At 63.8% G+C, this 227187-nt stretch carries 213 protein-coding genes and 5 pseudogenes (2 of these 218 cut by a window edge); 123 read left to right on the forward strand and 95 right to left on the reverse strand.

Features of this window, described 5'->3' with window-relative positions; all coding sequences use genetic code 11:
- From ACP2YO_RS09685 to ACP2YO_RS09700, 4 genes are all read left to right on the forward strand, one after another.
- On the forward strand, positions 1–328 hold the final stretch of the coding sequence (locus ACP2YO_RS09685) for a tetratricopeptide repeat protein (RefSeq protein ID WP_426440661.1). 833 nt of this gene lie to the left of the window's left edge; the window shows 328 of its 1161 coding nt (coding positions 834–1161); the start codon falls outside the window, past its left edge; it ends in the stop codon at positions 326–328.
- A gap of 35 nt (positions 329–363) precedes the next feature.
- A protein-coding gene (locus ACP2YO_RS09690; RefSeq protein ID WP_426435017.1) for an IS630 family transposase occupies positions 364–1313 on the forward strand; the annotation gives its coding sequence in 2 pieces (ribosomal slippage) (positions 364–700 and positions 700–1313; 951 coding nt in all).
- Positions 1288–1812 (forward strand): hypothetical protein, encoded by a 525-nt coding sequence (locus ACP2YO_RS09695; protein ID WP_426440662.1) that lies wholly within the window; start codon positions 1288–1290, stop codon positions 1810–1812. Before ACP2YO_RS09690 ends, ACP2YO_RS09695 begins: the two co-directional genes overlap by 26 nt.
- A complete protein-coding gene (locus ACP2YO_RS09700) occupies positions 1776–2195 on the forward strand; it encodes a hypothetical protein (RefSeq protein ID WP_426440663.1) in 420 nt (139 codons plus the stop codon). Before ACP2YO_RS09695 ends, ACP2YO_RS09700 begins: the two co-directional genes overlap by 37 nt.
- Here ACP2YO_RS09700 and ACP2YO_RS09705 read toward each other — a convergent pair whose 3' ends face one another.
- The gene (locus tag ACP2YO_RS09705) at positions 2196–2333 is read right to left on the reverse strand and encodes a hypothetical protein (protein WP_426440664.1); all 138 of its coding nucleotides are present in this window, start codon (positions 2331–2333) and stop codon (positions 2196–2198) included. It abuts the gene before it with no gap.
- Between the two features lie 845 nt (positions 2334–3178).
- On the opposite strand from ACP2YO_RS09705, the gene ACP2YO_RS09710 reads away from it, so the two are divergent.
- Both ACP2YO_RS09710 and ACP2YO_RS09715 read left to right on the forward strand, forming a co-directional pair.
- Complete coding sequence (locus ACP2YO_RS09710; protein ID WP_426440665.1) at positions 3179–4756, forward strand: porin; 1578 nt, start codon at positions 3179–3181, stop codon at positions 4754–4756.
- Positions 4757–4867: 111 nt separating this feature from the next.
- Positions 4868–5071: a hypothetical protein gene (locus tag ACP2YO_RS09715; protein ID WP_426440666.1), complete on the forward strand. Its 204-nt coding sequence runs from the start codon at positions 4868–4870 to the stop codon at positions 5069–5071.
- Positions 5072–5274: 203 nt separating this feature from the next.
- Here ACP2YO_RS09715 and ACP2YO_RS09720 read toward each other — a convergent pair whose 3' ends face one another.
- Positions 5275–6246 carry a DUF2806 domain-containing protein gene (locus tag ACP2YO_RS09720; protein ID WP_426440667.1) on the reverse strand — a complete coding sequence of 324 codons (972 nt, stop codon included), beginning with the start codon at positions 6244–6246 and terminating at the stop codon, positions 5275–5277.
- 133 nt (positions 6247–6379) lie between these two features.
- A complete protein-coding gene (locus tag ACP2YO_RS09725; RefSeq protein WP_426440668.1) occupies positions 6380–7354 on the reverse strand; it encodes a hypothetical protein in 975 nt (324 codons plus the stop codon).
- 262 nt (positions 7355–7616) lie between these two features.
- On the opposite strand from ACP2YO_RS09725, the gene ACP2YO_RS09730 reads away from it, so the two are divergent.
- A complete protein-coding gene (locus tag ACP2YO_RS09730) occupies positions 7617–8159 on the forward strand; it encodes a recombinase family protein (protein WP_426440669.1) in 543 nt (180 codons plus the stop codon).
- Between the two features lie 372 nt (positions 8160–8531).
- On the opposite strand, the pseudogene tnpC reads toward ACP2YO_RS09730, so the two are convergent.
- From tnpC to ACP2YO_RS09765, 7 genes and pseudogenes are all read right to left on the reverse strand, one after another.
- Positions 8532–10135: pseudogene (gene tnpC / locus ACP2YO_RS09735) on the reverse strand (IS66 family transposase).
- Positions 10136–10208: 73 nt separating this feature from the next.
- Complete coding sequence (tnpB, locus tag ACP2YO_RS09740) at positions 10209–10553, reverse strand: IS66 family insertion sequence element accessory protein TnpB (protein ID WP_426433797.1); 345 nt, start codon at positions 10551–10553, stop codon at positions 10209–10211.
- On the reverse strand, positions 10550–10936 hold the full coding sequence (locus ACP2YO_RS09745; protein WP_426433795.1) for a transposase: 387 nt from the start codon (positions 10934–10936) through the stop codon (positions 10550–10552). The genes tnpB and ACP2YO_RS09745 overlap by 4 nt, the downstream gene beginning before the upstream one ends.
- A gap of 338 nt (positions 10937–11274) precedes the next feature.
- A complete protein-coding gene (locus tag ACP2YO_RS09750; RefSeq protein WP_426440670.1) occupies positions 11275–12678 on the reverse strand; it encodes a hypothetical protein in 1404 nt (467 codons plus the stop codon).
- A gap of 53 nt (positions 12679–12731) precedes the next feature.
- Positions 12732–13061 (reverse strand): hypothetical protein, encoded by a 330-nt coding sequence (locus tag ACP2YO_RS09755; RefSeq protein ID WP_426440671.1) that lies wholly within the window; start codon positions 13059–13061, stop codon positions 12732–12734.
- Positions 13048–13941, reverse strand: a complete 894-nt coding sequence (locus ACP2YO_RS09760; RefSeq protein WP_426440672.1) for a tyrosine-type recombinase/integrase — start codon at positions 13939–13941, stop codon at positions 13048–13050. The genes ACP2YO_RS09755 and ACP2YO_RS09760 overlap by 14 nt, the downstream gene beginning before the upstream one ends.
- Positions 13928–14647 carry a hypothetical protein gene (locus tag ACP2YO_RS09765; protein WP_426440673.1) on the reverse strand — a complete coding sequence of 240 codons (720 nt, stop codon included), beginning with the start codon at positions 14645–14647 and terminating at the stop codon, positions 13928–13930. Before ACP2YO_RS09765 ends, ACP2YO_RS09760 begins: the two co-directional genes overlap by 14 nt.
- A gap of 251 nt (positions 14648–14898) precedes the next feature.
- Here ACP2YO_RS09765 and ACP2YO_RS09770 point away from each other — a divergent pair.
- The 3 genes and pseudogenes from ACP2YO_RS09770 to ACP2YO_RS09780 form a co-directional block, all read left to right on the forward strand.
- Positions 14899–15240 (forward strand): annotated as a pseudogene (locus ACP2YO_RS09770) (porin); the annotation flags it as partial.
- Positions 15241–15267: 27 nt separating this feature from the next.
- Positions 15268–16443, forward strand: a complete 1176-nt coding sequence (locus ACP2YO_RS09775; protein ID WP_426440674.1) for an aminotransferase class V-fold PLP-dependent enzyme — start codon at positions 15268–15270, stop codon at positions 16441–16443.
- 180 nt (positions 16444–16623) lie between these two features.
- The gene (locus ACP2YO_RS09780; protein WP_426443115.1) at positions 16624–17883 is read left to right on the forward strand and encodes an MFS transporter; all 1260 of its coding nucleotides are present in this window, start codon (positions 16624–16626) and stop codon (positions 17881–17883) included.
- On the opposite strand, the gene ACP2YO_RS09785 is transcribed toward ACP2YO_RS09780, so the two are convergent.
- The 5 genes from ACP2YO_RS09785 to clpB form a co-directional block, all read right to left on the reverse strand.
- Positions 17859–18053, reverse strand: a complete 195-nt coding sequence (locus tag ACP2YO_RS09785; RefSeq protein ID WP_426440675.1) for a hypothetical protein — start codon at positions 18051–18053, stop codon at positions 17859–17861. The genes ACP2YO_RS09780 and ACP2YO_RS09785 overlap by 25 nt on opposite strands.
- A gap of 82 nt (positions 18054–18135) precedes the next feature.
- Positions 18136–18954, reverse strand: a complete 819-nt coding sequence (locus ACP2YO_RS09790; protein ID WP_426440676.1) for a family 1 encapsulin nanocompartment shell protein — start codon at positions 18952–18954, stop codon at positions 18136–18138.
- The gene (locus tag ACP2YO_RS09795) at positions 18947–20011 is read right to left on the reverse strand and encodes a Dyp-type peroxidase (RefSeq protein ID WP_426440677.1); all 1065 of its coding nucleotides are present in this window, start codon (positions 20009–20011) and stop codon (positions 18947–18949) included. Before ACP2YO_RS09795 ends, ACP2YO_RS09790 begins: the two co-directional genes overlap by 8 nt.
- A 137-nt stretch (positions 20012–20148) precedes the next feature.
- On the reverse strand, positions 20149–20421 hold the full coding sequence (locus tag ACP2YO_RS09800) for a DUF2171 domain-containing protein (protein WP_426440678.1): 273 nt from the start codon (positions 20419–20421) through the stop codon (positions 20149–20151).
- A gap of 90 nt (positions 20422–20511) precedes the next feature.
- Entirely contained in the window at positions 20512–23124 is a 2613-nt protein-coding gene (clpB, locus tag ACP2YO_RS09805) for an ATP-dependent chaperone ClpB (protein WP_426440679.1), read from the reverse strand.
- A 723-nt stretch (positions 23125–23847) separates the two neighbouring features.
- Here clpB and ACP2YO_RS09810 point away from each other — a divergent pair.
- From ACP2YO_RS09810 to ACP2YO_RS09840, 7 genes are all read left to right on the forward strand, one after another.
- Positions 23848–24540, forward strand: a complete 693-nt coding sequence (locus ACP2YO_RS09810) for a CDGSH iron-sulfur domain-containing protein (protein ID WP_426440680.1) — start codon at positions 23848–23850, stop codon at positions 24538–24540.
- A gap of 246 nt (positions 24541–24786) precedes the next feature.
- Entirely contained in the window at positions 24787–25272 is a 486-nt protein-coding gene (locus ACP2YO_RS09815; protein ID WP_426440681.1) for a DUF992 domain-containing protein, read from the forward strand.
- Between the two features lie 156 nt (positions 25273–25428).
- Positions 25429–26667: a hypothetical protein gene (locus tag ACP2YO_RS09820; protein WP_426440682.1), complete on the forward strand. Its 1239-nt coding sequence runs from the start codon at positions 25429–25431 to the stop codon at positions 26665–26667.
- Between the two features lie 92 nt (positions 26668–26759).
- Positions 26760–26942, forward strand: coding sequence for a hypothetical protein (locus ACP2YO_RS09825; protein ID WP_426440683.1), 183 nt, complete (start codon positions 26760–26762; stop codon positions 26940–26942).
- A 127-nt stretch (positions 26943–27069) separates the two neighbouring features.
- On the forward strand, positions 27070–27972 hold the full coding sequence (locus ACP2YO_RS09830; RefSeq protein WP_426440684.1) for a DnaJ C-terminal domain-containing protein: 903 nt from the start codon (positions 27070–27072) through the stop codon (positions 27970–27972).
- A 2-nt stretch (positions 27973–27974) separates the two neighbouring features.
- Positions 27975–28250, forward strand: a complete 276-nt coding sequence (locus ACP2YO_RS09835; protein WP_426443116.1) for a chaperone modulator CbpM — start codon at positions 27975–27977, stop codon at positions 28248–28250.
- 77 nt (positions 28251–28327) lie between these two features.
- The gene (locus ACP2YO_RS09840; RefSeq protein WP_426440685.1) at positions 28328–28555 is read left to right on the forward strand and encodes a hypothetical protein; all 228 of its coding nucleotides are present in this window, start codon (positions 28328–28330) and stop codon (positions 28553–28555) included.
- Positions 28556–28606: 51 nt separating this feature from the next.
- On the opposite strand, the gene ACP2YO_RS09845 is transcribed toward ACP2YO_RS09840, so the two are convergent.
- The 3 genes from ACP2YO_RS09845 to ACP2YO_RS09855 are packed head-to-tail and all read right to left on the reverse strand — an operon-like array spanning position 28607 to position 31792.
- Positions 28607–29635, reverse strand: coding sequence for a class II aldolase/adducin family protein (locus tag ACP2YO_RS09845; protein ID WP_426440686.1), 1029 nt, complete (start codon positions 29633–29635; stop codon positions 28607–28609).
- Between the two features lie 10 nt (positions 29636–29645).
- Positions 29646–30515 carry a TIGR01459 family HAD-type hydrolase gene (locus ACP2YO_RS09850; RefSeq protein ID WP_426440687.1) on the reverse strand — a complete coding sequence of 290 codons (870 nt, stop codon included), beginning with the start codon at positions 30513–30515 and terminating at the stop codon, positions 29646–29648.
- Positions 30512–31792 (reverse strand): FGGY-family carbohydrate kinase, encoded by a 1281-nt coding sequence (locus tag ACP2YO_RS09855; protein ID WP_426440688.1) that lies wholly within the window; start codon positions 31790–31792, stop codon positions 30512–30514. The genes ACP2YO_RS09850 and ACP2YO_RS09855 overlap by 4 nt, the downstream gene beginning before the upstream one ends.
- A gap of 147 nt (positions 31793–31939) precedes the next feature.
- On the opposite strand from ACP2YO_RS09855, the gene ACP2YO_RS09860 reads away from it, so the two are divergent.
- The 10 genes from ACP2YO_RS09860 to ACP2YO_RS09905 all read left to right on the forward strand — a co-directional run bounded on the left by ACP2YO_RS09860 (position 31940) and on the right by ACP2YO_RS09905 (position 43443).
- Positions 31940–32956, forward strand: a complete 1017-nt coding sequence (locus tag ACP2YO_RS09860) for a sugar-binding transcriptional regulator (RefSeq protein WP_426440689.1) — start codon at positions 31940–31942, stop codon at positions 32954–32956.
- A gap of 26 nt (positions 32957–32982) precedes the next feature.
- The gene (locus ACP2YO_RS09865; RefSeq protein ID WP_426440690.1) at positions 32983–34422 is read left to right on the forward strand and encodes an extracellular solute-binding protein; all 1440 of its coding nucleotides are present in this window, start codon (positions 32983–32985) and stop codon (positions 34420–34422) included.
- A 114-nt stretch (positions 34423–34536) separates the two neighbouring features.
- Positions 34537–35466, forward strand: coding sequence for a carbohydrate ABC transporter permease (locus tag ACP2YO_RS09870; protein WP_426443117.1), 930 nt, complete (start codon positions 34537–34539; stop codon positions 35464–35466).
- Positions 35467–35482: 16 nt separating this feature from the next.
- Positions 35483–36340, forward strand: coding sequence for a carbohydrate ABC transporter permease (locus ACP2YO_RS09875; RefSeq protein ID WP_426440691.1), 858 nt, complete (start codon positions 35483–35485; stop codon positions 36338–36340).
- Between the two features lie 4 nt (positions 36341–36344).
- Positions 36345–37442, forward strand: a complete 1098-nt coding sequence (locus tag ACP2YO_RS09880; RefSeq protein ID WP_426440692.1) for an ABC transporter ATP-binding protein — start codon at positions 36345–36347, stop codon at positions 37440–37442.
- Positions 37443–37461: 19 nt separating this feature from the next.
- Positions 37462–38571: an ABC transporter ATP-binding protein gene (locus tag ACP2YO_RS09885; RefSeq protein WP_426443118.1), complete on the forward strand. Its 1110-nt coding sequence runs from the start codon at positions 37462–37464 to the stop codon at positions 38569–38571.
- A 2-nt stretch (positions 38572–38573) separates the two neighbouring features.
- Positions 38574–40151, forward strand: coding sequence for an FGGY family carbohydrate kinase (locus ACP2YO_RS09890; RefSeq protein ID WP_426440693.1), 1578 nt, complete (start codon positions 38574–38576; stop codon positions 40149–40151).
- Positions 40144–41184: a 2-hydroxyacid dehydrogenase gene (locus ACP2YO_RS09895; RefSeq protein ID WP_426440694.1), complete on the forward strand. Its 1041-nt coding sequence runs from the start codon at positions 40144–40146 to the stop codon at positions 41182–41184. The genes ACP2YO_RS09890 and ACP2YO_RS09895 overlap by 8 nt, the downstream gene beginning before the upstream one ends.
- Positions 41185–41200: 16 nt before the next feature.
- Positions 41201–41932: a class II aldolase/adducin family protein gene (locus ACP2YO_RS09900; protein WP_426440695.1), complete on the forward strand. Its 732-nt coding sequence runs from the start codon at positions 41201–41203 to the stop codon at positions 41930–41932.
- Positions 41929–43443 carry a glycerol-3-phosphate dehydrogenase gene (locus ACP2YO_RS09905; RefSeq protein ID WP_426440696.1) on the forward strand — a complete coding sequence of 505 codons (1515 nt, stop codon included), beginning with the start codon at positions 41929–41931 and terminating at the stop codon, positions 43441–43443. Before ACP2YO_RS09900 ends, ACP2YO_RS09905 begins: the two co-directional genes overlap by 4 nt.
- A 15-nt stretch (positions 43444–43458) precedes the next feature.
- On the opposite strand, the gene ACP2YO_RS09910 is transcribed toward ACP2YO_RS09905, so the two are convergent.
- Positions 43459–44394 carry a LysR family transcriptional regulator gene (locus tag ACP2YO_RS09910; protein ID WP_426440697.1) on the reverse strand — a complete coding sequence of 312 codons (936 nt, stop codon included), beginning with the start codon at positions 44392–44394 and terminating at the stop codon, positions 43459–43461.
- Between the two features lie 63 nt (positions 44395–44457).
- Here ACP2YO_RS09910 and ACP2YO_RS09915 point away from each other — a divergent pair, with 63 nt between their 5' ends.
- The 21 genes from ACP2YO_RS09915 (at position 44458) to ACP2YO_RS10015 (ending at position 69677) form a co-directional block, all read left to right on the forward strand.
- Positions 44458–45075, forward strand: a complete 618-nt coding sequence (locus tag ACP2YO_RS09915) for a hypothetical protein (RefSeq protein ID WP_426440698.1) — start codon at positions 44458–44460, stop codon at positions 45073–45075.
- Positions 45059–46246 carry an efflux RND transporter periplasmic adaptor subunit gene (locus tag ACP2YO_RS09920; RefSeq protein ID WP_426440699.1) on the forward strand — a complete coding sequence of 396 codons (1188 nt, stop codon included), beginning with the start codon at positions 45059–45061 and terminating at the stop codon, positions 46244–46246. The genes ACP2YO_RS09915 and ACP2YO_RS09920 overlap by 17 nt, the downstream gene beginning before the upstream one ends.
- The gene (locus ACP2YO_RS09925; protein ID WP_426440700.1) at positions 46243–49362 is read left to right on the forward strand and encodes an efflux RND transporter permease subunit; all 3120 of its coding nucleotides are present in this window, start codon (positions 46243–46245) and stop codon (positions 49360–49362) included. Before ACP2YO_RS09920 ends, ACP2YO_RS09925 begins: the two co-directional genes overlap by 4 nt.
- Positions 49363–49432: 70 nt before the next feature.
- Entirely contained in the window at positions 49433–50086 is a 654-nt protein-coding gene (locus ACP2YO_RS09930) for a hypothetical protein (RefSeq protein WP_426440701.1), read from the forward strand.
- 39 nt (positions 50087–50125) lie between these two features.
- Positions 50126–50791 carry an HAD family hydrolase gene (locus ACP2YO_RS09935; RefSeq protein WP_426440702.1) on the forward strand — a complete coding sequence of 222 codons (666 nt, stop codon included), beginning with the start codon at positions 50126–50128 and terminating at the stop codon, positions 50789–50791.
- Between the two features lie 9 nt (positions 50792–50800).
- Positions 50801–51754 (forward strand): sugar-binding transcriptional regulator, encoded by a 954-nt coding sequence (locus ACP2YO_RS09940; RefSeq protein ID WP_426440703.1) that lies wholly within the window; start codon positions 50801–50803, stop codon positions 51752–51754.
- A 166-nt stretch (positions 51755–51920) separates the two neighbouring features.
- Positions 51921–53234: an ABC transporter substrate-binding protein gene (locus ACP2YO_RS09945; protein WP_426440704.1), complete on the forward strand. Its 1314-nt coding sequence runs from the start codon at positions 51921–51923 to the stop codon at positions 53232–53234.
- Between the two features lie 164 nt (positions 53235–53398).
- A complete protein-coding gene (locus ACP2YO_RS09950) occupies positions 53399–54271 on the forward strand; it encodes a carbohydrate ABC transporter permease (RefSeq protein WP_426443119.1) in 873 nt (290 codons plus the stop codon).
- Positions 54272–54275: 4 nt separating this feature from the next.
- Entirely contained in the window at positions 54276–55106 is an 831-nt protein-coding gene (locus ACP2YO_RS09955; RefSeq protein ID WP_426440705.1) for a carbohydrate ABC transporter permease, read from the forward strand.
- 16 nt (positions 55107–55122) lie between these two features.
- Positions 55123–56127, forward strand: coding sequence for an ABC transporter ATP-binding protein (locus tag ACP2YO_RS09960; RefSeq protein ID WP_426440706.1), 1005 nt, complete (start codon positions 55123–55125; stop codon positions 56125–56127).
- Between the two features lie 85 nt (positions 56128–56212).
- Complete coding sequence (locus ACP2YO_RS09965; RefSeq protein ID WP_426440707.1) at positions 56213–56986, forward strand: SDR family NAD(P)-dependent oxidoreductase; 774 nt, start codon at positions 56213–56215, stop codon at positions 56984–56986.
- Between the two features lie 65 nt (positions 56987–57051).
- Complete coding sequence (locus ACP2YO_RS09970; RefSeq protein ID WP_426440708.1) at positions 57052–58707, forward strand: FGGY-family carbohydrate kinase; 1656 nt, start codon at positions 57052–57054, stop codon at positions 58705–58707.
- 12 nt (positions 58708–58719) lie between these two features.
- A complete protein-coding gene (locus ACP2YO_RS09975) occupies positions 58720–59658 on the forward strand; it encodes a carbohydrate kinase family protein (protein ID WP_426440709.1) in 939 nt (312 codons plus the stop codon).
- Positions 59659–59775: 117 nt separating this feature from the next.
- The gene (locus ACP2YO_RS09980) at positions 59776–61197 is read left to right on the forward strand and encodes an amidase (RefSeq protein ID WP_426440710.1); all 1422 of its coding nucleotides are present in this window, start codon (positions 59776–59778) and stop codon (positions 61195–61197) included.
- 299 nt (positions 61198–61496) lie between these two features.
- Positions 61497–62447, forward strand: a complete 951-nt coding sequence (locus tag ACP2YO_RS09985; protein WP_426440711.1) for an ABC transporter permease — start codon at positions 61497–61499, stop codon at positions 62445–62447.
- Positions 62448–62485: 38 nt separating this feature from the next.
- On the forward strand, positions 62486–63340 hold the full coding sequence (locus ACP2YO_RS09990) for an ABC transporter permease (RefSeq protein ID WP_426443120.1): 855 nt from the start codon (positions 62486–62488) through the stop codon (positions 63338–63340).
- A gap of 2 nt (positions 63341–63342) precedes the next feature.
- Positions 63343–64353, forward strand: coding sequence for an ABC transporter ATP-binding protein (locus ACP2YO_RS09995; RefSeq protein ID WP_426440712.1), 1011 nt, complete (start codon positions 63343–63345; stop codon positions 64351–64353).
- Positions 64350–65384: an ABC transporter ATP-binding protein gene (locus ACP2YO_RS10000; RefSeq protein ID WP_426440713.1), complete on the forward strand. Its 1035-nt coding sequence runs from the start codon at positions 64350–64352 to the stop codon at positions 65382–65384. Before ACP2YO_RS09995 ends, ACP2YO_RS10000 begins: the two co-directional genes overlap by 4 nt.
- Positions 65385–65436: 52 nt before the next feature.
- On the forward strand, positions 65437–66933 hold the full coding sequence (locus ACP2YO_RS10005; protein ID WP_426440714.1) for an ABC transporter substrate-binding protein: 1497 nt from the start codon (positions 65437–65439) through the stop codon (positions 66931–66933).
- A 375-nt stretch (positions 66934–67308) separates the two neighbouring features.
- Positions 67309–69021, forward strand: a complete 1713-nt coding sequence (locus ACP2YO_RS10010; RefSeq protein WP_426440715.1) for a pyrroloquinoline quinone-dependent dehydrogenase — start codon at positions 67309–67311, stop codon at positions 69019–69021.
- A gap of 89 nt (positions 69022–69110) precedes the next feature.
- Positions 69111–69677, forward strand: a complete 567-nt coding sequence (locus tag ACP2YO_RS10015) for a c-type cytochrome (RefSeq protein ID WP_426440716.1) — start codon at positions 69111–69113, stop codon at positions 69675–69677.
- Here the strand turns inward: ACP2YO_RS10015 and ACP2YO_RS10020 are convergent.
- Both ACP2YO_RS10020 and bla read right to left on the reverse strand, forming a co-directional pair.
- Positions 69659–70642: an ankyrin repeat domain-containing protein gene (locus ACP2YO_RS10020; RefSeq protein ID WP_426440717.1), complete on the reverse strand. Its 984-nt coding sequence runs from the start codon at positions 70640–70642 to the stop codon at positions 69659–69661. The genes ACP2YO_RS10015 and ACP2YO_RS10020 overlap by 19 nt on opposite strands.
- An 87-nt stretch (positions 70643–70729) precedes the next feature.
- Complete coding sequence (gene bla, locus ACP2YO_RS10025; RefSeq protein WP_426440718.1) at positions 70730–71632, reverse strand: class A beta-lactamase; 903 nt, start codon at positions 71630–71632, stop codon at positions 70730–70732.
- Positions 71633–71731: 99 nt separating this feature from the next.
- Between bla and ACP2YO_RS10030 the strand changes: the two genes are divergently transcribed.
- A complete protein-coding gene (locus ACP2YO_RS10030; RefSeq protein WP_426440719.1) occupies positions 71732–72703 on the forward strand; it encodes a LysR substrate-binding domain-containing protein in 972 nt (323 codons plus the stop codon).
- A gap of 177 nt (positions 72704–72880) precedes the next feature.
- On the opposite strand, the gene ACP2YO_RS10035 is transcribed toward ACP2YO_RS10030, so the two are convergent.
- The 7 genes from ACP2YO_RS10035 to ACP2YO_RS10065 all read right to left on the reverse strand — a co-directional run bounded on the left by ACP2YO_RS10035 (position 72881) and on the right by ACP2YO_RS10065 (position 81107).
- Positions 72881–73849, reverse strand: coding sequence for an ABC transporter ATP-binding protein (locus ACP2YO_RS10035; protein WP_426440720.1), 969 nt, complete (start codon positions 73847–73849; stop codon positions 72881–72883).
- On the reverse strand, positions 73846–74826 hold the full coding sequence (locus ACP2YO_RS10040) for an ABC transporter ATP-binding protein (protein ID WP_426440721.1): 981 nt from the start codon (positions 74824–74826) through the stop codon (positions 73846–73848). The genes ACP2YO_RS10035 and ACP2YO_RS10040 overlap by 4 nt, the downstream gene beginning before the upstream one ends.
- A complete protein-coding gene (locus ACP2YO_RS10045) occupies positions 74826–75743 on the reverse strand; it encodes an ABC transporter permease (RefSeq protein WP_426440722.1) in 918 nt (305 codons plus the stop codon). The genes ACP2YO_RS10040 and ACP2YO_RS10045 overlap by 1 nt, the downstream gene beginning before the upstream one ends.
- Entirely contained in the window at positions 75709–76668 is a 960-nt protein-coding gene (locus ACP2YO_RS10050) for an ABC transporter permease (RefSeq protein ID WP_426440723.1), read from the reverse strand. The genes ACP2YO_RS10045 and ACP2YO_RS10050 overlap by 35 nt, the downstream gene beginning before the upstream one ends.
- A gap of 254 nt (positions 76669–76922) precedes the next feature.
- A complete protein-coding gene (locus ACP2YO_RS10055) occupies positions 76923–78713 on the reverse strand; it encodes a peptide ABC transporter substrate-binding protein (RefSeq protein ID WP_426440724.1) in 1791 nt (596 codons plus the stop codon).
- A 323-nt stretch (positions 78714–79036) separates the two neighbouring features.
- Positions 79037–80455, reverse strand: a complete 1419-nt coding sequence (locus ACP2YO_RS10060) for a M20 family metallopeptidase (RefSeq protein ID WP_426440725.1) — start codon at positions 80453–80455, stop codon at positions 79037–79039.
- 100 nt (positions 80456–80555) lie between these two features.
- Positions 80556–81107, reverse strand: coding sequence for a GrpB family protein (locus ACP2YO_RS10065; protein ID WP_426440726.1), 552 nt, complete (start codon positions 81105–81107; stop codon positions 80556–80558).
- A gap of 677 nt (positions 81108–81784) precedes the next feature.
- Between ACP2YO_RS10065 and ltrA the strand changes: the two genes are divergently transcribed.
- Positions 81785–83023, forward strand: a complete 1239-nt coding sequence (ltrA, locus tag ACP2YO_RS10070) for a group II intron reverse transcriptase/maturase (RefSeq protein WP_426434049.1) — start codon at positions 81785–81787, stop codon at positions 83021–83023.
- Positions 83024–83253: 230 nt separating this feature from the next.
- A complete protein-coding gene (locus tag ACP2YO_RS10075) occupies positions 83254–84612 on the forward strand; it encodes a metallophosphoesterase family protein (RefSeq protein WP_426440727.1) in 1359 nt (452 codons plus the stop codon).
- Here ACP2YO_RS10075 and ACP2YO_RS10080 read toward each other — a convergent pair.
- From ACP2YO_RS10080 to ACP2YO_RS10180, 21 genes are all read right to left on the reverse strand, one after another.
- On the reverse strand, positions 84609–84821 hold the full coding sequence (locus ACP2YO_RS10080; protein ID WP_426440728.1) for a hypothetical protein: 213 nt from the start codon (positions 84819–84821) through the stop codon (positions 84609–84611). The genes ACP2YO_RS10075 and ACP2YO_RS10080 overlap by 4 nt on opposite strands.
- Positions 84822–85640: 819 nt before the next feature.
- Positions 85641–86267 (reverse strand): FMN-dependent NADH-azoreductase, encoded by a 627-nt coding sequence (locus tag ACP2YO_RS10085; protein WP_426440729.1) that lies wholly within the window; start codon positions 86265–86267, stop codon positions 85641–85643.
- 12 nt (positions 86268–86279) lie between these two features.
- Positions 86280–87851, reverse strand: a complete 1572-nt coding sequence (locus tag ACP2YO_RS10090; RefSeq protein ID WP_426440730.1) for an isochorismatase family protein — start codon at positions 87849–87851, stop codon at positions 86280–86282.
- A gap of 18 nt (positions 87852–87869) precedes the next feature.
- Positions 87870–88718, reverse strand: a complete 849-nt coding sequence (locus ACP2YO_RS10095; protein WP_426440731.1) for an MBL fold metallo-hydrolase — start codon at positions 88716–88718, stop codon at positions 87870–87872.
- A 51-nt stretch (positions 88719–88769) separates the two neighbouring features.
- Positions 88770–89660, reverse strand: coding sequence for an amidohydrolase family protein (locus ACP2YO_RS10100; RefSeq protein ID WP_426440732.1), 891 nt, complete (start codon positions 89658–89660; stop codon positions 88770–88772).
- Positions 89657–90775 (reverse strand): vWA domain-containing protein, encoded by a 1119-nt coding sequence (locus ACP2YO_RS10105; RefSeq protein ID WP_426440733.1) that lies wholly within the window; start codon positions 90773–90775, stop codon positions 89657–89659. Before ACP2YO_RS10105 ends, ACP2YO_RS10100 begins: the two co-directional genes overlap by 4 nt.
- Positions 90772–91653, reverse strand: coding sequence for an AAA family ATPase (locus ACP2YO_RS10110; protein ID WP_426440734.1), 882 nt, complete (start codon positions 91651–91653; stop codon positions 90772–90774). Before ACP2YO_RS10110 ends, ACP2YO_RS10105 begins: the two co-directional genes overlap by 4 nt.
- Before the next feature lie 9 nt (positions 91654–91662).
- Complete coding sequence (locus tag ACP2YO_RS10115; RefSeq protein ID WP_426440735.1) at positions 91663–92685, reverse strand: xanthine dehydrogenase family protein molybdopterin-binding subunit; 1023 nt, start codon at positions 92683–92685, stop codon at positions 91663–91665.
- Positions 92686–92687: 2 nt separating this feature from the next.
- Positions 92688–94271: a xanthine dehydrogenase family protein molybdopterin-binding subunit gene (locus tag ACP2YO_RS10120; protein WP_426440736.1), complete on the reverse strand. Its 1584-nt coding sequence runs from the start codon at positions 94269–94271 to the stop codon at positions 92688–92690.
- 12 nt (positions 94272–94283) lie between these two features.
- Positions 94284–94763: a (2Fe-2S)-binding protein gene (locus tag ACP2YO_RS10125; protein ID WP_426440737.1), complete on the reverse strand. Its 480-nt coding sequence runs from the start codon at positions 94761–94763 to the stop codon at positions 94284–94286.
- Between the two features lie 6 nt (positions 94764–94769).
- Positions 94770–95588: an FAD binding domain-containing protein gene (locus tag ACP2YO_RS10130; RefSeq protein ID WP_426440738.1), complete on the reverse strand. Its 819-nt coding sequence runs from the start codon at positions 95586–95588 to the stop codon at positions 94770–94772.
- Positions 95589–95600: 12 nt separating this feature from the next.
- Positions 95601–96044, reverse strand: a complete 444-nt coding sequence (locus ACP2YO_RS10135; RefSeq protein ID WP_426440739.1) for an SRPBCC family protein — start codon at positions 96042–96044, stop codon at positions 95601–95603.
- Positions 96045–96047: 3 nt separating this feature from the next.
- A complete protein-coding gene (locus ACP2YO_RS10140; protein ID WP_426440740.1) occupies positions 96048–96485 on the reverse strand; it encodes an SRPBCC family protein in 438 nt (145 codons plus the stop codon).
- Between the two features lie 9 nt (positions 96486–96494).
- On the reverse strand, positions 96495–99383 hold the full coding sequence (locus tag ACP2YO_RS10145) for a flotillin domain-containing protein (RefSeq protein WP_426440741.1): 2889 nt from the start codon (positions 99381–99383) through the stop codon (positions 96495–96497).
- 24 nt (positions 99384–99407) lie between these two features.
- Complete coding sequence (locus tag ACP2YO_RS10150; protein WP_426440742.1) at positions 99408–100241, reverse strand: phosphoenolpyruvate hydrolase family protein; 834 nt, start codon at positions 100239–100241, stop codon at positions 99408–99410.
- A gap of 3 nt (positions 100242–100244) precedes the next feature.
- On the reverse strand, positions 100245–102455 hold the full coding sequence (locus tag ACP2YO_RS10155; protein WP_426440743.1) for an ABC transporter permease: 2211 nt from the start codon (positions 102453–102455) through the stop codon (positions 100245–100247).
- Entirely contained in the window at positions 102448–103230 is a 783-nt protein-coding gene (locus ACP2YO_RS10160) for an ABC transporter ATP-binding protein (RefSeq protein WP_426440744.1), read from the reverse strand. Before ACP2YO_RS10160 ends, ACP2YO_RS10155 begins: the two co-directional genes overlap by 8 nt.
- A complete protein-coding gene (locus tag ACP2YO_RS10165; RefSeq protein WP_426440745.1) occupies positions 103223–104308 on the reverse strand; it encodes a branched-chain amino acid ABC transporter permease in 1086 nt (361 codons plus the stop codon). Before ACP2YO_RS10165 ends, ACP2YO_RS10160 begins: the two co-directional genes overlap by 8 nt.
- A 1-nt stretch (position 104309) precedes the next feature.
- Positions 104310–105320 carry a branched-chain amino acid ABC transporter permease gene (locus tag ACP2YO_RS10170; RefSeq protein WP_426440746.1) on the reverse strand — a complete coding sequence of 337 codons (1011 nt, stop codon included), beginning with the start codon at positions 105318–105320 and terminating at the stop codon, positions 104310–104312.
- A 115-nt stretch (positions 105321–105435) separates the two neighbouring features.
- Positions 105436–106263 carry a helix-turn-helix domain-containing protein gene (locus tag ACP2YO_RS10175; protein WP_426440747.1) on the reverse strand — a complete coding sequence of 276 codons (828 nt, stop codon included), beginning with the start codon at positions 106261–106263 and terminating at the stop codon, positions 105436–105438.
- A gap of 138 nt (positions 106264–106401) precedes the next feature.
- Positions 106402–107652, reverse strand: a complete 1251-nt coding sequence (locus tag ACP2YO_RS10180) for an ABC transporter substrate-binding protein (protein WP_426440748.1) — start codon at positions 107650–107652, stop codon at positions 106402–106404.
- An 815-nt stretch (positions 107653–108467) separates the two neighbouring features.
- Between ACP2YO_RS10180 and ACP2YO_RS10185 the strand changes: the two genes are divergently transcribed.
- Positions 108468–109808 (forward strand): MFS transporter, encoded by a 1341-nt coding sequence (locus ACP2YO_RS10185; RefSeq protein ID WP_426440749.1) that lies wholly within the window; start codon positions 108468–108470, stop codon positions 109806–109808.
- 86 nt (positions 109809–109894) lie between these two features.
- Here ACP2YO_RS10185 and ACP2YO_RS10190 read toward each other — a convergent pair whose 3' ends face one another.
- Both ACP2YO_RS10190 and ACP2YO_RS10195 read right to left on the reverse strand, forming a co-directional pair.
- On the reverse strand, positions 109895–110092 hold the full coding sequence (locus ACP2YO_RS10190) for a hypothetical protein (protein WP_426440750.1): 198 nt from the start codon (positions 110090–110092) through the stop codon (positions 109895–109897).
- Between the two features lie 130 nt (positions 110093–110222).
- Complete coding sequence (locus ACP2YO_RS10195) at positions 110223–110537, reverse strand: hypothetical protein (RefSeq protein WP_426440751.1); 315 nt, start codon at positions 110535–110537, stop codon at positions 110223–110225.
- Positions 110538–110873: 336 nt separating this feature from the next.
- Here ACP2YO_RS10195 and ACP2YO_RS10200 point away from each other — a divergent pair, with 336 nt between their 5' ends.
- Positions 110874–112022, forward strand: a complete 1149-nt coding sequence (locus tag ACP2YO_RS10200; RefSeq protein WP_426440752.1) for an L-dopachrome tautomerase-related protein — start codon at positions 110874–110876, stop codon at positions 112020–112022.
- A gap of 164 nt (positions 112023–112186) precedes the next feature.
- Here ACP2YO_RS10200 and ACP2YO_RS10205 read toward each other — a convergent pair whose 3' ends face one another.
- Complete coding sequence (locus tag ACP2YO_RS10205) at positions 112187–113611, reverse strand: aldehyde dehydrogenase family protein (protein ID WP_426440753.1); 1425 nt, start codon at positions 113609–113611, stop codon at positions 112187–112189.
- Between the two features lie 96 nt (positions 113612–113707).
- On the opposite strand from ACP2YO_RS10205, the gene ACP2YO_RS10210 reads away from it, so the two are divergent.
- The 3 genes from ACP2YO_RS10210 (at position 113708) to ACP2YO_RS10220 (ending at position 116130) form a co-directional block, all read left to right on the forward strand.
- Positions 113708–114613, forward strand: a complete 906-nt coding sequence (locus ACP2YO_RS10210) for a LysR family transcriptional regulator (protein ID WP_426440754.1) — start codon at positions 113708–113710, stop codon at positions 114611–114613.
- 118 nt (positions 114614–114731) lie between these two features.
- Positions 114732–115376 (forward strand): PRC-barrel domain-containing protein, encoded by a 645-nt coding sequence (locus ACP2YO_RS10215; RefSeq protein ID WP_426440755.1) that lies wholly within the window; start codon positions 114732–114734, stop codon positions 115374–115376.
- Between the two features lie 232 nt (positions 115377–115608).
- Positions 115609–116130, forward strand: coding sequence for a hypothetical protein (locus ACP2YO_RS10220; RefSeq protein ID WP_426440756.1), 522 nt, complete (start codon positions 115609–115611; stop codon positions 116128–116130).
- 99 nt (positions 116131–116229) lie between these two features.
- On the opposite strand, the gene ACP2YO_RS10225 is transcribed toward ACP2YO_RS10220, so the two are convergent.
- The 5 genes from ACP2YO_RS10225 to ACP2YO_RS10245 form a co-directional block, all read right to left on the reverse strand.
- Complete coding sequence (locus tag ACP2YO_RS10225; RefSeq protein WP_426440757.1) at positions 116230–116904, reverse strand: RraA family protein; 675 nt, start codon at positions 116902–116904, stop codon at positions 116230–116232.
- A 34-nt stretch (positions 116905–116938) separates the two neighbouring features.
- Complete coding sequence (locus ACP2YO_RS10230; protein WP_426440758.1) at positions 116939–117967, reverse strand: amidohydrolase family protein; 1029 nt, start codon at positions 117965–117967, stop codon at positions 116939–116941.
- 11 nt (positions 117968–117978) lie between these two features.
- Complete coding sequence (locus ACP2YO_RS10235) at positions 117979–119319, reverse strand: MFS transporter (RefSeq protein ID WP_426440759.1); 1341 nt, start codon at positions 119317–119319, stop codon at positions 117979–117981.
- Between the two features lie 29 nt (positions 119320–119348).
- Positions 119349–120677 carry an MFS transporter gene (locus ACP2YO_RS10240; RefSeq protein WP_426440760.1) on the reverse strand — a complete coding sequence of 443 codons (1329 nt, stop codon included), beginning with the start codon at positions 120675–120677 and terminating at the stop codon, positions 119349–119351.
- A 61-nt stretch (positions 120678–120738) separates the two neighbouring features.
- Positions 120739–121722, reverse strand: coding sequence for a hydroxyacid dehydrogenase (locus ACP2YO_RS10245; RefSeq protein WP_426440761.1), 984 nt, complete (start codon positions 121720–121722; stop codon positions 120739–120741).
- A gap of 174 nt (positions 121723–121896) precedes the next feature.
- Here ACP2YO_RS10245 and ACP2YO_RS10250 point away from each other — a divergent pair, with 174 nt between their 5' ends.
- Positions 121897–122835: a LysR substrate-binding domain-containing protein gene (locus tag ACP2YO_RS10250; RefSeq protein WP_426440762.1), complete on the forward strand. Its 939-nt coding sequence runs from the start codon at positions 121897–121899 to the stop codon at positions 122833–122835.
- Positions 122836–122842: 7 nt separating this feature from the next.
- Here ACP2YO_RS10250 and ACP2YO_RS10255 read toward each other — a convergent pair whose 3' ends face one another.
- From ACP2YO_RS10255 to ACP2YO_RS10265, 3 genes are all read right to left on the reverse strand, one after another.
- On the reverse strand, positions 122843–124153 hold the full coding sequence (locus ACP2YO_RS10255) for an AAA-associated domain-containing protein (protein WP_426440763.1): 1311 nt from the start codon (positions 124151–124153) through the stop codon (positions 122843–122845).
- Positions 124154–124167: 14 nt separating this feature from the next.
- Positions 124168–125904 (reverse strand): ABC transporter permease, encoded by a 1737-nt coding sequence (locus ACP2YO_RS10260; RefSeq protein ID WP_426440764.1) that lies wholly within the window; start codon positions 125902–125904, stop codon positions 124168–124170.
- A 166-nt stretch (positions 125905–126070) separates the two neighbouring features.
- Entirely contained in the window at positions 126071–126967 is an 897-nt protein-coding gene (locus ACP2YO_RS10265) for a LysR family transcriptional regulator (RefSeq protein ID WP_426440765.1), read from the reverse strand.
- A gap of 116 nt (positions 126968–127083) precedes the next feature.
- Between ACP2YO_RS10265 and ACP2YO_RS10270 the strand changes: the two genes are divergently transcribed.
- Positions 127084–127962: an NmrA/HSCARG family protein gene (locus tag ACP2YO_RS10270; RefSeq protein ID WP_426440766.1), complete on the forward strand. Its 879-nt coding sequence runs from the start codon at positions 127084–127086 to the stop codon at positions 127960–127962.
- On the opposite strand, the gene ACP2YO_RS10275 is transcribed toward ACP2YO_RS10270, so the two are convergent.
- On the reverse strand, positions 127963–128670 hold the full coding sequence (locus ACP2YO_RS10275; protein WP_426440767.1) for a type 1 glutamine amidotransferase: 708 nt from the start codon (positions 128668–128670) through the stop codon (positions 127963–127965).
- 518 nt (positions 128671–129188) lie between these two features.
- Here ACP2YO_RS10275 and ACP2YO_RS10280 point away from each other — a divergent pair.
- Positions 129189–131516, forward strand: coding sequence for a TonB-dependent receptor (locus ACP2YO_RS10280; RefSeq protein WP_426440768.1), 2328 nt, complete (start codon positions 129189–129191; stop codon positions 131514–131516).
- Here ACP2YO_RS10280 and ACP2YO_RS10285 read toward each other — a convergent pair.
- Positions 131459–132427 carry a hypothetical protein gene (locus ACP2YO_RS10285; protein ID WP_426443121.1) on the reverse strand — a complete coding sequence of 323 codons (969 nt, stop codon included), beginning with the start codon at positions 132425–132427 and terminating at the stop codon, positions 131459–131461. The two genes, ACP2YO_RS10280 and ACP2YO_RS10285, sit on opposite strands and share 58 nt — an antisense overlap.
- A gap of 341 nt (positions 132428–132768) precedes the next feature.
- On the opposite strand from ACP2YO_RS10285, the pseudogene ACP2YO_RS10290 reads away from it, so the two are divergent.
- Positions 132769–132846, forward strand: a pseudogene (locus ACP2YO_RS10290) (cytochrome b); the annotation flags it as partial.
- 151 nt (positions 132847–132997) lie between these two features.
- Complete coding sequence (locus ACP2YO_RS10295; RefSeq protein ID WP_426440769.1) at positions 132998–133192, forward strand: cytochrome b; 195 nt, start codon at positions 132998–133000, stop codon at positions 133190–133192.
- Between the two features lie 19 nt (positions 133193–133211).
- On the opposite strand, the gene ACP2YO_RS10300 is transcribed toward ACP2YO_RS10295, so the two are convergent.
- Positions 133212–133733: an Lrp/AsnC family transcriptional regulator gene (locus tag ACP2YO_RS10300; RefSeq protein WP_426440770.1), complete on the reverse strand. Its 522-nt coding sequence runs from the start codon at positions 133731–133733 to the stop codon at positions 133212–133214.
- A gap of 92 nt (positions 133734–133825) precedes the next feature.
- On the opposite strand from ACP2YO_RS10300, the gene ald reads away from it, so the two are divergent.
- The 4 genes from ald to leuB all read left to right on the forward strand — a co-directional run bounded on the left by ald (position 133826) and on the right by leuB (position 138492).
- Positions 133826–134941, forward strand: a complete 1116-nt coding sequence (gene ald, locus ACP2YO_RS10305) for an alanine dehydrogenase (RefSeq protein WP_426440771.1) — start codon at positions 133826–133828, stop codon at positions 134939–134941.
- Between the two features lie 382 nt (positions 134942–135323).
- Positions 135324–136712: a 3-isopropylmalate dehydratase large subunit gene (gene leuC, locus ACP2YO_RS10310; protein ID WP_426443122.1), complete on the forward strand. Its 1389-nt coding sequence runs from the start codon at positions 135324–135326 to the stop codon at positions 136710–136712.
- A gap of 2 nt (positions 136713–136714) precedes the next feature.
- Complete coding sequence (gene leuD / locus ACP2YO_RS10315) at positions 136715–137362, forward strand: 3-isopropylmalate dehydratase small subunit (RefSeq protein ID WP_426440772.1); 648 nt, start codon at positions 136715–136717, stop codon at positions 137360–137362.
- The gene (leuB, locus tag ACP2YO_RS10320; RefSeq protein ID WP_426443123.1) at positions 137359–138492 is read left to right on the forward strand and encodes a 3-isopropylmalate dehydrogenase; all 1134 of its coding nucleotides are present in this window, start codon (positions 137359–137361) and stop codon (positions 138490–138492) included. Before leuD ends, leuB begins: the two co-directional genes overlap by 4 nt.
- A 33-nt stretch (positions 138493–138525) precedes the next feature.
- Here the strand turns inward: leuB and ACP2YO_RS10325 are convergent, their stop codons facing one another.
- Positions 138526–138735, reverse strand: a complete 210-nt coding sequence (locus ACP2YO_RS10325) for a hypothetical protein (protein WP_426440773.1) — start codon at positions 138733–138735, stop codon at positions 138526–138528.
- On the opposite strand from ACP2YO_RS10325, the gene ACP2YO_RS10330 reads away from it, so the two are divergent.
- Positions 138734–139189, forward strand: a complete 456-nt coding sequence (locus ACP2YO_RS10330; protein WP_426440774.1) for a hypothetical protein — start codon at positions 138734–138736, stop codon at positions 139187–139189. The two genes, ACP2YO_RS10325 and ACP2YO_RS10330, sit on opposite strands and share 2 nt — an antisense overlap.
- A 76-nt stretch (positions 139190–139265) precedes the next feature.
- On the opposite strand, the gene ACP2YO_RS10335 is transcribed toward ACP2YO_RS10330, so the two are convergent.
- From ACP2YO_RS10335 to ACP2YO_RS10365, 7 genes are all read right to left on the reverse strand, one after another.
- Positions 139266–139445, reverse strand: a complete 180-nt coding sequence (locus ACP2YO_RS10335) for a hypothetical protein (RefSeq protein WP_426440775.1) — start codon at positions 139443–139445, stop codon at positions 139266–139268.
- A gap of 98 nt (positions 139446–139543) precedes the next feature.
- On the reverse strand, positions 139544–141085 hold the full coding sequence (garD, locus tag ACP2YO_RS10340) for a galactarate dehydratase (RefSeq protein WP_426440776.1): 1542 nt from the start codon (positions 141083–141085) through the stop codon (positions 139544–139546).
- Between the two features lie 95 nt (positions 141086–141180).
- Entirely contained in the window at positions 141181–142629 is a 1449-nt protein-coding gene (locus ACP2YO_RS10345; protein WP_426440777.1) for an aldehyde dehydrogenase family protein, read from the reverse strand.
- A gap of 22 nt (positions 142630–142651) precedes the next feature.
- Complete coding sequence (gene gudD, locus ACP2YO_RS10350) at positions 142652–144007, reverse strand: glucarate dehydratase (protein ID WP_426440778.1); 1356 nt, start codon at positions 144005–144007, stop codon at positions 142652–142654.
- A 36-nt stretch (positions 144008–144043) separates the two neighbouring features.
- Entirely contained in the window at positions 144044–144985 is a 942-nt protein-coding gene (gene kdgD / locus ACP2YO_RS10355; RefSeq protein WP_426440779.1) for a 5-dehydro-4-deoxyglucarate dehydratase, read from the reverse strand.
- A 125-nt stretch (positions 144986–145110) separates the two neighbouring features.
- Positions 145111–146016 carry a LysR substrate-binding domain-containing protein gene (locus tag ACP2YO_RS10360; RefSeq protein WP_426443124.1) on the reverse strand — a complete coding sequence of 302 codons (906 nt, stop codon included), beginning with the start codon at positions 146014–146016 and terminating at the stop codon, positions 145111–145113.
- A 329-nt stretch (positions 146017–146345) separates the two neighbouring features.
- Entirely contained in the window at positions 146346–147683 is a 1338-nt protein-coding gene (locus ACP2YO_RS10365; RefSeq protein WP_426440780.1) for an MFS transporter, read from the reverse strand.
- Between the two features lie 318 nt (positions 147684–148001).
- On the opposite strand from ACP2YO_RS10365, the gene ACP2YO_RS10370 reads away from it, so the two are divergent.
- Positions 148002–148952, forward strand: coding sequence for a fatty acid desaturase (locus tag ACP2YO_RS10370; RefSeq protein WP_426440781.1), 951 nt, complete (start codon positions 148002–148004; stop codon positions 148950–148952).
- A gap of 3 nt (positions 148953–148955) precedes the next feature.
- Here ACP2YO_RS10370 and ACP2YO_RS10375 read toward each other — a convergent pair whose 3' ends face one another.
- Entirely contained in the window at positions 148956–149567 is a 612-nt protein-coding gene (locus ACP2YO_RS10375) for a TetR/AcrR family transcriptional regulator (protein ID WP_426440782.1), read from the reverse strand.
- 223 nt (positions 149568–149790) lie between these two features.
- Between ACP2YO_RS10375 and ACP2YO_RS10380 the strand changes: the two genes are divergently transcribed.
- The 4 genes from ACP2YO_RS10380 to ACP2YO_RS10395 all read left to right on the forward strand — a co-directional run bounded on the left by ACP2YO_RS10380 (position 149791) and on the right by ACP2YO_RS10395 (position 153827).
- Complete coding sequence (locus tag ACP2YO_RS10380) at positions 149791–150816, forward strand: histone deacetylase family protein (RefSeq protein ID WP_426440783.1); 1026 nt, start codon at positions 149791–149793, stop codon at positions 150814–150816.
- A 94-nt stretch (positions 150817–150910) separates the two neighbouring features.
- Complete coding sequence (locus ACP2YO_RS10385) at positions 150911–151840, forward strand: Gfo/Idh/MocA family protein (protein ID WP_426440784.1); 930 nt, start codon at positions 150911–150913, stop codon at positions 151838–151840.
- Positions 151841–151842: 2 nt separating this feature from the next.
- A complete protein-coding gene (locus ACP2YO_RS10390; protein WP_426440785.1) occupies positions 151843–152913 on the forward strand; it encodes an aldose epimerase family protein in 1071 nt (356 codons plus the stop codon).
- Between the two features lie 35 nt (positions 152914–152948).
- Positions 152949–153827 carry an SMP-30/gluconolactonase/LRE family protein gene (locus ACP2YO_RS10395; RefSeq protein WP_426443125.1) on the forward strand — a complete coding sequence of 293 codons (879 nt, stop codon included), beginning with the start codon at positions 152949–152951 and terminating at the stop codon, positions 153825–153827.
- A gap of 68 nt (positions 153828–153895) precedes the next feature.
- On the opposite strand, the gene ACP2YO_RS10400 is transcribed toward ACP2YO_RS10395, so the two are convergent.
- Positions 153896–154093: a hypothetical protein gene (locus ACP2YO_RS10400; protein WP_426440786.1), complete on the reverse strand. Its 198-nt coding sequence runs from the start codon at positions 154091–154093 to the stop codon at positions 153896–153898.
- A gap of 27 nt (positions 154094–154120) precedes the next feature.
- Positions 154121–154684, reverse strand: a complete 564-nt coding sequence (locus ACP2YO_RS10405; protein WP_426440787.1) for a transporter substrate-binding domain-containing protein — start codon at positions 154682–154684, stop codon at positions 154121–154123.
- Positions 154685–154767: 83 nt separating this feature from the next.
- Between ACP2YO_RS10405 and ACP2YO_RS10410 the strand changes: the two genes are divergently transcribed.
- The 7 genes and pseudogenes from ACP2YO_RS10410 to ACP2YO_RS10440 all read left to right on the forward strand — a co-directional run bounded on the left by ACP2YO_RS10410 (position 154768) and on the right by ACP2YO_RS10440 (position 159985).
- Entirely contained in the window at positions 154768–155478 is a 711-nt protein-coding gene (locus tag ACP2YO_RS10410) for a TetR/AcrR family transcriptional regulator (protein WP_426440788.1), read from the forward strand.
- A gap of 32 nt (positions 155479–155510) precedes the next feature.
- Positions 155511–156380 carry a hypothetical protein gene (locus ACP2YO_RS10415; protein WP_426440789.1) on the forward strand — a complete coding sequence of 290 codons (870 nt, stop codon included), beginning with the start codon at positions 155511–155513 and terminating at the stop codon, positions 156378–156380.
- Positions 156380–156511 (forward strand): annotated as a pseudogene (locus tag ACP2YO_RS10420) (NAD(P)-dependent oxidoreductase); the annotation flags it as partial. The gene ACP2YO_RS10415 and the pseudogene ACP2YO_RS10420, both read left to right, overlap by 1 nt.
- 60 nt (positions 156512–156571) lie before the next feature.
- The gene (locus ACP2YO_RS10425; RefSeq protein ID WP_426440790.1) at positions 156572–157354 is read left to right on the forward strand and encodes an SDR family NAD(P)-dependent oxidoreductase; all 783 of its coding nucleotides are present in this window, start codon (positions 156572–156574) and stop codon (positions 157352–157354) included.
- Positions 157355–157775: 421 nt separating this feature from the next.
- A complete protein-coding gene (locus tag ACP2YO_RS10430) occupies positions 157776–158309 on the forward strand; it encodes a VOC family protein (RefSeq protein ID WP_426440791.1) in 534 nt (177 codons plus the stop codon).
- Between the two features lie 68 nt (positions 158310–158377).
- Complete coding sequence (locus tag ACP2YO_RS10435; protein ID WP_426440792.1) at positions 158378–158941, forward strand: carboxymuconolactone decarboxylase family protein; 564 nt, start codon at positions 158378–158380, stop codon at positions 158939–158941.
- Between the two features lie 51 nt (positions 158942–158992).
- A complete protein-coding gene (locus ACP2YO_RS10440; RefSeq protein ID WP_426440793.1) occupies positions 158993–159985 on the forward strand; it encodes an aldo/keto reductase in 993 nt (330 codons plus the stop codon).
- A gap of 1037 nt (positions 159986–161022) precedes the next feature.
- Here ACP2YO_RS10440 and ACP2YO_RS10445 read toward each other — a convergent pair.
- From ACP2YO_RS10445 to ACP2YO_RS10455, 3 genes are all read right to left on the reverse strand, one after another.
- Complete coding sequence (locus tag ACP2YO_RS10445; RefSeq protein WP_426434766.1) at positions 161023–162063, reverse strand: IS110 family transposase; 1041 nt, start codon at positions 162061–162063, stop codon at positions 161023–161025.
- Positions 162064–162261: 198 nt separating this feature from the next.
- Positions 162262–163074, reverse strand: coding sequence for an enoyl-CoA hydratase (locus ACP2YO_RS10450; RefSeq protein ID WP_426440794.1), 813 nt, complete (start codon positions 163072–163074; stop codon positions 162262–162264).
- 18 nt (positions 163075–163092) lie between these two features.
- Positions 163093–163818: a glutathione S-transferase family protein gene (locus ACP2YO_RS10455; protein ID WP_426440795.1), complete on the reverse strand. Its 726-nt coding sequence runs from the start codon at positions 163816–163818 to the stop codon at positions 163093–163095.
- A 420-nt stretch (positions 163819–164238) separates the two neighbouring features.
- Here ACP2YO_RS10455 and ACP2YO_RS10460 point away from each other — a divergent pair, with 420 nt between their 5' ends.
- Together ACP2YO_RS10460 and ACP2YO_RS10465 are read left to right on the forward strand one after the other, a co-directional pair.
- Positions 164239–164892: a PilZ domain-containing protein gene (locus tag ACP2YO_RS10460; RefSeq protein ID WP_426440796.1), complete on the forward strand. Its 654-nt coding sequence runs from the start codon at positions 164239–164241 to the stop codon at positions 164890–164892.
- 18 nt (positions 164893–164910) lie between these two features.
- A complete protein-coding gene (locus ACP2YO_RS10465) occupies positions 164911–165225 on the forward strand; it encodes a PilZ domain-containing protein (protein WP_426440797.1) in 315 nt (104 codons plus the stop codon).
- Here ACP2YO_RS10465 and ACP2YO_RS10470 read toward each other — a convergent pair.
- The gene (locus ACP2YO_RS10470) at positions 165222–165932 is read right to left on the reverse strand and encodes a hypothetical protein (RefSeq protein WP_426440798.1); all 711 of its coding nucleotides are present in this window, start codon (positions 165930–165932) and stop codon (positions 165222–165224) included. The genes ACP2YO_RS10465 and ACP2YO_RS10470 overlap by 4 nt on opposite strands.
- A gap of 162 nt (positions 165933–166094) precedes the next feature.
- On the opposite strand from ACP2YO_RS10470, the gene ACP2YO_RS10475 reads away from it, so the two are divergent.
- From ACP2YO_RS10475 to ACP2YO_RS10490, 4 genes and pseudogenes are all read left to right on the forward strand, one after another.
- Positions 166095–166520 (forward strand): DOPA 4,5-dioxygenase family protein, encoded by a 426-nt coding sequence (locus ACP2YO_RS10475; protein ID WP_426440799.1) that lies wholly within the window; start codon positions 166095–166097, stop codon positions 166518–166520.
- Positions 166521–166677: 157 nt separating this feature from the next.
- Entirely contained in the window at positions 166678–169059 is a 2382-nt protein-coding gene (locus ACP2YO_RS10480; RefSeq protein ID WP_426440800.1) for an EAL domain-containing protein, read from the forward strand.
- A gap of 269 nt (positions 169060–169328) precedes the next feature.
- Positions 169329–170285 carry a DUF2778 domain-containing protein gene (locus ACP2YO_RS10485; RefSeq protein ID WP_426440801.1) on the forward strand — a complete coding sequence of 319 codons (957 nt, stop codon included), beginning with the start codon at positions 169329–169331 and terminating at the stop codon, positions 170283–170285.
- A gap of 397 nt (positions 170286–170682) precedes the next feature.
- Positions 170683–171041: pseudogene (locus tag ACP2YO_RS10490) on the forward strand (CHAT domain-containing protein); the annotation flags it as partial.
- Positions 171042–171096: 55 nt separating this feature from the next.
- Here the strand turns inward: ACP2YO_RS10490 and ACP2YO_RS10495 are convergent.
- Both ACP2YO_RS10495 and ACP2YO_RS10500 read right to left on the reverse strand, forming a co-directional pair.
- A complete protein-coding gene (locus tag ACP2YO_RS10495) occupies positions 171097–171543 on the reverse strand; it encodes a hypothetical protein (RefSeq protein ID WP_426440802.1) in 447 nt (148 codons plus the stop codon).
- Between the two features lie 429 nt (positions 171544–171972).
- Positions 171973–173934 (reverse strand): putative bifunctional diguanylate cyclase/phosphodiesterase, encoded by a 1962-nt coding sequence (locus ACP2YO_RS10500; RefSeq protein ID WP_426440803.1) that lies wholly within the window; start codon positions 173932–173934, stop codon positions 171973–171975.
- Positions 173935–174329: 395 nt separating this feature from the next.
- Between ACP2YO_RS10500 and ACP2YO_RS10505 the strand changes: the two genes are divergently transcribed.
- The 6 genes from ACP2YO_RS10505 to ACP2YO_RS10530 all read left to right on the forward strand — a co-directional run bounded on the left by ACP2YO_RS10505 (position 174330) and on the right by ACP2YO_RS10530 (position 177934).
- Positions 174330–174488, forward strand: a complete 159-nt coding sequence (locus ACP2YO_RS10505; protein WP_426440804.1) for a hypothetical protein — start codon at positions 174330–174332, stop codon at positions 174486–174488.
- Positions 174489–174532: 44 nt separating this feature from the next.
- The gene (locus tag ACP2YO_RS10510) at positions 174533–174865 is read left to right on the forward strand and encodes a hypothetical protein (protein ID WP_426440805.1); all 333 of its coding nucleotides are present in this window, start codon (positions 174533–174535) and stop codon (positions 174863–174865) included.
- Positions 174844–175215, forward strand: coding sequence for a VOC family protein (locus ACP2YO_RS10515; RefSeq protein ID WP_426443126.1), 372 nt, complete (start codon positions 174844–174846; stop codon positions 175213–175215). The genes ACP2YO_RS10510 and ACP2YO_RS10515 overlap by 22 nt, the downstream gene beginning before the upstream one ends.
- Before the next feature lies 1 nt (position 175216).
- Positions 175217–175816, forward strand: coding sequence for an FAD-dependent monooxygenase (locus tag ACP2YO_RS10520; protein ID WP_426440806.1), 600 nt, complete (start codon positions 175217–175219; stop codon positions 175814–175816).
- Positions 175817–175970: 154 nt separating this feature from the next.
- Positions 175971–176261: a hypothetical protein gene (locus ACP2YO_RS10525; RefSeq protein WP_426440807.1), complete on the forward strand. Its 291-nt coding sequence runs from the start codon at positions 175971–175973 to the stop codon at positions 176259–176261.
- A 59-nt stretch (positions 176262–176320) separates the two neighbouring features.
- The gene (locus ACP2YO_RS10530; RefSeq protein WP_426440808.1) at positions 176321–177934 is read left to right on the forward strand and encodes a GMC family oxidoreductase; all 1614 of its coding nucleotides are present in this window, start codon (positions 176321–176323) and stop codon (positions 177932–177934) included.
- A gap of 194 nt (positions 177935–178128) precedes the next feature.
- Here the strand turns inward: ACP2YO_RS10530 and hemE are convergent, their stop codons facing one another.
- Positions 178129–179175, reverse strand: coding sequence for a uroporphyrinogen decarboxylase (hemE, locus tag ACP2YO_RS10535; protein ID WP_426440809.1), 1047 nt, complete (start codon positions 179173–179175; stop codon positions 178129–178131).
- A 122-nt stretch (positions 179176–179297) separates the two neighbouring features.
- Here hemE and ACP2YO_RS10540 point away from each other — a divergent pair, with 122 nt between their 5' ends.
- Positions 179298–179519, forward strand: a complete 222-nt coding sequence (locus tag ACP2YO_RS10540; RefSeq protein WP_426440810.1) for a hypothetical protein — start codon at positions 179298–179300, stop codon at positions 179517–179519.
- 72 nt (positions 179520–179591) lie between these two features.
- Here ACP2YO_RS10540 and ACP2YO_RS10545 read toward each other — a convergent pair whose 3' ends face one another.
- Genes ACP2YO_RS10545 through ACP2YO_RS10555 form a run of 3 tightly spaced genes read right to left on the reverse strand, consistent with a single transcriptional unit; the run spans position 179592 to position 181999 of the window.
- Entirely contained in the window at positions 179592–179882 is a 291-nt protein-coding gene (locus ACP2YO_RS10545; protein WP_426440811.1) for a PilZ domain-containing protein, read from the reverse strand.
- 31 nt (positions 179883–179913) lie between these two features.
- Positions 179914–181584: a pilus assembly protein TadG-related protein gene (locus ACP2YO_RS10550; protein ID WP_426440812.1), complete on the reverse strand. Its 1671-nt coding sequence runs from the start codon at positions 181582–181584 to the stop codon at positions 179914–179916.
- 1 nt (position 181585) lies between these two features.
- The gene (locus ACP2YO_RS10555; protein WP_426440813.1) at positions 181586–181999 is read right to left on the reverse strand and encodes a TadE/TadG family type IV pilus assembly protein; all 414 of its coding nucleotides are present in this window, start codon (positions 181997–181999) and stop codon (positions 181586–181588) included.
- Positions 182000–182373: 374 nt separating this feature from the next.
- On the opposite strand from ACP2YO_RS10555, the gene ACP2YO_RS10560 reads away from it, so the two are divergent.
- Positions 182374–183261: a LysR family transcriptional regulator gene (locus tag ACP2YO_RS10560; RefSeq protein ID WP_426440814.1), complete on the forward strand. Its 888-nt coding sequence runs from the start codon at positions 182374–182376 to the stop codon at positions 183259–183261.
- A gap of 31 nt (positions 183262–183292) precedes the next feature.
- On the opposite strand, the gene ACP2YO_RS10565 is transcribed toward ACP2YO_RS10560, so the two are convergent.
- Both ACP2YO_RS10565 and ACP2YO_RS10570 read right to left on the reverse strand, forming a co-directional pair.
- Complete coding sequence (locus tag ACP2YO_RS10565) at positions 183293–183508, reverse strand: SlyX family protein (RefSeq protein WP_426440815.1); 216 nt, start codon at positions 183506–183508, stop codon at positions 183293–183295.
- Positions 183501–184256, reverse strand: a complete 756-nt coding sequence (locus ACP2YO_RS10570) for a rhodanese-related sulfurtransferase (RefSeq protein ID WP_426440816.1) — start codon at positions 184254–184256, stop codon at positions 183501–183503. The genes ACP2YO_RS10565 and ACP2YO_RS10570 overlap by 8 nt, the downstream gene beginning before the upstream one ends.
- Positions 184257–184453: 197 nt before the next feature.
- Between ACP2YO_RS10570 and ggt the strand changes: the two genes are divergently transcribed.
- The 3 genes from ggt (at position 184454) to ACP2YO_RS10585 (ending at position 187699) form a co-directional block, all read left to right on the forward strand.
- Positions 184454–186040, forward strand: coding sequence for a gamma-glutamyltransferase (ggt, locus tag ACP2YO_RS10575; protein WP_426440817.1), 1587 nt, complete (start codon positions 184454–184456; stop codon positions 186038–186040).
- Between the two features lie 182 nt (positions 186041–186222).
- Positions 186223–186681, forward strand: a complete 459-nt coding sequence (locus tag ACP2YO_RS10580; RefSeq protein WP_426440818.1) for an FKBP-type peptidyl-prolyl cis-trans isomerase — start codon at positions 186223–186225, stop codon at positions 186679–186681.
- Between the two features lie 28 nt (positions 186682–186709).
- On the forward strand, positions 186710–187699 hold the full coding sequence (locus ACP2YO_RS10585) for a D-2-hydroxyacid dehydrogenase family protein (protein ID WP_426440819.1): 990 nt from the start codon (positions 186710–186712) through the stop codon (positions 187697–187699).
- 57 nt (positions 187700–187756) lie between these two features.
- On the opposite strand, the gene ACP2YO_RS10590 is transcribed toward ACP2YO_RS10585, so the two are convergent.
- Complete coding sequence (locus tag ACP2YO_RS10590) at positions 187757–187972, reverse strand: CsbD family protein (RefSeq protein ID WP_426440820.1); 216 nt, start codon at positions 187970–187972, stop codon at positions 187757–187759.
- A gap of 140 nt (positions 187973–188112) precedes the next feature.
- On the opposite strand from ACP2YO_RS10590, the gene ACP2YO_RS10595 reads away from it, so the two are divergent.
- Positions 188113–188634: a cupin domain-containing protein gene (locus ACP2YO_RS10595; protein ID WP_426440821.1), complete on the forward strand. Its 522-nt coding sequence runs from the start codon at positions 188113–188115 to the stop codon at positions 188632–188634.
- A gap of 54 nt (positions 188635–188688) precedes the next feature.
- Positions 188689–189426 (forward strand): enoyl-CoA hydratase/isomerase family protein, encoded by a 738-nt coding sequence (locus ACP2YO_RS10600; protein ID WP_426440822.1) that lies wholly within the window; start codon positions 188689–188691, stop codon positions 189424–189426.
- A 97-nt stretch (positions 189427–189523) separates the two neighbouring features.
- Here the strand turns inward: ACP2YO_RS10600 and ACP2YO_RS10605 are convergent, their stop codons facing one another.
- Positions 189524–191050 (reverse strand): amidohydrolase family protein, encoded by a 1527-nt coding sequence (locus tag ACP2YO_RS10605; protein ID WP_426440823.1) that lies wholly within the window; start codon positions 191048–191050, stop codon positions 189524–189526.
- A gap of 225 nt (positions 191051–191275) precedes the next feature.
- Here ACP2YO_RS10605 and ACP2YO_RS10610 point away from each other — a divergent pair, with 225 nt between their 5' ends.
- The 3 genes from ACP2YO_RS10610 to ACP2YO_RS10620 all read left to right on the forward strand — a co-directional run bounded on the left by ACP2YO_RS10610 (position 191276) and on the right by ACP2YO_RS10620 (position 193364).
- On the forward strand, positions 191276–192307 hold the full coding sequence (locus ACP2YO_RS10610) for an alpha/beta hydrolase (RefSeq protein ID WP_426440824.1): 1032 nt from the start codon (positions 191276–191278) through the stop codon (positions 192305–192307).
- Positions 192308–192413: 106 nt separating this feature from the next.
- Positions 192414–192845, forward strand: coding sequence for a VOC family protein (locus ACP2YO_RS10615; RefSeq protein ID WP_426440825.1), 432 nt, complete (start codon positions 192414–192416; stop codon positions 192843–192845).
- Positions 192846–192875: 30 nt separating this feature from the next.
- The gene (locus ACP2YO_RS10620; protein WP_426440826.1) at positions 192876–193364 is read left to right on the forward strand and encodes a VOC family protein; all 489 of its coding nucleotides are present in this window, start codon (positions 192876–192878) and stop codon (positions 193362–193364) included.
- Between the two features lie 96 nt (positions 193365–193460).
- Here ACP2YO_RS10620 and ACP2YO_RS10625 read toward each other — a convergent pair whose 3' ends face one another.
- A complete protein-coding gene (locus ACP2YO_RS10625; protein WP_426440827.1) occupies positions 193461–194042 on the reverse strand; it encodes a hypothetical protein in 582 nt (193 codons plus the stop codon).
- A gap of 252 nt (positions 194043–194294) precedes the next feature.
- Here ACP2YO_RS10625 and ACP2YO_RS10630 point away from each other — a divergent pair, with 252 nt between their 5' ends.
- A complete protein-coding gene (locus ACP2YO_RS10630; RefSeq protein ID WP_426440828.1) occupies positions 194295–195599 on the forward strand; it encodes a phospholipid carrier-dependent glycosyltransferase in 1305 nt (434 codons plus the stop codon).
- Between the two features lie 18 nt (positions 195600–195617).
- Here ACP2YO_RS10630 and ACP2YO_RS10635 read toward each other — a convergent pair whose 3' ends face one another.
- A complete protein-coding gene (locus tag ACP2YO_RS10635) occupies positions 195618–195971 on the reverse strand; it encodes a hypothetical protein (RefSeq protein ID WP_426440829.1) in 354 nt (117 codons plus the stop codon).
- Between the two features lie 116 nt (positions 195972–196087).
- The gene (locus ACP2YO_RS10640) at positions 196088–196720 is read right to left on the reverse strand and encodes an OmpA family protein (protein ID WP_426440830.1); all 633 of its coding nucleotides are present in this window, start codon (positions 196718–196720) and stop codon (positions 196088–196090) included.
- A gap of 373 nt (positions 196721–197093) precedes the next feature.
- Between ACP2YO_RS10640 and ACP2YO_RS10645 the strand changes: the two genes are divergently transcribed.
- From ACP2YO_RS10645 to ACP2YO_RS10655, 3 genes are all read left to right on the forward strand, one after another.
- Complete coding sequence (locus ACP2YO_RS10645; protein WP_426440831.1) at positions 197094–198509, forward strand: caspase family protein; 1416 nt, start codon at positions 197094–197096, stop codon at positions 198507–198509.
- 139 nt (positions 198510–198648) lie between these two features.
- Positions 198649–199812 carry a winged helix-turn-helix domain-containing protein gene (locus ACP2YO_RS10650; protein ID WP_426440832.1) on the forward strand — a complete coding sequence of 388 codons (1164 nt, stop codon included), beginning with the start codon at positions 198649–198651 and terminating at the stop codon, positions 199810–199812.
- Between the two features lie 114 nt (positions 199813–199926).
- The gene (locus ACP2YO_RS10655) at positions 199927–200400 is read left to right on the forward strand and encodes a hypothetical protein (protein WP_426440833.1); all 474 of its coding nucleotides are present in this window, start codon (positions 199927–199929) and stop codon (positions 200398–200400) included.
- A gap of 59 nt (positions 200401–200459) precedes the next feature.
- Here ACP2YO_RS10655 and ACP2YO_RS10660 read toward each other — a convergent pair whose 3' ends face one another.
- Positions 200460–200834 (reverse strand): hypothetical protein, encoded by a 375-nt coding sequence (locus ACP2YO_RS10660; protein WP_426440834.1) that lies wholly within the window; start codon positions 200832–200834, stop codon positions 200460–200462.
- Between the two features lie 20 nt (positions 200835–200854).
- The gene (locus tag ACP2YO_RS10665) at positions 200855–201559 is read right to left on the reverse strand and encodes a hypothetical protein (protein ID WP_426440835.1); all 705 of its coding nucleotides are present in this window, start codon (positions 201557–201559) and stop codon (positions 200855–200857) included.
- 137 nt (positions 201560–201696) lie between these two features.
- Here ACP2YO_RS10665 and ACP2YO_RS10670 point away from each other — a divergent pair, with 137 nt between their 5' ends.
- The 19 genes from ACP2YO_RS10670 (at position 201697) to ACP2YO_RS10760 (ending at position 225478) form a co-directional block, all read left to right on the forward strand.
- Entirely contained in the window at positions 201697–202803 is a 1107-nt protein-coding gene (locus ACP2YO_RS10670) for an efflux RND transporter periplasmic adaptor subunit (RefSeq protein ID WP_426440836.1), read from the forward strand.
- 45 nt (positions 202804–202848) lie between these two features.
- Positions 202849–205989 (forward strand): efflux RND transporter permease subunit, encoded by a 3141-nt coding sequence (locus ACP2YO_RS10675; protein WP_426440837.1) that lies wholly within the window; start codon positions 202849–202851, stop codon positions 205987–205989.
- A gap of 21 nt (positions 205990–206010) precedes the next feature.
- A complete protein-coding gene (locus ACP2YO_RS10680; protein ID WP_426440838.1) occupies positions 206011–206619 on the forward strand; it encodes a TetR/AcrR family transcriptional regulator in 609 nt (202 codons plus the stop codon).
- Between the two features lie 139 nt (positions 206620–206758).
- Positions 206759–207382 carry a flavin reductase family protein gene (locus ACP2YO_RS10685; protein WP_426440839.1) on the forward strand — a complete coding sequence of 208 codons (624 nt, stop codon included), beginning with the start codon at positions 206759–206761 and terminating at the stop codon, positions 207380–207382.
- 265 nt (positions 207383–207647) lie between these two features.
- A complete protein-coding gene (locus ACP2YO_RS10690) occupies positions 207648–208907 on the forward strand; it encodes an SMP-30/gluconolactonase/LRE family protein (RefSeq protein WP_426440840.1) in 1260 nt (419 codons plus the stop codon).
- Positions 208908–209333: 426 nt separating this feature from the next.
- Positions 209334–211601: an acyl-CoA dehydrogenase gene (locus ACP2YO_RS10695; RefSeq protein WP_426440841.1), complete on the forward strand. Its 2268-nt coding sequence runs from the start codon at positions 209334–209336 to the stop codon at positions 211599–211601.
- Entirely contained in the window at positions 211601–212884 is a 1284-nt protein-coding gene (locus ACP2YO_RS10700; protein ID WP_426440842.1) for an acetyl-CoA C-acetyltransferase, read from the forward strand. The genes ACP2YO_RS10695 and ACP2YO_RS10700 overlap by 1 nt, the downstream gene beginning before the upstream one ends.
- 2 nt (positions 212885–212886) lie before the next feature.
- Complete coding sequence (locus ACP2YO_RS10705; protein WP_426440843.1) at positions 212887–214983, forward strand: 3-hydroxyacyl-CoA dehydrogenase NAD-binding domain-containing protein; 2097 nt, start codon at positions 212887–212889, stop codon at positions 214981–214983.
- Entirely contained in the window at positions 214980–215411 is a 432-nt protein-coding gene (locus ACP2YO_RS10710; RefSeq protein WP_426440844.1) for an acyl-CoA thioesterase, read from the forward strand. The genes ACP2YO_RS10705 and ACP2YO_RS10710 overlap by 4 nt, the downstream gene beginning before the upstream one ends.
- Before the next feature lie 89 nt (positions 215412–215500).
- The gene (locus ACP2YO_RS10715; RefSeq protein WP_426440845.1) at positions 215501–215695 is read left to right on the forward strand and encodes a hypothetical protein; all 195 of its coding nucleotides are present in this window, start codon (positions 215501–215503) and stop codon (positions 215693–215695) included.
- Positions 215696–215803: 108 nt separating this feature from the next.
- Entirely contained in the window at positions 215804–216631 is an 828-nt protein-coding gene (locus tag ACP2YO_RS10720) for a DeoR/GlpR family DNA-binding transcription regulator (protein ID WP_426440846.1), read from the forward strand.
- Positions 216632–216955: 324 nt separating this feature from the next.
- On the forward strand, positions 216956–218500 hold the full coding sequence (glpD, locus tag ACP2YO_RS10725; protein WP_426440847.1) for a glycerol-3-phosphate dehydrogenase: 1545 nt from the start codon (positions 216956–216958) through the stop codon (positions 218498–218500).
- The gene (locus ACP2YO_RS10730; protein ID WP_426440848.1) at positions 218497–219576 is read left to right on the forward strand and encodes an ABC transporter ATP-binding protein; all 1080 of its coding nucleotides are present in this window, start codon (positions 218497–218499) and stop codon (positions 219574–219576) included. Before glpD ends, ACP2YO_RS10730 begins: the two co-directional genes overlap by 4 nt.
- A 12-nt stretch (positions 219577–219588) precedes the next feature.
- Positions 219589–220674 carry an ABC transporter ATP-binding protein gene (locus ACP2YO_RS10735; protein WP_426440849.1) on the forward strand — a complete coding sequence of 362 codons (1086 nt, stop codon included), beginning with the start codon at positions 219589–219591 and terminating at the stop codon, positions 220672–220674.
- The gene (locus ACP2YO_RS10740) at positions 220674–221576 is read left to right on the forward strand and encodes a carbohydrate ABC transporter permease (protein ID WP_426440850.1); all 903 of its coding nucleotides are present in this window, start codon (positions 220674–220676) and stop codon (positions 221574–221576) included. Before ACP2YO_RS10735 ends, ACP2YO_RS10740 begins: the two co-directional genes overlap by 1 nt.
- Positions 221576–222382, forward strand: coding sequence for a carbohydrate ABC transporter permease (locus tag ACP2YO_RS10745; protein WP_426440851.1), 807 nt, complete (start codon positions 221576–221578; stop codon positions 222380–222382). The genes ACP2YO_RS10740 and ACP2YO_RS10745 overlap by 1 nt, the downstream gene beginning before the upstream one ends.
- A gap of 10 nt (positions 222383–222392) precedes the next feature.
- Positions 222393–222719, forward strand: a complete 327-nt coding sequence (locus tag ACP2YO_RS10750) for a DUF2160 domain-containing protein (protein WP_426440852.1) — start codon at positions 222393–222395, stop codon at positions 222717–222719.
- 116 nt (positions 222720–222835) lie between these two features.
- Complete coding sequence (locus ACP2YO_RS10755; protein ID WP_426440853.1) at positions 222836–224581, forward strand: ABC transporter substrate-binding protein; 1746 nt, start codon at positions 222836–222838, stop codon at positions 224579–224581.
- 186 nt (positions 224582–224767) lie between these two features.
- On the forward strand, positions 224768–225478 hold the full coding sequence (locus tag ACP2YO_RS10760) for a hypothetical protein (protein WP_426440854.1): 711 nt from the start codon (positions 224768–224770) through the stop codon (positions 225476–225478).
- Between the two features lie 133 nt (positions 225479–225611).
- On the opposite strand, the gene ACP2YO_RS10765 is transcribed toward ACP2YO_RS10760, so the two are convergent.
- Complete coding sequence (locus ACP2YO_RS10765; RefSeq protein ID WP_426440855.1) at positions 225612–226961, reverse strand: amidohydrolase; 1350 nt, start codon at positions 226959–226961, stop codon at positions 225612–225614.
- 80 nt (positions 226962–227041) lie between these two features.
- Positions 227042–227187, reverse strand: the 3' end of a protein-coding gene (locus ACP2YO_RS10770; protein WP_426440856.1) for a tetratricopeptide repeat protein. It continues 664 nt past the right edge of the window; 146 of the gene's 810 nt are visible here — the last part of the coding sequence; the start codon falls outside the window, past its right edge; its stop codon occupies positions 227042–227044.

A 227187-nucleotide genomic window follows, 5' to 3' on the forward strand; every position in this document is an offset into this window, starting at 1 on the left:
ACTTTGGAGGCGGGGAGACGTAGTTCACGGCAAAATACGGCTTGGCTACGTCTCCACCGATTTTCGCATGCATGCGACGGCGCATTTGATCGCCGAGTTAATCGAACTGCACGACAAGAAGCGGTTCGAGGTGTTTGGCTACTCGATTGGGAAAGACGATCAGTCCAACATGCGGACGAGACTGACGAACGCCTTTGACAGCTTCATCGACTGCGAAGCTCAAGCAGATTCCGAGATTGCACGCACGATTGCCGAAACGGAAATTGATATTCTAGAGCATTTTCACAATTGGTGGAATCGGAGGATTCCCAGCGCGGTTGCTCCATGATTCAGTTTCCGCATTGATTCGAGGCGGAGGCTTTGATGGGAGCACCTTATTCTCAAGATTTGCGTGAACGGGTCATTTCCGTCGTCGACGGCGGAATGGGAGCGTATCAGGCAGCGCCGCTGCTGCGGGTCAGCGTTTCCTACATTTACAAGGCGCTGGGGCGTTGGCGGGCGACTGGCGAGACGACGGCTCGCCCGTCGGGCCGCGGGCCGGCTCCGAAACTTGCTGCTCACGATGAAGCGCTGCGCCAGCGGATCGTGCACAAGCCAGACGCCACGCTGGAGGAGATCCGGGCGTGGCTGCTGGCCACGCACGACGTGAAGGTCAGTATCGGCTGCTTGTGGAAGCGCCTGCGCCAGCTCGGCCTGACGCTCAAAAAAAGTCACTGAGAGCTGCGGAGCAAGATCGGGCCGATGTCGCCGAGGCGCGTGTGGAATGGCGCGCCGGTCAGGCGGAATTGAGCCCGGAGCGCCTGGTCTTCATCGACGAGAGCGGCGCGTCCACCAAAATGACCCGGCTTTACGGCCGCTGCGCGCGCGGCAAGAGGCTCGTTTGCACAGTCCCGCACGGCCATTGGAAAACAACCACCTTCGTCGGAGCTTTGCGCCAGGACGGCATGACCGCGCCGTGCGTCTTCGACGGCCCGATGAACGGCGAGACATTCCTCGCCTGGGTCGAGCAGTTCCTCGTTCCGACGCTGCGGTCGGGCGACATTGTCGTGATGGACAATCTGTCGAGCCACAAGGTCAGGGGCGTCCGCGAAGCCATTGAGGCGGCCGGTGCGATGTTGCGCTATCTGCCGCCATACAGCCCGGACCTCAATCCGATCGAGCAGTTCTTCGCCAAATTAAAGTCCCTGCTGCGCAAGGCAGGCGCACGAACTCTCGAAGCCCTCGACAACGCAATCGCCGACGCCCTTACCCGCTTCTCGCCAACAGAATGCCTGAACTTTCTCGCCGATGCCGGTTATCGTCACCAACCATGAAAACGCTCTAGTTGACTTGAATGGCTTCACCAGAGGCGCACGGACAGGTATTTTTTCGCACCGCGCCGCCCCGATACAGGTCAACTATCTCGGTTTCCCCGGGACCATGGCCGCACCCTATATTGACTACATCATCGGCGACACAACGATCTTCACATCCTCAGATCAGAGCGCATATTCCGAGAAGCTTGTCACACTTCCGCACAGCTACCAGCCCAACGACCGGGCCAGATTCATTGCGGATAGCGAACTCAGCAGAAACCAATTTGAGCTTCCCGAAGGCCGCTTCGTCTTTTGCTGCTTCAACAATAACTATAAGATCCTACCAGCGACCTTCACATCCTGGATGCGTATATTGGACGCCGTAGACGGAAGTATCCTCTGGTTGTTGGCCGACGGTCAAACCGTAATAGAGAATCTGAGGACCGAAGCCAAATACGCGGCATCGATCCGACCCGTCTGGTGTTCGCCAAACGAACGACGCCTGCGGAACATTTAGCGCGACACCGTCTCGCAGACCTGTTTCTCGACACGCTACCCTACAACGCGCACACCACGGCGAGCGACGCGCTTTGGTCAGGCCTGCCGGTGTTGACGTTGCGTGGCAACACATTCGCAGGCAGCGTTGCCGCGAGCTTGTTGAACGCCGTTGGCTTGTCCGAACTCATCGCGCAAACTTCGGAAGGGTACGAGAGTCTCGCGATCGAATTAGCCACACAACCGGGGAAGCTTGCCGCCATCAAGAATAAGTTGGAAAAAAACCGCTCGACCACTCCCCTATTTGATACGCCTCTTTATACGCGCCATATCGAAGCTTCGTACCAAGCGATGTTTGATAGGCATCAGAACGGTCTGCCACCGGACCACATTTGTTTGTCCTAGCTACAGGTTTAGTCGGTAGGTGAGCCCGAGTTGATCATCTTCGACGGACTCACCCGCCGCGGCGACGTCAGCGCGATCGTTGAGATTCACGAATTGATCAACAAGCTTGCCGGCGAGGGCGAGGGCAGTCGTGGTCATATCTTACCCCCTGCAGGAGATGCTGGCCTTATCGGATCGCATCATCGTCTCGCGCCACGGCAGGTGGTGGAAGGAGTCGTGCACGCTCGAAGCCACTGACGAAAGATCGTGTGTTGCACCGATCCACTAATCCTCGCAGCGTGCAGATATCGATGCGTCGACGTTCGATGAGATCGAAACGCGGAACCTCCGACGACGGGCAGCAACGATCGCAAGCGACATGGATGGCGTGACTACTAGAACCGGACGCGATGTGAGTATCGTCGGCACTAGGTTACCCACAGGCGTACCGATCGAGATGGGACGATTCTGCCGCCGCGCTGGGCTGTCCGGTCGCCTCAACCGGACGAGGCGAGTCGACGCGCGGAAATCTTGTATTCCATTGAAATATACACGGTTTTGTCACCGAATCCGAGCCGGCGCCCTGAGTCGGTGAAGCGGCTTTTCGCCTGTCGATTCCGGGCATGCGGTTGGCTGGTCCCGCTCCGTCCATCGTTCCGCCCAATGTTGCCCTTTTTTGCGCCGGTGGTGATGACAGAATTATTTTATAATAAAATCAATTACTTAGCATGGGACGGTGGCTCACATCCCCGTGATATTTGTGCAACATCCGCCCGAAAACAGCCGCAACTGGCCCAAAACACAGCTGTCTTTTGTTGCGTGATCGGGGGCCTTCTGTCTCTTATGGAACTGCGACGGAGGGGGGCATCCCGAGGTCGTCCCGTTAGGTGGTTCGCTTAAGTCTGCCATCGTCACGAGGATGCGTTGATTTTCAACGTCTTTTCGCGGGTATTTCAATCGGCTTTGTACTCGGATTTGTACGAGGTCTCAACTTGGAGGTTAACATGAAGATGGTTAAGAGCCTTATCCTCGGCTCCGCGGCGGCTCTTGTCGCTGTGGGCGGGGCACAGGCAGCTGACCTTCCGGTCAAGGCGAAAGCCGTTGAGTACGTGAAGGTTTGCTCCCTGTATGGTCCCGGATTCTATTACATCCCGGGCACTGACACTTGCATCAAGCTGAGCGGCTACCTGCGTGCGGACGTGGTGGTGAATTCCAACTCGGACTACTCTGGTCCGTTCCTTGGCGCCGGCGGCGCAAACAACCGCTTCAGCGACGGCTACACCTGGCGGTCTCGTGAAGACTTCGACATCGATACGCGCACCGCGACCGAATACGGCGTCGTCCGCACCTACTTCGATGCGGTGTTCAGCTGGACGAACGCCGACTACGCTAATACCGGAACCCCCGGTGCGACGGTTTACTCTCCCATCGGCACGGTTTCTGCTCCGGGCAACGCCAACGCCGGCGGCGTCGCTGGCGGCGCGCTTGGCGTCTACCTCGCCTTCATCCAGTTCGCTGGTTTCACCATCGGCCGCGCGGTGTCACAGTTCGCTGCCCCGTGGGTCAACTATCCGGGCAACAACTTCGACGGTCTCGTCGGCGGCATCGGTACGGTGACTGGTATCAACCAGTTCAGCTATACCGCGCAGTTCGGCAACGGCGTGTCGGTGACGCTGTCGGCCCAAGATCCGACCACCTACCTCCAGGCTGGCGTGCAGAACCTCGGCGTTCTCGGTGCCACCAGCGCCGCCACCGGTCTGCTCGGTCCCTACGGCGCCAGCGACTATGCCAACGCAGTTTCTCCGGACTTCGTCGGCATGCTGCGCGTCGACCAGGCTTGGGGTCTGTTCCAGGCGTCGGTCGCGGCGCATGACAACCACGCAGCTTACTATGGCGGCACCGAACTCACCGGTCACCCGGAAGACAAGTGGGGCTGGGCTGGTGCGCTGGCCTTGTCGATCAAGAACATCCCGACCGGTCCCGGCGACACCATCAACGTCCAGGGCGTCTATACCAACGGTGCGACCAGGTACAACATCAACGACCTGTCGTTCGCCGGTGCACCCCAGGTGTTTAGCGGTACCAACGCTCCTGGCGCTTACCAGAGCATTGGCCTCGGCCTTGCTCCGGACAGCGTGTTCGTGACCGGTGGCTCGCAGCAGCTGGTCTCGACGTGGGGTATGCGCGGTGCCTACGTCCACAACTGGAGCCCGAACTGGAACACCAGCGTCTATGGTGCCTTCGCCCAGGTCATGTACAACAACACGGCCAAGGGCTTCATCTGCGGCCCGACTGGTTCTGGTGTCGGTGGCACGTTCGGCGCTACGTTCGGTACCGCTGGCCTGACTTCCTGCAACCCGAACTACGATATCGCACAGCTCGGTACGCAGACCCAGTGGACCCCGGTCAAGAACCTGACCTTCTCGGCCGACCTGAGCTGGCAGCACCTCGACCAGAAGTACGCTGGCACGATCACCCTGCCCGCCGCCACCGGTGCCAGTTTCGGCAAGCCGGCTGCGATCTATGAGCTGAAGAACCAGGATGCAGTCTCGCTGCTCCTCCGCGCTCAGCGCAACTGGTAATACCGGTTGATCTGATCAGAATCTAACAGAGCCCCCGGCGGGAAACCGCTGGGGGTTTTGCCTTGTGCCACATACAGGCTTCCCTGACTCATTCTGGTACCTGAGGTTCGCGTGATGATCAGCAAGGGGGAATGGCTTACGCGAAGAACATCCTTCAGCACCTGTCTTGTGCCACTTGGCTCCCTCGAACACCTCGGCGTCGAGGCGACGGTAGAAGGCTTCAACGACGGCGGCGATCAGGCCGGCCCGAGATTGAATTCAAGTCAAATTTCCTGGGAAGGCGTGACGGACTCCGGCGATGCGCATGCTCGATAAGCGCGCAGGCCGTGGGCGAGGATTCTGCGAAATCGTGAACTGGCGCGCCCGGAACGAGGCGACCTTCACCCAAACTTCGCTTTGAAATATCAAGATAAATTGGCTCAACTGCCGCTTTGGTCGTACCACCGTTTGTGACCACCAACAAGGGGCGCGCGCGCGGCGGTCTTGATTGGCAAACGGGTGCTGAATTACGCGACCAACTACTGGACTTTGCGGGCCTTCAGTCCTCTTCCCTCGAAGAACTTACACAGCCTTTCGATGTAGTCGTCCGGTTCAGGTGGGTAATCGTTCGAGAGCTTGAGCAGTTCGCTGCCGAACCGGGTCAGCATCATTGCAGGCATGGGCACCGTGATCTCCTTCTCGACCGTGAGGAGGATGGCTCCGCGCGCGATGGGCAGCAAAACGTTTCCGGGCTTCAATCCCACGCTCCAATTCAAGCCGGTGCCCGCAGCTCCGCTCACAACTCCAAGCTCTTGAGCTTTCATGAAGTAGGTGAGATCAGGGAGCCCTTCCGAGAAGATAGCGTGTTCGCAAACCGCAAGCGGAAGAATTTTGTCGTGAAGGAGTCGAGCGTCATCGGCACTCAGGTCCGCAAGGAGCCGCAGCGATTGGAGGCTGAACGACCGAGGCTTGCGAATTTCGTTCGCCAGTATCTTGGCCCAAAGAGATTGGATGTCTGCGTCAGACTTCGAGCTAACGTGGTCACTGAATGCGTTGAGCCAGTCGTCATCTATTTCGGCCGTAGCGTCAGTCCCCGCTTGTCCAGCATGACCAGCCTCCGACTGCACGGCGGCGTTGAGATGCTCAAGCGCGAGCCGGCCCACCTGCTCCCGGTTCTTCTGCTTCAGAACGGTTTCTCCAAATGTGTACTCCAGTGCCCTCTCGGTGAGGGACGGATCAGTCTTTGATTGCGCCGCGAGCTGGCCCGCTGCGGCTTTGATGACCGTCAGCTCGGCTTCCGTTTTCGCCTCACGAATTGCGGTATCCCGCTCGATCCGGCCTGAAACGTTGTCGACACCGGCTGCGATAAGCCGTCCGAAGGCCTTGTCGGCATTCTTCATTGTCTGGGGCAACGCCAGCTTGGGCAGTGCAAACGGAAGCCCGAGCTTGACGGCCAGCCAATCAAGCAAGCTCGGCTTTGCCTCGGGCACAGGAAGATTGCTCTCGTCCATAATCGACCCCGTCCCGTTCAACGCGCCGTCCCATCGAGGTGACAGTGTGCCTCAACGTTTTTCGTGCTCAATGGGCTGGCTGCAATTTTCACGGGTAAAATTCATTCTCCGCCGTCCCGTCGGAGGGGCTGTTTCACTCCCAAGGCGGCGTTCCGCGCTCGTCCTCACCGCGGTACCGGCGCAGCACCCGGCCCGCAAACTCCTCATATCCCATGTTGCCGGATGCGTAGGCTTCCAACAGGTGCAAGTTATCTTCAAACTTCGCCCTCGCCTCGCGCGCGACGGCCTGAAGGTTCGTGGTAACGAACTTCAAGAGCCGGTTGTCTGGCTCATTGCCGAGCCTCACATCGTGGTAGCCGAGGAGCGTCTTATCGCGGACTTTTTCGGCGATTGCTGCGTCCGTGACCGGCAGTAGCTGGTTGTAGGTTTGGTGGATGATGAGTCCGCATTTTCCGAGCACGTTGAACGTGACGAATGGAATGCGCCGGGCGATCAGAACAGGCACCGCGTTGAGGGCGATGCATTTCCGGAGCGTCTCCTTGATTTCGTCGACGTGCGGATACATCCAGTGCCTGACGTTCTTGCACTCGATCCCCACGAAGCCGGCGTCGGCGGTACGGAGGATAAAATCGAGCCGTTCGTCACCATGCAATAAGCGCGTGCCGATGTGCTGCGGCGGCTCTTCCTTGCTATACATGGAACTGTCGTCGTGCTCGTTGAGGTCTTTGAAGCGGCCGTAAAATTCGGCGCCAGGTAGCTGGCAAAGCGCTCGATAAGTGGCGATTTCCAACACCTGCCCGATGCGGGTCGCGATCCTCGTATATGGCTCATAAATGGCAACGAGCTCACGGAGCCGTGCCTCGCGTTGCTCAGGCGGCGTATTGCCGGCGTAGAACCACGGAGCATTGGCGGCGTTGACCCGGCCGATCCGGCCCTCGTGCATAAGGCGTCTTCGGACATCGGAGAGCACGTGCGGATCGATCCGCTGATTGAACGGGCCAGCGTCGGATATCTTCTGTTCGAGTGTCCGCTGGTTCGCAATGGTCATGATCCCCAAAACACGCATCAGGCGGGTCTCGGCGATTGCCTCGCGCTCTTCGCGCGTCATTCTTGCCAATGGCTCGCCCCCCGGCGGCGAATCGCGGTTGGGGTATTTATATATATGTAGGAGTAGTCCCAGCTATCCGGTTCGCGTTTGCGGCTCTTGGGGGCGCGGGTGTTCCCTCGGAACGGTGCTTAACTGCCTCCGTTGGGTTTACCCTCCCGAGACACGCCGATGAGACGCAAAATATGTCTCAATAGGGTTGACTTTGGAATTGTGAGACAGTATGTCTCATGGTCTAAAGGCAAACGAGACATCAGAGGACCACATGACCACCATCGGCTACGCTCGCGTCTCCACTATCGACCAAGACCTGACCATCCAAGAAGCTGCGTTGAAAGCGGCGGGCTGTGACCTGATCCGCTCTGAGAAGCGAACGGGCACCACCACGACCGGCCGCGAGGAGTTGCGCACCGTGCTGGACTTCCTCCGCTCCGGTGACGTGCTGATGGTGACACGCATCGACCGTCTCGCGCGCAGCATTGGTGATCTTCAGGACATCGTGCGCGCCGTGAAGGCCCGTGGTGCCTCGCTGCGTGCGACCGAGCAACCCATCGACACCAGCACCGCAGCAGGCAAGTGCTTCCTCGACATGCTCGGCGTGTTTGCCGAGTTTGAGACCAACCTCCGCAGAGAGCGGCAGCTTGAAGGCATTGCGGAAGCCAAGGCGCGCGGGGTCTACCAGGGGCGCAAGGCTTCCATTGACACCGCCAAGGTGAGGGCGCTCAGGGCTGAGGGCATGGGTGCTTCCGCTATCGCCAAGGCCCTCAAGATTGGCCGTGCGTCGGTCTATCGGGCCCTTGGGGAGTGACACGCTAAGCGGCCCTATGCTGTTGTTCAGCCGCGCTCTCCTCTAGGAAAACTTTGGGTCCCATCGAGCGACTGGACCCTAATTTCAGCTCGACCTCACCCCCCGACTTCAAAGTTTGGCGGTTAAGGCCGGCCAGCGTCTTCAGGCTTGGGTCTTCTGTGTGCTCTCGGGGGACCCGTGGGTTCCCATTTGAGCCTCGTGGTTCGAGTGGCTCCGCATGGAGGTATCCGGGCGTCCTTCTGGGACAACACGGGCCCAAAGCTCCTAGGGAATCCCCAGAGGCGCCTTCGTGCCAAGCGCTAGGGCAGTAGACCTGACCTATCAAAACGCGCCCACGGGCTCCGCTGAGCGTAAGCGTGTAGCCGAAGCCGTTCAGGCTCTGAAGTTCCACGGCATGAGGGCATCGATCTGAGTGATCGGCCACCGGTTCGCGATGCGCTCGAGCGTTTGCGTGAGCCAGGCGAGTGGATCGACGTCGTCATTTTGGCGGTCTGCAGAAGCGTAGCGATGGTCGCCCAGGAGCGGCCGCCACCATGGCTACCCGCGAAGAGCGCATTTTTTCTTGTGATTGCCTGGGGTCTGATGGTCCGCTCGACGATATTGGAGTCGATCTCGATACGACCGTCGCTCAGAAAGCGCTCGAGTGCGGCGCGTCTGGATGTGGCATAGCGGATCGCCTCGGCGAGCTTGGATTTGCCGGACAGACGCGGCAGCTCCTTCTCCCACAGATCGAACAGCGCCGCAACGATGGGGGCGGACCTTTGCTGGCGCGCATTCAGCCGCGTCTCAGGATCCTGGCCGCGGATATCGGCCTCGATCTCCCACAGCTCGACCATGGTGGTGACGGTCTGTGTCGCCAGGCGCGAGCTCTCGTTGACGTGAAGCTCGTAGAACCGTCTCCTGACGTGGGCAAAGCACGCTGCAAGCCGCACTCCCTCGTTGGCGCCCGCCGACCTGGCGAGCCGATTATAGGCGGCATAGCCATCGACCTGGAGGATGCCAGCAAAGCCTGCCAGATGGCGCTCGACGCATTCGCCGCCACGGCTGTCCTCGAAGCGATAAGCGACCATCGGTGGACCGATGCCGCCAAACGGCCGGTCGTCACGGGCATAAGCCCACAGCCAGGCCTTTTGCGTCTTGCCGGATCCGGGAGCGAGCGTTGGCAGGGTCGTCTCATCGGCGAAGATCCGTTCGCCTTGCTTGACCTTTTCCAGCACATAGTCGGCCAGCGGCTGCAATTCGAAGCCGACCTTGCCCATCCACTGCGCCATCAACGAGCGGTCCAGCTCGACCCGATCGCGGGCGTAGATCGCTTCCTGCCGGTAAAGCGGCAGCCCGTCCGCATATTTGGAGACGGCAATCTGGGCCAGAAGCGCTTCAGTCGGAAGGCCGCTCTCGATCAAATGGGCAGGCGCTGGCGCCTGTACCACGCCGTCGCGGTTGCGATAGGCGTATTTCGGGCGGCGCGTGACGATCACGCGGAACTTCGCCGGCGTCACATCCAGCCGCTTCGACACGTCCTCGCCGATCAGCACCTTCTCCAGCCCCTCGCACCCGGCAGGAACCTCCGGCTCGATGACGATCTCCACCCGCTCCAGATGCGCCCCGAACTCCTTGCGCGGCCGCGGCACGCGTTTCGGCATGTCCTTGCCGCCAGCCTTGGCCAGTTCGGCTTCAACCGCCGACACGCCGGTCTCAATCTCCTCGAACACGAAGGCGATCTGCTCCGTGCTCAGCTTGTCGCTGCGCAAGCGTTCCGAGCGCGTGCCGTAAAGCGTGCGCTCCAGCATTTTGACGATCGCCGTCAGCTCCACGATCCGCGCATCGGCGGCCTTGTTGATCGCCGTAAGATCGGTGTTTGCAGCGGCAATGCGGCTGTTCTCGGCCTCGATCGCCGCCCGCTCTTCCGCCAAGGCGACGATCAGCGCGTGGGCTTCGGCAAGCGTCGTCGGGAGCTCTGTAACGGGCGTCGTCATCGTCGCCATCACAGCAGAGTCGCCGCCACTCTTCCAAACTTTTCAGCACCCTGATTCAATTCGCCGCAGCTTGTCAGCCTACCGTTTCTGGGCGCTTCACAACCACCGGACGCACCTTCGTCCAGTCCAGCCCGTCAATCAGCGCGAGCAACTGCGCATGGTTCAGCTGCACCCGGGTCGGCGCAATCCTCGGCCAGCAGAACTTTGACTCCTCGAGAGTCTTGGCAAACAGGCATACCCCGCTGCCGTCCCACCAAACCGCCTTGATCCGATCCGCCCTTTTCGAACGGAACACGTACAGTGCTCCGCTGAAGGGGTCGGCCCCACCATCTCGAACCAGCGCCATCAAACCCGTGGCACCCTTGCGGAAGTCGACCGGCGTGCTGGCCACGTAAACCTGAACACCCGCCGGGATCATGCCTGCCGAACCGCCCGGATCACAGCAGCAAGCCGCCCCGCCTCCACATCTCCACCAACGCGCACCACGACATCGCCGATGACGATTTCCACCATCTCCCCCGCCATGGTCTCAAAGCGCGCGAACTTAACCGCTCGGTCTCGCGCCCCAGAGAGCGGCGCCACCATTCCCGAGGCCAGCGCCTTGCGTCGCCACGCAAACAACTGCGATGGATCGATCCCATGACAGCGCGCTATCGCCGACACGTTCGCCCCCGGCGCAAACGTTTCCCCGACGATGCGATCCTTCTCCTCCCGCGACCAGGTGCGGTAGCTCCGCCCGGGACTCACCGAAAGCCGCTCGGCCGCCGCTGTGATAACTTCGAAATTCTTGGTATCAGACATATGTTCGCTCTCATGAACTCCTGGGACAAATCACCAGGAGATTCTCTGACAATCGAACATCATCCGCTACGTGGGATGACCTACACGCTTACCGCTGAGCTACCTATGGCCTCTTGTGTTCGGTGAGGTCTCCGTCAGAGCCACTCCGGGACCTAGCCTTAAACTTATGTGACGTGGATCACACAAAGCCACGGCCCCAACATTTGTTCCCCGTTATGGTAATGATGCATTGAGGATGGGTGAGGTGGCCTAAGTGGCTACTCATGCTCTACATCAACAGAGATATTATATAATATATATCAATTACTTACTGGCCTCAGTCCTCCTCCTGATGGAAGCTATGCTGAATTGGTGACATCCAAGCTGGGAGTTACCCCGATATGGGCTTGAAAGTGTCGAGTTAGCGTCTCTACAGCCAAGTCCTGATGCGAAGCCGGCACAAGGAGGCTGTCGTGCACGGGAAGACTTGGCACGCCCTTGGCCATCAGATCCTTCATGCTGCCGATCACAACCTTGCTCTCGGCGTACATCAGGTCACCCCAGTTCCGAGCCTGGCCACCGATGGAGCTGCCCCAGCGCTCAAGCAGTGGGTGGTGATCAAGAACACGCCCCCGAACGTCACGCAGGCTGTAGCGCTTTGGGTTGAACTCTTCGGGTGCCATCCTCTTCTTCTTCAAAATCCTCCTGACATCCGCGACGAGCGGCTTACGCCACACTCGCAAGAAGGCACCGTTCCCAAAGTGGTAGTTGATGAAGAATTTCGTCACTACCCGGTCGAGCTTGGACGGGCCAAGAACATTTGCATAGGCGTCCGCGCCCGTGTCGAGTGGGTACCCGATCCATGCGTAAAAGATGGTGAGGTACGATGAAGAGATGTCCACCTCAGCGACCGGGTCACCGTCGATCAGCATTTGGACCCGCTCGTCCTCCCCGATCTGCTGATAGCAGCCGTAGTCCTGCGGGTATGAGTACAGGCGACCGCCCTTGTCCCACCGGTACGCCTCAAGGTCTTCCGCTCGGTGGAACTTGCGGACCCAGCCGAGGTGAATGATTTCCTTCGTTGGATGCGTGAGCGTGTGTTGGCGCATAAACGCATTGAGGGCCGCAATGTCTGCACGGAGCCGTTGGGTCTCCGGGGTCTCTGGTGTCGTGTGGTGCGGTTTTGTGAGTTGCACCAGCTCGGTAGGCATCACAGGAACGAACTTGAAGTGATCACGGACGTTCTGAGGTGTTACCCCGTGCTCGGCGCAAATAGCCTGTAGAGCCGGTGTGGCTCGGTAGCGCGTGAGCATTCCTCGGGGCGGCCCAGGGTTGCCCATCGCTCGACGTCCGTCATACCCCGGCTTGTGATCTAGTAACCCGGCCTCAAGCCATGAAGTCTGAACACCATCGAACATGCGCCACTTGACGACTTGGCCGGTGTAGTCACCCTTTTGCTGCGAACACCTCAGCCAACCCTCGCTACGGTCGCGCCGTATTGCGTCGAATAGATCGGCGAGGAATGCAGCCACTGCGGTCTCGTAGCGTGCTGAGGTCTTGTGACGTGCGTACGCTTTGCCCTGTGCTGCCTGAGGACGCGGATAGCGCTTCACCAACTCAGCGACCAGCGCACGGGCCTGCTCACTGCGCACTATGGCAGTTAGTGTCGCTAAGGGCGCATCGCGAAGCGCCCCACGCTCGGCCTTGGGGGTCTTCGGTTCCCACAAAGGATGTTCAATCAACTCATCATCGTTATCGGTCATTCGCATATTCGCTCGCTCAGGCACCTGGATCATTGAGATGGCTGGTGTCGCGATCAGAGCCCGTAAGCGCGCTCAATCATGTACGCGCTGATGTCGATGCCACAGCGAACAGCTACGCGGTCCACAACGGCTTCCAAGGCTCCCCCGCTGGTCCCAACACGCTCCCAGAAGCGGGCCGCAAGATGCGACGGCGCAAACACAGCTCTCTCTCCCGCTCGGATCATAGCTGATGCAAGCTGAAGGGCGGCGTACAGGGAAGCGGTGGTGATTTCGGTGATCATGATGTGTGATGCTTTCGTTGATGTTCCGGCGTGGCCCAATGCTTCGCCAGTAGTCTTAGGTTGCTTTGGTGTTAAAGTGTAATCCCTGTCATTCCAGTTCATATCGCGGGAACTTCTTGAGGGCGCCGGCAAGATCCTCGGGTGTCGGCGTCGTATATCTTCTGCCCGTCGTTGCAGGAACGTGGCCAGTAATTGCATCACTGTAACGTTCATCCATGTTGACGCGCGCTGCTATCGTTTTGAAGGTATGCCTCCACGCATGGTTTGGGCTGATCTCTGGGTCGCTTACGCCTAAAGACCGCACCCACATGCCCACCTGCGATCTCATTCGCTCAGCTTGGTTCTGTCGTGGTCGATTTTCAACTCGCTGGGCCGTTCGTTCCTTCGGTTCATAGAACAGCGGAGAGCCCTCGGCCATGCGTACAAACTCAATGAAACCTTGTTCGATGAGGTGTTCATGAAGGGGAATAGTGCGAGCCTTGCGCGTCTTGATCTTGCCTGCAGAAGGCGACAACCTTGCAAACCAAGACCCGTTACGCTGTAGGATGTCGGTAGCTCTCAACTGGGTGATCTCGCCAGCGCGGGCACCTGAATAGGCGCAAATCCATGGCACCCAGCGCTGCGCGCGTTCGCTATGTGACTTCGTATCGCAGCAGAGCAGGGCGGCAGATAGGATGGTCTTGATCTCTGCCGGGTCGAACGCTTTGCCTTCTCGCTCAACGTTCTTTTTAGGCACGCTGATGTGCACCTCCGGGAAAGGATTACTGTCGATCAGTTTCTCTTTGACGCCCCAAGTGAACACCGTCTTCAGCGCTGTCCGCCATGCACCTGCAACCGTTCCTGCCGAGCGTTCTTCGTTGACGAGACCTGTCATCCACGCCTTAGCCTCGTCATAGGTGATACGACGGACGTTGGCGAACCGGCGATCCGCTTCCTTGAACACCGTGGCCCACCTGTAGACCGTACCTTCAGCCGGCTGCACCGCGTTTCTCCAGGCGTCGAACAGCTCTAGTGCTTTCACGGGCGCAACGGCGCTGATTTGCTCCCAGCTTGGGGAAGATGTGCGGATGCTTATCGGGGCTGAAGTCACCACGTGCGAGCGCCTCCAAGCGCTGAAATGCGGGCAGCAGATTGCCGCTTACAGCGTCCACGAAAAGTTCTGCTGCGTCGGGCGTCAGGTTGAGATTCTGCTCCAACAAGAATGCTGCAGTTTTGGCCTCAAGCGAGATGGCGGGACGTATCTCCGCTTTGACCTCCTGCGCAAACTGCCAATCCCAATCAGGATCATCCTCGGGATGTTCCTCGTATTCGTCGGGGGCGTTAGACCCAATGACTTCCCAGACCAAGATGTCCGCCAAAGCCCTCCAATGCCCCGGCGTCTTCAGGTCTTGTTCGTGCCTCGAAAGGAACCAAGAATACCATTGGCCAGCCAGAGCGTACGCTTGCTGACGTGTAAGAGGCTGCGGGCCCTTGGCCTTTGCAGCCTTCAGGCTGGCGATACGTATCTCAATCTCTGCCAGCCATTCACCAAACCGAGCGCGGGCCTCATGAGCAGAGACACCGGCATCAAGGTGGAACTTCTCTTCCCAGGCGTTTCCATAACGCGCGGCATAGGCCTTGCGGACGCCTTCGGGGATGGCCTTGCGGGCCGCGTAAGCGCCTGTGGAAGTCCTCGTCAGCCGGGTCATCTGAAACGCCATTTGTACGGTGCCTTGTAGATAGGCGCATCCAAATGGCATTTCAAATCAGCAAGTTACTGATTTTACAAGTCTCAGCTCGCCGGAACTTCGGATCGCTTAAGTCCCTCGCGTTCATGCGGGTGTGTCCGAAGGCGCGAAGCGACTAGGCGGGTTTTGAGGGACAAGGGAACCAACCTTAGGGTTTTTCTACCCGGCGGATCCGGAACCTTCCCTGAGATAGCGCAACTTGGAAGTTTAACATGAAGATGGTTAAGAGCCTAATCCTCGGCTCGGCGGCGGCTCTCGTCGCGGTCGGCGGAGCTCAGGCGGCCGATCTTCCCGTCAAGGCCAAAGCGGTCGAGTACGTGAAGGTTTGCTCCCTGTATGGTCCCGGATTCTATTACATCCCGGGCACTGACACTTGCATCAAGCTGAGCGGCTACCTGCGTGCGGACGTGGTGGCGAATTCCAACTCGGACTTCTCTGGTCCCTTCGCTGGCGCCGGCGGTGCCAACAACCGCTTCACCGACGGCTACACATGGCGGTCTCGTGAAGACTTCGACATCGATACGCGCACCGCGACCGAATACGGCGTGGCTAGATTGCCGGATGTTGTGCAGGAATGACGCATGCCGATCGATTTGACCGCCGTCCGGAACGACACGCCCGGCGTCGCACATCGCATCCACTTCAACAATGCCGGCGCGGCGCTCGTCCCCCGACCCGTCCTCGATGCGATGGTGGACTATCTGCATCGCGAGGCGGCGATTGGCGGCTACGAGGCCGCCGATGAGGGAGCACCCCGCCTCGAGAAAGTATATGACGGTGTCGCACGGCTGATCGGTGCCGCCAGGGACGAGATCGCCCTCACGGAGAACGCGACGGTCGCCTGGCAGATGGCTTTCTATGCCCAGGATTTCACGGCGGGCGATCGCATTCTGACGGCGCGCACAGAATATGCCGCAAACTATGTGGCGTTTCTGCAGGTCGCGCAGCGGACCGGAGCCGTGATCGAAATCGTGCCCGACGATGTGGATGGAGTGCTGGATGTTGAAGCGCTTCGGCGGATGATCGATGGCCGGGTCAAGCTGATTGCGGTGACCTGGATGCCGACAAATGGCGGGCTGATCAACCCGGCGGCAGAAATCGGTACGGTGGCTCGCACCCACGGCATCCCCTATCTTCTCGATGCCTGCCAGGCGGTTGGCCAGGTGCCAGTGAATGTTGAGGCGCTTCAATGCGACATGCTCTCGGCAACCGGACGCAAATTCCTGCGCGGCCCGCGCGGCACCGGCTTTCTCTACGTCAGGCGCGAACTGCTGACGCGTCTTGAGCCGCCGATGCTCGATCATTTCGCGGCCCCCTGGGTCGCACCGGACAGGTACGAGATCCGGCCGGACGCGCGCCGCTTCGAGACCTGGGAGAACAACTACGCTGCGCGCCTCGGCCTTGGCGCCGCCATCGACTACGCGCTCGATATCGGATTGCAGGAGATTCAGGGCCGCGTGCAGCTGCTCGCCGCCGAGCTCCGGGACCGGCTTGCGACGATACCGGGAGTTGAGGTGAGAGACCTTGGTCGTGATCGCTCGGCGATCGTCTCGTTCACGATCACCGGCATGGATGCCGCTGCGGTCAACTCCCGGCTGTTCGAGGCCGGAATCAACGTCAGTCACTCAAGTCCTGCCTCGACACTACTCGATTCGGCCGCGCGTAGTTTGCCGACGGTTTTGAGGGCGTCGCCTCACTACTACAACACGTCCGAGGAGATCGATCGTCTCATCTCGGAACTTGGTTCCTTGCGGTAGCAAACGCGCGGCGGATCTGCCGCGCGAGTCTCGTGATGGTTGGCGTGCCTTGCCTAACGAAGCCGGAGTAATAATATCCGGTCGAAGCGGGTACGCGAGGAACTGAGATTGCTGCCGGGTGTCGAGCGCAAGGAAGAGATCAACGTTCAACGTGCAGCCTTTGCCGCGACCATCGGCAATATGCTCGAATTCTATGATTTCATTACCTATAGCTTCTTTGCGGTCGAGATCGGGCGCACTTTCTTTCCCGCCCACCGCGAATACGCCAGCCTCATGCTGTCGCTTGCGACGTTCGGTGCCGGCTTTCTGACGCGGCCAATCGGCGGCATCGTGCTCGGCATTTTTTCCGACCGCGTCGGCCGGCGGCCGGCGATGTTGCTGAGTTTCGCGATGATGGGCGCTGCGATCCTGACCATCGCGCTCACGCCATCCTATGACGCGATCGGCCTGGCGGCCCCGATCATCGTAATCGCAGCAAGGATGGTGCAGGGATTTGCCCTCGGCGGCGAGGTCGGACCGACCACGGCCTATCTCATCGAGATCGCGTCGCCGCAGCGTCGCGGCCTGGTGGTGGCGTGGCAGCCCGCCAGCCAGGAGATCGCGGCCACTGCGGGCGCGCTGGTCGGCGTCATCCTGAGCAGCACGATGACGTCAGGGATGCTCGAAGCCTATGGATGGCGCCTCGCATTCCTGATCGGCGCCGTCTGCCTGCCGTTCGGACTATGGATGCGCCGGACGTTGCCCGAGACGGTTTCGCACGCGGAGCGTACGGCCGAGAGCGTCGAGAGCTCGAGCCATGTCGTGCAGGCGCGCCGGCATGTCCGCGTCATCGTCCTGGCACTGATGATCCTGGCCAGCGGTACGATCTCGACCTATGTGACCCAGTACATGACGACCTATGCCAAGAACACCCTGCACGTGTCGCCGTCGCTGGCGTTCACCGTGTCGCTGGTGAGCAATGGGCTTCAGATCATCGGCGCGCTGCTGGGCGGCTGGCTTGCTGACCGGTTCGGACGCAAGCCGATCATGATCTGGCCCCAGCTCGTCGTGCTGGTGCTGACCTATCCGGCCTTCCTGTGGATCGTGCAGGCGCCCGGCGCATGGTCGTTGCTGTTCGGCTTCGGCATCCTGTCGTTCATCGGATCCCTGCCATTCACCGCGTTCTATGCGGCTTTCACCGAAGCACTGCCGCAGAACATTCGCGGCGGCGTGTTCGCCACGATCTACGCGGTTGCGATCGCGACATTTGGCGGCACCGCGCAACTGGTGGTCACCTGGCTGCTTCACGTAACCGGCGATCCGCTGGCGCCGTCCTGGTACCTTCTGCTCGCGGCGACGGTCGGACTCGTCGCAATGAGCCTGATGCCCGAGACTGCACCGGTCAAGATCGGTGAGACTGAGGACGGAGCCCGGCCTCAATCCATGTCGCGGAAGGCGTGACCGTTGGCGTCGATCTCTTTCACGAGCGCCGGCGGCAGATTGGCCTGAGCCGAAGTGCCGTCGAAGACCCAGTTCTTGGCGTCGGCCAGATCGGGAAGGCCGGCGCCCTTGCGGACGTACAGGCCCACCGACGCCTTCTGCGGATTGATGTAGAGATCATATTCCTGCATCGAGCGCCTCCTGTTGAGTTCGCGTTTGGAATTAGCATCAAGACGGCCGGAAGCCGTCTCGACGATTTGACGCCGTGTGCCGTCAGGCGGGCTTTTTCGCTTCAGGCGCCGCAAGCACCACGGAGGCCTCGCTGGTCAGCATCAGGAAGGTGATCGTCTCCTGGAAATAGAGTTGGACCGAGGTCGCCGAATGGCTGAGATAGCCGATCGAAAGGTCCTGACCGATGGTGAGCTGAAAGTCACCGCCGCGGGTGGTGAGCACGACGCCGCCTTCGATGGCGGGCGCCCAGATGATCTTGCCGTCGATCAGACGCTGGATGTGCTGCAGCACCGGATAGCCATCGTCGGTGGCACCGCCGATTGCGGTATACGGCTCGGTGCCGAGCAGCAGCGTATAGGGGCCGTTGACGCCGGCTAGCCGCAACTGGCTCACCGCCTGCGCGACCGCGCCGGGATAACCTTTCACGCTGGCCGGGAGCGTCAGCACCGGGTTGCTGGTGCCTTGACGAATGCCCTGAATTCCAGCGGCAGCGTATCCGTCGAACACGGCGCGATCTTCGGCGAAGGCGATCTTGCGCGCGGCATCCTTCAGCGGGTCCCAGTCGGAATCGTTCGATCCGTGCTCCACGTCGTCGATCGCCTCGCGCGTCAGCTCGAACGGAACGCGCAGTTCGACGAGCGCCTTGACGTCGCGTTGCGCCGCTTCGACGCCGTCGCCCGGTGTCTGGATTTTCTGCTGGTGACCGGTGCCGACGGCGGAGAAATCCGTGCCCTTTGGGCCATCCACGTCGACGACACGACGCGCAGCGAGATGACGCTTCAGGGTCCGGGAGGCTTCCTCTTCGATCTGCGCCCACGCCGCGTCCGAGATGGGGGCGAGTCCCCGATGAAGGTTATTCATGTCCAGCCTCTCCTTTCAGTGAGCCGATCCCGAGTGAGCCATCGGACGGCGATATCCTTGGTGCGGGCGCTTCGTCAGTCTGATCCTCGTCATCCAGCGATGGTGCGGCGGGTGACGGCGCGGGTGCTTCGCTCGCGACATCGTCCAGGAATGTCGCCGACGGGATGAAGTAGAGCGTGCCGGTCACGGCGCGGCTGAAGTCGAGCAGGCGGTCATAGTTGCCCGGTGGACGGCCGACGAACATGTTCTCCAGCATCTGCTCGGTCCGGTGCGGGGATTTGGCATAGCCGATGAAATAGGTGCCGAACTCGCCCTTGCTGATGTTGCCGAACGGCATGTTGTCGCGCACGATATCGAGTTCTTCGCCGTTCTCCACGATCGTGGTCAGGGCGTTGTGCGCGTAGCTCGGCTTCACCGTATCGTCCAGCTCGATGTCGGACAGTTTGGCCCGGCCGATGATCTTCTCCTGCATCTCGACGGGCAGCTCGTTCCATTTCTTCATGTCATGGAGATATTTTTGTACGATCACGTAGCTGCCGCCGGCAAAGGTCGCATCCTCGTCGCCGATGATGGTAACCTCAAGCGCCGCCTGGTCTTGCGGGTTTTCCGTTCCATCGACAAAGCCGAGCAGGTCGCGCTCATCGAAATACTTGAAGCCGTGCACCTCGTCCGACGTGGCGACGGCATCGCCGAGCCGCGCCATGATCTGTGTAGCAAGCTCGAAGCACAGATCCATTGGCACGGCACGGATGTGAAACAGCAGGTCGCCCGGGGTTGCGACGGCGTGATGAACGCCATGGATTTCGCGGAACGGATGCAGATCTTTCGGCCTCGGCGCGCCGAACAACCGGTCCCATGCGTCCGAGCCGATCCCCATCACGCATGACAGCCTGCCCTCGAGGTCACGGAAGCCCACGGCGCGCAGCAGCCCGCCCAGATCGCTGCACAGCGACCGCACCACCGCGTCATATTGCGGATCGGGCTTGATCGTGACGGCTAGAAAGATAGCGGCGCGCGTCAGCTTCGCAGCGACCGGTTGCGGAACGGCTGATGGCACGCATCTCTCCTTACTGAACTACGATCCCGAGGCTGCAGAGAGCAAGAGGCTGCAGAGAGCAAGGCAGGCTGCCCGGCGAATGACCAAGCGGCAGGGAGAGGAGCATGCAACCGTTATCTTGACAAGGGCTCGAATGGCTAGGCTTCCGCGGAAGGATCGACCGGTTTTCCGGACCGCTCCTCCTCGAGCGTCACCGCAATTGCGGCAATGGCTGATAGCCGAACCTTTGAGCCTTCCACGCCGGCGACGAAGCCGAGCTCGATGTAGTGATGATGCCCTTTATGCAGACCTTCGCCGCTGTCGCTTTTCTTGAGCTTGATGCGGTTGTCGACCACGTGATCGACGGTGCCGACATGCACGCCGTCGGCCCCGATGACCTCCATATCTTCCTTGATGTTCTGGCCCGACATGGCTTTCTCCCTGGTTATGCTCTGCACCGCGATCATGCCTGCCAATTGACGACGCGGCAATGAATGGCACATCGGCAATGCGGCACGACCTCACACCGATTCGAATTCGTCTGTCGAGGCGGTCTCCGGCTTCTTGCCGTTGAAGGTGAGGCCGGCCTTGGTTGCGGAGATCTTCACGTGCGAGCCGTCTCGTACGTCGCCGGCGAGGATCATCTCGGCGAGCGGATCCTGCACGCTGCGCTGGATCACGCGCTTCAGCGGACGGGCGCCATAGGCGGGATCCCAGCCCTTGTCCGCAAGCCAGTCCCGCGCCTTCGGGTCGAGCTCCAGCTCGATCTTGCGATCCTCCAGCAGCTTGCGCAGGCGCGCGAACTGGATCTCGACGATCCGGCCCATCTCATTCTTCTGCAGCCGGTGGAACAGGATGATCTCGTCGATCCGGTTGAGGAATTCCGGACGGAAGTGGGCGCGCACCATGTTCATCACCTGGTCGCGAACCACGCTCGTATCCTGGCCTTCCGGCTGGTTGACCAGATATTCCGCGCCGATGTTCGAGGTCATGATGATCAGCGTGTTGCGGAAGTCGACGGTGCGGCCCTGACCGTCGGTGAGGCGTCCGTCGTCCAGCACCTGCAGCAGGACATTGAAGACATCCGGATGCGCTTTCTCGATCTCGTCGAACAGCACGACCTGATAGGGCCGCCGGCGCACCGCCTCGGTGAGCGCGCCGCCTTCGTCGTAGCCGACATAGCCGGGAGGCGCGCCGATCAGCCGCGCGACCGAATGCTTCTCCATGTATTCGGACATATCGAGGCGGATCATCGCGGTTTCGTCGTCGAACAGATACTCGGCGAGCGCCTTGGCAAGCTCGGTCTTGCCGACGCCGGTCGGCCCCAGGAACATGAAGGATCCGATCGGACGGTGGGGGTCCTGCAGGCCGGCGCGGGCGCGGCGCACCGCGGTCGACACCGCGCGCACCGCCTCGGCCTGACCGACGACGCGCTTGCCGAGCATGTCCTCCATCTTCAGGAGCTTGTCCTTTTCGCCCTCCAGCATCTTGTCGACCGGTACGCCGGTCCAGCGCGACACCACTTGCGCGATATTATCGGCCGTCACGGTTTCGCTGGTCGACGAGGTCTCGCTGGCTTCGACGGCGGCGAGCTTCTTCTCCAACTCGGGGATCCGGCCATAGGCCAGCTCGCCCGCCTTCTGGAATTCGCCCCGGCGCTGCGCATTGGCGAGCTCGGTGCGCAGCTGTTCGAGCTCGCCCTTCATCTTTTGCGCATCGGAGAGCTTGCCCTTTTCGGCCCGCCATTTCGACGTCATGTCCGCCGATTTCTTTTCAAGGTCCACGAGATCTTTCTCGAGGGTCTCGAGGCGGCTCCTGGAGCCGCGATCGGTTTCCTTCTTGAGCGCTTCCTGTTCGATCTTGAGGCGAATGATCTCGCGGTCGAGCGAGTCGAGTTCTTCCGGCTTGGAGTCGACCTGCATCTTCAACCGCGCCGCCGCCTCGTCCATGAGGTCGATCGCCTTGTCGGGCAGGAAGCGATCGGTGATATAGCGATTCGACAGCGTCGCGGCCGCGACCAGCGCTGAATCCGCGATGCGGACGCCATGATGCTGTTCGTATTTGTCCTTGAGGCCGCGCAGGATCGAAATCGTATCCTCGACCGTCGGCTCCGACACGAACACCGGCTGGAAGCGCCGCGCCAGTGCCGCGTCTTTCTCGACATGCTTGCGATACTCGTCGAGCGTCGTCGCGCCGATGCAGTGCAGCTCGCCGCGGGCCAGCGCAGGCTTCAGCAGGTTGGATGCATCCATCGCGCCGTCGGTCTTTCCAGCGCCGATCAGCGTGTGCATCTCGTCGATGAAGAGAATGATCCCGCCCTCGGCGGTCGTCACTTCCTGCAGCACCGCCTTGAGCCGTTCCTCGAACTCGCCGCGATATTTCGCACCGGCGATCAGCGCGCCAAGGTCGAGCGCGAGCAGCGCCTTGTCCTGCAGGCTTTCCGGCACGTCGCCGTTGATGATGCGCAGCGCCAGGCCCTCGACGATCGCAGTCTTGCCGACGCCGGGCTCGCCGATCAGGACCGGATTGTTCTTGGTCCGGCGCGATAGCACCTGGATGGTCCGGCGAATCTCCTCGTCGCGGCCGATCACGGGATCGAGCTTGCCGTCGCGCGCGGCCTGGGTCAGGTCGCGGGAATATTTCTTCAGCGCGTCGTAGGCATTCTCAGCCGACGCGCTGTCGGCCGTGCGTCCCTTGCGCAGCGCGTTAATGGCTGCGTTGAGGTTCTGCGGGTTGACGCCGCCCTTGGCGAGCAGCTTGCCGGCCTCGCTGTCCTTGTCGGCTGCGAGCGCCTGCAGCAGGCGTTCGACGCTGACGAAGCTGTCGCCGGCCTTGTCCGCCGCCTGCTCTGCGGCAGTGAAGGCGCGCGCGGTCTCGGGCGCAAGATAGATCTGTCCTGAACCGGCGCCGCTCACCTTCGGAAGCTTCGCCAGCGCGTCCTCTGTCGCCTTCAGGATCGCGCGTGAGTTGCCGCCCGATCGGTCGATCAGGCCACCCGCAAGACCTTCGCTGTCGTCGAGCAGGACTTTCAGGATGTGGAGCGGCGAGAATTGCTGGTGCCCCTCGCGCATGGCGAACGATTGGGCCGACTGGATGAAGCCCCGCAAGCGATCGGTGTATTTCTCTATGTTCATCGTGGCACCTCAAGGCAACACATGCTCGTGGAGAAACTTGCTCCTCGGGAACCTTGCATGCCACGCATTCACGCCCGTGTCGGATGGCGGAACGATGACATCCATCATTTGACATTCAACTGCGGTAGCGCCGGCCGAGCGGTGGGCGTGACTTTGTCGAACTGCCTTATCGTGTGGTCGTTTCAGGTCATAGTCAACGTCCGAACATGTCGGCCAGCGGGGGCACTGGTCCAAAACGTTGTCTCCGAACGCGCACCCACGTTTGGAGACAACGTCATGTTGCGATGATCGACGAGGGCAGCAGCCCGACGAGTCGGAATCGGTGTGGTCGGCTGTCTCGGTCGCCGCCACCTTTCCGGTGATTACAATCGTACGAAGATCATTGGTTACTACGCATAATTGGAGAGGGCTGTTGTCCTTTTGTGACAATCGGCACTTGAGGCGGATTTGCGGCGGGAACCAAATCCGGCGTCTGCGCGTCATGTGTCAGCAGAAGACCCTGAACAATCAGACTGAGGGGAGTGCCGTCTTGGGTAAGGTCAGATCAACGCCGCTGACGACGACAAGAAAAGGTCGGCGTGATGCTTCGCCATGATTGAGCCGGATTGTTCACGATGTTTGAATGCTCAGCCCGAATGCCGGGCAGAGCACCCTGATGCGCGAAGTGGGTGTGCCGCGGCGTTTCCTTGCCTCTGAGCGTTTCCTTTTCAGTGAGGTGTCTCGATGAAAGACTCAGGCGGCGGGGCGCGTGTCACCGTCACGCAAGACGGTCCGTACATGGTGGCGGGTGGCGTGAAGCTATCCGAGCAAGTCATCGCTACCGGTTCCGATGGATCGTCGGAGGACTGGGTCGAACACGCTCTGCCGTCGGCCGGGGCGAGATATGCGCTGTGCCGGTGCGGACATTCGAACAAGAAGCCATTCTGCGACGGTTCCCATGCAAGGATCGGCTTTGACGGGACCGAAATTGCCGATCGCGCGCCATTCTCCGACAAGGCGAAGATATTCGACGGCCCTTCGCTGGCGCTGCTCGATGTCGAGAGCCTGTGCGCGTTCGCGCGGTTTTGTGACCCGAACGGTCAGGTCTGGAGCCAAGCTGCCGCAAGCGATGATCCCAAGGTGCGCGCGACGTTCATTCGGCAGGTGCAGGCTTGTCCGTCGGGGCGCCTGGTGGTGTGGGACAAGGCGCGTGGGGCGGCGCTCGAGCCTGAGTTGGCGCCGTCGATCGGTCTGATCGAGGATCCCGCAGAGACTTGCAGCGGCCCGATCTGGCTGCGCGGGGGCATCGCGCTGATTGCTGCCGATGGTAGCGAGTATGAGGCGCGCAACCGCATGACGCTATGCCGTTGTGGTGAATCCAGGAACAAGCCGTTCTGCGACGGCACGCATGCTGCCATCAAGTTTCACGCGAAGTGAGGGCGACGGGTGAGCGTCATCGGGTTGAAGTGCAGCGGCGATACAGAAGTGATGGACACCGCCCGGCACCATCGTCGCCAGCCGGAATTGTCGCGAGCCCCGCCAGGGACGTAATCTTTATCTCCGCCGACCAGTCGCCTTCTACCGATCGCGCACGCCGAAAATGTAGGGCGTCGTAGCGTGCCGATCCGATACCTCACTATCAGCTTCACAACATATCGTCCTTTCTCAATGGGGAGTTTCGCAATGCGCCGTTCGACCGTCGTTGCCACCATCGCCGCGACCATGCTCACTGGGCTTGTCGGCCCTGCCGCCGCGCAGCAGCAGATGAAGCGCGTACAGATCGGCGTGCTCGAATGCCGTGGTGCTGCCAGTATTGGATTCATCGTGGGATCGGTGACCAATCTCGGCTGCGTGCTCCGCATCAGTGGCGCGCCGGATGCTCGTTATGTCGCCGTTATCCAGAAGGTGGGTCTCGATATCGGTCTCACCGAGAAGACTGCGCTTGCCTGGAACGTGTTCGCACCGGTGTCACGCCTCGGGCAGGGCGATCTTGCCGGCACCTACGCCGGTGCCGATGCCAGCGCCGCGCTTGGCGTTGGTGTAGGCGGCAACGTGCTGGTCGGCGGCTCGAATAATTCCATCGCGTTGCAGCCGGTGAGCGTGCAAGGCGAGGTCGGTCTCAGCGTCGCCGCGGGCCTCGAAAGTCTGGAGCTGCGACCGGGACGGTAGCTTGCCAGCAGGCCGTAACAATTCAGCTTGGTGTAAGGTCCAAGCGGTGGCCATGCGGCGCGCTGGTTTGTCGCCGAAGCGCGGAACTTTTGTTCCGGCTTTCTCGTTCAATCGTGCGCACCACCTTGGTGCTCACCAAGAAGAGGCTTCCCCCCAATGACAGTTCGTCTCCCTTTATCAGTGTCGCGTGCGACGATGGCAGCGGCGCTGTTCTGCGCCGCCGGCACAATGTCTGTGCCTGCCGTCGCGCAAGACGCGGCTTGTGCACCCGTCAATGCTGTCGAGACGGCGCCGCCGCCGCTGCCGACCTATGATCAGCCGCCGCTGCCTGGGCCTGGCTATCTCTGGTCGCCGGGTAATTGGTCTTGGGACGAGGACCAGGGTGACTATTACTGGGTGCCGGGTACGTGGGTTCAGCCGCCGCGGGCCGGGCTGTTGTGGACCCCTGGCTACTGGGGTGGGTTTGCGGGCGGCTACATTTTCCATCCCGGCTATTGGGGTGATCGAGTCGGCTTCTATGGCGGCATCAATTACGGCTTTGGCTATGGCGGCGCCGGCTACGAGGGCGGACGGTGGGACCATGGCGCGTTCTTCTACAATCGCACTGTGAACAATCTGCAGGGTGCGAGGATTACGAACGTCTACGAGAAGAACGTCACCATCGATCGGACGATCAACAACGTCAGCTACAACGGCGGCAAGGGCGGCATCGAAGTGCGGCCGACTGCCGAAGACCGGACCATCGCCAAGGAGCAGCACTTCGCTCCGACGCCACTGCAGCGCAAGCAGGTCGAGACGGCGAGCCAGGATCCGAGCCTGTTCAAGCGAACCAACAACGGCGTGCCGGCTATTGGCGCGACCGCGCGTCCCGGCGAGCTGAAGGGCCCGGGCGTGGTCCGCGCGCGGCCGGCTGGCGAGGTTGTGCCCGCGAATGGCGCGAGACCGGCGGCTGGAGAGCCGGGAAGACCGGGGCCGGCGCCTGCGGAATCATCCCATGCGCTCCCGGTCCCGGGGAAGGAGCTTCCTGCTCCTGCTCAGCAGAACAGACCTGCCGTCGAGGAGAAACGCGCGGCGCCCGCTCCCGTGACACGGGTTGAGCCGAGGCCGGCAGCCGAGCCGGCAAGGCCCGCCGTCCAGGAGAACCGGCCGGCGGTCGAGGAGCGCAAACCTGAACAGGTGCGCAAGGAAGAGCCGGTGGCGCGGCCCGAGCCTGCAGCAAGGCCCGAAGCACGACCGGAGCCGGTGGCGCGACCGGAGCCTGCGGCGCGGCCCGAAGCGCGTCCGGAACAGATCGCGCGGCCTGAGGCGCGGCCCGCAGCGCCGGCGCCGAGAGCTGCTCCTCCGCGTCCGCCTGCCGGCCATCCCGCTGAAGAGAAGCGGCCCGAGCAACGCTAAACATGGTGTCCGCGCCCCGCCGGAGTGTTCCGGCGGGGCGCGGAATTTTCTGAACGGCCGATTCGCAGGACTTCATCCACAGGAGGTCACTCATGGCGCAAAGTCACGGCGGCGACGGGCAACTTGACGACGGTAAGCCGCGCTTGAGCGAAGACGACATGACGCGAGCCTTGCTCGGTCCGAGGGGCGTGCCGGGCAAGCCGGACACCGCCAAAATGACGCCGCAGCAGGAAAAGAACATGCCGAAATATCTGGATCCCGGACACACGGCATAGTGCGATACGTGGCGTGAGCGCCTGGCTCGCGCTGGCCGCTGATGAGTGAAGCGCGGGCGGTCTTGCAAATCGTCCGGTTTTGAGCCCTCATGATTTCGAGCGAACTCATTTTCTTGCGGAGGAGGTCGTGAGAAATCCGTACGAGGTTCTCGGCGTTGCCCCGACGGTGTCGGCGGCTGATCTCCAGAAGGCCTATCGGAAACTGGCGAAGAAGCTGCACCCGGATCTCAATCCCGGGGACAAGGCGGCCGAAGAGAAGTTCAAGGAAGTCGCCGGTGCGTACGATCTGCTTGGCGATGCCGAAAAGCGCAAGCGCTTCGACGCCGGCGAGATCGATGAGAGCGGCGCCGAACGGCCGCAGCATCATTACTATCGGGATTTTGCCGCCTCGGATGCCGCACATCCCTATGCCGACAGTTCCGGTTATGCCGACTACATGGATGCGGACGACGCGTTCGCCGAACTGCTGAGGCGGAGCGAGCAGGCGCGTGCGAACCGGCGCGGTCGCGATCTGCATTACAGCCTGACGATCGATTTTGCCGAATCGATTACCGGTGCAAGCAAGCGTCTGACATTGCCCGACGGAGGCACGCTCGACGTGACGATTCCACCGGGCCTCGTCGATGGGCAGACGATCCGGCTGCGCGGCAAGGGTGCACCCGGCGCCGGCAAGGGCGGTCCCGGCGACGCACTGATCGAGGTCGAGGTCCGCCCGGATCCGCGTTTCACGCGTGAGGGCGACGACATCTCGCTCGAACTGCCGATCTCGTTGTCCGAGGCTGTGCTCGGTGGAAAAATTCGCGTTCCGACGCCGACCGGTGATGTGACCATGACGGTCCCGAAGGGATCGAACACCGGTACGACGATGCGGCTGAGAGGCAAGGGCGCGCCTCGCGTTGGCGGAGGTCATGGAGACGAATTCGTCAAACTCAAGGTGGTCTTGCCCAAAGGGGCGGATCCCGAGCTCGAGGCGTTCGTTTCGAACTGGGATCGAAAAGGATTCAATCCGCGCGAGGATGGCGCATCATGATCATGACCAAGCAGCAGTTCCTGACCAGTGCGGGTCTCGAAGTTCAGACCCTGGAGTTCTGGATCGAGCAGCAATGGCTCGTTCCGGATCGGACCACCGCAGACACGGGCTTCTCCGACACCGATCTGGCGCGGGCCCATTTGATCCGGGATCTGAAGGGCGATTTCGGGGTCAACGACGAAGGTATCGACGTCATCCTCCATCTCGTCGATCAGATTCATGGCCTGCGTCAGGCGTTCGAGCACCTGCACGAGGATCTTAAGCGACCTTCACGCTAGGGCTTGTGCCCGGCACTCGAATGACGGACCCAAGATCCCGGGGGCAACTCCCCGGGACCAAGACCCGGGAGACGATCATGATCGAAAAGGCGACGCCGCTTGCACATGGCGAAATCGATGTCCTGATTCTGCAGGCCCTGGTGCGGAAGCTTGTAGCCAAGGGCGTGCTGACGCCGGACGACGTCCGCGCACTGCTCTTCGAAGCCGCCAAAAATCTGGATCCGGTTGGCGGCGAGCTGACGGCGGAAGCAGCTCACATCATCGTGCAGGAAGATCTGGCGCCGGCATTTCTTGGTGGCGGCTGATGCAACCGGAATCGTGGTGCTTCGCACGCCGGGCGTCGTATAGCCGCGCCGTCAGCGGCTGGCGGTGAGCTGCTGCCGGTAATGCTCGGCATCCCAGTTCAGCAAGGCCTGTTCGTTGGTTGGCGACAGATAAATGATGCCGGCGGCGAGCGGGATGCGGCTGGTCACCAAGGCAAGACAGCTCAACATGGCCTCGGCACCGGCGCCGACATCCTTTCGGATCACTGCGCCCGCGCCGGGCACGAGATATGCGACCGGGGGAGGCGAGCCGCCTGCCGTGACGCGTGCGCTTTCCGCGGCGAGGCTTGCATTTTCAGTCAAGACCGGCATCGCCGGTCCGAGAAAAACGACATGATCCGGATAAAGCGAGCCACGTGTCGCGATTGAGAAGCTGTACGGGTCGGTGGCGGTCTGGTGGCTGAGCGGATCACTGGGTAAGCGATAATCCGTGCCTGCGCAGACCAGCCGAAGTATGTCTTGATCCGCGATCGCAGCGTCACGCGGCGTCAGCGCGAGGCGCGTCTCGACATCGGCGACCAGCGCTTCCGCCTCGGCGCAGGTCGCCGCGCCGACCACGAGGCCATGATTGCCGAGGATCAGCACGTCGACGTTACCCTGCGCGATCGCCTTGGATACGGCCTGCGCCAGCGGCAGGCCGGGATGATGATAGCCGAGGCGGCACCACGACAATCCCTGCAATCGCGCAGCGAATTCCTCGCCTGCGTCGGTTCGTACCGCCCATGCGATGGTGTTGACCGAGTGGACGTGCAGCACGACAGGGTGCGGCATCAATGCATGCAGCGCCGTCTCGATCGAAGCGCGCAGCGTCGTCCGCGCTCCCGGCGCGAGCGGTGCGCGTTCATCGCCCGCCGCCAGCGCCGCGCGCGCCGCAGCCAGCGCCACCGGCACGAAGATGTCCTTGTCCTCGGCGTCGGATAGCCAGGTGCCGGAGGCCTTCACCCACAGCACGTCGCCGTCCTTGACGGACGAATTGCCGCCGGCGCCCTGCACCAGCAGGATATTGCCGCCGACGCGCGCCGACATGCGGCGAAGTTCGGTCAGGACTTGCGGCTGTTGCATCGCAATTTTCTCACCAGGCCAGATGTTGCATCGTCCAGTGCGGCGTCCGCGCTGCTGCGTCGGCCGCGTTCCGGGTCGCCAGCGACAGATCGCTCGATTGTGCCAGTGTTCCCCGGTGAACGCCGGAACCGATCAGCAGGGTCAACATTCCGGCGGCGCGGCCGCCGGCGATATCGTGATCGAGGGAGTCGCCGATGACAAGGATCCGTTCTGGGTGCGGATGCTTCAATCGTTCGAGCGCGGCTGCGAACATCGGCGCATGCGGCTTGCCAACGAACATTACCGTGCCGCCGAGCTCTCGATAGAAGGCCGCGAGTGCACCCGGCGCGGGGAGCAGACCGCCCACGCCGAACATGACGAGATCGGGATTGGCGCACAGCATCGGCAATTTGCGCGCGGCGGCCTCCGTCAAACGTCCGCGCCATTGCTCGGGATCGGCGGCACTGTCGTCCAGACCGGCCAGCAGGACGAAATCGGCGTCGTGAATGTACGTAACGACAGCGAGGTCTAGTCCATCGACGATCGAGCGGTCGCCGTCGCGCGAGATCAGGAAGCAGGCACGTCCAAGCCCGGCAAAGGGGCCATCCTGGCGCGCATGCAGGCCGCGCCAGGTGACCTCGCCCGACGACAGCACGCCGTCGTAGATGTCCGGCGGCAGGCCGAGCGCGGCGAGGCGTCGCTGATTGCTGTCGGCGCGCTTGCCGGAGTTGGAGAGGATCAGGATCCGCTTGCCGGCCTCATGCAGTCTCAGCACGCAGTCATGGGCTACGGGAAACACCGTCATGCCTTCATGCAGCGTGCCCCATTGGTCGAGCAGCACATGATCGAAGCGGTCGGCGATGGCGCGAAGACCTGATATCGCGATAGCGCTGGCTGTCATGGCGGACCACCCTTCAGGGCGAGCAGTGCGGCGCCGTAGCTTGCTTCGGTCTGCTCGGCGACGGAGACGGGGACGCCGAGCGTGCGGCGCCTGATCCTGGTCCATGCCTCATTCTTTGCGCCGCCGCCGATCCCGATGACGCGACGCAAGCTTGGTGCGCCGAGCCGCGCCAATTGACGGTAGGCGAGCGCTTCGACCGCGGCGATGCCCTCGAGCAGGGCCTGAAAAAAGCGATGATCTTCCGCCGGACGCGGCGTGATCCGCGCAGCGAGCGCCGGATCGGCGATCGGGAACCGTTCGCCGGGCTTGGGCAGCGGATAATAGTCGAGCCCGGTCGGCTGATCCGGCTCGACCCACGGCGTCAATCGCTCCATCTCGTCGGCGGTGAAATGTATCAACAGCGCGGCGCCGCCGGAGTTGGACGCGCCGCCGGCAAGCCAGCGGTCGCCGAGCCGGTGTGAATAGACTCCCTGATCGGCTGCGAAGATCGGTTGGGTCGCAAGTTGCTTCACCACCAGCGTGGTGCCGAGCGAGGTGACGGCATCTCCGGGCTCGTCGGCGCGGGTTGCGATGAAGGCGGCGACACCATCGGTCGTGCCCGCGGCGATCTGCGCTGATGGCGATAGATCAAGCCTCCGTGCGATAGCCGGGTTGATCTCGGCGAACGGCGTTCCCGGTACCAGCACCTGGGGAAGCAGATCGTGCCGCACGCCAAGCTGGTCGAGCCAGGCCGGCCAACTGCGCGTGACCGGATCGTAGCCAAGCTTCAGCGCATTGTTCTCGTCGCTGATGCCGTAACAGCCAGCGAGCCGGCCGGCGATCCAATCGGCCTGGTGGAGCGCGTGGCTGATGTCGCCGATATAGCCTTCGTCCAGCAGATAGAGCAGCTTGGCGAGCGCGCTGCTCGCGCCATGCGCGCCGCTTTCCGACGGTGCGACCGCGGCGACGCGTGCGGCCTGCCGTGTCGCGCGGGCATCGTTGTACATCAGGCCCGGCGTGCAGGGGCGGCCGGCCGCATCGGTCAGCAGCAGTGTCCCCGATGTGCCGTCGACGACGATGCGTGTGATCTCGCCGAGATCGATCATCTCGCCGAGCCTGCCGATCGAGTCGACGGCGGCCTGCCACCATAGCTCCGGCGTCTGGTCGATGGCATTGCCGTCGACGCGCGGTGCGGGCAGTGCGGCCGACGCGAAGCCGCGTATGCCGGCCTGCGCATCGATGGCGCAGGCGCGGACTCCTCCAGTTCCGACATCGATGCCGAGGAACAAACCTCCCATGCGACTCCACCGTTGATTTGGTGCCCGCGCACCGACGCTCGCGGAGCGTCGGTTGCGCTGCAGCACGTTTAGGGGATTGACGCCCCGCCCGGCCTCTGCAATTTTTTGCAGGCCATGAAGAAATTTGCAAGCGGGACTTTTCCGGGAATGTCTCCCCCGTCCGACCGGCTGCCGTCGATCGATGGCGAGGCGTCGCTCGCGACGCGGGCGGCGTGGCTGTATTTCGCGGCCGGGTTGACCCAGTCGGAGGTTGCCGACCGCCTCAACATCCAGAGCACCAAGGCGCACCGGCTGATCGCGCGCGCCAGCCGCGAGGGCATGATCCGGGTTTTCGTCGAGGGGCCGGTTGCCGAATGCGTCGCGCTGGAGAACGATCTCGCGCAGCGCTTTGGCCTGTCGTTCTGCCGCGTCGCACCGGATTTGGGCGAGGGTGAGTTGCCGTTGAAGGCATTGGCGCTCGAAGGCGCGAGCTTCCTCCGCCAGATTCTCGAACGCGGCGACGACAAGGTGATCGGCGTCGGCCATGGCCGCACGCTTGCGGCCGTCGTCGAGCAGATGCCGCAGACGCCGGCCCGCGACGTGCAGTTCGTGTCGCTGCTCGGCGGGCTGACCCGGAAATTCGCCGCCAATCCGTTCGACCTGATCCATCGCCTGGCGGAGCGCACCGGCGCGGAAGCCTATCTGCTGCCGGTGCCGGTGTTCGCGAATTCAGTCGCCGACCGCGCTGTGCTGATGCAGCAATTCGGCATCGCCGAGGTGTTCGCGCTGGCGCGAAAGGCCTCGCTGCTGTTCGTCGGCATCGGCCAGATCAGCCGCGAGGGATTTCTGGTGTCGAGCGGCATGATCAGGCCCGACGAAGTGGCCGAGTTGAAGCGCGTCGGCGCCTGCGCCGACCTGCTCGGACATTTCTTCGGCGCCGACGGAGCCGTGCTCGACACCGATCTCTCGGCGCGCGCGACCTCGATGAGCGTGTCCGACCTGAAGAAACATCGAATCGTCGCGATCGCCGGCGGCACCGCGAAGGTGACGGCGCTGCGCGGGGTGCTGCGCAGCGGCGTGCTGCACGGCTTCATCACCGACGAAGTGACAGCGAAAGCACTCGCCACCGATAAGCCGGAGACGACATCCGGCAGGACGAGAAGCAAGGCCCGGAAGGAAACGTAACAAGCGTCAACAAGGAGAGGAAATACATGTTCGATCGCGAGAAGAATCTGTTCGACTCCTACGCCGCCAAACGCATCAGCCGCCGCGATCTGCTTGACGGCGCCGCCAAGCTCGGCATCGCGGGTGTTGCCGCGAACGCCGCTTTCGCCTCATCGACGTCGAACGCGATGGCCGCCGACTTCAACTGGAAATCGCAGAGCGGCAAGTCCGTCAAGCTGCTCCTCAACAAACATCCCTATGTCGACGCGATGATCGGCGACATCGAGGCGTTCAAGACGCTGACCGGAATGAACATCACCTACGATATTTTCCCGGAGGACGTCTATTTCGACAAGGTGACCGCAGCGCTGTCGTCGAAGTCGGACCAGTACGACGCCTTCATGACCGGCGCCTACATGACCTGGACCTACGGTCCGGCCGGCTGGATCGAGGACCTCAACACCTACATCAAGGATCCGGCGAAGACCAACCCGGCCTTTGCCTGGGACGACGTGCTGCCGGGCCTGCGCGCTTCGACGGCGTGGGATGGCGTCGCCGGCTCCGAACTCGGCTCGGGCAAAGCCAAGCAGTGGTGCATCCCCTGGGGCTATGAGCTCAACAACATCACCTACAACCGCAACATCTTCGACAAGGTCGGCGTCAAGCCGCCGAAGAACCTCGACGAGATGCTGGAGGTCTCGGCCAAGATCACCAAGGACGCCGGCGGCCCTTACGGCGTCGGCGTGCGCGGCTCGCGCTCCTGGGCGACCATTCATCCCGGTTTCCTGTCGGCCTATTCGAATTTCGGCCAGAAGGATTTCGTGATGGAGGGCGGCAAGCTCAAGGCCGCGATGAACACCAAGGCGTCGAAGGATTTCCACGAGAAGTGGGTCAGGATGATCCAGACATCGGGCCCGAAGAACTGGTCGACCTACACCTGGTACCAGGTCGGCACCGACGTCGGCGCCGGCGCCTCCGGCATGATCTTCGACGCCGATATCCTTGGCTACTTCATGAATGGCGGCGACAACAAGGAGAAGGGCCACCTCGGCTATGCGCCGTTCGCCGCCAACCCGGCCGCCAAGGCGCCAACTCCCAACGTCTGGATCTGGTCGCTCGCGATGTCGACCTTTTCCAAGCAGAAGGACGCGGCGTGGCTGTTCATGCAGTGGGCGGCATCGACCGAGCACGGCCTGTTCGGGGCGCGCAAGATGGACCTCGTCAATCCGGTGCGCGCATCCGTGTGGAAGGACAGCGAGTTCCGTGACCGCATCGCGAAATCCTATCCGGGTTATCTCGAGCAGCATGACGTGTCGTCGCCCGGCGCCAAGATCTACTTCACGGCGCAACCGCTGTTCTTCGACCTGACGACGGAATGGGCCGCCTCGTTGCAGAAGATGGTGGCGAAGGAAGTCACCGTCGACGAAGGGCTCGACCAGCTCGCTGACAGCATCAACCGCCAGCTCAAGCAGGCCGGCCTCGGCTGATCCATCGCGTGGTGCCGATTCCTCCGCACCACGCCAACCCCGCCGGCCCGGACACTGGCCCCGATCCGGGTCGGCGGATTTTCCTCTTGTATGTGATCTCTTATCATCATGAGCATGGTCCAACTTCTTCAGACGAATGCGCAGGCGGCGCCGGCAAGACCCAAGCCGCGCGTCCGCTTGCTGCCCTATCTGCTGAGCCTGCCCGCGCTGCTGATTTGCGTCGCGATCCTGGTTCCGTTCGTGACCGCGGCGATCTATTCGCTGCAGCGCTACCGGCTGAACCTGCCGTATCTGCGCGGCTTCATCGGCCTCGACAATTATATCGACTTCCTCTCCGATCCTGCGTTCTGGAACACGCTCCGCATCTCGATCACCTATACCGTGCTGACGGTCGTGCTCGAGCTCTTGCTCGGCCTGACGATCGCGCTATTGCTGCGCCGGCCGACCCGATTCCACAACGCGGTATCGATCATGCTGCTGTTGCCGCTGATGACGGCGCCGGCGATCGCGGCGCTGATGTGGAAGCTGATGACCAATCCAAGCTTCGGCATCCTGTCCTATCTCGTCAGCCTGTTCGGCGTCACCGATTTCAAATGGGCGTCCGATCCGTCGACGGCGCTGTTTACCGTCGTGCTGGTCGATATCTGGGTCTACACGCCGTTCATCATGATCCTGCTGCTTGCGGGGCTACGATCGCTGCCGCGCCAGCCGTTTGAGGCGGCAGCCCTCGACGGCGTGCCGGCGACCTTCGTGTTCTTCCGCATCACGCTTCCGATGCTCACGCCGTACATCATCACGGCGTCGCTGTTCCGTTTGCTCGACTCCATCCAGCAATTCGACATCATCTATGCGATGACGCAGGGCGGGCCGGGCGACCGGCTGATGGTGTTCCAGGTGCAGGCCTATCTCGAATTCTTCCAGTATACCAATGTCGGCAGGTCGGCGGCGCTGTTGATGATCCTCTGGCTCATCACCAACATTCTGTCGAACATCTTCATCAAGAACTGGCTTCGCCTGCGCGCGCGTGCGCACGGCCACGCGTGACGCCGGGAGGATCGTGATGGAACATTCCAGCTTTGTCGGCCGCATCTTCCGGGGCGTCGCGCTGACGCTGATCCTGCTGTTCTTCATGTTTCCGATCGTCTGGATCTTCCTGATGTCGTTCCAGAGCAACGACCAGATCTTGCGGATTCCGCCACGCCTCCTGTTCGAGCCGACGCTGTCGAACTACCGGGCGCTGATTTCGGGTCAGTTGCAAACCGCTGCGGGCAATCTGCAGATTACGTTCATGCGCAACCTGTTCAACAGCATCGTGCTGTCGAGTGCGGCGGTAGCGCTGGCGTTGCTACTTGGCGTGCCTGCAGCTTACGCCTTCGCCCGCTTCAAGTTCCGGCTCGGCGAGACCATCGCCTTCACGCTGCTATCGTTCCGTTTCGCGCCGCCGCTGCTCGTGTTACTGCCGCTGTCGCTCTACTATCAGGAACTCGGTCTCAACGACACCTATTTCGGCATCGTCTGGGTCTACCAGCTCATCGCGCTGCCCCTGATCCTGTGGATCGTGCGCGGTTATTTCGAGGACATCAGCCCCGACATCGAGCATGCCTATCGGCTCGCCGGGCACTCCTGGGGTGAGGCGTTCACCCGCATCGCGGTGCCGCTGGCGGGGCCAGGCATTGCCGCGGCCGGGTTGTTGTCGTTCATCTTCTGCTGGAACAATTTCGTCTTCGCGCTGATCCTGGCGTCCGCCGACAAGCAGCCAGTGACGGTCGGCGCGCTCGCCTTCGTCACGGCCTCGGGCATCCAGTATGGTCAGATCGCCGCTGCGATCGTGCTCTCGGTGACGCCGACGTTGCTGCTGGCACTCTATGCCCAGCGCTATCTGGTCGAGGGCCTGTCGCTCGGCGCGGTGAAAGGCTGAACCGATGGCGCGTCTCGAACTGAACTCGGTCAGCAAGGCATTTGGCGCGGCGCGGCCGGCCGAAGACCTGTCGCTGACGGTCGAGCCCGGCGAGATCGTCGCCGTGTTCGGTCCGTCAGGCAGCGGCAAGACCGTGCTGTTGCGCATGATCGCCGGCATGTTCGAGCCCGACGATGGCGACATCCAGGTCGGCGGCCGCTCGATCGTGGGTGCGGCGCCCGAGCGCCGCGGCATAGGCATGGCGTTCCAGAATTTTGCGCTATTCCCGCACATGACCGCGCGCGACAATATCGCGAGCGGCCTGCGTGCCAAGGCCGCCGACGTTGCGGCCCGCGTCGCCGCGATCAGCAAGCTGCTCAAGATCGAGCACGTGCTCGGACACACGCCGCGCGAATTGTCGAACGGCCAGAAACAGCGCACCGCGCTGGCACGCGCGCTGATCGGCAATCCCGAGGTGCTGCTGCTGGACGACCCCTTGCGCAACGTCGACGCCAAGCTGCGCTACGAGATGCGGCTCGAGCTGCCAAGCCTGCTGCGGCGCGGCGCGGCCGCGGTGCTCTATGTGACGCAGGACTATCGCGAGGCGATGGCGATCGCCGACCGTATCGCCGTGCTGATCGATGGCCGCCTCGCGCAGGTTGCGACGCCGGCTGATATCTATGCGCAGCCCGCCTCCGTCGCGGTCGCGCGGCTGTTCGGCGATCCCACCATCAATCTCGCCGAGGTCACGCCGGTTGCTGAGCATGACGCACTCTCGGCTGTGGTCGCGGGTGCCAGGACACGGCTTGGTTCGGCGGTCGGCGCCGCGCCCGACGGCCCATGCTGGCTTGCCATCCGGCCGGACGATCTCGTGATCTCGTCTACACCCGGCGACGACGCCATCCCGGCGCGGATTCTCGCGGTGACGCCGATGCACGAGAAGGCGGTGCTGCTGCTCCGCCTCGCCGATGGAATGGAGTGGCTGGCGGCGCTGCCGCACGACGCCTCGCTGGGCACCGCCGATGATGCCGTCTTCGTCCGCTTTGACCCTGAAGCGGCGATGCTGTTCGATCGCGCGACCGGCCTCTGGATCGGCCTGTCGCATCGCCGCCAGGCGGCATAGGGAGCGGATGGCCATGGACATGCTCGAACTCAGGGGCGTCGACAAAGTCTACCGCAGCCGGGGCAAGGCGCCGGTTCAGGCGGTGCGCGCGTTCGACATGGTGGTTGAGAAGGGCGAGATCGTCGCGTTGTTGGGATCGTCGGGCTGCGGCAAGACCTCGACGCTACGGATGATCGCGGGCTTCGAGGACGTCTCGGCCGGATCGATCGTACTCCACGGGCGGCAGATCCATGAATTGCCTCCGGCGCGGCGCAAGGTGGCGATGGCCTTTGAAGGCTATTCGCTCTATCCGCCACTGACGGTTCGCGAGAACATTGCGTTCGCGTTGAAATCCGGACAGCTATCGCGCGGCGAGGTCTCGCGCCGGGTCGACGAGATCGCCCGCCTGATCGAGATCGACGACATCCTCGGCAGCTACCCCCGCGCGATCTCCGGCGGCCAGCAGCAGCGCGTCTCGCTGGCACGGGCGCTGGTGCGCGATGCCGATCTCTATCTGCTCGACGAGCCGATGGGACAGCTGGAGCCGCAGCTGCGGGCCGTGCTGCGCGGGCGGATCAAGAGCCTGCTCGCCGAACGTGGCATGACGGCGATCTTCGTCACCCATGATCAAACCGAGGCGAGCGCGCTGGCCGACCGCATTGCGGTGATGGAAGGCGGCGTGCTGCAGCAATTCGCCAGCGAAAAGGACTTGAAGAACCGGCCCGCGAACCTGTTCGTCGCGAGCTTCATCGGCGAGCCGCCGATGAACCTGCTCGACGCTGATGTTATCACATCGGATGGCGGCTTCCGGCTGTCGATCGGTTCAGGCATGACCTTTGATATCAGCGCGTCCGGACTCGACGTCGCGGCCGCGAGGGCGCTCGGCGAGACGGCGCAGGTGCGGATCGGCATCCGGCCGCAGAAGATTGCGGTCGGCACAGGAAATGTCCCGGTCAAGGTCGTCTCCAACCAGTGGCTCGGCGATCAGTCGCATGTCGCCGGTGACTGCGGCGGCCGGATGCTGATTGCGGTGACGCAAGGGCGCGTTGCGGTGCGGCCGGGGGATATCGTCCCGTTCGCGCTGGAGCCGCGTCATTTTCATATCTTCGGGATCGACGGGACCTGCATTCGCCATGCGGAGGTGTCCTGACGATGGCCGCCGTGAACCGCGACGTCATCATCGGCATCGACGCCGGCACTTCGCTGATCAAGGCGGTGGCGTTCACGCTCGCCGGCGTGCAACTCGGTGATATGTCGCTGCCCAATGCCTACAACACTGCGAGCGGCGGCCATGTCGAGCAGGACATGGCGCGGACGTGGCGCGATACCGTGGCGGTCATTCATGGGCTCGAGACGGCCGTGCCCGAACTCGCTTCGCGCGTGGCGGCGATCGCCGTGACCGGGCAGGGCGACGGCACCTGGCTGATCGATGATGACGGCCGGCCGGTCGCGCCGGGGCTGCTCTGGCTCGACTCCCGCGCCGGCCCGCTGGTCGAGGAGATCCGCGCGAGCGAGCACAACGCGCTGCTCTATCGGCGTACTGGCTCGGGGCTCAGCGCCTGCCAGCAGGGACCGCAACTGGCGTGGTTGCAGGCGCATGCGCCGGACACGATCGCCAGGGCCGCGACCGCCTTTCATTGCAAGGACTGGCTCTATTTCCTGCTAACCGGCGAGCGCGCGACCGACCCGTCGGAGGCCACATTCACCTGCGGTGACTTCCGTAAGCGGAGTTTCGACACCGAGACCGCGCGCTTGATCGGCATCGCCGATCTGCTGCGGCTGTTTCCGCAAGTCGTCGACGGTGCCGCGGTGACGCATCCGCTGACCGCGGCGGCCGCGATCGAGACCGGCATGCCCGAGGGCGTACCGGTCTGTCTCGGTTATGTGGATGTGCTCTGCAACGCGCTTGGCGCCGGTCTCTACGATCCGGCGCCCGACGTCGGCTGCACCATCATCGGTTCGACCGGCATGCATATGCGTCTCGTCAGGAGCGCGGACGCGGTGACGCTGAACCCCGAGGCGACCGGTTACACGATGCCGTTCCCGGTTCCCGGTCATTATGCGCAGATGCAGTCCAACATGGCGGCGACGCTGAATATCGACTGGCTGCTCGATCTCGCGCGCGACGTGCTGGCAGCCGAAGGTGTGACGCGGTCGCGCGCCGATCTGATCCGCCGGCTCGACGATCAGGTGCTGCAGGCGAAACCGGGCGAGGTGCTGTTCCATCCGTTTATTTCCGATGCCGGTGAGCGCGGCCCGTTCGTTTCGCACGAGGCGAGCGCGCAATTCTTCGGCCTGCGCTCGCGTCATCGTTACGGAGACTTGATGCGCGGCGTGATGGAGGGGCTCGCCTTTGCCGCGCGAGATTGCTACGCCGTGATGGGCGCGCTGCCGCGTGACGTCAGGATCACGGGCGGCGCGTCGCGCAGCCGTGCGCTTGGCGCGATTCTCGGCGCCGCCTTGGACTGCAACATCCGCGTCTGCAACCGCGGCGAGGCCGGTGCTGCGGGAGTTGCGATGATCGCGGCCGTTGCGATCGATGCCTATCCCGACATGACCGCGTGCGCCGAGCATTGGGTCGCACCTCATCTCAGCGCCCCGCAAGCGCCTGACGCGGCGCTGGCGAAGCGTTACGCCCGGATGTTCCCGACTTACCTCGATGCGAGGCTGGCGTCGCGGCCGGTCTGGAAGCAATTTGCCGCGCTGCGCGCCGGAGACGACCATGTCTAAGTCCATTGCCATCATCGGCGACCGCTTCATGCTGCCGTCGATGTTCGCCGAGCACATCGCATCGGCCTGCGGCAACGGCGTCGATATCCGCACCCTTGAGCAGCCCTGGCCGGACGAGCCGATGGAGCACGGCTACGCGGGGTCGAAACTCGACGGGTTGAAGGAATTCATGGGACAGCCTGACGAGATCGTCGCCTTCATCGGCGATGCGGGCCTTCTCGTCACCCATCTGGCGCCGATCTCGCGGTCGATGCTGGAGCGCCTGCCGAACCTGAAGTTCATCGCGGTCTCGCGCGGAGGACCCGTCAACATCGATTTGCTGGCCGCGCGCGACCACAATGTGCTGGTCGTCAACACGCCCGGCCGCAACGCCAGCGCGGTCGCGGAGTTTACCATCGGCGCCATCCTGGCCGAGACCCGCCTGATCCGCAGCGGCCATGAGGCGCTGCGCGCGGGCGAATGGCGCGGCGACCTCTATCGTGCCGACCGCACCGGGCGAGAGCTCGGCGAGATGACGGTCGGCATCGTCGGCTACGGCGCGATCGGCAGCCGCGTGGTGAAGCTGCTCAAGGCATTCGGTTGCCGGATCCTGGTCGCCGATCCCTATGTCCAGATCAGCGCCCAGGACCGCAATGACGGCGTCGAGCATGTCGCGCTCGGCGATTTGCTGGCGAGGGCCGACGTCATCACCTTGCACGCGCGGGTCACGGCCGAGACCACGGGCTTGATCGGGCGGGAGGCGCTGGCGCGGATCAAGCAGGGCGCACTCCTGGTCAATACCGCGCGCGGTCCGCTGGTCGACTATGCGGCGCTCCACGATGCGCTGGCCTCGGGGCATCTTGGCGGCGCTATGCTCGATACTTTCGCCGTCGAGCCGGTGCCGGCGGATTGGCCGCTGTTGCAATTGCCCAACGTCACGCTGACGCCACACATCGCCGGCGCCTCCGTGCGCACCGTCACCGTCGCCGCCGAGCGGGCGACCGAAGAGGTTCGCCGCTTCCTGGCGGGCGAGCCACCACTCAATCCGTGCTGAAGAGGAAAGACTATCCATGACCCGTGAAGAACGACAATTGCGTGAGGCGATCATTGCCAAGTGCCGGTGGATGAATGCGTCGGGTCTCAACCAGGGCACATCGGGCAATATCTCCGCGCGCTACAAGGACAGGATGCTGATCACGCCGTCAGCAACACCCTATGATGCGATGAAGCCGGACATGATCGCCTCGATGCCGCTCGAAGGCGCCTATGGCGAATGGGACGGACCGCTGCAGCCCTCCACCGAATGGCGCTTCCATCTCGACATCATGCGCGCCCGGCCCGATGTCGGCGGTATCGTCCACACCCATTCCACCTATGCGACGGTGCTCGCGATCGCGCGCAAGCCGATCCCGGCCTGCCACTACATGATGGCGGCGTTCGGCGGCACCGATATCCGATGCGCCGGCTATGCACGCTACGGCACCAAGGAATTGTCGGAGCATGCCATATCAGCGCTCGAGGGCCGCAACGGCTGCCTGCTCGCCAATCACGGCATGATCGCGCTCGGGCCCAATCTCGACAAGGCGATGTGGCTCGCAGTCGAGCTCGAGACCATCGCGCGGCAATATTATCTCTCGCTTGCGCTCGATTCGCGGGTCGTGCTGTCCGACGAGGAGATCGCCGAGACGGCGCAGGGGTTCTCTAGCTACGGCCTGCAGGCGCCGAAGCCGAAACAGAAGGCGCGCGTAACGGCGAAGGCGGCGCCTCGCCGCGCCGAGAAGAGGCGTAGCAGCAAGCGATGAATGGTGCTGCGCTCGCCGCAGGCAGGGATCACGGGCTGGTCGATATCGCCGTCATCGGCGGCGGTATCAACGGCGCCGGCATCGCGCGCGATGCCGCGGGCCGCGGACTGAAGGTGCTGCTCTGCGAGAAGGACGATTTTGCCGAAGGCACGTCGTCGCGCTCGGGCAAGCTGATCCATGGCGGCCTGCGTTATCTCGAATATTACGAATTTCGCCTGGTGCGCGAGGCCCTGATCGAGCGGGAAGTCCTGCTCGCCTCGGCGCCGCACATCATCTGGCCGATGCGCTTCGTGCTGCCGCATTCGCCAGAACAGCGGCCGGCCTGGCTGGTCCGCACCGGGCTGTTCCTTTACGACCATCTCGGCGGCCGCAAGCGCCTGCCGTCGAGCCGTAGCCTCGATCTATCGCGCGCGCCCGAAGGCGCGCCGCTGCGTCCCGAATTTCGCCGCGCCTTCGAATATTCCGACTGCTGGGTCGACGACGCGCGGCTCGTCATCCTTAACCTGATCGATGCTGCGGGCCACGGTGCCGTGATCCTGCCACGGACCCGCGCCGTCGGCGCCCGCCGGGACGGCGACACGTGGCGGCTCGAGATGCGGCGCGGCGATGGGACCACCGAGGTCGTGCGCGCGCGGGCGCTGGTCAACGCAGCCGGGCCGTGGGTGCAAGACGTCGTGCAGGGCGTCACCGGCCTGAACTCCGGACACAATGTGCGGCTGGTCAAGGGCAGCCATCTGGTGGTCCCGAAATTCTGGAGCGGGCCGCAGGCCTATCTGCTGCAGAACGACGATCGCCGCGTCATCTTCGTCAATCCCTACGAGAGCGATCTCGCGTTGATCGGCACCACCGACATTCCGTATGAAGGACGCGCCGAACAGGTCGCGATCGATGACTCCGAGATTGTCTATCTGCTGCAGGTATTGCAGCGCTATTTCAGGAGCGCCCCGCAACGGGGCGACATCGTGCACGCCTTCTCGGGCGTGCGGCCGCTCTATGACGATAATGCCGAAAATCCGTCGGCGGTGACGCGGGACTATGTGTTCGAGATCGACGGCGCGGCTGCTGTCGTGCCCTTGCTGTCGATCTTTGGTGGCAAGATCACCACCTATCGGCGGCTCGCCGAGCACGCGATGCAACGCCTCGCGCCCTGGTTTCCGAAGCTGGCGCCGGCATGGACGTCCGGAAAGCCGCTGCCGGGCGGCGACATCGGCGAGTTCGACGAGTTCGCCGGCGAACTGGCCGGCGACTATCCTGGTTTGCCGCGCGACCTGGTGCAGCACTATGCACGGCTCTACGGCACGCGGGCGCGCAAGCTGCTCGGGCCGGCCCGTAACTGTGCGGATCTCGGACGCCATTTCGGCGGGCATCTCTACGAGCGTGAGGTGGCCTATCTGCGCGACACCGAATGGGCGACGACGGCGGCGGATGTTCTGGACCGCCGCACCAAGCACGGCCTGCATCTGACATCGGCGCAGCGCGATGCCTTCGAAAGTTACATTGCAGGCACCTAGAGTAGAGGCAGGAGCCTAGGCGTGTGGGCTTTCCCCGAGCGTGCCCGCCACCGCGGCGATGGATTCACGCAGCCAGTGATGCGCGGGCAGGTCGTCGAGGCGGCGGTGCCAAAGCATGACGCTGCGCAGCCGGGGCGCCTCAAACGGGAGCTCCCTAATCTCGATCGGATGCGCCCGGCGGAACTCCTGTGCCAGATTTCGGCCGAGGATTGCGACCAGGTCGGACTGCACGAGCACCGCGCCCGCCGAAAGATAGGGCACGTCGAGAGCCACTGAGCGGGTCGCGTTTTGCGCCTGCATCGCCTGGTCGAGAAAATTCATGTTCTCGCCGCTGGAGGAGATCGCCAGATGCCCCAGCTCCGCCAGCGCGGCGATCGTCAATTTTTTCTTCAGTGCCGGATGGCCGCGTCTCAGTACCGCGACGTAGCGGTCCTCGATCAGCACCTTTGACGCAAGCCGCTCGGCATCGGCTTGCCGTGCCGATATCACGAGGTCGAGCTCTCCGCGATCGAGCCTGTCGGTAAGGTCCAGCGTGCCGCTCGGCACCAGGGAAAGCCGCACGTTCGGCGCTTGCGCCCGCGCTGCGGCCACGATCGGGCCGACAAGGACCACTGCGGCATAATTGTTCACCGCGATCGCGAAACGCCGCTCAGCGGTTGCGGGATCGAAGCTGTCTCCGGCGATGGCGACCTGCAGATCGTTCAGCGCCTTGCGGACCGGCAGCGCGAGCTGCTCGGCGCGAGGCGTCGGTACCATGCCTGCGGAGGTGCGAACGAAGAGCTGATCGTTGATCGTCTGCCGCAACCGGTTCAGCGCGTGGCTGACCGCCGGCTGGCTGAGCGCGAGCGCATCGGCTGCGCGCAGCACGCTGCGCTCGCGCATCACGGCGTCGAACACGAGCAGCAGATTGAGATCGAGATTCCTCACCTTCATAACGCGTCGTATTCCCAACGTGCATCTCCATATTACATCAATTCATTTGATTAATACAGCCATCGCGCCCACTTTCGCGGCATGTTCAGATCAGCCAACCCACAGATCGGGCGTCACGCGGCGGAGGCGACAGCGCGGGTGCTGGTGACCACCGTCACCGACGCCAACGCGCCAGCCATGCCCAGCACGGCGGATCTCCTGCGCTGGCGACAGCAGAATCCTCTCGCCGTCTGGACCCACGTCGATGTGCCGAGCGGTTCGGCCGAGTTGCGGCGCGCGGCGCTGATCGTGGCCGTCGCTGCCGCGCGTGACCCGCGGCACAGGCATCCATCCCAATTGATCCTGCTCGGAGCCAGAGCAGCCGGACGGCTGGCGCTTGAACTGGTGCTCGAGGGCGTTCTCGCCTGTGACGGCATAGTTGTCACTGATATTCCCTGCGGTCCGCTGCGATCGCCGATAGTATTGAGGACGGCCGCGGTGCGGCTGGTCGCGCACAAGGATGGGCCGGTATCGGAGCATGGCCTGATCGATGCGTTGCGCGCGGCCGATATCGACGAGCGAATCTTGATGCTCCCGCCGGGAAGCGCCCGCGACGCGGAGGCGACCGCGAGCGCAACCGGAACCTTCCTGCTTGAACTGGTCGCGACCATCAGTCGTCAGGCCAGCAACGGAGTTAGATCGCATGATGACCAGGACTAAGACAATCAGCGTGGCGGCTCTCGCGATCGGCGTCCTGATCGCCGCGGGTGCCTATGTCCGCTATCGGCCGGCTTCGCATGTAGCCGGAAGCAGTCCATCTCAATCCGCGAGTGCGGTGCCCGTCACCGTCGCGCATGTTCGGCAGCACGATGTGCCGATCGTGCTCGAAGGCCTCGGAACCGTGACGCCGATCAACACCGCGACGATCCGCACTCAGGTGCAGGGCACGCTCGAGAGCGTCGACTTCGTCGAGGGGCAACCGGTCAAGCGCGGGCAACGGCTCGCGCAGATCGATCCGCGCGTTTTCCAAGCGCAGGTGGATCAGGCCGCCGCGGCGCTCACCCGCGACCAGGCGGCATTGAAGAACACCAAGGCCGACCTTGCGCGGACCCAGCCGCTGGCCAACCGCGGCTTCGCGACCAAGCAATTGCTCGATACCCAGTCCTCACAGGTGGCGCAGGGCGAGGGCACGCTGCAGCTCGACCAGGCGGCGCTCGAAGCCGCGCGCACCCAATTGAGCTTTTCGACGATCACGGCCCCGTTCGATGGTGTCACCGGCATCCGCCGGATCGATCCCGGCAACATTGTCGCGCCCTCGGATGTTAACGGCCTGGTCATCCTCACCCAGTTGCAACCGATCTCGGTGATCTTCACCTTGCCGTCGACGCAGATTCCCGACGTGCAGCAGGCCATGGCGGCAGGCAATGCCACAGTCGACGCATTCGACGCACAGAACCGCAAACAGCTCGACCATGGCAGCCTGATGCTGATCGACAACCAGGTCGACAGCTCGACCGGCACGGTGCGGCTGAGGGCGTCGTTCCCGAATGCCAATCGGACGTTGTGGCCGGGTTCCTTCGTCAACATTCACCTGACGATCGCCGTCAAGTCCAATGCGCTCACGGTGCCGCTGACTGCGGTGCTGCAGGGGCCGAACGGACCATTCGTCTATCTGGTCAAACCCGATCACACGGTCGAGGTGCGCAATGTCACTGTCGGTCAATCGCGGGCGGGCGAGGCCATGATCGCGCAGGGCGTGTCGGCATCCGACACCGTGGTCGTCGCCGGCCAGTATCGCCTCGCCAACGGCGCCACTGTGGAGGCCGTTCCCGCCGATCAGGAATCGCGCGTGCAGAATGCATCAACAGCGAGTGCAGGAATGCTGCCATGAACATCTCCAGAGGTTTCATTCTCAGGCCGATCGCGACCGCCTTCCTCGCAATCGGCATCACGCTGGTCGGCCTGATCGCGTTCTTTCAACTTCCGATCTCGGCGCTGCCGAATGTCGATACGCCGACGATCCAAGTGACCGCGCAATTGCCCGGCGCCGATCCGCAGACCATGGGCTCCTCGGTCGCGACGCCACTGGAGCGACAGTTCGGGCAGATCGCCGGACTGACCAGCATGAGTTCGAGCAGTGGGCTCGGCAATACGCAGATCACGTTGCAATTCGCCCTGAATCGCAGCGTCGATGCAGCAGCACAGGACGTCCAGACCGCGATCAATGCGGCAGCGGGGCAATTGCCGAAGACCCTGCCGTCGCCGCCGACCTACAAAAAGATCAATCCGGCCGACGTTCCGGTGCTGCTGATCGCGCTGATGTCGGACACGTTGCCCCTGACCAAGGTCAACGACTATGCCGACAGCATTCTGGCGCAAAAACTGTCGCAGGTCCCCGGCGTCTCGCTCGTCACCATCGGCGGCGAACAAAAGCCCTCGATCCGGGTGCAGATCAATCCGGCCAAGCTCGCGGCCACCGGCCTCGACCTCGAACAGGTCCGCTCGGCGCTCGGGGTTGCGACCATCAACCAGCCAAAGGGCGTGCTCTATGGCAGCCAGCAGGCCTATACGCTCGCCACCAACGACCAGGTCCTCGAAGCCGATGGCTACGACAATCTGATCATCGCCTACCGCAACGGCGCGCCGCTCCGGTTGCGCGACGTCGGTCATGCTGTGGTGGACGCCGAGGACATCACGCTGCATGGATGGTACAACGACAAGCCGGCTATCGTGCTGGCGATCCAGCGTCAGCCGGGCGCGAACGTGATCGCTACCGTGGATCGTATCAAGTCAATCCTGCCGCAGCTGATCGCGGGCCTGCCGACCGACATTCAGGTCAAGATCGCCTCAGACCGCACGCAGACCATCCGCGCCAGCGTCGCCGACGTCCAGTTCACGCTGCTTTTGACCATTGTGCTCGTGGTCGGCGTGATCTTCTTGTTCCTGCGTAACGTCTGGGCCACCATCATTCCGGGCGTCGCGGTGCCGATCTCGCTGATCGGAACTTTCGGCGTGATGTATCTGTTGAACTACAGCCTCGATAATCTTTCGTTGATGGGGCTCTCGATCGCGGTTGGTTTCGTGGTCGACGACGCCATCGTCATGGTCGAGAACATCTCGCGGCATATCGAGGAGGGGCTATCGCCACGCGAGGCCGCGCTTAAAGGGGCGGGCGAGATCAGCTTTACGATCATCTCGATCTCGGTGTCGCTGGTCGCGGTGTTCATTCCGCTGCTCCTGATGGGCGGCGTGATCGGCCGCATGTTCCAGGAATTTGCCGTCACGGTGTGCGTTGCGATCGCGGTCTCGGTCGTTGTCTCGGTGACGTTGACACCGATGATGTGTGCCACGCTGCTCGCGCCATCCCATGATGCGCGGCCGGGCGCGGTGTCACGATGGCTGGAAAGCGGCTTTGTCGCGATCCAGTCCGGCTACGAAGCCGTGCTGCGGCTGGCCCTTCGCTTCAAGCCGGCGACGATGTCGGTGATGCTCGCAAGCATTGCGCTGACCGGCGTGCTGTTCGTGGTGATCCCGAAAGGGTTCTTTCCCCAGCAGGATACCGGCATGATCGCCGGCATCACGGAGGCATCCGCGGACGTGTCGCCGACGCAGATGGCCAGCCTGCAGCGCAACGTCATCGACATCATCGCGCGCGATCCCTCGGTTGCGAATGCGACGGGCTATATCGGACCGGGCGGACCGACGGTGACCGAGAACAACGGCCGCCTGTTCATCCTGCTCAAGCCGCGCCAGCAGCGCGACTTCACCGCCGACGAGGTGATCCGCCAGCTCAATGCCAAATTGCAGAAGCTGCAGGGCATCCAGGTATTTATGCAGGCGACGCAGGACATCAACCTGGCGAGCCGTCTGTCCAAGACGCAGTACCAGTTCACGCTCACGGACGTGAATCAGGATGAGCTCAACACCTGGTCGGACAGGCTGTACAACAAGCTGAAGACCTTGCCGCAGCTCGCCGACGTCGCGAGCGACCAGGCCAATGCCGGACGGCAGCTCAAGCTCAGGATCGACCGCGACGCCGCCTCGCGCCTCGGCATCGATCCCGCAGCCGTCGACAACACGCTGTACGATGCATTCGGCCAGCGCCACGTGGCACAGCTCTTCACCACGCTCAACACCTACTTCGTCATTCTCGAGGTCGATCCGTCGTTCCAGCTCGGGCCTTATGCGCTGAACCGGATCTATATCCGCTCGGGTAGCGGCACGATGGTGCCGCTGGGCCAGTTCACCTCGATCGAGTATGGCACCGCGCCGCTGGCGGTGAATCACCAGAGCCAGTTCCCGTCGGTGACGCTGAGCTTCAACCTGTCGCCCGGAACCGCGGTCGGCACAGCGGTCGCCGCCGTCCAGAAAGCAACGGCGGACATGCACATGCCGACGACGGTCGCCACCAGCTTCCAGGGTAATGCGCAAGCCTTCCAGGCTTCGCTCGCCAGCACGCCGGTGCTGATCGTGGCGGCGCTGGTCGCAGTCTATCTCATCCTCGGCATGCTCTACGAGAGCGCGATCCATCCGATCACGATCCTGTCGACGCTGCCGTCGGCCGGACTCGGCGCGCTGGCGGCATTGATGGCGTTCGGCTTCGGCCTCGATGTGATCGGGATCATCGGCATCATCCTGTTGATCGGGATCGTGCAGAAGAACGGCATCATGCTGATCGACTTCGCGCTGCAGGCTGAGCGGGATCGCGGATTGACCGCCGAGCAGTCGGCTTTTGAAGCCTGCAAAACCCGTTTCCGCCCCATCCTGATGACGACGATGTGCGCAATGCTCGGTGGCGTGCCGCTGATGATCGGCGCCGGCACCGGCGCCGAGCTCCGGCAGCCGCTCGGCTACGCCATGGTCGGCGGCTTGATCGTTTCGCAGCTCCTGACGCTGTTCACCACGCCGGTGGTCTACATCTATCTTGACGGCCTGACCCATTGGATCAGCCAAAAACGCGGGCACCGTTCGTTCAAGCCGGCCGGGCACGCATCCTTTTCGACTTGAACCGGAGTCGAGCTGGTCCCCGGTGAGCGAGGATCCAAATTCCAGCCTGTGCATCGCAGCGGAGTTGAGCATGAATATCCGACATCAGGAGGTGCTGGCGTCAGCCGGGCGCATGAGCGGAATTCCCCAGGTCACATTCGGGTTCTGGGTGATAAAAACCGTTGCGACGGCGCTGGGTGAGGTCGGAGGCCACGCCGTCGGGGGAACCGGGAGCTATCTCATCGCCATCGCCTGCGTTGCCTCGATCGGGGGGCTATTTGCAATCGATCGCTATAACGAGGTCGCATTCTGGCTTGTGCTGCTCGCCGTTTCGGTCGTCAGCGCGGCGCTGGCCCATACGACGGACCACTCGCTCGGGATCGGCGATTTCGCCGCGTCCCTCCAGCTCGCCGCACTGCTCGTGCTTGCGCTGATCGTGTGGTTTCGGACCGCCGGAACAATCGGGATCGCCTCCATCGTTTCGGTCCGGGACAAGGCTCTGTTTTGGATCGCCGTGATGCTGGCGCAGACATTCGCCAGTGCACTCGCCGATTGGACGATCGATCCTGGCCAGACCGGCTCGGCCATCGTGCCGCTCGCCGTCGTTCTTGGCCTGCCTGCGGTGGCGGTGGTCTCCCGCCGGGAGCGGGCCACGCACCCCGCGCTGTTCTGGACGACCTTTGTGCTGACCGGAATCCTGGGCGCCTTGTGGGGCGACTTGCTGGTGCGCCTCGCAATATTCTGATCTATTGCTCATGCTCTGAGCATATGATCTCATGCCGGGATGGATCCGCGGCTGCCCGAGACCGATCTCGTCATCTTCGACTGCGACGGCGTCCTTGTCGACAGCGAGGAGCTGAGCTGCCGCTGCCTGTCTGACGCGCTGGGCCAGATCGGCATCGAGATGAGCAGCGAGCAGGTGCTCAGGCTGTTCCTTGGCCGCAGCACGGCGGCGGTGATCGAATATTGCCGCGATGCCGGACGGCTGGTGCCGGAAAACTTCCTGACCGATCTGACGGGGCGTGTCCGCGAAACATTCCAATCCGAGCTCAAGCCGATACAAGGTGTCGGAGCGGTGCTGGCGGATTTGGGCCTGCCGCACTGCGTCGCATCGTCGAGCGATCTCGAGCGGGTGAGATTTTCGCTGGAGCTGACCGGCCTTGCGGCGTATTTCGGGCAACGGCTCTACACCTCGCAGATGGTCCAGCGCGGCAAGCCGGCGCCGGATCTGTTTCTGCATGCGGCCGGCGAGATAGGATGCGAACCGCGCCGGACGCTGGTGATCGAGGACAGCGTCAGTGGCGTGATGGCCGCGAAGGCGGCGGGCATGAAAGTGTGGGGGTTCGTCGGTGGCGCCCACTATCGCTCACGTGACGGCAATGGTCTGTTGCGGGAAGCCGGAGCGAATCGAATTTTTGCTTCGATGATGGATTTTTGGACCGAAGGTTGAGCTACGGCCATGGCGACGCCCGACAACGAAAAGTCCCGCCTCGACGATGCGGCGCGCGCCGGCTGGCTCTATTTCATCGCGGGCCACACCCAGGATGAGATCGCCAGGATGCTGCAGGTGTCGCGCGCCTCGGCGCAGCGCCTGGTGTCGCTCTGTCTCGCCGAACGGCTGATCACGTTTCGTCTCGAACACCCCATTGCGGGCTGCATGGAATTGGCCTCGAAGCTGAAGGACCGGTTCGACCTGGCGCATTGTGATGTCGTGCCGACCGATCCGTCGGCGCCACTTTCGACTGCGGGAATCGCCGAGCGCTGCGCGAATGTCCTGGAGACCACGCTGCGTTCGGAGACGCCCGTGATCGTGGCGCTGGGCACCGGCCGCGCCGTGCGCGCCGCGGTCGAGCGCGTCTCGCCGATCGAGCGGCCCGATCACCAGATCGTCTCGCTGGTCGGCAACATCTCCGCCGACGGCTCGGCGAGCTTCTACGATACCGTGGGGCGGCTGGCCGACCGCACCGGCGCGCGGCATTACCCGATGCCGCTGCCGTTCCTGATGTCGAGCGAGGACGAGCGCAACCGCATGGTCCGCATCGAGCCGATCGCGCGGGTCAAGGCGGTGGCGGCGAGGGCCGATCTCAGGCTGATTGGCGTCGGCCAGATGGACCAGAAGGCGCAGGTTCATGTCGACGGCTTCGTCACCCGCGAAGAGCTGCTGGAGATGATGCGGCTCGGCGCCGTCGGCGAGGTGACCGGCTGGGCCTATGACGCCAAGGGAAAGCTGATCAAGGGCGGCACCAACAAGCGGCTGACCAGCATTCCACCGCAGATTCCCGCCCAATCCACCACGATTGCCGCAGCCGTCGGCACCGCCAAGGTCCCGGCGATCAAGGCCGCGCTCACCGGCCGGGTGATCAACGGCCTGATCACGGACGAGGCGACCGCGCGCGCGATCCTCGATCGCTGAGCGCCCCGAGGCGTTCCCTTCGCATCTGCAAAAACTCCATTCCAAGGTGTGATGACGTCAGCAATCGCGCGTGGCGGCGTATCCGGGCGCTTGACAAAATTCGGCGACAGTATGAACATACGCTCAACACGTGGGCATATGCTCAACGTGGCTATGGGAGGTCACCTTGAAACACGTCCTTTGCGCCGTTGCGGGCGCCGCTGCCATTTTGATTTCCGCTCCCTCGCTGGCCCAGACCACGTTGACGATCGCGACCGTCAACAACAGCGACATGATCCGCATGCAGGGGCTCACCGGCGAATTCACCGCCAAGAATCCCGATATCACGGTCAAGTGGGTGACCCTCGAAGAGAACGTGCTGCGCCAGCGCGTGACCACGGACATCGCCACCAAGGGCGGTCAGTTCGACGTGCTGACCATCGGCACCTATGAGGTGCCGATCTGGGCCAAGAAGAGCTGGCTAGTGCCGCTCGACAAGCTCGGCGCTGACTACGACGTCAACGACCTGTTGCCGAAGATCCGCGACGCGGTCTCGGTCGACGGCAAGCTCTACGCCGCGCCGTTCTATGGCGAGAGCTCGATGGTGATGTACCGCACCGATTTGTTCGACAAGGCCGGCCTGAAGATGCCGGAAAGCCCGACCTGGGACTTCGTGGTCGATGCCGCGAAGAAGCTGACCGACAAGGCCGGCGGCGTCTACGGCATCTGCCTGCGCGGCAAGGCTGGCTGGGGCGAGAACATGGCGTTCCTGACCGCGATGTCCAATTCGTTCGGCGCGCGCTGGTTCGACGAGAAGTGGGAGCCGCAGTTCAATTCGCCGGAATGGAAGAAGACGCTGACGACCTATGTCGACCTGATGAAGCAGGCCGGCCCTCCCGGCGCCTCCTCGAACGGCTTCAACGAGAACCTCGCTTTGTTCAACGCCGGCAAATGCGCGATGTGGATCGATGCCACGGTGGCGGCGTCCATGGTGACCAACCCGAAGGATTCCAAGGTTGCCGACAGGGTCGGCTTCGCGCTGGCCCCGAACACCGGGCTCGGCAAGAACGCCAACTGGCTGTGGGCGTGGAGCCTCGCGGTTCCCGCCGGCTCGAAGAAGGTCGACGCGGCCGAGAAGTTCATCGCCTGGGCGACCAGCAAGGATTACAGCAAGCTCGTCGCGGACAAGGAAGGCTGGGCCGCGGCACCTCCCGGAACGCGCACCTCGCTGTACAAGAACCCCGACTATCTGAAGGCGGCGCCGTTCGCCAAAATGACGCTAGCTTCGATCGATGCGGCCGATCCGAACCACCCGACTGTGAAGCCGGTGCCCTATGTCGGCGTGCAGTATGCGGCGATCCCTGAATTCCAGGGCCTCGGCACCAGCGTGGGCCAGCAGTTCTCGGCTGCGCTCTCCGGCTCCATGACAGTCGATGCCGCGCTCGCGGCTGCCCAGTCCTCGACCGAGCGGGAAATGAAGCGCGCGGGCTATATCAAATAGGCTTCGTCCCGTTCGTCCGGCTCAATCCTCCCGAGCTGGGCCACTCGCGACCATCCTGTCCCGCAACGGGATGGTCGCACTTCCTAGGCTCTCAGATTGACGCGTTTTCTTCACGCGAACCGGCGTCCACTTCGCTGGAAAACGCTATGGAAAAGGAGGCGGAGATGGCGACCCAGCAGACCCAACTGCTCGCGCGAACACTGCTCACTCCTGCCGTGGCGCTGTTGTTCATCTGGATGATCGTGCCGCTCGCGCTCACGATCTATTTCTCGACGCTGCATTACAATCTGCTCGATCCTGGCTCCGAAGCGTTCGTTGGCCTGGAGAATTTCCGCTACTTCCTCACCGACCCGGCGTTCTTCGCCTCGCTGCAGAACACGCTGGTGCTGGTCGGCTCGGTGCTCGCGATCACGATTCTGCTCGGCGTGCCGTTGGGCCTGTTGCTGAATCAGCAGGTGGTCGGGCTCGGCATCGTCCGGTTGATGGTGATCGCGCCGTTCTTCGTGATGCCGACCGTCAGCGCGCTGGTGTGGAAGAATCTTCTGATGCATCCGGTGTCGGGGCTGTTCGCCTGGATCGCAAAACTGTTCGGCGCGACCCCGATCGACTGGTTCACCGACGCGCCGCTGCTCGCGGTCATCCTGATCATCTCCTGGCAATGGCTGCCGTTCGCGACCCTGATCCTGCTGACGGCGTTGCAGTCGCTCGACGAGGAGCAAAAGGAGGCCGCCGAGATGGACGGCGCGGGCGCGATGTCGACCTTCATCTACATCACGCTGCCGCATCTGGCGCGCCCGATCACGGTGGTGATCCTGATCGAGACCATCTTCCTTCTGACGGTGTTCGCGGAGATATTCGTCACCACCGGCGGCGGGCCCGGCCTGGAAACCACCAACATCGCCTTCCTGATCTACTCGCAGGCGCTGATCCAGTACGATATCGGCAGCGCGTCGGCGGGCGGCCTTGTCGCCGTGGTGATCGCCAACATTGTCGCCTTCTTCCTCGTTCGCATCGTCGGCCGGAATCTGGAGGCGTAACGTCATGGCACGGATGGTCACGACACAGAACAAGGTGATTTCGACGGTGGCGGCCTGGCTGGTCGGCTTCGTGATCTTCTTCCCGATCCTCTGGATGGTGCTGGCGAGCTTCAAGACCGAGCTGGAAGCCTTCGCGATCCCGCCGTCGTTCCTGTTCTTCCACTGGACGCTTGAGAACTACGTCACGGTGCAGGAACGCAGCGACTACCTCCACCACGCGCTCAACTCGATCATTATCGCCGGCGGATCGACGTTGATCGCGATGGTGATCGCGATCCCGGCAGCGTGGTCAATGGCGTTCTCGCCGACCAAGCGGACCAAGGACATCCTGCTGTGGATGCTGTCGACCAAGATGATGCCGCCGGTCGGCGTGCTGGTGCCGATCTACCTGATCTACCGGAATTTCGGCCTGCTCGACACCCGCACCGGGCTGGTCTTCATCCTGTGCCTCGGCAATCTGCCGATCGTGATCTGGATGCTGTTCACCTATTTCAAGGAAATCCCCAAGGACATCCTCGAGGCCGCGCGGATGGACGGCGCCACGATCGGCCGCGAGCTCGTCTATGTGCTGACGCCGATGGCGATACCGGGGCTCGCCTCGACCATGCTGCTCAATTTGATTCTGGCCTGGAACGAGGCGTTCTGGACGCTCAATCTGTCGACGCTCGAGGCCGCGCCGCTCACCGTGTTCATCGCATCCTATTCCAGCCCGGAAGGATTGTTCTGGGCCAAATTATCCGCGGCGTCGACGCTCGCGATCGCGCCCATCCTCGTGCTCGGCTGGTTCAGTCAGCGGCAACTCGTCCGCGGCCTGACCTTCGGCGCGGTCAAGTAGCAGAAAGGCTTTTGCCATGGGTCAGATTACGCTGCAGGGTGTGCAAAAATCGTTCGGGCCGGTCCACATCATCAAGGGGGCCGACCTCGACATCGCGGACGGCTCCTTCGTCGTCTTCGTCGGTCCGTCCGGCTGCGGCAAGACCACGCTGCTGCGGCTGATCGCAGGGCTTGAGGACGTCACCGGCGGGGCGATCCTGATCGACGGACACAACGTGGTCAACGTGCCGCCGGCCAAGCGCGGGCTGTCGATGGTGTTCCAGTCCTACGCGCTCTATCCGCATATGAGTGTACGCGGCAACATCGCCTTTGGCCTCAAGATGGCCGGGTTGCCGAAGGACGAGATCAACCGCAAGGTCGACGGCGCCGCCTCGACCCTCAACCTGACGCCCTATCTCGATCGCAAGCCGCGCGAATTGTCGGGCGGCCAGCGGCAGCGCGTCGCGATCGGCCGCGCCATCGTGCGCGAGCCGAAGGCGTTCCTGTTCGACGAGCCGCTGTCGAATCTCGACGCCGCGCTGCGCGTGCAGATGCGGCTCGAGGTGACGCGGCTGCAGAAGCAACTCGGCACCACGGCGATCTACGTCACCCACGATCAGGTCGAGGCCATGACCATGGCCGACAAGATCGTGGTGCTGAACGCCGGCAAGATCGAGCAATACGGCTCGCCGCTCGAACTCTATGAGAAGCCGGCTAACCTGTTCGTCGCCGGCTTCATCGGCTCGCCGAAGATGAATTTCGTCACCGGCGAGCCGGCCAAGCAGCAGGGCGCCACCACCATCGGCGTGCGGCCGGAGCATCTGAAGGTCGAGCCGAACGGACCGGGATGGCCGGGTACGGTCGCCGTCGCCGAGCATCTCGGCAGCGATACGTTCCTCTATGTCGACGCCGGGCCGCTCGGGACGCTGACCGCGCGCTATGTCGGTGAGCTGGGCTTGCACCCGGGGGATCGTGTGTCGCTGACCCCGGAGCCATCGCGCGTCTATCGTTTCGACGACAGCGGAAAGTCGATCCACGCGTAAGACGCGGACGATTCTTGAGGGTTGGAGATGCTCAGGCCGGGGCGACACGTCCGCACATCGCGGGCACAGGCAAAGGAAGAAGAAAATGTATCTGGAGAAGTTCAAGCTCGACGGCAAGACCGCCATCATCACCGGCGCCGGCCAGGGCATCGGTCTCGCCTGTGCCGAGGCGCTGGCGGAAGCCGGCGCGAAGGTCATCGTCGGCGATCGCGACCCCAAGGCCGCCAATGACGCAAAGGCTGCGATGAAAGCCAAGGGCTTTGATTCCGATATTGCGCTGATGGATGTGACCGACTCGAAGCGCGTCTCCGAGGTCGCCGACGAACTGGTCGCGAAGTATGGAAAGGTGGACATCCTGGTCAACAATGCCGGGATCGCGCGCAGCGAAACACCGGCCGAGACCGTGACCGATGAACACTGGCTCAACGTCGTCGACGTCAACCTGAACGGTACGTTCTGGTGCTGTCGGGCCTTCGGGAACCACATGCTGAAGGCGAAGTCCGGAACCATCGTCAATGTCGGCTCGATGTCCGGCTTCATCGTCAACAAGCCGCAGGAACAGTGCTTCTACAACGCTTCCAAGGCCGCAGTGCACCATCTGACCAAATCGTTGGCCGCCGAATGGGCGACGCGCGGCGTCCGCGTCAATGCGGTGGCGCCGACCTATATCGAAACGCCGCTGAACGCCTTCGTGAAGAACAGCCCCAGGATGTATGACGCCTGGATCGGCGGAACCCCGATGGCCCGGATGGGCCAGGTCGACGAGATCGCCTCCGTGGTTCTGTTCCTGGCCTCCGAGGCCGCCAGCCTGATGACCGGGAGCATCGTTTTGGTCGATGGCGGCTACACTTGCTGGTAAGCTCGCGTCGGGACGGCAGCATGATCCGGAAGCGATTGTGCCCGAACGAAAAGTAGAGCGCGGCAATGCGGCAAGCCTATATCGGGGTGGACGTCGGGAGCACGAGCGCCCGGGCGGGGGTATTCGACGAGGCGGGAAAGCTGCTGGGCGCGGCCCGGCATCCGATCCGGGTCTGGCATGAGACCGGCGACATCGTCGAGCAATCGTCCGACGACATCTGGGCGGCCTGCGTCGCTTCCGTCCGCCATGCGATGCGCGAGGCCGCGGTCGCCGCCTCGCACGTCAAGGGCATCGGCTTCGACGCGACCTGCTCGCTCGTGGTGCTCGATGCGGCCGGGCGGCCGCTCACCGTCAGCCCGTCGGGCGATCATGCGCGCAATGTCGTGGTCTGGATGGACCATCGCGCGATGGACGAAACGCAGTTCGTCAACGCAACCGGCGATCGCGTGCTGCGCTACGTCGGCGGCAACATCTCGCCGGAGATGGAGATCCCGAAAATCCTCTGGTTGAAGCGGCATCTGCCTGCGACCTTCGACGCCGCGGGGCACTTCTTCGATCTCGCCGACTATCTCTCGTTCCGCGCCACCGGGTCGCTGGCGCGGTCGACCTGCACGGTGACCTGCAAATGGACCTATGTGGCGGGCGAGGGTGGCTGGAGTGAGGCTTTCTTCCGGCGGGTCGGGCTTGAGGATCTCGCCGCCGACCGCTTTGCGCGCATCGGCACCGAGATCGTCCCGCCCGGCTCGCCGCTCGGTCGCGGACTATCGGATGACGCTGCCCGCGATCTCGGCCTGATGCCGGGGACGGCGGTCGGCGCCTCGCTGATCGACGCCCATGCCGGCGGGGTCGGCGCGATCGGCGGCCGCGACGGGTCGGGCGCCGACGTCGATGTCCGCCAGCGGCTCGCCTACATGATGGGGACGTCGGCCTGCATCATGGCGACAACAGTCGATCCATGTTTCGTGCCGGGCGTCTGGGGGCCGTATTTCTCGGGCATGGTGCCGGGCTTCTGGCTCAACGAGGGCGGCCAATCCGCGGCCGGTGCCGCGATCGATCATCTGCTGCGGTCGCATCCGGCGCATGTTGAGGTCCAGGCTGCGGCAAAAAACGACGGCGTCGATATCATTGAACACCTCGAGAAGCGCATTCTGGCGCGCGCGGGCGATGCCGGTGCCGCCGCGCTGCTCGCGCGCAACGTCCACGTCCTGCCGGAATTCCTCGGCAATCGCTCGCCCTTTGCCGATCCGGGATCGCGCGCCGTGATCGCGGGGCTCGACCTCGATGCCGACGTGTCGGCGATGGAACGGCTGTTCATCGCCGGCCTGTGCGGGCTCGCCTATGGGCTTGCCGATGTCATCGACGCCTTGCAGGCCCATGGCATCGACGGCAAGACCATCGTGATCGGCGGCGGCGCGAGCCGCAGCCCGCTGGTTCGCCAGATCATGGCCGACACCATCGGCTACACCGTGGCGCTGCCGCAGACGCAGGAGCCGGTGCTGCTCGGGGCTGCGATGCTAGGTGCCGTCGCAAGCGGCGCGCACAAATCGATCAACGCGGCGATGGCCGGCATGTCGGCGCTCGGCCGCCTCAGCGAGCCGACCAAGCCCGAGATGGCCGATTTCCACCGCCGCAAGCGCAGCGTGCACAGAATGCTCCGCGATCTCGATCATAACACGCGCGAAGCAATGAAGCGGGCGCCCGGCGAAGCACTATCGAGCTAGGATTTTTGCAACATGCTGCTGAGTTGCGGAGATGCGCTGATCGATTTCCTGCCGTCGAAGACGGCTGACGGCCGCGAGGCCTTGACGCCGGCGGTCGGCGGCTCCTGTCTCAACATCGCGATCGGGACGGCGCGGCTCGATGTTCCCACCGGCTTCGTCGGCGGCATCTCGACCGATACGTTCGGCACAATGATCGCCGATCATGCGCTGAACTCGGCCGTGGATCTCAGCTCCGCGACGCGAAGCGATCACCAGGCGACGCTTGCGTTTGCGCGCGTGACCGGGACCGAGACCCAATACGCTTTCTATGACGCCGACACCGCGTCGCGTAACTGGGTCTATCGGCGTGATGCGATCGCGCTGGCGAATGTTGAATGCATTCACGCCGGCTCGACAACGCTGGTCCATGACAAGGGAGCGGCCGAGACGCTGGCCTTCATTGAGGAGGCCAGGTCGAACGTGTCGATTTCGCTCGATCCGAACTGCCGGCCGAATCTGGTCAAGGACAAGGATGCCTATCGCGCACGGATGAGGGCGTTCTGCGGCACGGCCGACATCGTGAAGATGTCCGACGTCGACTTCGCCTATCTCTTCGGCGACGAGGCTTACGCTGACAGGGCGGGGACGTTGCTGGCCGACGGCTGTTCTCTCGTCGTGGTGACCCGCGGCAATCATGGCGCCTGTGCCTGGCATCATCGGACGGGCCTGATCGAGGTCGACGCGCCGGTGGTGAAGGTGGTCGATACGATCGGTGCCGGAGACAGCTTCCAAGCCGCCCTGCTCGCCGCGCTGCACCGGCTCGGCCGGATCGACCGGCAACGGTTACGGGACATCACCGCGACCGAGCTCAAGCGCGCGCTGTCGTTCGCCTGCAAATGTGCCGCCTTCACCTGTACACGCGCCGGCGCCGATCCGCCGCGCAGCCGCGATCTGCCCGCCGATTATTGGTAGGCTTTATGCAGGATCGGCCGCGTGACATGCCGCCATGCGTCGGAGGTGATGGACACGCCTCGTGCGGCGCGGCACGATGCCGACCGTCGACCACGTCTGATGCGAGTGCTTTCCCGAATGAGCGACGACCTTTGTCTTCTGTCCGCCGTCGAGCTTCGCGCGCGCATTGCCCGCAAGGAGCTTTCTCCCGTCGAGATCACCCGTGCCGTGCTTTCTCGCGCCGAGCGGTTGCAGCCGGAGTTGAACTGCTTCATCACGCTGTGTGGTGACGCGGCGACGGCGCAGGCCAGGGACGCTGAGCGCCAGGTCATGGCCGGCGAACCGCTCGGCCTGCTTCATGGCATTCCCTTCACGGTGAAGGATCTCGTCAACACCAGGGGCGTGAGGACGACATTCGGCGCGGTGCCGTTTCAGGACAATGTGCCCGGCCACGATGCGGTGGCGGTGGCCCGGCTTCGTGCGGCGGGTGGAATCCTGATCGGCAAGACGACGACGCCGGAGTTCGGCAGCAAATGCCTGACCGATTCGCCGCTGTTCGGCCGGACGCGCAATGCATGGGATGCGCGCCGCTCCAGCGGCGGTTCGAGCGGCGGCGCGGCGGTGGCGGTCGCAAGCGGCATTGCGCCGCTGGCGGTGGCCACCGATGGCGGCGGCTCGACGCGGATCCCCGCGGCGTGCAACGGCGTCGTGGGGTTGAAGCAGAGCAATGGCGTGATTCCGCACAGCCAGGTGCAGGATGCCTTCGGCAACCAAACCTATGTCACACCGACCACGCGCACCGTCGCCGATACCGCATTGATGATGCAGGCGATGGCGGGCGAAGATGCTTCCGATCCATGGTCGATCGGCGTGCCGGTCCCCGATTATCCCGGCATCGCGGCGCCGCGCGGCGATCTGCGTGGCAAGAAAATCCTGTTCTGCCTCTCGCCGCCGGGTCGTCCGGTGACCGCGGATGTGGCCGCGGCCTTCAAGACGAGCCTCGATCGATTGGCCGGCCTCGGCGCGGAGCTGGAAGAATTTTCCGGCGAGGGCTTTGACATCGAGCCAATCTGGCGCGCCATCAATCATACGGCCTGGCGCACCCGCTTCGAGAAGCTCGCCGCCGACCATCCTGATGACCTCAGCGCGACCTTCCTCAAGCAGCTCGCGCTGGCCGAGAAAGTGAGCGGCGTCGATTTCCAGCAGGCGATGTTCGATCGTACCGCATTGTTCCGCCGTGTGCAGTCGATGCTGGCAGGCGCGGACTGGCTCGCGATGCCGACCCTCACGCGTACCGCGCTGCCGATCGACCAGGATCTGTTCGGCACCATCGATATCGACGGGCAGAGCTTTGACAGCGTGCGGCCGCACTGGTTTCCCTGGACCATGCCCTTCAACATGACCGGGCACCCCGCCATCAGCATCCCTGCCGGCTTCGGCCGCGACGGCCTGCCGATCGGCCTGCATTTGGTCGGCCGCTTCCGTGCGGATGCGGAGCTGCTGCGTGTCTCGTCGCTGTTCGAGCAGGCGAGCGATCTGCTCGGCCGCTGGCCGTCCTGACCTCATGAACGAGGCGTTGCGAGGGGCTTGCATTCGCCGAAGAACATGTTGAAACGTGACGCTGCGGCATACAGTGGGTAACGAATTTTGATTGAATCGGTTGGGCCACGAACTCGGTTCACCTCTCTCCGACGGGGAGAGGTCGATTTGCGCAGCAAATCGGGTGAGGGGGCGCTGCTCCACCGAGAGACCGCAACCCCTCACCCGACGCTGCGCGCCGACCTCTCCCAAAGGAAAGGTGGACCTCCGATGACGTTGGCGTTCGATCTCATCTCATCCATGCATCGATCCGGGAGCGCATGAGCGTCTTCGTCCTGCGGCGAATCCTGACCCTGGTGGCGACGTTGTTCGCCGCCTCGCTGATCATTTTCCTGGTGCTCGACGCGCTGCCCGGCAATGCCGCCCAGATGCTGATGGGCGCAGACGCGTCCCCCGATGCGGTTCGCGCGCTGACCGTCAAGCTCGGGCTCGACCAGCCGCTGGTTTATCGCTATCTGCTCTGGATCAAGGGCATGGCGGTCGGCGATCTCGGCAACAGCTATGTCTATGGAACGCCGGTCGCCGGATTGATCGCGGAGCGGCTGGTGCTGACCATTCCGCTTGCGATCATGTCGATGCTGCTATCAGTCGTGCTGGCGCTGACCGCCGGCATCTACACCGCCGCCAACCACAACAAGCTCGGCGACGTCGGCGTGATGTCGCTGACCCAGATCGGCATCGCGCTGCCGAATTTCTGGTTCGCGATCCTCCTGATCCTGCTGTTCGCGGTGAAGCTGCAATGGCTGTCCGCCGGCGGATTTGCCGGCTGGGACGACGGCATCTGGGCAGGCGTGCGATCGCTGCTGCTGCCCGCGATCTCGCTCGCCGTGGTGCAGGCCGCGATCCTCGCCCGGGTCACGCGCTCGGCCGTGCTCGAGGTGCTGCGCGAGGATTTCGTGCGCACGGCGCGCGCCAAGGGGCTCGGCAAGCGTGAGGTGTTGTGGCGCCACGTGCTGCGCAACGCCATGATACCGGTCATGACGGTGATGGGCCTGCAATTCGCCAATCTGCTGGCGGGCACCATCGTGATCGAGAACGTGTTCTATCTGCCGGGGCTCGGCCGGCTGATCTTCCAGTCGATCGCCAACCGCGACCTGATCGTGGTGCGCAACTGCGTCATGCTGCTGGCGGCGATGGTCGTCATCGTCAACTTCGTGGTCGATGTGCTCTATGCTTTCATCGATCCGCGCATCAAGGTGGCGAACCTGTGAGCGCGCCGGTGACCGCTGCGGCCAGCGCGCCGGCGATTATGCCCGGCGCAGAACCAGTGACCGGGTTCTGGCGGCGCGCGCTACGCCATCGCAGCTTCGTGCTGGGCGCCGTGCTGAGCCTGCTGGTGCTGGGCGCAGCCCTGCTGTCGCTGGTCTGGACGCCGTGGTCGGCCTACGACATCGATATCGCCTCAAAGCTGCAGCCACCATCGGCCGCGCACTGGCTCGGCACCGATGTGCTCGGCCGCGATATCGTGTCGCTGCTCTTGGTCGGGGCGCGCGCTACCATCATGGTCGGTGTCATCGCTGTCAGCATCGGCCTGTCGTTCGGCGTCTGTCTCGGCCTGATCGCGTCCGCCCGCAAGGGCTGGACCGAAGAGCTCATCATGCGGTTCAGCGACTTCACCTTTGCGTTTCCCGCCGTGCTCTCGGCGATCATGCTCGCGGCCGTTGTCGGCCCGGGGATGGTGACGTCGATCATCGCCATCGGCATCTTCCAGATCCCGACTTTCATCCGCGTCACGCGCGGATCGGCCAATGCGATCTGGGCACGTGAATTCATTCTTGCGGCTCGCGCCGCGGGCAAGGGCGGCTTCCGCATCACCATCGAGCACGTGCTGCCGAACATCCTGTCGGTCCTGATCGTGCAGGCGACGATCCAGTTCGCGCTCGCGATCCTTGCTGAGGCGGCGCTGTCCTATCTCGGCCTCGGTACACAGCCGCCACAGCCGTCCTGGGGACGCATGCTCAACGACGCGCAGACGCTGCTGTTCCAGTCGCCGATGCTCGCGGTCTATCCAGGGGCAGCGATCGCGATTGCGGTGCTCGGCCTCAATCTCCTCGGCGACGGGCTGCGCGACCTGCTCGATCCGCGGCTGGCACGGGAGCGATGAGTGTGAACGGCTCCGCCAACGCCCCCCTGATCGAGGTCAAGGATCTCGGCATCCGACTCAACACCAGCCGCGGCCCGGCACAGGCCGTTCGTGGCGTCAGCTTTGCGCTCCGGCGTGGCGAGACGCTGGGGCTGGTCGGTGAATCCGGTTGCGGCAAATCCATCACCGCGCTCGCCTTGATGGGCCTGTTGCCGGACAGCGCCGTCGTCAGCGGCAGCATCCGGCTCGAGGGCAGCGAGTTGGTGGGATTGTCGGATGCAAGCTACTGCAAGCTGCGCGGCAATCGCATCAGCATGATCTTCCAGGAGCCGATGACCGCGCTGAATCCGATGCACACCATCGGACACCAGGTCGCCGAGCCGCTGCGGCGCCATACCGGCTGCTCTGCTGCGGCGGCGCGCAAGGAGACCATTGTCTTGCTCGATCGCGTCGGCCTTCCCGACGCCGCAAAGCGCGTCGACGCCTATCCGCACCAGTTTTCCGGCGGCCAGCGCCAGCGCGTCACCATCGCGATGGCGCTTGCTTGCGAGCCCGACGTGCTGATCGCGGACGAGCCCACCACTGCGCTCGACGTTACGATCCAGGGACAGATCCTCGATTTGATCGCCGATCTCGTTGAGGAGCGCGGCATGTCGATGATCCTGATCTCGCACGATCTCGGCGTGATCGCGGAGAACGTCCAACGCATGATGGTGATGTATGGGGGCACCGTCGTCGAAAGCGGCGAAACGAACGCCATATTCACCCGGATGGGCCATCCCTATACGCAAGGCCTGTTCCGCGCGCGTCCGCGGCTCGGCGCGAAGAAGGGGACGCGTCTGACGACCATTGCCGGCACGGTGCCCGAGCTTGCCGATCTGCCCGCGGGCTGCACCTTCGCCGACCGCTGCGCGATCGTCGAAGATCGCTGTCGCGCCGCGCTGCCTTCCGTGGTGGATGTCAGCGCCGGCCATGGCGTGCGCTGCCTCAGGACAGACGTCTCGATGGACGCTGCCGGAGGCGCCGGCGCATGACCGTGCTCGACCAGTCATCGTCCGCGCGCGAGACACCGCTGCTCGAGGTGAAGGATCTGGTGCAACGCTACACGCTGCCGCGTGAAAACCTGTTCAGGCCGGCCGCGCAGGTGAACGCGCTCAACGGCGTCACGGCGCGGGTCACCGCGGGCAAGAGCCTCGGCGTCGTCGGCGAATCCGGCTCGGGTAAATCGACGTTGGCGCGGCTGGTGATGGCGCTGGAGCGGCCGTCGTCGGGCTCGGTATCGCTGCTGGGTCGCGACCTCAGCCAGATGCCGGCCGATGAGTTGCGCCACGCCCGGCGCGATTTCCAGATGGTGTTCCAGGACCCCTATGGATCGCTCGATCCACGGCAGACCATCGCACGCATCGTCGCCGAGCCGCTCACGGCACTGGGACGAATGGACCGCGGTAGTTTGCGCGAGCGCGTTGCCACGGTGCTGCGGCAAGTCGGGCTGCGCGATACCGACATGGACAAGTTTCCGCATGAATTCTCCGGCGGCCAGCGCCAGCGGATCGCGATCGCGCGGGCGCTGATTACCCAGCCGAAGCTGATCGTCGCCGACGAGCCGGTCTCCGCGCTCGACGTTTCTGTGCAGGCGCAGGTGCTTAATCTGATGCAGGACCTGCGGGACGAGTTCGCCCTGAGCTACGTCCTGATCAGCCACGATCTTGCAGTCGTCGACCTGCTCTGCGACGAGATCGCGGTGATGTATCTCGGCCGCATCGTCGAGCAGGGTCGATCAGAGGATCTGTTCGCGCACTCCGCCCATCCCTATACCCGCGCATTGCTCGAGGCGGTGCCGCGCGCCCGGGCCGGCGGTGGCCGCCGGCGTCGCGGCGCGCAGGCGATTGCTTCGCAGTCATCTGGCGCGGCGGGGTGCCCCTATGCGTCGCGCTGTATCCTGGCTGACCAGCATTGTCGCGAGACCGCGCCTGCGCTACGGACGGTGGGACAAGCGCATCTGGCCGCATGCCACTACGCCGAGTCCGTGATGGCGCTGCCGCCGGCGGTGGCGGAGGCGGGTTAGTCAGTTGTGTGGGACCGGCCCAGGCTTGTCTAAGACGTCCAGGGAGCAACGTATGTTGAAGAAACTGACTATTTTCGCTGTGGCCGCCGCGTTCGCCGCGGCGCCACTGCCGAGCCTGGCGCAGGGCAAGAAAGACAGCGTCGTGATCGGCATGACGCTCGAGCCGCCGGGGCTCGATCCCACCAACGCAGCCGCCGCGGCGATCGCCGAAGTCACGCTCTATAACGTGTATGAGACGCTGACCAAGATCAATGAAGACGGCTCGGTGTCGCCCTTGCTGGCGGAGAGCTGGCAGGCCGCCCCGGACCTGAAGACTTACACGTTCAAGCTCCACAAGGGCGTCAAGTTCCAGAATGGCGAGCCGTTCGATTCCGCCGCCGTGAAATTTTCCTACGACCGCGCCGCGGCGCCGAATTCGACCAACAAGGACAAGAGCCTGTTCCAGGCCTTCGAAACGGTGACTGCGCCGGATCCGGACACGATCGTGATCGCGTTGAAATATTCCGAGCCGAATTTGCCGTTCCTGCTGGCGCAGGCGTCGGCCTCGATCGTCGAGCCGAAGAGCGCGCCGACCGATGTCACGCAGCCGGTCGGCACCGGGCCCTACACACTCGGCGCCTGGGCCAAGGGATCGTCGATCACGTTGACCAAGTGGCCGGACTATCGCAACGCGGCTGCGATCAAGCTGTCCAAGGTGACCATCCGCTTCATCGGCGATCCCGCTGCGCAGGTCGCGGCGCTGCTGTCGGGCGACGTCGACGCGTTTCCGCGGGTCGCGGCGGCGCGCAGCCTCGCGCAGTTCAAGGCCGATCCGCGCTTCAATGTGCTGATCGGCGGCTCCAGGACCAAGACCATCGTCGGCATCAACGAGCGCAAGAAGCCGCTCGACGATGTGCGCGTTCGCCGCGCCATTCTCGCCGCGATCGACCGCAAGGCGATGATCGACGGCGCCGTCGACGGTTTCGGCACGCCGATCGGCAGCTTCTACACGCCGGCATCGCCCGGCTATGTCGACACCACGGATATCAATCCCTTTGACCCCGAAAAGGCCAAGAAGCTGCTTGCCGAGGCCGGCGTCACCACGCCGCTCGAGCTCAGCCTGAAGCTGCCGCCACCGTCTTACGCGCGGCAGGGCGGCGAAATCCTCGCGGCCCAGCTCGCCAAGGTCGGCATAACAGCCAAGATCGAGAACGTCGAATGGGCGCAATGGCTGTCGCAGGTCTTTGCCGGCAATGGCCCGCACAATTTCGACCTGACCATCGTCGCCCATGTCGAGCCGTTCGACCTCGTGAAGCTGACCGAGCCCGACTATTATCTCGGCTACAACAACCAGGCGTTCAACGCGCTCTACAAGCAGATCATGACGACGCCGACCGAAGCCGATCGCCTAAAACTGCTCGGCGACGCGCAGCGTATGCTGGCAACCGACGCGGTCGCGGGCTTCCTGTTCCAGCCGCAATTGATCACCATTGCCAGTAAGAAGCTGAAGGGCGTGTGGAAGGAAGTCCCGCAATTCGAGAACGATTTCTCGACCTGGTCGTGGCAGTAGAAGTGCACCGGGCGGAAGGCCGACACCTGTCCGCCCGGTTGGTTGTTTTTCCTCACGTCAGGTCCGGCATCTGACGCACAGTCTCATTTTATATGCTGCGCCGCGACAGAGATTCCCGGTTCGCGGCGCCACAGCGGCGCTGATGACGCGCGAGCGCGCGGATCACGGTTCGTATCATGCGCATCAGTTGTGTTTTTTAAGGACGGCAGTAACATGGAACCCGTCCATATTGCTTGCCGTCATTTTGATTTCCTATTGCAGTGCAAACAACCCAACGGTTGTCGCCCACGTAGGCAGCTCACCTCGGTCAGCTCTGGGACAGGGTAGAAACAGAAACCATCCATAACGCTGCAACCAACAACCGCGGTGGGAAACATGAAGAATGTGAAAGGGCTTGCGGCATTCGCCGCAGCGGTCGGCGTTGGCCTGTTGTCGGGCGCCGCCATTGGACAGGAAGTCAAGCAAGACCAGAAATCCATGCTGGGCAATGCCAACGTCGCTCCGGTGACGCAGGACCAGCTCAACGCGGCTGACAAGAGCACGCGTGATTTTCTGCTGACCAACGGCAATTATGCCCAGACGCGTTTCTATCCGGGCAAGCAGATCAGCCGCGACAATGTGAAGAACCTGCACGTCGCCTGGATTTTCCAGACCGACGTCAAGGAATCGCTGGAGACATCGCCGATCGTCGTCGACGGCGTGATGTATGTCACGACGTCGTTCAGCCACGTCTATGCGCTCGACGCCAAGACGGGCCAACAGCTCTGGCACTACGCCCACAAGATGGGGCCGATCACCACCTATTGCTGCGGTCCCAACAATCGTGGCGTCCAGGTGCTCGGCGACCGGGTCTATCTGGCGACGCTCGACTCCAAGCTGCTGGCGCTGAACGCCAAGACCGGCGAAGTGGTGTGGACCACCAACATCGCCGATCCTGAGCTCGGCTACAGCGAAACGATGGCGCCGACGGTCGTCAAGGACAAGGTGCTGATCGGCACCAATGGCGGCGAATATGGTATCCGCGGCTTTATGCGTGCGTATGATGCCAAGACCGGCAAGCAGCTCTGGAATTTCAGTACCATTCCAGAGAACTCCGTCGGCGTCTGGGCGACCAAGGACGCTACCGGCCGCGACATGCATCGCAATATCCAGGCCGAGAAGGACACGCTCGCCAAGATCGGCGATCCCTATGCCAAGCTCGGCGGTGGCGTGTGGCAGAACCCCGCGGTCGATCTTGCGACCAACCGGATCTATTTCGTGGTCGGCAACCCGTCACCCGATCTCGACGGATCGAACCGTCCCGGCGATAACCTCTATACCGACTCGCTGGTCGCGCTCGATCTCGACACCGGCAAGTATGTCTGCCACTTCCAGTACATCTCGCATGACGTGTGGGATCTCGACGCGGTCAGTCCGCCGGTACTCGTCAACGTCAAGGACAAGGACGGCAAGACCATCCCCGGAGTGATCCATGCCGGCAAGACCGGGCACATCTATGTGCACGACCGCAAGGACTGCAGCCTGATCCGCTTCTCGGACGCGATGGTGCCGCAGGAGAACATGTGGGTGCTGCCGACCAAGGAAGGTGCGCGGATGCTGCCAGGCGCCAATGGCGGCGTCGAATGGTCGCCGATCGCGACCGATCCGGGGCAGGAATTGGCCTACGCCATCAACCTGCACCAGCCGATGACCTATCACGTCGAGAACTCGGCCTACCCGAACGGCAAACTGTGGCTGGGCGGCGCCTTCAAGGTGATCCCGAGCGAGAAGCAGGCGGGCAACATCACGGCGGTGAACTACAACACCGGCAAGATCAAATGGCAGGTCAAGACGCCCGAGCCGATGATCGGCGGCATCCTCGCCACCGCCGGCGGCCTGGTGTTCACTGGTGAAGGCAACGGCAAGTTCGCGGCCTATAATTCCTCCAACGGCAAGGAATTGTGGAACTTCCACGCCGGCGCCGGCGTCAATGCGCCGCCGTCGAGCTACATGATCGGCGGCAAGCAGTATGTCGTGGTCGGCGCGGGCGGCAACACCCAGGTTGACTTCAAGCGCGGCAACAACATCATCGCCTTCACGCTCGATTGAGCTGGAGCTTGACGCAAAATCACGCTTGTATTGATTGACGGCGAAGCGGGACCAGGTCGGTCCCGCTTCTGTTTGCTTCGGATGGACAGATGCTCGCTAAACTGGTGATTTGCGGTGCCGTGGCTTTGCTAACTGCGAACGCGGCCCGTGCGGAGACGATCGAGGACAAGGTCCAGATCTGCGCCGGGTGCCACGGCGCGGACGGGAAGCCGATCGACAAGACCATTCCGACCATCTGGGGCCAGCAAGCTGGTTACATCTACATCCAGCTCCGCGATTTCAAGCGCGGCGATCGCAAGAGCGACATCATGCAGCCGATCGCGTCGCAATTCGAGCGCGACGACATGCTGGCGATCGGCGAGTATTTCTCGCAGAAGGCATGGCCCGATCTTGGCCAGCCCCGTGCGCCCAAGGACGTCGCCGAGAAGGCGGTGAGTGCCAGCGCCTCGGTCGGCTGCCCCGCCTGCCATCTCGACCATTTCCAGGGCGACGGCACGGTGCCGCGGCTGGCCGGCATGGGGCGCGACTATCTCGCCAAGACCATCGCCGATTTCCGTACGCGCGCGCGCGGCAACAATCCCGGCATGTCGGACCTGATGCTGGCGACCTCGCCCGACGATCTTGCCGCGCTGGTGGACTATCTGGCGGGACTTTGAGCGCGCCCGATCAGTTCCTCGCGCAGTGCCGACAAGACGGTGAGATCGGCGGCGTGTTTGCCGGCCTTGTCGGTCAGCGCCGGATCTGCGCCATGCGACAGCAATGCCTTGACGATTGCGGGATGATTGCCTTCGGCTGCGATCATCAGCGCGGTGCGTCCGCGCGCATCGCGATCATCGATTTTCGCGCCGGCGTCGAGAAGATATGAAACCACCTCGATCGCCTGCGCCTCCGGCACGGCTTCGTCGGGCCCCGATGCCCACATCAAGAGTGTGAGGTCGTTGGCGTATCGGGCGTTGACGTCGATGTCGAGCGCCAGCAATTGCTTGACGATGCCAAGCTGGCCGCCGGCCGCCGCATAGATTACCGGCGGCTTGCCGGTATCATCCGCCTTGCGGCCGTCGGCGCCGTGCGCCAGCAGCATTCGCATGACCATGTCCCGGCCGCCATAGGCTGCCGCCGCGACCGGGGAGGCGCCGCTCTGTCCCGTGAGGTTGACGTCGGCGCCGCGATCGATCAGCCGCTGCACGATCGCGGCCTGACCGCGCTCCGCGGCGAAATACAGTGCTGTCGATCCGGCGAGATTGCGTGCGTCGATCGGTGCGCCGCGCGCCAGCAGCAGGTCGACCATGTCGAGATGGCCGGAGCGGGCGGCATGGCTCAGCGGCCGCGCGCCGAGCCGGTCCCGCGCATCGACGGAGGCGCCCTGATCGAGCAGCTCTGTGGCAAGGTTGGTGCAATCGGCATCGGCGGCGGCAAACAATGTCAGCGACACCTCGATCGCGGTGAACTGTGCCTTGCCAGTCTCGTATTTGCGGATCAGCTCGCGGCACCGCGCAGGATCCTGCGCGGCGAGGCTGCTGTGGATGCTGCCGACCACAAGCAGCGCGACGAGGCCGATGCGGCGATACAAGACGTCTTCCTCCGGCATGGCGCTGCTGAGCGCATCGTCATGTCGGTTCAAGGTCGCATGATCCTCCGCTGCTGCCAAGCCGCGCAGCGCAACTAAGCAGCGCAGCGCAACTAAGCCGCGCAGCGATGTTGTGCCGCGCTAGCCGCCGCCCTGAGCGGCGTTCGCATTCGCAACCGCGCGTGCGACATTAGCGATCACCTCGTCGCACTTTGCCGCGGGCGCGCTTGCGCCGGTCAGGTAGGCCGTCACCACGATCGGCTTGCGGCCGGGCGGCCAGAACACGCCGATATCGTTATAGGTGCCGCGATCGCCGGTGCCGGTCTTGTCGCCGACCCGCCAGTTGCGGGGAACGCCGGCGCGCAGCCGCGCGTCGCCGGTCTTGTTGGCGACCATCCAGTCCGCCAGCTTCTGCCGCGAGGTGGCCTGCAGGACATCGCCGAGCACGACGCGCTGCAAATTCTTCAGCATTGCCGCCGGACTCGTGGTGTCGCGCGGATCGCCTGATACCCCCTCGTTCAGCGCCACCTCCCAGCGGTCGAGCCGGCTGACATTGTCGCCGATGGTCCGGAAGAAGCTGGTGAGGCCGGCGGGTCCGCCGAGTTCGCGCAGCAGCAGATTGGCGGCCGTATTGTCGCTTTGCGTGATGGCGGCCTCGCAGAGTTCGGACAGCGTCATGTCCGATCCGACATGTTCCTTGGTGATGGGCGCGTAGGCCAAGATATCCTTGGCCTGAATTTGCACGCGTTGGTCGAGGCTGGATTCGCCGCGATCGACCCGGTGCAGCACCGCGGCGGTGGCCAGCGCCTTGAAGGTGCTGCACATCGGGAAGCGCTCGTCGCCGCGCAGGCTGGCGCGCAATCCGGTCTCGGTATCGAGCGCGGCGACGCCGAGCCGGCCGCTGGTCGCCAGCTCGATGCGTGCAAATTCCTGCTGCAGCCGTTGTGCGGCCTCATCAGTTCCCTTCGCCACGCCTTGCCGCGGCAGAGTGAAAGACACCGCAAGGCCCAGCGTCCGCAATCCAAAAGTCCGTCTCGTCAGCATATTGATTCTCCGTTGGCGGCGCGAACCTGCCGAACGGCGTGACGATGGACAAACAATCATTTATACAGCGAGGCATGAGAAAAACTTGGCCATGATATCGTGCGCCGGCATCTCCCGCTGAACGCATTGCGCGCCTTCGAAGCGTCGGCGCGGCTGCTGAGCTTCACCCGCGCAGGGCTCGAGCTGCGCGTGACGCAGACCGCGATCAGCCATCAGGTCAAGCAGCTCGAGGATACGCTGGGCGCGAGCCTGTTCCGCCGCCTGCCGCGCGGCCTGGTGCTCACCGACGAGGGATTGGCGCTGTTGCCGGTGCTATCAGACGCGCTCGATCGCATCGGGGTTGCGATCGACCGGATCGAGGCCAAGGAAACCCGCGAGGTCGTCACCGTCGGCTGCGTCGCGACGTTTGCGACCGGATGGCTGTTGCAGCGGATCGATCGCTTCAAGCGCGCGCACCCCTATATCGACCTGCGCCTCATGACCAACAACAACCGCGTCGACATCGCAGGCGACGGGCTCGATCTCGCGCTGCGCTTCGGCGACGGCTCATGGCATGGCACCGAGGCGATCCATTTGCTGTCCGCGCCGCTGTCGCCGGTGTGCCGCCCCGATGTCGCGGAGCGCCTGCGCAAGCCCGCCGATCTCGCGCAGGAATTCCTGCTGCGCTCCTACCGCGCCGAGGAATGGCCGCTGTGGTTTGCGGTCGCCGGCGCGCAATGTCCGAAAATCCAGGGGCCGATCTTCGACAGTTCGGTGGCGATGGCCGAAGCGGCGGCGCGCGGTGTCGGCGTCGGGCTGGTGCCGGTCGCGATGTTCCAGAACGAGCTTGCCTCGGGCCGGCTGGCCCGGCCGTTCGCGGCCGAGGTCCCGGCGGGGTCGTATTGGTTGACCTGGCTCAAGTCAAAGGACCTGACGCCGGGCATGCGCGCGTTCCGCGACTGGATGCTCGAGGCGCTGCGGGCGGATGCGCGTGAGGTGGAGGAGGTGACGCCGGCACCGCGGCGGAAGATGAATGCAAAGGCCAGACCGAAGCCACGGACCAGGACCAAAGCCAAGACGAAGCGGCGTTAACCCCTGGTGACGGGATTGCAGCTATCGTGACCATGATTTCGGAATAATGGAAGAATACCCCTGAGTTGCCCGACGTGTCAAGTAGCCGTGTCGGCCGCCGGCTACTTTGCATGGGGTTGTTTTCGATATTTTGGCAGTGCGCCCTGCGACGGCAGGCTATCGCATCTGGCGCTGCAGTTACGCCAGATGGCACGCCACAAAGTGCCCGTCGCTGCCCTGGCGCAGCTCGGGTGCGATCTGCTTGCAGCGCTCTTCGGCGATCGGGCAGCGGGTGTGGAAGTGGCAGCCCTTTGGCGGATTCATCGGGCTCGGCACGTCGCCCTTGAGGCGGATGCGGTCGCGCTTCGCCCTGGGATCCGGCACCGGAACGGCCGAGAGCAGCGCCCTGGTGTAGGGATGCTGCGGGTTGCGGTAGAGATCATTGGCCTTGGCGAGCTCGACGATCCGGCCGAGATACATCACCGCGACGCGGTCCGAGATGTGCTCGACCACGGACAGATCGTGGGCGACGAACAGATAGGTGAGGTTGAGCTCGGCCTGCAGATCCTCCAGCAGGTTGATCACCTGTGCCTGGATCGAGACGTCGAGGGCGGACACCGGCTCATCGCAGACGATCAGCTTAGGCGACAGCGTGAGCGCACGCGCGATGGCGATGCGCTGGCGCTGGCCGCCGGAGAATTCGTGCGGGTAGCGGCGCATATGCTCGGCCTTCAGCCCGACCTTCACCAGCAGGCTTGCGACGCGTTCGTCGCGTTCGCTGGCCGAACTCACGAGGTCATGAATGATGAAGGGTTCGCCGAGGATCGCGCCAACCGTCATGCGCGGATTGAGCGAGGCGAACGGATCCTGGAACACCAACTGCATGTTGCGTCGCATGGCGCGCAAATCGCCGCCACCGAGACCCATCACGCTCTGCCCGTCGAACACCACCTCGCCGGAGGTCGGCTCGATCAGGCGCAGCACGCAGCGGCCGGTGGTGGACTTGCCGCAGCCGGATTCTCCGACCAGCCCGAGCGTCTCGCCGCGGTTGACCGAGAACGACACGCCGTCCACCGCATAGACCTGCCCGACCTCGCGCGACAACAGGCCGCCGAGCACCGGAAAGTGCTTCTTCAGATCGGTGACGCGCAGCAGCGGCTCGCTCATGGCGCATCTCCGAGATGGCAAGCGATGCGATGGCCGGTCGCGATGTTGCGTAACAGCGGCTCCTGTTCGGTGCAGATGCTCATGACATGGCGGCAGCGCGGCGCGAAGCGGCAGCCGGGCGCCGGGTTGATCAGGATCGGCACCGAGCCGCCGATCGCCTCCAGCCGTGTCTTGTGCTCGGCGTCGAGATCGATGCGCGGAATCGATCGGATCAGGCCCTGGGTGTAGGGATGGCGCGGATCGGCGAACAGCTCGTCGACATTGGCCTCTTCCACCACCTTGCCGGCATACATCACGACGACGCGCTGCGCGGTCTCGGCGACCACGCCCATGGCATGGGTGATCAGCATCACCGCCATGCCGAGGCGCTCCTTCATATCCTGCAGCAAATCGAGGATCTGCGCCTGGATGGTGACGTCGAGCGCGGTGGTCGGCTCGTCGGCGATCACCAGCTTGGGCCGGCAGGCCAGCGCCATCGCGATCATGACGCGCTGGCGCATGCCGCCCGAGAACTGGTGCGGATAATGATGCACGCGTCCCTCGGCGTTGGGGATCTGCACCAGCTTGAGCATCTCGATGGTGCGCTCGAGCGCCTGCTTCCTGGTGACGGCTTCATGGCGGCGCAGGCTCTCGGCGATCTGCTCGCCGATGGTCAGCACCGGGTTGAGCGACGTCATCGGCTCCTGGAAGATGAAGCCGATCTCCTTGGCCCTGATCTCGTCGAGCTGATGACTGGTGAGAGGGACGAGATCGCGGCCCTCGAAGATGATCTCGCCGGCGACGATGCGGCCCGGTGGCATCGCGATCAACTTCAGGATCGACATCGCGGTCACGGTCTTGCCGCAACCGGATTCGCCGACCACGCAGAGCGTCTCGCCCTTGTTGATGCTGAGGTCGACGCCGTCGACCGCCTGCAGGATGCCGTCGTCGGTGGCGAAATGGGTTTTCAGGCCCTTGATCTCGAGCAGGGGCACCATCAGATCACCTTCCGCGCATCGAGCGCGTCGCGCAGCCCGTCGCCGATGAAGTTGATGGCGACGACCGCGATGAAGATCGCGGCACCGGGAAACAGCGCCCAATGCGGGCCGATGTCGAGAAAGTCCTTGGCGTCATAGAGGATGCGGCCCCAGGTGGGAGTATCAGGCGGAAAGCCGAGACCGAGGAACGACAGTGTCGATTCCGCGATGATGGCGGCGGCGACGTCGATTGTGCCGGCGATGATCACGGGCCCGAGCGCGTTGGGCAGGATGTGGCGTATGATCTGCCGGGTCTGGCTGGCGCCGAGCGCACGCGCCGCCTCGACGAACTCCTTTTCGCGCAGCGAGAGGAACTGGGCGCGCACCAGGCGCGCGACCGGCATCCAGCGCAAGCCTCCGATCACGAGCACGATCAGGATGAAGATGCCGCCCTCCGGGCCGAACGCGGCCTTCAACCCGTCGCGGAACAGATAGATCAGCATCAGCAGCAGCGGCAGTTGCGGCAGCGACAGGAACAGGTCGGTGAGCCACATCAGCGCGTAGCCGAGTGGGCCGCGCGACATGCCGGCCAGCGCGCCGATCAAGGTGCCGATGAACACCGAGACCAGCATCGCGGCCAGTCCCACCGCGAGCGAGATGCGGCCGCCATAGATCATGCGGGCAAGGATGTCCTGGCCGAGATCGTCGGTGCCGAAGGGGTGCGCCAGCGACGGTCCCTGCAGTCCCGCCACGATATCGATGTCGCTGATCGAGACGCGCCACATGAACGGCCCGAGCACGACGGCTGCGATCAGCAACAGCAACAGGAATGCGCTGACCACGGCAGGCCGGTGCCGGCGGTAGCGACGCCAGGTCTCCCGCCAGGGCGAGTAGCCGCGCCGCTCAGCGGAAGGAGATGCGAGGATCAAGCCAGCCATAGAGCACATCTGCGATGAGGTTGAAGAGCACGACGAGACACGCGAACACGAAGGTCACGGCCATCACGACCGGCGTGTCATTGGAAAGAATGGAAGAAATCAGCAGCGAGCCGATGCCGGGAATCCGGAAGATCTGCTCGGTGACGATGGCGCCGCCGAACACCGCAGGCATCTGCAACGCGATCAGGGTGACGACCGGGATCATCGCATTGCGCATCACATGCTTGACGATCACCTTGGCCTGCCCGAGGCCCTTGGCGCGTGCGGTCGTGACGTAGTCGAGACGGATCACGTCCAGCATGGCCGAGCGCACGAAGCGGGTCATCGACGCCGCCTGAAACAGGCCGAGCACCATGACCGGCATGATCGCCTGCCGGATCATCTCGAGCACCCAGGGGATGCCGGTTGCCTTGATGTCGGTGGTGTAGACGAACGGCAGCCAGTCCAGCTTCACCGAGAAGATCAGGATGAACAGGATGCCGGTGAAAAACGTCGGCAGCGAGAAGCCGATGAAGGCAAGCGTATTGGCGACCTGGTCGAACAGCGAATAGGGGCGGGTGGCGGCATAGACGCCGACCGGAATCGCGATTGCGAGCGCCAGAACCTGTGCCGAGCCGATCACCCAGAGTGTGGTGGGCAGGCGCTGCAGGATCAGCGTATCGACATCGATCCGGCTGACGAAGGAAAAGCCCCAGTCGCCATGCGCCATCGCGGCGAGCCAGTGCAGGTAGCGAAGATAGATCGGATCGTCGAGGCCGAACTTGGCCCGGAGCGCGGCCTGCACTTCGGGCGGCACGTTCGGGTTGGTCGCAAGCTCCGAGAACGGGTCGCCCGGTGCGAGCGCCAGCACGACGAACAGCACGAGCGAAATCCCGAGCAGGCTCGGGATCGCGATCATCAGGCGACGCAGGATGTACTGACTCATAGAGAGATCATCCGACTACAGTCGCACACAGAGCATGACGATTTTCTTCCAATCGAAAGGCAGGCTCGCAATCACCTCGCCCCGCTTGCGGGGAGAGGTCGGAATTCAGGCGCAGCTTGAATTCCGGGTGAGGGGGACCTTCCACGAACTCACCTTCCGCCGCATTTGCGGAGAGAGCCCCTCACCCCAACCCTTTCCCGTAAGAACGGGGCGAGGGAGAAGATGCACTCATCCAATTCTGAGCCCGCCACGCCTCATGCCTCCCGGTACCAGTCCTGCAGGTTGTCGGTTTGGTTGGCCCAGCCGGAGAGGGCCGGCCGCAGCGTGTTGGAGCTCGCTTCCACAGCGAGGCGATGCATCACGGGGATCATCACATTGTCCTGCCACATCAGATCGTTGCATTTGATGTAGAGGTCGGCACGCTTGAGCGGATCGACTTCGGTGTCGGCCGCGTCGACCGCGGCGTCATAGTCCTTGTTGACCCAGCGTGGGAAGTTCGATCCTTGCCACTTGTTCTCCTTGGTGGCGACGTAGCGCGAGTGATAGCGGCGCATGGCCAGGGCCGGATCGGGCTGCGTCATCGGGATCTGGAACATCTCGATGTCGGCATAGAAGTGGGCATAGGTATCGGGGTTGGCGACATCGGAGGAGAAGAACACCGAGGCGACCACTGATTTCAGCTCCATGTCGATGCCGGCCTTCTGGCAGGCCTGTTTGACGATCGCCTGGGTCTTCTGGCGCGGCCCGTTGATAGATGTCTGGTAGAGCAGTTTCATCTTCTTGCCGTCCTTCTCGCGGATGCCGTCGGCGCCTGCCTTCCAGCCGGCCTCTTCGAGCAGAGCACTCGCCTTCTCGATGCTGTACTCCCATTTGGTGTTCTTCGACACGAACTCCTCGGGGCCGTTGAGGTAGTTCGCAGTGGTGCGGCCGGCGCGGCCGTAGATCGCCTTCTTGACGGAGTCGCGGTCGACCAGCATCGCCAGCGCCTGGCGCACCTTCGGGTCGGACAGGATCGGATGCTTGGTCTTCATCGAGGACCGCTCGCCGTCGACCTCGGTGTTGGGATCGGTGAAGTTGATCGCGATGAACTCGATGTCGCCGCCGACGGCATAGAGGGTCTTGCCCTTGCCACCCTTCTCCAGGCGCAGCAGCACCTCGTCTTCCACCTGGATGTTCCAGGCGAAATCATATTCGCCGGTCTGGATCACGGCGCGCGCCGCCGAGACGGCATCGCCGCCGCCCTTCATCTCAATGGTGTCGAAGGAGGGACGGTTGGCCATGTGGTAGTCTTGATTGATCTCGCCGCGGATCAGGTCGCCCGGTCTGAACTCGACGAATTTGTAGGGGCCGGTGCCGACCGGCTTCAGATTGTTCGGCGCCTCGCGCGATTTGCCGCCCTTGTACTCCGCGAACAGATGCTTTGGGAGGATGCAGCCATAGGAGCCGACAAAGGCGTTGGCCCAGAACGGGGTCGGTTTCTGGAAGGTGATCCGGACGGTGAGATCGTCGACTTTCGTGACCGTCATGTCGGCGTAGGTGCCGATGGAGACCGCCGCGGTCGCCGGATCGGTAGCGTATTCCCAGTTGAACACAACGTCGTCGGCTGTGAACGGCTGGCCGTCGTGCCATTTGACGCCGGGCTTGAGCTTCCATGTGACCGACTTGGCGTCGGCGGCGAGGCCACCATTCTGGATCGAGGGGATCTCGGCGGCGAGGATCGGATTGAGATGGCCGTCGACGTCCCAGCTCGCGAGCGGCTCGTAGAAGATGCGGGACCCGTCCTGATCCTTGGTGCCGGTGGCGAAATGCGGATTGAGCAGGGTCGGGCCCTGCCACCACAGCAGTTTCAGGGGACCGCCGCCGCCGCGTTTGGTCGGCTTGTAAGGGTTGGGACTTTGCGCCATCGCGACGCCACCAATGGCGAGGATCTGGTTGGCCATCGGCGCCGTGAGGCCGACCGCGATCATTCGCTTGACGAAGGCGCGGCGATCCATGCGGCCGTCCTTCACGTCATCGACCATGGTTCGCAGGTTTTTGTCGAACATCATCCCCTCGTCTGGTTCCGGAAATTCGGCTGGCCGCAGAAACGGGCCGCCGTTTGCTTGGCGGTTTGCTTGGCGGGAGATGGCACACCGAAATGCCCCCGCAGGTCAACGTCCCGCGGGCCCCCACCCATAGGTCTTTTGGCTAGGACTTGGGCAGAGCGGCTCGCCATCGCACACGGTGACGGCAATCCGGTGCGGAAAGCGCGCTTCCGCGTGCCCGAAATTTGTTCGTTATCCTTTGTTCCGATGCGCCCATTCGACGCGAGCAAACCTTCGCCCCGGAGCCAGTCCAGGGCGAAGGTCAGTCTGCACGCATGCAGGCGTCATGCCACGGACATGTCCAGCGGCGGTACGACATTCTCCGGCAGCGGGCTGACATAGGGCGTCCGGGTGGTCCGTTTCTTGAGATCGGCCTTGGCGGCTTCGATCAGCTCCGGCTCCATCAGCGCCTTGACGCCGAGACCGGCCATCGCCTTGGCCGCCTGCACCATCGCCTTGTGTGCGGCCGGGGTCTTGCCTTGCGCCACAACCTGCCAGGTGTGGAAGGGGGTTCCGATTGCAACCGTCGGTGCATGGACCTGCACGGTCGGCACCACCCAGCTGACGTCGCCGACGTCGGTCGAACCGACCAGCGGGTTGCGCTTGGTGTCGATCGGCACCAGGAAATCAGCGAGTGGCCGGTCGGTCGGATCCATCCCGATCGCGTAATAGACCGAGGCGATGTCCTTGTCGGTCAGGGTCGCGCGGATCTTGCTGGCGAAATCCTTGTCGGCGTCGTCGAAATGCGGCGGACCAAGGTCCTCCATGATCCGCTGCAGCGTCTGCTCCAGCGGCGTGTTGGGCAGAATGTTGGAGACCGCGGAGATGATCTTCATCTCGACCTTGGTCTCGGTCATCAGGGCGGCTCCTTGCGCGATCTTGTGCACGCGCTCGACCAGCTCGTTCATGCCGGGCAGGTCGCGGGCGCGGATCGAATAGCGCACGCGGGCATGGGCCTGCACGACATTCGGCGCAATGCCGCCGGTGTCGAGCACCGCGTAATGCACGCGGGCATCGCTCGGCATGTGCTCGCGCATATAGTTGACGCCGACATTCATCAACTCCACCGCATCGAGCGCGCTGCGTCCGAGATGTGGCGAGGCCGATGCGTGCGAGGTGCGGCCGGTGAAGGTGAAATCGGCGCGCGTGTTGGCAAGCGACGGTGTCACCGCCACCTCCCAGAAGCTGTGCGGATGCCAGGTGATGGCGATGTCGGCGTCCTCGAATGCACCCGAGCGCACCATGAACGCCTTCGCAGCACCGCCTTCCTCGGCGGGACAGCCGTAATAGCGCACGCGCCCCGGCACCTTGTTGGCGGCGAGCCAGTCCTTCACCGCGGTGGCGGCGAGCAGCGCGGAGGAGCCGAGCAGATTGTGGCCGCAGCCATGGCCATGGCCGCCGTTCTCGACCGGACGATGCTCGGCGACGCCGGCCTCCTGGCTGAGACCGGGCAGGGCGTCATATTCGCCGAGGAACGCGATCACCGGGCCGCCTTCGCCGGATTCGCCCATCACTGCGGTCGGAATGCCGGCGACGTTCTCGGTGATGCGGAAGCCCTGATGGCGCAGTTCGGCCAGATGTTCGGCGGATGAACGCGCCTCGGTGTAGCAGACCTCCGGCATCGCCCACACGCGGTCGCTCAATTCGATGAAACGCGGCTTGATCGCGTCGACGCCGCGCCAAACATCACTACGGTTGTCCATTTGCTCCGGTCCCTTGGTTGCAAGGCAATCTGAAGCGTAAAAGGCTAGCAGCTTGGCGCGGGCCCGCCTAGTGCACACCTCACAGACCCGCGATGCGCTGCTATTGATCTTGTGCATTCGCGCGCCATGCGCGGGCTTTCGCTGTTGTCTTTTCGACGAACATGTCCTTGCCGGTCCGATAGGCTTCGATGTCGTCTTTTGACGATGCAGCGAGGGTTCGCTTGATATTGCCGTAGGCGCGAGCTGCCTCAGGGTGCGCGCGAAGATAATCACGAAACACCAGTCGTGCGTCCCAGCGAGGATGAGATGACTGCATCACATGCACATGGTGAGTCCATGGACCCGGAGGTCCCTTGCGGAAGAACAACTCGCCGGGGATCCATAACGCGTATTCCGGCACGTAGTTGTAGCCGAGTGTCTCAATCGGCTCGATGCATCGTTGCCCTGCCTCTTCAAGGCTGGGCACGCCAACCAACAGGTCGATGATAGGCTTCGATGGCAGACCCGGAACCGCCGTGCTACCGATGTGCTCAATGGCCAAGGCAAACGAGCCGAGAGCATTCTTGATCCTGCTGCGCTCCTGCTCGAACAACGTTGGCCAGTTGGGGTCATAGTCCGAGACGACAATCGAGCCGGCTCCGTATTTCTCCATGCCGCCCCCCGATTATGTTTCACGAAACCTTATCACACGGGTAGTGGCTGAGGGCTTCACTACCGGGTTATTGGTCGTCCGCTGCGGGTGTGCGCCGTGAAAAGGCGGCGCTTTCCAGTGGGTGCAAGTCCCACCCGGCAACCGCTCCAGCCGGAAGCAACCGGAGCAGTCATGGAGGTAACGAAATGGCTGAAGCCTCTGGTTAGCGTGTCACGATATACGGTGACAGCGCGAGTGTGCAGGCCGTAACGCGAGTAAACGCCGAGCAAGCCTCGAAAAGGACGATGCGCAGGCCGACCCGACAACCCTTTCGGGGAAGGCTGATACGGCTGGGTGAATGAGCGAAGCAGTACGCCCAGCCGCTGCGCCGGGGTAGTGGCGACAGCATGTACACAAGGAAAGCGTACGCAACACGGGAGACCCCAGGACGTGGTCAGGGATGATCAACCGGATGCCCGTGAGGGACAGGCCGGGCGCCCTGGGGAGACGGAGAGGTTCGCAGTACCGCTGAAGCCGGGTAATGCCGGGGGAGGGAAGGGACCTCAGTTCAAGACGAACGCAAGACGTAGTGAGGGACCTGGAGATTGGGCAACCTATCAACTCCGAAAAGTGTTCAGAAGCTGCAGACGGCGTTGCACGCGAAAGCGAAGGCAGAAGCCGGCTATCGCTTCTATGCCTTGTACGACAAGATCAGCCGCGAGGACATCCTGGCCCATGCCTATGCCCAGTGCCGCTCCAACAAGGGCGCACCGGGCGTGGATGGGCAAGATTTTGCGGGCATCGACGCGTATGGGGTGCAGCGGTGGCTTGGCGAACTGGCGCTTGCGCTCAGGCAGGAGACTTACCGACCGGACCCCATCAGAAGAGTGTTCATCCCGAAGGCCAACGGCAAACTCAGGCCGCTGGGCATCTCAACCCTGCGGGATCGGGTCTGCATGACAGCAGTGATGCTGGTGCTGGAACCGATCTTTGAAGCCGACCTTCCACCAGAGCAGTACGCTTACCGTCCCGGGCGCAATGCCCAACAGGCGGTGGTCGAAGTGGAAGCGCGGCTGTTCCGAAGCCACCCGGAAGTCGTTGACGCCGACCTCGCGGACTACTTCGGGAGCATTCCGCATACCGAACTTCTAAAGTCGGTAGCGCGCCGGATTGTTGATCGGCGCGTGCTGCATCTGATCAAGATGTGGTTGGAATGCCCCGTGGAAGAAACCGACGATCGAGGAAGGAAGACACGTACGACCGAAGCCCGGGACAACCGGCGCGGCATCCCGCAAGGTTCACCGATCTCACCATTGCTGGCAAATCTCTACATGCGCCGGTTCGTGCTGGGATGGAAGATGCTCGGGCTGGAACAAAGCCTCGGCTCTCGCATCGTGACCTACGCCGACGACCTTGTGATCCTGTGCCGGAGAGGCAAAGCCGAAGAAGCCTTGCAGCGACTGCGCGAGATTATGAGAAAGCTGAAGCTCACGGTCAACGAGGAGAAGACACGAATCTGCAAGGTCCCGGAAGGGGAGTTCGACTTCTTGGGTTACTCGTTCGGGCGGATGTACTCAGCGAGGACCGGCCAGGCACGCCTGGGTTACCGGCCATCAAAGAAGAGCATTAAGCGCATGGTCGAGAACGTCCACGCGCTGACCGACCGATCGGGGACATGGCAAGAAACCACAGAGCTAGTGGGCAAGTTGAACCGCACGCTACGCGGATGGGCCAACTACTTCAACGTAGGCACCGTCAACAAGGCGTATCGAGCGATCGACAACTACACAGCTGTGCGGTTGCGCCGGTGGTTGCGCATCAAGCACAAAGTTAGGCGACGCAAGGGCGGGACTTATCCACTCTCGCACCTCTACGGGCACTTCGGGCTCGTACGCTTAACTGCGCGTGGGCGCGACGTGCCGTGGGTGAAGGCGTGAAGTCTTGTCCGAGAGCCGGATGCGAGAGATTCGCCCGTCCGGTTCGATGAGCGGGATGTGGAAACGGAGTCATGGTTGAACCACTAAGGCACCGCCAGACGAAAGAGGCGGCAACAGATATGTTCAGCCTAAAGCCACCGCGCCACATCTCGACTCTACCAAAAAGCGGAAGGCTTGAGCGATCGGCATGCCTCCCCCTATGATAGGGTTCGTGAAAAAATGGTCCGATCATGCATGATTCAATACCGTCGCTGTTGCCGAAAAATCCGGGCCACCAGTTTGTAATCTATGCCGATTCATGCTCCGGCGTTCCCGGTGCGCTGCACGAAAGGACGTTCGCGTCGGTGAACGATGTGGTCCGACGCCTGCATCCCCGGCCCGAATTCATCCTGTTTCCCGGCGACGAGATCATCGGTCTCACCGCGGACGCCGGCGCGCTGCACGCGCAATGGCGGCACTGGCTCGATACCGAGATGAATTGGCTCGACCGGCGCGAGGTGCCGCTTTGGCACACGACCGGCAATCACACCACCTATGACAGGATGAGCGAGGACGTTTTCCGCGAGGTGCTGAAGCTGCCGCGCAATGGCCCGCCGGGACAGGAGGGGCTGTCCTATTGGATTCGCCGCGACGATCTCCTGATGGTGTTCGTTCACACGCTCTGGAGCGGGCTCGGCGGTGAAGGGCATGTCGAAACCGATTGGCTGGAAGCGACGCTCGCGCAGCATCGGGACGCCAGGCACAGACTGGTGCTTGGCCATCATCCGGTATACCCGATCAATGGCTACACCGGCACCTATCAGCGCGAGATCGGTCACGAATACAGCGAGCGTTTCTGGGACATCCTCGTGCGCGCCGACGTGACCGCCTATCTGTGCAGCCATATCCTCGCGTTTGACGTCCAGGTTCATCAGGGCGTGCTGCAGATATGCACGGCGGGCGCCGGCACCGCGCATCGCATGCCAGAAGGCGTCGAGTATCTGCATTGCGTGCAGGCGGCGCTCGATGACGGCGGTCTTCGCTATCAGGTGCTCGACACCGATGGGCTGGTGCGCGAGCGGCTCACATGGCCGTTGCCGTCATTCGACGACGGCTGGATGTCACTCCCGTTCGGGACCAGCGCCGCTCCGTTCTCCGGTGCAGCGGCACCCGGGACTGTGATCGCGCTAAGTCTCTCAGGCCACACCGCGGCACAGGCCGCTGCGCCGCAAACGCTGCTTTGCGCGCTAGTGTCCGGGATGATCGCGCCGCTCTGGCTCGGACTGCGAGGGCCAAAGCAAACACTCACCCTGATCGTTGGACGCGAAGCCGGGCGCAGCCCCCACTATTGGATCGGGCCCGATCTTCTCGCCGACCAGGACTTTGCCTTTGAAGTCGCCTTCTACCCGGATATGGGGCCGGGTGGCGTGCTGTGGCGACGCCGCGGGAGAAAAGGGTGGAATTCGTTTGCCGCGGTATCGTCCACCGGACTCGAACGGCTTTCATGGCCCGCGGACTGGAGCGTCGGCCACGGACAGGACGGGCCGGACGATACGCCATATCTGGGATCGCAGCTCGACATCGCAGTGGCCCTGAGCAAACAGCCTTAATCAGGCGGCGGCGGCTTCGTGCGCGCCGCGTCCTTCAATTCCCGATCAATGATGATGCAAACCCGGCGCTGCGCCAGGAGACCGAGTCGTGCGCGCGTAGTGCCGCGCTTGATCTTGCCGTTGATTTCGAATGTCCAGCTCCAGAGATCAGGTTCGATGTTGGTGAGCGTGTATTCAATGTCCCGATGACGATGGATCAGCTTCTTCATGCCGTTTCTTGTTGTGAGCTGAAGGTTCCATAGCCAGATCGGGAGCCCGGCAATATCCGGACGACTACTTACGCTTTTGGTCTAACGCTGGCGCCGTGCGGCGGAATTTCGCGAAGCACTGAGTTGGGGTCGCTGTCCAGCCCTTAAGTAAAAAATGTTTCGGTTTTAACGAACATAAACTTGGTGTATAGATTTTCCCGTCTCATCCGATTGAGGGGCGCTCGCGATCGTCATGGACGTTGCGGTGGGGTGCGGTGGACGCTGATGTCGCGATGGACGATCGTGGCAGATGGCGGACGGCGAAATCGTGCAGGCCTGACGCCCTAGTGGCAGGTGTCCTGTCACAAGAGACTGAAATCTCTTGCTGACGGCGGTGACAAGCAAGCCCAGTCTCACCGGGGAGAGCACGTATAAGCCGTAAAACCATCGCGCAGGGAAAGCCGGGTTGTTTCCGGTTACACCTGTGGTCCTACCCCGGTGCTTTTTGTTGCACCGGGCCCACGGGTGCGATCGGCACCCGACTTTCCCTGCGCCCTCTACAAGGTGAGAGGGCCGAACGAGAAGCAAGACTCGGGCAAAACATGTCGCGAGAACGCGACGCTGCGTCCCCATCCACAACTGTCATCGCACGGCCTTGTGCGCAATTGCGCACTGGGACCGGGCGACCCAGTACGCCGCGGCCCATCGGCTCAAGCACAACTGTCCCTGGAATACTGGATCACCCGTATGCGCGGGTGATGACACCGTGAACTTGGCTGTTTGAAAAGTGAATCCGATCGACCGCTCGGTGTCCCGGCCCTCGCCATGGCCACGAAGTAGTCAAAACCTCGCCGCCACTTCCGTGAGCCGCCGGTGCGCGGCCTCGCGCGCGGCGCGGATTGGGTCCGCGGGACCGGTGGTCGGGCCGATTGGCACGAAGCTGATGTCACTGATGCCGATGAAGCGCAGCACCTCGCGCAGATAGGGCGTCGCCATGTCGATGCGGCCGCGGTTCATGCCCGTGACGAAATCGCTGCCGCTGGCGAGGATCACGACCGTCGGCCGGTCCTTGAGCAGCGGCAGATAACCTTGCACGGAATCGAAGCGGAACGTCAGGCCCGGCTGGATGATCACATCGAGCCACTGCTTGAGCTTGTAGGGAATGCCGAAATTCCACATCGGCGTCGAGATCAGCACGCGGTCGGCCAGCGACAGCCGGAGCGCCAGTCGTTCGGCGACCGCGAAGGCATCGCGCTGTGAATCGGTGAAGGATTTTCCGCCGATGCGGGAATATTTCGCCTCCAGCAGATAGCCCTCGAAGTCGGGCAGGGGATCGCGCCAGAGGTTCATCGCGTCGACCTCCCAGTCGGGCCGCGCTTTCCGGAATGCCTCGAGAAAGACGCGCGCGCCGGAGGCCGATTCCGAATCGGCGCGGGGAGAGCAGGCAACATGAAGCAGCTTTGGCACCGCTTCGTCTCCTCACCCAAGCGCCTTGATGACGGCGTCGGCGTTGGTCACGACAGAGACGTTCTGGAGAGCAAAATTGATCGCGGCGTTGTGCCAGTCGGCGTTCATGGTCGAGCAACAATCCTCCGGCACGATCATGAAATAGCCCTTGTCGGCGCCGGTGCGCGCGGTGTGCTCGACCGACATGTTGGTCCAGGCGCCGGTGTTGATGATCATGTCGCGGCCGGTGGCTTTCAGGATGGTCTCCAGCCGCGTGCCTTCCCACGCGCTCATCCGCATCTTCTCGACCACGAAGTCGCCCGGGCGCGGCTCGAGGCCCGCGGCCGGCGCCGCACCCCAGCTGCCGCGCACCATCGCTTTGCTGTCGACCAGCCCCTCGAACAGCGGCGCATTCAGCGTCACGCCGGGCGCGCCTGGTTCGACGACGAACCAGACATGGATGATGGCAACGCCTCGCGCGCGAGCTACTTCCGCGAGGCGCCGGACATTCTCGACGACATGCTGCTGGCGCGCATGATCAGGCGCGCCGGAATCGGCGAACGCGCCGCCATCCATGATGACATCGTTCTGCATGTCCTGGATGATCATGGCGCAGCGCTGCGGATCGAGCTTCATGTCGCCGGCAGAGAGATTGGGCGTGGGGGCGGACGAGGTCGCGCCGGCACTGCCGCGCTTGCCGCTCATATAGGGCTCGTGCCGCGGGCCGACCTTGGTCGGGATCGCATAGACCGAATGGGTAGCGGTCAGATACAGCGTGCGAAAATCAGGTCCGCCCCAGGCGAGATTGGCGACGAGCTCCGGCAGGCGGACTTTGCCGAGCAGATTGCCATCAGGCGAATAGACCCAGACGCCGCCCGGCGCCGTTACCCAGACATTGCCGCGCTGGTCGCATTTCATGCCATCGGGCAGACCGCGCTCGAGCTCCGAGCGGATGCCGCTGGCAAACACGCGTGGATTGGCGAGCGAACCGTCGACCTGGACGTCGAAGGCGCGGACCAGCGCCTGCACCGTGTCGTTGACATAGAGGATGCGCTCGTCGGGCGAGAAGCACAGCCCGTTTGGCTGCTCAAACAAATAGCGGTCGACCAGAAGATTTGGCGCGCCGCCGCCCGGCGGCACGCGATAAACGCCCTGGAAGCCGAGCTGGCGCGGCCGCTCGACGCCATAGACCGGCATGCGGCCGTACCAGGGATCAGAGAAATAGATCGCGCCACTGGAGTGCGCGCAGACGTCGTTCGGGCTGTTGAGCTCCTGATTGTCGAAATGCGAGGCCAACACCTCGCGCCGTCCGTCGGGCCGCTCGCGGATCAGCGAGGAGGTGGCGTGTTCGCAAACGATCAGATTGAGGTCGGCGTCATAGGTCATGCCGTTGCATTTGTTCGACGGGCGCTTGACCTCGACCACGCCGCGCTTGGCATCCCAACGTCGCCGCACGTCGCCGGGCATGTCGGAGAACAGCAGGAAATGATCGAGCGGATGCCAGATCGGTCCCTCCGTGAACTCGAAGCCCGTTCCCACCTGGCCGACGGGCGCGTAGGGATCGATCAGGTCTTCGAATTCAGAGCGCAGGGTGACATGGGTCATCGCATCGATCCTCTGCGCTCAGGCCGGGAACCAGTTGCGCTGCGGCAGGCTCTGCACGATCGGGCCCGGCACCTGGTCGTGCAGCCGTCCCACCACCATGCCACCCTCGATCTTGGCCGGACGATCATGCACCGGCAGCAAATAGCGCGAGTTGCTCAAGAGCTTCTTGATGGACGCCTTCTCCGCCCGCTTGCTGGTGCCGTGGTTGCCGGTCGTGCGCGGCTCGGCGTCGTGGATTTCGTTGAAGGGGTTTACGATCTGGTCGTTGAAATCATAGATCACGTCGCCGCAGATCGTCGCAATGCCGTCCGCGGTGTGGACGTGGATGTTCATCGAGCCTTCGGTGTGGGCGTTGGCCGCGTCGCAATAGACGCCCGGCATCAACTCTACCGGGCCGGTGATTTCGAGGTCGAGGAAGCGCAGCGCGCTCTTGGTGTGCAGGCGGTCGATCAGGTGCTTGATGTCGGGCGCGGGATATTGCGGATGCATCAGGCCGGACACGGAGTATTCAAGCTCCTTGCGGTTGACGACCACGGTCGTGTTCATCGGGAACAGATCGTCCTTGCCGGCATGATCGATGTGCAGATGGGTGTGGCAGACGAAGCGCACGTCGCCCATCCGCAGGCCGTGGCGGGCGAGCTGGTTCTCGATCATGTTCTCGTGGAACTGGAGGCCGCGCATGCCGAGCGTCTCCATGATCTGGTTGGAGCGATAGCCGGTGTCGACCAGCACCGGATAGGGGCCGCCGAGGATCAGGAAGCCGAGCGTCAGCACGCGGCGGGTGCGGCCGCAATTATGCCCGAGCACGAGGAAGCTCGATTCCAGCTCGATATCGCCATAGTCCAGGATCTTGATCTCCAACGGCATCTCATCCCTCCCAAATCGTGTTCGTTGCTTGTGTCTCTGTTCGTGGCGCGCCTATGGCCCCAGCCGATAGACCCGCGCTGCGGTGGTGCTGAAGATCGCGTCTTGCTGCTCGAGGCTGAGTCGCGCGGCTGCCGCCCTGAAGGCGTCGACCAGGTCGCGATAGCTGGTCCACAGTTTCTCGATCGGAAAGTTCGACCCGAACAGGGAGCGCTCGGCACCGAAGATCGCAACCGTGTCGGTCATGATTTCGGCGATATGCGCGGGATCGTTGCGATGGATGAAGGTGCCGAGCCCCGAGAGCTTCGACACCACGTTCGGACGCTGCGCAAGCCACGCCATGCCGGTCCGCCAGGCGGCACGGCCCTGCGGCGAGAGATCCTCCAGCATGCCGGCGTGCTGCAGGATGAAGGTCACGTCAGGGCAGGTCTCAGCGAGGCCGGCGGCATCGGCCATCTGCGACGTGAACACCTGGAGATCAAAGCTCCAGCCATAGTCGGCGAGGCGCTCGACATTACGACGGATGACGGGATCGCTGCAAAGGTCGGCCCGCGCGGCGAAGCGATACAGCGGGTTCTCGTGCCAGTGCAGTTGCATGCGCACCCCGCGCACCAGCGGATAGCGCTTGAGGCGATCGAGCTGTGGACGGACGTCATCGGCGGTGAAATCCGCGTAGGCGACGATCGCGTGTGGCCAGCCGTGCTCATCAGCGGTTTGTTGCACCCAGGCCGCCTCGTCCTCGAATTGGCCGTTCGGCCAATTGGTCTGGACATAGACCGAGCGGGTCACGCCGCTGCCCTTGAGGTCGTCGAGATATTCTTCGATCGGATAATCGCGGCGGATCGGCTCGTAGGGGCCGAAGATGCGCGGCTGCATCGGGCCGGACAGCCAGGCGAGATCGGACTTCCGCCAGATATGATGGTGTCCGTCGACAATGTCAGTCACGCAGCGCTCCTTCGTCCAAGCGACAGCAGGTGCGCGACAACAGCCGTGCTCGATCCGCCATCCACGAGATCATCGACAAAGCGCTGGATCGCGACCAGCGCCTCGGTTTGCGGCCGGAAGCTAGGCGATGTCGCAAGCGGCGTCAGCCAGCTCACGCGCCAGGCCCGCCGCGACAGCTTTGCCACCGCATCGCGCAGCGCCGCGGGATCGCCGCGCTCGAGACCATCGGAGACGATCACCACCGCCGCGCCGCGGGCATATCCGCCGAACCGCGGCACGGCAAGGAACGCCTGCAGCGCATCGCCGATGCGGGTGCCGCCGTCCCAGTCGCTGACCAGGAACGCCGCAGCGTTCAGCGCCTGCTCGCGCCGCTTCAGCCGCAGCGCGCGGGTCACGCGTGTCAGCCGTGTGCCGAAGGTGAAGACCTCGACATTGCCGGTTGCTTGCGCCAGCGCATGCGCAAGCTTCATATTCTCCTCGGTGCGCGACTTCATCGAGCCGGAGACGTCGATCAGCAGCAGGATCTTTCGCGGACGCTGCCTGCGGCGCAGGCGCCCGAGCCGTAGCACCTCACCGTCATTGCGCACGCTGTCGCGCAAGGTGCGGCGGAGATCGGCGAACGGGCCGCTGCGAGCGTGCCGCCGTCTATGGCCGCGCCGCCGCGGCAGCCGGGCTTGCGCCTCGCGCGACAGCCGCCGCAATGCGTCGCTGGTCGAGGCCGGTGCGAAGTGGCGCTCCACCAGCGCCTCCGCCCGCGCCGCGGCAAGGCCTGATTCGTTCGCCTCGTCGGCGAGCGGCGGTTCGTCCTCGCCGCGGCCCTCCTCCTGCAAGCGGACGGTTTCCTCGTCCTCGCCTTCGGCGCGCTCGATCGCCTCGGCGCCGCGGAAATGGATGTCGAACAGCCGGTCATACGTCGCGCGACGCTCCGGCGGCGGCGCCAGCGTCGCGAGCCCGGCCTGGCGGATGTGCTCGAGGCTGCGCGGCCCGAGCAGCTCGATCGCGGCCAGGAAACTGGTCGTCTGCTCCGGCGCGACCAAAAATCCATTGGCACGCAGCAGCCCGACAAAGGAGAGAAAGACCTGCGCGGCGCGTGGCAGTTGCAGATCGTCGCTCACGCGGCCGCCTCCGCGATCAATGCATCGAGCCGGGGCGAGATGAAATGAAGGTCTTCCTCGTCCTTCAACGCGACGCCGATCGAGCGCTTGAACGCGTCGGGCCAGCGCGCGCCGCCTCTGTGCAGCAGCGTCGCGGCCTCCGCCCAGTCGACCGCTTCAGCGATGCCCGGTGCCTTGCTCAGCGGCTCGCGTCGAAGCTTGCCGACCGCGGCGACGACGGCGCGGGCGGTGGCTTCGGCGACGCTGGAAGCCCGCATCATCACGATGCGCGCCTCGCGCTCGGAATTTGGGTAGTCGATCCAGTGATAGACGCAGCGCCGCCGCAGCGCCTCATGCAGGTCGCGCGTCCGGTTCGAGGTGAGGATGACGACGGGGTGTTCGGTTGCGCGAATCGTGCCGCGCTCGGGGATCGAGATCTGGAAGTCGGAGAGGAATTCGAGCAGGAACGCCTCGAACTCCTGGTCGGCGCGGTCGATTTCATCGATCAGCAGCACGGTGGCATCGGGCGCGCGCAGCGTGGCGAGCATCGGACGTTCGATCAGGAAGGATTCGCCATAGATGTCGATGCTCTGTTCGCCCGCTTGCCGGATCGCCAGCATCTGGCGCGGGTAGTTCCACTCATAGAGCGCGGCGGCGGCGTCGATGCCTTCATAGCATTGCAGGCGGATCAGCTTGCGGCCGAGCACGGCGGCGATCGCCTTCGCCGCCTCGGTCTTGCCGACACCGGGCGCACCTTCCAGCAGCAGCGGCTTGCCGAGCGCGAGCGAGAGATAGGAGGCGGTCGCGATGCCGTCGTCGGCCAGGTAATAGGCCGCGCGCAGTGCCTTCTCCAGCGCCTCGGGGCTGTCGATGCCGACGATGTTGCTGCGGACCGGCATGCGAACCCCTCAGCGCCGCGCCTGCGGCCGCGCGCCGCCCTGCGCCCTGATCGCACGCAATACCTTCTCCGGCGTGATCGGCAGATCATCGATCCGAACACCGACGGCATTGAAGATCGCATTGGCGACCGCCGGCAGCACGGGATTGGCGCACATCTCACCCGGCCCCTTCGCGCCGAACGGGCCGTCGGGCGCAGGGCGTTCCAGCACCGCGATGTCGTGCGGGCAGATGTCGCCGGGACCCGGCATCAGATACTCGACGAAGTCGCGCGGCCCGTGCACCGGATCGGGATAATAGGGTTCCGGCGTCTCGTAGAGCGCGTGGCTGACGCCCATCCAGGCGCCGCCGACCAGTTGCTGCTCGACCAGGCGCGGGTTGAGCGCGCGGCCGAGCTCATAGGCGGAGTCCATCCGCACCATGTCGACCTCACCGGTCTCGTCGTCAACCTCGACCTCGGCGACCATGCAGGCATGTGCATAGCATGTTGCCGGCGACATCTCGCCGGTCTCCGGATCGACGTCGGAGAGCGGCACCAGAAAGATACCACGGCCCGAGATCGTTTTGCCCTGCTTGAACTGCGCGGCGATCGCGACGTCCTTGGTCGAGATCGAGCGGTGCGGCGCGCCCTTGACGTGGATGTTGCCGCGGCCGTCGGTCTCGAGATCGGCGGCGTTTACTTCCAGCTCCTCGGCGGCGGCCTCCATCATCACGCCGCGCGCTTCCCGCGCCGCCGCCATCACGGCGTTGCCGACACGATGCGTGCCGCGGGAGGCGAACGAGCCCATGCAATGCGGGCCGGTGTCGGAATCGGCGGTGTCGACATAGACGTCCTCGACGGGCACGCCGAGCGTCTCGGCACAGATTTGCCGGGTCACCGATTTCATACCCTGGCCGAGATCGATCGACGACAGCGCTACCGTGAACTTGCCACTGGGATTGGAATGCACCAGCGCCTGACTCGGGTCGCCGCCGAGATTCATGCCGATGGGATAATTGACCGCCGCAATGCCGCGTCCACGATGCCTGGTCATGATCAGCGCCTCCTGGTGCCAAAGACGGAAGAGAACCGGGCGGCGCCATGCGCCGGCGCCGTCGGCCGTGGTGGTGTCGGGGGGGACGACGGCGGAGGTGGTGGTGGCTCGCGCGTCGCAGCCGGCGCGCGGTCATATGTCGTGCGCTGCTGCGATGGTACGGCCGGCGGCGGGGTCGTTTCGCGCGGAGTGAGTGGCACCGCGGCACGGATGCCGCCGCCATCCTTGCGCGATGACATGCGCTTGAACTCGTCGCGCAGCGGCCATTTGGCCTTCTCGGCAGCGACCTGCACGCATTCGATCAGCGCCGTATTCTTGGCCTCGCGGCGATGCGCCTTCATGTCGCCGTCGCGATACGCATTGAGGATCCGGAACTCCATGGGGTCCATGCCGACGAGATGCGCGAGCTTGTCCATCTGACACTCGATGGCGAAGTCCATCGCCGTGACGCCGAAGCCGCGCATCGCGGTCGCCGGCGTGCGGTTGGTGAAGACACAGTAGATGTCGCCATGGACGTTCGGGATCGTATAGGGCCCCGGCAGATGCGCGGCGCATTTCACGGCCGCGTAGCTCGACAGTCTGGTATAGGCGCCGCTGTCGAAATAGGCGCGGACCTTGCGGGCGATGACCCGGCCGTCGCGCATCATGCCATCCTTGATGTAGATGCGCTCGGCGCCGCGCGGCGGGCCATATTGCATTTCCTCCTCGCGTCCGAACACGTAGCGCACCGGGCGCCCGGTCAGCATCGCACCGAGAATACAAAGCGGCTCGGTCAACGTATCGACCTTGCCGCCGAACCCGCCGCCGACGGTGCCGCCGATGAAATGGAAGGTGTTGGAGGGCACGTCGAGGATTTTTGCGCAGGTGTCGACCGAGAAGAACAGCGCTTGCGTCGAGGTGTAGACGATGTAGCGGCCGTTGGTATCGGGCGCGGCGATCGAGCCATTGGTCTCGGTCGGCGCATGCTCGATCGGCGACATCTGGTAGCGTTGCTCCAGCACATGATCCGCCGTGGCAAGCGCGCGATCGGCGTCGCCGAAGCGCAGCTGCTGGCGATCATAGGTCTCGTGATAAGTGAAGGTGTTCTTGGGGTAGACCTCGTTGATGACGGGCGCGCCCGGCTTCAGGGCGTCCTCGACGTCGAACACTGCAGGCAGGGGCTCGTAGTCGATCTTGACCTTGGCGATCGCCTCATAGGCTTCGCGTGGGCTGTCAGCGACGATGGCGACGATCGGTTCGCCCTTGTAACGGACCTTGTCAACCGCGAGCGACGGCTCGTCGTCCTTGCCGAAATTGATCAGGCTGAGCAGGGTGTTCAGGTTGCGCGGCACATCGGAGCCGCGGATGATCCGCCGTACGCCCTGCGAGCGCTCGGCCTCGCTGGTGTCGACCCGGCGCAGGCGGGCGTGCGAATGCGCGCTGCGGACCACCTTCAGATGCAGCATGCCCTGCAGCTTGTGATCGTCGAAATAGGGCGAGGTGCCGGTGACATGGCCGAGCATGTCCTGGCGCTGGGTGCCCTTGCCGATCTCCTTGAGATTGTCGTCGCGCTCGTCGGCGAACAGATCCTTGCGCAGTTCCAGCATGGTGGTGTCCCTTTACGCGCGCGCCTGGCCGCCGGATGCGGCAGCGAGCACGGCGTTGATGATCGGTTCATAGCCGGTGCAGCGGCAGATGTTGCCGGAGATCGCTTCGACGACCTCGGCGCGGCTCGGCTGCGGGTTGCGGTCAAGCAGCGCTTTCGCGGCCATCAACATGCCCGGCGTGCAGTAGCCGCACTGGGCAGCGAAGTTTTCGGCAAAGGCGCGTTGCAGCGGGTGCAGATTGGGGCCGTCCTTGATGCCGTCGAGCGTCTCGACCGAGCGGCCGGCAACCGTTTCGGCAAGCGTCAGGCAGGAGAGATGCAGTTCGCCGTCGATCAGCACGCTGCAGGTGCCGCAGCCGCCCTGGCCGCAGCCGAATTTCGGCGTCATGTCGCCGATCAGTTCGCGCAACGCGACCAGGAGATTGGTGCCGCCGTCGACGAAGATCGCGACGTCACGTCCGTTATGGCGAAACTGAAGGGGAGTCTTGGCCATGAGATCCTATTCCTGACCGGACAGCAGGCGATTGAGATGGACGCTGACGATTTCGCGGCGATACCAGGCGCTGGCGATCGCACTGTCGCTGGGCGAGGTGCCCTCGACGGCCGCCGCCGCGGCGGCATTGATGGTGGACGCGTCGAGCGGGCGTCCTTCCAGCGCGCGTTCGGCGGCGCGGGCGCGGATCGGGGTCGGTGCCATCGAGCCGAGCGCGACGCGGGCGCCGACAATACGGCTGCCGTTAACAGGCAAATACGCGGCGAGCGTGATCACCGCGCCGCCCTTGGGCTTGATCCGTGCAATCTTTCGATAGCGAAAGGCCTCGGCGTTGCCCGGCTTGGCAAAGGAGATCGCCAGCACCAACGTTCCGGCCTGCCGGTCACGCGATTGCAGGAATTCTTCGATCGGCACCTCGCGGCTGCCAAGCCCGCCCTGTACGGAGACGACAGCATCGAGCGCGAGCATCGCGACGGTGAAATCGCCATACGGGTTCGGCGCAAACAGATTGCCGCCGACCGTGCCCATGTTGCGGACCGCCGGTCCACCGATCGAACGGGCGGGGGCGTGCAGGAAGGTGAGGTCACGCTCGGCCAGGATGCGCGCATAGGTCACGCCGGCGCCGAGAGTAATGCGCGAGCCGCCGGTATCGATCCGCGTCAGTGCATGGTCGCTGACGCGCACGACGGTCGAGATCGAGATGTCGCCCTCGTTGAGCGCGCGCATCACCAGCGTGCCGCCACCGAGATAGCGCGCGCTGCGATCCGACGACAGCGCCGCCGCGGCCTCATTGGTGCTGGTGAAGGTCTTCACCGTGACGGGCATGATGTTATCCGCTTACGCGGCCTCCTTGAGGTGCCGGCGGATGGCTTCAAATCCGGCCTGGTAGATGTCTTCCGAGACCATATGCGTGATGCGGTCCCTATCCTCGGCGCGCGTCGTGAAACGCGATTCCCAATGCCAGAAGGTGCGGTCGCCATCGGTGACCGGCAGCAGGCGGACGTGCGCAACGTAATTGAACATCGGGATCGGCGTATCGAGCAGGCAATAGCTGAAGGATTGTTCCAGGTCGGACAGCGCCAGCAATTGCTCGCGCAGCTCCGCCCCGTCCTTCAGCTTGAACCTTCTGATACAGCCGATCTTGTCGGAGGGCTGCGCCCGTTCGATGCCGCTGGTCGCGACCGCCGGATGCCAGCGGTCATGGCCGTTGAAATCGCGCAGCACGGTCCACACCGCGTCGGTCGGCGCATCCAGGATCGTGCTCTTGACGATATGCGGCACAGCCTAACCCCCGAACGCGCGCTTCAGCGCGTCGAAGCCGCCCTGAAACACGCCGCCACCGATATTGTTGACGAGCTCGGCCTCGCGCTCCGGGGCGCAGTCGAACTCGGCCGTCCACTCCATGAACGTCTGGTCGCCATCGGTCACCGGTGTCAGGCGCAGCGTCGCGACATAGTTCTCGACCCCCATCGGCGATTCCAGGATCGAGTAGGTGCAGAACATGTCGTAGTCGGACAGCCCGAGCAGCTTCTCACGGATGCGGTCGCCGTTGCGCAGGCGGAAGTCGCGCACGCAGCCGATCTTGTCCGACGGCTCGCCACCCTCGATACGGCTTTCGCCGATCGCCGGATGCCAGTTCGGCAGGCCATTGAAGTCACGCACGCGGGCCCAGACGCGGTCGTTGCGGGCGTTGACGACGGTGGAGACGTAGACCCTTGCCATGACGTCAGCTCAATCCTTCTTGCGCGGCGTGCGCTGGGGGCGCGGCTCGCTCGGGCCTTCCGACGCCGCCGGCTTGGCATCGCCGCCGCCCTTCCGTGCGGACTCCTTGATGCCCTGCATGTCGCGCGCCTCGCGGATCAGGCCCGGCATTTTTGCCAGACTGCCGCCCTCGACACCGATATCCGCAAGCAGCGAGTCGATCAGCGGTGCCTGCACGCGGTAGCGCAACGCCGAGTCGATCACTTCGTCGGTGGCGCTGCGGCTGCCGCCGCCTCCGCCATTGCCGTTGAGGCCGTCGACCTGGAGGATGCGAATGCCCTCGATCTTCTCCATCGGCTTGACGCTCTCGCGCACGATGCCCTCGATGCGGTCGAGCAGCTTGCGGCGGAACAGCGAGTAGCGGGCCTGGTCGGTGAGCACGTTCTCGGCTTCGTTCAGCAGGCGCTGTGCCTCGGCCTCGACGGTGGCGCGCACCCGTTCGGCGCCGGCGGCGATCCGGGTCTCCTCGGCCTGCTTCTCGGCGAGCAGCACCTCGACGGTCTTGCGCCGCTTGGCAATCTCGCTCTCGCGCGCGGTGACGACGCGTTCGGCGGCCTCGGTCGCGGGGACCCGCGCATCCTCCGCCGCAACCTTGGCTGCGGATTCCTCGAGGGATTTTTGGTAAAGCGCGATCGCCTTCTCCATCAATGCCGTTTCGACGTCTTTCTCCCTGTTGACCTCGAGCTTGCGCAGGTCGCGTTCCCTGCCGATCCGCGCCTCGTCGAGGCCACGATCGGCGGCGATGCGGGCGCGTTCGACCTCCTCGCGCGCCGCGATCTCGGCCTCCTGCAGCGATTGATTGCGGGCGACCTCGAGCTGCTCGATCGCGCGTCGCCGCCCGATCCGCGCGGCCTCCAGCGCCTGCTCGCGGGAGACATCCGTGGTGTCGACCTCCTTGCGGGCCACGATCTCGGCCTGCTTGACTTGCCGGTCGGCATCGATGCGCTCCGAGCGCTTGGCGGCGAGCGCGATTACGCGCTCCTCGTCGGCAAGCTCGATCGCCTTCTTCTGGTCGATGTTGAGTACTTCGCGGGTCCGGGAGGAGGCGATCCGCTCGCTCTCCAGCGCCAGCTCGACATCGATGCGCTGCCGCTCGATGGCGTCGCGCCGCTTCAACTCGGCGGCCTCGATCGCCTCGGTACGCTCGATCTCGAGCCCGCGGGTCTCCTTCTCGGCGCGAATGCGCTGGGCGGCGACCGACCTCTCCTGCGAAATGCGTGCCGCTTCGATTGCTTCGCGCGAGGCGATGTCGGCTTCCTCGATCGTACGGGTGCGCGCGATCTCCAGCGCCCGAACGTGTTCCTCCTGAGCGATCCGCGAGGCCTCTGTGGCCTCGCGCGCCGCGATGCCGGCGATCTCGATCGCTTGGTTGCGTTCGATCTCGAGCTTGCGCGTGGTGTGCTCCGCACCGATCCGCTCCGCCGCTAGGGTCTTCTCGCGCGAGATACGAGCGCTTTCGACCGACTTCTGCGCCTCGATTTCCGCCTCTTGGATGGTCCGCACCTGCTGGATCTCCAGCGCGCGGGTGCGCTCGTCGGAGGCGATGCGCTCGACATTGACCGTCATGGTCTGGGTGATGCGCGCCTTTTCGGTGGCTTCCCGGGCCGAAATCTCGGCTTCCTCGACCGCGCGGGTACGCTCGATCTCGCGCCGGCGGGTCTCTTCCTCATTGGCAATGCGTGCGTCGGTCACGACCCGATCCTGCTGGATGCGGGCTTTCTCGATCGATTCGCGCGCGGAAATCTCGGCTTCCTCCACCGTGCGCATGCGTTCGATCTCGCGCTGGCGGACCTCGCGTTCCGACGCAATACGCGTGGTGTCGACAGAGCGCTGGTTGGCGATTCTGGCTTTCTCGATCTCCTCGCGCGCCAGCAATTCCTTTTCCTCGACCGCGCGGGTCCGCTCGATCTCCCGGTGCCGGGTCTCGCGTTCGGACGCGATGCGGGCTTCGGTGATGGCCTGCTCATTGGCGATGCGCGCCTTCTCGATCGTCTCGCGTGCCGTGATCTGGGCCTGCTCAGCCTCGGTCTCGCGGAGCGCGCGTTCGCGGGCCACTTCAGTGCGCTGCAGGGCGCGGCGCATCTCGATGTCGCGTTCCTGTTCGAGGCGAGCCGTCTCGCTCTCGCGTTCGATGTCCAGCGCCTGCCGCTCGGCCTCGAGGTTGCGAGAGCGGATCTTGATCATCGAGTCCTGTTCGATGTCGTTGCGCAGCTTGCGTCTCGCCTCGATGTCCTCCATCAGCCGGGTGAGACCTTCGGCGTCGAAGCGGTTCGAGGGATTGAAATATTCGAGATCGGTCTGGTCGAGGTCGGTGATCGCGACCGATTCGAGTTCGAGGCCGTTTTGCGCCAGCGCCTCGGAAGCGTTGGCCTTGAGGCGGGCGACATATTCGCCGCGCTGTTCGTGCATCTGTTCCATCGTCATTTCGGAGGCAACGGAACGGATCGCGGAGATGAACTTGCCGGAGAGCAGGGTGTGCAGCTGCGCCGGCTCCATGGTGCGCCGGCCCAGCGTGGCGGCGGCGATCGACACGGCTTCGCGGGTAGCCTGCACGCGGACATAAAAATCCGCCTCGATGTCGACGCGCATCCGGTCGCGGGTGATGACCGCGTCCTGCCTGGAGCGCACGATCCCCATTGGTAGCACGTTCATGTTGACCGACGTGTAATCGTGGATGAACGGCAGCACGAAGGCGCCGCCGTTGATCACCACCCGTTCGCCGAGGAAACCGGTGCGGACGAAGGAGACCTCCTTCGACGAGCGATGGTACAGCCAGTTCACGACGTAAACGATGATGATGATCGCGACGATCGCGACGATGAGCCAGAGGATCAATTCACCAGCCAGCATCCCGGACATCTCTTCCTCCTTTGGTCACGGCACCTATCGCGCGCCGATCGCCTTGAACTTGCGAACCTGTTCCGTCAGCGCCCGCTCCACCGGCAACCGCTCCATCGAGGAGGCGCCGTAGAAGCCGTGGCAGTTGCGGGTTTTCTTCATGATGAAATCGGCATCGGCCGGGTCCGCGATCGGACCGCCATGCGCGAGTACGATGATGTTGGAATTGACGCTGAGCGCGGCCTCGGCCCAGGCCTCGATGCGTGCAGGGCAGTCCTTCAGCTTCAGTGCGGTTTGGGCGCCGATCGTGCCGCCAGTGGTCAAGCCCATATGGCAGACGATGATGTCGGCGCCGGCTATCGCCATCGCTGCCGCCTCCTGTTCGCTGAACACGTAGGGCGTGGTCAGCATGTCCTTGTCATGCGCCTTCGCGATCATGTCGATTTCGAGCGCATAGGACATGCCGGTCTCTTCGAGGTTGGCGCGGAAGACGCCGTCGATCAGGCCGACGGTCGGAAAGTTCTGCACGCCGGCGAAGCCCAGCGTCTTGAGCTGGTCGAGGAACACGTCCATGTCGCGGAACGGATCGGTGCCGTTGACGCCGGCGAGCACCGGCGTTTTGGTCACGACCGGCAGCACCTCGCCGGCCATTTCCACGACGATCGCGTTGGCATCACCATAGGGCATCAGTCCGGCGAGCGAGCCGCGGCCGGCCATGCGGTAGCGGCCGGAATTGTAGATCACGATCAGGTCGACGCCGCCGGCCTCCTCGCATTTCGCCGACAGGCCGGTGCCGGCGCCGCCGCCGACGATCGGCTCGCCGCGTGCGACCATGTCGCGAAACCTCTTCAACAGCGCCGCGCGTTCAAATCTGGCCATGGGTCACCTCGCCACTCTGCGCCGTCCGCCGGCGCGCCCGAGCAGGGGACGGAACGCGCTGACGATGGCGGCGGTGAACTCGGGATCGTTGATGTTGCGCTTGACGCGGATGATCTGCCGGTTGCTGGTCTGGCGCACGGTCTGCTCCAGCGCGCGGAACAGCGCGATGTTGGCATCGGGATCCCAGAACGGCTGGCCCGGCGCGTCGAGGGCGGAGACGCCGCCCTCCGGCAGGAAGAATCGCACCGGCCCGTCCATCTGGTTCAGCTTCTCGCCGATCCAGTGGCCCATGCGCTCGTTCTCGTCGGGAGTGGTCCGCATCAGGGTGACCTGCGGATTGTGGACGTGGAATTTGCGCTGCCGATAGCGTTCCGGAATCGTGTCAGGTGCACCGAAATTGACCATGTCGAGCGCCCCGACCGAGCCGACGTAAGGCATGCGGCTGCGGATGATGGCGCCGAAGCGGTCGTCGGTCGCCGGGAACACGCCACCCATCAGGAGGTCGCAGACCTCGGTCGTGGTGAGATCGATGACGCCGGCGAGTTGCCCGGAATCGACCAGCTTCTCCATCGAGCGGCCGCCGACGCCGGTGGCATGGAAGACGAGGCACTCGAAGTCGTCGCGCAGGTCGGCGGCGATCTTCTGCACTGCCGGCGTGGTCACACCGAACATGGTGATGCCGATAGCAGGGAGATGAGGGCTCGCATCGCGCGGCTTTGCGGTTGGCTCGTCGAGCCGCGCCTTGACCATGCCGACCAGCGCGTTGGCGCCATTGGCGAGCACCGCGCGCGAGATCGAATTGAGGCCCTGCACGTCGGTTACCGAGTACATCATGGTGATGTCGGCAGGTCCGACATAGGCGCCGACGTCGCCGGAGGCGACCGAGGAGATGATGACCTTCGGCACACCGATCGGCAACGCGCGCATGCCCGGCGCGACCAGTGACGCGCCGCCGGAACCTCCGGCCGAGATGATGCCCGCGACGTTGCCCTGACGCCGCAACCATCTTTCGAATGCGTCCGCCATCGCCGTCACCGAGGCGCCGCGGTCGGCGCCGAACACGCTCGCGCCGCCGCGGCCGTGGTTCAGCGCAATCTCCTGCGCGGTGACGTCGCAGCTCGCCGCCTTGCCGCTGGTCGAGACGTCGACCAGGCGCGTGCGCAGGCCGCTATCAGCGACGATGTCGCGCATGAAGCGCAACTCCGCACCCTTGGTATCCAGCGTACCGACGACGAGAACGACAGGAGGACCCGACGTCCGGGATGCTGGCGGCTCGCGCCGCTGACGGGTCGCCTCTTCGAACCGAGTGACACCGGTCGACTGCGTCCGCGCCGCAGCTTCGATGCGGGCGATCGGCACCGGCTGCGACCAGCGCGTCGGCAACACAGGGTTGGAGACGTAGATGCGGACCGGCCCCTTGCGTATCGGTTGCGGGGCGCCGTCGGTCTCGGCCTTGGCCGGTGCGGCCTCTGCGTTGAGCTCGTCGACGCCATGCGTTCCGACGCCGAGCAGCCGCTGCTGCAACTCGCGGTCGGTGGCAAGCCGTGCCGACTCGATGATGCGGTTGACGCGGCCATTGACCATGATGGCGACATTGCGGGACACCGCCGTCGCGACGCCGATATTCTGCTCGATGACCAGGACCGCGATGTCACCCTCGTCGCCGAGATGCACCAGCATCTCCTCGACCTGCGCGACAATGACCGGCGCCAGGCCTTCGGTCGGCTCGTCCATGATCAGGAGGTGCGGATTGGTCAGCAGCGCGCGGGAGATCGCGAGCATCTGCTGCTCGCCGCCAGAGAGCTGGCTGCCGCCGTTGCTCTTGCGCTCGGCAAGGCGCGGGAAGGTGTCGTAGATCCGCTCGACGGTCCAGGGACCGCGCCGCATGCCGGCTGCAAGCTGCAGATGTTCATCGACCGTCAATGACCGCCACAGCCGCCGGCCCTGCGGCACATAGCCGACGCCGAGCCGCGCGATGCGCGCCGGGTTCAGGCGCGTGACCTCCTCGCCGCGGATCCGGATCGAGCCGCTGCTGGCGCGAACCAGGCCCATGATCGCCTTGCACAGCGTGGTCTTGCCCATGCCGTTGCGCCCGACCACCGAGAACACGCCGGTATCGAGCGTGAGATCTACGCCCTGCAGCGCATGCGAGTGTCCGTAATAGACATCGAGGCCCTTCACCTCCAGCGCAGGCGCGGTGCGGCGGTCATTCATGGCCCGCTCCGAGGTAAAGTTCCTGCACCTCGGGGTCGGACTCGATCTCGCGCGGCGGACCTTCCTTGAAGATGCGGCCGTTATGCATCATCGTCACGCTCTCGACGACGCGCAGCGCGACGTCCATGTCGTGCTCGATGATGATGTAGCCGATATGCGCGGGCAGCGAGGTCAGGATCTCGATCAGCTCGCGCCGCTCGGTCGGCGACAGGCCGGCCGCTGGCTCATCGAACAGGATGAAGCGCGGCGCGCCGGCGAGTGCCAGCGCGATCTCGAGCTGACGTTGCTGGCCGTGGGCCAGCTCGGCCACACGCTGGTCCTTCACGGCTGTGAGATGTACCGCCTGCACCAGCGTTTCGGTCGCGTGCATCAGCGCATCGTTCTGCCCTGGACGGAGGATCGAGAACCGGCCGCGCGACACGCCGCGGCACGCGAGGTAGACATTGTCCTGCACCGTGAGGCCGGGGAACAGCGCGGAAATCTGATAGGTACGGCGTAGGCCGCGGCGGATGCGCTCATAGGGTGGGAACTGGGTGATGTCCTCGCCGAAGAAGCGGATCGTGCCGGAGGAGGGCGGGAAGTCGCCGGTGATGCAGTTGAACAGCGTCGTCTTGCCGGCGCCGTTCGAGCCGAGCACCGCGCGGCGTTCGCCCGGCCGCACGGTGATGGTGACATCGGTCAGCGCCGCGAGCGCGCCGAACAGCCGCGTCACACCGCGCAGCTCCAGCGCCGCGCCGGCGCCAACCGTTGACAGGCGTTGCGCGACGCTATCCATGGCGGCCTCCGCCTGTGCGCATCGTCGTGGCTGTGCTGCTGCGGCGCCAGCGATCCCAAAGGCCGATCACGCCGTCCGACGACCAGAACACGATGGCGAGGAAGCCGAGCCCGATCAGGAGCCGGAAACGATTGCCGTCGAGCCCGAACTTGACCAGCAGGTCGATCGCGAAGGTGCGCAGCAGGACGAAGATCAGGGCGCCGATGAACGGGCCGATCGGCCGCGTGATGCCGCCGACCACGGCGATGATCAGGACGTCGATACAGGCGCCGACGCTGACCGAGCCGGGCGAGATCTGCCCGTAGTTCCAGACCTGCAGTACGCCACCGAGCGCGGCGATGAACGCCGCGAAGGCGTAGGCCGCGATCCGGTGCGCGTTGGTGTTGAAACCGAGCGCCGCCATGCGGCGGGGATTGTCGCGCACGCCCTGTAGCGCGAGGCCGAACGGCGCGCGCGAGACATACTGGACCGCGAAATAGCAGATCGCCGCGACGCCGAGGGTCACATAATAGAAGGCGATGTCGGAACGCCAGTCGACGCCCCAGAAATGCGGCGTCGCGACCGTGTTGATGCCGGTGTGGCCGTTGAAGATCGCCCAGTTCTGGTTGGTGAAATAGAAGAAGGCCGCGCCGATCGCCAGCGTGATCATGATGGTATAGATGCCCTCGGTGCGAACCGCGAGCGCGCCACCGAGCGTGCCGAACAGCGTCGCCAGCACCAGCGCCATCGGGGTCGCGAGCCACCACGGCCAGCCCAGGCTGATATTGGCGTTGCCGCTCACCCCGAACACCGCGACCATGTAGCCGGCAAAGCCCGCGATGGTGAGCTGCATCAGGCTGACCATGCCGCCATAGCCGGCAAGGAACATCAGGCTGAGCGCGATGATGCCCAGGATCAGCGTGGTGCCGAAGATCTCGATCAGGAAGAAGCCGTTGGCGATCGCCGGCATGATCACGAGGATCAGCGCGACCAGCCACGCTGCCGGGTTCTGCAGTTCCGGCCAGGCGCGGATGAAGGCACGCCGCGCCGCGGTTGCAGCCGGCTCCACGCGAAGCTGGGTGCTCTGCAACAGCGACATCTCATCGCCTCGCGAGCAGGCCCTGCGGCCGCACGGCCAGCACGAGCACCATGATCAGGAAGGTGACGACGATGGCGTAGGTCGGGATGTAGACCGAGCCGAGCTGCTCGGCGAGCCCGATGATGACGGCGCCGAGCGCTGCTCCCGGGATCGAGCCCATGCCGCCGACGATCACGACGACGAGGGAAGCGAGCAGGAAGCGGGTGTCCTCGCCGGGCGACAGCGACTGGAAGGTCCCTCCGACGACGCCGGCGATGCCGGCCAGCCCCGCGCCGAGCGCGAACACCAGCACGAACACCAGCTGGATCCGCACGCCGGTCGCGGCCAGGATGTCGCGATCGTCGACGCCGGCGCGCACGATCATGCCGATCCGGGTGCGGTTGAGTGCGAGCCACATCGCGACCCCGATCACGACGGATGCTGCGAAGATCACGAGCCGCACCAGCGGATATTGCAGATAGACCGGCTCGCCGGAGGATTTCACCGCTGACAGCAGCGGCAACTGGATGGGGCCGATCAGCCAGGCCGGGGTCTGGACCTGATAGAAATCGCCGCCGAACACCCAGAGCATCAGATCGGCGAACACGATCGAGAGCCCGATGGTCACCATGGTCTGCCGGAGTTCCTGTCCCTCCATGCGACGGAACACGGCGATTTGCAGGATCACGCCGAGCAGCGCGACGCCGATGAACGCGGCGATGAAGCTGAGGATCCAGGACCCGGTCCAGGTGCTGACGGCATAGCCGATATAGCCGCCGAACAAATACAGCGAGCCGTGCGCGAGGTTGACGTTGCGCATCAGGCCGAAGATCAACGTGAAGCCGCTCGCCACCAGGAAATAGAGCCCGCCGAGCGTGATGCCGTTGAACACCGCGTTGAGGAACACGCGCTTGCGGCCGATCGAGGCCTCCAGGCCCGGCGGCCAGATCGCAAACACCAGCCACAGCAGTACCGCGATCGCGATGATCACGATCAGCGCCCAGGCCGGATGGCGTTCGATGAACCGGGTCATCTCCGTCGCGTACCCTCATTCGCGACCGTCTGCGGGGCGCGTTCCTGGCATCCTAACGAGGAGAATGGCGGCGGATTTGATCGAGAGTATCTTTTATCGTTGCCGCGGAACCCGCTCAGGGACGCAACACCTTGGCGGCGCGGCGGTAATCGGTCGGGGCCATGCCGACATTGGCGGCAAAGAAGCGGGTGAAGCCGCTCTGCGAGGTAAAGCCGAGATCGAAGCCGATATCGGCGATCGGGGATTCGGTCGCGACCAGCGTGTCCAGCGCCTGCTCCATGATCAGCGTGTTCATATAGAGGTGCGGGGTGACGCCGGTCTGGGTACGGAACAGGCGGTAGAAATGCGGCCGCGACAGGCCGGAGGCCCGCGCGATCGAATCGAGCTCGATCTCGGCGCCGGGGCTTTCCGACATCAGCCTGATTGATTTGCGCACGCGGAAATCGGTGATCGCCGCCGCCGCGCGTGCCTCCTGCGCTGGTTCCGACGCCTGCCAGCTTTCCTCGTAGCAGGAATCGATCAATTGCCGCAGCTCGCAATCGAGGCTGCGCAGCGATGGCGCACCGCACACCAGCGCTGCGGTGCGGCGGATCAGCTTGTCAAGTGCCTCGGTGCGCGGGAAAAAGGTGCGGCCAAAGCGCAGGCTTTGCGCGTTCGCGGCCGTCGGCGCGAACCATTCGGCGTTGACATAGAGCACGAAGAAAATCGCGCCATGATTGACGTCCGACGGCAGGAAATTGTGCGGTTCCCAAGGGTTGACCGCGACGACGGAGCAGTCTTTGAGCAGGAAGCGCTGGTCGGAGACGTCGATCTGCGCCGGCGTTCCGCCGACATGAAAAATCAGGTGCCCTTCGCGGTGCGCATGCACGTTGAAGGGCCGGTTCAACTGATAGACCGTCGCGCGGCCGAACTGGCCGTGGAAGACGGCAAGGGCCCTGCTCATGCCTTCCCTCCCGCGGGATGTCCTTGTCTTTTCGACAAGCGTTCAACATCCGGGAAGGGAAAGCAAGGGTGAGCAGGGCTCCCGATGCAACCGCATCCGTCGGCCACGGCCGGCTTGCTCGCACTTGCAACAAATACGTCAGTACTTCTTGCACTCCGGAACCGTGCGGCTGGGCAGGCCGATCTTGGCGAACACCGCCGGATCGTAGCCCAGCGTCTGGTTGACGTTCGGGATCACCTTCACGACCTTGCTGAACAGCGCGCCCTTGCCGTCATCGACGACCTCGGTGACGAAATTGGTGCCGATCGCCTGCCGGTTGGAATCGAGCTTGATCTTGCCGTTGGGCGCGTCGATCTCGATCTTCGCCAGCGCGTCCTTGAGCTTGGCCTGGTTGTTGGAGAGGTCGCCATTGACCTGACGCAGCGCCAGGATCAGCGCCATGGTCGAGTCGTAATAGTTGGTGGCGAGCAGCGACGGGCTGGGGAAGCGTTTGGCCGGCGGGAAGGCGTCCTGATAGTCCTTGACGAATTTCTGCCAGTTCGGATCGTCCCAGGTGTCGGCTTGGCCGCTCGCGGCGAGCGTGCCGACCAGCGCGTTCTTGGCACTGCCCTTCGACGACAGGATGGTCTGGTCGATCATGATCGAGCCGCCCATCAAATGCGCCTTGCCGCCGGCCTGCTGGTACTGGTTGAGGAAGTTGACGGCGTCAGCGCCGCCGAGGCCGAGATAAATCGCATCGACGTCATCAGGCAAAGCGGCGATGACGGAGGCGAAATCCTTGGTGCCGAGCGGCACCCACTGCCGGTTCGTGATCTGGCCGCCGGCACCGCAGAACTCGAGCACCAGCCCGAATACCTGGGTGTAGATGAAGGAATAGTCCTCGCCGACGGTCGCGATCTTGCGATAGCCCTTGGTCTCATAGGCGTATTTGCCCAGGCCCACCTGCCATTGCGCACCGTCCATGTTGTAGCGGAAGAAATTCGGCGCCGGATCGACATAGGTGGCTTCCTGCGCACCGGAGGCGGCGTTGACGAAGGTCAGCTCGGGATGGGTCTTCGCGAAGTTCTTCACCGCGATGCCCTCGTCGCCCGACAGCGGCGACAGCAGGATCTGCACCTTGTCCTGCTCGATCAGCTTGCGCACCGCGCGCACCGCGGAGTCGGGTGTTGCATCGGTCGAGGCGACGACGAATTCGAGCTCCTTGTCGCCGATCTTCTTGCCGAGCACGTTGAGCGCGGTCTGGAAGCCACGCATGCCGTCCTCGCCGAGCACGGTATAGGTGCCCTCGAGCGTAGCGGTGACGCCGACCTTGATCTTCTCCTGAGCGAACGCTGTGCCCGAAAGCAACAGGCTGCTCAATGCAATCAATCCCACACGGCCTTTCAACATCGCTCTCCTCCCTGGTGTTTTCACCGGCGTCCGCTTTGATGCAATGGGTGCGAAGGTCCGGCTGTTACGCGCAAGGCTAGCCGATAGCGGGCACGACGCGGATGTCGTCACCCTCACGTGGTTTGACGGGCAGTCTCATTTTGATTGTTGCGCCGCAACGAGATAGGCGGCGCTAGGCCGAACAGCCGGTGCCGTCAGTCGCGAGAGCCGGTGTCATCACCCGCGCGCATGCGGGTGATCCGGTATTCCAGTGCGCGATGGGTTACGGCTTATACGTGCTCTCCCCGGTGAGACTGGGCTTGCTTGTCACCGCCATCAGCAGGGACGTTAATCCCTCGCTGATGAGACACCTGCCACTAGGGCGTCAGGCCTGCACGACTTCGCCGTCCGCTATCTGCCACGCTCGTCGATCGCAACATCGGCGTCCACCGCATCCCACCGCGCGTTCGTGACGATCGCGAGCGTCCCTCAATCGGGTGAGACGGGCAAATCTATACACTGATCGTTGCTTCAGATAAACCGAAATATTTTTCACGTAGGGACTTGCCTCGCCGGGCAAATCAGTGCCAAGGGTCGAGCGCCGTCCTTTCGTGCTCGCGCACTGCGCCGAGAGGCGACAATGATTGATCGTGGCGTGAGCAATCGACGCGCAAGCGAACTCTTGTTGGATCCTATCAAAAGATCGAGAGAGCAACCTGGCGGCCGAACGATCGATGGCGGCCCATGTCAAATTCGCACAGCAGGCCCCGCAAGTTCCGTTCTGGTTCGGCGCCAGTCCCCTCGATACTGTTTTGCAAAACAACTGGTGAGGAATCATGTCGGGAACGGAACTGGCGACGCCACGTCTCAAATCGATTCAGCGTGTCGCTTTGGCTCTTCTGGTCGTTGCCGGAGTCGTCAATTACATCGATCGGGCGACCCTGGCGGTCGCCAATCCGCTGATCCGCGAGGAACTCGGATTGTCGATCGCGGATATGGGTTATCTGCTCTCGGCATTCCTCTGGGCTTATGCCTTCTCGCAGCTCCCGACCGGCGCGATGGTCGACAGGCTGGGGCCACGCCTTCTTTTGACGATGGGTCTCAGCCTGTGGTCGCTGGCGCAGCTCCTTGGCGGCCTGGTGCAGAATTTTGGCCAATTCTTCGGAGCTCGGGTCCTGCTTGGGATTGGCGAGGCACCGCAATTTCCGACCGGCGCGCGGGTGGTGCGGGATTGGTTCAATCAGCGCGACCGTGGCCTTGCGACCGGCGTCTTCAACTGTGCGTCATCGCTCGGTACCGCAATCGCCGTGCCGCTGCTGACATACCTCATGCTCTCGTTCGGCTGGCGCGTGATGTTCGTGATCATGGGCGCCGCCGGCCTGATCGTTGCCGTCTGCTGGTATTTGCTTTATCGCAATCCCGACAATGTCGCGCTCACGGCTGAGGAAAACGGCTATCGGACGCAAGGCGATCCGCCCGGCCAGCGCACCAAGGTCACGTTTCGCGACTGGTCGCTGCTGTTTCGGTTTCGCACCACCTGGGGCATGATCTTCGGCTATTTCGGCTGCATCTATCTGACCTGGATCTACACGGCCTGGCTGCCGGGCTATCTTGAGATCGAACGTCACATGAGCGTGAAATACACCGGATGGGCGGCGGCGATCCCGTTTGCCTGCGGTGTTGTCGGTGGCGTGCTCGGCGGATACATCGCCGACATGCTGGTCCGCCGCGGGGTCGAGCCGCTCAGGAGCCGCCGCTACCCGGCCGCGATCGCACTGCTCGGAACGGCTGCTTGCACCGTGGCCGCGGCCTACGTCAGCAGCAATGCGCTGGCGATCGCCTTCATCTCGGTCTCGCTGTTTCTCGTCTATGTGACCAGCACCTGCGCCTGGGCCCTGAGTTCGGTCGCCGTCCCGACCAATTGCACAGCCTCGATCGGCGCGGTGCAGAATTTCGGCGGCTATCTTGGCGGCGCGCTGGCGCCGACCGTGACCGGTCTGATCGTGCAGAAGACGGGCTCGTTCGTCCCGGCGCTCGTCGTCGGCGCCTTGATCGGCGCGGTCTCGGCAGGATGTTATTTGTTCATCGTCGATCAGCCCATTACGGCTGAGGGCATGGATGCCGTTTCCGGCACCAAGATCGGCCCGCTCGGCGTCGGCGCCAACCGAGAGCCGTAGGAAGCGGGTCACCGTAAACGAGCCACCGTAAAACAAACAGGTCGCCCAACGGCGGCCTCCGGTGATGGGTGGCGTAAGCCGGGTTATCAAACCACCCATTTGCCGCCGCGCCAGTAGCCGCAGCCCTCGTGTTCACGGAATGCAAATTTTTCGTGCGGCCCCCAATGCCAATTGTCTTCATGAACGACGACACCCGCTTCGTGCGGAAAGTCATACGCGCCAAGCGTATGCCAGCAGGTTTGGCCCTGGCACACGATCGCCGCAGACGCGCTGAAGGTGGACATAACGACCGCCACTGCGCCGATTGCCGCTCCAACCAACTTCGCGGGCGTTCGCGGTAACGATGCTTTCACACTTGCATTACTCTTGCATTCATCGAGGAATGGAGAGGGGCCGAAGCCCCTCTCTCCGTACTTACCACTGATGCCAGTGGTGCCAGTGGTGCCAGCCGTAGCCGCCGGCATAGCCCCAGTGACGATGCCAGCCGCCATGGCGATGCCAGCCGTAACCACCCCAATAATGCGGGTGGTAGTAGCCTCCACCGTAGGAGTAGCGGTGCCAGTAATGGCGGTGCCAGCAATGGCCCCATTGGTTGCAGACGTAACCGGCCGGTATGACCATTCCGGTCGCCGAGACCGGCACATCGATCGGTGCCGCGGATGCGGGCGCGCCGGATAGAGCGACCCCACCAAGTGCCGCGAGGCCAACAAGAGCAGAAACGAATTTCATGAATATCACCTCCTTAGATCTGTTGGAGGTGACGAGTTGGCAGCGGGTTCGGCGCATTACGCAGGTTTAATGGCGATCCAACTCGCTCCGACGTTGCAGCGATCGGCGCTGCCTTCGATGATGAGCCGACAACGGACGTTTCTACTTGATCGTCTTCCGCAACACACGCTCGACATAGGCAGATTCGGCACCGGTATAAGCCTGCGCGATCTGCCCGACCTCCCTTGAACTGGCTCAGCATCACGCTTGCGCGCTCAGCTGTTCCGCGGCGGAACGCTTGGTTGGGGTGTGAAGTTGTCAATGCGGCGCAGGATGCGCTTCGAAGGGGAGGTCTCATTGTCCAAGGTAATGGTCAAGGCAATGCTGCAGAAGGTCATCTTGCTTGGCCTTGTCCTGTCGCCGATGGCGGCCTACGGCGCAGGCCCGGAGGGCACGACCAAGGTCGGACCTGCCCTCGAAACGGTGAAAGCGTTCCAGGATGATTTCCGGCTGGTCGGCATCGGCGTCTCGGCAGAAGGCCGCGTGTTCGCGACTGCGCCGGCGGGCCAGGTTCGATCGGCCTACAGCATGGTCGAGGTCAACCCGAGGACGGGCGAGCTGAAGCCATATCCTGATGCCGCCTGGAACAAGTTCGACGAGCAGGGCAAGAGCAATGCGCAATGGATCTCGGTGCAGGCCCTATGGGTCGACGGCAAGGATCACCTTTGGGCGCTCGACTCCTCATTGTCTAAAGTCGATCAGGAGCGTCTGCCGCCGAAGCTGGTCGAATTCGATCTCGCCACCAACAGGATCGTCCGGCAGTACGACTTCAGCGGCATCGTTTCAGCGAAGGACTCGCTCAACGACGTGCGCGTCGATGTGGTCCATCATTTTGCCTATCTGACCAACATCGGAAACAAGGGCAGCCTGGTCGTGCTTGACTTGAAGACCGGCAAGGCGCGGCAAGTCCTGATCGGCGATCGCTCCACATTTGCGGATGCCAAGCAGCATCTGATGATCGGCAAGGAGCCCGCCTTGCGCCCGGATGGCACGGTGGTTGCAATCCACGCCGACGGCATCGCGCTATCGCCGGATTCCCAGTGGCTCTATTACCGTCCCTTGACCGACCATAATTACTGGCGCGTACCCACCTCGGCGCTGCGTGACGAAAAGCTCAGCGACGCCGAGCTTGCCAAAAAGGTCGAATATCTCGGCAGCTCGGTGTTGAGCGGCGGCCTGGAGATGGACAAGCATGGCACGCTCTATGCGGGCGATCTGGAGCAAGGCAGCGTCGTCGCCATCACGCGAACGCCGAGCCGTACCTTGACGACCAAGGTCTTCGTTCGCGATCCCGGTAAGCTTTCGTGGGCTGATGGTTTTGCGATCAGCCAAGGCTATCTCTACATTGCCGATTCGCATTTGTGGGAAGTTGCCTTCAAGAACAATCTGCCGCGTTCGGGGCCGTTTACCATTTTCAGAGTGAGGCTTCCGGAACGTCGCCGCTAAAGCGCGATGAGATCGGGTTGAATCGTCATCGCGCTTTAGCTTCTTGTTTGAGCATGATCTCCGCGTAAACGCTCCGCGTTTGGCGCGAGGGAAAACCGCTTCGCACTTTTCCGGATCATGCTTTAGATCGCGCGCGTCGGCGCAGAACCGACGCGCGGATCGCATCACGCAGCGCTCGCGCCGAGCAACGTCTTCGGCTCCAAATAGGCCTCCAGCCCGAAGGTGCCGTTCTCGCGGCCGAGGCCGGATTGTTTCGTCCCGCCGAACGGCGCCAGCGGTTCGTGGGCGGCGCCGTTGATCACGACGCGGCCGCTGTCGAGGCGTGCGGCGATCCGCTCTGCGCGCGCCTGATCGCCGAAGACATAGGCCGAGAGGCCATAGCTGGTGTCGTTGGCGATGACGACCGCGTCGTCCTCGTCGCGATAGGTCAGGATCGCAAGCACCGGCCCGAAAATCTCCTCGCGCGCGATTCTCATGTCGTTGTTGACATCCGCGAACACGGTTGGGCGCACGAAATAGCCGCCGAGTCCCTCGGGCCGGCCTTCGCCGCCGGTCAAGAGGCGCGCGCCTTCTTCGCGGCCGAGGCGGATGTAGCGCTGGACGCGCTCCCATTGCGTCTGGCTCACCATCGGTCCGACGGTGGTGGCGGGATCGCGGGGATCGCCGACCTTCACCCGCGCCTCGATCGCGGACTTCAGGCGCGCTTCGAATTCGGCGCGACGGCGCTCGGACACCAGCACGCGCGTCCCGGCCACGCAGGCCTGGCCCGAATTCATGAAGCCGGCCTCGATCACGCCTGGGATCACCGCGTCGAAATCAGCGTCATCAAGAATGATGGTCGGCGACTTGCCGCCGAGCTCGAGCGTCACCCGCTTCAGGCTGTCCGCGCTCGCGCGCACGATCGCCTTGCCCACGGCTGTCGAGCCGGTGAAGGAGATCTTGGCGACATCAGGATGTGCGGTGATCGCCGCGCCGACATCGGCACCGCGCCCGTTGACGACGTTATAGACCCCGGCGGGCAGGCCGGCCTCATGCAGGGCTCGCTGCACCACCTCCGTCTGCATCGCGCTCATCTCGCTCGGCTTGATCACCGCCGTGCAGCCCGCGGCGATGGCGTAAGCGAGCTTGTTGCAGATGAAGCCGGCGTTCGAATTCCAGGGCGTGATCAGCCCGACGACTCCGACCGGCTCCATCACGACGCGAGCCGAGCCGATCTCGCGCTCCAGCGGATATTCGGCGAGCGTTTGCGCGGCACTCAGGAACGAGCCGGCGGCATAATCGGCCATCCAGCTCGAGCGCGAGATCGGGGCGCCGTACTCCTCCAGCACGGCCTCGCGCAGCTCGTCAACATGCGCGCGCATTGCGGCGTGCAGCGCCTCCAGCATCTTAAGCCGTTCGGCCTTACTGCGGCGCGCCATCGCCGGCAGGGCGCGCTTGGCGGCTGCGACCGCGGCGTTGACGTCTTCGGCGTCGCCGAGGCGCACTTGGCCGATCACCTCGCCGGTCGCAGGATTGTGCAGGTCGAACAGCTCGTGACCGTGGGGCTCGACGAACTTACCGTCGATATAAATCTGCTCGATGACGCGCATTTTGATGTCTCCGCTGGTTGTCCGGCAGAGATAGCGCTGGCGATTGGCCCGGATTAGTGCCATTAATCCGGATGAATTGATCCGAAAACCAGGATAATGAGCCGAGGACGACTGATCGAGCTCGAGGCCGCGGTGGCGGTCGCGCGGCGCCGGAGTTTTCGCGCCGCCGCCGCCGAGCTGGGGCTTTCCAGCACGGCCTTGAGCCAGGCCATCGCGGAACTGGAGGCGCGCCTGGGCGTGCGCCTGTTCAACCGGACGACGCGCAGCGTCTCGCCGACGCCGGCCGGGGAGCAATTCGTGGCCGAAGTCGCGCCGGCGTTGACCGCGATCAGGGACGCGGCCGACGCGGTCAACCAGCACCGCTCCACCCCGGCTGGCGTTCTGCGGCTGAACAGTGCGTTGGGGGCGGCGCGGCGGATCCTGCGGCCGATCGTCTTCGAATATCTGAACCGCTACCCCGAGATGTCGGTCGAGATCGTCACCGAAGGCAGACTGATCGACATCGTCCGGGAGGGATTTGACGCCGGCTTCCGCCTCGCCGAGCAGCTGCCCGCCGACATGATCTCCGTTCCGCTCGGGCGAGAGGAGCGCCTCGTCATCGTCGGCTCTCCCGCGTACCTCGCAGAGCGAGCGCTCCCGATCACGCCGCTCGATCTGGCCGAGCACGATTGCATCCGCATGCGTCTGTCCAGCGGCGCGGTCTATCGATGGGAGTTCGAGAAGGCCGGCGAGCAGCTCATGGTGGACGTTTCCGGCCGGCTCACCCTCGACGACGCCAGCCTGATCCGCGAGGCGGCCCTGGCAGGATATGGCCTTGCGTACATGTCGGCGTGGGACGTCGCCGACGATCTGCGCGACGGGCGTCTGGTTCAGCTGCTGGCCGAGTGGACCCCGCCATTCCCTGGAGTTTGCCTCTATTATCCCGGCCGCCGCCACGTGCCGGCAGGCTTGCGCGCCTTCATCGACCTGATACAGCAGCGGCGTCGCCACGCCGCGGACTGAGATTGCCCGAACGGTTGCTGCTTTCCAGCGCGGCACAAGCTAATCAAAACTTCATGCAACTCCCGCTCCGACGGCTCGTTGAATCAACATCGAGACGTCATTGAAGGGAGTAAGAACGATGCGCTCAAACACATTGCTTGCGGGTGCGGCGATCGCCGCGCTTGCGATTGTCAGCACGGCAGCCTGGGCCGCCGAGACGAATAACCAGGCCAGTCCGCCGAACCTGAGAAGCAACCTCACTCAGATGCTGCGCAAGTCCGGCTACACCGACATTCGCGTGGCGCCGTCGTCCTTCGTGGTTCGGGCCAAGGACGAGAACGGCAACCCGGTCGTGATGTCGATCAGCCCCGATCAGTTCTCGGAAGTGACCGCGATCGGAGATACCACCGGAAATTCGACTGGTCACGACCGGATGAACGCGAATGCTGCAAACAACGGCTCCAGCTTTGTCAACGTTCCCGCGCGCGACGATCTGAGCTCCAAAGTCGTCGGGCTCGACATCTACAACAACGACAACAAGGACATCGGAACGGTCAAGGACATCGCGCTTAATCCGAGCGGCCGCGAGGCCGCCTACATCGTCTCGGTCGGCGGCTTCCTCGGGATCGGCGAGCACTATGTAGCGGTCGATCCGTCCGCGGTGAAGGTGAGCTACAATGACGGCGACAAGAAATGGCACGCAACCATGAACGCGTCGGCCGATCAGCTCAAGAATGCACCGGAGTTCAAATACACCGGGCGCTGGAACAGCGGCAAGACCTGATGACGCGGGCCGGGAGGCCTTCCGGAAACGGAGGGACCGTCTGGCGTTTTTGTCGACTGGAGCTTATAATTCGGCAACATTGATGGTTGCCCGGATGCCCAGTCTCTTAGCTAAAGTCGGTCCCGCACTGGTATTGGCGGCGCTCTGTCTGAGCGGGCAAAATGCCCTCTCCCAGGCTGGCCCCGTACAATACTGGCTCCCGGGCGGAATGTTCGGCTTCGGCGGCAGTGCGATGACCGGGCAGGGTGCCGACAGTTACGGAAGCTTCCCAGCCTTTGACGGCAGCAACACCCAAGGAAACACGCAAGGAAACACGCAAGGCAACGCGCAAGGCGGCGGAGGCTTCTCGTATCTGAGCAGCAATCTGCCGACCGGCTGGTTCGTCGGCAGCGAAGGCGGCAGCCTCGGTCTGAGTGGTCTCAGCCAGGCCGGAGCATTCGGTTCGCTGAGCTATCAAGGCGTTCAGTACGGCTACAATTTCAAAGGTGTCGGCGGATCGCCGGTCACGTTCTTCGCCGGCTTCGATAGCTTGAAGTATAATCCTCCCGGCGCCGGCGGCCCAGCTGCGCCGTTCAGCTCAAGCTCCAGCGTGCCCGCCGGCTACGCCGCACGGGCGGGTCTCGAATTCCGGCCGACGTCGAATATCAGCCTGTCGTTCGGAGCTAGCTTCGCGCAGCCGAATTCGGAGCGCATGGATACCGAAATCAATGCGCCGCTGCTGCCCGGCCAGTCTCCGCTATTCTACGGCCGCTAACTAACAACCGGTCGATGGCGGACGCTGGCCCGGCGCAGCCTAGCGGTCGCGCGTCGCGGTCGAGACGATCAGGCAGGCGGCCGCCGGCGCCGCCTCACGTCACTCCTTGAATTCGCAACCGAGCCGCTGCAGCGTCTCGTCGACCCAGCGGCGATCGGGGGTGCCGGCGAGGATCTGCTGGATGGCTTTCTCCTCGCTCGCCTTCTTCGCCTCGGTCAGCTTGCAGATCTCTGCGGCCTCGTCATAGGGCACGCACAGCACGCCGTCGTCATCGGCCACGATGAGGTCGCCGGGCTCGACGATCATGCCGTCGATCGAGATGGCGCAATTGATCTCGCCGGGACCGTCCTTGTAGGGGCCGCGATGCGCGACGCCGGCGGCGAACACCGGGAACGAGCCGGCACGGATCGCGCCGGCGTCACGGATCGAGCCGTCGATCACGAAGCCGGCGACGCCTTTCTTCTCGGCGAGCGTCGACATGATCTCGCCGATGATGGCGTTGACCAGGACGCCGCCGGCGTCGACAACGATCGCGTCGCCCGGCTGGGCGAGATCGATCGCCTTGTGCACCATCAGATTGTCGCCCGGCCGCGTCTTGACGGTCAGCGCTGGGCCGCCGAGCCAGCCGCCCGCGTGCATCGGACGAAGCCGGTTGGTGCCCGCGATGCGCGACATCACGTCGCTGATGTTGGCGACCGGCAACGTGCGGTAGCGCGCGACCAGGTCGGACGAGACTTTCCGCTTCGCCTCGTGAATTGCAAATCCTATGGCCATCGGTTTTCTCCGGGTTCCGTTTGAGCGCGATCGTTCAATTCGCGCGGCAGTCGAGATGGGCGTTCAGGCGAGGATAGACGCGGCGGGCATTGCCCTCAAAGATCTTCGCCTTGTCATCAGCGCTCAGGCTCGACAGCGCGTCGATGTAGCGGCGGGTGTCGTCGAAGTGATGGCCGGTTTCCGGATCGATGCCGCGGACCGCGCCGACCATCTCCGACGCAAACAGGATGTTCTCGACCGGAATCACCTTGGCCAGCAGCTCGATGCCGGGCAGATGATAGACGCAGGTGTCGAAGAAGACGTTGTTCAGCAGGTGCTCCGACAGCGGCGGCAGCTTCATGTCCTGCGCCAGGCCGCGGTAGCGGCCCCAGTGATAGGGCACCGCGCCGCCGCCATGCGGGATGATGAAGCGCAGGGTCGGGAAGCGCTTGAACAGATCAGATGTCAGGAACTGCATGAAGGCGGTGGTGTCACCGTTGAGATAGTGCGCGCCGGTGCCATGGAAGCAGGGATTGCAGGACGAGGAGACATGGACCATCGCCGGCACGTCGAGCTCGACCATCTTCTCATAGAGTGGAAACCACCATTCATCGGTCAGCGGCGGATCGCACCAGTAGCCGCCGGCGGGATCCGGATTGAGATTGCAGCCGACGAAGCCGAGCTCGTTGACGCAGCGCGCCAGCTCCACAATGCAATTGTCCGGCCGCACGCCGGGGCTTTGCGGGAGCTGGCAGACCGGAACGAAATTGCTGGGAAACAGCGTGCAGACACGATGCACGAGATCGTTGCAGATTTTCGTCCATTCGACGCTGGTTGCTTCCTTGCCGACATGATGCGCCATGCCGGCGGCGCGCGGCGAAAAGATCGTGACGTCGGTGCCGCGTTCCTTCTGCAATCTGAGCTGCGCACCCTCGACACTCGCGCGGATCTCGTCGTCGGTGATGCCGAGATTGGTGGTGAGCGGACGGCGGGACTTGTCGGCGAGTGCTGCAAGCTGCCTGTCACGGAACGCGTGCAGCTTGGGCGGCTCGGTGGTGTAGTGACCGTGACAATCGATGATCATGGCTTTTGTCCTCACGAGGTGGATGAGTGCGCGATGGTTGACGGCATGGTCCCCGTCAGGTCCGTCTCACGCGGTTTGACGCGCATGGTGGCGGCGATCGCGGATGCGACGACCAGGAAACCGGCGATCCCCACCAGCGCCCACGAGAAGCTGCCGGTGGAGTCCTTGATCAGGCCGATGCACCAGGGGCCGATCAGGCCGCCGAACTGCGCCAGCGTGTTGACCGTGGCGATCGCGGCAGCTCCCGCGGCGCCCGTCATCAGCGAGGCGTTGATGCTCCAGAACAGTGGATTGCCGGAGTTGATGCCGAAGCCGGCCACGCACAAGAAGACAAAGGCCAGCACCGGACTCTGCACCCAGGCGCTCGCCAGCACGCCGATGGCGGCGAGCAGATAAACGCCGGCGAGATGAAATTTGCGATCGCCGGTCCGGTCGGAGCTGCGGCTGACCACGATGGTGCCGACGACTCCGAGCAGTGGTGGGATCGCCGAGAGAAAACCGACCTCGATATTGCTGAGATTACCCATGCCCTTGATGATCTGCGGCAGCCACAGCAGCAGGCCGTAAATGCCGACCAGCGCGCAGCCGAACAAGGTCGCGAGCAGCCAGACCCTGATATCGAGGACGCAGTCGATCAACCTGTGCTGTCCCTGCTGTTCGATGACGGCCCGCTCGTCCGCCAGTTCACGTTCCAGCCAGTCAGCCTGTGCCTTGGTCAGCCAGGCCGCCTTGGCCGGGCGGTCGGTCAGATAGTAGAGCGCGAAGAGGCCTAGCAGAACTGTCGGAACGCCCTCACCGATGAACATCCATTGCCAGCCATGCAGGCCGCCGGCGCCGTCGGACCAGGTCATGACGCTGGTCGAGATCGGCCCGCCGAGCACCGCCGAGAACGAGCCGGCGATGATGTAGCCGGCGACGGCGCGTGCGCGATAGCGCGACGGGAACCAGTAGGTCAGATAGAGCACCACGCCGGGCATGAATCCGGCTTCGGCCACGCCAAGGCCGAACCGCATCACGTAAAGGCTGAGCGGATTCCAGACGAAGGCGGTCAGCGTTGCGACGAGACCCCAGCTGATCAGGATGCGCGCCAGCCAAATCCGCGCGCCGAGCCAATGCAGCATCAGATTGCTGGGGATCTCGAGCACCATGTAGCCGAGGAAGAAGATGCTGGCCGCGAAGCCGAAGATCGCGGGGCTGAGGCCGAGATCCCTGTTCATTGTCAATCCGGCATAGCCGAGATTGATGCGGTCGAGATAGTTGAAGAACATCATTGCGAACAGGATCGGGATCAGCCGCCAATAGACGCGGCGGATGGTTTCTCGCTCCAACTCGCTCACAGAAGAAACGGTCATTGATATCCTCCCGTTGATTCCGATGGCGTTCATTGTGTCGCGACGCCATTTCGGATGGTCTCGGGCCGCCCGATCTCGCGAACAGGCGGCGCGGCTTCGTTCGGCGATGGCTCTGTGGCCATCGTGCGCAGGTCGATGCCCTGCTGCTCCGGCAGCATCAAAGCAGCGCCAAACGCCGCCGTGTAGCCGCAGATCGCGCAGAGCGCCATGGCGTCGCCGAGATGGATATGGGTGGAGAGAATGCCGACGGTCGCCGGCACGATCGAGCCGAGGCCGCGGCCCGCGCTCAAGGCGAAGCCGGCGCCGTTGGCGCGGATGCTGGTCGGAAATAGCTCGGCGAAGGTGGGCATCAGGCCCGAGGCCAAACCCGCCTGCAACGCGCCGAGGAAAAAGCCGAGAACGATGGTGACGCCCTGACCGATCGGCAATTGCGTGTAGGCAGCGACATTCAGCGCCTGGCAGATCAGGAACAGCATGAAGCTCTTGCGGCGGCCGATGCGGTCGGCGAGCAGGCCGAACGCGATCGGTCCGACGAACGATCCGAAGATGTTGACCCCGAGATAGCCGGCGGCGTGCGCGACCGGCAGATGCAGCCCGGTCTGCAAATAGGTTGGCAGCCAGGTGATCATCACATAGGCCGCGCCCAGCGTGCCTGTGGTGAAGAACGTGGCGACGAGAGTCTTGAACAGGTGCTCGCCGGTGAAGATGGTCCAGAAGCCGTTCGTCGCGGCTCCGGCGGTTCGCGCCTTTTCCTGCTCGACATAGATCGCGGACTCCGGCACGAAGCGGCGGACGAAGAAGACGAGGATGGCCGGCAGGACGCCGACGGCGAAGAACACGCGCCAGGCCATGTCTTGTGACAGCCAGCCGAAGATCACCGGAAACAGCGCCACCGACAATGCGTTGCCGATGGCGTATCCGCTCTGGATCGCAGCCGCGACGCGACCGCGCATGCTGGCCGTGACGACCTCGGCAACCAGCACGGCGCCGACCGCGGCCTCGCCGCCATAGCCCATGCCCTGGATGGCGCGGGCGACCAGCAGATACCAGAAGCCATCGGCGAAGGCGGCGGCGAAGGTCGAGAGCGCGACCAGCAGGATCGTGAACTGAAGCACGCGCACCCGGCCGAACTTGTCGGCGGCAATTCCGGCGATCCAGCCGCCGATCGCGGTGCCGATCAGCGAACTCGAGGCGAGGATTCCGGCGTCCGGGCGCGTCAGGCCGAGGGTTGCGATCAGCGCCGGCGTGACCAGCGCGTAGATCGTGGTGTCCATCGAGTCCAGCGCAAGCCCGCCAAAGGCGGCGAAGAAGGTCTTGCGCTCGACGGCGGACAGCTTGGACAACCATCCCAATGTCATTGTCGTCTCCCCCTGGTGATCGCGGCGTCTTGTTGTTGTTATGCAGCTTGGATGGCGCTCACTATGGATCGAGCGCCGCTGGATTCACGACGTTGGCGCGGTCGATACCGGAGCCGGTCAAAACCGCGGCGATGTTGCGCGCCGCCTCGATGCCCATCCGTGTGATCGCCGCGCCGGTTTGGGCGGCGATGTGCGGCGTCACGATCAGATTGGGCGCCTGCAGGATCGGCCGGTCTTTCGCCGGCGGTTCTTCCGCCAACGTATCAAGGCCGGCGCCGGCCAGATGCCCGCTCTGGAGCGCCGCCAGCAGGGCGTCCTCGTCGACCAGCGCGCCGCGCGCGGTGTTGATCAGGATGGAGTCCTGCTTCATGGCGCCGAGGCGCGTGGCGTTGATCATGCGGCGCGTCGCTTCGGTGAGCGGCGCGTGCAGGCTGACGATATCGGAGGCAGCGAGCAGGCTCTCGAGGTCGCTGGCTTCCGCCGCCAGCGCCGGATCGACGCGGCCCTTGTCGCGGCCGAGCGCCACCACATTCATGCCGAGCGCGCTTGCGGCGCGCGCGACATGGCGGGCGATGCGTCCGAATCCGATCAGGCCGATGGTGCGGCCACGGATTTCGCGGCCGCGATAGCTGGCGCGGACCCAGGCGCCGGAATGGGTTCGCGCGTTCAGGCCGACGATGTCACGGCCGAGCGCGAGGATCAGCGCAATCGTGTGCTCGGCAACCGCGGGCGCGTTGGCGTCGCCCGCCACCATCACCAGCACCCGCTGGTGGGTTGCGGCATCGAGATCGACGCTGTCGATGCCGGCGCCGTGCTTGGCGATCACGCGCAAGTGAGGATTGGTCGCCATGACATCGGCTGACATCACCGGGTTGCCACGCATCAGGACCGCTTGCGTCGCAGCATTTGCCATCTCTTCGGCGATGCGCTCAGGGGTGACGGTTCCCTGCATCAGCACGACGTTGGCGCCGATGTCGCTCAGGATCTTGACGGCTTCGGGCGCCAGGCTGTCGCCGGTGACGAGGACGCGGAACGGATGGGACATCGCTTACCGCCCGCCGCGCACGTTGCGCCGTATTGTCCGTTTCAGACGCATTTTTCGCCGCTCTCCGCTTCTTCTTCCCTTGGAGCAATCCCAGTTTCGCGCCAAGATCGGGAAACGGCCCGGTGAGGTCAAATACCTTGTTGACCTCTCACTTATAGGGAATCGGAATAAGCGATGGATTACAGGCAGCTTCGTTACTTCATCGCGGTGGCCGAAGAACTCAGCTTCAGCCGCGCCGCCAAACGCCTTCATATCAGCCAGCCGCCGCTGAGCACGCAGATCAAGGCGATGGAAGACGAACTGGGGACGCAGCTGCTGGCGCGGACGCGGCGCAAGGTGGAACTCACCCAGGCCGGCCAATTGCTGCTGGACCATGCGCGGCGCGCGGTCGGCGAGCTCGACCTCGCCTCGGAGACGGTACGTCGTGCGGCCCGCGGCGAGGCCGGTGTGGTGCGCGTCGGCTTCACCGGCTCGGTGCCGATGCTCGACATGTTCGCCGAGCTGTTCCGCAGCTTTCGCTCGAGCTATCCGCGGGTGAAGATCGAGCTGCGGCACATGTCGACCGCAAAACAGCTCCGGGCGATCGCCGACGCCGAGCTCGACGTCGCGATCATGCGGCCGCCGCTCGATTTCAGGCCGGCGGCCGATCTGCAGGTCCATGTCGTCTGGCGCGACCGGCTGATGGTGTTCCTGCCGCTGGATCATCCGCTGGCGGGCATGCAGGGCCAACTGAAAATGGCCGATCTCGCGGAGCATGAATTCGTCGGAATGGCCGACAGCGGCTGCGGCGTCGGCGACCAGGCCGCGATGCTGTGCCGGCGCGCCGGTTTTGCGCCGCGCGTCGCGCAGGAGGCACATGAGCTTCGCACCGTGCTGAGCCTGGTTGCCGCGGGGCTCGGGATTGCGATTCTGCCGTCCTGCTATCAGGACGCGGGTGTTGCCAACGTGGTCGCCAAGCCGCTGGATACGCCGGATGCCGAAAGCCGGATGCTGGTGGCGATGCGCACGAGCAACGCCTCGCTGTTGCCGCGTCGTTTCCTCGAATGCGCGCTGCAGGCCTCGTCGCGGATGATGCGGCCGCTGACCCCTGATGTCGCTGCTGCCGGCCGCTGATCCCGCTTCAGCCCGGGTTCTCCAGGCTGAATGTCTCGGACTGTTCGTCATAGGCGAACAGCTCGGCGTAGCGGCCCCAGGACACGATGGTCTTGAGCGTTTCGTCCGCATAATCCTCGGACATGTAGTCCTCAAGCTCGTTGCGGAAGCGCGCGGCGGGCGCCATGTGCGAGGGCCGCTCGTCGAGCACGCGGCGGATCAGCCCGATCACCGGCACATAGTTGATGAGGTGCTCGGCGAACAGCTTCTTGCGCGCGTCGGTGTCGAGATGCGCAAAGCGCACGCCGGCGTCGGTCAGCACCACGTCGCCTTCGCTGAGCTGGGCAAAGCGCAGCAGCTGCAGCGTCTCGCCGAGATGCAGGATCTCGTCGGTCTCGAGCTGAAGCTGGCTCGCCAGCACCGGCAGATCGGCATGTCCGCCATAGGGCGGTCCGGCCAGCGTCTCGATCAGGCCTGACAGCACGTTGGACGAGACGTGATCGAGCACCATGCCGACACCGGAGCCCGGGATTCCCCCGACCGAGGGCGTCTTCGGCTCTTCGCGCTGGGTCATGCGGGCATAGAGCTGTTCTACGAGCTGGCGGAACGTCGGATCCAGCCGGTTGCGCGGATGCTTGATGTCGATCTTGAACTCAGCGGCGACGCGTCCGGGATTCGACGAGAACACCAGGACGCGATCGCACATCAGGACGGCCTCCTCGATGTTGTGCGTCACCATCAGCACCGACTTGATCGGCAGCCGGCCTTCGATCCAGAGGTCGATCAGGTCGGTGCGCAGCGTCTCGGCGGTCAGCACGTCGAGTGCTGAGAACGGTTCGTCCATCAGCAACAGATCAGGGTGCACGACCAGCGCCCGTGCAAAGCCGACGCGTTGGCGCATGCCGCCGGACAATTCCTTGGGATAGGCGGATTCGAAACCGTCGAGGCCGATCAGGTCGATCGCCGCGAGCGCGCGCTTGCGCCGCTCGGTGGCGTCGACGCCGAGCGCCTCCAGTCCGAGCTCGACATTCTGAAGCACCGTCAGCCAGGGGAACAGCGCGAACGACTGGAACACCATGGCGACGCCGTTCGGCGGCCCGGCGATCGCCTCGCCGCGGCAGGTGGCGGCGCCCGACGACGGCGCGACGAGCCCTGCGATGATGCGCAGCAAGGTCGACTTGCCCGATCCGGAACGGCCGAGCAGGCCGACGATCTCGCCGGCATGGATCGTGAGGTCGACATTTTCGAGCACCAGCAATTGCTCGCCGCTGCCCTTCGGAAACGAGCGGCAGACGCTGCGGATGTCGATCAGGGCGGCATGCGTGGATTGGTCGAGCATCGGGTTCCTCTCGATCAGCCGAGGCGAAGACGGCGCTCGCCAAAGGCGTAGAGCGGCCGCCACAGCAGGCGGTTAAACAGCGTGACCAGGATGCACATTACGACGATGCCGAGCACGACCCTGGGAAAATCGCCGGCTTCGGTCGCGCGCGCGATGTAGGCGCCGAGACCGGTGGCGACCAGATGGGTGTCGCCCCAGCTCGCGACCTCGGCGACGATCGCGGCGTTCCACGATCCGCCCGAGGCGGTGATCGCGCCGGTGATGTAATAGGGGAAGATGCCGGGCAGCACCACTTTCGCCCACCATCGCCATCCTCCGAGGTGAAGACTGTCGGCCGCCTCGCGCAGGTCGGTCGGAAAGGCCGCAGCACCCGCGATCACGTTGAACAGGATGTACCATTGCGTGCCAAGGATCATCAGCGGGCTGAGCCAGATGTTCGGATCGAGCTGGAAGCGCACGATCAGGACGACGAAGACCGGAAAGGCGAGGTTGGCTGGAAAGGCCGCGAGGAATTGCGCCAGCGGCTGGATCCGCTCGGCGAGTTTCGGCCGCAACCCGATCCAGACGCCGACCGGCACCCAGATCAGTGTCGCCAGCGCAATCAGGACGACGACGCGCAGCAGCGTGATCAGCCCGTAACCGAAGGCGCTGACGAGGTCCGACAGGCCGAGCGTCGCCGACAGATATTGATAGGCGATCCAGGCCGCATAGCCTGCCGCAGCGACGATCAGCGCAATCCAGACACCATCGACGATGCGCGAGGGCTGGCCGCGCCCGGCGCCGGGCCGCAGCATCGCGGGCCACATCATGCGCTGCGTCGAGATCGCCTTGTTGGCCATGGCCAGCGGATAGGTCAAAGCGCGCAGCGCGCGCGTGCGCCGGAACAGATCCAGCATCCACGAGGTCGGAGCTTCGCCGGAGGCGGTCTGCTCGAAGCGGAATTTATCGGCCCAGGCGACGATCGGGCGAAACAGCAACTGGTCGTAGGCGATGATGACGATCAACATGGTGAGGAGCGCGTAGCCGATCGCGGGCAGGTTCTTCTGATCGATCGCGGTTGCGACATAGGCGCCGACGCCCGGGAGGGTGACCGTGGTGTTGCCGACGGTGATCGCCTCCGACGCCACCACGAAGAACCAGCCGCCTGACATCGACATCATCGCGTTCCAGATCAGGCCCGGCATCGCGAAGGGAACGTCGAGCCGCCAGAACCGCTGCCAGCCCGAGAGATGAAAGCTCGCGGTCGCTTCGTCGAGATCCTTCGGCACGTTGCGCAGCGACTGGTACATGCTGAAGGTCATGTTCCAGGCCTGGCTCGTGAAGATCGCGAACACGCAGGCGAACTCGGCGCCCAGTACCCGGCCGGGAAACAGGTTCATGAAGAACACGACAGTGAAGGACAGGAAGCCGAGGATCGGCACCGATTGCAGGATGTCGAGCATCGGGATCAGCACCATCTCGGCGCGCCGGCTCTTGGCCGCGATGGTGGCGTAGATGAACGTGAAGATCGTCGAGCAGACGATCGCCAGCAGCATCCGCATCGTCGTTCTGAGCGCGTAATACGGCAGGTTGGCCGGATCGAGCGACACCGGGCTGCGCTCGAGCTCGGACAGCGGCACCGCGGTCTGCGCGCCGCCATAAACGACGAGCACCATCGCGCCGACCAGCAGCAGCAGCGCCGCGAGGTCCCAGAAATTGGGCCGCAGGGAAACGGGTCCCCATACGGCGCTGCGAACGTCCTGAAAGGTCATAAGGCCACCTTGGGCGGGCAGAAACTTGGCGTGGATGTGGCCTTCGAGGCCGGCCCCGATCGGCTTATAGGCAGGATTTGCGACAACCGGGTAGTTGAATAATAGCCGTCCGCGCCTCCATTGCTTCAGGCCGGCAACAATAACCGGGGCGACGGAATTCGGGCACTCATTCCGGCGGGACAAACACCCGTTCCGGAAACGCCTTCTCGACGATATCGAGGAAGGCACGGACCTTTGCCCCGACGAGGCGGCGCGAGCTCTGCAGCGCCCAGATCTCGATCGGCGGTCCGCACTTGGTACCCCAACAGGCCAGCCGGCCTGCCGCGATGTCGTCGTCGACGAGCAGCTTGGGCAGTAGCGCCGCGCCTGCGCCGGCCAGCGCCGCATCGCGGATCATCAGCAGCGATGACAGGCGCAGGATCGGCTTCGGCGTCAGCACGATCTCATCCTCTCCTTTGCGACGGAAGCGCCAGACGACATCGGCAGGTGTCGTCGTCATCAGCACCGCACTCACCGAAAAATCGTCCGTGTCGTGCGCAGGTTTCGGCCGCCGCAGCGACGGATGCGCGACGACCAGCAACTCATCGTTCAGGAACCGGCGGCCGACGAGATGTTCGTCCGGCGACGGGTTAATCCGGATCACGAGATCGTAGCCGTCCTCGACGGGGTCGGCCACGCGATCCTCCGCGACGATTTCAAGCTGGACATCGGGATAGGCCAGCGCAAAGCGCGCGCCGATCCGGCCAAGCGCGACATGCGCGAGCACCAGCGGCGCGCTGACCCGCAGCCGGCCGCGCGGGGTCGACACGCCCAGCACCACGGCCTCGCCGGCTTCTGCTATTTCCGACAACGGGCCGCCGGTGCGCTCATGGAGCGCACGACCCTCGTCGGTGAGCCGAAGGTTTTGTGACCCGCGCTCGATCAGTCGGATGCCGAGGCTTTGTTCGAGCTCGGCGACCCGGCGCGACAACGTCGCCTTGGCCCGGCCGGAGGCGCGGCTGGCGCGGCCGAACCCGCCATGAACAGCCACCAGATTGAAGTCGGCGAGGGCCTGCAGGTCCATACCACTGTTCCATATTTGAGACGGATTGTCCAAACAATGGCATCTACTCAGATGAATTGGAACAGATAGTTTCTCCTCAAGGGCAGACGGTCTGCCCGCAAAGAGGAGTATTCGAGATGGCAATTCTGGTTACTGGCAGCACGGGCACCATCGGGATGCAGGTGCTCAATCACCTCGCCGGCCACGGCGTCGAGGTCCGCGCGCTGACGCGTTCGCCCGGCAACGCGCAGTTTCCCGCCAATGTGACGCCGGTTCGCGGCGATCTTGCCGACCTGGATTCGGTGCGCGCGGCGCTCGACGGCGTCAGCACCTTGTTCCTGCTGGTCCCCAACGTCGCCGATGAATTGACCCAGGCCATGCTCACGCTCACGGTGGCGCGCGAGGCCGGCGTCAAGGGCATCGTCTATCTCTCGGTGCTCAAGGGCGAGGCCTATGCCGACGTGCCGCACTTCGCCGGCAAGTATACGGTCGAGCGGATGATCGAAGCGCTCGATCTTCCGGCCACCATCCTGCGTCCGGCCTATTTCATCCAGAACGATATCAGGCTGAAGGATCCACTGCTGAAGTTCGGCGCCTACGGCATGCCGATCGGCGGCAAGGGCGTCTCGATGGTCGATATCCGCGATATCGGCGACGCTGCGGCGATCGAGCTGCTGCGCCGTGAGCGCGCGGCTGCGCCGCTGGGACGCGAGACCTATGCGCTGGTCGGGCCGGACAGCCTGACCGGCGAGGCCATCGCTGCGATCTGGAGCGAGGCGCTCGGCCGCGCGATCCGCTATGGCGGCGATGACCTCGTGACCATGGAGAGCCGCCTCAAGGCGACCATGCCGGCCTGGCACGCGCTCGACCTGCGTCTGATGATCGGCCGTTACCAGTCGGATGGTGCCGTCGCGACGGCTGATGACATCGCGCGCCTGACGAAATTACTCGGCCGTGCGCCGCGCTCTTATCGCGACTTCGCCAGGGACGCGGCTGCGCAGTGGATGAAGGGCTAGCTAGTCGCGTCCTGCGAGAAAACGCGCGATCACGCCGCCGAGCCTGGCGTGGTCCAGCGGCTCGGCGAGCGACGCCTTCGCGGCTTCGACCACTTCGTCCGGCGCGCGGCCGCGCCGCAAATCGCACAGCGCGTCGGCGTAATCAGCGCTGAACTCGGGATGCGGCTGCACCGACATCGTCGTGCCGTTGGCGTAGAGCAGCCCGGCATGCGGCGTGAACTCCGACGACATGATGGTGCGCGCCGAGGCCGGCGGCGTGATCACCTGGTCCTGATGCGAACAGGCCACCGCGATCGTCTCACCCTCGATCAGCCCGTTGTCCGGCGCCAGCCGATAGACGTGACGCCCGAGGCCCCAGCCCTTGTCCGACTTGCGCACCGTGCCGCCGAGCGCCTGCGCGATCAATTGATGGCCGAAGCAGACCCCGGCCATCGGGATGTTGCTGTCGTGGGCGGTGCGCACGAAATCCTCGAGCGGCGCGATCCAGTCGACATCGTCATAGACGCCGGCGGGAGAACCGGTGATCAGGATCGCATCCAGCGCTGCGGGGTCAGGAAGCGGGCCGCCGTTGATCCCGCTGACGACGTCGGTGGAGATCGACGTATCAGCGGCGGCGATCATCCGCGCGAACATTTGCGGATAGGTTCCGTGACGCTCGCGGTACTTTGGACCAACGAGACCGGTTTCGAGAATGGTGATGCGTGGCATGGAGAGTGTGTGCGAACCGAATATGGGACTGGCCGAGTCTTACCGCGAAATGGCGATCCGCCTCAAGTCGCGCAGCCGGAGAGGCGGCGTGCGCGGCTGCTTCGCTTTCGGGGCGAGCGATCGAGGCCCTGTGGCCGCTGCGTTTTCTTGTCGCACCGAATCTGTCACTGCGCGCGACCGTCGTCGGCGATCGGGTCATGCGCGGAGCAGTGCCACGGATCCGAATGAAGCCGCTGAGATCGGCAAATTCGCGTTTTTCACGCGGGCGCTGGCGCCTTGGCGTGCAACGCCGTGTCGATGAAAAAAAGCACGCCCGATAGCAGCATTCGGGATGCCGACAAATTGGAATCTGTCGAGATCTCTGGACAGGAAAAATGCGCTTCGTGTCAGCGATGGCCCGTTAGAGGCCTTCTAGTGGCGGCACCGGCGCGGCCTGCCTAACTCCGTCGGCGACATTGGCGATGCGAGTCTCGCGCTGATCGGGACGATGTCGCCGATATCTGCTGGGGGAGACTGTCTTGAACGATTCGAATACGCCGCGCGTTGTGGCGACATTGTCTGTTGCCTGTATGTCGGTTCTATTGATGGCGGGCGCTTCCGTCGCGCAACAGGCGACGCCTTCGTCCTCGACCTCACCGGACAGCAGGTCGCAACCTCGGTCCGACGCCGGCCAGACGCTGCCGGCTGTCGTCGTATCGCCGGCGCAGCGCCGGAGCGCCGCCGCCGTCGAGCGGCGCAGGCGGCCGGCGGCATCACGCAACGCACCGGCGCAAGGCGCGGCCGAGCACAACACCGCCGCGACAACGGCCGTGTCGCCGTCCGCGGGCGCGCGGCAGGCCGCGTTGCCGCCGGGCTACGCCGGCGGACAGGTCGCGCGCGGCGCCCGGCTCGGCCTGCTCGGCAACCGCGACACCATGGCGACGCCGTTCAGCCTCACGAGCTACACCGAGCAGACCATCCGCGACCAGCAGGCCACCAGCGTCGCCGAGGTCCTGACCAACAGCGACCCGTCGGTGCGTGCGGCGATCGGAAGCAGCAACCGCTACGACGCGCTGACCATTCGCGGCTTCCGCGTCGAGAACAGCGAGATCACGCTGAACGGGCTCTACGGGCTGGTTCCTGCCTATCGCGTCAACCCGGCGCCAATCGAGCGGATCGAGCTGCTGAAGGGGCCGGGGGCCTTCCTCAACGGCATGGCGCCCCAGGGCTCGATCGGCGGCAGCGTCAATGTTGTGACCAAACGCGCCGAAGACGATCCGCTGACCCGTCTGACCGCAGGCTATCTGTCCGACGGGCGCTTCGGCACCGCGATCGATCTGGCGCGGCGCTATGGCGAGCAGAAGGAGTGGGGCGTCCGCTTCAACGGCGCGGTCGACGGCGGCAATACGACGATCGACCGGCAATCCGTGCGCGACGGCGTCGGATCGCTCGGGGTCGACTACCGCGGCGGCCGCTTCCGATGGTCGGCCGACATCATCTACCAGAACGACTGGATGAAGGCGGCGGCGCGCGGCTATACGCCGGTGCCGGGCATCGCTGTTCCTGTCGCGCCCGACCCCAGGATCAATCTCGCCCAACCGTTCGACTATGCCAGCGCGCGGAGCATCACCGGCCTGACCCGCGCTGAATACGACCTGTCGTCCAACGTCACGCTGTTCGGTGCGATCGGCAGCAATCATTTCGGCTACGACAAGCAGGAGGTGCCGGGCGCGACCATCCTCGACAGCACCGGCAACGCGCAGTCGACCTCGCGCTACCAGATCGGCAAGTCGGATACGGTGTCGGGCGAGGCCGGCATCCGCGCGCGCTTCGACACCGGCGCGATCGGCCATGAGGTCGTGGTCAGCGGCAGCGCGCTGCAGCGGACCGACCGGCTCGGTCAAATCAACTATGGAAGCTACCTGACCAACATCTACACCCCGACCTTGCTGGCGAGCCCGGGTGCACCGGTGTCGGCCTTCCCGGAAGGCAAGGCCGGCGCGCTCGAGCTAAGGAGTGTCGGCGTCGCCGACACCGTCACGATGATGGGCGGTCTCATGCAGCTGATCGTCGGTGCGCGGCAGCAGCAGGTGGTGTCGAGCAGCTTCGATTCCGTCAGCGGCCTGACCACGGCGCATTACGACCAGGGCGCGACGTCGCCGTCGGTCGCGCTGGTGCTCCGGCCGATCCAGCAGCTCTCGCTTTATGCGAACTACATCGAAGGCCTCACCCCCGGACCGACGCCGCTGTCCGGCGCCGCGAACACCAATGCCGTGTTTGCGCCGTTCAAGACCAGGCAATATGAGGTCGGCACCAAGCTCGACCTCGGCCGGTTCGGCGCCAGCCTTGCCGCGTTCCAGATCAGCATGCCGAGCGGACTGATCGATCCGATCACCAAGATCTACAGCCTCGACGGCGAGCAGCGAAACCGTGGCATCGAACTGAACACGTTCGGCGAAGTGGCGCCGGGCGTCCGCGTGCTCGGCGGCGTGACCTTCCTCGACGCCAGGCTCACCAGGACCGCGGGGCAAGTCAATGATGGCAACCGCGCCGTCGGTGCGCCCGATCTGCAGGGCAATCTGGGTGTGGAGTGGGACACGCCGTTCCTGCCCGGGCTCACGGCGACCGCGCGCACCATCACTACCGGCAGGGCCTATGCCAGCGCCGACAATGTCCAGAGCGTGCCGGGCTGGACGACCTTCGATATCGGCGCGCGCTATGCGACCACGCTTGGGGGCCGGCCGACCACGTTCCGCGCCAGCCTTACCAACATCGCGGACAAGCGCTACTGGATCGCCAACCCGACGGGTTACTTGATCAGCGGCATGCCGCGGACATTGTGGCTTTCGATGACGGTCGACTTCTGACCGTCAGCAGCACCGGCGGCCACCGCATCGGTCGAGCTGATCGCGGCGACCGGCTCGGTGCGGTAGCGCGGCAGCTGATCCTCGAGCGAATAGCAGATGCAGAGCGCGAGACTCGACCACACTGCCATGCTGAAATACAGCGACATCCAGGCGATCTCTTCCTTCCACTCGGCGATGTCGTGCGTCACGACCCAGCGCGTGCTGACGTCGCGCAGGCCTTGGAGCGGGTGGAGCAGCGTACTGCCGGCAGCAAGCTCGGCGCGCCAGCGGTTCAGATACATAGGGACGTCGACGGTCATCAGGAACGCCAGATAGCCCGCGATCCCGACAATGGTGACGACGAAGGCCCAGCGCACCGGACCCTGAAACTCCGGCAGCAGCCGGCAAAGGCCGATCCCGATCAGGAAGAAGACGACGGCCCAGATCGAGTTCTCGATCGCGTTGCCGAGATAATGGGTGGTCAGCACCGCATACCAGGAGAAGCATTCCGCGATCAGGATCAGCGGCACGATCAGCCAGGCGATGGTCACGGTGGTCTCGGCGCCTGTCATGGTGCCGAGTTGATGCAGGATGAGCGCCCACTGCGTCGCGAAGGCGACCTCGGCGACGGTGGCAACGGTGCGGCCGACGGCGACGCTCGACAGCCAGGTGTCGAACAGGCAGATGCGCTGGACATCCGCCCGCGGCAGCACCGAGCGGAAGGCGCAGCCGAACACATAGGCGGCGCACAGCAGCAGCATCAGGCCGATGCCGGAGGTGCTGCTCAGGCCGCCGCCGGTCTGCTCCTGGAGCTGACGATACATCACGAACCAGACCGCGATGTTGGCACTGCTGACGAGGGTCAAGAGACCCCACCAACGGGCCACCGGATTAGACCAGGCCAGCGCAACCGGCCGTGCCCGCCATTCCATGCTCATTAATCCTCTCCGCGTAACCGAAATGACATTCCGCCGTATTAATTCTGTCACAGAAAGCAGGGAATCACGACTAAAATATGCGTGTGGGCGGCCTCGTGGACGCCAGGCGCCCCAAAGTGCGTCACACTTCGGGATTGCGACCGGAGTTGAAGCTCTGCCGGTAGGCAGGCCGCGCGTGATTGACTACTGAACGGCCTTCGTTTCTCGAAACCGGACGACGGGCTGGCAAGGCGCTTTGTGACAACGGGAATTTTGTGACAACGGGAATGACGGCCAGCTACGATCCGCTGCTGCGCAGAATTCATTGGGCAACGGCGGTTCTGTTCATCGCGGCCATGCTGATCGGGTTCTACTGCGGCCTACAGGCGCCGGGCACGTCGCCGCGGCGCGAACTGCTCGAGGTGCACAAGTCACTCGGCATGACGTTGTTCTTCCTGGCGATCCTGCGGCTGATGGTGCGGTTTGTGACAACGGCGCCAGCGGAGCCGCGATCGCTCTCGCCGCTGGTACGTCTTGCGGCGCGTGTTCTCGTCGGCCGGTGGCTATTCGCTGAGATATTTCTGGATGTTCAGCTGGCCGCGGCTGGTCTCGGACAATCCGACCGTCGCGCATGCGGGCGAGGTCGCGCACGGTTTGCTGGCCTATCTCGTCTACGTCGTGGTCGCGCTGCATATTGGCGCGACGCTCTGGCATGTCGTCGTCAAGAAGGACGAAACGCTGTCGCGGATGTGGCCGCGCGCCAGCCGCAGTCCGTCCTGACCGTTCAGCGAGCCGATCTTCAGCCGCGCAGCGCGGTTTCCGGAATGGTACGGCGGACCACCTCGCGCATCGCGAAGCTGGAATGGATGCGCGCGACGCCCGGCATCCGCGACAGATGCTGTTTGTGGATGCGCTCGAAGTCGGCGATGTCGCGGGCGATGACCTGCAAATGATAGTCGTCGCTGCCCGACATCAGATGGCAGGAGACGACGTCGGGGCACCGCGCGATCGCGGCCTCGAACGCCGCCAGATAATCCTCGCTCTGCTTCTCCAGCGTGATGGTGACGACGACGGTCGTCACCAATCCGAGCGCGGTTGGTTCGAGGTCGACGCGGTAGCCGCGGATCACGCCGGTCTCCTCGAGATGGCGGATGCGGCGCGCACAGGCGGTTGGTGACAGCCCGACCTTCTCGGCCAGCTCGATCTGGCTGGCGCGAGCGTCGGTGACCAGCTCGGCCAGGATCTTGAAATCGATACGATCGAGACCGTCCACGCAGCTTTCCTCTAAGTATCCCGGCAGTGGCGAAGAATAGGAGCGCATGTTGGTACCGGCAAGCCGGATTTCGCTGAGAAACGCCGCGCGACGAGGAATAGTCTCACGCCAGGAGAAAACGACTCACTCAGGAGCTGACCATGCGCATCGGCGTGCCCAAAGAGATCAAGGTCGAGGAATATCGCGTCGGACTGACGCCGGCGTCGGTGCGGGAATATGTGGCCCACGGCCACGAGGTCGTGGTGCAGAGCGGCGCCGGTGAAGGCATCGGCGCGAGCGATGATCTCTACCGCCAGGCCGGCGCCCGGATATCAGATACGGCCGAGGAAGTGTTTTCGGTCGCCGACATGATCGTGAAGGTGAAGGAGCCGCAGCCGGCGGAATGGGCGAGACTTCGCGAGGGCCAGATCCTCTTCACCTACCTTCACCTCGCGCCCGACGTCCCCCAGACCAAGGGCCTGCTTGCCTCCGGCTGCACGGCCGTTGCCTACGAGACGGTAACCGACGCGCATGGCGGGCTGCCTTTGCTCGCGCCGATGAGCGAGGTTGCCGGCCGGCTTGCGGTCGAGGCCGCGGGTGCGGCGTTGCGCAAATCCGCCGACGGCATGGGCAAGCTGCTCGGCGGCGTCCCCGGCGTTCCGCCGGCGCGGGTCGCGATCATCGGCGGCGGCGTGGTCGGCACCCACGCGGCGCGGATGGCGGCCGGGCTCGGCAGTGACGTCACCATCCTCGACCGCTCGTTGCCGCGGCTGCGCCTGCTCGATGACCTTTTTGGCGGGCGGGTCCGCACCCGCTACGCCACGCTGGAAGCGATCGAGCAGGAGGTCGTCGCCGCCGACGTCGTGGTCGGCGCGGTGCTGGTGCCTGGTGCGAGCGCGCCGAAGCTCGTCTCGCGCGCGCAGCTCGCTCACATGAAGCGCCGAGCGGTGCTGGTCGACGTCGCGATCGACCAGGGCGGCTGTTTCGAGACATCGAAGCCGACCACCCACCAGGCCCCGACCTATCTGGTCGACGACGTCGTGCACTATTGCGTGGCCAACATGCCGGGCGCGGTGCCTGTCACCTCGAGCCACGCGCTCAATCACGCGACACTGCCGTTCGGCCTCGCGCTGGCGGCCAAGGGATTGCGCGCGCTGGTCGAGGATCCGCACCTGCGCGCCGGCCTCAACGTTCATCGCGGCCGCATCACCAACCGCGCGGTGGCCGAGAGCCAGAATTTGACGGTTGTAATGCCGGAGGAAGCGCTGGCGTCCTGACTTTCCAACCGACTAGTCCGTTTTCTTCGTCATGGCCGGGCTCGTCCCGGCCATCCACGTCTTTGCCCCGTAGAAGACGTGGATGCCCGGCACAAGGCCGGGCATGACGGTGTTGGGTGAGCGAGCTTGATTTCTTTGCTCGCACTTGCCTTTCCCAATCGAACGCGTGCGGACCATCGTCCGATCTTGTCAAGCTGCACCAGCGCAGCCCTCCCTCGTTGTCATGTTCATTACTCCGTGCTGGTGGAGCTGACGTCTGCATGATTTGATGCGCTCGTATTGAAGCCGCGCCAAAGCGGCACTCAGCGGCGCGCCGCTGGCCTCAGGAAGCCAAAGGCAAGAAGCCAAAGGGAGGACTGTCTTGGAAAAGACCGGTCGTACGATGCTGGCCAAGATCTGGGACCAGCATGTCATTGCCCGTTTGAGCGAAGATACCGATCTCCTGCATATCGACCGCCATCTGCTGCACGATCTCGGCGGCTCGCGCGGCCTGCTCGATCTCAAGAGCAAGGGTCTCAAGGTTCACAATCCCGAACTGACGTTTGCGACCCCCGACCATGCCATTTCCACCCAGCATGGCCGCGCCGGGACCAGCAAGATCGGGCAGGAATTGTTGGCAGCGCTTCGGGTCGAGACCGCGGCGAGCGGCATCACCCTGTTCGACGTCGATCAGCCCGGACAAGGCATCGTCCACGTTATCGGGCCGGAACTCGGATTGAGCCTGCCCGGTGCCACGATCGTGTGCGGTGACAGCCACACTTGCACGCATGGCGGCCTTGGCGCGCTCGCCTTCGGGATTGGATCGAGCGAGTTGACCCATGTGCTGGCAACACAGGCGCTGATCCAGCGCCGCCCCAGGACCCTACGCGCAAGGTTGGAGGGCAAGCTGCCGCCCGGCGTCACCGCCAAGGACATGATCCTGGCGCTGATCGGGCATATCGGCGCCGCCGGCGGCACCGGTTATGCCGTCGAATATGCCGGCAGCGCGATCCGCGATCTGCCCGTCGAGGGGCGGCTGACGATTTGCAACCTCTCGATCGAACTCGGTGCCAAGATGGGCATGGTCGCGCCGGACGAAAAGACGTTTGAGTTCCTCCGCGGCCGTCTTTACGCGCCCCAGGGCGCGTTGTGGGAGCAGGCCGTCAAGGCATGGCGCGAGCTGCCGAGTGATACGGATGCCGTGTTCGACCGCGAGGTCGTGATCGATGTCGGGACAATCATTCCGCAGGTGACCTGGGGCATCAGCCCCGAGCACGTCATCGGGGTCGATGGCCGGATTCCCGATCCCAAGGCTATCGACGATCCCGCGCGGCGCGCGGCGATCGAAACCGCGCTGGAGTATATGGGCCTGCAAGGCGGCGCGCCGATCGCGGGCACGCCGGTCGACTGGGTGTTCATCGGCTCCTGCACGAACAGCCGGCTGAGCGATCTGCGCGCGGCGGCCGAGGTGGCGCGCGGCCGCAAGGTCGCGGCCGGCGTCCGCGCCTGGGTCGTGCCGGGCTCGGAAAACGTCAAGCGCGAGGCGGTGGCCGAAGGGCTCGACAAGGTCTTCACCGATGCCGGCTTCGAATGGCGCGAGCCGGGCTGCTCGATGTGCCTTGCCGCCAACGGCGAAGTGGTAGCGCCCGGGCAACGTTCGGTCTCGACCTCGAACCGCAATTTTGTCGGAAGGCAAGGGCCGCAGGCGCGGACGCATCTGGCGAGCCCGGCGAGTGCCGCAGCATCGGCCATCGTCGGCGCGATCGCCGATGTCAGGATGATGGGGCGTTAGCGATGCCGAAACCGTTCGACAAGCTCACCGCGACCGCCGCGCCGATCATGCGCGGCAATATCGACACCGACGTGATCATCCGCATCGAGCGGCTGGTCGGCAATTCGATCCGCGGCACGCTCGGCAAATGGGCGTTCGGCTCGCTGCGCTATCTGCCCGACGGTTCTGAAAATCCCGACTTCATCCTGAACCGCGAGCCGTATCGGCAGGCCGAGATCCTGGTCACAGGGCCGAATTTCGGCTGCGGCTCGTCGCGTGAGGGCGCGGTGTGGTCGCTGCAGGAGATGGGCATCCGCGCGATCATCGGTTCGGGCTTCGGCGACATCTTCTTTGCCAACTGCTTCCAGAACGGAATTTTGCCCGTCATCGTCGACAAGGCGGTGGTCGATTCCCTCGCCGCGGATATCGAGGCGACGCAGGGGGCCGGCAAGGTCTCGATCGATCTCGAAGCACAGACCATCGTCTCGCCGTCGGGTCAGCGCCATGCGTTCGAGATCGACCCGCGGCGGCGCGAGGGACTGTTGCAGGGCCTCGACGAGGTCGCGCTGACGCTCAAGCGCGACGACGAAATCCGCGCCTTCCAGGCCTCCGACCGGACGACGCGCCCGTGGATTCATTTTGCAAGGACACCGGCAAGGACATCGGTATGAGCACGCAATCCAACATGATCAAGGTCGCCGTGGTCGGCGGCGAGGGTATCGGCCCCGAAGTGACCGCGCAGTCGCGCCGCGTGCTCGAATGGTTCGCCGCGAAGCGTAGCGTGCCGATGACGCTGCGCGAGGCGCAATATGGGCTGATCCCGTATCTTGCGACCGGCAAGGTGCTGCCCGAGGACACCGCGGAAGCGATGGATGAAGCCGACGCGATCCTGTGGGGCGCGACCGGCGGGCCCGAGACCAAGGAGGTGCCGGCGGCGGCGCGCAAGGCGGGCAGTCTCCTGGGGTTGCGCAGCAAATACGATCTCTACGCCAATCTGCGTCCGATCATGGCGAGCCCGGCGCTTGCGGCGTCCGCGCCGCTCAAGCCCGAGGTGCTCGACGGTGTCGACTTCGTCATCATCCGCGAGCTGACCAGTGGCATCTATTTCGGGGAACCGCGCGGCATCGAGACGCTGCCCGACGGCCAGCGCCGCGGCTTCAACACCGAGCAATACACCACCAATCAAATCCGCCGCGTCGCGCGGTCGGCGTTCGAGCTGGCGCGGACACGCCGCAACAATGTCTGCTCGGTCGACAAGGCCAACGTGCTGGAAACCAGCGTGGTCTGGCGCGAGGAGGTGATCGCGCTCCACAAGGAAGAGTTCTCCGACGTCGAGCTCGTCCATCTCTATGTCGACAACGCCGCGATGCAGATCGTGCGCGAGCCCAGGCAGTTCGACGTGATGGTGACCGGCAACATCTTCGGTGACATCCTGTCCGACTGCGCGGCGATGGCGTCCGGTTCGCTCGGCATGCTGCCGTCGGCCTCGCTCGGCCCGGTGGACAGCTATGGCCGGCGCAAGGCGCTGTACGAACCGGTGCATGGCAGCGCGCCCGATATCGCGGGACGCGGCATCGCCAATCCGCTCGGCTCGATCCTGAGCGTGGCGATGATGCTGCGGCTGACGCTGAATCGCCCCGAAGACGCCGACCTGCTGGAGAAGGCGGTGCAAACCGCGCTCGCAACAGGGGCGCGAACCGCCGACATCGCCGAGGCCGGTGCGAAGAGGCTCTCGACATCGGAGATGGGCGATGCGGTGCTCAGCGCGCTCGACAAGGTCTCAGCGAAGGAACACGCGTGATGGCCCGGCGCCGGCGCAGCCCGGAATGAGCCGTCAGGCTGTCTCCTGTGTGTGACCGGCAGAGCGCTCGACCGGATTGTCCGACGGCGGCGTCTCGCCATCGAGCCAATCCTGCTCTCTCGCCAATGCGCGCCAGGCCGCTTCCATCCGCTTGTAGCGGTTATGGGTCGGCTCGTCGGACGCGCGTTCGGCAAGCTGGGCGCAATTCTCCGCATTATCGAGAAAATGCTGCGATTGTTTCATGGAACGTCCTCCTGTTGAGAAGGGACGTGGGGCATCATTTGGGGCTATTCAACACGCGAAACATGAGCATTTCGCCACACTGGTGAATGCCTGTTCAGCGAGTTCCACGGCCGATGTTCCGCGAGCAGAAGCGAGCTTTAATCAGGAACGGTTTGTCGCAGCCGGCGTTCCTCCACCGCATCTATCAAAACTGGAGGAGAGAGACATGAAGAAGTATCTGTTGGCTGCGGCCCTCGTGACTACGATTGCGGCGCCGGCGTTCGCCGATGATGTTGGTGTTCGCGTCGGCCCTGTCGGCGCCGGCGTAACGGTCGGCCAGGCCCCTGAATATCGCGATCGCGATCGCACGACCGTTATCAAGGAACGTGAGCCGCGCGATCGGACCACGGTCATCAAGAAGGAAGACGACATGGGTAACCGCAGCAAGACCGTCATCCATCACGACAATGACTAATGCGTAAGCGAAGCATCTTCGGATGACCGCGAGAGTCCGCCGCTGACGTCGTCACGGCGGACTTTTCGTGTGCCGCCTATGCCGCCGGTAACGTGGCCAACAAACCGCCGCGTGTTTCGCGCTCGGTTGCCGCGATCTGGCGGCGACAATCGTCGGCAAAGGCGAGCAGCCGCTCGACCGTCAGCGGATCCAGCGCGGTGCGTGCCAGGCGCTCGGCCCGTTCGGCTTGTTCCCAAGGATTATCGATCCAGTCCATGGCTGACCTCCATGAACAGACAATTTGAATCGAATTGCGGCGTTCCCCGGCCGATGATGGCGTGGCTAATGCATCGTTAATCGCCAGCTTGCGCGCGGTTATGTCACCGGCGCCGGGTTGAACAGCGTGAGATCGTTGTGAATGCCCCAGCGATCCGACCACGGCTTTGTGCGGCCGCTCGCAACATCCAGGATCAGGCGGAACAGGTCCCAGCCGGTTTCCTCGATGGTCTTGTCACCTGTCGCGATGCAGCCGGCGTCGAAATCGATCAGGTCCTTCCACCGCCGCGCCAGCTCGCTGCGGGTCGCGACCTTGATGACGGGAGCGGCGGCGAGGCCATAGGGCGTGCCGCGGCCGGTGGTGAACACCTGCAAGGTCATGCCGGAGGCGAGCTGCAGCGTGCCGCAGATGAAATCGCTCGCCGGTGTTGCCGCAAACAGCATGCCCTTCTGCTGCGCCTTCTCGCCCGGTGACAGCACGCCGCTGATCGGGCCCGAGCCTGACTTGACGATCGAGCCCAATGATTTTTCGACGATGTTGGCGACCCCGCCCTTCTTGTTGCCCGGCGTGGTGTTGGCGCTGCGATCCGCGCCGCCGCGGGCCAGATAAGCGTCGTACCACGCCATCTCGCGGATCAGCGCGCGGCCGACGTCTTCGTTGATCGCACGGCGGGTCAGAAGCTGGATGGCGTCGCGCACTTCCGTGACTTCCGAGAACATCACGGTCGCGCCGGATCGCACCAAAAGGTCGGCGGCGAAGCCGACCGCGGGATTCGCGGTGACGCCGGAAAACGCATCGCTGCCGCCGCATTGCAGGCCGATCACGAGATCGGCGGCCGGGTAGGTCTCGCGCGTGCGGGTGTTGAGCACTTTGAGGCGCGCTTCGGCCTGCGTCATGATGGCATCGATGATCGCGCCAAAGCCATCAAAGGCCTCGTCCTGCATGCGCACGATGGCGTTGTCGACACCATCGGGCACCAACCGCTCGGGTGCGAGCTTTTCGCAGCCGAGACCGATGACGAGGATCTCGCCGCCGAAATTCGGATTGAGCGCGAGGTTCTGCAGGGTGCGGATCGGTACGACGGCATCGGGCGCTGATATCGCGACGCCGCAGCCATAGGCATGCGTCAGCGGCACGACATCGTCGACGTTGGGATATTTCGGCAGCAGCTCGGCGCGGATGCGCTTTACGGCGTATTCCATCGTGCCCTTGACGCATTGCACGGAGGAAGAGATGCCAAGGATGTTCTTGGTGCCGACCGAGCCGTCGCGATTACGATAGCCCTCGAAGGTGAAGCCTTCGAGCGGCGGCAGCGCCGGCGGCACCGCGGTCGCGATTTCGAGCCGGTCGAGCGGCGGCGCCTCCGGCATGCGGATGCGCGCCTCATCGACCCATTCGCCGCCAAGGATCGGCGAAAGAGCATAGCCGATCACTTCGCCATAGCGGATGATCGGCGCGCCTTCGGCGATGTCTTGCAGCGCGGTCTTGTGTCCCTGCGGCACGAAGGCGCGCAAGGTCAGGCCGCAGGCGAAGCGGGAGCCTGCGGGCAGGCCGAAATCATTCACAACGATCGCGACATTGTCGCGTTCGTTGAGCTTGATGTAGCGGGGCTGCTCCTTGGCGCCGATCGACTGGTCCATAGTGGACTCCTAAGGTTACGACGAATCGTCGTCTTCGCTTCACCTCCCCCGCAAGCGGGAGAGGGAGCGCAGCACCGATGCGGTGCGATCTGACATTAACCCGGGAACGTATAGGCGGTCTTCACCGTCGTATAGAACTCGCGAGCGTAGGCGCCCTGTTCGCGTGCGCCGTAGCTCGAGCCTTTGCGGCCGCCGAACGGCACATGATAGTCGACGCCGGCGGTCGGCAGATTGACCATCACCATGCCGGCCTCGCTGTTGCGCTTGTAGTGGGAGGCGTATTTCAGGCTGGAGGTGCAGATGCCGGAGGCGAGGCCGAACTCGGTGTCGTTGGAGATCGCCAGCGCCTCTTCATAATCCTTGGCACGGATCACGCACGCGACCGGTCCAAAAATCTCCTCGCGCGCGATGCGCATGGTGTTGGTGGTTTCGGTGAACAGTGCCGGCTGCAGATAGAATCCGGGCGTCTCGCGGTTCAGCAGCTCGCCGCCCCAGTGCAGGCGGGCGCCTTCGTCCTGACCGATCTTGATGTAGCGGAGGTCCTGGTCGAGTTGGCTCTGGTCGACCACAGGGCCGACATGCACGCCGCTCTTCAGCGCGTCATCAACCAAAAGCCCCTTCATCCGCTCGGTCATCGCCGCGACGAAGCGGTCATGGATGCCTGAGGTGACGATCAGGCGTGAGGACGCCGTGCAGCGCTGGCCGGTCGAGAAATAGGCGCCGTTGACGGCAACCTCGACCGCGACCTTCAGATCGGCGTCGTCGAGCACGACCAGCGGGTTCTTGCCGCCCATCTCGAGCTGGAATTTCTTCATGGGCGTGGAGAGCACGCAGGCCTGTGCGATCTTGCGGCCGGTCTGGACCGAGCCGGTGAAGGAGATCGCGCTGACATCGGGATGTTCGAGCAGGGTCTGGCCCACCACCGAACCGGAGCCGACCACGAGATTGAAGACGCCGGTCGGAATGCCGGAGCGAGCGATGATCTCGGACAGCGCGTGTGCGGAGCCCGGCACCAGCTCGGCCGGCTTGAACACGACGGTGTTGCCGTAGCAGAGCGCGGGCGCGATCTTCCAGGCCGGAATCGCGATCGGAAAATTCCACGGCGTGATCATGCCGACGACGCCGACCGGCTCGCGGGTGATCTCGACATCGAGGCCGGGGCGCACCGACGCACCCTTCTCGCCCGTCAGCCGCAGCGCTTCACCGGCGAAGAACGCAAAGATCTGTCCGGCGCGCGCGACCTCGCCGATACCTTCCGGCAGGGTCTTGCCTTCCTCGCGGGCGAGCAGGCGGCCGAGCTCTTCCTTGCGAGCTAGAATCTCGACCGAGATCCTGGTCAGCGCATCAAAACGCTCCTGCGGCGTCGCGCGCGACCAGGCCGGGAAGGCGGCCTTGGCGGCGGCGATCGCCTTTTCGGTCTGAGCTTTATCGGCCCTGGCGTATTCGCCGACAACGTCGTTGGTGTTGGAGGGGTTGATGTCCCGCGTGAGACCTGTTCCGTCGACCCATTCGCCGCCGATGAAATTTTTCTGGTGAGCGGTCATGTTTCTCTCCAACCTTTTGTTGTTAACGCACGAGGCAGGGACGCTTGTCGTCGAAGGTCCAGCCGGGGATCAGGAACTGCATGGCGAGCGCGTCGTCGCGGGCGCCGAGGCCGTGCTGTCTGTATAGCGCGTTCGCGCCTTCAATGGCAGCGCGATCGATCTCGATGCCGAGACCGGGACGATCAGGGATCGCAATCTTGCCGCCCTTGATTTGCAGTGGCTCCCTGGTCAACGCCTGACCGTCCTGCCAGATCCAGTGGGTGTCGATCGCCGTGACCTTGCCGGGTGCGGCGGCGCCGACATGGGTGAACATCGCGAGCGAAATGTCGAAATGGTTGTTGGAGTGCGAGCCCCAGGTCAGGCCGTTGTCGCGGCAGGTCTGCGCCACCCGCACCGAACCCTGCATGGTCCAGAAATGCGGGTCAGCGAGCGGAATGTCGACCGCGCCGAGGCGGAGCGCGTGGGAGAGCTGGCGCCAGTCGGTCGCGATCATGTTGGTCGCGGTCGGCAGCCCGGTGGCGTGGCGGAACTCGGCCATGATCTCGCGACCGGAAAAACCGGCCTCGGCGCCGCAGGGGTCCTCGGCATAGGCGAGGATACCGTGCATGTTGCTGCAGAGCCGGATTGCCTCATCGAGCGACCAGGCGCCATTCGGATCGAGCGTGACGCGGGCATTCGGAAAGCGCTTGGCGATCGCGGTGGCTGCCTCGATCTCCTGCTCGCCGCGAAGCACACCGCCCTTGAGCTTGAAATCGGCAAAGCCGTAATACGTTTGCGTCGCTTCCGCGAGCCGCACCACCGCATCCGGCGTCAGCGCCTCCTGGTGGCGCAGCTCGAACCAGTCGGGCTTGCCGGTCTCGCCCTCGACATAGGGTAGGCTTGTCTTGCGGCGATCACCGACGAAGAAGAGATAGCCGAGCGTCTCGACGCTGGCGCGCTGTTGGCCTTCGCCGAGCAGCGCTGCGACCGGCAGGTTGAGATGCTGGCCGAGCAGATCGAGCAGCGCGGATTCGACCGCAGTCACGGCATGGATGGTGACGCGGAGATCAAACGTCTGCTTGCCGCGGCCGCCGGAATCGCGGTCGGCGAACTGTTCGCGCATCGAGGCCAGGATGTTGTTGCAGGCGCCGATGGTCTGGCCGACGACGAGGCCGCGCGCATCCTCCAGCGTCGTCCTGATCTTCTCGCCGCCCGGCACTTCGCCGACGCCGGTATGGCCGGAATTGTCTGTGAGGATGACGAGGTTGCGGGTGAAGAACGGCGCATGTGCGCCGCTCAGATTGAGGAGCATGCTGTCCCGCCCAGCGACCGGGATCACCTCCATCGCCGTGACGATGGGGGCGCCAGAAAAGCCGGTACGGATCGTGTCCTGGATCATCTGCTCCTCCCTTTAATCCTGGCCGGTTCGGCCTTGTTATTCCGCGGCCTGCCGGGCCGCTCCGAGCGGCAGTTTCGCCACCAGCGCCGCAACCTCGGCGATCTCCTGTTCCGTCAGGTCGGTCAGCGGTGGGCGAACCGGACCGGAATCGCGGCCGATGACCTTCATGCCGGCCTTGATGATCGACACCGCGTAACCTTTCTTGCGGTTCCGTATCGCGATCAGCGGCAGGATGAAATCCCTCAAGCCTGCATGGATGGTCTGATGATCGCGCCGACGCACCGCCGCATAGAAATTGGTCGCAAAATCAGGCACGAAGTTGAAGACAGCAGATGAATAGGTCGTGACGCCCATGTCGAGATAGGGCAGGGCGAAGGTTTCCGCCGTCGGCAGGCCGCCGACATAGGTCAGGCGGTCGCCGAGCTGGGTATAAACCCTAGTCATCAGTTCGATATCGCCGATGCCGTCCTTGTAGCCGACCAGGTTGGGGCAGCGCTCACAGAGGCGGGCCAGCGTGTCGGGCTGCAGGATCGCATTGTCGCGGTTGTAGACGATGACACCGATCTTGACCGACGAACACACCTCCTCGACATGTGCGGCGAGGCCGTCCTGCTCGGAATGCGTGAGATAAGGCGGCAGCAGCAGCAAGCCGTCGGCACCGGCCTTCTCCGCGCCGATGGCGATCTCGCGCGCGATCGCGGTGCCGTAGCCGGTGCCGGCGAGCACGGGAACGCGGCCTCGGGTCTCCTCGACCGCGACCTTTACGACCGCAGGAACTTCCGCGGGTGTCAGCGAGAAGAATTCGCCGGTGCCGCCGGCGGCGAACAGGCCGGCGACGTCGTAGCCGCACAGCCAGTCCATGTTGCTGCGATAGGTCGCCTCGTCGAACGAATAATCCGCCTTGAACGGTGTCACGGGAAACGACAGGAGGCCGCCGCCGATGTGCCGGGCCATCTCCTGAGGGGTCATCTTGCTCATGGCACCACTCCGTAGAGAAGTTAATGGGGGTCAGGACGCGCGAGGCGCGTCCACACCGCCATTTCTAGGAAATGGTTCGATGCAGGTCCAAACCAAACGCGGTATCGAACGATGCAGTATCGGTATCAATTGCCGCGGACATGCGACGTCGCGATTTCGGTCGCGATCTCGATCAAAGGCGGCAGCAACGGGTTCTCATGATCGCGCCGCCACACCAGGAACAGCTCGACCGGCGCGGGCCCGCGCAGCTTCAACGGCTTCAGCCTGACATCAGCGATCTTCAGGCTCGCGGCGGCTTCCGGCACGATCGCAACGCCAAGCCCGGCGCGCACCATCGCCAGGATGGAGTGGATCTGGCTGAGATGCTGCACGTAGCGCGGCAGTACGTCGGCGCGAGTGAACAGCGCGACCAGCAGATCGTGGAAATAGCGGCTCTCATACGGCGAATACATCACGAACGGCTGGTCGTCGAAATCCTTGATCGAGAGGGCCTCGGCAGAGGCCAGCGGATGCTTCTTCGGGATCGCGGCGAGCAGCGGTTCGGCGACGACGCGCCGGCTTGCCAGTTCCGGCCGCGCGATCGGCGGCCGCAGCAGGCCGGCGTCGATCTGGCCGGTGGCGAGCGCCTCGAACTGGTCGCCGGAGACCATTTCCTTGAGCGAGAAATCGATCTCGGGCAGCCGCGCGCGGCAGGCTGCGATCAGATCGGGCAGGAATCCGTAGGCGGCCGCTGCCGTGAAGCCGATCTTGAGCGAGCCGGTCTTGCCGAGCGCGATACGGCGCGCGACTTGCGATGCGGACTCCGCGAGCTTGAGGATACGCCGCGCCTCGGGCAGGAAACCGCGTCCCGCCGGCGTCAGCCGCACCGAGCGGCTGGTGCGTTCCAGCAGCGGTGCGTCGATGATGTGTTCGAGAACCTGGATTTGCCGGCTGAGCGGCGGCTGGGTCATGTTGAGCCGCGCGGCGGCGCGGCCGAAGTGCAACTCCTCGGCGACAGCCACGAAACAGCGGAGCTGGTTCAGATCGAACATCGATGCAAACCCGGAATGGATGGCGCGGGGTTTTGTGCGTTCTAGCATCGATGCCTCCCGAAGACCAAGAAGACAAAGACGGCGGCGTGACGCCGCCGTTCGGTTCTCTGCTCCCTCTCCCCGTTCTTACGGGGAGAGGGTTGTGGTGAGGGGCTTCTCTCCGCGCAACGGTCGCCTCACTTTGCACGCGCGATCCGAACGAGTCGGAAGGACTGTCTTTGCGGAGATGTGTTGCCTCGCCCCTCACCCGAAATTCGCTGTGCGAATTTCGACCTCTCCCCGCAGAAGGGCGGGGAGAGGTGAAGTGCGTTCGCGGCGGGCGTCCGGCCTCAGGCCGCCTTCAACTCCACCCGCGTGATCTCGCCGACGATGAAGAGGTAGGCGAATGCCGCGACCAGTGCGTTGACGCCGACGAACACCAGCGCTCCGTTGAACGAGCCGGTGCCGGCCAGGATGTAGCCGATCACGATCGGCGTGGTGATCGAGGAGAGGTTGCCGAACATGTTGAACAGGCCGCCGGAGACGCCGCCGGCCTCCTTCGGCGAGGTGTCTGACACGACGGCCCAGCCGAGCGCGCCGATGCCCTTGCCGAAAAACGCCAGCGCCATGAAGCCCACCACCAGCGCCTGGCCGTCGACATAGTTGCAGGCGATGATCGCCATCGACAGCAGCATGCCGCCGACGATCGGGATCTTGCGGGCCATGGTCAGCGAGCCGGTGCGGCGCAGGATGGCATCCGAGATGACGCCGCCGAGCACGCCGCCGATGAAGCCGCACAGCGCCGGCAAGGTCGCGACGAAGCCGGCCTGCAGGATCGACAGCCCGCGCTCCTTGACGAGATAAACCGGGAACCAGGTCAGGAAGAAATAGGTCAGCGTGTTGATGCAGTACTGCCCGATATAGACGCCGAGCATCATGCGGTTGCCGAGCAGCTGGCGGATGTGGCTCCATTGCGGGCCGCTGTCGGCAGCCTTCCCGTCCTTTGCCGCGTCCATGTCGACCAGCGCGCCGCCCTCTTTGATGTAGTCGAACTCGGCCTCGTTGATCGCGGGATGATCCTTCGGCTCGTGAATGGTCTTGATCCAGGCGATGCCCATGACGAGGCCGAGCCCGCCCATCACATAGAACACGTGGCGCCAGCCATACTCGTGTGCGATCCAGCCCATCAGCGGCGCGAAGATCACGGTTGCGAAATATTGACCGGAATTGAAGAAGGCCGAGGCGGTGCCGCGCTCATTGCCGGGGAACCAGGCCGCTACGATGCGGGCGTTGGCCGGAAATGACGGCGCTTCGGCGAATCCGACCATCAGGCGCAGCGCGAACAGCACGACGACGGCGGTTCCCGCCGCCAGGAAGCCGACCAGGCCCTGCATCGCGGTGAAGACCGACCAGATCAGGATGCTGATTGCATAGACCCATTTGGAGCCGAAGCGGTCGAGCAGCCAGCCGCCCGGCACCTGCGCGATCACATAGGACCAGCCGAAGGCCGAGAACACGTAGCCCATCGCGATGGGATCGAGATGCAGTTCCTTGGAGAGGGCAGAGCCGGCGATCGACAGCGTCGCGCGGTCGGCATAGTTCACCGTGGTGACGAGAAACAGCATCGTCACGATCAGCAGCCGCACGCGGGATCGCCGCACGTCTGTGGCTGATACAATTGCGCTCATGGGCGCCTCCTCGAAATTTCCTCGAGGACTGTCGTAGAGAGGTGGTGGCAATGGGTCTACGCCGAAACGTGGATCGATCGATACCGGTTTTGAATTGATCGCCCCGGTGTCATGCCACCGTTGACGGATTTGCCCTGGTCGAACAATTATTGTACCATCAGTACAGTTATTGAGGCGCAACGCCGCGCTTCTTGATCGGGGTCGACTGCCAATGACCACGCCTCCCGACTACGATGTGTTCGAGGCCGACGATGTGACGCCGCAAGGCGGCGCGGTGTTTCCGCAGTTCAGGCAACGCTGATATGTGAGACGACCATCATGAGCACCGCAGAGATCCATGACGCTGGCCCCCGGCTGAAGCCGCTCAGCGCCGCGAACGTGCGCGAATTGTCGGCCAAGTCGAATCTTGCAGGCTCCGTACGCGCGGCAAGCCACTTCGGAATGATCCTCGTCGTCGGAACGTTTATCTGGCTGGTGTCGTCGCGCTACGGCCTGTCATGGGCGTTGCCGCTGATCGCGCTGCAGGGCTATTTCGTCGCGTTCCTGTTCATGGTGGTGCATGAGACCGCGCACAAGACCGCGTTCAGCAGCCGTGCGATCAACCTTGCGGTCGGCAATCTCTCTGCCTTCGCGATCGGACTTCCTTACGAATATTACTGCCTGTTCCACTGGGACCATCACCGCTACACGCAGGATCCCGACAAGGATCCGGAGCTGATCCTGGGGCAGAAGCCGGCTTCGGATACGCAACTCGCGATCGCCTACACCGGGCTGTTGCAAGTCCTGACCCGGGTGCGGCTGATGTTCCGCCATGCATGGACCGGCAAGGTCACCGTGCCGTGGATTCCCGAAAACAAGCGTGCGATGATCGTCAGGGAAGCACGGCTCTATCTCGCCCTCTATCTCGCACTGTTGGTTGGATCGCTCCTGCTGCACAGCGCGATCCTGCTTTGGGTCTGGATCGTCCCGGTGTTGGCCGGTCAACTGATCCTGCGCCCCTATCTCTATGCGGAGCACACCGGTTGCGAGCAGACGCGCAGCGCGTTCGAGAACACCCGCACCACCATGACAGGGGCGATCATGAAGTGGTTTGCCTGGAACATGCCCTATCACGTCGAGCACCACGCCTATCCGACGGTGCCGTTCCACGCGCTGCCGAAGTTGAACGTCATTGTCGACGGCCACATCGTGTTTCGCGGCCGGAATTACCGCGCGGTGACGCGCGAGACCTGGGCATGGTTTCGGCGTCAGCGACAGACCGTTGGCTGACGATCAGAGGTCCGGGGGCGGCTGCAACACCAGATTGACGAGGTTGCGGGCATAGGCAGGCGTCAGCGGCTTGATGCCGAAGACGTAGCGATAGAACAGGCTGCCGTAGATCGCGTCATAGAGATCGCCGGGCGCACCTCGCGCGCCGATGCTGCCATCGTTCCGGCCGGCGATGATGGTCTCCAGCATCTTGCTGCGGCGGAGGCCGAGGTAGCGTTCGTAGAAGATTTCCGCCGATCCGGTGGTCGAGATGCATTCGGAGATCACCGCAAGCTGCACCCGTCCGAACTCGCCCAGCAACGCCTCCGTATAGGTCGCCGCGTGGCGGCGAATTTGCGCCACCGGGTTGCCGGTCCCGGGCAATGGCACGGCACGTGCAGCCTGGTCGAGGAAAGCGTCGATCAGCAGCGCCTCGCGCGACGGCCACCATTTGTAGATCGTCATCTTCGAAACGTTGGAGTGGCGGGCGATCGCGTCGATGGTGGTCGCGGCAAGGCCGGTTGTCGCCATCAGCGTGTAGGCGCTTTGCAGGATGGCGGCTGTGGTCGCGGCCGATCGCGGCCGGCCGCGGCGCGCCGTCGTGCCACCCTCGATTTCCACCCTGCTGCTCGCCATTGTCTGATTCATGCTCCGTCATGCCGAGCTTAGCACAAATCGGGCTGTGTTTCAGACGAGCGTCGAGGCGCCGCGAATGGTCTGCAATTCCGTCGCCATCTTGATGAGGGCTCCCAGTCGGTGAGGCATTCCCGTTGTGGTGCAATGGCGCGCGCGAATAATCTGTCGACAATCTGCGCCATGCAGTTAAATCGATCTTACCGTTCAGCGACAGGAGTCATCCGTGAAAGCCGTCTACAGCGACCTGCACCGCAGCCATGATCCGCAATTCTTCCTGGTGCGCGGCGTGGTCCAGCGCACCACCGAACAGCCGGAGCGCGCCGATCGTCTGCTGGCGGGATTGAAGGCAGGGAAGCACACGCTGATCGAACCGACCGCGTTCGGGCAGGGGCCGCGCGCCCGCGTGCACAGCCCGGAATATCTGGGCTTCCTCGCTGGAGCCTGGGAAGAGTGGTCCGCGCTCGGCAATGCGGGGCCGGAAATGATCGCGAACGTGCACCCGGTTCGCAATGCCGGCACCTATCCGACCCATATTGTCGGCAAGCTCGGCTGGCACACCGTCGACACCGCGGCCCCGATCGGTCCGGGCACCTGGGCCGGCGCCTGCGCGTCGAGCGATGTCGCGGTCACGGCTGCACAGATGGTGCTCGACGGCGAGGACGCCGTCTACGCGCTGTGCCGTCCGCCCGGTCATCACGCCTATCGCGATCTCGCCGGCGGCTTCTGCTTCCTCAACAACAGCGCCATCGCGGCCGAGCATCTGCGCCAGAAGCACGAGCGCGTCGCGGTCCTCGATGTCGATGTGCACCACGGCAACGGCACGCAGGGCATCTTCTACGAACGGCCTGATGTCTTTACCGTCTCGATCCACGCCGATCCCTCGTTCTTCTATCCGTTCGTCTGGGGCTATGCGCATGAGCGCGGCGCCGGAGGTGGGCTCGGCGCCAATCTCAACATTCCCCTGGCCAAGGGCACCGGCGATGATGCCTACATGCAGGCGCTCGCTGGCGCGGAAAAGGCGATCCGCGCCTTCGCACCGACCGCGCTCGTTGTCGCGCTCGGCCTCGATGCCTCCGAGCACGATCCTCTTGCCGGCCTTGCGGTGACGACCGACGGCTTCCGTCGCATTGGGGAAGGGCTCGCGCGGTTCGGCCTGCCGACCGTGCTGGTGCAGGAGGGCGGCTATCTCTCCGATATCCTCGGCGCCAATTTGACGGCGGTGCTTGGAGGGTTCGAGGCCGCGCGGTAGATACCGCGATGCCGCACACGTCTCGGTGGGCGGCTCGCTGGTCTTCCGGTATAAGGAGGAGTGGCGCGGACGTCGCGATCAGAGGGGGTAGGCCATGAGCGAGACGTTTCGCATCGCCATTGTCGGCTTCGGCGAGATCGCGCGCCGGCGGCATGTGCCGGCGATCGCGAAGACCGCGGGCGCCGCCCTCGTCGCGGTGGTCGATCCCGTCAAGTTGCCGCCGGAGTTGCCACACTTCCACAGTTTGCAGGAGCTGTTGCACAACGGCCCCGCGATCGACGCTGTCGCACTCTGCACGCCGCCGCAGGTGCGTCGTGCGCAGGCCGCCACCGCGCTCGCTGCGGGCAAGCACGTGCTGCTGGAGAAGCCACCGGGCGCGACCGTTGCCGAACTCACGCCGCTGATGACAGCCGCGCAGGACGCGGGCCGGTCATTGTTCGCGGCCTGGCATTCGCGCTACGCGCCGGCAGTCGAGCCGGCGCGGCATTTGCTCGCCGGCCGCCGCATCGCCAAGGTGACGATCATCTGGAAGGAAGACGTGCGCGTCTGGCATCCTGGCCAGGCCTGGATCTTCGAAGCCGGCGGTCTCGGCGTGTTCGATCCCGGCATCAACGCGCTGTCGATCCTGACCCATCTCCTGCTGCGGCCGGTGTTTGTCCGGCACGCGGAGCTGGCCTTTCCCTCGAATCGGGATGCGCCGATCGCCGCGGAACTGGAACTGTCCGATGAGACTGGACTGCCTGTTCGCGCCGAGTTCGATTTCCGCCAGACCGGGCCGCAGACCTGGGACATCCTGATCGAGACCGATGCGGGGCCAGTGACGCTGTCGAAAGGCGGAGCGCAATTGCGCGATGGCGACAGGCTGATCGTCGATGCCGCGAAAGAGGAATATCCCGCACTCTATCGCCGCTTCCTGGCGCTGGCGTCGGAAGGCAAGTCCGACGTCGATCTGGCGCCCTTGCAGCTCGTCGCCGACAGCTTCATGCTGGGGCGACGACGCGTCGTCGAGGCATTTGAGGACTGATCATGACATCGGACACGATCGATCGCGCGCCTTTTGGCCAATTGCCCGATGGTTCGGTGGTCGAGCGCGTGACGCTGCGCGGCGGCCACGGCTTTGAAGCCGCGATCATTCCGTTCGGCGCTACGCTGCAAACGCTGATGACGCCCGATCGCGACGGGCATTGCGACGACATCGTTCTTGGTTATGACGACTTCGACGGCTATCTGGCGCAGCGCAAATTCTTCGGCGCAACCATCGGGCGCTATGCCAACCGGATCGCCGGCGCGCGCTTCGTGCTCGACGGCGCGGCGGTCACGCTCGACGCCAACAACGGTTCCAACGCCTTGCATGGTGGCCCGCAGGGCTTCGATCGCCAGTTGTGGCGGATCGTCGACGTCAGCGACAGTCCGGGGCCGACGCTGGTGCTCGAACGCGCAAGTCCGGATGGCGAGGAAGGCTATCCAGGCAATCTGGAGACGCGCGTGACCTATCGCGTGCGCAGCGCGACGGAGCTCTCGGTGACCTATGAGGCGACCACCGATCGCTCGACGTTCCTCAATTTGACCAACCACAGTTTCTTCAATCTCGACGGCGCGCGCTCAGGCAGGCCAATTCTCGATCACCGGCTGACGATCCCCTCGGAGCGCTTCCTTGCCGTCGACGGCACGGCGATCCCGCTGCCCGAGCCGCCCCGGCTGGTCGAGGGCACGCCGTTCGATTTCCGAACGCCGATGGCGATCGGTTCGCGGATTCGGATGAACGACGAACAACTGCGGCTCGGGCGCGGCTATGATCACAATTACTGTCTGGCGTCGGGGACCGGCCTTCGCCTCGCCGCGCGCCTCGAGGCGCCGCGCAGCGGCCGGGTGATGGAGCTGTTCAGCGATCAGCCGGGGTTGCAGTTCTATTCGGGCAACTTCCTCGACGGCTCGACGTCCGGCAAGGGCGGCCTTCTGTACCGCCAATCGGATGCGCTCTGTCTCGAGCCGCACGCCTGGCCGGATACGCCGAACCGTCCTGACTTTCCGTCGGCACGGCTCGATCCAGGGCAGATCTATCGCCGCACCATCGTCTATCGCTTCTCAACGCTGTGAGGACTGCAATGACTGACCGGACCGCCAACGAGTTGATGGAGGAGGTGCCGACATCGGTGCTGTCGGACGAGCGCTGCCATCTCGGCGAGGGACCGACCTATGACGCCGCGACCGATACCGCCTGGTGGTTCGACATCCGCGAGCGCCGCCTGTTCGAGCACCGCTTTGCAGACGCACGCACCGTCATTCACGCGCTGCCGAAAATGGCAAGCGCGCTGGCGCGGATCGACGGCGAGCGCCAGCTCATCCTTACCGACGATGGGCTCTATGTCAGGCAGATCGCCGACGGACGGATGGAGCTGTTTGCCGCGCTCGAAGCCGACAACCCGGTGACGCGTTCCAACGATGCGCGGGTGCATCCGTCGGGCACGTTCTGGCTCGGCACCATGGGGCGACATGCGGAGAAGGGGGCAGGCGCGATCTATGCGCTGCACCGCGGCCGCATCGAGCGGCTCTATCCCGGGATCACTATCTCAAACGCGATCTGTTTTTCACCCAAGGGTGACATCGGCTATTTCGCCGATACCGGGAAGAACATGCTGTATCGCGTGCCGCTGGATCCATCGACCGGATTGCCGATCGGCGAACCCGTCGTGCTCATCAAACATGAAGGCAACGGCGGCATCGACGGCGCGATCGTCGATGCCGACGGGTTGATCTGGAACGCGCGCTGGGGCGGCGGCTGCATCGATATCTATGATCCTGCCGGGCGCCGTCTACGCTCGCTGCGGGTACCGGCCAGCCAATCCAGTTGCCCGGCCTTTGTCGGCCGCGACTTCTCGCGCGTGCTGGTCACTTCGGCCTGGCAGGACATGGACGAGGCGCAGCGCGCCGCCGATCCCGAGCATGGCAAGACCTTCGTGCTCGACGCTGCGGCGCGCGGCCGGGCTGAGCCGGATGTCAGGTTGTTCTAACAAGAGCGTTTTCGAGCGAAGTGGATACCGGTTCGCGTGAAGAAAACGCGTCAAACAAGAATCCAGCCTTATTGGTCCGCCTTCACCGCGCCGCGCAATCCTGCCTCCTGCTCGGCCTCGGTCAGCGTTCCGTTGCCTTGCACGTCCTTCACGAAGCTGGCGACGAAGGGCATTGCCTGCTCGCGCCCCTTCGGGATCGCGACCGCCATGTGCTCCAGTCCCCAATTGCCATCGAGGATGTGCGCGCCCGGCAAGGCGTCCGCCATCTGGAACAACGTCGGCTTGTTGGTCGCCTAGAGATCGATCTCGCCGCGGCCGAACATACCGACCGCCGCCGTGACGCTCTCGGCGGGAACGATCCTGGCGTTGGGGAACTTGGCACCGAGCGTTCGTTCCGAGGTGCCGCCCTTGGTGACGCCGATGCGGACACCGGGCTGGTCGATCTCATCCGCGCTCATGATGGTGGAGTTGGGCGGCACCAGATAACCGAGCTCGACGGCGACAAGGATTGGGCTGAAGCTGACATCATTGGCGCGGGCCGGCGTCGCGTTGGAGATGGTGAAATCGACGTCGGCGTTCTTGATCGCGGCGATCACGTCGGCAATGCGCTGGAACGTGACATAGTCGACCGGTACGCCCAGCCGCTTCGCAAAGGCCTCGCCGAGATCGTGGCTCAGACCATGGGTTTGATGCGTGGCAGGGTCCGTTAAAAGCGAAGTCGGGCTGCCCGGATAGACGCCGACGCGCAGCTTTCCGGTCGGCGCCAGCATGGCTTTCTCATCGCCGGCCTGCGCCGAAGCTGCCGCGAGCGTGGCAATGATGCAGGCGAGGCCGATTCTGCGAAGGCGCGTCGACATTATTCTGGAGAGCGTTGCCATGCTTGCTACCCGCCTTGCGCCGCTTGTTGACGCGACCTGATTTCTTGTACGATAGTACAAATATGGTTCGCAAGCTCGCCAATGCTGCCAGCGCACGCAAGCCGAACATGCGCGAGGCGATCCTCGCTGCGGCGGAGGAATTGTTCTCGACCCACGGCTTCACCGCCGTGTCGGTGCGCGACATCGCGCAGGCGGCCGGCGCCAATCCTGGCAGCGTGACGTATCATTTCAAGACCAAGGACGGGCTACTGCTCGAGATCTATCGGCGCCATTGCGGCCCGATGAACCTGCGCCGCTCCGAATTGTTGGCGGCCGCGAAGCGGGTGCGCGACCTGCAGGACCGGCTGGAGGCGATCGTGCGTGCCTATGTGCTGCCGGCGTTCAGCTCGGGCAGCGACCTCGCCGGCGGCGGGACGCGTTTCACGCGGTTGCGGGCGGTGATGTCGGCCGAAGGCAACGAGGTCGTGCGTCGCATTATCGCGCAGACCTTCGATGACACCAGCCACGCCTTCATCGACGCGATCTGTGAAAGCCTGCCGCATATTCCACGCACTGACATCGTCTGGCGCGGCCATTTCCTGCTCGGCGCGCTGTACTACACGCTGGTGACGCCGGAGCGCGTTTCGCGCCTGTCGCGCGGCAGTGCCGATGGCACCGATGCCGGCCACGCCATCGAACAGCTGGTGCGCGCAACCGTCGCCTCGCTGCAGGCAACGCCGCTCGATCAAGCGCCGCCACTAAGGCGCAAGGCGCCGGCCCCGGTCAGGACCTGAGGACGAGCCTGTCGATTCTGGAGTTCGCTGACATGGATAAACTCCGGCTGCGCACGGTACTCGGCAATCACCCGCATGTCGCCGCGCTGAAGACGGGCGCGCTGCGCTCCGATCTGTTCGATCTAGATTTCATCGAGTTCACGCCGACCAATGCCGCGTTCAAGCCGATGGTGCGTGAGCAGGCGTTCGATATCTGCGAGATGGCCATCGTGACCTATCTGGTGGCGAAAGCGCACGGCAAGCCGCTGGTGCTGTTGCCGGCGGTCATGGTCGGCCGGTTCCAGCACGGCTACGCGCTCCGCCGCGCTGACGGCGCCACACTTGCCCCGGCCGATCTCGAAGGCAAGCGGGTCGGTATCCGCTCGTTCACGACCACCACCGGAGCGTGGATGCGCGGCATTCTTGCCAACGACTACGGCGTCAATCTCGACCGGATCAATTGGGTCACCTTCGAGGACCCGCATGTCGCCGAATATGTCGATCAAACCGAGCGCGCGCCTGATGGCAAGACCATCCTCCAGATGCTGAAGGGAGGCGAGCTCGACGCAGTGCTGGGCGAGGCGTCAAGCGATCCGGCGCTGCAGCCGCTATTCGCCGATCCGACCAATGAGGCTGCGCGCTGGTACCGGCGGCACGGCGTTGTCCCCGTCAATCATCTGGTGGTGGTGACGGAGCGGCTGGCGGTGTCGCGGCCTGACGTGGTGCGGGACCTCTACGATCTCCTCAAGCGCGGCAAGGCCGGCGCCGGGCCGCCCGCTACGCCGGATCTGCTGCCGTTCGGCATCGATGCGAGCCGGAAGTCGCTGGATCTGATCATCGACTATTGCGTCCAGCAGGCCTTGATTCCCCGGCGCATCGCAGTTGACGAGTTGTTTGACGACACAACACGGGATTTGAACTGATGACCATCTCCAGCGATCCAATGCAATGGCAGGTCGGCCTGCTCGGCTATGGCGAAGCCGGCCGCATCCTTGCCGAAGACCTGCGCAAGCAGGGCGTTACCGTCACCGCCTACGACATAAAAATGCGCGGCGTTCCCTGTTGAGGCAGGATGCGCTATTCCTCCGGGCAGGTTCATCCTGGAGGCACTGTCATGAAATTTTCCGGCAAGGTCGTCGCCATCACGGGCGCGGCGCGCGGCATCGGCAGGGCTTGTGCCGAGCGCTTTCTCGCCGATGGTGCCAAGGTCGTCATCTCGGATGTCGACGTCACAGCGCTGGCCGAGGCTGCCCGCGATCTCGGGCATGGCAATGATCTGCGCACTGTCGAAGCCGATGTCAGCAAGCGCGCCGATGTCGATCGGATCGTCGCCACGGCGGTGAAGGAATTCGGCCGGCTCGACGTCATGGTCAACAATGCCGGCGTCGCGCGCAACCGGGACTTCCTCGAGATCACGGAAGCCGAGTTCGACGATGTGATGGGGATCAACCTCAAGGGCGCGTTCTTCGGCGTCCAGGCCGCGGCCCGCCAGATGATCGCGCAAGGCGGCGGCGGGGTCGTCGTCAACATGTCCTCGGTCAACGCGCTGCTCGCGATCCCCTCGCTTGCGACCTACGCCATGTCCAAGGGCGCGATGAAGCAGCTCACCTCGGTGGCGGCGGTGGCGCTGGCGCCGCACGGCATCCGCGTCGTCGCCGTCGGGCCCGGTACGATCCTGACCGAGATGGTGGCGACTGCGATCTTCTCGTCCGACGAGGCGCGGCGCAGCGTGCTGTCGCGGACCCCGGCCGGCCGCTGCGGCGAGCCGAGCGAGATTGCCTCCGTCGTGGCGTTCCTTGCCAGTGACGATGCGTCCTACATCACCGGGCAGACCATCTATCCCGACGGCGGGCGGCTGATCCTCAACTACACGGTGCCGGTGAGTGAGAAGAGCTGAAGCGGGGTGGGATCGGGTTCGGGTAGGACCAACACATTTGACACCGGCGAGTTCGGTGCCGGCGTTTCCACATTCGTCATGGCCGGGCACAGCCGTCTGAAGGACGGCGTCGCTTTCGCTCGCCTATGTCCCGGCCATCCACGTCTTTCTCGCGTGGTAACCAAGACGTGGATGCCCCGCACAAGGCCGGGCAAGACGATTTTGCGGGGCGAAGTTCATCATACCCGGCATCGTTTCTCTAAAAATACTATAACATTTTCATCACGTTGATTGGTAATAAGAAGTCGACGTTGAAAACGTTTCCAGAAGGCACTAAGACGGTGCAACGACGACAAATCTCGGGCGTTTGGTGAGGGGCCTATCGCGCTGAATTCGCACCCGATCCTTCCAGCAAGAACAGAATGACGAGTGGGGAAACCTCATGAGCCGCATCTTCGGCGCCGTCAGCCAGAACGGCTATGTGGTGCGCGACATCCGCGCGGCGATGGATCACTGGGTCAAGGTGATGGGCGTCGGCCCCTGGTACTACATCGATCGCGTCAAGACGGATTACTTCCGCCACCGCGGCAAGGCGTCCGACATGGAGATGAGCGTCGCGCTAGCGAATTCGGGTGATCTGCAGATCGAGCTGATCCAGCAGCGCAATGACGCGCCCTCGATGTACAAGGAATTCCTCGACGCCGGGCGCGAGGGCCTGCAGCATATGTCGTTCTGGACCAGGGATTACCAGGCGCTCTACGACCGCACGCTGTCGCTTGGTTACAAGGTCGGACACGAGGGGCAGATCGGCGGCGAACAGGGCCGCTTCGCCTATTTCGATACCGAAGCCCATCCCGGAACCATCATCGAGATATCGGACATCAGCGGCGGCAAGGGGCGCTTCTTCGAGCGCATCCGGCAGGAAGCGTTGAACTGGGATGGCTCCGATCCAATCCGCGACGTGAAGAGCCGCTAAGCGCTTTGGCAAGATCGTGCCGGCAACAGCTTGAGCTCGAGCAACAACAAGACGAGAAGGAGACCGACATGTCACGGCTGCCACTGATTGATCCGGAAGCAACCACTGGCGACATGCGCACGGCCTTCGACCGCATGCCGGTCAAGCTCAACATCTTCCGCATGCTGGCGCACGCCGAGACCAACTTCATTCCGGCGATGCGGTTCGCCAACTCCCTCCTGCACAAGCAGAAGCTTAGCCACGTCAACCGTGAATTGCTGATCTTGCAGGCGGCACAAAGGGAGGGCGGTGCCTATGAGTGGCGCCAGCACGTGCCGATCGCGCTCGGCGTCGGGGTCACGCAGAAGCAGATCGACGGCGTCGAAAGCGGGCAATACGACAGCGACGCCTTCAGCACCGCGGAACGCGCGCTGCTCGCCTTCGGACGCGAGGTCATCGACAATGTCCGCGTACCGGATGCGACCTTTGCCGCGATGCGCGCGCATTTCAGCGAACAGGAGATCGTCGAGACAATCCTTGCCATCGGCTTCTACATGATGATGGCGCGCTTGACGGAGGCGACCGAGACCGACCTCGACCCGGCCGCCGGCATGACCGTCTATGAAGCGAGCCGGCGACCACGAGCAAGCTAGGACAGTCAGAGAGATCAAACCCTGATGGCGACGCCGGGAGGCGGATAAGAGATGCACGATCTATTCTTCCAGCGGCAACTCGGCGGGACCGGCGTCCGGACCGCCGCCATGGCGCTCGGCTGCTACTCCATGAGCAATGCCTATGGCGCGCGATCGGACGATGAATCGAAAGCGGTGATCCGCCGCGCGATCGATCAGGGGATCAGCCTGATCGACACCGCCGATTACTATGGCTGGGGGCACAATGAGCAACTGGTCGCTGCCGCATTGCAGGGACGCCGGGATGAGGTGCTGATCTCGTCGAAGTTCGGCTATGTCAGGGCCGAGAAGGGCCTCGGCATCTGCGGCGATCCTGCCTATGTCGGCAAGGCCTGCGACGAGTCGCTGCGCCGCCTCGGCACCGATCATATCGATCTCTATTTCCAGCACCGGCTGGACCCGCAGGTTCCGATCGAGGACACGGTCGGTGCGATGGCCGAGCTCGTGCGGCAAGGCAAGGTTCGCTCGCTCGGCCTCTGCGAGGTTTCGGCGAAGACATTGCGGCGCGCCTGCGCCGTGCATCCGATCACGGCAGTACAGGCCGAATATTCGCTCTGGACCCGTGACGTCGAGGACGAGATGCTCGGCGTGTACGACGAACTCGACGTCACCTTGATGGCGTTCTCGCCGCTCGGTCGCGGCATGCTCACGGGCCGGCTGCGCAGCCTCGATCAACTCGGACCGAAGGATGTGCGCCGGCATTTTCCGCGGTTTTCGGCAGAGAATTTTCCGAACAATGTCGCGCTGGTCGACCGGCTCGGCGTCATCGCGGGCGAGCTTGGCTGTGACGTCGCGCAGCTCGCGCTGGCCTGGCTGCTCAACCGCAACCCGCGCATGATCGCGATCTGCGGCTGCGACACGCTGGCCTTCCTCGCCGAGAATCTGGGTGCGCTGGATATCCGTCTCAACGAGGCGCGGATCGCAGAGATCGCCGACATGTTCGCGCCGGGCCAGGTCAGCGGCGACCGTTACAACGCGGCGCTGATGCAGATGCTGGACAAGTAGCCGCCACGACGTGAGGGAGACACCGGCGGAAGGGTTCCCTCCCCCCTTGCGGGACCCCTGCGGGAGAGGGTGGGGAGAGGGGTGGCCCCGGGCGAACTGATCGACGAGCGCATCACTCTCGCAATCTTTCGCCGCCGTAACCGGTACGGAGAAAGCACGCCGTGCGGCACCCCTCTCCCTAACCCTCCCCCGCAAGGGGGGAGGGAACCCTTCCGCCGGTGTCTCCCTCACGCGTCAATCACTGATTTGCCCGACGTCGCAAGCCCTCGCAATAAAAATATTTCGTTTTATCAGAAGCGCAACTCAGTGTATGAATCCACCCGTCTCACCCGATTGAGGGGCGCGTCGCGGTCGTCACGAGTGTTGCGGTGGGATGCGGTGGACGCCGATGTCACGATGGACGATCGTGGCAGACAGCGGACGGCGAAGTCGTGCAGGCCTGACGCCCTGGTGGCAGGTGTCTCATCAGCAGAGGGGAAATCTCTCTGCTGACGACGGTGACAAAAGAGCCCAGTCTCACCGGGGAGAGCACGTATAAGCCGTAACCCATCGCGCAGGGAAAGCCGGGTTGTTTCCGGTTACACCTGTGGTCCTACCCCGGTGCTTTCTGTTGCACCGGGCCCATGGGTGCAATCGGCACCCGGCTTTCCCTGCGCCCTCTACACAATGAGGGGGCAAACGAAATGCAAAGCTCGGACAATTCATGTCGCGAGAACGCGATACTACGACTCACAGACCGCGCAGCACATTCAGTGTCGTCCTGGCGAAAGCTAGGACCCATATGTGGACGGCCCCCGTGGCACAAGAGCTTTTTGAGCGGATCGGATCGCTTGCATCCATATGTCCGGCCTTTTGAGTGCGATCGGATGGATCGCTGGCCAAGATGGTTTGCGCGATGCGAGTTCCAAACAACCACGCGGCCTGTTGACGGCCGATGGGTCCTACGGACTGTCTCGCATCGTTGCTCGATCGATCGCTCCATCTGCTCCTGCAGCTCCGGGTCGGCTGACGAGCGAGCCCGCCAGCCGGCCAATCTGTTAGACGGCGACTGCCGCGGTGGCATTGATCCGTGCGGCGTCATAACTCTCGCCGGTCGCCATCAGCTTCCAGGCGATGCGGGCCACCTTGTTGGCGAGCGCCACGGCGGCAAGCTTCGGTGGCTTGCGCTTGATCAGGGCCAGCAGCCAGCGCGAGTGATGGCCGCGCCCGCGTCTGGCCTGCTGGATGACCGCCGTTGCCCCGATCACCAGCAGGCGGCGCAGGTCCTCGTCGCCCGCCCGCGTGATCCTGCCAAGCCTGGTTTTGCCGGCGGTGGAGTGATCCTGGGGGGTGAGGCCGAGCCAGGCTGCGAAGTGACGGCCGGAGCGGAAAGCATGGGGATCGGGTGTCTTCATCACGAGCGTCGTTGCAACGATCGGCCCGACAGAAGGGATCTGCGCCAGACGCCGGCCCACGGCGTCGGAGCGGTGCCAGGCCATCAATCTGGCTTCGATCTCCTGCAGCTCGCCCACGAGTCTGGTGTAGTCGCGGCCCAGCACCGTAAACAGCTCGCGTGCCAGGGCAGGAAGCGTCTCGTCCTGCGCAATCCGCGCCAGCAGCGGCTCGATCTTGTCGGTCCCTTGGGCCCCGATCAGGCCAAACTCCGCCGCATGGCCGCGGATCATATTGCCGAGCTGGGTGCGCCGGGCGATCAATCCAGCGCGGACACCCGTCAGCATCAGCGCGGCCTGCTGCTCGACCGTCTTGACCGGCACGAACCGCATGCTCGGCCGGCTCATCGCTTCACACAGCGCCTCCGCATCCCGACCGTCGTTCTTGTTCCGCGACACATAGGGCTTCACCAATTGCGGCGCCATCAACTTCACCTCGTGGCCCAGCTTGCGAAGCTCCCGTGCCCAATGGTGCGAGGCCCCGCAGGCCTCCATCCCGATCACGGTCGGCGGCAACTTGGCGAAGAACTCCAGCACCTGCTTGCGCGCAAGCTTCTTGCGCAACACAGGCTGTTCCGCCGCATCAACCCCATGCAGCACAAAAATATACTTCGACGTATCCATTCCAATGCGGATAATCTCTCTCACGGACGGCTCCCTTGTCTGAGATTTGCAACAACCTCATTCTGGCACACTGATGCCGTAGGGGGCCGTCCACACCATCAACCCCAAATGCGAATTGTTTTACGAGGCTGGGGCCGCGATCCCGTTCACAATCAGATACGGTGGTTATGGGTCCCCTGGCTTTCGCCAGGACGACGCGGGGCCGGGACGACGACGGAGAACCTACCGCCCCTTGAAGTCCGGCTTGCGCTTGTCCATGAAGGCGCGGCGCCCCTCGCGGAAATCCTCGCTGTCCATGCAATCGATGCCGACCTGCTTGATCGCGGCCATGTCGCGATCGGCGGGATCCTTCAGCACCTGCGCGATGGTGATCTTGGCGGCCTTGATCGCGAGCGGCGCGTTGCCCGAGATGGTGCGCGCGATCTCCATGGTCGCATCCCACAGCTCGGCATCCGGCAGGACGCGATCGACCAGCCCGATCCGCAGCGCTTCAGCGGAATCGATCCGCATGCCCGTGTACATGATCAGCCGCGCCCAGGACGGGCCGACCAGCGAGACCAGATGGCGCAATCCGTCATAGCCATAGGCGATCCCGAGCTTGGCGGCCGGAATGCCGAACTGGCCGCTGGCGCCGGAGATGCGGATGTCGGCCAGCATCGCAACCTGCATGCCGCCGCCGAGGCAGAAGCCGCGGACACAGGCGATGGTCGGTTTGGGGTAATCGGCAAACAGGGCGCGTTGTGCGGCGCTGCGCCGGGAATATTCCTCGGAGGCTTCCGCGTTGTGCCTGGTTTTCTCGAACTGGCTGATATCGGCGCCCGACACGAAGGCCTTGTCGCCGGCGCCGACCAGGATCACGACCCGGACACCCGGATCGTCGCGCAGCGCGGTCAGCGCCAGGCCAAACCCCTCCCACATCTCCAGCGACATCGCATTGCGCTTGTCGGGATTGTTGAAGGTGATGATTCCGACGCCGTCGATCACGCTTTGCAGGATCTTGCCGTCGGCGAGCGATGTGTGGGGAGCGTTGAGCATGAGAAGGTCCAGTCTGGTTCAGGATTCGAGGAACGGGCCGAAATTGGCGCGGGCATAGGCCGGCCGCGCCTGCACCTTTGCCCACCATTCATTGACGCGCGGATGCCGGCTTGCGGTCATCTCATCGGGGGCGATCTCCTCATCGATCCGCTTGACGAAGGGAGCCGCCGCGATATCGGCGATCGAATAGGCATTGCCGACCAGCCAGCCGGAGGAGGCCAGCGCCGCCTCCATCTTGTCGAGCAATTGAATGAGTTTGGCGCGCGCGGCATCGCGTTCTTCTTCGGTGTAGGGCTTCCGCGCCACACGCTGCCACGCCTCCTGGCGCTCTTTGCTCGGGATGCTCTTCAGCTTGGCGGCGAGTTCCTCGTCCGACCATTGCGCCGCGACCTTCTGCAGATGATGGCGCCAGTTGAAGATGATGAGGTTGCCGATCAGGCCGTCGATGTGGCGAATCCAGTTGCGCATCGCGGCGCGCTGGTAGGGCGTTGCGGGCCGCAGCGGCGGGTCGGGAAAGGTCTCGTCGAGATATTCGCAGATCGTGCCGCTCTCGTGCAGCGGCTGGCTGTCGTGGATCAGGGTCGGGATCACGCCGAGCGGATTGATCTTCAGATAGTCCGCGGAATGGTGCTCCATCCTGGCCATGTCGACGACATGACCCTCATAGGCGAGGTTTTTCTCCTCGAGACACAGCCGCACGCGGCGCGATGCGCTGGATCTCCAGCCATGGTGAAGGATCATCATCAGCGTAGCTTCCAGGCCCCTGTTGTGGTTCGCATTGCGGGTCTTCGCCACTCTTCCTGCAATCGCGCGGAGTGTAGCGAAAACCACAGGCTAGTCATCCCGCCTGGGATGGTGGTCTGATGCGCACGGCGTGTTTCCCAGTGTTCACCCCCGTAGTTGTGCGGTATGAAAAATAAACTTCTGAGAAACGGTTCGGCGCTACAGTTCCGCGCCCGGGCTCCATCCGGTTTAATCTTCCTTAGCAATTCACTGGTACACCGTACGGCACGCGTGCCCGGGGGTGGATTCTGCGTTCGCGTTGTGGCGCGAGCCGCAGCATGGCTGCCGGCGCAGCGTCGTGACGGGCGGCCGACCGGGCCGGCTGGGAAAGTCAATCACCCGAAACTTGCACTGTCAGATCGCGTCCATTGGGGACTTGCCGTGTCTGTTGAAAAGTTTCTCAAGCAGCGCGCGGTCAAGATCACCGTCGACGGCAGCTACACGTTGCCGAACTGGTACGACCCGCAGGGGCGGCTGCGCACCTTCGCCTGCCGCACCACGCGCGTCTCGCCGTTTCGCATGATCGTCGACGTCCCAGTTGTCGGCAGGATCGGCGACCGGCTGACGTCCTATTTCGAGGAATTCGGCAAGTTCGAAGGCTGCATCACCGACACCATGAACGGCAGCTTCCTGTTCGAGCTCGAGATGACGCGCCCGATGCGCGAGAAATTCGCCGACAAGCTGACCTGGATCGAGAAGAAGCAGAAGGATCCGAGCATCCTCGAGGCGCGTGACAATCCGCGCTTCGTGCCAGTGGTGCCGCACGCCGTATTGACCCTGGCAGATGGCAGCACGTTGGGTTGCTTCCTGATCGACGTCTCGTTGTCGGGTGCAGCCGTGTCCTCCGAGGTGCAACCGCCTGTCGGCATGCCGCTCGCCGTCGGTGCGTACATCGGGCGCGTGGTCCGCCACCTGCCGAACGGTTTCGCCATCAGGTTCGTCGAGACCTACCGGCAGAGCGATCTGCTGCGCCTGATTTCGCGCAAGGGCAGGGAGCTTCAGCCGGCCTCCGCCGATGCTGATAGCGCGGCGTGACAAGATGAGGCGCCGACCATGACCGGCCGCGAGCGACGATCGTTTCCGCGCATCAGGTTCGAGCACCCGATGCCGGCGCAACTGATGGCAATCGACGGCACCTGGCGCCGCGAATGCACCATGGAGGACGTCTCCGAGAACGGCGCGAAGCTGACCGTCGGCGCCTCGATCGAAGGCCTGCATCTGAAGGAGTTCTTCCTGCTGCTGTCGTCGCAGGGGCTTGCCTACCGGCGCTGCAAGCTCGCCTGGGTCAATGGCGATCAGATCGGCGTCACCTTCCTGAAGCGCGGCAAGAAGGCGGCGCGGTCGGCGCGCAATGACACTGTCGTCTAGCCGATCAGCTCTTCCGGGTCCTGCGCCGCCTGCACCCGTGATAGCGCGTCGTCCGGCGTGGCGGCGCCGCGTGCCGCCGCCAGCGCGATGTCCCTGGCGAGGTGGGTGCATTCGGCCCAAAGCAGAAAGAACACCAGCGGCGGCCGTTCGCGCGCCTCGAGCATCTGCTTGCAACGCTCGGCAGCGCCGTCGATCGCCCACCATTGCTGCGCCACGACCATGACCTTGCGGAAGCTGCGCAACGTGCCCGAGAATTGATGCGGATCGGCATCCGAGATCGTGACGCAATGGTTGAGCCAGTTCAGCGCGGCGTAGATCGCGATCCCGTAATCGTCGATCGCCGTTCCGGTGAAATCGATGACGGTCTTCTCGTGCGGTTGCTGGCGCAGAAAGGCGTCGATCATCTCGGCCTGGCGGGCCGGATCGACCAGCAGCGATGTGTCCTGCCGCGGCACCATCGGGATATAGCGCATGGCTTCGAGCCGCGTGTGCTCCCATACCGCGCGGAGATCGCCCTGGATGTCGCCCGGCTTGCGCTTGCAGGCCGGATAGACCAGCGCGCCATTGTCGACGAGGTCGAGATAGCGCGGCACGGCCTTGTCGAGGGCTGCGAGAAACGCCAAAGGGTCGGTGAGGCCGCCGAAGCCGATGTCGGCGTCCACAGCGGGTGCAGGGTCCTTGACGCGTGTCCAGCCAAAATTGGCCATGGGGGCGCCCCGATCTCAACCTGTCCCTAGGCTAGATGGAAAATGCGGTAAATCAAATACGGCATTTGCGGCGGAGGGGAGGTCCGGCGGCCGGGTGCTCTGCCGGATTGACGGCGGAGGTCCTCGCTCCTAAGTCGGAAGTGGGCATAAGGGATACACACGATGACTGACCAGATGAGCGATGTGGCGCCACGAACGATCGGCGAGATCGCGAGCTTCCACGCCCATGTCTATTACGATCCCGCGACCAGTCGGGGCGAGGCGGAGCGCCTGCGCCACTGGATCGGCGAACGCTTCCTGGTCACGCTTGGGCGCTGGCACGACGTCAAGGTCGGTCCGCATGATCAGGCGATGTATCAGGTGGCCTTTGCGACCGAATTGTTTCCCGTGCTGGTGCCGTGGCTGATGCTGAACCATGGCACCCTGAGCATTCTGGTCCATCCCAACACGACGAATCCGCGCCGTGATCACCACGCCGATCCGCTCTGGATCGGGACGCCGCTTGGCGTCCATGCCGACAAGCTGCCCGAAGAGGCCGAGATGGAGCGGGCGCCGGCACCGAACACGACGCCGACGCTACGTCCCTGAGCGCCGGCGGCGGGCTCTCGCAATGGGGCCGGACGCGTAAAATTTGATGCAACTGCTCTACGACCAAGTTGTTTCAAACTCATCGCGTTTTGCAACGTGGGATTAAGTCGCCATTCTTACGCTTCGCCCAACAAATATCGGGCAGGGCGCATTGGGCATGTTCTTCTCGTTTCGAAGCTGGTCACTTTGGCGGGTGGTTGGACCGCTGATCGCGATCGTGCTGCTGCAGGCCTGTCTGTCGGCCGGCAGCCTTCAGGTGATGTCCGCGGTGCGGGCCTATGTGGCCGGGGAGAGCTTCTGGTCGAAAGGGCAGAAGGACGCCATCCACTATCTGCAGATCTATGTCAGCACCGGCGCGCCGGACTATCTGAAGAAGTTCGACGCCGCGATCGCGGTGCCACTGGCCGATCGCGTCGCGCGGCTCGCCCTCGAATCGCCCGGCAACAACGACGCCGCGGCGCGCACAGCCTTTGCTAAAGCGGGCAATCATGATGACGACATCGGCGGACTGATCTGGCTGTTCAAATATTTCCGCAAGATACATCACGTCGCTGGAGCGGTGACGGCTTGGCGGAATTCGGATGTGTTGCTCGATCAGCTCATCGAGATCCGGAACCAGGCCGCAAACGACGTTGCACTGCACGATCCGACGGCTGCGACCATCAGGCACTGGGCCGAACGGATCAGCGTTGTCGACGCGGCGCTGAGCGCACTCGCCGTCGACTTCTCAGATCATCTGGGGCAGGCGTCGCGCCAGGTCTCCTCGCTGTTGCTGCTGATCAACGTCGTCATTGCGGCGTGCCTCGCCGGCATCGTTGTGTTCCACACGCGGCGGATGCTGCTGCGCCGCTGGCTGGCCGAGACCGCGCTTGCCGAGGAGAAGGAGCGCGCCCAACTCACCCTGGCCTCGATCGGCGACGCCGTGATCGTGACGACGCCGGACGATTGCGTCAGCTACATGAATCCGGCCGCGGAGCGTCTCATCATGGCAGGGCAAGACGCGACTGACCGGCCCGTCTCATCCCTGTTCAGTATCTCCGAACAGCCGGTGCAGGGGTCATTCCAGATCACCGAGGCTGACGGTGAAAGTCGGCCGCCGCAGCGGCTTCTGCTGCGGCCCGACCAGTCCAGCGTGCCGGTCTCGGTGGTCGAGACCCCGATCACGCATGTCGGCCACTGGGCCGGCAGGGTCATGATCATTCATGACATGACGGCGGAGCGGCGGCTGGTCGAGGAACTGGCGTGGGCGGCATCGCATGACGCCCTCACCGGGCTCGCCAACCGGCGGCAGTTCGAGTTCGAGCTTCACAAGTCGATGTCGGGATCGTCGGACGGGGGCGCCGATCTGATGCTGATCGACCTCGACCAGTTCAAGATCATCAACGACACCTGCGGCCATATGGCCGGCGACCGGCTGCTGAAACAGGTGGCCAAGCTGCTGGCGGCCGAGGTTGGCGGCGGTGGGCTGGTCGCGCGTCTCGGCGGCGACGAGTTCGGTATTCTGTTGCGCGAGGGCAATTCCGGCGGGCGTGAAACCGCCTCCGATGTCGCGGAACGGATCCGGGCCGTGGTCGAGCAGTCGAGCTTCGTCTATGAGAGTTCGGGCTTCCGGATCAGCGCGAGCATCGGTCTGGTCAAGCTTGGCGATTGCGCCGGCGTGCAGGACGGGCTGCGGCTGGCCGACGTCGCCTGCTTCCTTGCCAAGGACAAGGGACGCAACCGCGTCCAGGAGCATCGTCCGTCGGATATCGACACAACGGTGCGCGTCGCCGAGATGAGCTGGGTCCAGCGCATCCGCAAGGGATTGGACGAAGAGCGCTTCTGTCTCTACGAGCAGGAGATCCGTCCGGTGACTGCCGCGCTGAAGGGCCAGGAGCGGCGCGAACTGCTGCTGCGCCTGCGCGACGAAACCGGGGCCCTTGTGCCGCCCGGCAGCTTCCTGCCCGCCGCCGAACGCTACGGTTTGATGCCGCTAATCGACCGCTGGGTGGTGCGCCGCGCCTTCGAGATCATCGCGGAACGCAAGCACAGCCTGCGCAAGGTGGCTGGCTACGCCATCAATCTCTCCGGCGCTACCATCGGCGATGGCGAGTTCGTCGACTTCGTCGCCGAGCTGTTTGCCCAACATGACGTGCCGCCGACGCTGGTGTGCTTCGAGATCACCGAGACCAGCGCGATCGCCAATCTGGACGACGCACAGAAGTTCATCGCTCGCTTGCGGGAAATCGGCTGCAGCTTCTCGCTCGACGATTTCGGCACCGGCATGTCGTCGATCGCCTATCTGAAGCACCTGCCGGTCGATTTCATCAAGATCGACGGCTCGTTCGTGAAGGAGATCCTGCACAGCAAGGTCGATCGTGCGATGGTCGAGATGATCACCAAGACGGCGAAGATCATGCAGAAGCAGGTGGTTGCGGAGTTTGTCGAAAGCCTCGCCATCCTCGACGAATTGCGCCATATCGGGGTCGACTACGTTCAGGGCTACGCCATCGGCAAGCCGGTCCCGGTGCTCACCCTGCGGGAAGAGAAGATCGCCTGAGGCCGGAATTGTCCCGGATCGGGACATTTTTTCGATAGTTTAGCCCTTAGGCATTGATTCGCCGTCGTTTTTTAACCCCCAAAGAGGCTAAAAAAACGTACCCAGGCCTCCTCGATCTCGAATATGCCTTACTCTGATTCCCTGATATGATGAGCAATCGGTGAATCCCGCTTGGGCCGGTACATGGTCCAGTGCACCGAACTTGGGGATGGATGGGTCAGAGAACGACGAAAGCTGCCGGGCGTGGGCTGAGCCGCGGCAAGTCTTTGGTGGGCAGCACGGCATTTGCCGTCGGCGCGCTTGCCTTGTCGTCTGTCTTCGCGGCCTGGATTGTCGGACTTGATCCAACCGCGTGGCGGCACGGATCGGCGCTTGCGAACACCAGCGCTGCGCTGACCTTCGATGATCGCTTCGGCTCCCGGTCCACCCTCAACTCGGCTTCGCTCTATTATCCATCCCGCCGCGGTGTCCGTTCGGACCGCGGCGATTTCAAATCCGAATTCGATCAGATCGAAGATGCGCTAGGCGGCCAATTGCGTGAGTCGCAGACCGATCTGCCGAGCCAACCGGCGGCCGCGTCTGCCGTCGCGACAACAACCGTGCCGATGCCGCGATCCCGGCCGGCGGAGGCCAACCTGCTCGCGCGGAACGATCAGCCGGCCTCCCCGCCGGTGCAGCAGGCCGATAACCGGACGTTCCTGCAGAAGATCGCCGACATGATGCCGGGGAAGCTGCAACTGGCTTCGCTCGATCCGAACGGCGGGCTGCTTTCCGGTCCGAGTCCCAATCTCGGTGCGCTCGGCTATGATGGCACGACCGCAGTCTACGACATCACCGCGCGCGTCGTGTATATGCCCGACGGCACCAAGTTCGAGGCGCATTCCGGTCTCGGCGACCTCCTGGACGATCCGGCACACGTGAACGCCCGCAACGCCGGTGCGACGCCGCCCGGTGTGTATGAGATGAAGCCGCGCGAAAAACTGTTCCACGGCGTGCCAGCGCTGCGCATGACGCCGGTCGACGGCAGCGAGACGTTCGGACGCGTCGGTCTGCTCGTCCATCCCTACATGCTTGGCCCGAACGGCGACTCCAACGGCTGTATCTCCGTGAAGAACTACGACAGGTTCCTGCAAGCCTATCGCAGCGGCGTGATCAGGCGCATCGCTGTTGTGGTCAGCATCCGGGACACGCAATCAGCCGCGACGCGCTCGCCGTCGAACTCGTAGGGCCACCGTAGAGGTCACCGCTTTGCCGGTGACCGATTTGATCTTTCCATCATGCGCATCGTCTGCGAAACATCGTGACCCCTTGCGAGGTCGCGATGACTGACGAACGCCGCCGCTTTCGCCGCACGATCTTGATGGCCGCTTTGAGGACGGGCTAAAGATCGCTCAGCGCCTGGAAGAGCTGGTGCGACGTCAGCAGGGCACCAACAACATGAATTTTGCCGACGTGCTGCACAATGAGGGCATGTTCCTGCACAACCTCGGCCGCTACAACGAGGCCGCCGAACGGCTCAATGCCGCGCTGACGATCAAGCTGCACTTCCAGGACGCCGCCTCGACGCTCCGCACCTCCAACATCCTGGTCAACTCGTTGATGATGCTCGAGCGCCGTGCCGATCAGTACAGCGTGATCGATTTCGCAACCCACGGCCTCGTCGCGGGGGAAGTGAAGGGGTTAAGCGAGCCGGCGCTGGTGCTGACCTTGCCGGCACATCCAACAGCCGACGATGACGGGCTGCTGACGTCGAGCCGCGTCGCCAGGCTGACGCTGGATGCCGATTGGGCGGTGCAACACGGCCGCGGGCGACAAGCCTGGCGCCGAAGGCCTGTCCGGCCTCGCGCGGGCGTTTTTCTATGCCGGCGCGCGGGCGCTGCTTGCGCCGGTCGATGCTGGCGCTGATCGCCGATCCATCTGATCCGAGGAATGCGGAGCCCGCGATGTGGGCTCCGTTCGTTCTGGTCGGCGAGGGCGGTTAGTCCGGAGCATGATCCGGAACGGTGGAGACCGTTTCCCGAAAGATCATGCTCACCTTCAACCGCAATTGCCGGGATCGACCGGAACGTACTGTCCTGACGGATAGCGAAAATAGCATGCGCCTTGCGACCAATAATATCCGGGACGCTGTGCAGCCTGAGCTCCCACGATCGCGCCTGCCGTTCCGCCTGCGACAGCGCCTGCCACCGCGCCGAGCGGCCTGTGGGTTAGAAGCCCGCCAAGCAAGCCGCCGACCACAGCACCTCCGACGACGCTTGCAGCCGGATCCGGCGGTGGCGGAGGCGGCGGCGCGTAAGCTGCTGGAGGCGGTGCGTATCCAGCAGGCGGAGGCGGATAGCCTCCTGCAACCGGCGGCTCATCCGCACCGCCGTCGTCCATAAACTCAACGTCCGAGACATAGGTCGGCGGCCCCTCCATTGGTTGCGGGTAGAAATACCAAGCGCCGCCGACATCCCACCACCAGCCATTGCGTCCGTTGTGCATCTCATGGCGCCACCGTCCGCCCTCCCAGGCGAGGTGGCCATGATACGCATGTCCGCCAAAATTACGCGAAGGCAGCGCACCATGCGCCATTCGACCGGGCATCGGCCCGGGATGCCCGGGGACCGGCCTCGCCGCCTGAACTCCCGGCCTGCCAGCCGCAGCCGGCCTGCCTGGCTCCTGCGCGTGCGCCGACAGCGCAAACATCGTCAACGCAGACATCAACGGAAACAAGATCTTGGAGTACCTGGACGTGCTCATTTTGGACCGCCCCCCTCGTCGGCTTGCCACGACAGCACTGCGGATTCTGTGTGGACTCTGGCGAGCTTCACCTACCTTGTCTTGTTACAAATACGTAAGATCGCGGCCAGGGTCGTGCGCCCCTAGCTCGCTTGGGGCAAGCCACCCTGTTGCTCGGAAAGCGGTCGCGCGCTATGCGGCGTGCACGGATCGCCGCGGTTTGGCATCGAGCAGGCTGGAGATATCGTTGAGGGTCATCGGCCGGCCGATCAGATAGCCCTGAACCTCGTCGCAGCTGGTCTGGCGCAGATATTCGAGCTGGTCGGCGGTCTCGACGCCTTCGGCCACGACGCCGATCTGCAGGTCCTGAGCCAGGGCGATCACCGATTTGACGATCGCGGCGCAATCCGGCTGGGTCAGCATGTCCCGGATGAAGGATTGATCGATCTTGATCCGGCTGAACGGCAACTTGCGCAGATAGGTCAGCGAGGAGAAGCCGGTGCCGAAATCGTCGAGCGCGACGGTCAGGCCGAGCTCGAGCAGCGCGCGCAGGATCGCGCGCGCCGATCCGTATTTCGAGATCAGCATCGATTCGGTGATTTCGATCTCGAGCCGGTTTGGCGCAACGTTCGCATCGGCAAGTGCCTGCACGATCGTCTGCAGGATCCCCGCATTCTGGAACTGGACCGCAGAGAAGTTCACCGCGATCCTGATATCGTCCGGCCAGCGCGACAGCGTCGCGCAGGCGCGGCGGATGACCCACTCGCCAAGCTGATGGATCAGCCCGCTTTCCTCGGCGATGGGAATGAAGACGGTCGGCGGGATCAGGCCGCGCACCGGATGCTGCCAGCGCAACAGCGCCTCAAAGCCGGTGATGCGGCCTTTGCGGATGTCCAGGAACGGCTGGTAGACGAGGAACAGCTCGTTTGCTTCGATGGCGTGCTCGAGGTCACGCTGCAATTCCCTGCGGTCGCGCGCCGATTTGTCGTCATCAGCCTCGAAGAAGCAGATGCTGCCAGGCCCGGATTTCTTCGCCCGATAGAGCGCGATGTCGACATGCTTGAACAGATCGTGGGGCGTGTTGCCGTCCCGCGGCGCCAGCACGATGCCGACGCTGATGGCACCGGCGATCTCGTATCCGTCGACCAGGAATGGTTCGGCAAAGGCCGCCACGAACAGCTCGGCGATCGCGAACGCGTCTTCCGTCCGCGTGAGGTTGGACATGATCAGCGCGAATTCGTCGCCGCCAATGCGTGCGACATGCTCGGCCGTACGCGTGCATCGCTGCAGCCTGGCCGCAACCTGAACCAGGAACTCGTCGCCGGCTGGATGGCCGAACCTGTCGTTGACCTCCTTGAAGCGATCGAGATCGAGCAGCAGTACGGCGAATTCCTCGCCTGACCGGTCCAACCGCTTCAGCGCGCCGTCGAGTGTCTCGTTGAAGGCAACGCGGTTCGGCAGATGTGTCAGCGGATCCTGCCGCACCGTCCGTTCGGCATTGTGCTGGGCAATGATGCGCCGCCTGAATTCGAGCGCGTTGACGAAGACGCCGCGCAGCAGCACGGTCCCGTACACCACGACCAGGACGGCCATCAGCAGGTAGACGAAGTCGCCGTCCCGGCCGAGGCAAATCGCCGTGCCGAGGAAGATCGGCGCGGTGAAGGCAATCGCCGCGATCGGGATCGTGGAGAAGGCGAACGCGCCGCCGGCCAGCATTCCGGCGCAGAGGCAGGTGATGACCAATTGTCCGCCGCTTGACGCGTCGGCGAAAAAGGCGACCGGGACGATTCCCCAGGCCGCACCGAGCGCCAGCGCATTTCGCACCAGCCGGTACATCGTCCGGCGCGATACGAATTCCGGCTTTGCGATTCGTCGCGACGCGCGCGCCTGCAAACCGAAGAATGTTGCTGCGCTGATCACGGCAGCTGCCCAGATCTGGGCAAAGGCCCAGTCGGGCGATTGCCACAGCGCGACCGCGAGCACCAGCGCGTTGCACGCATTGGCCAGCATGATGCCGACCGAATAGCCGAGAACGAGCGAGATCTGCTCGGCACGGATGTGACCGGCTAACGCTTCATCTATCGGTGGTGCGCCGAACGCCGCGAGGTCGCCCGCGAACAGCTTCGCGAAATATGATTTCAGATACCTACGCATCACAACGCTGCTTGCGCGATTGGGCCCGGCGCCGGATCGTAGAGTTCTCCGCAAACCTTTGACAAACTATGAACTATTGGAATGCACCGAGCCATGGCGGGTGCGCGCTCGGGTTCCAATTCCCGGGCATCCCTAACAAATCGATACAAATGCGCAGGAGTATTCGAGCAGCGTTTCTCTCCAGGCGACCGGCGGCAAATTCTGCCGCCCGCCACGCCGCTTGATCCCACAGTTGTTTTTTTCGCGATGAGTCGTGTTCCCGCGACGGCAAACCAGAAGGTTGCGCCCATGAGCCTCCCGACCACGAACCACGATCCGGGATTTCGCATTACGCGCGCTAGCCATGTCGTTCTGACCGCCGCGACCTCGAGGCGAGCCGGCGGTTCTATGAAAGAGTGGTCGGCCTGATCCTGACCCCTCAAGAGGGCGATGTGCTCTATTTCCGCGGGGTTGAGGAGGCCTGTCATCACAGTCTTGTGTTGTGCAAGGGCAGCGACGCCAGCTGCGCGCGGCTCGGCTTGCGGGTCTTCAGAGATGGCGACCTCGACGGCTGAAAGCCTTCTTCGAGGCGCATGGATGTGAGGCCGCGTGGGTCGAGGTGCCGCATCAGGGGCGCACGCTGCACGCAAGCGATCCCGCTGGCACGCCCCTGGAATTCTGCGCGACCATGCTGGTGGTGCCGCGCATGATCACCAAATTCACCCGTCATGCCGGTGGCGCGGCGCTGCGGCTCGATCACACTCGGGTGCTGACGCCGGAGGTGCGCAAGGCCTGCGAGTTCTACATGGCTGCCGGATTTCGCCTCAGCGAATATATTGCGCTGGCTGACACCTCGATCTGCGCGGCGTATTCCTTCAGCGCAAGGAAAATCCGCACGACATCGTATTCTTCAATGGTGCGGGTCCGCGGCTGCACCATTTCGCATTCCTAGCCCCCGAGGTGCATCACGTGCTGCAAGCCTGCGATCTCGCGGGCGAACTCGGCTACGGTGCATCCGTCGAACGCGGCCCGGGACGCCACGGACCGGGCCATGCGATGTATGTCTATATGCGCGATCCCGATGGTCATCGCGTCGAACTGTTCAACCCCCACTACCAGATCATGGACATCGAAAACGAGCCGATCGGCTGGGACCCGAGCGACCACACGCTCTCATTCCCCTGGGGCTTGCCGGCGCGGAAGGCCTGGTTCGAGGAGGCGACGCCGTTCGCGGATGTTGCGATCCGCGAGCCGGAGGTGAAGCCGAAGCCGCTGACACTCGAGACGTATCTCGCGAAGTAGCATGTCCTTGTCCGGCACAAACTCCGTTTACGACGTGGCGATCGTCGGCCTCGGGCCGGTCGGCGCCATCTTCGCCAATCTGCTCGCGCGCGATGGGCTTCGGGTCGTGGTCATCGAGCGCGCCGCTGATATCTACGACAAGCCGCGCGCGATCACGCTCGATCACGAGGCGCTGCGCATATTCCAGGCGATCGGGCTCGGTGAATTCATGGAGCAGGCGATCGCGCCGCACAACGGCTCGCACTATCTCGGCGTCGATGGCGAGATCATCAAGATATTCGATCCGATGCCGCCACCGTTTCCGCTCGGCTGGACCCCGAACGTCACCTTCGTACAGCCGGAGGCGGAGCAGGCGTTGCGCGACAGGCTCGCCAGCTTTGCGAATGTCGATGTTTTACTCGCGACCACGGGCGTGTCGCTGCAACAGAACGACCGCGCGGTGACCCTGATCGCGCGCCGTGAGCCCGGCGAGGAACTGGTTGTCCGTGCGCGCTACCTGGTCGGATGCGACGGCGCCAACAGCTTTGTGCGCAAGCAGCTCGATATAGGCCTGGAAGATCTCGCCTTCGACGAGTGGTGGATCGTGGTGGATACACGTTGACCAGCGACCCCGCCAAACGGCCGGCGAAGAGTTTTCAGTACTGCTGGCCGTCGCGCCCCGGTACCTTCGTGCCGGGCCCGCGCAATTTGCGGCGCTGGGAGATCAAGCTGTTGCCGGGCGCAGATCCTGAGGCCGTCGGGGCGCCTTTGCGATCGTGACGGCGGCAGCCGAACCGATGGCGTGGTTGTCGAAGGCTCTGCGCACGGACTGGCTGTGGCTTGGCGGCGAGTGCGTCGTCATTGCGACGTCTGGAGAGAGTGCGCGTCATGACGGCGTCCTGACCGTCGTCGAGCGCGATCGCCTGTTTGCTGATTGGATGCAGCAAAACGCCGTTGCGGCGGTCATCGTGCGGCCGGACCGTTACGTCTTTGCTGCCGCGGATAGCGCCGGGGAGTTCAATATGCTTGTCCAGCAACTGCTCCAGAACCTCAGCGCAGCGCGTTAGCCTTTTCAAGACGGCGCTTTGTCTGTACCACCGGGAGAAAGAAGTCCCGGGGGAAACCAGTGAATAACAACAATAACGTTGCGGAATATGATTACGTCGTGGTCGGTGCCGGCTCGGCCGGCTGTGTGCTCGCCAGTCGCCTGAGCGCCGATGGCAAGAACTCTGTGCTGCTGCTCGAGGCCGGACCCAGGGACACCAATATCTGGATCCATGTCCCGCTCGGTTATGGCAAGCTGTTCAAGGAAAAATCCGTCAACTGGATGTACCAGACCGAGCCGGAGCCCGGGCTGAACGGGCGGCAAGTGTTCCAACCGCGCGGAAAAGTGCTCGGCGGCTCCAGCTCGATCAACGGCCTGCTCTATGTCCGTGGCCAGCACGAGGACTACGACCGCTGGCGCCAGCGCGGCAATGCCGGCTGGGGCTATGACGACGTGCTGCCCTATTTCCGGAAGGCGGAGGACCAGCAGCGCGGCGCCGATAAATATCACGGCGCGGGCGGCCCGCTCCCGGTGTCGGACTGGCGGCATCACGATCCGCTGTCGGAAGCCTTCGTTCATGCCGCGGCCGAGGCCGGCATCCCAACTAATCCCGATTTCAACGGCGCGACCCAGGAGGGCGCGGGCTTCTTCCAGACCACGACGCGCCGCGGCCGGCGCGCCAGCACGGCGCGGTCTTATCTCCGGCCGGCGATGACGCGCGGCAATCTGCACGTCGAAACCTCGGCATTAGCGCAGCGCATCCTGTTCGAGGGCCGGCGTGCCAGGGCCGTCGAGTACAAGCAAGACGGCCGCCTGCGCACGGCGAAAGCGCGGAAGGAGATCCTGGTGTCGAGCGGCGCGTACAACTCGCCGCAATTGCTGCAGCTCTCGGGCGTCGGTCCGGCCGATCTCCTGAAGCAGCACGGCATCGAGGTCGTACTTGACGCGGCCGGCGTCGGCAACGATCTGCAGGATCACCTGCAGGTGCGCATCGTGACGCGCTGCGCGCAAACCGTCACGCTGAACGATGTCGTGAACGATCCGGTCCGCCGGGTCATGGCTGGTCTGCGCTACGCCGCGCTGCGCAAGGGGCCGCTGACGATCGCGGCCGGCACCTCAGGCGCATTCTTCAAGACCAACCCGCGGCTGGCGTCGCCCGACGTCCAGATCCATTTCCTGCCGTTCTCGACCGACAAGATGGGCGAGAAGCTGCATCCCTTCTCGGGTTTCACGGCGTCGGTCTGCCAGTTGCGCCCGGAGAGCCGCGGCTCGCTCAAGATCAGGAGCGCGGATCCGTCCGTGCCGCCGGAAATCCGGATCAATTATCTCGCGACCGAAACCGATCGCCGCGCCTTCATCGACGGCATCCGCATCCTGCGCAAGATACTGGCCGCGCCGGCGCTGAAGCCCTATGCCGTTGCCGAGGTCGATCCCGGCGCCAAGGTGGTCAGCGACGATGACCTGCTGGAGTTCTGTCGCCGCACCGGCAGCACCGTCTATCACCCGACCTCGACCTGCCGGATGGGCAATGATCCGCTCGCCGTGGTCGATCAGCGGCTCAAGGTGCGCGGCATCGAGGGCTTGCGCGTGGTCGATGCGTCGGTCATGCCGGACCTGATGTCGGGCAATACCAACGCGCCGACGATCATGATCGCGGAGAAGGCGTCGGACATGATTTTGGAGGATGCGCGGTAGATGACGTAAAGCGCGATGAGATTGAGTTGAATCATCATCGCGCTTTAGCTTCTTGTTTGAGCATGATCTTTTCGGAAAACCGCTTCACACTTTTCCGGATCATGCTCTAGCCCGGATGGAGCGCAGCGAAATCCGGGAATCGTCTACGCGGATGTTAAGTGCCCCAGATTGCGCTACGCTGCATCCGGGCTACGTCATCCCTTATACGCCCGTACCCGCCGCACCATCTGCTCGACATGCGCGATCGGCGTGTCCGGCTGGATGCCGTGGCCGAGGTTGAAGATCAGCCGGCCCTTGCCGAAATTCTCCAGGACGTCATCGACCGCGCGGTCGAGCGCAGCGCCACCGGCGATCAGCGCCAGCGGATCGAGATTGCCCTGCACGGCAACGCGCGATTGTACGCGCTCGCGGATCATCGAAGGCTCGGCGGCCCAATCGATCGATACCGCGTCGACGCCGGTTTGCTCGACATAGGCCGGCAGCATGCCACTGGCGCCGCGCGGAAAGCCGATGATCCTGGCGTCCGGCGCCTGCTTGCGCACACCAGCGACGATGCGTTTGGCCGGCTCGATCGACCAGCGCGCGAATTCACGCGGCGGCAGGACGCCGGCCCAGGTGTCGAATATCTGGAGGCAATCGGCGCCGGCCTCAAGCTGGCCGACGAGATATTCGATCGAACTCTCCACCAGAACGTCGATGATTTTTGCGAAGGCGTCCGGATGACGATAGGCGAGCATGCGCGCCGGCGCCTGATCTGGCGTGCCTTGTCCGGCGACCATGTAGGTCGCAACCGTCCATGGGGCGCCGCAGAAGCCGATCAGCGCGATATGAGGCGCGAGCTCGCGGCGGACACGGCGCAGCGCCTCGTAGACGGGCTCGAGCTTGCCAAAGTCGGCGCGGGTGGCGAGCGTTGCGATCTGCTCGGGCGTTGCCAGCGGATCGAGCCGCGGACCTTCGCCGGCTTCGAAGCGCACCGAGCGGCCCAGCGCATAGGGGATCACCAGGATGTCGGAGAAGATGATCGCGGCGTCGAAGTTGAACCTGCGGATCGGTTGCAGCGTGACTTCAGCCGCATAGTCCGGGGTGAAACAGAGATCGAGGAAGCTGCCAGCCCTGGCGCGCAGCTCGCGGTATTCCGGCAGATAGCGGCCGGCCTGCCGCATCATCCACAGCGGTGGCACGCTCTGCCGCCGGCCCGACAATACGTCGATGAAAGGCTTCGTCGCGGAGTCCTGTGGCACGCGAAAGTTCCTGATCACAACCGAGATTTGCCGCCCGTGATACACGCTGCGTCGCAATGGGCCAAGGCGATTATGGAACTCTGGTTCACGCGGGAGCGTTGTTGTGGGGTATGGAGGACCACATGGCTGAGAAATTCGATCCTGCCGCGCAGGACAAGCACGCCGACCATCCGCGCGACGCGCAGGCTGCCGACCGCGAAACCCACGCCAGGTTGCAGGCCGGCCTGGAAGACAGCTTTCCGGCGTCCGATCCGGTCAGCGTGACGCAGCCTGCGTCATCAAGGCACGACGGCGACCGGAACGGGTGGTCGCTGTGGGATAGATTGATGGCAGTGTTCCGATAAACACGATGCGAACCAAATTCAATCATGCCGCGAATGACTCACCGCGCAGCCTGCCGGAGACCGCCAGACGGCTCAGATCGGCCCGCGCTCGGGGCGATGCACCCGATCGACTTCAAAAGTCACGCCGAGCCGGCGCTCGAGATGCCAGACCACGACGCAGCGTCTCCGGATCGGCTCGTTCTCGATTTCAAGATCGAATGCAAACGGGATCGCCACGTCGCTTTCGACGGCTAGTCCCGCGCCGCCCGTCGAGATATTGAGCACAAGGCATCCGATGCTGGTGTCGCGGAAAAAGATCGTGCCGCGCTTCATCAGGATGGTCCGATGACTGTCGGTCTTGTATTTTTTCAGAATTGTATTCACGGCAATCTCCCACCCCGTCCCAATCGTTCCCCTAGTTGACCAGCACAGCGCCGTCGCAGCGGATTCCCATGACCCACAGATTGACCTGGCCGATGCTCACGCCGAGCGTTGCAAGCAGCGACGCCAACACCTGATCGACCGGACTGGTGACGCCGCTCAGGATGCCGGCCACCGCCGCGCCGAGACCCGGAATGGGAAGTCCGAGCGGGCCGACATTGACAGTCAGCGCCAAATTGCCGAGCAGACTCGAGGTCAGCGACGACGTGAAGTTGGTTGTCGTCACCGTCTTCATCGTCAGCGACTGAATGTCGCTATAGCTGAAGTTGACGTTGGTCGGCGTGGTGTTGCCCATGTAGGCATTGGCACGGCCGGTGACCGTGATGAGGCCGAGATTGACCAGCGTCGCGGGCGGTGGGTTCGGCGCGGTGGTGAAGTTGGTCATATCGGCGGGGGTGACGGCGCCGATCCACGCATTGATGATCCCCGGCGTGGCCCCCAGGGTGACTTGCGAGGTGTTGATGTTCGGAAAGCCGCAAGTGACCGCGTTGAGCGTCGCGGTGCCCGCGGCAACCTCGACGTAGACCGGCAGGTTGATCGCGGAGACAGGACCGCTGCCGAGCACCTGAACCGATACCAGCAGTCGGGTCTGGGCGGTGTGGACGCTGACACCCTGGGGGCCGTACTGCACCCAGCCCGATCCAACCGGCCGTTCGCCGACGGTCGCGAGCACGGACACGTTGGCGATGCCTGGCAAACCGAGATTGACTGTTGCCGCGATCTGGTGAGTGCCGTTGGCGAGCTGTGCCGTTGCGGAAAGCAGGTCGAAGACCGAAACCATAGCGCTGAGCTTGGGACTCTGCCCCACCGTGAGGTCGTCAAAGGGGCCGAGATCGATCAGCGAACCAGGGGTGATCTTGGTCGTGACGCTGGTGACGGCCTGGGAGATCGTCGACAGCGCGGTGGTCGCAGCGTTCGCGCCGTTGGTGGTCTGCTGCGCCGTCAGTGCAGCAGCAATGATGTCGGAGACCTTGATGTTGCTGGTCAGCAGGGTGTTATAGGTCACGCCGGTCATGTTGACCCGCGTCGCCAGCGCCGACAGGAAAGTCAGTGCGTCGATCTGGGCGCCGACCAGGGAATTATAGTCCATTACCGAGAGCGACAGCGTCGTGCCGAGCATGCTGCCGAGCATCGCGTTGACCACTCCTCCATTGAGCGCGAGCAGCCGCGATCCGATGGCGAAGGAGGCCATCGCGGTGGACGTCGCGGTGGCGGATGTCCGGATCGTATATTTGTTCGAGCCGGTAAAATAGCGCGCAAAATAGAGCGGCGTCTGGGTGTTCAGCGTGACCCGGGCAGCGTTGGCGTTGCCGGTCGCCGGGGTCACGAAGCGCGATTGTGGCGCTACCGCGGGGTTCGCCGTGTAGGTCCCGAGCTGGACGCCGACCAGCGCGCTGGCCGGATAGTTGTTCTGGGTCACCGTCGCGGTGGCGGCATTGACCGCGTTGGTCAGGTTGCTGGCGGCTATGATCGCGGCGAGGTCGGCGGTGGTCTGCGTCTTTCGTCGATCGGCAAAGATCGTACCGAGATCGACCGCAAGCCCCGCGCACCCGACGACGAGCGTCATCAGGCCCGCACTCATAATCGCGAAGTTTCCGCGGTGATCGGCGCGGAAGCGCTGCAACAGCGTCAGGATCGCGGCCATCCTAGAATCCTCCGTACTGGATCGCCGCCGAGCGGACGATGGTGGTCGGCGGAGCAGGAACGAACGGCAGGCTGTAGATGAAGTTGCCGGTCGCGTTGTAGTTCACGGTCACGACGTAGACATTGGCGTTCGCCGGCGACGGCGCAGCGCTGACCGAGAGATGGCTGGGGACCAGCAGCGGATAGGTTGAGGCGTTAGCGGTGACGTAACTCGTCGCCAGGCTGTTGCGCTCGGTATCGGTCAATCCTGCGACCGACGAACGCGCCGCCTCGGCGGCGAGTTGTTGAACGCCATGCACCATCGCCAGGTAAGAACCGAAGACGACGATGCCGAATATGAAGGCGAGAAACAGCGGCAGCAGCAGCGCAAATTCGACGGCCGACGCGCCGCTTCGACAGCGGAAAAAACGGATCATGGTACACCTCGCAACGCCTATCAGTTGCGCCACGTTGCGAGTCTTAGATTAAGGAAAACTCTGAAAATGCTTCCGCGAATCAGTGCCCGCGATCTGCGCGGATGGCTGTACAAAACTTGATGGGGTGCGCGATGCTTTATGGGGAGATCAAAATATTTGATGCGGTCCCCGCAGAAATCCGGATCGACGCGACGCGGAGTCAATGAATTCGGTCGTCGAATACCGTACCAATACGTGGCAATGCACGTAACGATGCATAAGAAGCGCGCCCGCCGCAAATTGAAGCTAAACCAATGTGCAACCAAATGTTAGTATAGCTCAATCACATACTACGGAGATCGTAATTGCGTCCGTGCTGAGATTGGAGCGCCGCGATGCACAGACCACGTCAACATTTGAATATTCCTACCGAGATCGTTCGCACTGTTGTTGCCATCGCCGAAACAGGAAGCCTGTCGAAGGCCGGGGAGCGTCTCGGCCTGAGTCAACCGGCGATCAGCTCGCAGGTGAAGCGGCTGCAAAGCCTGAGTGGCGGCGCACTCTTCGTGAGAACGGCGAATGGCACCACGACCACCGAGCTCGGCAAAGTTGCCGTGCAGCAAGCAAGGCGCATTCTTGAAGCGAATGACCAACTGCTTCGGCTCGGTGGCAACAATGAAGGACCGCAGCCGCTGCGGCTGGGGATCAGTACGATGCTCGCCGAAGAATTCCTGAAGGTGCAGCCAGCCGAGGCGCTTGCCGACGTACTGGTTCACGCCGACATGTCGCCGGCCATCATCAGGGGGCTGATCGACGGCTACATCGACATCGCCTTCGTCTACAGCAATCCCCAGATCGAAGCCGAAGACGAAGTCACCGTCGCCAACGAGGTCGAGGAGCGTTCGGCGTGGGTGCGGTCACGGGATTTTGTTCTGCGGCCGGGCGCACCGATCCCGATCCTGGCGTGGCCGGGCGACGACTGGATGATCCGTACGCTCACCAAGCAAAACATCTCGTACAAGATCGTGTTCAGAAGCCCGAACCATCAGCTGCGACTCGAGGCTGCGCGGGCCGGATACGGCCTGACGGCGTGCCCTGAGCGAATGATTCCACCCTTCCTCGTCTCGGCGAAGGACTACTATCTTCCGGAGCTGCCGGTCTATAAGCGCCTGCTGTGCGTGCGGCCGGGCCTCGAAGGAAGCCGTGCGACGGCGCTGGTGCAGCGGTTGTCGAGCCTGTTCTTCAGCGGCGCGAAGCCGATACGTCAGGTGAGCAACATGTAGCGTGTCCGGCGCCGCGCTCCGGTGGCGCCGTTCAATAGTGTGGAGGACGCTCGTTGGCGGGGCCCGGCGCATGCCGCTCGGCTTCCTGAAGCCGGTCCCGCATTTCTGAGATCTGGCGGGTCAGGGCGTCGATCTGTTTCCACTGGGCCGTGATGGTCTGGTTCAGCGTCTCGATGGTCTCGTCCTGGTAGGTCAGCCGGACTTCCAGTGCATCGATCCGTTCGCTGAGCTTTGCGACGTCATTCATGGGCGGAGCTTTCCGTGCAGCCGTGCTCGCGCAGGCCGTGCCCGAGCGCGACACGCTCGTCGAACACAAAGCACTCGCCGCGCCAGCGGCTGTCCCGCTCCGGCGTCTCCTCGAGATATCTGAGAATGCCGCCCTTGAGGTGATAGACCTCGGTGAAACCGTGGGCGAGCAGATAGGCGCTGGCTTTCTCGCAGCGGATGCCGCCGGTGCAGAACATCGCGATCTTCCGGTGCCTCGCCGGATCGAGCTCACGCGCGGCAAATTCCTTGAACTGGCCGAAGCTCGCGATCCTTGGATCCACTGCGCCCTCGAAGGTGCCCATCGCGACCTCGAAGGCGTTGCGGGTGTCGAGCAGCAGCGTGTCGGGAGAAGCGATCAGCGCGTTCCAGTCGACGGCCTCGACATAGGTACCGACCCGCCCTGTCGGGTCGACGGTGGCGTCGCCGAGGGTCACGATCTCCTTTTTCAGCCGAACCTTCAGCCGCTGGAACGGCATCTGTGCGGCTTCGGAGAATTTCAGCTCGAGATTTTCGAGGCGGCCGCCGAACAGCGGCCCGCGCTGCAGCTCCGCGACGAAGCCGTCGATGCCCTCGGTCGTGCCGGCTATCGTGCCGTTGATGCCCTCATGCGCGAGCAGCACGCTGCCCTTTAGGCCGAGCCCGGTGCATAGCGCGCGCAGGGGCTCGCGCAGCGCGTGAAAATCCGGCAACGCAGCAAATTGGTAGAAGGCGGCGACCTTGAGGGGCATCGCCGGGGTTTATCAGGCCGGCAGGACACGTGAAACCCCGCAAAGCCATGCGTTATCGTGATAATTCCTCTGGCATGCCAGGCATTGCCCAGCCGGGGATGAATGTGCCATTTACTCGGTGTCCGCGGCAGAAGCGCCCGGAATGTCAAGAAATGCCAAAAAATGCCAGGCAATCACGATCAAGCGAGCTCTCTCTCATGAGGAATTTCCATTTCGCCGGCCGTTCCACGGTCCATGCCCAAAACGCGATGGTGGCGACCTCGCATCCAGAGGCGGCGCTGGTGGCCATCGAAGTCATGCGCGAAGGCGGCACGGCGGCCGACGCGGCGGTTGCGGCCTGCGCGCTGCTCGGCGTCATCGAGCCGCAATCGACCGGCATCGGTGGCGATTGCTTCGCGCTGATCCAGCCGAAGGGCGAGGGCAAGATCGTCGCTTATAACGGGTCCGGCCGCGCACCGATGGCCGCGACCGTCGACTGGTATCTCGAGCGCAAGATCCACTCGGTACCGTTGACCTCGGCACATGCCGTCAGCATTCCCGGCGCGATCGATGCGTGGGACGTCATCCTGAGGAATCACGGCAAGTTCGGCTTCGACCGGCTGCTGCAGCCGGCGATCAAGGCCGCCGAAGAGGGCTACGTCGTCGCGCCGCGCATCGCCTTCGACTGGAAGAACCAGTTCGAGAAGCTGAAGAACGGCACCAACACCGAGCGCTATTTGTTACCGCACGGCAAGCCGGCGGTGGCCGGCGACGTGATCCACCAGCCCGAGCTCGGCAAGACCTTGCGCGCGATCGCGCAAAACGGCCGCGACGCCTTCTACAGCGGCGAGATCGCCGCCGACATGGTGGACACGCTGCGTCGCATTGGCGGCCTGCACACGCTGGAAGACTTTGCCGCCCATACGACCGAGACGACGTCGCCGATCGGCACCATGTACAAGGGCCATGACGTCTGGCAGTGCCCGCCGAACGGGCCGGGCATCACCATGCTGGTGATGCTGAACATCCTCTCGCGGTTCGACTTGACGAAGTTCAAGCCGCTCAGCATCGAGCGCTTCCACCTCGAGGCCGAAGCCGCGCGCATCGCCTACATGATGCGCGAGCAGCATATCGGCGATCCCCAGCACGCCCATGTCGACGTCACCGGCATCCTCGCCAAGGAATTCGCCGACGAGCACATCAAGAATATCCGGATGGACGGACTGCTCGACCTGCCGAACGTTGCACCGCCGATGAACCCGTCGACGGTCTACATCACCGTGGTCGACAAGGATCGGAACGTCTGCTCCTTTATCAACTCGATCGCGCATTCGTTCGGCTCGGCGATCGTGTCTGATAAGACCGGCATCCTGCTTCAGAACCGGGCCGGTGGCTTCCGCATCCAGCCGGGCCACCCCAACTGCATCGCGCCGGGCAAGCGTCCGCTGCACACCATCATCCCGGCGCTTGCGACAATGAACGGCCGCGCGGTGATGCCGTTCGGCGTGATGGGCGGGCAGTATCAGCCGGTCGGCCAGACCCACGTGCTGACCAACATGCTCGACTATGGCTGCGACGTGCAGGAGGCGATCGATATGCCGCGCGGCCTGCATTACGAGGGTGTCTACCAGCTCGAGGACAGCGTGCCGGCCGATATCGTCGAAGGCCTGAAGAAGATCGGTCACAAGACCACCAGCCTGGTCCCACCGCTCGGCGGCGGCCAGGCGATCTGGATCGACTGGGACAAGGGCACGCTGACCGGCGGCTCCGATCCGCGCAAGGACGGCTGCGCGCTCGGCTACTGATGCACAGCGGCTCCTCCCCGCTGTTTGCGGCGTTGCAGCTGACCGGCCCCGTCCCGGGCGTGAAGTCTCTCCGTTGCTCGACGATTTTGCGCCGCGATGGCGGCATTGCGGGTCACTGAAAAACGGCTAGAGATTTGCCGTTCGCTGCGCTAGAGACGGCGATCCTTCACGAAAGGTGCAAGATGCGATCTTCCCGACGCACGATCATCAGGACCGCGTTCGCCAGCCTCGCGGCGGCGGTCTCCACGTCCGTTGTCAGTTCGATGGCAGCGGCCCAAACCGCAGGAAAGCCCATGACCACAGCCTCAGGCCTTCAGATCATCGACAGCAAGGTCGGCACCGGCGCCTCGCCGAAGCCAGGCCAGACCTGCGTCATGCACTACACCGGCTGGCTCTACGAGAACGGCCAGAAGGGCAAGAAATTCGACTCGTCCGTCGACCGCAACGAGCCGTTCGAGTTTCCGATCGGCCAGGGCCACGTGATCAAGGGCTGGGATGAGGGCGTATCCACGATGAAAGTGGGCGGCAAGCGCACGCTGATCATTCCGCCCAGTCTCGGCTATGGCGCGCGCGGCGCCGGCGGCGTGATCCCGCCGAATGCGACTCTGATGTTCGACGTCGAATTGCTGGGCGTGAAATAACCAGCATGCAACAACGGGTGGCGCAGCGATGAAGATCTCGATCCTCGACGATTATTTCGACACGCTGCGCACCCTCGATTGTTTCCATAAGCTCGACGGCAACGACGTCACGATCTGGAACGATCATGTCGGGGATGTCGACACGCTGGCCGAGCGACTGCGCGACACCGAGGTACTGGTTCTGATCCGCGAGCGGACGCAGATCCGCACCCCACTGCTCGAGCGCCTACCGAAGCTGAAGCTGATCAGCCAGCGCAGCGTCTATCCGCATATCGACATCGAGACCTGCACGCGGCTCGGCATCATCGTCTCGTCGAGCCAGCATGCGGATACACCGTCCTACGCCACCGCCGAATTCACCTGGGGCTTGATTCTGGCGGTGATGCGCGCGATCCCGCAGCAGATGGCGGCGCTGAAGGCCGGCAAATGGCAGATCGGCGTCGGCCAGACCCTGCGCGGCAAGACGCTCGGCATCTACGGTTACGGCCGGATCGGCGCCGTGATCGCGGGCTACGGCAAGGCCTTCGGCATGAAGGTGCTGGTCTGGGCGCGCGAATCCACCTTGGCGAAGGCGCGCGCCGACGGCTACGAGACATCAGCCAGCAAGGCAGACTTCTTTGCGCGGTGCGACGTGCTGTCGCTGCACATGCGGCTCGTCGACGCGACGCGCGGCATCGTCAAGGCGGAAGATCTCGCGCGCATGAAGGAAACGGCGCTGATCGTCAACACCAGCCGGGCGCCGCTGATCGAGCCGGGCGCGCTGGTCGACGCACTGCGCGCCGGCCGGCCCGGTATGGCCGCGGTCGACGTCTACGAGAAGGAGCCGCTGCGCGACACCTCCGATCCGCTGCTCAACATGGACAACGTCGTCTGCACGCCGCATATCGGCTATGTTTCGCGCGACGAGTACGAAATCCAGTTCACCGACATTTTCGATCAGATCGTGGCCTATGCCGCTGATACACCGACCAACGTCGTCAACCCGGATGTGCTTGCGAAGGCGCGCTCCAGGAACTGACCGGATTACGGGCACGAAAAAAGACCGGCCCCTCTCTCTTCAACATTGATCGGGCAATCAGAGGTTCTTGTTCGCCGCGTTGGCCGTCCGGTTGACGGCGTCCTTGGCGATTTCCTTGGCGTCGCCGACGGCCTTCTGGCCCTTGCCCTTGGCCTCCTGGATCGCGCCTTCGCCCTGCATTTCCTCGGAACCCGTGGCCTCGCCGATTTTCTGCTTGGCCTTGCCCATTGCTTCGTTGGCGTTACCCTTGATCTTGTCGGTGGTGCTGCTCATGACTTCTCCTTCGGAATGCATTGAATCTTCGCAAGGGAAACGTCTGCCAGCGGCCAATGGTTCCGATTTTCCGCTCGCCTGTGCGCGCTGTTTTCGCTAGCGTTCCACGCAACGAAACTTAACTGGCGAAAGCAGGAACAATGAGCGGTTCCCACGACCACACCCATTCTCACGACCACCATCATCATCACGACGACGAACGCTGGAAGCACGACGGCGTGCGCGTGATTCCCGGCAATCAACTCGATTCGAATGTGCCGTCCACGGCCGGCATGGACCGCAAGGCCGCGATCAATTTCGCGCGTGTCGGCGCGCAGAAACTCTGGGCGGGTACCGTCAGCATCAAGCCGGACGCCAAGACCGGCGCGCACCATCATGGCCATCTCGAAAGCATCATCTATGTCGTGAAGGGCAAGGCGCGGATGCGCTGGGGCGAGAAGCTGCAGTTCACCGCCGAGGCCGGCCCCGGCGATTTCATCTTTGTGCCGCCTTACGTGCCGCACCAGGAAATCAACGCCAGCCGCGACGAGGTGCTGGAATGCGTGCTGGTGCGCTCGGACGGCGAGGCGGTCGCGATCAATCTCGACATCGAGCCGGTGGAGAAGCCCGAGTCGGTGTTGTGGGTCGATCCGGTCCATCGCCATCCCGACGAAAAGAAGTAAGAAAACAGCTTGGCTCTCCGCTATGGCGGAGGCCTTCATGCAAGGGAGGCGTCCATGTCACTCGTTCGCTACGAGAGCGCCGGCTATGTCGCGACCATCACGATGGCGCGCAGCGACAACCACAATGCGCTCAACAACGCGCTGTGCGCGGATCTGCGCGACGCTTGGCTGCGCTTTCGCGACAGCGAGGATCGCGTCGCCGTGCTGGCCTCGTCGGAAGAGAAGTATTTCTCCGTCGGCGCCGATGTCGGTGACCTCCCCGTCAACATGTGGCACGCAGTGCCTGGCCTGGGTGTGGAGCTGGACAAGCCGGTGATTGCCGCGACCTCCGGCTGGGTCGTGGGCGGAGCCTTCGTGTTGGTCCAGATGGCCGATCTGTGCGTGGCGTCGGAGACGACACGTTTCATCTACCCTGAGGGAAAGATCGGCACCACCGCGGGCGGCGTCTCATCGGTGATGGCGCGGATGCCGCACAAGATCGCGATGGAGTTTCTGCTCGTCGGCGAGGAATTGTCGGCGGAGCGCGCGTTCCAGATCGGGTTCGTCAACAAGGTCGTGCCGAAGGGCCAGCACGTCGCGATGGCGCAGGAGATGGCCGCGAAGATCGCCGGCAACGCGCCGCTGGTGGTCCGCGCGCTGAAGAAGCTCGCCCGCGAGGCCATGCCGAAGGGGCCGCTGGAGACGGTTGCCGACGTCCGCCGGCTGCTCGATGAAGTCAGGGACAGCGAAGATATCAAGGAAGGCGTGAAGGCCTTCGCGGAGAAGCGCAAGCCGAGGTTCACGGGCAAGTAGGGCCCGCCGTCATTGCGAGCGAAGCGAAGCAATCCATCTATCCGAAGTGTGGCACTATGGATTGCTTCGCTTCGCTCGCAATGACGGGGTCAGGGCGCTACACAAACACCGTGTGATCGATGGGGCCGGTCGGCACCACGTAGCCGTAACGTGTATTCGACGGCTCCGGTCCCGCCTTGTCGTACTGTGCTCTCATCATCGCGAAGCGGTCGCCCTTCAGTTCCAGCATCGCGCGCTTCGGCTGGATATTGTAGAGGCGCGCGTTGTTATCGCCGAAGATCGCGGTCTTCACCGGTCCTTCGGCGGGCCCGAGTGGGGCGTAGCCGAACTTCTTCTGCATCGCTTCGGGAATTTCCAGCCGGCGCAGCCCCTCGATCTGCCATTGCGGTGCACCGGTCCACAGCGCATCCGTGCCCCAGCAGACATGATCGACGCCGAGCCCCTTGATCAGGGTGCCCATCAGGGCGGCGCAGACATTGGGCTCGGCGACCAGCGTGGTCGCGAACAGCTGGCCGACATCGCCATAGACATTATTGACGCCGTATTGCGCGGGGATATCGGCGAGATCGCTGGTCCAGGCGATGCGGCCAGTGCGCTCGAACTCGGCGAGCGCCACCTTGGGATCGCCGCCGACATGGCGGTAGGCCGCGTGATAGATCACGAAGTTGAGCTGCGGCCAGTCCTTGGCCGCCTGGCCGACATCGGCGACGTCGGCAAAGCCGCGCAAATTCGGATACTGCTTCTCGATGCCGGGCGGGAACAGGCCCTTGTGGATGCAGACATTCTTGATGCCTGCCTTCACCATCCTCTCATAACCCTTGTAGGCGACCTTCTCGTCGTCCATCCGCCAGGGATAGCGGCTGATCTCCTTGTGGGTGTTGTCGCCGATCGTGTAGCCCTTGCAGGACTCCGGCTTCAGCGCCAGCGCAGCGTCGAGCTTGTCGAGCCAGTTGGGCTGTCCGGGCGTGAAGATGGCGTGACAGAACATCCGCCGCGAGCCGGCCTCGTCGTTGATCTTCTTGCGGGCGTCGGCCATCTGCTCATTGGTCAGGAACCAGTCCTGCTCGATATCCGACGGGGCCGAGGAGATCAGCGCGATCTTCGTGTCGGAATCGAGAAACATCTCCTTCTTGTAGTTGTTGAACTTCAGGTCCTCGATGGTTTGCTCATGATCGTTGAGCTCCTTGTTCCAGCCGGCCTTGCCGACCGCCTTGCGCATCTCGACGAAGCCCATGATACGGGTGTCGTCGCGCAGGAAATGCGTGTGCATGTCCATGATGAACTGGTCTTTCAGTCCGTTGGCACGCTCCTGCGCCATCGCGGGCGTCGCGGCTTCCGCCGGCGTCACGTCGAACAGCGGGCCGTAGACCTGGTTCATCGCGACAAAGGAGGCCGCCATGCCGGCCGCGGTCTGGAAGAATCTCCGACGGTCGAGGCCCTGCTTGCCGCCGAGATCGTCGGCCATCGCGAGCAGCCGTGCCTCGACCTCGCGCTGCCGTTCGTTCTGTGGATCGGGATAGAACTCGTCGCTGGAGACGATCTGGGTCGGAATCGGCGTCTGGTGCTGGCACAGTTCGGAGGGCATTAAGGCGGCAAGTTCTTTTTCGGTCAGGTTGCTGCTCATACTTTGCTCCCGCTTCACGCCGGATGTTTCCGGTCGGGCCGCACGGAGACTAAGCTCAACTCCATCCGTCGTCCGCGCGGAACGGCGATCGCCGCGTTCACAAAGTCGTGCACCGTATTTGTCATTGTGAGATGCCGACGTCACCCACTCGCTCGCGGCTTCGCGCCGGCGCTGTTATGCTCGATCAGACCGGACGAAGAATCCGAACCGCAGGGAAGACCAGTCATGACGCACTTCGATCAATCGCGGCCCGACCATTCGCGCCGCACCGTCATCAAGGGCATTGGCGTTGCGACTGCGGCCGGCGCTTTTGTCGGCGTGCCGGCGCAGGCTGCAACGGCGGTTTCTGCCGATGGCGAGATCTGGAGCAACGAATACTGGGCGAAGAAGGGCGACATTCCCTTGTGGATGTTTCGCAAGCGGATCGGCGCGCCGAAGCCGGGCGAGCCCGCGCGGCCCGTCGTGTTCTTTGTCCACGGCTCGTCGGTGACCTCAAGGGCGTTCGACCTCACGGTGCCAGGCAAGGGCGAATATTCGCTGCTGAATGCATTCGCGCGCTATGGCTTCGATTGCTGGACCATGGACCACGAGAACTACGGCAAGTCGGGCCGCACGTCGGGAAACGCCGATATCGCGAGCGGCGTCGAGGACCTGAAGGCGGCCGCCGAAGTGCTCGCCCGCGAGACCGGGCAGGCGAAATATCACTTCGTCGGCGAATCCTCGGGTGCCTTGCGCGCCGGCGCCTACGCGATGGCTGCACCCGAGCGGATCGACCGGCTGGTGTTCGCGGCATTCACCTACAAGGGCGAGGGATCGCCGACGCTGGCGAAACGCGCCGAGCAGCTCGCCTATTACCGCACTCACAACATGCGCAAGCGCGACCGTGACATGATCCGCTCGATCGCAACCCGCGACAGACCGGGCACGTCGGATCCGGCGGTGATGGAGGCGCTGGCCGACGTCGAGATGCAGTTCGGCGACCAGATCCCGACCGGCACCTATCTCGACATGACCGCCAACCTGCCGGTGGTGCATCCGGAGAAGGTGCTGGCGCCGGTGCTGCTGGTGCGCGGCGAATATGATGGCATCGCTGCCGTTCCCGATCTCGAGGAGTTCTTCAACAAGCTGCCGAATGGCGACCGGCAGTTCATCATCCTGCCCGGCACCGCACATTCGGTGGCACTGGCGATCAACCGCGAGCTGTTCTGGCATGTGACGCGGGCCTTCCTGACCATGCCGGCGCCGGTCGTGACCTGAGGCTCCCTCGCGGCAGGACGCCGCAAGAAAAATTTGCGCTGCCATGTCGGGGATCTGTCACGCGGTTCGTCCTCGGGGCACAACCCGAGAAAAAGGGAGCGCCTTCATGGCCAAAATGGTCTTCATCAATCTGCCGGTCACCAATCTCGCCCGTTCCACCGCCTTCTACGAGGCGATCGGCGCGACCAAAAATCCGCAATTCTCCGACGATACCGCCTCCTGCATGGTGATATCAGAGACCATCCACACCATGCTGTTGACCCACGAGAAATTCAGCCAATTCACGCCCAAGAAAATCTCCGACGCCAAGACCGCGAGCGAAGTGCTGATCTGCCTCTCCGCGGATAGCCGCGACGCCGTCGACGACACCGTGAACAAGGCCAAGGGGGCCGGCGGTACCGCCGATCCGGCGCCGAAGCAGGATTACGGCTTCATGTATGGCCGCAGCTTCGAGGATCCCGATGGTCACATCTGGGAGCTGATGTGGATGGACGTCGCAGCCGCGACCAAGGCGCAATCCGCGACCGCTGACGCCTGATCGCCTTTCGCGCGCGCAAGGAGTTCAGTCATGTCAAAGGTGTCACCCTGCCTATGGTTCAAGGATGAGGCGGAGGAGGCTGCGAAGTTCTATGTCTCGCTGCTGCCTGATTCCCGCATCGATTTCGTCCAGAGGAATATTGGCGACGGCCTGGCCGGAAAGGCCGGCACGGTGCTGGTGGTCTACTTCAGGCTCGCCGGTCAGCGCTTCATGGCGCTGAACGGGGGGACGAAGATGGAGTACAACTGGGCCGTGTCGTTCTCGATCGATTGCGTCGATCAGGCCGAGATTGATCGGCTCTGGAACGCGCTGCTCACCAATGGCGGCAAGGAGGAGCAGTGCGGCTGGGTGCGCGATCGTTTTGGCGTCCCCTGGCAGATCGTGCCGGCGGGGATTCGCAACTACACCGACGGGCCCGACAGGGCCGGCGCCGTGCGCGCGATGCAGGCGATGCTTGGCATGGTCAAGCTCGACATCGAAGCCCTGCGCAAGGCCTATGAGGGCAAGTCGGCGGCGTAGCGCGCAGGACGTTGATGTGCAAGGTGGGCAAAGGTGCTCTCGCGCCGTGCCCACCCACAGATCCTTGTTGAGATATATGTGTCCGTCTCGACGGTCTCACCACTCAGGCTGCGGATCGCCCTTCCGCCACGGCGCTATCGGCGCGAAGACCAGGCGCCCGACCGTCTTCAGGACCGGAATGATCGCATAAAAGAACAGCGCGCCAATGATGAATCCCGCCAGCACCGGGAAACTATGCATGCGCAGGGTTGGATAGAACAGACCCACAAGAAACAGCACCTCGATGAAGTAAGACCGCACCGACTGCAGTCCCGGATTGGGTCGATAGCCCGCGTTGTCTGGCAGGATGTGAGAAAACAAGCTGTCGGAAATCCTGCACCCGATCATTGCACCGAGGCAACCGAACGCCAGCGGTGTTTGCCAGAGCACCGTGCCCGTGATGCCGAGCAGCCCGACGACCCACAGTGAAAGGATCAGGCCTCCGAAGAATACGACCTGACCGAAGCCGTCGGGTATCTTGACCCCGGCAATCGCACCGAAGTAGCGCCACAACCGGCCTTTGCGCTCTTGCAACGAGTGCCGAAGCGTCAATGCCAGATCAATGATCTGCAGAACTGCGAGAATGATCAGCGTATAGCTGGAACCCACTATCCAGATATTGCGGTCATCACCGGCCATGAGGCTGCTCCGCTCGAACGGCTGAAGAGCGCAGATAATCATTGCCAGCAGGGAGCCTCAACCATGGCTCGCTCGCAAGGCGGCGCTGTGTTGACTTGTTAGTTAGTGTCGATGGCTTGGAAAGGCGTTCAATGCGGTGGACATGAAAGTGAGATCGGATCACACTCGTCACAGAAGATCGCACCGGCGCACGTCACACTTCCCCACGTCAAACTTCGCTCACACCCGCTTCCATCACATCACACGCCACCAGTGATCTCCGTATCAGCATCACATTCAGTTCTGCGGCGTCCGGCCGCACGCACGGCGATCGTTGCTGCTGCGATCTTCGTCGTGGCGCACTTCGTGCTGTTGCTCGGCATCACAACGCCGGACAAGCTCTATTTCGACGAGGTGCACTACGTGCCGGCGGCGCGGCAGATGCTCCTGCCGGTGATCCAGGAGCCGATGCTCAACCCGATGCATCCGCCGCTCGCCAAGGAGATCATCGCGCTCTCGATCAAGGCGTTCGGCGACCGGCCGCTGGGATGGCGCTATCCCGCGACGTTATTTGGTGCGCTTGCGCTGGTCGGCGTCTATCTCTGCGCGCTCGCGCTGTTCGCATCTCAGGGGCCCGCGGTAGCGGCCGTGCTGCTCGCCTTCTTCAACCAGATGCTGTTCGTGCAGTCGCGGATCGCGATGCTGGATATTTTCGCGCTCGCCTTCAGCCTGTTTGCGATCGCGGCCTTCATCCATGGCTTCAGGCAAAGCCGGCCGCAGCTCGCCTTCGCGCTGGCGGGGTTTGCCGTGGGCTTATCGGCTGCCTGCAAATGGAGCGGGCTGTTCGTGCTCGCGACCTGCATCGCGATAACAGCGACGATCTGCCTGATGCAGAGCTGGCGCACGCGCTTTGCCGACGGCAATCCTGAGGATTGGTACCAGCCGGATCTATGGCCGGATTTCCGCGTCCATCACTTCATCGCCTGTTTCATGCTGATTCCGGCGGTCGTCTATCTCGCGACCTTTGTGCCACTGTATGGCCTCTCGCTCGCCGATCTCATCGAGGCGCAGCGCCGCATCTTTGCCGACAACACCACCAGCGCGATCGCCGGACATCCCTATTCGAGCTCATGGCCGTCCTGGCCGTTCCTCGTGCGGCCGGTCTGGTATCTGTTCGACAAGGTGGACGACGGCCGGATCGCGGCGGTCGTATTTCTCGGCAATCCGCTGATCCTGTGGCCCGCGCTGATCGCGCTCGCGGTAGCGCTGCGCGACTGGATCGTCGCGCGCAAGCGTGATGCATTCCTGGTGCTTGCGTTCTACCTCGGCCCGTATTTCGCCTGGGCGTTGCTGCCGCGGACGCTCGGCTTCATCTATTACTATCTGCCGGCCGCGACCACGGCGAGCTTTGTGCTGGTCTATGCATTGACGCGCAAGGGCACACCGCGCTGGCTGCTCTGGGCGTTCGTCGCCCTCGGATGCGCCGGCTTCGTCGCGATGCTGCCGATTACGGCCGCCTTCATCGAGACGTCGATGGCGACGTTCAATCGGCTCATGCTGTTCAAGAACTGGATCTGAGATCCGGTCGCCTCGGAATCAGATGCCGAACCAGGAAATCCGGCTCCAGGAGATGTGGTGCCGGTGAAAATGCGGCCAGAAGATCGGGAACGGCTCCCAATAGGCGTAGCGCCGGTAATGGCGATGGGCGTAACGGCGATGGCGGCGCGGCACGGGTTCGGCCGCCGCCGGCTGTGGCGATGCCTCCTCCGCGGCCTTCGGTACGATCGACGGCCGCGGCACGCTTGCCGGCGTCTCGCCCTGCGCCGGCGCGGCGGCGGCGGCCGCCGGGGCCGCGGCGTCCTTTGCCACGGGGGCGTCGTCGGCACGTGCCAGCGATGAGCTGATGGTCAGCAGTGCCGCAATGGCAATGCCCGTCAATTGCTTTCTCATGTTGATATTCCCCAGGGGCAATTCGCCGGGCCGTTCAGCCGCGGCTGGTGGAAATGGAATTTTGAAATCGAGCGATCCGCCTGCCGTTTCCGACAGGCGGATTGAATGCGTGGACGTTATTGCGACGCGGTTTTGGTGTCCATGTTCACGACCTGCACGCGGCGGTTGGCCGGGTCCATCGGTGCGTTCGGGTCCTTCGGCCTGTCCTTGCCGTAGCCGACGGTCACGAGGTTGGAGCCGTTCAGGCCGTAGTGATCGACCAGATATCTCTTGATGGTGTCGGCGCGGCGCTCCGACAGATCCTGGTTATAGGCCTCGCCGCCGATCGCATCGGTGTGGCCGGCGACCACGAAGGTCGAGCCCTTCAGGCTGGTGTCGGACAGCGCCTTGCCGAGCTCCTGCACGGCCTGGGTCGAGCCCCTGCTGATATCCGCCGAGTTGTAGTCGAAGTGAACCTCCAGATCGATCTTCGGCTTGTTCGAGGCGATCTCGGCGATCTCCTGGCGTTCACCAAGCGACAGCGAGCGGGTCTGCCGGTTGCGGACGCTATTGAGGAAGCTCGATTCCTGGGCCGTGGTGGCCGGGTCAACCTGCGGGCCGGCCGACAGGCCGCGGGTGAGCGGCTTCGGCTTCAGCGCATTCAGGATCTGGTTGGCCGGGACGAAGCCGTCACCAGCCAGTGCGAGGCCCGCCGTCATCGACAGCGCAGCGCCGATCGTCAGAAGAGACAGGGAAACAGAGCGGGTCATGGTTTTCGTCCTCTACTGTGACGCCAGCCAGTCTGGCTTGCTGTCGATTTGATGCGGGGACAGTAGGATCGGTTCAAAGCCCTGAATGTGATCTAGGTCACGTTGGACTTGCCGGCCCCATTTCGCTGTCCGTCCATCGGTAAGGGCAGGCGAGGGGGCACTCCTTTGAGTCGTGTTCCCAGAGCCGTCTCCCGGCTTCCCAGAGCCGTCGCCCGGTGCCACGTCGCATCGTCGTTCGACCGCGTTCGAGCGGCGCGATGTCCTGTGTGATCTGCATCACGGTAGAGAATTGCGCGCGGGATCACATTGCACCCATCGGATGAGGACCTCCCGGGCAGCACGCCCCGAGGTCAAGGCAAGGGGAGAGTGGATCATGCGGCGGCTTTTGATTGCAGCTCTATCACTGGCGGGATTTCTAATCAGCGCAGATGCAGCGCTTGCCGACAAGCGGGTGGCTTTCGTGGTCGGCAACGGCGCCTACAGGAACGTGGCGCAACTGCCCAATCCACCGGCCGATGCCAAGGCGATGGCCAAATTGCTGCGCAATGTCGGCTTCGAGGTCGTCGAGGGATCGAACCTGACCCGCGACAAGATGACCGAAAAGCTCCTGGAATTCGGCACCAAGGCGGGAGGCGCCGACGTCGCGGTGTTCTTCTATGCCGGTCACGGCATCGCAGTGAACGGCACCAACTATCTGCTTCCGGTCGACGCCGACCTGAAATCCGAAATGGACGTCAAGCTTGGCGCCGCGATCAACGTCGATCTCACGCTCGAGCAGACCATGGGCGACGCCAAGGTCAAGCTGGTGTTGCTCGACGCCTGCCGCGACAATCCGTTTGCCGCCAAGATCCGTTCGGCCAAGGCCACCCGCAGCGTCAGCGTGGAGAGCGGCCTTGCCGAGATGAAGTCGGGCGAGGGCACCCTGATCGCGTTTGCGACCGGCCCGGGCCAGACCGCACTCGACGGCGAGAACGGCACCAACAGCCCGTTCACCCGCGCGCTGCTCGCCAACATCGCCGCCCCCGGCGTCGAGATCCAGCAGGCCATGACCAAGGTCCGCGCCCAGGTCAACGAGGAGACCAACAAGGGCCAGCTGCCCTGGGGCCACACCAACCTGATCGGCACCGTCTATCTCAATCCGGCGGCGGCGCCCTCGGCCGAAATCGCGACGACCGAGGCGGTGGCAGCGTCCGGAACCGGCTCCGAGGTCGAGATCGAGTTCTGGCGCTCGATCAAGGACACCAACAAGGTCGAAGAGCTCAACGCCTATCTCACCAAATATCCGAACGGCACCTTCAAGCCGATCGCGCTCGCCCGTATCGCCTCGCTGCAGGACGGCCCCTCGACCACGACGCGCAACCTCACCACCGGCACCGACACCGATCCGGCGACCTTCACCGACGAAGCGACCCAGGTGAGCGAGGACCAGCTCGGGCTCGATCGCAACCAGCGCCGCGACGTGCAGCGCCGGCTCACCACCCTCGGCTTCGACGTCAAGGTCTCGGGCAAGTTCGACGACACCACCCGCACCGTGATCACCCGCTGGCAGGCCGCCCGCGGCTATCCGAAGAGCGGCTATCTCAACGCGCTGCAGCACAAGGCGCTGCAGAATGAGATCCTGTCGACCCACGTTGCCTCGGCCGCCAGCGACGATTCCGACGACGAGCCCGCCCGTCCGTCGCGCCACCATGGTGGCGGCGGTGGCGGTGGTGGCCGCCACTATCGTCGCGGCGGCGGTGGCCCGGGCGCCTTCTTCGGTGGCTTCATGGGGGGACTGTTCCGTCACTGAGGTTCTGAAATCTGAACACATCGAAGGCGGCCTCAGGGCCGCCTTCTTCCTTTGACGGTGATGCGTAGCTGATGATGCGTAGCTGATATTTGCCCGGCCGCTCTGCAAACCTGCGCGAATCTCGCTACATTGCGCGCTGATGCCCCGCGCCACCGAACCCCTTTCCCTGAGCACTGCCTCTGCCCGCCGAATCTGGCTGCGTGCGCAGCGGCTCGACACCCAAGCGCCGTTCGGCGAGGGCGCTTCCGCCGTCGCCGCCGCGGTCGATCATCTCGGTTATGTGCAGATCGACACCATCAATGTGATCGAGCGCTGCCACCACCACATCCTGTTTTCCCGTATCCCGAACTACCGGCGCGCCGACCTCAAGCAGGCGCAGAGGGCCGACAAGAGCGTATTCGAATACTGGACGCATGCGCTGTCCTACATTCCTTCCAAGGACATCGGCTTCTTCCTGCCGGCGATGAAGGCGCACCGGCGCGAGGGCCACAAATGGTTCTCGTCGGTGACGCCGGCAGACACACGCAAGGTGATGCGGCTGCTGCGCGCCGGTCCGCTCACCATCCGCGACATCGACGACGACGTGCTGACCGAGAAGGAGCATCTCTGGCAGAGCCGCAAACCCTCCAAGCGCGCGCTGCAACTCGCCTTCTATGGCGGCGCGGTCACGGTCAGCGAGCGCACCGGCATGCTGAAGACCTATGAGTTGATGATCAGGCATTTCGGCTGGGACAAGCCGCCGAAGCCGGCATCGGCATCCGCCTTCGTCGCCTATCTGCTCGACCGTGCGCTGCGCTCGCAAGGCATCGTCAGCCTGGACTCGATCTGTCATCTCGATGCGCCCAGCAAGAAGGCGGTGCGCCGCCTGATCGACACCCGCGTCCGCCGCAAGGAGCTGCTTCCGATCGCGATCGAGGGTGCCGGCAAGCAGGAGCATTGGGCGCGGCCCGACATGCTCGAACCCGCGGGCGAAGGCGATCCGGGGCTCGTCCACATCCTCTCGCCGTTCGATCCATTGATTATCCAGCGCAAGCGCACCGAGCTCATTTTCGGCTATGGCCATCGTTTCGAGGCCTATGTGCCGAAAGAAAAGCGTCTGTTTGGTTATTTCGCGCTGCCGGTGCTGGTCGGTGACGAGATCGTCGCCGCCCTCGACCTCAAGACCGACCGGCAGAACAAAAAGCTCCTGATGCAGAAATGGAGCTGGGTCGGGCCGGGCAAGAAACAAGCGGCGCGCAAGGAGCTGAAGCGCCGCATCGAGGAGGAGCTGGATCGGTTCGAGGAGTTTCAGCTGGCGGAATAGGGGAACGACGTCGCTGTTATCAGGCCTTTTTGCAACCGTTTTCGCAAGATCCGTAAGAGCTTCGAGCGTAAGTTCTGGTGCAACTGCGAGCAGCAATCCGATACGGGCCATCTCATGCGTTACTTGCTTAAGCGTCGCGATCGTTCCACCAATCGTAATGCCGGCTCCAGCGACAACGGCAGCCAACAGGTTTGGCTGATTAGACACATGAAAGATCAATACGACCAGAACCACGAGCACGCACAGGGCGGTTGCAACACGCATCCAATAAGCAAGCCTGAGATCTCGAGCCAAGCCGTCCAGCACGTCGGTCAGGCGTTCACGATTTATGGTCCGTCCTTCTCCGTCAGGGTTAGTGATTTCTGGAAGCGGTGCCGCTCCATCGCTCAGCCGACTGCAATTGTTCGGATGTCTCTTAAGAATAGCCATTCGTGGCCTGCTTCGGTGTTAGATGTCCGTCCGCATGCGGGCGGGTTACTACAGTTGCGAGTCTACGAAGGGCTGGGTGAGAAAATGTTTCGGGTCGAAGACCGCGCCAGCGGTGCGCTTTGGTTTATTCACAGGTTATTGATGAGATGGCATCGATGAATGCCTGATCGTCGTTCGCATAGGCGCTCATCGCGACGGCGATCGCCGCGACGGAATACTTAAATCTTCAACTGGCGCAGCTTGGTGCTCTTGACGGGTAGTTCGTACATCGCTCCGCCCTGAACAGTCGCGGGGATGGTTAGGATCACTGGCCAGAGCGCCAAGATGCGCTCCGTTTGCTTTATTACAGGGGCCTTATAGAGGCCTTGAGAGAGAAAGAGCCCGATCAAGTTGGAATTGCGGAAGGTGTGATATTCTGCGCGGTTTCGAGTGATGCGTCGGTCGCCGGAGATGACGATCCACTGTCCGTCCTTACTGAGGTCAGCGATCCAATCGATATCGCTGATGTTCCGCGGATATCTCTCAGCAAGATATGTGACTTCGTGTTCACCCTTAAACAATTCGCGGAAGGCTCGGGCCATCGCCGGGGACATGTTGTGGTCAAAAAAGATCTTCACGCAGCAAGTGATTGTTCAAACTTCACTGCATCTCTAACCGCAGACGGCGATACCTCATATAGCCGACTAACACGATCTACAGAGCCTTCGGCGTTCATTGCGTCAACTAGCACGACGGTCGGCACGCCGTAGGCGTTCGTGATCGGCTGCCCAAAAGCGCGCATTGGGTCGATCACGATGCTCTGCTTTCCCTCAAAGGGCCGCCAGCGCGTGACAATATCGTGTGATATGTCCAGGTCCTTAAAGGTGCGGTCGATAACTTTCTTGATGACGTACTGATGGCTTTTCAGGTCCAGAAGTTCGCCATCGCTGGTTCGACGCAAGCTTTCAAGGAAAATTGTGCGGCCATCTGTCCGGAAGCGGCGCGTGGAAAAGGGATGACCGTCGCCAGCGCACTCGCGGGCATATTCAAGACAATTGCGAACCGTGATGAGGGAGAGGCCGGCGTCCAAAAAACTCTTGACGACGCGGAGTTCGATCAAATCGCGGAACCCCAGCTCTATGTGGTGGTCGTAGGCAGGCAACTGCGGCGTCCACAAGGGCGGCATTTCAACGGTTTTTTCGCCTTGCGTATAACTGTATCCGCCGAGCCATCGCCGAATGTTGAGCGGCCGGATTTTGAGCAGCCTAGCGGCCTCGGGAACGGTGTAAGAGCCGATTCCAAGCGTCGAGGCGTTCTTGTGGTCGACAGTTTGCAGCATCTGGTGACAGTAACGTGGTTGCGCCCTTGAGGCCATAAGAGGCTTTAGTTCACGAACCAGTGTTCATTGACGAATATTGACATTTATCAGTGATCAATTGATACTCTTCATCAGTCATCAGCTGATGGAGAGTTCAGATGTTCGTTCATTCCGTTTTGTCCAGCTATTACAGGCTCTTGACTGGGGCGTTGCTGGCACTTGCGGTGTTCGCGCTGACTGGCTGTAATGAAAAGGTGGCCGAAAAGGCCGATCCGGGACGCCCCGTTCTGGTGGCGACCGTCCATTACGAAGCCGAGACCCCTGAGCGCAGTTTTGTCGGCACGATCAAGCCCCGGATCGAAGCCGATATGGGCTTTCGGGTCACCGGCAAAGTGGCCAAGCGGCTGGTTGAGGTCGGACAGACAGTCGACGTCAACCAGCCCTTGGCCACCCTCGACGAGGTCGACCTGAAGCTGCAGGCCGAGCAGGCCGAGGCTGAATTCACTGCCGCCACCGGCGTGCTGGCGCAAGCTGCCGCCGCCGAGCAGCGCGCCAAGGATCTGAAGGTCAAGGGCTGGACCACCGACGCCGCGCTCGATTCGGCCAAGGCCGCTGGCGACGAGGCCCGCGCGCGGCTGAACCGCGCCGAGCGCTCGGTCGAACTAACCAGGAACTCGCTGTCTTACGCAACGCTGGTAGCCGACACCCGTGGTGTCGTCACAGCGACCATGATCGAGCCCGGCCAGGTGGTTGCCGCGGGCCAGGCATCGATCCGTGTCGCCCGACTTGGCGAGAAGGAAGCGGTCGTCGCGATCCCCGAGACGCTTCTCGCTCGTGCCAGGTCGGGCGTTGCCACGGTGACGCTGTGGACGGACGCCAAGAAGACCTATGCCGCAAAGCTGCGCGAGGTCGCGCCGTCAGCCGATCCCGCCACCCGCACCTATCTCGCAAAGTTCTCGCTGCCCGACGCCGGTGACGACGTCTCGCTCGGCATGACCGCGACGCTGACGCTGGCTGACGGCGCGACCCAGCGGGTGGCGAAGCTGCCGCTGTCGGCGCTGTACAGCCAGGGCGGCGATCCCTCGCTCTACATCGTCGACGACAAGGGCGAGATCGCGCTGAAGCCGGTCAAGGTGAAGGCCTATGACAGCAACTGCGTCGTCATCACCAGCGGCGTCGACGACGGCGCCAAGGTCGTCGCGCTCGGCGTCCAGAAGCTCGATCCGAGCCAGAAGGTCCGGGTCGTCTCGGCACTGGCGTTCTGATCCCGGCAATCACGGCGAAAACAGTACTGCGAATTGGAGAGTGATATGAAGCGCTTCAATCTGTCGGCGTGGGCGGTCAGCCATCAGACGCTGGTGCTGTTCCTGATGATCGTGCTCGCCGCCGCCGGCTACTTCTCCTATCAGAAGCTGGGCCGCGCCGAGGATCCGTTCTTCACCGTGAAGGTGGTGAACGTCTCGGTGCTATGGCCCGGTGCGACCTCGCAGGAAATGCAGATGCAGGTCGCCGACCCCATCGAGAAGAAACTGCAGGAGCTGCCGTTCTTCGACAAGGTGCAGACCTATTCCAAGCCGGGCTTCACGGCGATGCAGGTCACCTTCAAGGATTCGACGCCGCCGAAGGATGTGCCCTACCTCTTCTATCTCCTGCGCAAGAAGCTGGTCGACGTGCAGGGCGACTTGCCGGCCGGCATCCTCGGCCCCGTCGTCAACGATGAATTCTCCGACGTCGATTCGATTCTCTATATGATGACCGGCGACGGCGCCAACTACGCCCAGCTCAAGACATCAGCCGAAGGCTTTCGCCAACGCCTCCTGAAGGTGCCAGGGGTGACCAAGGTCGACCTCTACGGCATCCAGGACCAGCGCATCTTCGTCGAGTTCTCGCATGCCAAGCTCGCGACCCTCGGTATCACGCCCCAGGCGCTGTTCGATTCGCTCGCCAAGCAGAACAACGTCACGCCGGCCGGCACGGTCGAGACCTCGTCGCAGCGCGTGCCGCTGCGTGTCACCGGCGCGCTCGACGGCGTCAAGGCGGTTGCAGAGACGCCGGTCGAGAGCAACGGCCGCGTGTTCCGGCTCGGTGACATCGCCACCGTCACCCATGGTTATGTCGATCCGCCGAGCTTCGTGGTGCGCCAGGAAGGCAAGCCGGCCCTCGGCATCGGCGTCGTCACCGCCAAGGGCGCCAACATCCTCGAGCTTGGCAAGGACGTCGAAAAGGCCACTGCCGAATTCATGAGCGCCGTGCCACAGGGCATCGATGTCAAGCAGATCGCCGACCAGCCTCAGGTGGTCGAGCATGCCGTCGGCGAGTTCATGCACTCCTTTGTCGAAGCGCTCGCAATCGTGCTGTTCGTCTCCTTTGTCGCGCTCGGCTGGCGCACCGGCATCGTTGTGGCACTGTCGGTGCCGCTGGTGCTCGGCATCGTCTTCATCGTGATGAACGCGATGTCGCTCGATCTGCATCGCATCACCTTGGGCGCCTTGATCATCGCGCTCGGCCTCCTGGTCGACGACGCCATCATCGCGGTCGAGATGATGGTGGTGAAGATGGAACAGGGCTGGGACCGCTACCGTGCCGCGTCCTTTGCCTGGGAATCCACCGCGTTTCCGATGCTCACGGGGACGCTGGTCACGGCCGCTGGCTTCCTCCCCATCGGCTTTGCCAATTCGGCGGTCGGCGAATATGCCGGCAGCATCTTCTGGATCGTAGCGATCTCGCTGGTTGCTTCCTGGTTCGTCGCGGTGATCTTCACGCCCTATATCGGCGTCAAGCTGCTGCCGAACATCAAGGTTCACGCCAACCACGATCCGCACGCGGTCTACGAGACCCGGATGTACCGGGGTTTGCGCAGCATCGTGCAGTGGTGCGTCGATCACCGCATCACGGTGGTGGCGGCGACCGTCGGCATCTTCGTCGCCTCGATCGTCGCGTTCGGCCATGTCCAGCAGCAGTTCTTCCCGCTGTCGGAGCGGCCCGAGCTGTTCCTGCAGCTCCGGCTGCCCGAGGGCACCGCCTTCAACGTGACCGAAAAGGCCGTCAAGAAGGCCGAGACGCTGCTCAAGGACGATCAGGACATCGCGACCTATACGGCCTATGTCGGTCAGGGCTCGCCGCGGTTCTGGCTCGGCCTCAACCCCCAACTGCCGAACGAGGCGTTTGCAGAGATCGTCATTCTCGCCAAGAACGTCGACGCGCGCGAGCGCGTCAAGGCGAAGATCGAGCAGGCAGCGGCTGACGGCGCGCTGAACGAGGCGCGGGTCCGGGTCGATCGCTTCAACTTCGGGCCGCCGGTCGGCTTCCCGGTCCAGTTCCGCGTGATCGGGCCCGATGCCAACAAGGTGCGCGACATCGCCTACAAGGTGCGCGAGGTGATGCGCCAGAATCCCAATGTCAAGGACGTCCAGCTCGACTGGAACGAGCAGTCGCCCTACCTGAAGCTGGTCGTCGACCAGGACCGCGCCCGCGCGCTCGGCCTCACCCCGCAGGACGTCTCGCAGGCGCTGGCGATGCTGATCTCCGGCGTGCCGGTCACCACCATCCGCGACGGCATCGAGAAGGTCGGCGTGGTCGCCCGCGCCGTGCCGTCCGAGCGGCTCGATCTTGGCCGCGTCGGCGACCTCACGGTCACATCACGCAACGGCGTGGCCGTGCCGCTGCAGCAGATTGCGAAGATCGAATATGCCCATGAGGAACCGATCCTGTGGCGGCGCAACCGCGACATGGCGATCACCGTGCGCTCCGACGTCGTCGACGGCGTGCAGGCGCCAGACGTCACCAATCAGATCTCGCCGAAGCTGAAGGACATCCAGGATCATCTCGAGCCGGCCTACCGGATCGAGCCGGGCGGGGCGTTCGAGGAATCCGCCAAGGGCAATGCGTCGATCTTCGTCCTCTTCCCCGTGATGGTGATGGTGATGCTGACGCTCCTGATGATCCAGCTGCAGAGCTTCTCCCGCCTGTTCCTGGTGTTCCTCACGGCGCCGCTCGGCATCGTCGGCGCTTCGCTCGGGCTCAACGTCGCCAACCAGCCGTTCGGCTTCGTGGCGCTGCTCGGCCTGATCGCGCTCGCCGGCATGATCATGCGCAACGCGGTCATCCTGGTCGACCAGATCGAGAGCGACGTGTCCTCCGGCCTGACGCGGCGGGAAGCGATCGTGGAGGCCACCGTGCGCCGCGCCCGGCCGGTGGTGCTGACAGCGCTTGCGGCGATCCTCGCCATGATCCCGCTATCGCGCTCGGCGTTCTGGGGGCCGATGGCGATCACGATCATGGGCGGTCTGTTTGTTGCGACTTTCCTGACCTTGCTGTATCTGCCGGGCCTCTACGCCCTCTGGTTCCGCAAGACCCTCGACGAAAGCGGACCCATCGAGCAAACCGATACTGCGCCGCAGCATGCCGGAGATGCAAAGCACGCAATTCCGCTTGCTGAAGCGGCCGAATAAATGAACATTGAGTAGACCAGCATGACAGTGATTTCGGAACACGTCGAACCTGACACCCGCGAGCGCATTCTCGTGGTGGCGGAGCGTCTGTTCCGGCAGATCGGCTACCAGAAGACGACGGTCGCCGACATCGCCAAGGAACTGCGCATGAGCCCCGCCAACGTGTACCGCTTCTTCGAATCGAAGAAGGCGATCCACGAAAGCGTGGCGCGCGGCTTGATGGGCGAGGTCGAGATCGAGGCGCAGCGCATCGCGCGGACGCAGGGCCCGGCGGCACTTCGGCTGCGCGAGATGATGACGACCATCCACCGCATGAACACGGAGCGCTATGTCGGCGATTCCAAGCTGCACGAGATGGTCGAGATCGCGATGCAGGAAGACTGGGAGGTCTGCGTCGCCCATATGGAACTGGTCACCGGCACCATTGGCGAGGTGATCGCGCAAGGCGCGGCGTCGGGCGAATTTGAGGTCAGCAACCTGCAACTTGCCGCGATGTGCGCCTGCACCGCCATGATGCGCTTCTTCCACCCGCAGATGATCGCCCAATGCGCGACCAAGCCGGGCCCGAGCATCGACGAGATGATCGATTTCGTGCTCGCGAGCCTGTCGCCGCGCGCCAGGGTTAACTGACCAGGGTGAATTGACGTAGTCGTTATTTGACACCCGTCATTGCGAGCGAAGCGAAGCAATCCATTGGCGCCGCAAAACGCGGTATGGATTGCTTCGTCGCTTTGCTCCTCGCAATGACGCAAGAAGGAAGAGGCCCAGCGTGACCGCGAAAGACCTGCATTTCTACGAGCCGAAGAACGGCCACGGCCTCAAGCACGACCCGTTCAACGCGATCATCGCACCGCGTCCGATCGGCTGGATTTCCTCGCGCGACCCGAACGGCAACGTCAACCTGGCGCCCTACAGCTTCTTCAACGCCTTCTGTTACGTGCCGCCGATCATCGGCTTCTCCTCCACCAACTGGAAGGACAGCGTCGCCAACATCCAGGAGACCGGCGAGTTCGTCTGGAATCTGGCGACCATGGATCTGGCCAAGCACATGAACGCGACCGCGGCCCATGTCGCGCGCGATGTCGACGAATTCAAGCTGGCGGGGCTCACCGCCGAGCCGGGCAAGCTCGTCAACGTGCCGCGCGTCGCCGAGAGCCCGGTCGCCTTCGAATGCAAGGTGAGCCAGATCATCCAACTCCAGGGCGCCGATGGCAAAAAGGCCGAGGCCTGGCTGACACTCGGCGAGGTCGTCGCGGTCTATATCGACAAGGCCTTCATCAAGGACGGCGTCTACCAGACCGGGCTCGCCCACCCGATCGTCCGCGCCGGCCGCCGCGGCGACTATTTCGAGATCAAGCCGGAAAACATGTTCGAGATGTTCCGCCCGGATTGAGGCTTTCTCCGTTCCCTCTCCCCGTTCTTCACGGGGAGAGGGTTAGGGTGAGGGGCTGCTTCCACGAGTTGCAATCGCGGTGAGACCTGTACCCCCTCACCCGAAATTCAACCTGCGCTTGAATTTCGACCTCTCCCCGCAAGCGGGGCGAGGTGAGCAGCATCGCCCGCTGCCACGAAACGGTCACTCGCAACCTTGCCGGGAGCGGTCTAACCTTCCACCGCCAGGCCGGATCAACGGCCGGCGAAAACAGTGGGAGGATGCGATGACACGCCAAGAGCGGAGCGATCCAACACAAGAACGGAGCGATCCGAAAGAACAGAGGCGCGATTCGAACGTTTCACGACGAACGCTTGTCCAGGGGTTGGCGATCGGAGCGGCCGCCACCGCAACCGGCATCGGTAGCGCGCTGGCCCAGAATGCGCCGGTCGGGCCGCCGACGACGATCACCAGCCCGCCGCGCGATTTCAGTCCGCGCGGCGCGCCGACCACCTATTTCTGGGACCCCGACGTCATCGCGGTCGATCCGTCCTTCAACGACCTCGCCCAGCCGAACACCTCGATCAAGCGCCTCTATACCGGCTTGGGGTGGGCGGAAGGCCCGGCGTGGAGCTCACAGGGCCGCTATCTGCTGTGGAGTGACATTCCCAACAACCGGCAGATGCGATGGTTAGAGGATGACGGCCATGTCAGCGTGTTCCGCATGCCGTCCAACTACAGCAACGGCAACTCGTTCGACTTCCAGGGCCGCCAGCTGTCCTGCGAGCATCTCACCCGTCGCGTGGTGCGCTACGAGAACGACGGCACCGCGACCGTGCTTGCGGATTCCTACGATGGCAAGAAGCTGAACTCACCGAACGACATCGCCGCCCATCCCGACGGCAGCTACTGGTTCACCGATCCGCCCTATGGCGGCCAGCTCTATGAGGGCGAGCCCGATGCCGCGGGCGGCCCGGGCAATCCGTCCGGCAAGCTCAATCCGCGGATCGGCCAGCCGCCTGGCTTTGTGCCATTCAAGCGCGAATTGCCGACCAACTGCTATCGCGTCGATCCGTCCGGCCGCGTCGATCTTGTGGTGAGCGAAGACCAGGTGCCCGATCCCAACGGCATCTGCTTCTCGCCGGACTACAAGAAGCTCTATGTCGTCTCGACCGGCAAGGGACCCGGCGATACCGGCGCAGGCGGCAAGAGCGATGTGTTCGTGTTCGATGTCGGCGCCGACAACAAGCCGTCCAATCCGAAGCGCTTCAGCGACTTCATGATCGACGGCGTGAAGTGCGGTCCGGACGGCATCCGCTGCGACGTCAACGGCAATGTCTGGTGCTCCAGCAATGCCGGCCGCGCGGTCGGCTACAGCGGCGCGACATGCTGGTCGCCGGAGGGCAAGCTGCTCGGCCGCATCCGCCTGCCGGAGGTGTGCGGCAACATCACCTTCGGCGGCCCCAAGCGCAACCGCCTGTTCATGGCCGCAAGCCAATCGCTCTACACAGTCTATCTGGCCACGCAGGGCGCCGGGCCGGCTTAAGGCATGCTCAGATTAAACGGAGCCGTAACCGCGTAGGAAACTGCGCTCCCTCTCCCGCTTGCGAGGGAGGGCTGGGGTGGGGGCTCTCTCCACGAGTCGCATTGTGGAGAGAGCCCCCACCCGCCACGCTCTGGCGCGCAAGAGCGCTGCCGAGCGCGGCGACCTCCCCCGCAAGCAAGCGGGAGAGGTGCAGCGAGCTTGCCGCGAGACCGATTGAACTCGTCTTATTCCGCAACCCGCCGGCGCCATCCTCTGCTACCTGACTGTCGCAGCTCGGCTTTCGGAACTGAACGCACGGCGTGCCGTTAACAAACGGCGCTTTTGCCGTGTCAATTTCGCTTTATCTGCAAAGCGAAGTGTTCACCGGTCGCCGTCACTTTCCGCTAGGATATCGCGCCCGCGCAGCCGATTCATGAGGACCCCGCCATGAGCTTCCGCCGCGACACCATTACCAAGCCGATCTTCTCCTGGGCGCGCGGCGTGCTGCCGGCGATGTCGGATACCGAGCGAGAGGCGCTGGAGGCCGGCGACGTCTGGTGGGACGCCGATCTCTTCACCGGTAATCCGGACTGGGCGAAGTTGCTGGCGTTCGCGCCGGCGACACTCACCGACGAGGAGAAGGCCTTCCTTCATGGCCCGGTCGACCAGCTCTGCGCGATGCTCGACGAATGGAAGATCAACTGGGAATGGCGCGATCTGCCGCCCGAAGTCTGGGACTTCGTCAAGCGCCACAAATTCTTCGGCATGATCATCCCGAAGGAATTCGGCGGCCTCGGCTTCTCGCCTTACGCGCATTCCGAAGTGGTGCGCAAAATCTCCTCGCGCTCGCTGACTGCGGCCGTCACCGTGATGGTGCCGAACTCGCTCGGGCCCGGCGAACTCTTGATGCGCTTCGGCACCAAGGAGCAGCAGGACAGATGGCTGCCGCGGCTGGCCGATGGCCGCGACATTCCCTGCTTCGGCCTGACCAGCCCGGAGGCGGGCTCGGACGCCGCCTCGATGATCGATACCGGCATCATCTGCAAAGGCGATTTCGAAGGCCGCGAGGTGCTTGGGCTGAAGCTCAACTGGCACAAGCGCTACATCACGCTCGGCCCGGTCGCGACGCTGCTCGGTCTCGCTTTCAAGGCCTATGATCCCGATCATCTCGTCGGCAACGAGAACGAGCTCGGCATCACGGTCGCGCTGATCCCGACGCATCTGCCGGGCGTCTCGATCGGCCAGCGCCATTTGCCGGCGATGCAGGTATTCCAGAACGGCCCAAACTGGGGCAAGGACGTCTTCATCCCGCTCGATTACATCATCGGCGGGCAAGAGCGGATCGGCCAGGGCTGGAAGATGCTGATGACCGCGCTTGCCGCGGGCCGCGGCATTTCGCTGCCGTCGCTGTCGGCGGCAGGCGCCGCCTATGCCGCGCGCACCAGCGGCGCCTATGCCCGCATCCGCGAGCAGTTCGGCATCTCGATCTCGAAATTCGAGGGTATCGAGGAGCCGCTCGCCCGCATCGCGGCAACAGCCTATCTGCTCGATGCCGCGCGGCGGCTGACATGTGCCGCGCTGAACGAGGGGCATCATCCCGCCGTCATCTCCGGCATCATGAAGCTGCATGCCACCGAGCGGATGCGGATCGCGATCGACGACGCCATGGATATCCACGGCGGCAAGGCCGTGATCGATGGGCCGCAGAACTATCTGGGAGGGCTCTACCGCTCGGTGCCGGTCGGCATCACGGTCGAAGGCGCCAATATCCTGACCCGCAATCTGATCGTGTTCGGGCAAGGCGCGATCCGCGCGCATCCTTATCTGCTCCAGGAGATGAACGCGCTCGGCGAGGCCGATCGCGACAAGGGCCTGACCGCCTTCGATACCGCATTCTGGAAGCACATCGGCCACAGCTTCGCTACCATGTTCCGCGCCTGGGGGCGAAGCTGGACCGGCGGACTGTTCGCGCCGGCGCCCGATGCCGGCGATGCGACCGAGTTCTATCGCCAGCTCTCGCGCTACTCGTCGGCGTTTGCGTTGTGTGCCGACATGGCGCTGCTCACCCTCGGCGGCGCGCTGAAGCGCAAGGAGATGCTGTCAGCGCGCTTCGGCGACATCCTGTCCGAGCTGTACTTGCTTTCCGCCGCGCTGAAGCGTTGGCAGGACGAGGGCCAGCAGAAAGATGATTTTCCCGCACTCGAATGGTGCATGGCGACCGGCTTCAAGACCATCGAGAACCGCTTTGCGGAAATCCTCGCCAATTTGCCGAACCGTTTGGTCGGCGTGATCCTGAAATTCTTGATCCAGCCGTTCGGTGCGCGCGTGGTCGGGCCGTCCGATCGTATCGTGCATCAATGCGCGCAAATCGTGCTGTCGCCGTCGGCGGCGCGCGACCGGCTGACGCCGGATCTTGCCTTTGTTGAGGACGACCGTGGCGTCGCGCGGCTGGAGAAGGCCTTCCGCCTTGTGACCGAGGCCGAGGACGCCGCCAAACGGCTGCACGCCGCGCGGCTGCATGACTGGCAGGAGGCGGTCAAGAAGGGCGTCATTACCCAGAGCGAGGGCGAGAAGCTCGCCGCCGCCCATGACGCCGTCGCTAAGGTCATCGAGGTCGATGATTTTGCGCCGGAGGCGCTGTCCCCGATTTACAAGAAATCCGCCGACGTGCATCAGTTCTTCCAGGAGCTTGGAGAGCAGAGGGCGGCGAGCTGATGGCGCGACCAGTCTTTATCGTCGACGGCAGCAGGACGCCGTTCCTGAAAGCGCGCTCCGGTCCCGGCCCGTTCACGCCGGTCGATCTTGCCGTGCAATGCGGCCGGCCTCTTTTGGCGCGCCAGCCCTTTGCGCCCACCGCGTTCGACCAGGTGATCCTCGGCTGCGTCAATGTCATTGCCGACGAAATGAACCCGGCGCGGGTCGCGGCGCTTCGGCTCGGCATGGGTGAGAAGATGGTCGCCTTCACGGTGCAGATCAATTGCGGCTCCGGCATGCAATCGATCGACACCGGCTATCGCTACATCCGTGAAGGCATCTCCGATCTGATCCTCGCGGGCGGTGCGGAGGCGCTGAGCCACGCGCCGCTGGTCTGGCCCAATTCCGGCGTGCGCTGGTTTGCCGGCCTTGCCGGCGCCAAGGGACTGGGCGCCAAGATCATGGCCGCGCTGAAGGTGAGGCCGAGCTATCTCAAGCCGATCATTGGCCTCGAGCGCGGGCTGACCGATCCCATCACCGAACTCAACATGGGGCAGACCGCCGAGAAGGTCGGCCATCTCTTCGGCGTCACGCGCGCGCAATCCGATGCCTATGCCTCCGAAAGCCACAAGCGGCTCGCCAACGCACAGTCGCAGGGCTTTCTCAAGGGCGAGGTCGAAACCGCCTTCGGGCGCGATGGCAAGTTCTACGATCGCGACGACGGCGTCCGCCCCGACTCCACGCCCGAGACATTGGCAAAACTGAAGCCGGTGTTCGAGCGTCCATGGGGCCAGGTCACCGCCGGCAATTCCTCGCAGATCACCGACGGTGCGTCGTGGGTGATCCTTGCCTCTGAAGCTGCCGTGGCAAAGCACGGGCTGACGCCGAAGGCGGTCATCCTCGACAGCCAGTGGTCGGCACTCGATCCGTCGATCATGGGGCTCGGCCCGGTGCTGTCGGCGAGCGCGCTGCTGAAGCGCAACGGATTGACGTTGCACGACGTCGAGACCTGGGAGCTGAACGAGGCCTTTGCCACCCAGGTGCTTGGCTGCCTCGCTGCCTGGAACGACGATAAATTCTGCCGCGAGATTCTGGGACTTGACGGTGCGGCCGGCGAGATCGACCAGACAAAACTCAACGTCGACGGCGGCGCGATCAGCCTTGGCCATCCCGTCGGTTGCAGTGGCAACCGCATCGTGCTGCACCTCGTCAATGCGATGGAGCGGCTCGGCACCAGGCGTGGCGTTGCCACCGAATGTATCGGTGGTGGGCAGGGTGGTGCGATGTTGATAGAGACGGTGTGATCATGGATTCGCAGATCATGGACGTCCTCGCCGATCGCGTGCTCGAGCTCGGGCCGAAGCCTGCGGCCGACAGCCCCTACCGGAATTTCAAGCTGACGCGCGACGTGGACGGCATCGCCTGGCTGCTGTTCGATCGCGCCGGCGCCAGCGCCAACACGATCTCCGCCGACGTGATCGAGGAGCTCGATGCTGTCGTGACGGCGCTGGAGAGCCAACGCCCGGCCGGCCTCGTGGTCCGTTCGGCGAAGAAGAGCGGCTTCATCGCCGGCGCCGACGTCAACGAATTCCGCGGCGCCACCGACCCGCGCGCGGTCGAGACTGCGATCGGCCGCGCCCATGTGGTGATCGATCGGTTGGAGGCGCTGCGCGTGCCGTCGGTTGCCGTGGTCCATGGCTTTTGCCTCGGCGGCGGTCTTGAGGTGGCACTGGCCTGCCAGATGCGGATCGCGATCGAAGATGCGCGGTTCGGCTTTCCCGAGGTGATGCTCGGCCTGCATCCCGGCCTCGGCGGCACCGTGCGTTTCACCGAGCTGGTCAATCCGACGCAGGCGATGACGCTGATGCTGACCGGCAAGACCATCGACGCCCGCCGCGCCAAATCGCTCGGCCTGGTCGATGCCGTCACGCAGGAACGTCACGTCCGGAATGCCGTGAAGGACGCGGTGTTCGGCCGCCTGAAGCGCACCAAGCCCGGCGTGCTCAATTCGATCCTCAATCTCGCGCCCGTGCGGGGCTTCCTGGCGACGCGCATGCGCAGCGAAGCCGCCAAGGCGGCGCCGCGCGCGCATTATCCGGCGCCCTACGCCTTGATCGATCTCTGGGAAAAGCATGCCGGCAACCGCTCGGCAATGCTGAATGCCGAGAAGACGTCGTTCGCCAATCTGATGGTGACACCGACTGCGCAAAATCTGATCCGCGTGTTCTTCCTGCGCGAGCAGATGAAGAAGCTAGCAGGTTCCGGCAACAAGATCGAACACGTCCATGTCATCGGCGCCGGTGCGATGGGCGGCGATATCGCCGCCTGGTGCGCCAACCAGGACATGCGGGTGACGCTCGCCGACATGAAGGCTGAGCCGATCGCGGGCGCGATGAAGCGTGCCGCCGAGCTGTTCGGCAAGATCATGCGCAAGCGGATCGATCAGCGCGACGCGCTCGACCGGCTGATCCCCGACATGGAGGGGGAGGGCGTCCGCAACGCCGATTTGATCATCGAGGCGGTGCCGGAAAAACTCGAACTGAAGCAGAAGGTCTATGCCGGGCTTGAGCCGAAGATGAAGCCAGGCGCGATCCTCGCCACCAACACCTCGAGCATTCCGCTGCAGGATCTGCGTACCACGCTGCAAAAGCCGGAGCGGCTGCTCGGCCTCCACTTCTTCAATCCGGTGTCGCGGCTGCAACTCGTCGAGGTCGTCAGCCATGACGGTACCGATGCAGGGCTACTGAAGGAGGCGCTCGCCTTTGTCGGCGCCATCGATCGCCTGCCGCTGCCGGTGAAGAGTTCGCCCGGCTTCCTCGTCAACCGTGCGCTGACGCCCTACATGCTGGAGGCGATGGTGATGCTGGACGAGAAGATCGACCAGCGCCTGATCGACGCAGCGGCCGAGCAATTCGGCATGCCGATGGGCCCGATCGAACTGGCCGATCAGGTCGGCCTCGATATCTGCCTTGATGTCGGCGACTTGCTGCGCTCGAAGTTCGGCGACACATTGCCGCCGACGCCGGCCTGGCTGCGCGAAAAGGTCGCGAAGGGTGAACTCGGCCGCAAGACCGGCAAGGGCTTCTACACCTGGAAGGACGGCAAGGCCGAGAAGGCGCCGCTGCCGGAGACGGGTCCGCGGGTGACCGATGAGATGATCGACCGCCTGGTGCTGCCGATGTCGAATGTTTGCGTCGCGGCCTTGCGCGAAGGCATCGTTGATAACGCCGATGTGGTCGACGGCGCGATGATCTTCGGCACCGGCTACGCGCCGTTCCGCGGCGGCCCGCTTAACTACGCACGCACGCGCGGCGCCGACAATGTGGTGTCCGCGTTGCGCGCGCTCGCGCAGAAGTTCGGCGACCGGTTTAACCCCGATGCAGGCTGGGAGACCTTCAAGTGACCGATACGCATATCCACGCGCCGGCGATCTCTGGAAATGAGCCGCAGGGCGACCTCTGCATCCGCACGGTCGCGATGCCCGCCGACACCAACGCCAATGGCGACATCTTCGGCGGCTGGCTGCTCAGCCAGATGGACGTCGGCGGCGGCGTGTTCGCCTCCAAGCTGGCGAAGTCGCGCACCGTGACGGTCGCGATCGAAGCGATGAATTTCCGGAAAGCGGTCTATGTCGGCGATCTCGTCTCGGTCCACGCCAACCTCGTGCGGGCCGGCCGTACCTCGATGACCGTACATCTCGAAGCCTGGGTGCTGCGCCGCCGCGAACAGCAGTCGATCCTGGTCACCGACGGCAATTTCACCTACGTCTCGATCGACGATCAGGGCCATCCGCAGCCGATCCAACGCGACGGCGTAACGATCGCGACCTGAGCCCGCGGCGCTTCGCCGCCCTCGGGGCACCCCAGGAACAAACAGGCAGCGATCCCGTTGTCGGCCCGGAAATGAAACCGAGGCTGATAATGTCCGACTGTTACGTGATCGAAGTAAGTTCGCAGACCGCGGGTATCGTGGTGCGCGATATGAGAGGTTACCAGTTCTTTGCGGCGTCGCACCGCTTCAACCGTTTGGAAGGCCAGATTTTCCGCAATGCACGCGAGGCCGAACGCGCCGCGCGCCGCCTCGCCACCGGCGAGGCGATGCAGATGGCTTCCTGAGTCTCTCGACGTCATTCCGGGGCGCATCGCGCCGGAATGACACCTCTTCGTTGACGTCCGTGCCGAACGGTCGCACCATGGCTACCTTGCCGCTTCAAGGGTGCCACCGTGGCCGGACTGTCCCATCGCCAGACTGAAATCCTCAACATCGCACGCGCGTTCGGCCGGGTCATGGTGGAGGACCTGGCCAAGCGATTCGAGGTGTCGGCGCAGACCATCCGCAAGGACCTCAACGATCTCTGCGACCAGCGGGCGCTGACGCGTATCCATGGCGGCGCCATCATCGCGTCCGGCGTCGAAAATCTCGCCTACGAGGCGCGTCGTTTCGTCGCCGCCGACGAGAAGAAGGCGATCGGCGCCGCTGCCGCCGCGCGGATCCCGAATGGCTGCTCGCTGTTCATCAACATCGGTACCACCACGGAAGAGGTGGCGAGCGCGCTGACCTCGCATGAGGATTTGCTTGTCATCACCAACAACCTCAACGTCGCGATGCTGCTCTACCGCCATCCGCGTATCGAAGTGGTGGTCGCCGGCGGCACCGTGCGCCGCGCCGACGGCGCCGTGGTCGGCTCGACCGCGACGCAGTTGATCGGCCAGTTCAAGGTCGACTACGCCATCATCGGCGCGTCCGCGATCGACGAGGAGGGCGCGCTGCTCGACTTCGACTATCGCGAGGTGCAGGTCGCGCAGGCGATCATCGCCAATGCGCGCAACGTCATGCTGGTGTCTGATTCGACCAAGCTCCGCCGCAGCGCGCCGGTGCGCATCGCCCATATGAGCCAGATCCAGACCTTCATCACCGATTCGCCGTTGCCCGCGGCCCTCGCGAACATTTGCCATTCGCGCGGTATCGAGGTCGTTGTCGCGATGGACAAGCCGCAAGTCGATATCGACGACAACCCCGAACCCGCGCCGGTCACGCTGCGCAGCGCGTAGCTTTCTCCGCGTGTTTGTTCGTGGCCCGCTAAGGGCGGCGCGAAAACCTCTCACCGTCACCAAGAGGACCGCGCCCTTGCGCGCCTCTCGAAGGACGATGGGAACCGCCCCGGGCGTGCCCCCTTCGAGGCTCGCTACCCCTTGCACATCAAGGTGACGGAGTAGGCAGCGACGGTCGCATTTGAGCCGATCCAAAGCACCTGCCGCCCAAAAAATTACCAGAAAAAGTTCCCATTTTCGGTTTTCTTTCGTTTTTGCTTGTGATCTAATCCAACTCGAAAGTAAAACCGCCGAAGCGAAGGCGGTTGCTGGGGGAAGCGTTCTTTGGACCGAATTTACGACCTCGCCATCGTTGGAGGCGGCGTTAATGGCTGCGGCATCGCGCGCGATGCGGCGGGCCGCGGTAACAGCGTTTTTCTTTGTGAAATGAATGACTTGGCCAGCGGGACGTCGTCCTGGTCGACCAAGCTCGTGCATGGCGGTTTGCGCTACCTCGAGTATTACGAATTCCGTTTGGTGCGCGAAGCGCTGATCGAGCGCGAGATTCTCTGGCAGATCGCACCCCACATCATCCGTCCCCTGCGTTTCGTTCTGCCGCACCATGCGGGCCTGCGTCCGGCGTGGCTGTTGCGGCTCGGCCTGTTCCTGTACGACCATATCGGCGGCCGCCATTTGTTGCCGGCGACGCGCTCGGTCGATCTCACGAGTGACGTGGTCGGCAAGCCGTTGATCGCGGGCCGTTACACCAAGGGTTTTGAATACTCCGACTGCTTCGTCGATGACGCGCGCCTGGTTGCGCTAACCGCGCGCGATGCGGCCGATCGCGGCGCCGAGATCCGCACGCGCACCCGCGCGGTCGAGATCCGGCAGGTCGACGGCATCTGGCACGTCACGATCGAGGACCGCGCGAAGGGCACGCGGGACACGATCAAGGCCCGCGCGCTGGTCAATGCCGGCGGTCCCTGGGTCGAGCAGGTGCTGGCTTCAGGAGCCGGCGTCAATGCACGCGCCAAGGTGCGGCTGGTGCAGGGCTCGCACATCGTGGTGAAGAAACTCTACGACCACGACCGCGCCTACATCTTCCAGAACGCGGACGGCCGCATCATCTTCGTCATTCCCTATCAGGACGACTTCACGCTGATCGGCACCACCGATCGCGACTATGACGGCGACCCGGCCAAGGTAAAGGCGTCGTCCGAAGAGATTCAGTATCTCTGCGCCTCCGCCAGCGAATATCTCGCCAAGCCGGTCAAGCCCGAAGACGTGGTCTGGAATTATTCCGGCGTGCGCCCGCTCTACGACGACGGAGCGAGCGAAGCCAAGGCCGCGACCCGGGACTATGTGTTCGAGCTCGACACGCCCGGCGGCGCGCCGTTGCTGTCGATCTATGGCGGCAAGATCACGACCTATCGCCGGCTTTCCGAAGAAGCGCTGGAGCGGCTGTCGCCCTATCTTCGCAGCGCAAAAGCAAAAGAGGGGTGGACCGGCAAGGCGCCGCTGCCCGGCGGCGACATGGATGTCTCCGCGGTCGGTGCGCTATCGGCCGAACTGGTCCGCAACCATCCGTTCCTCGCGCAGCCGCATGCCAATCGTCTCGCGCATGCGTACGGCACGCGCGCTGCCAAATTGCTGGGCAATGCAAAATCCGCGGATGATCTCGGCCGTTCGTTCGGCGCTACCTTGACGGAGAGTGAAGTCAGGTACCTGATGGCGAACGAATGGGCCCAGACTGCGGAAGATGTCGTCTGGCGGCGATCCAAGCTTGGCCTGCGGATGTCGGCGGACGAAGTCGCCGCGCTCGACGAGTGGATGACCGCCAACCGCGCATCCGGTGAACGTCCCCTTCGCGAGGCGGGAGGACGGACATGAGCGTCACATTGCAAAACGTCACGCGGGCCGTGGATGGTATTGCGGCCATTCGCGATGTTTCGCTGACACTGGAGCGCGGCACGCTCAGCGTGCTGCTCGGCCCGACGCTGTCGGGCAAGACCTCGATCATGCGGCTGCTCGCCGGCCTCGACAAGCCGACCACGGGGCGCGTGCTGGTTGACGGCAAGGACGTCACCGGTGCCGACGTGCGGCAGCGTTCGGTCGCGATGGTCTATCAGCAGTTCATCAACTACCCCTCGCTGACGGTGTACGAGAATATCGCCTCGCCACTGCGGGTCCAGGGCAAGCCGCGCCAGGAGATCGAGAAGCGCGTCGCGGAAGCCGCGGGCCTGTTGCGGCTCGAGCCCTTTCTGAAGCGCACGCCGCTGCAGCTCTCCGGTGGCCAGCAACAGCGCACCGCGATCGCACGCGCGCTGGTCAAGGGCGCCGACCTCGTGCTGCTCGACGAGCCGCTCGCCAACCTCGACTACAAGCTGCGCGAGGAGTTGCGCACCGAGCTGCCGCGCATCTTCGAGGCCTCGGGCGCGATCTTCGTCTATGCCACGACGGAACCATCCGAGGCTCTGCTGCTCGGCGGCAACACCTTGTGCATGTGGGAAGGCGAGGTGCTGCAAATCGGCGAGACGCCGAAGGTCTACCGCCATCCCGATACGTTGCGCGTTGCGCAAGTGTTTTCCGATCCGCCGCTCAACATCATCGGCATCGAGAAAAAGAACGGCGAAGTGATCTACACCGGCGGCGAAAAGGCGCCGGCGACCGGCCTCTACGCCAATGTGCCCGACGGCACCTATCGCGTCGGCTTCCGTGCGCATCAGCTCGAGATTGGCGACACTGCGGCCGGCCGCCACAAGTTCTCCGTCACCGTGACGGTGACCGAGATCACCGGCTCCGAAAGCTTCGTGCATGTCCGTGTTCACGGCTCGAACTGGGTCTCGGTGCTGCATGGCGTGCACGAATATGAACCCGGGCAGGTGCTCGACGCCGCGCTCGATCCCGACAACATCTTTGTGTTCGACGCGGTCGACCGCCTCGTCGCTTCATCCAACGCGAATTGAGGGAGGTGCAAGATGGCCCGCATTGACCTCGTCGACCTCGCACATTCCTACGGCGGCAACGACGCGCCGCCTGAGTCGTTCGCGCTGAAGCCGGTGACCATGACCTGGCGGCAGGGCGGCGCCTATGCGCTGCTCGGACCGTCGGGGTGCGGCAAGACCACGCTGCTCAACCTGATTTCCGGGATCGTGACGCCGTCGCGCGGGAAAATCCTGTTCGACGGTCAGGACATCACGCCGCTGTCAACACAGAAGCGCAACATCGCGCAGGTGTTCCAGTTCCCGGTGATCTACGACACCATGACGGTCGGCCAGAACCTTGCCTTCCCGCTGAAGAACCGCGGCGTGCCGAAGGCCGAGGTCGACGCGCGCGTCAAGCAGATCGCCGACCTGCTCGACCTCACGCCCTACGTCAATCGCAAGGCGACGCGGCTGACCGCGGACGCCAAGCAGAAGATCTCGCTCGGCCGCGGCTTGGTGCGCTCCGACGTCGCCGCCGTGCTGTTCGACGAGCCGCTGACGGTGATCGATCCCGAGCTGAAGTGGCAATTGCGCTCGAAGCTGAAGGCACTGCATCGCGAGCTCGACCTCACGATGATCTATGTGACCCACGACCAGACCGAGGCGCTGACTTTCGCCGACACGGTCGTCGTGATGCATGACGGCGGTGTGGTGCAGAGCGGCACGCCGGCCGAGCTGTTCGACAAGCCGGCGCACACCTTCGTCGGCTACTTCATCGGCTCGCCCGGCATGAACATCGTGCCGGCGGAGGTGAGCGGCCACGAGGCGCGCATCGACGGCCATGTCATCGGCCTGCGTCGCAACTACGGCGTTCTGCCGGCCGGCAAGAAGATCGAGATCGGCGTGCGGCCGGAATTCGTCGATGTCGCGGCTCCCGCGTCGGGCCTGCTCTCGGCCAAGATCGAACGGATCGACGATCTCGGCCGTATCCGGTTCGCCCGGGTCAGGGTCGGCAACGCCAAATTCGCCGCCCGCGTTCCGTCGGGTTTCTCGATCTCCGACGACACCGCCGGCCTGATCTTCGACCCCGCACATATCCACGTCTATGCCGACAGCCGTTTGGTGGAGGGGGTTGCCTGATGGACAAGACCATCAACCAAAAAGCCTGGTTCCTGGTGCTGCCGGTGTTCCTGGTGGTCGCGTTCTCCGCGATCCTGCCGCTGATGACCGTCGTGAATTATTCGATGCAGGACACGTTCGGCAACAATCAATTCTTCTGGAACGGCGTCGGCTGGTTCAAGGAACTGCTCGATCCCTCGACCGATCTCGGCGGCCGCTTCCTGGCCTCGCTCGGGCGCAATCTGTTCTTCTCGGCCGTGATCCTCGCGATCGAGGTGCCGCTCGGCATCGTGGTCGCACTATCGATGCCGCGCGAGGGCTGGAGCGTCGCGGCCTGCCTCGTCATCCTCGCGCTGCCGCTTTTGATTCCGTGGAACGTGGTCGGCACCATCTGGCAGATCTTCGGCCGGCCCGATATCGGCCTGCTCGGCTATGTGCTGAACAGCATCGGGATCAACTACAATTACGTGTCCAACGAGGTCGACGCCTGGCTCACCGTGATCGTGATGGACGTCTGGCACTGGACCAGCCTGGTTGCGCTGTTGTGCTACGCTGGCCTGAAGTCGATTCCCGACGCCTATTACCAGGCGGCGCAGATCGACGGCGCCTCGCGGTGGGCGGTGTTCCGCGCCATCCAGCTTCCCAAGATGCACCGCGTGCTGCTGATCGCCGTGCTGCTGCGCTTCATGGATAGCTTCATGATCTACACCGAGCCGTTCGTCGTCACCGGCGGCGGGCCCGGCAATTCGACCACCTTCATCTCGATCGAGCTCGTCAAGATCGCGCTCGGCCAGTTCGACCTCGGCAAGGCCGCGGCGCTGTCGCTGGTCTACAACCTCATCATCCTGATCGTGTGCTGGGTGTTCTACACCGTGATGACCAATGCCGGCGCAGATCGCCCGGCCAAGGAAGGAGCGGCCTGATGCACTCGATCCCCGGCCGCCGCGTCATCATGGCGCTGTTCCTGATCTTCCTGCTGTTGCCGATCTACTGGCTCGTCAACATGAGCTTCAAGACCAACACCGAGATCGTCACGACGATGACGCTGTGGCCACACACGCCGACGCTACAGCACTACAAGCGCATCTTCACCGACGAGAGCTGGTACTCCGGCTACATCAACTCGCTGGAATACGTCGTTATCAACACCATCATCTCGATCGCGGTGGCGCTGCCGGCGGCCTATGCGTTCTCGCGCTACCGCTTCCTCGGCGACAAGCATCTGTTCTTCTGGCTGTTGTCGAACCGCATGGCGCCGGCCGCGGTCTACGCGCTGCCGTTCTTCAATCTCTATTCGGCGATCGGCCTGTTTGACACGCCCTGGGCCGTGGCGCTGGCGCACTGTATCTTCAATGTGCCGCTCGCGGTCTGGATCCTTGAAGGCTTCGTCTCCGGCGTGCCCCGCGAGATCGACGAGACCGCGTTCCTCGACGGCTATTCGTTCCCGCGTTTCTTCATCAAGATCCTGGTGCCGTTGATCGCCAGCGGCATCGGTGTCGCCGCGTTCTTCTGCTTCATGTTCTCCTGGGTCGAATTGCTGCTCGCGCGCACACTGACCTCGGTCAACGCCAAGCCGATCGCCGCGGTGATGACGCGCACGGTGTCGGCCGCCGGCATGGATTGGGGCCTGCTTTCGGCCGCCGGGGTGCTCACCATCATCCCGGGCGCGCTCGTGATCTGGTTCGTCCGCAACTATATCGCGCGCGGTTTCGCGCTCGGCCGCGTCTGAGGAGGCATTCATGGACAGTATCGCATGGATGGCCTGGACACCACCGACCGCGATCTTCTTCGTGCTGCTGGCCTGCACGCTCGGAGTGATGATCTGGCTCGCCATTGCCTATCCCGAGATGGAGCGTGTCGGTGTGCTGCGCATTCCGACCACGCGAGGTGATCGTTTGTTCATTTCACTGGTGCTTGCCGCGGTGATCCACCTGGTGTGGATCGGCGTGGTCGGCACCGACCCGATCGCGACGCTGCCGATCGGGGAAGGCGTTGATATTACGAGCCTGTGGCTCGCATCCGTGATTTCGCTTCTTTCGGCCGTGGTGATTTTTCGCACCGTCTGAAGAAAGCGAAAAAGAGCAGATCCGGGGTCTACCCGGGCCTGAATATTTAGTTTGTCGCTGCAACCGGAGGAATCAACATGCGACACGTGAGAAGAACAAAGGATAGTCTTCTAACCATGACCAGCGCGCTGGCGCTGATCGCGGCATCGGTGGCTATCGCCGCGCCGGCGCGCGCGGACGAGGCCGCCGCCAAGAAATGGATCGACAGCGGCGAATTCCAGCCGTCGACCCTTTCGAAGGAAGACCAGATGAAGGAGATGGAGTGGTTCATCAAGGCCGCTGCACCCTTCAAGGGCATGGAAATCAACGCCGTGTCGGAAACGCTGACCGTGCACGAATACGAATCGCGCACGCTCGCCAAGGCGTTCGAGGAGATCACCGGCATCAAGGTGAAGCATGACGTCATCCAGGAAGGCGACGTCGTCGAGAAGATCCAGACCCAGATGCAGTCCGGCAAGAACGTCTATGACGCCTGGATCAACGACTCCGACTTCATCGGCACCCACTTCCGTTACGGCCAGGCCGTCGACCTGACGGAGTGGATGAAGGGCGAAGGCAAGGACGTCACCAATCCGATGCTCGACGTCGACGACTTCATCGGCAAGTCGTTCACCACGGCGCCGAACGGTCACCTCTACCAGCTGCCCGACCAGCAGTTCGCGAACCTCTATTGGTTCCGTTACGACTGGTTCACCAACCCGGACTACAAGGCCAAGTTCAAGGCCAAGTATGGCTACGACCTCGGCGTGCCCGTGAACTGGTCGGCTTACGAAGATATCGCCGAATTCTTCACCAACGACGTCAAGGAGATCAACGGCGTCAAGGTCTACGGCCATATGGACTATGGCAAGAAGGATCCCTCGCTCGGCTGGCGTTTCACCGACGCCTGGCTGTCGATGGCCGGTAACGGCGACAAGGGCATCCCGAACGGCCTGCCGGTCGACGAATGGGGCATCCGCATGGAAGGCTGCCGTCCGGTCGGCTCGGATGTCGCGCGCGGCGGCGACGTCAACGGTCCGGCGGCGGTCTACTCGATCGTCAAGTATCTCGACTGGATGAAGAAGTATGCTCCGCCGCAGGCGCAGGGCATGACCTTCTCCGAGTCGGGCCCGGTGCCTTCGCAGGGCAATATCGCCCAGCAGATCTTCTGGTACACCGCCTTCACCGCCGACATGGTGAAGCCGGGCCTGCCCGTGATGAACGCGGACGGTACGCCGAAGTGGCGTATGGCTCCGTCGCCGCATGGCTCGTACTGGAAGGACGGCATGAAGCTCGGCTATCAGGACGTGGGCTCGCTCACGCTGCTGAAGTCGACCCCGGTCGATCGCCGCAAGGCGGCCTGGCTCTATCAGCAGTTCATCGTCTCCAAGACGGTCAGCTTGAAGAAGAGCCATGTCGGTCTCACCTTCATCCGTGAATCCGACATCTGGGACAAGTCGTTCACCGAGCGTGCGCCGAAGCTCGGCGGCCTGATCGAGTTCTACCGCTCGCCCGCGCGCGTGCAGTGGACCCCGACCGGCAACAACGTGCCTGACTATCCGAAGCTCGCGCAGCTCTGGTGGCAGAACATCGGCGATGCTGCGTCTGGTGCGAAGACGCCGCAAGCCGCGATGGACTCGCTCGCAGCCGCTCAGGACTCGGTGATGGAGCGTCTCGAGAAGTCGGGCGTGCAGGGTGCCTGCGGTCCGAAGCTCAACCCGAAGAAGACGGCTGAGTACTGGTATGACAAGTCGGCGAAGGACGGCAACATCGCGCCGCAGCGCAAGCTTGCCAACGAAAAGCCGAAGGGTGAGACCATCGACTACGACACGCTGATCAAGTCGTGGCCGGCTACTCCGCCGAAGCGCGCTGAGGCCAAGTAAACCCTAAGTAAGCCGCAACGCCATCAAGGGAACAAGGAGGCCGGGAGCGATCCCGGCCTTTCGTCATTGCGAGCGAAGCGAGGCAATCCAACCCTCCGCATGCGGCTTTGTGGATTGCTTCGCTTCGCTCGCAATGACGGCTATCATCGACACCATATCGGCCGTAGCACGGCCAGGGAGGTCGCCATGCGCATGATTTTCCGTTGCGATCCAGGGCTCGCCGATCACCTGCCGCGGCCGTTTCCGGCGCGCAGTGCGCTGCCCGACTGGCTGCGCGCGATGCCCGCGAAAGCGCATTCCGATATCCACGGTCGCGAGATCCGCACCGTCAAGCAATGTCCGCCCTTCGTCGATGCGATGGCCTATGGCGTCATGATCCCGCTGCCCTGCGACGTCAGGATCGAGCGCGGCGCGTTCGCGTGGGACTGGGACATTCCAGAGCCCGCAACGCAGGGCCATCCGCGCGCGCCGCTCAGCTTCCACCCGCCAGCGCAATTTGCCGGCGCGCCGTTCGCCAACGGCCGGGCCGCACTGAAGTTCAACAGCTTCTGGACCATCGAGGTCGAACCGGGCTGGTCGCTGTTTGCGACCCATCCCGTCAACCGCGACGACCTGCCGTTCCGTCTGATCTCGGGGCTGGTGGATGCCGATCGCTTCCATGACGGCGGCATCAATTTCCCTGCGGTCTGGACGCAGCCCGATTTTGCCGGCGTGCTGCCGAAAGGTACGCCGGTCGCGCAATGCTTCGCCGTGCCGCGCGAGGCGCCCGAACTGGTGTTCGAAGCTTTCGACGAGGCGCACAGAGCAGCCTATGCGAAGGTCGTCACTGAGGTGCTGGCTGCGCCCAATGTCTATCGCAAGCATTTTCGGGCCAAGCGCGGGCGGCTGACTTCCTAGACCAGAGCGCGATGGGATTAGGTTAAATGGCAACCGCGAAGGAACTGCGCTCCCTCGCCCGCTTGTGGGAGAGGTGCAGCGGCTCCGCTTCACCTCGCCTCACGCTCTATATCGCGTCCTGGTCCTGAGCTTCTCACCTTGATGCTGGGACTGCACTCTGGATCTGAAGCAGATTGAGCGACACAAGCGATAATGCTCGCACCCCCGTCTCGATCGCGACTTTGTAATCCGGTGCAAAGAACGGCGAGTGATTGGTCGGCACCGGCTCGCCGCGCTTTTCATAGTCCGCGATAACGGCAGGATCATAACCGCCAATTCCCAGGTACAGAGAGGATACCCCCTCTAGCCCGTATGCGGAGAAATCCTCACTCGCACTACCTCCCTGTTCGGACTTAGGCACGAAGCGGACCTGATCGCCGAGAGCAGGTTTAAGCGCCTCGAAGGCACGCTTCGCCATCGGCGGCTCATTCACGACTGACGCCGTTCCCCCCCGATGCATGATTTCCGGTGCGGGCGCTCTGGCCATGGCTGCAATCGCTGTAGCGGTGCGGTCGACACCATCGAGCAGGAGTTGGCGCACTTCCGGGTCATACGACCTCAGCGTCAGCTTCAGGTCGGCCTGATCGGGAATGATATTGCCGGCAGTACCCGCCTGAAAGCTTCCGACCGTAACGACTCCAAAAGCACCGGCATTCTTCTCGCGACTTATGACCGTCTGGACATCGGTCACGAAGTGAGCGCCCATGACCACTGGATCGATGGACGCGGAAGGTCTCGATCCGTGAGCACCTCGCCCCTTGAAGATAATTTCGACAGCGTCCGAGTTCGAGCTGACGGCTCCTTCCTTGACAGTCACCCGTCCGGCCGGTGCGTTACCTACGTGAGCTGCGATCGCATAGTCGGGCTTCGGGAAACGCGTAAAGAGGCCGTCCGCGATCATCTTGTGAGCGCCGTCGCCGGCCTCCTCGCCCTCTTGTCCGACAAACATGAGGGTTCCGTGCCACTGTTCACGGAGCGCGATGAGAGTCTCCGCCGTGCCGACCCACCACGCCATGTGATTATCGTGACCGCAGCTATGGGCCACCGAAGAAAGGCCTCCGTTGTAAGGCGCCTTCACGTGGCTGGCGAATGCCAGACCGGTCTTTTCTTCCATCGGCAGGGCATCGAGCTCGGTCCGAACCATCAAGACCGGCCCAGCACCGTTGCGGTACAAAGCCACGATGCCGGTGCCGCCCACCGCCTCAGTAACTTCGAAGCCGAGCTTGCGCATTTCCGCAGCGAGAGTTGCCGCAGTCCTCGTCTCGTGAAGAGACAGCTCCGGATGCGCATGGATGTCCTTGTACAGCGACTCCAGGTCGGGCCACGCTTTGGCAAGCTCGCCATTTATTGACGAAAGTTGACCATTCGGTTCGCCGGCCACGGCGCTTTGTGCGAGGCCGATCAATAGCCCAAGCGCAGCGCACGTGACATTCCGATAGGACATGTTCATCTCCGTTCAGCTACCAGGTTTCGGACCGCCGCAAAAAAGAGGGATGTCTCCCGCCTTCTCTTTTTGATCATGCTCTAGACTAACGCGCGGCGCAACGCGTCCTCATCGAGCCAGAGGCGGCCATGCGAGGCCGAGGTCAGCGCCATCGCGATCGATCCGAACATTTGCGGGCGCAGGCCGTAAGCTTGCGCGAATGCGCGCATGGCGGCGTCCGAGTTGC

The sequence above is a fragment of the Bradyrhizobium genosp. P genome (assembly GCF_049949265.1).
Classification (GTDB): Bacteria; Pseudomonadota; Alphaproteobacteria; order Rhizobiales; family Xanthobacteraceae; genus Bradyrhizobium.

What these genes read in the sequence shown, in the direction of transcription:
- ACP2YO_RS10360 (WP_426443124.1), bottom strand. Translation starts at nt 146,016, where the DNA reads ATGTTCGATCTGAACCAGCTCCGCTGTTTCGTGGCTGTCGCCGAGGAG.
- ACP2YO_RS10390 (WP_426440785.1), top strand. Translation starts at nt 151,843, where the DNA reads ATGACATCGGACACGATCGATCGCGCGCCTTTTGGCCAATTGCCCGAT.
- ACP2YO_RS10640 (WP_426440830.1), bottom strand. Translation starts at nt 196,720, where the DNA reads ATGACCCGCTCTGTTTCCCTGTCTCTTCTGACGATCGGCGCTGCGCTG.
- ACP2YO_RS09785 (WP_426440675.1), bottom strand. Translation starts at nt 18,053, where the DNA reads ATGCAGGAATATGATCTCTACATCAATCCGCAGAAGGCGTCGGTGGGC.
- ACP2YO_RS10095 (WP_426440731.1), bottom strand. Translation starts at nt 88,718, where the DNA reads ATGCCGTTGGAGATCAAGATCCTGGACTATGGCGATATCGAGCTGGAA.
- ACP2YO_RS10220 (WP_426440756.1), top strand. Translation starts at nt 115,609, where the DNA reads ATGACCGGGCAGGGTGCCGACAGTTACGGAAGCTTCCCAGCCTTTGAC.
- ACP2YO_RS10470 (WP_426440798.1), bottom strand. Translation starts at nt 165,932, where the DNA reads ATGGCCAATTTTGGCTGGACACGCGTCAAGGACCCTGCACCCGCTGTG.
- ACP2YO_RS10075 (WP_426440727.1), top strand. Translation starts at nt 83,254, where the DNA reads ATGCATGATTCAATACCGTCGCTGTTGCCGAAAAATCCGGGCCACCAG.
- ACP2YO_RS09970 (WP_426440708.1), top strand. Translation starts at nt 57,052, where the DNA reads ATGCGGCAAGCCTATATCGGGGTGGACGTCGGGAGCACGAGCGCCCGG.
- ACP2YO_RS10165 (WP_426440745.1), bottom strand. Translation starts at nt 104,308, where the DNA reads ATGTCGCTGTTGCAGAGCACCCAGCTTCGCGTGGAGCCGGCTGCAACC.
- ACP2YO_RS10370 (WP_426440781.1), top strand. Translation starts at nt 148,002, where the DNA reads ATGAGCACCGCAGAGATCCATGACGCTGGCCCCCGGCTGAAGCCGCTC.
- ACP2YO_RS10230 (WP_426440758.1), bottom strand. Translation starts at nt 117,967, where the DNA reads ATGATCATCGATTGTCACGGTCACTACACCACCGAGCCGCCCAAGCTG.
- ACP2YO_RS10155 (WP_426440743.1), bottom strand. Translation starts at nt 102,455, where the DNA reads ATGAATGACCGCCGCACCGCGCCTGCGCTGGAGGTGAAGGGCCTCGAT.
- ACP2YO_RS09985 (WP_426440711.1), top strand. Translation starts at nt 61,497, where the DNA reads ATGAGCGTCTTCGTCCTGCGGCGAATCCTGACCCTGGTGGCGACGTTG.
- ACP2YO_RS09755 (WP_426440671.1), bottom strand. Translation starts at nt 13,061, where the DNA reads ATGAACTGGAATGACAGGGATTACACTTTAACACCAAAGCAACCTAAG.
- ACP2YO_RS10005 (WP_426440714.1), top strand. Translation starts at nt 65,437, where the DNA reads ATGTTGAAGAAACTGACTATTTTCGCTGTGGCCGCCGCGTTCGCCGCG.
- ACP2YO_RS10620 (WP_426440826.1), top strand. Translation starts at nt 192,876, where the DNA reads ATGTCAAAGGTGTCACCCTGCCTATGGTTCAAGGATGAGGCGGAGGAG.
- ACP2YO_RS10385 (WP_426440784.1), top strand. Translation starts at nt 150,911, where the DNA reads ATGAGCGAGACGTTTCGCATCGCCATTGTCGGCTTCGGCGAGATCGCG.
- ACP2YO_RS09845 (WP_426440686.1), bottom strand. Translation starts at nt 29,635, where the DNA reads ATGCAACAGCCGCAAGTCCTGACCGAACTTCGCCGCATGTCGGCGCGC.
- ACP2YO_RS09890 (WP_426440693.1), top strand. Translation starts at nt 38,574, where the DNA reads ATGGCCGCCGTGAACCGCGACGTCATCATCGGCATCGACGCCGGCACT.
- ACP2YO_RS10750 (WP_426440852.1), top strand. Translation starts at nt 222,393, where the DNA reads ATGGACAGTATCGCATGGATGGCCTGGACACCACCGACCGCGATCTTC.
- ACP2YO_RS10295 (WP_426440769.1), top strand. Translation starts at nt 132,998, where the DNA reads ATGTTCAGCTGGCCGCGGCTGGTCTCGGACAATCCGACCGTCGCGCAT.
- ACP2YO_RS10055 (WP_426440724.1), bottom strand. Translation starts at nt 78,713, where the DNA reads ATGTTCGACAAAAACCTGCGAACCATGGTCGATGACGTGAAGGACGGC.
- ACP2YO_RS10465 (WP_426440797.1), top strand. Translation starts at nt 164,911, where the DNA reads ATGACCGGCCGCGAGCGACGATCGTTTCCGCGCATCAGGTTCGAGCAC.
- ACP2YO_RS10540 (WP_426440810.1), top strand. Translation starts at nt 179,298, where the DNA reads ATGGCTGAGAAATTCGATCCTGCCGCGCAGGACAAGCACGCCGACCAT.
- ACP2YO_RS10650 (WP_426440832.1), top strand. Translation starts at nt 198,649, where the DNA reads ATGCCCCGCGCCACCGAACCCCTTTCCCTGAGCACTGCCTCTGCCCGC.
- ACP2YO_RS09695 (WP_426440662.1), top strand. Translation starts at nt 1,288, where the DNA reads ATGCCGGTTATCGTCACCAACCATGAAAACGCTCTAGTTGACTTGAAT.
- garD (WP_426440776.1), bottom strand. Translation starts at nt 141,085, where the DNA reads ATGGACCAGTCGATCGGCGCCAAGGAGCAGCCCCGCTACATCAAGCTC.
- ACP2YO_RS09940 (WP_426440703.1), top strand. Translation starts at nt 50,801, where the DNA reads ATGGCGACGCCCGACAACGAAAAGTCCCGCCTCGACGATGCGGCGCGC.
- ACP2YO_RS10605 (WP_426440823.1), bottom strand. Translation starts at nt 191,050, where the DNA reads ATGAGCAGCAACCTGACCGAAAAAGAACTTGCCGCCTTAATGCCCTCC.
- ACP2YO_RS10435 (WP_426440792.1), top strand. Translation starts at nt 158,378, where the DNA reads ATGTCACGGCTGCCACTGATTGATCCGGAAGCAACCACTGGCGACATG.
- ACP2YO_RS10255 (WP_426440763.1), bottom strand. Translation starts at nt 124,153, where the DNA reads ATGCTCGACCAATCCACGCATGCCGCCCTGATCGACATCCGCAGCGTC.
- ACP2YO_RS09850 (WP_426440687.1), bottom strand. Translation starts at nt 30,515, where the DNA reads ATGACAGCCAGCGCTATCGCGATATCAGGTCTTCGCGCCATCGCCGAC.
- ACP2YO_RS09895 (WP_426440694.1), top strand. Translation starts at nt 40,144, where the DNA reads ATGTCTAAGTCCATTGCCATCATCGGCGACCGCTTCATGCTGCCGTCG.
- ACP2YO_RS09980 (WP_426440710.1), top strand. Translation starts at nt 59,776, where the DNA reads ATGAGCGACGACCTTTGTCTTCTGTCCGCCGTCGAGCTTCGCGCGCGC.
- ACP2YO_RS09955 (WP_426440705.1), top strand. Translation starts at nt 54,276, where the DNA reads ATGGCACGGATGGTCACGACACAGAACAAGGTGATTTCGACGGTGGCG.
- leuD (WP_426440772.1), top strand. Translation starts at nt 136,715, where the DNA reads ATGCCGAAACCGTTCGACAAGCTCACCGCGACCGCCGCGCCGATCATG.
- ACP2YO_RS10590 (WP_426440820.1), bottom strand. Translation starts at nt 187,972, where the DNA reads ATGAGCAGCACCACCGACAAGATCAAGGGTAACGCCAACGAAGCAATG.
- ACP2YO_RS09710 (WP_426440665.1), top strand. Translation starts at nt 3,179, where the DNA reads ATGAAGATGGTTAAGAGCCTTATCCTCGGCTCCGCGGCGGCTCTTGTC.
- ACP2YO_RS10160 (WP_426440744.1), bottom strand. Translation starts at nt 103,230, where the DNA reads ATGGATAGCGTCGCGCAACGCCTGTCAACGGTTGGCGCCGGCGCGGCG.
- ACP2YO_RS09960 (WP_426440706.1), top strand. Translation starts at nt 55,123, where the DNA reads ATGGGTCAGATTACGCTGCAGGGTGTGCAAAAATCGTTCGGGCCGGTC.
- clpB (WP_426440679.1), bottom strand. Translation starts at nt 23,124, where the DNA reads ATGAACATAGAGAAATACACCGATCGCTTGCGGGGCTTCATCCAGTCG.
- ACP2YO_RS09925 (WP_426440700.1), top strand. Translation starts at nt 46,243, where the DNA reads ATGAACATCTCCAGAGGTTTCATTCTCAGGCCGATCGCGACCGCCTTC.
- ACP2YO_RS09915 (WP_426440698.1), top strand. Translation starts at nt 44,458, where the DNA reads ATGTTCAGATCAGCCAACCCACAGATCGGGCGTCACGCGGCGGAGGCG.
- ACP2YO_RS10110 (WP_426440734.1), bottom strand. Translation starts at nt 91,653, where the DNA reads ATGCCGGTCCGCAGCAACATCGTCGGCATCGACAGCCCCGAGGCGCTG.
- ACP2YO_RS09720 (WP_426440667.1), bottom strand. Translation starts at nt 6,246, where the DNA reads ATGGACGAGAGCAATCTTCCTGTGCCCGAGGCAAAGCCGAGCTTGCTT.
- ACP2YO_RS09900 (WP_426440695.1), top strand. Translation starts at nt 41,201, where the DNA reads ATGACCCGTGAAGAACGACAATTGCGTGAGGCGATCATTGCCAAGTGC.
- ACP2YO_RS10015 (WP_426440716.1), top strand. Translation starts at nt 69,111, where the DNA reads ATGCTCGCTAAACTGGTGATTTGCGGTGCCGTGGCTTTGCTAACTGCG.
- ACP2YO_RS10595 (WP_426440821.1), top strand. Translation starts at nt 188,113, where the DNA reads ATGAGCGGTTCCCACGACCACACCCATTCTCACGACCACCATCATCAT.
- ACP2YO_RS10745 (WP_426440851.1), top strand. Translation starts at nt 221,576, where the DNA reads ATGCACTCGATCCCCGGCCGCCGCGTCATCATGGCGCTGTTCCTGATC.
- ACP2YO_RS10205 (WP_426440753.1), bottom strand. Translation starts at nt 113,611, where the DNA reads ATGCGCGTCATCGAGCAGATTTATATCGACGGTAAGTTCGTCGAGCCC.
- ACP2YO_RS10405 (WP_426440787.1), bottom strand. Translation starts at nt 154,684, where the DNA reads ATGTCGACGCGCCTTCGCAGAATCGGCCTCGCCTGCATCATTGCCACG.
- ACP2YO_RS10400 (WP_426440786.1), bottom strand. Translation starts at nt 154,093, where the DNA reads ATGGCGGACGCCTTGCCGGGCGCGCACATCCTCGATGGCAATTGGGGA.
- ACP2YO_RS10235 (WP_426440759.1), bottom strand. Translation starts at nt 119,319, where the DNA reads ATGACCGTTTCTTCTGTGAGCGAGTTGGAGCGAGAAACCATCCGCCGC.
- leuB (WP_426443123.1), top strand. Translation starts at nt 137,359, where the DNA reads ATGAGCACGCAATCCAACATGATCAAGGTCGCCGTGGTCGGCGGCGAG.
- ACP2YO_RS10760 (WP_426440854.1), top strand. Translation starts at nt 224,768, where the DNA reads ATGCGCATGATTTTCCGTTGCGATCCAGGGCTCGCCGATCACCTGCCG.
- ACP2YO_RS10700 (WP_426440842.1), top strand. Translation starts at nt 211,601, where the DNA reads ATGGCGCGACCAGTCTTTATCGTCGACGGCAGCAGGACGCCGTTCCTG.
- ACP2YO_RS09810 (WP_426440680.1), top strand. Translation starts at nt 23,848, where the DNA reads ATGAAAGACTCAGGCGGCGGGGCGCGTGTCACCGTCACGCAAGACGGT.
- ACP2YO_RS09865 (WP_426440690.1), top strand. Translation starts at nt 32,983, where the DNA reads ATGTTCGATCGCGAGAAGAATCTGTTCGACTCCTACGCCGCCAAACGC.
- ACP2YO_RS10610 (WP_426440824.1), top strand. Translation starts at nt 191,276, where the DNA reads ATGACGCACTTCGATCAATCGCGGCCCGACCATTCGCGCCGCACCGTC.
- leuC (WP_426443122.1), top strand. Translation starts at nt 135,324, where the DNA reads ATGCTGGCCAAGATCTGGGACCAGCATGTCATTGCCCGTTTGAGCGAA.
- ACP2YO_RS09965 (WP_426440707.1), top strand. Translation starts at nt 56,213, where the DNA reads ATGTATCTGGAGAAGTTCAAGCTCGACGGCAAGACCGCCATCATCACC.
- ACP2YO_RS09835 (WP_426443116.1), top strand. Translation starts at nt 27,975, where the DNA reads ATGACCAAGCAGCAGTTCCTGACCAGTGCGGGTCTCGAAGTTCAGACC.
- kdgD (WP_426440779.1), bottom strand. Translation starts at nt 144,985, where the DNA reads ATGAGCAAGATGACCCCTCAGGAGATGGCCCGGCACATCGGCGGCGGC.
- ACP2YO_RS10180 (WP_426440748.1), bottom strand. Translation starts at nt 107,652, where the DNA reads ATGTTGAAAGGCCGTGTGGGATTGATTGCATTGAGCAGCCTGTTGCTT.
- ACP2YO_RS10195 (WP_426440751.1), bottom strand. Translation starts at nt 110,537, where the DNA reads ATGAAATTCGTTTCTGCTCTTGTTGGCCTCGCGGCACTTGGTGGGGTC.
- ACP2YO_RS10675 (WP_426440837.1), top strand. Translation starts at nt 202,849, where the DNA reads ATGAAGCGCTTCAATCTGTCGGCGTGGGCGGTCAGCCATCAGACGCTG.
- ACP2YO_RS10065 (WP_426440726.1), bottom strand. Translation starts at nt 81,107, where the DNA reads ATGGAGAAATACGGAGCCGGCTCGATTGTCGTCTCGGACTATGACCCC.
- ACP2YO_RS10265 (WP_426440765.1), bottom strand. Translation starts at nt 126,967, where the DNA reads ATGGACCTGCAGGCCCTCGCCGACTTCAATCTGGTGGCTGTTCATGGC.
- ACP2YO_RS10705 (WP_426440843.1), top strand. Translation starts at nt 212,887, where the DNA reads ATGGATTCGCAGATCATGGACGTCCTCGCCGATCGCGTGCTCGAGCTC.
- ACP2YO_RS09705 (WP_426440664.1), bottom strand. Translation starts at nt 2,333, where the DNA reads ATGACCACGACTGCCCTCGCCCTCGCCGGCAAGCTTGTTGATCAATTC.
- ACP2YO_RS10325 (WP_426440773.1), bottom strand. Translation starts at nt 138,735, where the DNA reads ATGAAACAATCGCAGCATTTTCTCGATAATGCGGAGAATTGCGCCCAG.
- ACP2YO_RS10260 (WP_426440764.1), bottom strand. Translation starts at nt 125,904, where the DNA reads ATGACCTTTCAGGACGTTCGCAGCGCCGTATGGGGACCCGTTTCCCTG.
- ACP2YO_RS10735 (WP_426440849.1), top strand. Translation starts at nt 219,589, where the DNA reads ATGGCCCGCATTGACCTCGTCGACCTCGCACATTCCTACGGCGGCAAC.
- ACP2YO_RS10395 (WP_426443125.1), top strand. Translation starts at nt 152,949, where the DNA reads ATGGAGGAGGTGCCGACATCGGTGCTGTCGGACGAGCGCTGCCATCTC.
- ACP2YO_RS10375 (WP_426440782.1), bottom strand. Translation starts at nt 149,567, where the DNA reads ATGGCGAGCAGCAGGGTGGAAATCGAGGGTGGCACGACGGCGCGCCGC.
- bla (WP_426440718.1), bottom strand. Translation starts at nt 71,632, where the DNA reads ATGCTGACGAGACGGACTTTTGGATTGCGGACGCTGGGCCTTGCGGTG.
- ACP2YO_RS09875 (WP_426440691.1), top strand. Translation starts at nt 35,483, where the DNA reads ATGGAACATTCCAGCTTTGTCGGCCGCATCTTCCGGGGCGTCGCGCTG.
- ACP2YO_RS10245 (WP_426440761.1), bottom strand. Translation starts at nt 121,722, where the DNA reads ATGTCCCATCCGTTCCGCGTCCTCGTCACCGGCGACAGCCTGGCGCCC.
- ACP2YO_RS10330 (WP_426440774.1), top strand. Translation starts at nt 138,734, where the DNA reads ATGGAACGTCCTCCTGTTGAGAAGGGACGTGGGGCATCATTTGGGGCT.
- ACP2YO_RS10215 (WP_426440755.1), top strand. Translation starts at nt 114,732, where the DNA reads ATGCGCTCAAACACATTGCTTGCGGGTGCGGCGATCGCCGCGCTTGCG.
- ACP2YO_RS09750 (WP_426440670.1), bottom strand. Translation starts at nt 12,678, where the DNA reads ATGACCGATAACGATGATGAGTTGATTGAACATCCTTTGTGGGAACCG.
- ACP2YO_RS10660 (WP_426440834.1), bottom strand. Translation starts at nt 200,834, where the DNA reads ATGTCCCCGGCGATGGCCCGAGCCTTCCGCGAATTGTTTAAGGGTGAA.
- ACP2YO_RS10690 (WP_426440840.1), top strand. Translation starts at nt 207,648, where the DNA reads ATGACACGCCAAGAGCGGAGCGATCCAACACAAGAACGGAGCGATCCG.
- ACP2YO_RS09975 (WP_426440709.1), top strand. Translation starts at nt 58,720, where the DNA reads ATGCTGCTGAGTTGCGGAGATGCGCTGATCGATTTCCTGCCGTCGAAG.
- ACP2YO_RS09775 (WP_426440674.1), top strand. Translation starts at nt 15,268, where the DNA reads ATGCCGATCGATTTGACCGCCGTCCGGAACGACACGCCCGGCGTCGCA.
- ACP2YO_RS10625 (WP_426440827.1), bottom strand. Translation starts at nt 194,042, where the DNA reads ATGGCCGGTGATGACCGCAATATCTGGATAGTGGGTTCCAGCTATACG.
- ACP2YO_RS09990 (WP_426443120.1), top strand. Translation starts at nt 62,486, where the DNA reads ATGCCCGGCGCAGAACCAGTGACCGGGTTCTGGCGGCGCGCGCTACGC.
- ACP2YO_RS10040 (WP_426440721.1), bottom strand. Translation starts at nt 74,826, where the DNA reads ATGGTGCCCCTGCTCGAGATCAAGGGCCTGAAAACCCATTTCGCCACC.
- ACP2YO_RS10565 (WP_426440815.1), bottom strand. Translation starts at nt 183,508, where the DNA reads ATGAATGACGTCGCAAAGCTCAGCGAACGGATCGATGCACTGGAAGTC.
- ACP2YO_RS10010 (WP_426440715.1), top strand. Translation starts at nt 67,309, where the DNA reads ATGAAGAATGTGAAAGGGCTTGCGGCATTCGCCGCAGCGGTCGGCGTT.
- tnpB (WP_426433797.1), bottom strand. Translation starts at nt 10,553, where the DNA reads ATGATCCCGGCGGGTGTTCAGGTTTACGTGGCCAGCACGCCGGTCGAC.
- ACP2YO_RS10440 (WP_426440793.1), top strand. Translation starts at nt 158,993, where the DNA reads ATGCACGATCTATTCTTCCAGCGGCAACTCGGCGGGACCGGCGTCCGG.
- ACP2YO_RS10175 (WP_426440747.1), bottom strand. Translation starts at nt 106,263, where the DNA reads ATGAGCAGGGCCCTTGCCGTCTTCCACGGCCAGTTCGGCCGCGCGACG.
- ACP2YO_RS09950 (WP_426443119.1), top strand. Translation starts at nt 53,399, where the DNA reads ATGGCGACCCAGCAGACCCAACTGCTCGCGCGAACACTGCTCACTCCT.
- ACP2YO_RS10090 (WP_426440730.1), bottom strand. Translation starts at nt 87,851, where the DNA reads ATGACCCATGTCACCCTGCGCTCTGAATTCGAAGACCTGATCGATCCC.
- ACP2YO_RS10755 (WP_426440853.1), top strand. Translation starts at nt 222,836, where the DNA reads ATGACCAGCGCGCTGGCGCTGATCGCGGCATCGGTGGCTATCGCCGCG.
- ACP2YO_RS10580 (WP_426440818.1), top strand. Translation starts at nt 186,223, where the DNA reads ATGCGATCTTCCCGACGCACGATCATCAGGACCGCGTTCGCCAGCCTC.
- ACP2YO_RS09870 (WP_426443117.1), top strand. Translation starts at nt 34,537, where the DNA reads ATGGTCCAACTTCTTCAGACGAATGCGCAGGCGGCGCCGGCAAGACCC.
- ACP2YO_RS10275 (WP_426440767.1), bottom strand. Translation starts at nt 128,670, where the DNA reads ATGCCACGCATCACCATTCTCGAAACCGGTCTCGTTGGTCCAAAGTAC.
- ACP2YO_RS10550 (WP_426440812.1), bottom strand. Translation starts at nt 181,584, where the DNA reads ATGGCCGCGATCCTGACGCTGTTGCAGCGCTTCCGCGCCGATCACCGC.
- ACP2YO_RS10125 (WP_426440737.1), bottom strand. Translation starts at nt 94,763, where the DNA reads ATGGCCAAGACTCCCCTTCAGTTTCGCCATAACGGACGTGACGTCGCG.
- ACP2YO_RS10425 (WP_426440790.1), top strand. Translation starts at nt 156,572, where the DNA reads ATGAAATTTTCCGGCAAGGTCGTCGCCATCACGGGCGCGGCGCGCGGC.
- ACP2YO_RS09825 (WP_426440683.1), top strand. Translation starts at nt 26,760, where the DNA reads ATGGCGCAAAGTCACGGCGGCGACGGGCAACTTGACGACGGTAAGCCG.
- ACP2YO_RS09780 (WP_426443115.1), top strand. Translation starts at nt 16,624, where the DNA reads ATGCTCGAATTCTATGATTTCATTACCTATAGCTTCTTTGCGGTCGAG.
- ACP2YO_RS09765 (WP_426440673.1), bottom strand. Translation starts at nt 14,647, where the DNA reads ATGACCCGGCTGACGAGGACTTCCACAGGCGCTTACGCGGCCCGCAAG.
- ACP2YO_RS10365 (WP_426440780.1), bottom strand. Translation starts at nt 147,683, where the DNA reads ATGAGCGCAATTGTATCAGCCACAGACGTGCGGCGATCCCGCGTGCGG.
- ACP2YO_RS10665 (WP_426440835.1), bottom strand. Translation starts at nt 201,559, where the DNA reads ATGCTGCAAACTGTCGACCACAAGAACGCCTCGACGCTTGGAATCGGC.
- gudD (WP_426440778.1), bottom strand. Translation starts at nt 144,007, where the DNA reads ATGATCCAGGACACGATCCGTACCGGCTTTTCTGGCGCCCCCATCGTC.
- ACP2YO_RS10190 (WP_426440750.1), bottom strand. Translation starts at nt 110,092, where the DNA reads ATGTCCACCTTCAGCGCGTCTGCGGCGATCGTGTGCCAGGGCCAAACC.
- ACP2YO_RS10645 (WP_426440831.1), top strand. Translation starts at nt 197,094, where the DNA reads ATGCGGCGGCTTTTGATTGCAGCTCTATCACTGGCGGGATTTCTAATC.
- ACP2YO_RS10715 (WP_426440845.1), top strand. Translation starts at nt 215,501, where the DNA reads ATGTCCGACTGTTACGTGATCGAAGTAAGTTCGCAGACCGCGGGTATC.
- ACP2YO_RS10455 (WP_426440795.1), bottom strand. Translation starts at nt 163,818, where the DNA reads ATGATGATCCTTCACCATGGCTGGAGATCCAGCGCATCGCGCCGCGTG.
- ACP2YO_RS10345 (WP_426440777.1), bottom strand. Translation starts at nt 142,629, where the DNA reads ATGACCGCTCACCAGAAAAATTTCATCGGCGGCGAATGGGTCGACGGA.
- ACP2YO_RS10740 (WP_426440850.1), top strand. Translation starts at nt 220,674, where the DNA reads ATGGACAAGACCATCAACCAAAAAGCCTGGTTCCTGGTGCTGCCGGTG.
- ACP2YO_RS10600 (WP_426440822.1), top strand. Translation starts at nt 188,689, where the DNA reads ATGTCACTCGTTCGCTACGAGAGCGCCGGCTATGTCGCGACCATCACG.
- ACP2YO_RS10130 (WP_426440738.1), bottom strand. Translation starts at nt 95,588, where the DNA reads ATGCCCGTCACGGTGAAGACCTTCACCAGCACCAATGAGGCCGCGGCG.
- ACP2YO_RS10300 (WP_426440770.1), bottom strand. Translation starts at nt 133,733, where the DNA reads ATGCGCTCCTATTCTTCGCCACTGCCGGGATACTTAGAGGAAAGCTGC.
- ACP2YO_RS09730 (WP_426440669.1), top strand. Translation starts at nt 7,617, where the DNA reads ATGACCACCATCGGCTACGCTCGCGTCTCCACTATCGACCAAGACCTG.
- ACP2YO_RS10240 (WP_426440760.1), bottom strand. Translation starts at nt 120,677, where the DNA reads ATGACATTGGGATGGTTGTCCAAGCTGTCCGCCGTCGAGCGCAAGACC.
- ACP2YO_RS09860 (WP_426440689.1), top strand. Translation starts at nt 31,940, where the DNA reads ATGTCTCCCCCGTCCGACCGGCTGCCGTCGATCGATGGCGAGGCGTCG.
- ACP2YO_RS10730 (WP_426440848.1), top strand. Translation starts at nt 218,497, where the DNA reads ATGAGCGTCACATTGCAAAACGTCACGCGGGCCGTGGATGGTATTGCG.
- ACP2YO_RS09745 (WP_426433795.1), bottom strand. Translation starts at nt 10,936, where the DNA reads ATGTCTGATACCAAGAATTTCGAAGTTATCACAGCGGCGGCCGAGCGG.
- ACP2YO_RS10520 (WP_426440806.1), top strand. Translation starts at nt 175,217, where the DNA reads ATGTCCTTGTCCGGCACAAACTCCGTTTACGACGTGGCGATCGTCGGC.
- ACP2YO_RS09885 (WP_426443118.1), top strand. Translation starts at nt 37,462, where the DNA reads ATGCTCGAACTCAGGGGCGTCGACAAAGTCTACCGCAGCCGGGGCAAG.
- ACP2YO_RS10270 (WP_426440766.1), top strand. Translation starts at nt 127,084, where the DNA reads ATGGCAATTCTGGTTACTGGCAGCACGGGCACCATCGGGATGCAGGTG.
- ACP2YO_RS10480 (WP_426440800.1), top strand. Translation starts at nt 166,678, where the DNA reads ATGTTCTTCTCGTTTCGAAGCTGGTCACTTTGGCGGGTGGTTGGACCG.
- ACP2YO_RS10585 (WP_426440819.1), top strand. Translation starts at nt 186,710, where the DNA reads ATGAAGATCTCGATCCTCGACGATTATTTCGACACGCTGCGCACCCTC.
- ACP2YO_RS10185 (WP_426440749.1), top strand. Translation starts at nt 108,468, where the DNA reads ATGTCGGGAACGGAACTGGCGACGCCACGTCTCAAATCGATTCAGCGT.
- ald (WP_426440771.1), top strand. Translation starts at nt 133,826, where the DNA reads ATGCGCATCGGCGTGCCCAAAGAGATCAAGGTCGAGGAATATCGCGTC.
- ACP2YO_RS10635 (WP_426440829.1), bottom strand. Translation starts at nt 195,971, where the DNA reads ATGAGAAAGCAATTGACGGGCATTGCCATTGCGGCACTGCTGACCATC.
- ACP2YO_RS10695 (WP_426440841.1), top strand. Translation starts at nt 209,334, where the DNA reads ATGAGCTTCCGCCGCGACACCATTACCAAGCCGATCTTCTCCTGGGCG.
- ACP2YO_RS10560 (WP_426440814.1), top strand. Translation starts at nt 182,374, where the DNA reads ATGCACAGACCACGTCAACATTTGAATATTCCTACCGAGATCGTTCGC.
- ACP2YO_RS10680 (WP_426440838.1), top strand. Translation starts at nt 206,011, where the DNA reads ATGACAGTGATTTCGGAACACGTCGAACCTGACACCCGCGAGCGCATT.
- ACP2YO_RS10000 (WP_426440713.1), top strand. Translation starts at nt 64,350, where the DNA reads ATGACCGTGCTCGACCAGTCATCGTCCGCGCGCGAGACACCGCTGCTC.
- ACP2YO_RS09905 (WP_426440696.1), top strand. Translation starts at nt 41,929, where the DNA reads ATGAATGGTGCTGCGCTCGCCGCAGGCAGGGATCACGGGCTGGTCGAT.
- ACP2YO_RS10335 (WP_426440775.1), bottom strand. Translation starts at nt 139,445, where the DNA reads ATGGACTGGATCGATAATCCTTGGGAACAAGCCGAACGGGCCGAGCGC.
- ACP2YO_RS09800 (WP_426440678.1), bottom strand. Translation starts at nt 20,421, where the DNA reads ATGTCGGGCCAGAACATCAAGGAAGATATGGAGGTCATCGGGGCCGAC.
- ACP2YO_RS10615 (WP_426440825.1), top strand. Translation starts at nt 192,414, where the DNA reads ATGGCCAAAATGGTCTTCATCAATCTGCCGGTCACCAATCTCGCCCGT.
- ACP2YO_RS10450 (WP_426440794.1), bottom strand. Translation starts at nt 163,074, where the DNA reads ATGCTCAACGCTCCCCACACATCGCTCGCCGACGGCAAGATCCTGCAA.
- ACP2YO_RS10060 (WP_426440725.1), bottom strand. Translation starts at nt 80,455, where the DNA reads ATGGACAACCGTAGTGATGTTTGGCGCGGCGTCGACGCGATCAAGCCG.
- ACP2YO_RS09840 (WP_426440685.1), top strand. Translation starts at nt 28,328, where the DNA reads ATGATCGAAAAGGCGACGCCGCTTGCACATGGCGAAATCGATGTCCTG.
- ACP2YO_RS10115 (WP_426440735.1), bottom strand. Translation starts at nt 92,685, where the DNA reads ATGACCAGGCATCGTGGACGCGGCATTGCGGCGGTCAATTATCCCATC.
- ACP2YO_RS10225 (WP_426440757.1), bottom strand. Translation starts at nt 116,904, where the DNA reads ATGGCCATAGGATTTGCAATTCACGAGGCGAAGCGGAAAGTCTCGTCC.
- ACP2YO_RS10045 (WP_426440722.1), bottom strand. Translation starts at nt 75,743, where the DNA reads ATGGCTGGCTTGATCCTCGCATCTCCTTCCGCTGAGCGGCGCGGCTAC.
- ACP2YO_RS10475 (WP_426440799.1), top strand. Translation starts at nt 166,095, where the DNA reads ATGACTGACCAGATGAGCGATGTGGCGCCACGAACGATCGGCGAGATC.
- ACP2YO_RS09880 (WP_426440692.1), top strand. Translation starts at nt 36,345, where the DNA reads ATGGCGCGTCTCGAACTGAACTCGGTCAGCAAGGCATTTGGCGCGGCG.
- ACP2YO_RS10670 (WP_426440836.1), top strand. Translation starts at nt 201,697, where the DNA reads ATGTTCGTTCATTCCGTTTTGTCCAGCTATTACAGGCTCTTGACTGGG.
- ACP2YO_RS10035 (WP_426440720.1), bottom strand. Translation starts at nt 73,849, where the DNA reads ATGAGCGAGCCGCTGCTGCGCGTCACCGATCTGAAGAAGCACTTTCCG.
- ACP2YO_RS09935 (WP_426440702.1), top strand. Translation starts at nt 50,126, where the DNA reads ATGGATCCGCGGCTGCCCGAGACCGATCTCGTCATCTTCGACTGCGAC.
- ACP2YO_RS09820 (WP_426440682.1), top strand. Translation starts at nt 25,429, where the DNA reads ATGACAGTTCGTCTCCCTTTATCAGTGTCGCGTGCGACGATGGCAGCG.
- ACP2YO_RS10430 (WP_426440791.1), top strand. Translation starts at nt 157,776, where the DNA reads ATGAGCCGCATCTTCGGCGCCGTCAGCCAGAACGGCTATGTGGTGCGC.
- ACP2YO_RS10555 (WP_426440813.1), bottom strand. Translation starts at nt 181,999, where the DNA reads ATGATCCGTTTTTTCCGCTGTCGAAGCGGCGCGTCGGCCGTCGAATTT.
- ggt (WP_426440817.1), top strand. Translation starts at nt 184,454, where the DNA reads ATGAGGAATTTCCATTTCGCCGGCCGTTCCACGGTCCATGCCCAAAAC.
- ACP2YO_RS09790 (WP_426440676.1), bottom strand. Translation starts at nt 18,954, where the DNA reads ATGAATAACCTTCATCGGGGACTCGCCCCCATCTCGGACGCGGCGTGG.
- ACP2YO_RS10765 (WP_426440855.1), bottom strand. Translation starts at nt 226,961, where the DNA reads ATGTCCTATCGGAATGTCACGTGCGCTGCGCTTGGGCTATTGATCGGC.
- ACP2YO_RS10120 (WP_426440736.1), bottom strand. Translation starts at nt 94,271, where the DNA reads ATGCTGGAACTGCGCAAGGATCTGTTCGCCGACGAGCGCGACGACAAT.
- ACP2YO_RS09855 (WP_426440688.1), bottom strand. Translation starts at nt 31,792, where the DNA reads ATGGGAGGTTTGTTCCTCGGCATCGATGTCGGAACTGGAGGAGTCCGC.
- ACP2YO_RS10140 (WP_426440740.1), bottom strand. Translation starts at nt 96,485, where the DNA reads ATGGCAAGGGTCTACGTCTCCACCGTCGTCAACGCCCGCAACGACCGC.
- ACP2YO_RS09920 (WP_426440699.1), top strand. Translation starts at nt 45,059, where the DNA reads ATGATGACCAGGACTAAGACAATCAGCGTGGCGGCTCTCGCGATCGGC.
- ACP2YO_RS10570 (WP_426440816.1), bottom strand. Translation starts at nt 184,256, where the DNA reads ATGCCCCTCAAGGTCGCCGCCTTCTACCAATTTGCTGCGTTGCCGGAT.
- ACP2YO_RS10500 (WP_426440803.1), bottom strand. Translation starts at nt 173,934, where the DNA reads ATGCGTAGGTATCTGAAATCATATTTCGCGAAGCTGTTCGCGGGCGAC.
- ACP2YO_RS10285 (WP_426443121.1), bottom strand. Translation starts at nt 132,427, where the DNA reads ATGGAATGGCGGGCACGGCCGGTTGCGCTGGCCTGGTCTAATCCGGTG.
- ACP2YO_RS09930 (WP_426440701.1), top strand. Translation starts at nt 49,433, where the DNA reads ATGAATATCCGACATCAGGAGGTGCTGGCGTCAGCCGGGCGCATGAGC.
- ACP2YO_RS10250 (WP_426440762.1), top strand. Translation starts at nt 121,897, where the DNA reads ATGGATTACAGGCAGCTTCGTTACTTCATCGCGGTGGCCGAAGAACTC.
- ACP2YO_RS10210 (WP_426440754.1), top strand. Translation starts at nt 113,708, where the DNA reads ATGAGCCGAGGACGACTGATCGAGCTCGAGGCCGCGGTGGCGGTCGCG.
- ACP2YO_RS10410 (WP_426440788.1), top strand. Translation starts at nt 154,768, where the DNA reads ATGGTTCGCAAGCTCGCCAATGCTGCCAGCGCACGCAAGCCGAACATG.
- ACP2YO_RS10655 (WP_426440833.1), top strand. Translation starts at nt 199,927, where the DNA reads ATGCGTTACTTGCTTAAGCGTCGCGATCGTTCCACCAATCGTAATGCC.
- ACP2YO_RS10080 (WP_426440728.1), bottom strand. Translation starts at nt 84,821, where the DNA reads ATGAAGAAGCTGATCCATCGTCATCGGGACATTGAATACACGCTCACC.
- ACP2YO_RS10145 (WP_426440741.1), bottom strand. Translation starts at nt 99,383, where the DNA reads ATGTCCGGGATGCTGGCTGGTGAATTGATCCTCTGGCTCATCGTCGCG.
- ACP2YO_RS09725 (WP_426440668.1), bottom strand. Translation starts at nt 7,354, where the DNA reads ATGACGCGCGAAGAGCGCGAGGCAATCGCCGAGACCCGCCTGATGCGT.
- ACP2YO_RS10170 (WP_426440746.1), bottom strand. Translation starts at nt 105,320, where the DNA reads ATGACCCGGTTCATCGAACGCCATCCGGCCTGGGCGCTGATCGTGATC.
- ACP2YO_RS10495 (WP_426440802.1), bottom strand. Translation starts at nt 171,543, where the DNA reads ATGCACAACGGACGCAATGGCTGGTGGTGGGATGTCGGCGGCGCTTGG.
- ACP2YO_RS09815 (WP_426440681.1), top strand. Translation starts at nt 24,787, where the DNA reads ATGCGCCGTTCGACCGTCGTTGCCACCATCGCCGCGACCATGCTCACT.
- ACP2YO_RS10050 (WP_426440723.1), bottom strand. Translation starts at nt 76,668, where the DNA reads ATGAGTCAGTACATCCTGCGTCGCCTGATGATCGCGATCCCGAGCCTG.
- ACP2YO_RS10415 (WP_426440789.1), top strand. Translation starts at nt 155,511, where the DNA reads ATGGATAAACTCCGGCTGCGCACGGTACTCGGCAATCACCCGCATGTC.
- ACP2YO_RS10150 (WP_426440742.1), bottom strand. Translation starts at nt 100,241, where the DNA reads ATGGCCAGATTTGAACGCGCGGCGCTGTTGAAGAGGTTTCGCGACATG.